The 218,606-nt window shown below is 66.1% G+C and carries 238 protein-coding genes, 2 tRNA genes, 2 pseudogenes and 2 riboswitches (2 of these 244 only partly in view); of the genes and pseudogenes, 99 read left to right on the plus strand and 143 right to left on the minus strand.

Annotation, left to right across the window (positions count from 1 at the left end; genetic code table 11):
- On the minus strand, positions 1-1,138 hold the 5' portion of the coding sequence (locus tag V7E00_RS03370; protein ID WP_333571266.1) for a putative O-glycosylation ligase, exosortase A system-associated. It extends 212 nt beyond the left edge of the window; 1,138 of the gene's 1,350 nt are visible here — the first part of the coding sequence; it begins with the start codon at positions 1,136-1,138; its stop codon lies beyond the left edge, outside the window.
- On the minus strand, positions 1,131-1,277 hold the full coding sequence (locus tag V7E00_RS03375) for a hypothetical protein (protein WP_333571267.1): 147 nt from the start codon (positions 1,275-1,277) through the stop codon (positions 1,131-1,133). The genes V7E00_RS03370 and V7E00_RS03375 overlap by 8 nt, the downstream gene beginning before the upstream one ends.
- 82 nt (positions 1,278-1,359) lie before the next feature.
- Between V7E00_RS03375 and V7E00_RS03380 the strand changes: the two genes are divergently transcribed.
- Together V7E00_RS03380 and V7E00_RS03385 are read left to right on the plus strand one after the other, a co-directional pair.
- Positions 1,360-2,553, plus strand: a complete 1,194-nt coding sequence (locus tag V7E00_RS03380) for a TIGR04063 family PEP-CTERM/XrtA system glycosyltransferase (protein ID WP_333571268.1) — start codon at positions 1,360-1,362, stop codon at positions 2,551-2,553.
- A gap of 43 nt (positions 2,554-2,596) precedes the next feature.
- Positions 2,597-3,328: a hypothetical protein gene (locus V7E00_RS03385; RefSeq protein ID WP_333571269.1), complete on the plus strand. Its 732-nt coding sequence runs from the start codon at positions 2,597-2,599 to the stop codon at positions 3,326-3,328.
- Between the two features lie 7 nt (positions 3,329-3,335).
- Here the strand turns inward: V7E00_RS03385 and V7E00_RS03390 are convergent, their stop codons facing one another.
- Positions 3,336-3,662, minus strand: coding sequence for a hypothetical protein (locus tag V7E00_RS03390; protein WP_333571270.1), 327 nt, complete (start codon positions 3,660-3,662; stop codon positions 3,336-3,338).
- Positions 3,605-3,835, minus strand: coding sequence for a hypothetical protein (locus V7E00_RS03395; RefSeq protein ID WP_333571271.1), 231 nt, complete (start codon positions 3,833-3,835; stop codon positions 3,605-3,607). Before V7E00_RS03395 ends, V7E00_RS03390 begins: the two co-directional genes overlap by 58 nt.
- A gap of 100 nt (positions 3,836-3,935) precedes the next feature.
- Here V7E00_RS03395 and V7E00_RS03400 point away from each other — a divergent pair, with 100 nt between their 5' ends.
- Together V7E00_RS03400 and V7E00_RS03405 are read left to right on the plus strand one after the other, a co-directional pair.
- Positions 3,936-4,541 (plus strand): S24 family peptidase, encoded by a 606-nt coding sequence (locus V7E00_RS03400; protein WP_333571272.1) that lies wholly within the window; start codon positions 3,936-3,938, stop codon positions 4,539-4,541.
- Positions 4,538-5,158, plus strand: coding sequence for a class I SAM-dependent methyltransferase (locus V7E00_RS03405; protein ID WP_333571273.1), 621 nt, complete (start codon positions 4,538-4,540; stop codon positions 5,156-5,158). The genes V7E00_RS03400 and V7E00_RS03405 overlap by 4 nt, the downstream gene beginning before the upstream one ends.
- A gap of 36 nt (positions 5,159-5,194) precedes the next feature.
- Here V7E00_RS03405 and V7E00_RS03410 read toward each other — a convergent pair whose 3' ends face one another.
- The 4 genes from V7E00_RS03410 to V7E00_RS03425 all read right to left on the minus strand — a co-directional run bounded on the left by V7E00_RS03410 (position 5,195) and on the right by V7E00_RS03425 (position 10,703).
- Positions 5,195-7,234 (minus strand): M13 family metallopeptidase, encoded by a 2,040-nt coding sequence (locus tag V7E00_RS03410; protein WP_333571274.1) that lies wholly within the window; start codon positions 7,232-7,234, stop codon positions 5,195-5,197.
- A 150-nt stretch (positions 7,235-7,384) separates the two neighbouring features.
- On the minus strand, positions 7,385-8,797 hold the full coding sequence (glnA, locus tag V7E00_RS03415; RefSeq protein ID WP_141986329.1) for a type I glutamate--ammonia ligase: 1,413 nt from the start codon (positions 8,795-8,797) through the stop codon (positions 7,385-7,387).
- 93 nt (positions 8,798-8,890) lie between these two features.
- Positions 8,891-9,229 (minus strand): P-II family nitrogen regulator, encoded by a 339-nt coding sequence (locus V7E00_RS03420; protein ID WP_010544265.1) that lies wholly within the window; start codon positions 9,227-9,229, stop codon positions 8,891-8,893.
- Between the two features lie 166 nt (positions 9,230-9,395).
- Positions 9,396-10,703, minus strand: coding sequence for a methyl-accepting chemotaxis protein (locus V7E00_RS03425; RefSeq protein WP_333571275.1), 1,308 nt, complete (start codon positions 10,701-10,703; stop codon positions 9,396-9,398).
- 228 nt (positions 10,704-10,931) lie between these two features.
- Here V7E00_RS03425 and V7E00_RS03430 point away from each other — a divergent pair, with 228 nt between their 5' ends.
- Both V7E00_RS03430 and V7E00_RS03435 read left to right on the plus strand, forming a co-directional pair.
- Positions 10,932-11,108 carry a hypothetical protein gene (locus V7E00_RS03430; protein ID WP_333571276.1) on the plus strand — a complete coding sequence of 59 codons (177 nt, stop codon included), beginning with the start codon at positions 10,932-10,934 and terminating at the stop codon, positions 11,106-11,108.
- A 126-nt stretch (positions 11,109-11,234) separates the two neighbouring features.
- Positions 11,235-12,050: a ferredoxin--NADP reductase gene (locus tag V7E00_RS03435; RefSeq protein ID WP_333571277.1), complete on the plus strand. Its 816-nt coding sequence runs from the start codon at positions 11,235-11,237 to the stop codon at positions 12,048-12,050.
- A 42-nt stretch (positions 12,051-12,092) separates the two neighbouring features.
- On the opposite strand, the gene V7E00_RS03440 is transcribed toward V7E00_RS03435, so the two are convergent.
- Positions 12,093-13,145 (minus strand): threonine aldolase family protein, encoded by a 1,053-nt coding sequence (locus V7E00_RS03440; protein WP_333571278.1) that lies wholly within the window; start codon positions 13,143-13,145, stop codon positions 12,093-12,095.
- 51 nt (positions 13,146-13,196) lie between these two features.
- A riboswitch (SAM-I-IV-variant riboswitch) is annotated at positions 13,197-13,308 on the minus strand.
- 205 nt (positions 13,309-13,513) lie between these two features.
- Positions 13,514-14,338, minus strand: a complete 825-nt coding sequence (map, locus tag V7E00_RS03445; protein WP_333571279.1) for a type I methionyl aminopeptidase — start codon at positions 14,336-14,338, stop codon at positions 13,514-13,516.
- Between the two features lie 53 nt (positions 14,339-14,391).
- On the opposite strand from map, the gene V7E00_RS03450 reads away from it, so the two are divergent.
- Positions 14,392-15,147, plus strand: a complete 756-nt coding sequence (locus V7E00_RS03450) for a competence/damage-inducible protein A (RefSeq protein ID WP_333571280.1) — start codon at positions 14,392-14,394, stop codon at positions 15,145-15,147.
- A 111-nt stretch (positions 15,148-15,258) separates the two neighbouring features.
- Here the strand turns inward: V7E00_RS03450 and V7E00_RS03455 are convergent, their stop codons facing one another.
- The 6 genes from V7E00_RS03455 to V7E00_RS03480 all read right to left on the minus strand — a co-directional run bounded on the left by V7E00_RS03455 (position 15,259) and on the right by V7E00_RS03480 (position 22,549).
- On the minus strand, positions 15,259-18,177 hold the full coding sequence (locus V7E00_RS03455; protein WP_333571281.1) for a TonB-dependent receptor plug domain-containing protein: 2,919 nt from the start codon (positions 18,175-18,177) through the stop codon (positions 15,259-15,261).
- A 366-nt stretch (positions 18,178-18,543) separates the two neighbouring features.
- Entirely contained in the window at positions 18,544-19,473 is a 930-nt protein-coding gene (locus V7E00_RS03460; RefSeq protein WP_333571282.1) for a bifunctional riboflavin kinase/FAD synthetase, read from the minus strand.
- Between the two features lie 48 nt (positions 19,474-19,521).
- Positions 19,522-20,007, minus strand: coding sequence for a hypothetical protein (locus tag V7E00_RS03465; protein WP_333571283.1), 486 nt, complete (start codon positions 20,005-20,007; stop codon positions 19,522-19,524).
- Positions 20,008-20,100: 93 nt separating this feature from the next.
- Positions 20,101-21,285 (minus strand): dipeptidase, encoded by a 1,185-nt coding sequence (locus V7E00_RS03470; RefSeq protein WP_333571284.1) that lies wholly within the window; start codon positions 21,283-21,285, stop codon positions 20,101-20,103.
- Entirely contained in the window at positions 21,282-21,758 is a 477-nt protein-coding gene (locus tag V7E00_RS03475; protein ID WP_333571285.1) for a dihydrofolate reductase, read from the minus strand. Before V7E00_RS03475 ends, V7E00_RS03470 begins: the two co-directional genes overlap by 4 nt.
- Positions 21,755-22,549 (minus strand): thymidylate synthase, encoded by a 795-nt coding sequence (locus tag V7E00_RS03480; protein WP_333571286.1) that lies wholly within the window; start codon positions 22,547-22,549, stop codon positions 21,755-21,757. The genes V7E00_RS03475 and V7E00_RS03480 overlap by 4 nt, the downstream gene beginning before the upstream one ends.
- Before the next feature lie 117 nt (positions 22,550-22,666).
- Here V7E00_RS03480 and V7E00_RS03485 point away from each other — a divergent pair, with 117 nt between their 5' ends.
- The 7 genes from V7E00_RS03485 (at position 22,667) to V7E00_RS03510 (ending at position 25,478) form a co-directional block, all read left to right on the plus strand.
- The gene (locus V7E00_RS03485) at positions 22,667-23,059 is read left to right on the plus strand and encodes a JAB domain-containing protein (protein WP_333571287.1); all 393 of its coding nucleotides are present in this window, start codon (positions 22,667-22,669) and stop codon (positions 23,057-23,059) included.
- A gap of 194 nt (positions 23,060-23,253) precedes the next feature.
- Entirely contained in the window at positions 23,254-23,469 is a 216-nt protein-coding gene (locus V7E00_RS03490) for a hypothetical protein (RefSeq protein WP_333571288.1), read from the plus strand.
- Positions 23,470-23,504: 35 nt separating this feature from the next.
- Positions 23,505-23,723: a DUF551 domain-containing protein gene (locus tag V7E00_RS20035; protein WP_443019168.1), complete on the plus strand. Its 219-nt coding sequence runs from the start codon at positions 23,505-23,507 to the stop codon at positions 23,721-23,723.
- 36 nt (positions 23,724-23,759) lie between these two features.
- A complete protein-coding gene (locus V7E00_RS03495; protein WP_333571289.1) occupies positions 23,760-24,026 on the plus strand; it encodes a hypothetical protein in 267 nt (88 codons plus the stop codon).
- Positions 24,027-24,137: 111 nt separating this feature from the next.
- Entirely contained in the window at positions 24,138-24,674 is a 537-nt protein-coding gene (locus tag V7E00_RS03500) for a hypothetical protein (protein ID WP_333571290.1), read from the plus strand.
- Between the two features lie 322 nt (positions 24,675-24,996).
- Complete coding sequence (locus tag V7E00_RS03505; protein ID WP_333571291.1) at positions 24,997-25,275, plus strand: hypothetical protein; 279 nt, start codon at positions 24,997-24,999, stop codon at positions 25,273-25,275.
- 50 nt (positions 25,276-25,325) lie between these two features.
- Positions 25,326-25,478, plus strand: coding sequence for a hypothetical protein (locus V7E00_RS03510; RefSeq protein WP_333571292.1), 153 nt, complete (start codon positions 25,326-25,328; stop codon positions 25,476-25,478).
- Between the two features lie 84 nt (positions 25,479-25,562).
- On the opposite strand, the gene V7E00_RS03515 is transcribed toward V7E00_RS03510, so the two are convergent.
- Positions 25,563-26,543 (minus strand): right-handed parallel beta-helix repeat-containing protein, encoded by a 981-nt coding sequence (locus tag V7E00_RS03515; protein ID WP_333571293.1) that lies wholly within the window; start codon positions 26,541-26,543, stop codon positions 25,563-25,565.
- A 12-nt stretch (positions 26,544-26,555) separates the two neighbouring features.
- Complete coding sequence (locus V7E00_RS03520; RefSeq protein ID WP_333571294.1) at positions 26,556-29,246, minus strand: hypothetical protein; 2,691 nt, start codon at positions 29,244-29,246, stop codon at positions 26,556-26,558.
- Between the two features lie 109 nt (positions 29,247-29,355).
- On the opposite strand from V7E00_RS03520, the gene V7E00_RS03525 reads away from it, so the two are divergent.
- A complete protein-coding gene (locus tag V7E00_RS03525; RefSeq protein WP_333571295.1) occupies positions 29,356-30,312 on the plus strand; it encodes a methyltransferase domain-containing protein in 957 nt (318 codons plus the stop codon).
- A gap of 173 nt (positions 30,313-30,485) precedes the next feature.
- Here V7E00_RS03525 and V7E00_RS03530 read toward each other — a convergent pair whose 3' ends face one another.
- The 44 genes from V7E00_RS03530 to V7E00_RS03740 form a co-directional block, all read right to left on the minus strand.
- Positions 30,486-30,821 (minus strand): hypothetical protein, encoded by a 336-nt coding sequence (locus tag V7E00_RS03530; protein WP_333571296.1) that lies wholly within the window; start codon positions 30,819-30,821, stop codon positions 30,486-30,488.
- Positions 30,818-31,075 carry a hypothetical protein gene (locus tag V7E00_RS03535; RefSeq protein ID WP_333571297.1) on the minus strand — a complete coding sequence of 86 codons (258 nt, stop codon included), beginning with the start codon at positions 31,073-31,075 and terminating at the stop codon, positions 30,818-30,820. Before V7E00_RS03535 ends, V7E00_RS03530 begins: the two co-directional genes overlap by 4 nt.
- Positions 31,072-31,737 (minus strand): hypothetical protein, encoded by a 666-nt coding sequence (locus tag V7E00_RS03540; RefSeq protein ID WP_333571298.1) that lies wholly within the window; start codon positions 31,735-31,737, stop codon positions 31,072-31,074. Before V7E00_RS03540 ends, V7E00_RS03535 begins: the two co-directional genes overlap by 4 nt.
- Positions 31,734-32,135, minus strand: a complete 402-nt coding sequence (locus V7E00_RS03545) for a hypothetical protein (protein ID WP_333571299.1) — start codon at positions 32,133-32,135, stop codon at positions 31,734-31,736. Before V7E00_RS03545 ends, V7E00_RS03540 begins: the two co-directional genes overlap by 4 nt.
- The gene (locus V7E00_RS03550) at positions 32,123-32,563 is read right to left on the minus strand and encodes a hypothetical protein (protein ID WP_333571300.1); all 441 of its coding nucleotides are present in this window, start codon (positions 32,561-32,563) and stop codon (positions 32,123-32,125) included. Before V7E00_RS03550 ends, V7E00_RS03545 begins: the two co-directional genes overlap by 13 nt.
- A 118-nt stretch (positions 32,564-32,681) precedes the next feature.
- Positions 32,682-34,670 (minus strand): C1q-like domain-containing protein, encoded by a 1,989-nt coding sequence (locus tag V7E00_RS03555; RefSeq protein WP_333571301.1) that lies wholly within the window; start codon positions 34,668-34,670, stop codon positions 32,682-32,684.
- The gene (locus V7E00_RS03560) at positions 34,667-35,014 is read right to left on the minus strand and encodes a hypothetical protein (RefSeq protein WP_333571302.1); all 348 of its coding nucleotides are present in this window, start codon (positions 35,012-35,014) and stop codon (positions 34,667-34,669) included. Before V7E00_RS03560 ends, V7E00_RS03555 begins: the two co-directional genes overlap by 4 nt.
- Complete coding sequence (locus V7E00_RS03565) at positions 35,004-35,696, minus strand: hypothetical protein (protein WP_333571303.1); 693 nt, start codon at positions 35,694-35,696, stop codon at positions 35,004-35,006. The genes V7E00_RS03560 and V7E00_RS03565 overlap by 11 nt, the downstream gene beginning before the upstream one ends.
- Positions 35,697-35,742: 46 nt before the next feature.
- Entirely contained in the window at positions 35,743-38,580 is a 2,838-nt protein-coding gene (locus V7E00_RS03570; protein ID WP_333571304.1) for a Hint domain-containing protein, read from the minus strand.
- Positions 38,573-38,953, minus strand: a complete 381-nt coding sequence (locus tag V7E00_RS03575) for a DUF6950 family protein (RefSeq protein ID WP_333571305.1) — start codon at positions 38,951-38,953, stop codon at positions 38,573-38,575. The genes V7E00_RS03570 and V7E00_RS03575 overlap by 8 nt, the downstream gene beginning before the upstream one ends.
- Positions 38,953-39,501: a hypothetical protein gene (locus V7E00_RS03580; protein ID WP_333571306.1), complete on the minus strand. Its 549-nt coding sequence runs from the start codon at positions 39,499-39,501 to the stop codon at positions 38,953-38,955. The genes V7E00_RS03575 and V7E00_RS03580 overlap by 1 nt, the downstream gene beginning before the upstream one ends.
- Positions 39,502-39,542: 41 nt before the next feature.
- A complete protein-coding gene (locus V7E00_RS03585; RefSeq protein ID WP_333571307.1) occupies positions 39,543-41,507 on the minus strand; it encodes a phage tail length tape measure family protein in 1,965 nt (654 codons plus the stop codon).
- A gap of 109 nt (positions 41,508-41,616) precedes the next feature.
- The gene (locus V7E00_RS03590) at positions 41,617-42,117 is read right to left on the minus strand and encodes a gene transfer agent family protein (protein WP_333571308.1); all 501 of its coding nucleotides are present in this window, start codon (positions 42,115-42,117) and stop codon (positions 41,617-41,619) included.
- Positions 42,114-42,557, minus strand: coding sequence for a hypothetical protein (locus V7E00_RS03595; protein ID WP_333571309.1), 444 nt, complete (start codon positions 42,555-42,557; stop codon positions 42,114-42,116). The genes V7E00_RS03590 and V7E00_RS03595 overlap by 4 nt, the downstream gene beginning before the upstream one ends.
- A gap of 38 nt (positions 42,558-42,595) precedes the next feature.
- Positions 42,596-42,877 carry a hypothetical protein gene (locus V7E00_RS03600; protein WP_333571310.1) on the minus strand — a complete coding sequence of 94 codons (282 nt, stop codon included), beginning with the start codon at positions 42,875-42,877 and terminating at the stop codon, positions 42,596-42,598.
- Positions 42,874-43,128: a hypothetical protein gene (locus V7E00_RS03605; protein WP_333571311.1), complete on the minus strand. Its 255-nt coding sequence runs from the start codon at positions 43,126-43,128 to the stop codon at positions 42,874-42,876. Before V7E00_RS03605 ends, V7E00_RS03600 begins: the two co-directional genes overlap by 4 nt.
- A complete protein-coding gene (locus tag V7E00_RS03610) occupies positions 43,125-43,562 on the minus strand; it encodes a DUF3168 domain-containing protein (protein ID WP_333571312.1) in 438 nt (145 codons plus the stop codon). Before V7E00_RS03610 ends, V7E00_RS03605 begins: the two co-directional genes overlap by 4 nt.
- Positions 43,562-43,981 (minus strand): HK97-gp10 family putative phage morphogenesis protein, encoded by a 420-nt coding sequence (locus V7E00_RS03615; protein WP_333571313.1) that lies wholly within the window; start codon positions 43,979-43,981, stop codon positions 43,562-43,564. The genes V7E00_RS03610 and V7E00_RS03615 overlap by 1 nt, the downstream gene beginning before the upstream one ends.
- Positions 43,974-44,348 carry a hypothetical protein gene (locus V7E00_RS03620; protein WP_333571314.1) on the minus strand — a complete coding sequence of 125 codons (375 nt, stop codon included), beginning with the start codon at positions 44,346-44,348 and terminating at the stop codon, positions 43,974-43,976. Before V7E00_RS03620 ends, V7E00_RS03615 begins: the two co-directional genes overlap by 8 nt.
- On the minus strand, positions 44,348-44,737 hold the full coding sequence (locus tag V7E00_RS03625; protein ID WP_333571315.1) for a DUF4054 domain-containing protein: 390 nt from the start codon (positions 44,735-44,737) through the stop codon (positions 44,348-44,350). The genes V7E00_RS03620 and V7E00_RS03625 overlap by 1 nt, the downstream gene beginning before the upstream one ends.
- A 41-nt stretch (positions 44,738-44,778) precedes the next feature.
- Positions 44,779-45,450: a hypothetical protein gene (locus tag V7E00_RS03630; protein WP_333571316.1), complete on the minus strand. Its 672-nt coding sequence runs from the start codon at positions 45,448-45,450 to the stop codon at positions 44,779-44,781.
- A gap of 24 nt (positions 45,451-45,474) precedes the next feature.
- Complete coding sequence (locus V7E00_RS03635; protein ID WP_333571317.1) at positions 45,475-45,942, minus strand: hypothetical protein; 468 nt, start codon at positions 45,940-45,942, stop codon at positions 45,475-45,477.
- Positions 45,943-46,059: 117 nt separating this feature from the next.
- Positions 46,060-46,350, minus strand: coding sequence for a hypothetical protein (locus tag V7E00_RS03640; RefSeq protein ID WP_333571318.1), 291 nt, complete (start codon positions 46,348-46,350; stop codon positions 46,060-46,062).
- A 3-nt stretch (positions 46,351-46,353) separates the two neighbouring features.
- Positions 46,354-47,313: a DUF2184 domain-containing protein gene (locus V7E00_RS03645; protein ID WP_333571319.1), complete on the minus strand. Its 960-nt coding sequence runs from the start codon at positions 47,311-47,313 to the stop codon at positions 46,354-46,356.
- 13 nt (positions 47,314-47,326) lie between these two features.
- On the minus strand, positions 47,327-47,782 hold the full coding sequence (locus V7E00_RS03650; protein WP_333571320.1) for a structural cement protein Gp24: 456 nt from the start codon (positions 47,780-47,782) through the stop codon (positions 47,327-47,329).
- An 11-nt stretch (positions 47,783-47,793) separates the two neighbouring features.
- The gene (locus V7E00_RS03655) at positions 47,794-48,900 is read right to left on the minus strand and encodes a DUF2213 domain-containing protein (RefSeq protein WP_333571321.1); all 1,107 of its coding nucleotides are present in this window, start codon (positions 48,898-48,900) and stop codon (positions 47,794-47,796) included.
- 237 nt (positions 48,901-49,137) lie between these two features.
- Positions 49,138-49,569: a helix-turn-helix domain-containing protein gene (locus tag V7E00_RS20040; RefSeq protein ID WP_443019134.1), complete on the minus strand. Its 432-nt coding sequence runs from the start codon at positions 49,567-49,569 to the stop codon at positions 49,138-49,140.
- Between the two features lie 440 nt (positions 49,570-50,009).
- Positions 50,010-50,858, minus strand: a complete 849-nt coding sequence (locus V7E00_RS03660) for a phage minor head protein (protein WP_333571322.1) — start codon at positions 50,856-50,858, stop codon at positions 50,010-50,012.
- A gap of 181 nt (positions 50,859-51,039) precedes the next feature.
- Entirely contained in the window at positions 51,040-51,216 is a 177-nt protein-coding gene (locus V7E00_RS03665) for a hypothetical protein (RefSeq protein ID WP_333571323.1), read from the minus strand.
- Positions 51,213-52,661, minus strand: coding sequence for a phage portal protein (locus V7E00_RS03670; protein WP_333571324.1), 1,449 nt, complete (start codon positions 52,659-52,661; stop codon positions 51,213-51,215). Before V7E00_RS03670 ends, V7E00_RS03665 begins: the two co-directional genes overlap by 4 nt.
- 42 nt (positions 52,662-52,703) lie before the next feature.
- Entirely contained in the window at positions 52,704-54,083 is a 1,380-nt protein-coding gene (locus tag V7E00_RS03675) for a phage terminase large subunit (RefSeq protein ID WP_333571325.1), read from the minus strand.
- Positions 54,084-54,231: 148 nt separating this feature from the next.
- Positions 54,232-54,744: a terminase small subunit gene (locus tag V7E00_RS03680; protein WP_333571326.1), complete on the minus strand. Its 513-nt coding sequence runs from the start codon at positions 54,742-54,744 to the stop codon at positions 54,232-54,234.
- Complete coding sequence (locus V7E00_RS03685; RefSeq protein WP_333571327.1) at positions 54,741-55,058, minus strand: hypothetical protein; 318 nt, start codon at positions 55,056-55,058, stop codon at positions 54,741-54,743. The genes V7E00_RS03680 and V7E00_RS03685 overlap by 4 nt, the downstream gene beginning before the upstream one ends.
- Complete coding sequence (locus tag V7E00_RS03690; protein ID WP_333571328.1) at positions 55,055-55,360, minus strand: hypothetical protein; 306 nt, start codon at positions 55,358-55,360, stop codon at positions 55,055-55,057. The genes V7E00_RS03685 and V7E00_RS03690 overlap by 4 nt, the downstream gene beginning before the upstream one ends.
- Positions 55,361-55,819: 459 nt before the next feature.
- Positions 55,820-58,144 (minus strand): AAA family ATPase, encoded by a 2,325-nt coding sequence (locus V7E00_RS03695; RefSeq protein WP_333572368.1) that lies wholly within the window; start codon positions 58,142-58,144, stop codon positions 55,820-55,822.
- Between the two features lie 5 nt (positions 58,145-58,149).
- On the minus strand, positions 58,150-58,326 hold the full coding sequence (locus V7E00_RS03700; protein ID WP_333571329.1) for a hypothetical protein: 177 nt from the start codon (positions 58,324-58,326) through the stop codon (positions 58,150-58,152).
- Positions 58,323-58,490 carry a hypothetical protein gene (locus tag V7E00_RS03705; RefSeq protein ID WP_333571330.1) on the minus strand — a complete coding sequence of 56 codons (168 nt, stop codon included), beginning with the start codon at positions 58,488-58,490 and terminating at the stop codon, positions 58,323-58,325. The genes V7E00_RS03700 and V7E00_RS03705 overlap by 4 nt, the downstream gene beginning before the upstream one ends.
- Positions 58,487-58,921, minus strand: a complete 435-nt coding sequence (locus tag V7E00_RS03710; protein ID WP_333571331.1) for a hypothetical protein — start codon at positions 58,919-58,921, stop codon at positions 58,487-58,489. The genes V7E00_RS03705 and V7E00_RS03710 overlap by 4 nt, the downstream gene beginning before the upstream one ends.
- On the minus strand, positions 58,918-59,244 hold the full coding sequence (locus V7E00_RS03715) for a DUF7768 domain-containing protein (protein ID WP_333571332.1): 327 nt from the start codon (positions 59,242-59,244) through the stop codon (positions 58,918-58,920). The genes V7E00_RS03710 and V7E00_RS03715 overlap by 4 nt, the downstream gene beginning before the upstream one ends.
- A complete protein-coding gene (locus tag V7E00_RS03720) occupies positions 59,241-59,924 on the minus strand; it encodes a DNA-methyltransferase (RefSeq protein WP_333571333.1) in 684 nt (227 codons plus the stop codon). Before V7E00_RS03720 ends, V7E00_RS03715 begins: the two co-directional genes overlap by 4 nt.
- Entirely contained in the window at positions 59,921-60,109 is a 189-nt protein-coding gene (locus tag V7E00_RS03725; protein ID WP_333571334.1) for a hypothetical protein, read from the minus strand. Before V7E00_RS03725 ends, V7E00_RS03720 begins: the two co-directional genes overlap by 4 nt.
- Positions 60,106-60,330, minus strand: a complete 225-nt coding sequence (locus tag V7E00_RS03730) for a hypothetical protein (protein WP_333571335.1) — start codon at positions 60,328-60,330, stop codon at positions 60,106-60,108. Before V7E00_RS03730 ends, V7E00_RS03725 begins: the two co-directional genes overlap by 4 nt.
- Positions 60,327-61,052, minus strand: a complete 726-nt coding sequence (locus tag V7E00_RS03735; RefSeq protein ID WP_333571336.1) for a hypothetical protein — start codon at positions 61,050-61,052, stop codon at positions 60,327-60,329. The genes V7E00_RS03730 and V7E00_RS03735 overlap by 4 nt, the downstream gene beginning before the upstream one ends.
- A complete protein-coding gene (locus tag V7E00_RS03740; RefSeq protein WP_333571337.1) occupies positions 61,049-61,516 on the minus strand; it encodes a hypothetical protein in 468 nt (155 codons plus the stop codon). Before V7E00_RS03740 ends, V7E00_RS03735 begins: the two co-directional genes overlap by 4 nt.
- Before the next feature lie 10 nt (positions 61,517-61,526).
- Between V7E00_RS03740 and V7E00_RS03745 the strand changes: the two genes are divergently transcribed.
- A complete protein-coding gene (locus tag V7E00_RS03745) occupies positions 61,527-61,964 on the plus strand; it encodes a hypothetical protein (RefSeq protein WP_333571338.1) in 438 nt (145 codons plus the stop codon).
- A 148-nt stretch (positions 61,965-62,112) separates the two neighbouring features.
- On the opposite strand, the gene V7E00_RS20045 is transcribed toward V7E00_RS03745, so the two are convergent.
- Positions 62,113-62,283 (minus strand): carph-isopro domain-containing protein, encoded by a 171-nt coding sequence (locus tag V7E00_RS20045; protein ID WP_443019135.1) that lies wholly within the window; start codon positions 62,281-62,283, stop codon positions 62,113-62,115.
- A gap of 135 nt (positions 62,284-62,418) precedes the next feature.
- On the opposite strand from V7E00_RS20045, the gene V7E00_RS03750 reads away from it, so the two are divergent.
- From V7E00_RS03750 to V7E00_RS03840, 19 genes are all read left to right on the plus strand, one after another.
- Positions 62,419-63,084 carry a S24 family peptidase gene (locus V7E00_RS03750; protein ID WP_333571339.1) on the plus strand — a complete coding sequence of 222 codons (666 nt, stop codon included), beginning with the start codon at positions 62,419-62,421 and terminating at the stop codon, positions 63,082-63,084.
- Positions 63,085-63,199: 115 nt separating this feature from the next.
- The gene (locus V7E00_RS03755) at positions 63,200-63,499 is read left to right on the plus strand and encodes a hypothetical protein (protein ID WP_333571340.1); all 300 of its coding nucleotides are present in this window, start codon (positions 63,200-63,202) and stop codon (positions 63,497-63,499) included.
- Between the two features lie 53 nt (positions 63,500-63,552).
- On the plus strand, positions 63,553-63,852 hold the full coding sequence (locus V7E00_RS03760; RefSeq protein ID WP_333571341.1) for a hypothetical protein: 300 nt from the start codon (positions 63,553-63,555) through the stop codon (positions 63,850-63,852).
- Positions 63,849-64,322, plus strand: a complete 474-nt coding sequence (locus tag V7E00_RS03765; RefSeq protein WP_333571342.1) for an HNH endonuclease — start codon at positions 63,849-63,851, stop codon at positions 64,320-64,322. The genes V7E00_RS03760 and V7E00_RS03765 overlap by 4 nt, the downstream gene beginning before the upstream one ends.
- 106 nt (positions 64,323-64,428) lie before the next feature.
- A complete protein-coding gene (locus tag V7E00_RS03770) occupies positions 64,429-64,680 on the plus strand; it encodes a hypothetical protein (RefSeq protein WP_333571343.1) in 252 nt (83 codons plus the stop codon).
- Entirely contained in the window at positions 64,677-64,901 is a 225-nt protein-coding gene (locus V7E00_RS03775; RefSeq protein ID WP_333571344.1) for a hypothetical protein, read from the plus strand. The genes V7E00_RS03770 and V7E00_RS03775 overlap by 4 nt, the downstream gene beginning before the upstream one ends.
- The gene (locus V7E00_RS03780; RefSeq protein WP_333571345.1) at positions 64,898-65,638 is read left to right on the plus strand and encodes a lambda exonuclease family protein; all 741 of its coding nucleotides are present in this window, start codon (positions 64,898-64,900) and stop codon (positions 65,636-65,638) included. The genes V7E00_RS03775 and V7E00_RS03780 overlap by 4 nt, the downstream gene beginning before the upstream one ends.
- A complete protein-coding gene (locus tag V7E00_RS03785) occupies positions 65,635-66,291 on the plus strand; it encodes a hypothetical protein (protein WP_333571346.1) in 657 nt (218 codons plus the stop codon). Before V7E00_RS03780 ends, V7E00_RS03785 begins: the two co-directional genes overlap by 4 nt.
- Positions 66,291-66,644: a hypothetical protein gene (locus V7E00_RS03790; RefSeq protein ID WP_333571347.1), complete on the plus strand. Its 354-nt coding sequence runs from the start codon at positions 66,291-66,293 to the stop codon at positions 66,642-66,644. The genes V7E00_RS03785 and V7E00_RS03790 overlap by 1 nt, the downstream gene beginning before the upstream one ends.
- Before the next feature lies 1 nt (position 66,645).
- Positions 66,646-67,194 carry a hypothetical protein gene (locus tag V7E00_RS03795; protein WP_333571348.1) on the plus strand — a complete coding sequence of 183 codons (549 nt, stop codon included), beginning with the start codon at positions 66,646-66,648 and terminating at the stop codon, positions 67,192-67,194.
- A 147-nt stretch (positions 67,195-67,341) separates the two neighbouring features.
- On the plus strand, positions 67,342-67,833 hold the full coding sequence (locus V7E00_RS03800) for a DNA N-6-adenine-methyltransferase (protein WP_333571349.1): 492 nt from the start codon (positions 67,342-67,344) through the stop codon (positions 67,831-67,833).
- Complete coding sequence (locus V7E00_RS03805; protein WP_333571350.1) at positions 67,830-67,958, plus strand: hypothetical protein; 129 nt, start codon at positions 67,830-67,832, stop codon at positions 67,956-67,958. The genes V7E00_RS03800 and V7E00_RS03805 overlap by 4 nt, the downstream gene beginning before the upstream one ends.
- Positions 67,955-69,127, plus strand: coding sequence for a hypothetical protein (locus V7E00_RS03810; protein WP_333571351.1), 1,173 nt, complete (start codon positions 67,955-67,957; stop codon positions 69,125-69,127). The genes V7E00_RS03805 and V7E00_RS03810 overlap by 4 nt, the downstream gene beginning before the upstream one ends.
- Complete coding sequence (locus tag V7E00_RS03815) at positions 69,124-69,393, plus strand: hypothetical protein (protein WP_333571352.1); 270 nt, start codon at positions 69,124-69,126, stop codon at positions 69,391-69,393. Before V7E00_RS03810 ends, V7E00_RS03815 begins: the two co-directional genes overlap by 4 nt.
- Positions 69,386-69,634, plus strand: coding sequence for a hypothetical protein (locus tag V7E00_RS03820; protein ID WP_333571353.1), 249 nt, complete (start codon positions 69,386-69,388; stop codon positions 69,632-69,634). Before V7E00_RS03815 ends, V7E00_RS03820 begins: the two co-directional genes overlap by 8 nt.
- Positions 69,631-69,828 (plus strand): hypothetical protein, encoded by a 198-nt coding sequence (locus V7E00_RS03825; protein WP_333571354.1) that lies wholly within the window; start codon positions 69,631-69,633, stop codon positions 69,826-69,828. Before V7E00_RS03820 ends, V7E00_RS03825 begins: the two co-directional genes overlap by 4 nt.
- A gap of 151 nt (positions 69,829-69,979) precedes the next feature.
- Positions 69,980-71,188, plus strand: a complete 1,209-nt coding sequence (locus tag V7E00_RS03830) for a hypothetical protein (protein ID WP_333571355.1) — start codon at positions 69,980-69,982, stop codon at positions 71,186-71,188.
- 55 nt (positions 71,189-71,243) lie between these two features.
- Complete coding sequence (locus V7E00_RS03835) at positions 71,244-71,687, plus strand: hypothetical protein (RefSeq protein ID WP_333571356.1); 444 nt, start codon at positions 71,244-71,246, stop codon at positions 71,685-71,687.
- Positions 71,687-71,845 (plus strand): hypothetical protein, encoded by a 159-nt coding sequence (locus tag V7E00_RS03840; RefSeq protein ID WP_333571357.1) that lies wholly within the window; start codon positions 71,687-71,689, stop codon positions 71,843-71,845. The genes V7E00_RS03835 and V7E00_RS03840 overlap by 1 nt, the downstream gene beginning before the upstream one ends.
- Before the next feature lie 66 nt (positions 71,846-71,911).
- Here the strand turns inward: V7E00_RS03840 and V7E00_RS03845 are convergent.
- Positions 71,912-71,982: transfer RNA gene (locus tag V7E00_RS03845), tRNA-Gly, on the minus strand.
- A gap of 294 nt (positions 71,983-72,276) precedes the next feature.
- Between V7E00_RS03845 and V7E00_RS03850 the strand changes: the two genes are divergently transcribed.
- The 4 genes from V7E00_RS03850 (at position 72,277) to V7E00_RS03865 (ending at position 76,233) form a co-directional block, all read left to right on the plus strand.
- Positions 72,277-73,497: an NAD(P)/FAD-dependent oxidoreductase gene (locus tag V7E00_RS03850; protein WP_333571358.1), complete on the plus strand. Its 1,221-nt coding sequence runs from the start codon at positions 72,277-72,279 to the stop codon at positions 73,495-73,497.
- 57 nt (positions 73,498-73,554) lie between these two features.
- Positions 73,555-74,328, plus strand: coding sequence for an enoyl-CoA hydratase-related protein (locus V7E00_RS03855; RefSeq protein WP_333571359.1), 774 nt, complete (start codon positions 73,555-73,557; stop codon positions 74,326-74,328).
- 319 nt (positions 74,329-74,647) lie between these two features.
- Positions 74,648-75,490 (plus strand): diacylglycerol/lipid kinase family protein, encoded by an 843-nt coding sequence (locus V7E00_RS03860; RefSeq protein ID WP_333571360.1) that lies wholly within the window; start codon positions 74,648-74,650, stop codon positions 75,488-75,490.
- On the plus strand, positions 75,487-76,233 hold the full coding sequence (locus V7E00_RS03865; protein ID WP_333571361.1) for a metallophosphoesterase family protein: 747 nt from the start codon (positions 75,487-75,489) through the stop codon (positions 76,231-76,233). Before V7E00_RS03860 ends, V7E00_RS03865 begins: the two co-directional genes overlap by 4 nt.
- A gap of 110 nt (positions 76,234-76,343) precedes the next feature.
- On the opposite strand, the gene rpsI is transcribed toward V7E00_RS03865, so the two are convergent.
- The 10 genes from rpsI to V7E00_RS03915 all read right to left on the minus strand — a co-directional run bounded on the left by rpsI (position 76,344) and on the right by V7E00_RS03915 (position 83,485).
- Complete coding sequence (rpsI, locus tag V7E00_RS03870; protein WP_294332351.1) at positions 76,344-76,910, minus strand: 30S ribosomal protein S9; 567 nt, start codon at positions 76,908-76,910, stop codon at positions 76,344-76,346.
- Positions 76,910-77,389 carry a 50S ribosomal protein L13 gene (rplM, locus tag V7E00_RS03875; protein WP_333571362.1) on the minus strand — a complete coding sequence of 160 codons (480 nt, stop codon included), beginning with the start codon at positions 77,387-77,389 and terminating at the stop codon, positions 76,910-76,912. The genes rpsI and rplM overlap by 1 nt, the downstream gene beginning before the upstream one ends.
- 136 nt (positions 77,390-77,525) lie before the next feature.
- Positions 77,526-77,840, minus strand: a complete 315-nt coding sequence (gene cutA, locus V7E00_RS03880; protein ID WP_333571363.1) for a divalent-cation tolerance protein CutA — start codon at positions 77,838-77,840, stop codon at positions 77,526-77,528.
- Complete coding sequence (locus V7E00_RS03885; protein ID WP_333571364.1) at positions 77,837-78,865, minus strand: COX15/CtaA family protein; 1,029 nt, start codon at positions 78,863-78,865, stop codon at positions 77,837-77,839. Before V7E00_RS03885 ends, cutA begins: the two co-directional genes overlap by 4 nt.
- A 42-nt stretch (positions 78,866-78,907) precedes the next feature.
- A complete protein-coding gene (locus V7E00_RS03890) occupies positions 78,908-79,132 on the minus strand; it encodes a hypothetical protein (RefSeq protein ID WP_333571365.1) in 225 nt (74 codons plus the stop codon).
- Complete coding sequence (locus tag V7E00_RS03895) at positions 79,129-79,500, minus strand: plasmid mobilization protein (RefSeq protein ID WP_333571366.1); 372 nt, start codon at positions 79,498-79,500, stop codon at positions 79,129-79,131. Before V7E00_RS03895 ends, V7E00_RS03890 begins: the two co-directional genes overlap by 4 nt.
- Positions 79,501-79,584: 84 nt before the next feature.
- The gene (dxs, locus tag V7E00_RS03900) at positions 79,585-81,510 is read right to left on the minus strand and encodes a 1-deoxy-D-xylulose-5-phosphate synthase (RefSeq protein ID WP_333571367.1); all 1,926 of its coding nucleotides are present in this window, start codon (positions 81,508-81,510) and stop codon (positions 79,585-79,587) included.
- A gap of 51 nt (positions 81,511-81,561) precedes the next feature.
- Positions 81,562-82,020 (minus strand): Fur family transcriptional regulator, encoded by a 459-nt coding sequence (locus tag V7E00_RS03905; RefSeq protein WP_333571368.1) that lies wholly within the window; start codon positions 82,018-82,020, stop codon positions 81,562-81,564.
- A gap of 53 nt (positions 82,021-82,073) precedes the next feature.
- Positions 82,074-82,460 (minus strand): MerC domain-containing protein, encoded by a 387-nt coding sequence (locus V7E00_RS03910; protein WP_443019136.1) that lies wholly within the window; start codon positions 82,458-82,460, stop codon positions 82,074-82,076.
- Between the two features lie 302 nt (positions 82,461-82,762).
- Complete coding sequence (locus tag V7E00_RS03915; protein WP_333571370.1) at positions 82,763-83,485, minus strand: RBBP9/YdeN family alpha/beta hydrolase; 723 nt, start codon at positions 83,483-83,485, stop codon at positions 82,763-82,765.
- Between the two features lie 136 nt (positions 83,486-83,621).
- Between V7E00_RS03915 and V7E00_RS03920 the strand changes: the two genes are divergently transcribed.
- Complete coding sequence (locus tag V7E00_RS03920; protein WP_333571371.1) at positions 83,622-84,365, plus strand: TlyA family RNA methyltransferase; 744 nt, start codon at positions 83,622-83,624, stop codon at positions 84,363-84,365.
- Between the two features lie 46 nt (positions 84,366-84,411).
- On the opposite strand, the gene V7E00_RS03925 is transcribed toward V7E00_RS03920, so the two are convergent.
- Positions 84,412-85,548, minus strand: a complete 1,137-nt coding sequence (locus V7E00_RS03925; RefSeq protein ID WP_333571372.1) for a TonB family protein — start codon at positions 85,546-85,548, stop codon at positions 84,412-84,414.
- Between the two features lie 229 nt (positions 85,549-85,777).
- Between V7E00_RS03925 and V7E00_RS03930 the strand changes: the two genes are divergently transcribed.
- The 5 genes from V7E00_RS03930 (at position 85,778) to V7E00_RS03950 (ending at position 88,729) form a co-directional block, all read left to right on the plus strand.
- The gene (locus V7E00_RS03930; protein ID WP_333571373.1) at positions 85,778-86,341 is read left to right on the plus strand and encodes a TspO/MBR family protein; all 564 of its coding nucleotides are present in this window, start codon (positions 85,778-85,780) and stop codon (positions 86,339-86,341) included.
- 16 nt (positions 86,342-86,357) lie between these two features.
- The gene (locus V7E00_RS03935) at positions 86,358-86,618 is read left to right on the plus strand and encodes an accessory factor UbiK family protein (protein WP_333571374.1); all 261 of its coding nucleotides are present in this window, start codon (positions 86,358-86,360) and stop codon (positions 86,616-86,618) included.
- Positions 86,619-86,730: 112 nt separating this feature from the next.
- Positions 86,731-87,240 (plus strand): YbjN domain-containing protein, encoded by a 510-nt coding sequence (locus V7E00_RS03940; RefSeq protein ID WP_010544228.1) that lies wholly within the window; start codon positions 86,731-86,733, stop codon positions 87,238-87,240.
- Position 87,241: 1 nt separating this feature from the next.
- Positions 87,242-88,045, plus strand: coding sequence for a pyrroline-5-carboxylate reductase (gene proC / locus V7E00_RS03945; RefSeq protein ID WP_333571375.1), 804 nt, complete (start codon positions 87,242-87,244; stop codon positions 88,043-88,045).
- 72 nt (positions 88,046-88,117) lie between these two features.
- Complete coding sequence (locus V7E00_RS03950; protein ID WP_333571376.1) at positions 88,118-88,729, plus strand: hemerythrin domain-containing protein; 612 nt, start codon at positions 88,118-88,120, stop codon at positions 88,727-88,729.
- A 26-nt stretch (positions 88,730-88,755) separates the two neighbouring features.
- On the opposite strand, the gene V7E00_RS03955 is transcribed toward V7E00_RS03950, so the two are convergent.
- Positions 88,756-89,241: a MarR family transcriptional regulator gene (locus V7E00_RS03955; protein WP_333571377.1), complete on the minus strand. Its 486-nt coding sequence runs from the start codon at positions 89,239-89,241 to the stop codon at positions 88,756-88,758.
- Between the two features lie 69 nt (positions 89,242-89,310).
- Here V7E00_RS03955 and V7E00_RS03960 point away from each other — a divergent pair, with 69 nt between their 5' ends.
- Entirely contained in the window at positions 89,311-90,408 is a 1,098-nt protein-coding gene (locus V7E00_RS03960) for a branched-chain amino acid aminotransferase (RefSeq protein WP_333571378.1), read from the plus strand.
- Positions 90,409-90,431: 23 nt separating this feature from the next.
- Positions 90,432-90,506: transfer RNA gene (locus V7E00_RS03965), tRNA-Gln, on the plus strand.
- A 796-nt stretch (positions 90,507-91,302) separates the two neighbouring features.
- On the opposite strand, the gene V7E00_RS03970 is transcribed toward V7E00_RS03965, so the two are convergent.
- From V7E00_RS03970 to V7E00_RS03985, 4 genes are read right to left on the minus strand one after another with little or no spacing between them, the layout of a single operon-like run.
- On the minus strand, positions 91,303-91,710 hold the full coding sequence (locus V7E00_RS03970) for a DUF4267 domain-containing protein (protein WP_333571379.1): 408 nt from the start codon (positions 91,708-91,710) through the stop codon (positions 91,303-91,305).
- Positions 91,707-92,183, minus strand: a complete 477-nt coding sequence (locus tag V7E00_RS03975; RefSeq protein ID WP_333571380.1) for a hypothetical protein — start codon at positions 92,181-92,183, stop codon at positions 91,707-91,709. Before V7E00_RS03975 ends, V7E00_RS03970 begins: the two co-directional genes overlap by 4 nt.
- 3 nt (positions 92,184-92,186) lie before the next feature.
- Positions 92,187-92,573, minus strand: coding sequence for a hypothetical protein (locus V7E00_RS03980; RefSeq protein WP_333571381.1), 387 nt, complete (start codon positions 92,571-92,573; stop codon positions 92,187-92,189).
- Complete coding sequence (locus tag V7E00_RS03985; protein ID WP_333571382.1) at positions 92,570-93,454, minus strand: DUF4336 domain-containing protein; 885 nt, start codon at positions 93,452-93,454, stop codon at positions 92,570-92,572. The genes V7E00_RS03980 and V7E00_RS03985 overlap by 4 nt, the downstream gene beginning before the upstream one ends.
- Positions 93,455-93,711: 257 nt before the next feature.
- On the opposite strand from V7E00_RS03985, the gene V7E00_RS03990 reads away from it, so the two are divergent.
- Positions 93,712-95,889 (plus strand): PAS domain-containing sensor histidine kinase, encoded by a 2,178-nt coding sequence (locus tag V7E00_RS03990; RefSeq protein WP_333571383.1) that lies wholly within the window; start codon positions 93,712-93,714, stop codon positions 95,887-95,889.
- On the plus strand, positions 95,778-96,083 hold the full coding sequence (locus V7E00_RS03995) for a response regulator (RefSeq protein ID WP_333572369.1): 306 nt from the start codon (positions 95,778-95,780) through the stop codon (positions 96,081-96,083). The genes V7E00_RS03990 and V7E00_RS03995 overlap by 112 nt, the downstream gene beginning before the upstream one ends.
- Before the next feature lie 57 nt (positions 96,084-96,140).
- Here V7E00_RS03995 and V7E00_RS04000 read toward each other — a convergent pair whose 3' ends face one another.
- The 3 genes from V7E00_RS04000 to V7E00_RS04010 all read right to left on the minus strand — a co-directional run bounded on the left by V7E00_RS04000 (position 96,141) and on the right by V7E00_RS04010 (position 98,866).
- Positions 96,141-97,004 carry a glucose 1-dehydrogenase gene (locus V7E00_RS04000; protein ID WP_333571384.1) on the minus strand — a complete coding sequence of 288 codons (864 nt, stop codon included), beginning with the start codon at positions 97,002-97,004 and terminating at the stop codon, positions 96,141-96,143.
- A gap of 186 nt (positions 97,005-97,190) precedes the next feature.
- Positions 97,191-98,372, minus strand: a complete 1,182-nt coding sequence (locus V7E00_RS04005) for a L,D-transpeptidase family protein (RefSeq protein WP_333571385.1) — start codon at positions 98,370-98,372, stop codon at positions 97,191-97,193.
- A 131-nt stretch (positions 98,373-98,503) separates the two neighbouring features.
- Entirely contained in the window at positions 98,504-98,866 is a 363-nt protein-coding gene (locus V7E00_RS04010) for a hypothetical protein (RefSeq protein ID WP_333571386.1), read from the minus strand.
- Between the two features lie 459 nt (positions 98,867-99,325).
- Between V7E00_RS04010 and V7E00_RS04015 the strand changes: the two genes are divergently transcribed.
- From V7E00_RS04015 to V7E00_RS04025, 3 genes are all read left to right on the plus strand, one after another.
- A complete protein-coding gene (locus tag V7E00_RS04015; protein WP_333571387.1) occupies positions 99,326-100,453 on the plus strand; it encodes an SDR family oxidoreductase in 1,128 nt (375 codons plus the stop codon).
- A gap of 3 nt (positions 100,454-100,456) precedes the next feature.
- Positions 100,457-101,470, plus strand: coding sequence for an SDR family NAD(P)-dependent oxidoreductase (locus V7E00_RS04020; RefSeq protein WP_333571388.1), 1,014 nt, complete (start codon positions 100,457-100,459; stop codon positions 101,468-101,470).
- Between the two features lie 452 nt (positions 101,471-101,922).
- Positions 101,923-102,111, plus strand: coding sequence for a DUF3606 domain-containing protein (locus V7E00_RS04025; protein ID WP_333571389.1), 189 nt, complete (start codon positions 101,923-101,925; stop codon positions 102,109-102,111).
- A 33-nt stretch (positions 102,112-102,144) separates the two neighbouring features.
- Here the strand turns inward: V7E00_RS04025 and V7E00_RS04030 are convergent, their stop codons facing one another.
- Entirely contained in the window at positions 102,145-102,375 is a 231-nt protein-coding gene (locus V7E00_RS04030; protein ID WP_333571390.1) for a hypothetical protein, read from the minus strand.
- 632 nt (positions 102,376-103,007) lie between these two features.
- Between V7E00_RS04030 and V7E00_RS04035 the strand changes: the two are divergent.
- The 3 genes and pseudogenes from V7E00_RS04035 to V7E00_RS04045 all read left to right on the plus strand — a co-directional run.
- Positions 103,008-103,097 (plus strand): annotated as a pseudogene (locus V7E00_RS04035) (IS5/IS1182 family transposase); the annotation flags it as partial.
- Between the two features lie 125 nt (positions 103,098-103,222).
- A complete protein-coding gene (locus V7E00_RS04040; RefSeq protein ID WP_333572370.1) occupies positions 103,223-105,607 on the plus strand; it encodes a TonB-dependent receptor in 2,385 nt (794 codons plus the stop codon).
- A 440-nt stretch (positions 105,608-106,047) separates the two neighbouring features.
- On the plus strand, positions 106,048-107,016 hold the full coding sequence (locus V7E00_RS04045; protein ID WP_333571391.1) for a LacI family DNA-binding transcriptional regulator: 969 nt from the start codon (positions 106,048-106,050) through the stop codon (positions 107,014-107,016).
- Positions 107,017-107,331: 315 nt separating this feature from the next.
- Here V7E00_RS04045 and V7E00_RS04050 read toward each other — a convergent pair whose 3' ends face one another.
- The 11 genes from V7E00_RS04050 to V7E00_RS04100 all read right to left on the minus strand — a co-directional run bounded on the left by V7E00_RS04050 (position 107,332) and on the right by V7E00_RS04100 (position 117,669).
- Entirely contained in the window at positions 107,332-107,883 is a 552-nt protein-coding gene (locus tag V7E00_RS04050; RefSeq protein ID WP_333571392.1) for a phage tail protein, read from the minus strand.
- Positions 107,880-108,374 (minus strand): DUF4255 domain-containing protein, encoded by a 495-nt coding sequence (locus V7E00_RS04055; protein ID WP_333571393.1) that lies wholly within the window; start codon positions 108,372-108,374, stop codon positions 107,880-107,882. Before V7E00_RS04055 ends, V7E00_RS04050 begins: the two co-directional genes overlap by 4 nt.
- A 627-nt stretch (positions 108,375-109,001) precedes the next feature.
- Positions 109,002-110,675, minus strand: a complete 1,674-nt coding sequence (locus V7E00_RS04060; RefSeq protein WP_333571394.1) for a GMC family oxidoreductase — start codon at positions 110,673-110,675, stop codon at positions 109,002-109,004.
- Positions 110,676-110,707: 32 nt separating this feature from the next.
- Positions 110,708-111,553 carry a sugar phosphate isomerase/epimerase family protein gene (locus V7E00_RS04065; RefSeq protein WP_333571395.1) on the minus strand — a complete coding sequence of 282 codons (846 nt, stop codon included), beginning with the start codon at positions 111,551-111,553 and terminating at the stop codon, positions 110,708-110,710.
- Complete coding sequence (locus tag V7E00_RS04070) at positions 111,550-112,113, minus strand: gluconate 2-dehydrogenase subunit 3 family protein (RefSeq protein WP_333571396.1); 564 nt, start codon at positions 112,111-112,113, stop codon at positions 111,550-111,552. Before V7E00_RS04070 ends, V7E00_RS04065 begins: the two co-directional genes overlap by 4 nt.
- Positions 112,110-112,940, minus strand: coding sequence for a 3-keto-disaccharide hydrolase (locus V7E00_RS04075; RefSeq protein ID WP_333571397.1), 831 nt, complete (start codon positions 112,938-112,940; stop codon positions 112,110-112,112). Before V7E00_RS04075 ends, V7E00_RS04070 begins: the two co-directional genes overlap by 4 nt.
- Before the next feature lie 14 nt (positions 112,941-112,954).
- Positions 112,955-113,860 (minus strand): hydroxypyruvate isomerase family protein, encoded by a 906-nt coding sequence (locus V7E00_RS04080; RefSeq protein WP_333571398.1) that lies wholly within the window; start codon positions 113,858-113,860, stop codon positions 112,955-112,957.
- Positions 113,857-114,222 carry a c-type cytochrome gene (locus V7E00_RS04085; protein ID WP_333571399.1) on the minus strand — a complete coding sequence of 122 codons (366 nt, stop codon included), beginning with the start codon at positions 114,220-114,222 and terminating at the stop codon, positions 113,857-113,859. The genes V7E00_RS04080 and V7E00_RS04085 overlap by 4 nt, the downstream gene beginning before the upstream one ends.
- Positions 114,219-115,364: a Gfo/Idh/MocA family protein gene (locus V7E00_RS04090; protein WP_333571400.1), complete on the minus strand. Its 1,146-nt coding sequence runs from the start codon at positions 115,362-115,364 to the stop codon at positions 114,219-114,221. Before V7E00_RS04090 ends, V7E00_RS04085 begins: the two co-directional genes overlap by 4 nt.
- On the minus strand, positions 115,361-116,425 hold the full coding sequence (locus tag V7E00_RS04095) for a sugar phosphate isomerase/epimerase family protein (RefSeq protein WP_333571401.1): 1,065 nt from the start codon (positions 116,423-116,425) through the stop codon (positions 115,361-115,363). Before V7E00_RS04095 ends, V7E00_RS04090 begins: the two co-directional genes overlap by 4 nt.
- On the minus strand, positions 116,422-117,669 hold the full coding sequence (locus V7E00_RS04100) for an MFS transporter (protein ID WP_333571402.1): 1,248 nt from the start codon (positions 117,667-117,669) through the stop codon (positions 116,422-116,424). The genes V7E00_RS04095 and V7E00_RS04100 overlap by 4 nt, the downstream gene beginning before the upstream one ends.
- Positions 117,670-117,797: 128 nt before the next feature.
- Here V7E00_RS04100 and V7E00_RS04105 point away from each other — a divergent pair, with 128 nt between their 5' ends.
- The 3 genes from V7E00_RS04105 to V7E00_RS04115 all read left to right on the plus strand — a co-directional run bounded on the left by V7E00_RS04105 (position 117,798) and on the right by V7E00_RS04115 (position 120,975).
- Positions 117,798-118,805, plus strand: a complete 1,008-nt coding sequence (locus tag V7E00_RS04105; protein WP_333571403.1) for a LacI family DNA-binding transcriptional regulator — start codon at positions 117,798-117,800, stop codon at positions 118,803-118,805.
- A 67-nt stretch (positions 118,806-118,872) separates the two neighbouring features.
- Positions 118,873-119,814 carry a VOC family protein gene (locus tag V7E00_RS04110; RefSeq protein WP_333571404.1) on the plus strand — a complete coding sequence of 314 codons (942 nt, stop codon included), beginning with the start codon at positions 118,873-118,875 and terminating at the stop codon, positions 119,812-119,814.
- A 90-nt stretch (positions 119,815-119,904) separates the two neighbouring features.
- A complete protein-coding gene (locus V7E00_RS04115; protein WP_333571405.1) occupies positions 119,905-120,975 on the plus strand; it encodes a helix-turn-helix domain-containing protein in 1,071 nt (356 codons plus the stop codon).
- A 6-nt stretch (positions 120,976-120,981) separates the two neighbouring features.
- Here the strand turns inward: V7E00_RS04115 and V7E00_RS04120 are convergent, their stop codons facing one another.
- Complete coding sequence (locus V7E00_RS04120; RefSeq protein ID WP_333571406.1) at positions 120,982-122,637, minus strand: Na/Pi symporter; 1,656 nt, start codon at positions 122,635-122,637, stop codon at positions 120,982-120,984.
- Between the two features lie 375 nt (positions 122,638-123,012).
- On the opposite strand from V7E00_RS04120, the gene V7E00_RS04125 reads away from it, so the two are divergent.
- The 5 genes from V7E00_RS04125 to V7E00_RS04145 all read left to right on the plus strand — a co-directional run bounded on the left by V7E00_RS04125 (position 123,013) and on the right by V7E00_RS04145 (position 129,320).
- Positions 123,013-124,422, plus strand: coding sequence for a hypothetical protein (locus V7E00_RS04125; RefSeq protein WP_333571407.1), 1,410 nt, complete (start codon positions 123,013-123,015; stop codon positions 124,420-124,422).
- 12 nt (positions 124,423-124,434) lie between these two features.
- On the plus strand, positions 124,435-124,863 hold the full coding sequence (locus V7E00_RS04130) for a substrate-binding domain-containing protein (RefSeq protein ID WP_333571408.1): 429 nt from the start codon (positions 124,435-124,437) through the stop codon (positions 124,861-124,863).
- A gap of 6 nt (positions 124,864-124,869) precedes the next feature.
- Positions 124,870-127,341 carry an ATP-binding SpoIIE family protein phosphatase gene (locus V7E00_RS04135; protein WP_333571409.1) on the plus strand — a complete coding sequence of 824 codons (2,472 nt, stop codon included), beginning with the start codon at positions 124,870-124,872 and terminating at the stop codon, positions 127,339-127,341.
- Between the two features lie 20 nt (positions 127,342-127,361).
- Positions 127,362-127,709 carry an STAS domain-containing protein gene (locus tag V7E00_RS04140; protein WP_333571410.1) on the plus strand — a complete coding sequence of 116 codons (348 nt, stop codon included), beginning with the start codon at positions 127,362-127,364 and terminating at the stop codon, positions 127,707-127,709.
- A gap of 153 nt (positions 127,710-127,862) precedes the next feature.
- On the plus strand, positions 127,863-129,320 hold the full coding sequence (locus V7E00_RS04145; protein WP_333571411.1) for a carbohydrate porin: 1,458 nt from the start codon (positions 127,863-127,865) through the stop codon (positions 129,318-129,320).
- A 133-nt stretch (positions 129,321-129,453) separates the two neighbouring features.
- Here the strand turns inward: V7E00_RS04145 and V7E00_RS04150 are convergent, their stop codons facing one another.
- The 3 genes and pseudogenes from V7E00_RS04150 to glpK form a co-directional block, all read right to left on the minus strand.
- Positions 129,454-129,939, minus strand: a complete 486-nt coding sequence (locus V7E00_RS04150; protein ID WP_333571412.1) for an SRPBCC domain-containing protein — start codon at positions 129,937-129,939, stop codon at positions 129,454-129,456.
- Between the two features lies 1 nt (position 129,940).
- On the minus strand, positions 129,941-130,282 hold the full coding sequence (locus V7E00_RS04155; RefSeq protein ID WP_333571413.1) for an ArsR/SmtB family transcription factor: 342 nt from the start codon (positions 130,280-130,282) through the stop codon (positions 129,941-129,943).
- Between the two features lie 169 nt (positions 130,283-130,451).
- Positions 130,452-131,936 (minus strand): annotated as a pseudogene (gene glpK, locus V7E00_RS04160) (glycerol kinase GlpK).
- Positions 131,937-132,049: 113 nt separating this feature from the next.
- Here glpK and V7E00_RS04165 point away from each other — a divergent pair.
- The 7 genes from V7E00_RS04165 (at position 132,050) to V7E00_RS04195 (ending at position 144,433) form a co-directional block, all read left to right on the plus strand.
- The gene (locus V7E00_RS04165; protein ID WP_333571414.1) at positions 132,050-133,576 is read left to right on the plus strand and encodes a glycerol-3-phosphate dehydrogenase; all 1,527 of its coding nucleotides are present in this window, start codon (positions 132,050-132,052) and stop codon (positions 133,574-133,576) included.
- A complete protein-coding gene (locus V7E00_RS04170) occupies positions 133,576-134,358 on the plus strand; it encodes a DeoR/GlpR family DNA-binding transcription regulator (RefSeq protein ID WP_333571415.1) in 783 nt (260 codons plus the stop codon). Before V7E00_RS04165 ends, V7E00_RS04170 begins: the two co-directional genes overlap by 1 nt.
- Positions 134,359-134,442: 84 nt before the next feature.
- The gene (locus tag V7E00_RS04175) at positions 134,443-135,699 is read left to right on the plus strand and encodes an MFS transporter (RefSeq protein WP_333571416.1); all 1,257 of its coding nucleotides are present in this window, start codon (positions 134,443-134,445) and stop codon (positions 135,697-135,699) included.
- Positions 135,696-138,032 (plus strand): glycoside hydrolase family 31 protein, encoded by a 2,337-nt coding sequence (locus V7E00_RS04180; RefSeq protein ID WP_333571417.1) that lies wholly within the window; start codon positions 135,696-135,698, stop codon positions 138,030-138,032. Before V7E00_RS04175 ends, V7E00_RS04180 begins: the two co-directional genes overlap by 4 nt.
- Positions 138,033-138,194: 162 nt before the next feature.
- Positions 138,195-140,489: a TonB-dependent receptor gene (locus tag V7E00_RS04185; RefSeq protein ID WP_333571418.1), complete on the plus strand. Its 2,295-nt coding sequence runs from the start codon at positions 138,195-138,197 to the stop codon at positions 140,487-140,489.
- Positions 140,490-140,762: 273 nt separating this feature from the next.
- On the plus strand, positions 140,763-143,060 hold the full coding sequence (locus V7E00_RS04190) for a TonB-dependent receptor (RefSeq protein ID WP_333571419.1): 2,298 nt from the start codon (positions 140,763-140,765) through the stop codon (positions 143,058-143,060).
- Positions 143,061-143,119: 59 nt separating this feature from the next.
- Complete coding sequence (locus V7E00_RS04195) at positions 143,120-144,433, plus strand: alpha/beta hydrolase family protein (protein ID WP_333571420.1); 1,314 nt, start codon at positions 143,120-143,122, stop codon at positions 144,431-144,433.
- Between the two features lie 186 nt (positions 144,434-144,619).
- On the opposite strand, the gene V7E00_RS04200 is transcribed toward V7E00_RS04195, so the two are convergent.
- On the minus strand, positions 144,620-146,008 hold the full coding sequence (locus V7E00_RS04200; protein WP_333571421.1) for an L-serine ammonia-lyase: 1,389 nt from the start codon (positions 146,006-146,008) through the stop codon (positions 144,620-144,622).
- Positions 146,009-146,110: 102 nt separating this feature from the next.
- A riboswitch (glycine riboswitch) is annotated at positions 146,111-146,201 on the minus strand.
- 27 nt (positions 146,202-146,228) lie between these two features.
- A complete protein-coding gene (locus V7E00_RS04205; protein WP_333571422.1) occupies positions 146,229-146,909 on the minus strand; it encodes an HAD-IA family hydrolase in 681 nt (226 codons plus the stop codon).
- A gap of 82 nt (positions 146,910-146,991) precedes the next feature.
- Between V7E00_RS04205 and glmU the strand changes: the two genes are divergently transcribed.
- On the plus strand, positions 146,992-148,344 hold the full coding sequence (glmU, locus tag V7E00_RS04210) for a bifunctional UDP-N-acetylglucosamine diphosphorylase/glucosamine-1-phosphate N-acetyltransferase GlmU (protein ID WP_333571423.1): 1,353 nt from the start codon (positions 146,992-146,994) through the stop codon (positions 148,342-148,344).
- A complete protein-coding gene (locus V7E00_RS04215) occupies positions 148,341-148,652 on the plus strand; it encodes a hypothetical protein (protein ID WP_294258916.1) in 312 nt (103 codons plus the stop codon). The genes glmU and V7E00_RS04215 overlap by 4 nt, the downstream gene beginning before the upstream one ends.
- Before the next feature lie 20 nt (positions 148,653-148,672).
- On the opposite strand, the gene V7E00_RS04220 is transcribed toward V7E00_RS04215, so the two are convergent.
- Positions 148,673-149,023, minus strand: a complete 351-nt coding sequence (locus tag V7E00_RS04220; protein ID WP_333571424.1) for a hypothetical protein — start codon at positions 149,021-149,023, stop codon at positions 148,673-148,675.
- 100 nt (positions 149,024-149,123) lie between these two features.
- Positions 149,124-149,249: a hypothetical protein gene (locus V7E00_RS04225; protein WP_333571425.1), complete on the minus strand. Its 126-nt coding sequence runs from the start codon at positions 149,247-149,249 to the stop codon at positions 149,124-149,126.
- A gap of 165 nt (positions 149,250-149,414) precedes the next feature.
- On the opposite strand from V7E00_RS04225, the gene glmS reads away from it, so the two are divergent.
- The 5 genes from glmS (at position 149,415) to V7E00_RS04250 (ending at position 155,502) form a co-directional block, all read left to right on the plus strand.
- Positions 149,415-151,238: a glutamine--fructose-6-phosphate transaminase (isomerizing) gene (gene glmS / locus V7E00_RS04230; protein WP_333571426.1), complete on the plus strand. Its 1,824-nt coding sequence runs from the start codon at positions 149,415-149,417 to the stop codon at positions 151,236-151,238.
- Positions 151,239-151,524: 286 nt separating this feature from the next.
- The gene (locus tag V7E00_RS04235) at positions 151,525-152,586 is read left to right on the plus strand and encodes a hypothetical protein (protein WP_333571427.1); all 1,062 of its coding nucleotides are present in this window, start codon (positions 151,525-151,527) and stop codon (positions 152,584-152,586) included.
- A gap of 117 nt (positions 152,587-152,703) precedes the next feature.
- On the plus strand, positions 152,704-153,366 hold the full coding sequence (locus V7E00_RS04240) for a hypothetical protein (protein WP_333571428.1): 663 nt from the start codon (positions 152,704-152,706) through the stop codon (positions 153,364-153,366).
- A gap of 190 nt (positions 153,367-153,556) precedes the next feature.
- Complete coding sequence (locus tag V7E00_RS04245; RefSeq protein WP_333571429.1) at positions 153,557-154,333, plus strand: DUF2334 domain-containing protein; 777 nt, start codon at positions 153,557-153,559, stop codon at positions 154,331-154,333.
- Positions 154,333-155,502 carry a glycosyltransferase gene (locus V7E00_RS04250; protein WP_333571430.1) on the plus strand — a complete coding sequence of 390 codons (1,170 nt, stop codon included), beginning with the start codon at positions 154,333-154,335 and terminating at the stop codon, positions 155,500-155,502. The genes V7E00_RS04245 and V7E00_RS04250 overlap by 1 nt, the downstream gene beginning before the upstream one ends.
- A gap of 32 nt (positions 155,503-155,534) precedes the next feature.
- On the opposite strand, the gene V7E00_RS04255 is transcribed toward V7E00_RS04250, so the two are convergent.
- Positions 155,535-155,966, minus strand: coding sequence for a YunG family protein (locus tag V7E00_RS04255; protein WP_333571431.1), 432 nt, complete (start codon positions 155,964-155,966; stop codon positions 155,535-155,537).
- Between the two features lie 71 nt (positions 155,967-156,037).
- Complete coding sequence (locus V7E00_RS04260; RefSeq protein WP_333571432.1) at positions 156,038-157,255, minus strand: histidine-type phosphatase; 1,218 nt, start codon at positions 157,253-157,255, stop codon at positions 156,038-156,040.
- A gap of 231 nt (positions 157,256-157,486) precedes the next feature.
- Here V7E00_RS04260 and V7E00_RS04265 point away from each other — a divergent pair, with 231 nt between their 5' ends.
- Positions 157,487-160,258, plus strand: a complete 2,772-nt coding sequence (locus tag V7E00_RS04265; protein WP_333571433.1) for a TonB-dependent receptor — start codon at positions 157,487-157,489, stop codon at positions 160,256-160,258.
- A 294-nt stretch (positions 160,259-160,552) separates the two neighbouring features.
- Here V7E00_RS04265 and V7E00_RS04270 read toward each other — a convergent pair whose 3' ends face one another.
- The 4 genes from V7E00_RS04270 to V7E00_RS04285 all read right to left on the minus strand — a co-directional run bounded on the left by V7E00_RS04270 (position 160,553) and on the right by V7E00_RS04285 (position 165,537).
- Positions 160,553-161,272, minus strand: coding sequence for a 3'(2'),5'-bisphosphate nucleotidase CysQ (locus V7E00_RS04270; protein ID WP_333571434.1), 720 nt, complete (start codon positions 161,270-161,272; stop codon positions 160,553-160,555).
- The gene (gene cysN / locus V7E00_RS04275; RefSeq protein ID WP_333571435.1) at positions 161,269-163,182 is read right to left on the minus strand and encodes a sulfate adenylyltransferase subunit CysN; all 1,914 of its coding nucleotides are present in this window, start codon (positions 163,180-163,182) and stop codon (positions 161,269-161,271) included. Before cysN ends, V7E00_RS04270 begins: the two co-directional genes overlap by 4 nt.
- Positions 163,182-164,120: a sulfate adenylyltransferase subunit CysD gene (gene cysD / locus V7E00_RS04280; RefSeq protein WP_333571436.1), complete on the minus strand. Its 939-nt coding sequence runs from the start codon at positions 164,118-164,120 to the stop codon at positions 163,182-163,184. The genes cysN and cysD overlap by 1 nt, the downstream gene beginning before the upstream one ends.
- 100 nt (positions 164,121-164,220) lie before the next feature.
- Positions 164,221-165,537 carry a UDP-glucose dehydrogenase family protein gene (locus V7E00_RS04285; protein ID WP_333571437.1) on the minus strand — a complete coding sequence of 439 codons (1,317 nt, stop codon included), beginning with the start codon at positions 165,535-165,537 and terminating at the stop codon, positions 164,221-164,223.
- Between V7E00_RS04285 and V7E00_RS04290 the strand changes: the two genes are divergently transcribed.
- From V7E00_RS04290 to V7E00_RS04305, 4 genes are all read left to right on the plus strand, one after another.
- On the plus strand, positions 165,515-166,090 hold the full coding sequence (locus V7E00_RS04290) for a hypothetical protein (protein WP_333571438.1): 576 nt from the start codon (positions 165,515-165,517) through the stop codon (positions 166,088-166,090). The two genes, V7E00_RS04285 and V7E00_RS04290, sit on opposite strands and share 23 nt — an antisense overlap.
- Positions 166,091-167,368, plus strand: coding sequence for a putative bifunctional diguanylate cyclase/phosphodiesterase (locus V7E00_RS04295; RefSeq protein WP_333571439.1), 1,278 nt, complete (start codon positions 166,091-166,093; stop codon positions 167,366-167,368).
- Positions 167,353-169,827, plus strand: a complete 2,475-nt coding sequence (locus V7E00_RS04300) for an ATP-binding protein (protein WP_333571440.1) — start codon at positions 167,353-167,355, stop codon at positions 169,825-169,827. Before V7E00_RS04295 ends, V7E00_RS04300 begins: the two co-directional genes overlap by 16 nt.
- A 69-nt stretch (positions 169,828-169,896) precedes the next feature.
- Positions 169,897-170,283 carry a response regulator gene (locus V7E00_RS04305; protein ID WP_333571441.1) on the plus strand — a complete coding sequence of 129 codons (387 nt, stop codon included), beginning with the start codon at positions 169,897-169,899 and terminating at the stop codon, positions 170,281-170,283.
- A 3-nt stretch (positions 170,284-170,286) separates the two neighbouring features.
- On the opposite strand, the gene V7E00_RS04310 is transcribed toward V7E00_RS04305, so the two are convergent.
- The 4 genes from V7E00_RS04310 to V7E00_RS04325 form a co-directional block, all read right to left on the minus strand.
- Positions 170,287-171,573 carry an MFS transporter gene (locus V7E00_RS04310; protein ID WP_333571442.1) on the minus strand — a complete coding sequence of 429 codons (1,287 nt, stop codon included), beginning with the start codon at positions 171,571-171,573 and terminating at the stop codon, positions 170,287-170,289.
- 88 nt (positions 171,574-171,661) lie between these two features.
- Complete coding sequence (locus V7E00_RS04315; protein ID WP_443019169.1) at positions 171,662-172,513, minus strand: dioxygenase family protein; 852 nt, start codon at positions 172,511-172,513, stop codon at positions 171,662-171,664.
- Positions 172,514-172,640: 127 nt separating this feature from the next.
- The gene (locus V7E00_RS04320; protein ID WP_333571444.1) at positions 172,641-173,888 is read right to left on the minus strand and encodes an ATP-binding protein; all 1,248 of its coding nucleotides are present in this window, start codon (positions 173,886-173,888) and stop codon (positions 172,641-172,643) included.
- 29 nt (positions 173,889-173,917) lie between these two features.
- The gene (locus tag V7E00_RS04325; protein WP_333571445.1) at positions 173,918-174,655 is read right to left on the minus strand and encodes a response regulator transcription factor; all 738 of its coding nucleotides are present in this window, start codon (positions 174,653-174,655) and stop codon (positions 173,918-173,920) included.
- A gap of 221 nt (positions 174,656-174,876) precedes the next feature.
- Between V7E00_RS04325 and rpsU the strand changes: the two genes are divergently transcribed.
- Positions 174,877-175,083: a 30S ribosomal protein S21 gene (gene rpsU / locus V7E00_RS04330; RefSeq protein ID WP_010545388.1), complete on the plus strand. Its 207-nt coding sequence runs from the start codon at positions 174,877-174,879 to the stop codon at positions 175,081-175,083.
- A gap of 86 nt (positions 175,084-175,169) precedes the next feature.
- Complete coding sequence (locus V7E00_RS04335) at positions 175,170-175,754, plus strand: FKBP-type peptidyl-prolyl cis-trans isomerase (RefSeq protein ID WP_333571446.1); 585 nt, start codon at positions 175,170-175,172, stop codon at positions 175,752-175,754.
- A gap of 68 nt (positions 175,755-175,822) precedes the next feature.
- Here V7E00_RS04335 and V7E00_RS04340 read toward each other — a convergent pair whose 3' ends face one another.
- From V7E00_RS04340 to wecB, 3 genes are all read right to left on the minus strand, one after another.
- Complete coding sequence (locus V7E00_RS04340; protein WP_333571447.1) at positions 175,823-176,575, minus strand: metallophosphoesterase family protein; 753 nt, start codon at positions 176,573-176,575, stop codon at positions 175,823-175,825.
- 2 nt (positions 176,576-176,577) lie between these two features.
- A complete protein-coding gene (gene wecC / locus V7E00_RS04345; protein WP_333571448.1) occupies positions 176,578-177,876 on the minus strand; it encodes a UDP-N-acetyl-D-mannosamine dehydrogenase in 1,299 nt (432 codons plus the stop codon).
- Positions 177,877-177,943: 67 nt separating this feature from the next.
- Positions 177,944-179,083 carry a non-hydrolyzing UDP-N-acetylglucosamine 2-epimerase gene (wecB, locus tag V7E00_RS04350; protein WP_333571449.1) on the minus strand — a complete coding sequence of 380 codons (1,140 nt, stop codon included), beginning with the start codon at positions 179,081-179,083 and terminating at the stop codon, positions 177,944-177,946.
- A 113-nt stretch (positions 179,084-179,196) separates the two neighbouring features.
- Between wecB and galU the strand changes: the two genes are divergently transcribed.
- Both galU and V7E00_RS04360 read left to right on the plus strand, forming a co-directional pair.
- Positions 179,197-180,066: a UTP--glucose-1-phosphate uridylyltransferase GalU gene (gene galU, locus V7E00_RS04355; protein ID WP_333571450.1), complete on the plus strand. Its 870-nt coding sequence runs from the start codon at positions 179,197-179,199 to the stop codon at positions 180,064-180,066.
- 388 nt (positions 180,067-180,454) lie between these two features.
- A complete protein-coding gene (locus V7E00_RS04360) occupies positions 180,455-181,717 on the plus strand; it encodes a glycosyltransferase family 4 protein (RefSeq protein ID WP_333571451.1) in 1,263 nt (420 codons plus the stop codon).
- A gap of 64 nt (positions 181,718-181,781) precedes the next feature.
- Here the strand turns inward: V7E00_RS04360 and V7E00_RS04365 are convergent, their stop codons facing one another.
- The 10 genes from V7E00_RS04365 to V7E00_RS04410 form a co-directional block, all read right to left on the minus strand.
- The gene (locus V7E00_RS04365; protein WP_333571452.1) at positions 181,782-183,128 is read right to left on the minus strand and encodes a nucleotide sugar dehydrogenase; all 1,347 of its coding nucleotides are present in this window, start codon (positions 183,126-183,128) and stop codon (positions 181,782-181,784) included.
- 45 nt (positions 183,129-183,173) lie between these two features.
- The gene (locus tag V7E00_RS04370) at positions 183,174-184,193 is read right to left on the minus strand and encodes an NAD-dependent epimerase/dehydratase family protein (RefSeq protein ID WP_333571453.1); all 1,020 of its coding nucleotides are present in this window, start codon (positions 184,191-184,193) and stop codon (positions 183,174-183,176) included.
- Between the two features lie 47 nt (positions 184,194-184,240).
- Positions 184,241-185,005: a HesA/MoeB/ThiF family protein gene (locus tag V7E00_RS04375; RefSeq protein ID WP_333571454.1), complete on the minus strand. Its 765-nt coding sequence runs from the start codon at positions 185,003-185,005 to the stop codon at positions 184,241-184,243.
- Complete coding sequence (locus tag V7E00_RS04380; RefSeq protein ID WP_333571455.1) at positions 185,002-185,379, minus strand: hypothetical protein; 378 nt, start codon at positions 185,377-185,379, stop codon at positions 185,002-185,004. The genes V7E00_RS04375 and V7E00_RS04380 overlap by 4 nt, the downstream gene beginning before the upstream one ends.
- A complete protein-coding gene (gene dut / locus V7E00_RS04385; protein ID WP_333571456.1) occupies positions 185,376-185,822 on the minus strand; it encodes a dUTP diphosphatase in 447 nt (148 codons plus the stop codon). Before dut ends, V7E00_RS04380 begins: the two co-directional genes overlap by 4 nt.
- Positions 185,823-185,824: 2 nt before the next feature.
- Positions 185,825-186,646: a hypothetical protein gene (locus tag V7E00_RS04390; protein WP_333571457.1), complete on the minus strand. Its 822-nt coding sequence runs from the start codon at positions 186,644-186,646 to the stop codon at positions 185,825-185,827.
- On the minus strand, positions 186,636-187,808 hold the full coding sequence (gene coaBC / locus V7E00_RS04395; RefSeq protein WP_333571458.1) for a bifunctional phosphopantothenoylcysteine decarboxylase/phosphopantothenate--cysteine ligase CoaBC: 1,173 nt from the start codon (positions 187,806-187,808) through the stop codon (positions 186,636-186,638). The genes V7E00_RS04390 and coaBC overlap by 11 nt, the downstream gene beginning before the upstream one ends.
- Positions 187,805-188,923, minus strand: a complete 1,119-nt coding sequence (locus V7E00_RS04400; protein ID WP_333571459.1) for a hypothetical protein — start codon at positions 188,921-188,923, stop codon at positions 187,805-187,807. Before V7E00_RS04400 ends, coaBC begins: the two co-directional genes overlap by 4 nt.
- The gene (ubiB, locus tag V7E00_RS04405; protein ID WP_333571460.1) at positions 188,920-190,452 is read right to left on the minus strand and encodes a 2-polyprenylphenol 6-hydroxylase; all 1,533 of its coding nucleotides are present in this window, start codon (positions 190,450-190,452) and stop codon (positions 188,920-188,922) included. Before ubiB ends, V7E00_RS04400 begins: the two co-directional genes overlap by 4 nt.
- Positions 190,453-190,528: 76 nt before the next feature.
- Complete coding sequence (locus tag V7E00_RS04410) at positions 190,529-191,260, minus strand: class I SAM-dependent methyltransferase (protein WP_333571461.1); 732 nt, start codon at positions 191,258-191,260, stop codon at positions 190,529-190,531.
- Positions 191,261-191,349: 89 nt separating this feature from the next.
- On the opposite strand from V7E00_RS04410, the gene mutM reads away from it, so the two are divergent.
- From mutM to V7E00_RS04430, 4 genes are all read left to right on the plus strand, one after another.
- Complete coding sequence (gene mutM / locus V7E00_RS04415) at positions 191,350-192,159, plus strand: bifunctional DNA-formamidopyrimidine glycosylase/DNA-(apurinic or apyrimidinic site) lyase (RefSeq protein ID WP_333571462.1); 810 nt, start codon at positions 191,350-191,352, stop codon at positions 192,157-192,159.
- Positions 192,160-192,255: 96 nt separating this feature from the next.
- Positions 192,256-192,519, plus strand: coding sequence for a 30S ribosomal protein S20 (rpsT, locus tag V7E00_RS04420; RefSeq protein ID WP_010545371.1), 264 nt, complete (start codon positions 192,256-192,258; stop codon positions 192,517-192,519).
- A 434-nt stretch (positions 192,520-192,953) separates the two neighbouring features.
- A complete protein-coding gene (dnaA, locus tag V7E00_RS04425) occupies positions 192,954-194,339 on the plus strand; it encodes a chromosomal replication initiator protein DnaA (protein ID WP_333571463.1) in 1,386 nt (461 codons plus the stop codon).
- Entirely contained in the window at positions 194,336-194,824 is a 489-nt protein-coding gene (locus tag V7E00_RS04430; RefSeq protein WP_333571464.1) for a GNAT family N-acetyltransferase, read from the plus strand. The genes dnaA and V7E00_RS04430 overlap by 4 nt, the downstream gene beginning before the upstream one ends.
- Before the next feature lie 406 nt (positions 194,825-195,230).
- On the opposite strand, the gene V7E00_RS04435 is transcribed toward V7E00_RS04430, so the two are convergent.
- From V7E00_RS04435 to flgC, 9 genes are all read right to left on the minus strand, one after another.
- Complete coding sequence (locus V7E00_RS04435; RefSeq protein WP_333571465.1) at positions 195,231-195,548, minus strand: DUF3325 family protein; 318 nt, start codon at positions 195,546-195,548, stop codon at positions 195,231-195,233.
- The gene (locus V7E00_RS04440; protein ID WP_333571466.1) at positions 195,545-197,038 is read right to left on the minus strand and encodes a PepSY-associated TM helix domain-containing protein; all 1,494 of its coding nucleotides are present in this window, start codon (positions 197,036-197,038) and stop codon (positions 195,545-195,547) included. The genes V7E00_RS04435 and V7E00_RS04440 overlap by 4 nt, the downstream gene beginning before the upstream one ends.
- The gene (locus V7E00_RS04445; protein WP_333571467.1) at positions 197,035-197,334 is read right to left on the minus strand and encodes a ketohydroxyglutarate aldolase; all 300 of its coding nucleotides are present in this window, start codon (positions 197,332-197,334) and stop codon (positions 197,035-197,037) included. The genes V7E00_RS04440 and V7E00_RS04445 overlap by 4 nt, the downstream gene beginning before the upstream one ends.
- 8 nt (positions 197,335-197,342) lie before the next feature.
- Complete coding sequence (locus tag V7E00_RS04450) at positions 197,343-199,433, minus strand: TonB-dependent siderophore receptor (protein ID WP_333571468.1); 2,091 nt, start codon at positions 199,431-199,433, stop codon at positions 197,343-197,345.
- Positions 199,434-199,532: 99 nt separating this feature from the next.
- Complete coding sequence (gene flhB, locus V7E00_RS04455) at positions 199,533-200,606, minus strand: flagellar biosynthesis protein FlhB (RefSeq protein WP_333571469.1); 1,074 nt, start codon at positions 200,604-200,606, stop codon at positions 199,533-199,535.
- Positions 200,606-201,364, minus strand: coding sequence for a flagellar biosynthetic protein FliR (fliR, locus tag V7E00_RS04460; protein ID WP_333571470.1), 759 nt, complete (start codon positions 201,362-201,364; stop codon positions 200,606-200,608). The genes flhB and fliR overlap by 1 nt, the downstream gene beginning before the upstream one ends.
- Positions 201,361-201,624, minus strand: coding sequence for a flagellar biosynthetic protein FliQ (locus V7E00_RS04465; protein ID WP_333571471.1), 264 nt, complete (start codon positions 201,622-201,624; stop codon positions 201,361-201,363). The genes fliR and V7E00_RS04465 overlap by 4 nt, the downstream gene beginning before the upstream one ends.
- A gap of 17 nt (positions 201,625-201,641) precedes the next feature.
- On the minus strand, positions 201,642-201,965 hold the full coding sequence (locus V7E00_RS04470) for a flagellar hook-basal body complex protein FliE (protein WP_333571472.1): 324 nt from the start codon (positions 201,963-201,965) through the stop codon (positions 201,642-201,644).
- A 12-nt stretch (positions 201,966-201,977) separates the two neighbouring features.
- Entirely contained in the window at positions 201,978-202,385 is a 408-nt protein-coding gene (gene flgC, locus V7E00_RS04475) for a flagellar basal body rod protein FlgC (protein WP_333571473.1), read from the minus strand.
- Between the two features lie 116 nt (positions 202,386-202,501).
- Here flgC and V7E00_RS04480 point away from each other — a divergent pair, with 116 nt between their 5' ends.
- From V7E00_RS04480 to fliP, 3 genes are read left to right on the plus strand one after another with little or no spacing between them, the layout of a single operon-like run.
- Positions 202,502-202,738, plus strand: coding sequence for a FliM/FliN family flagellar motor switch protein (locus tag V7E00_RS04480; protein WP_333571474.1), 237 nt, complete (start codon positions 202,502-202,504; stop codon positions 202,736-202,738).
- A 14-nt stretch (positions 202,739-202,752) separates the two neighbouring features.
- Positions 202,753-203,406 (plus strand): flagellar biosynthetic protein FliO, encoded by a 654-nt coding sequence (locus V7E00_RS04485; protein ID WP_333571475.1) that lies wholly within the window; start codon positions 202,753-202,755, stop codon positions 203,404-203,406.
- On the plus strand, positions 203,399-204,154 hold the full coding sequence (gene fliP / locus V7E00_RS04490) for a flagellar type III secretion system pore protein FliP (RefSeq protein WP_066722512.1): 756 nt from the start codon (positions 203,399-203,401) through the stop codon (positions 204,152-204,154). Before V7E00_RS04485 ends, fliP begins: the two co-directional genes overlap by 8 nt.
- Before the next feature lie 61 nt (positions 204,155-204,215).
- On the opposite strand, the gene trpS is transcribed toward fliP, so the two are convergent.
- The 3 genes from trpS to secB form a co-directional block, all read right to left on the minus strand.
- A complete protein-coding gene (trpS, locus tag V7E00_RS04495; protein WP_333571476.1) occupies positions 204,216-205,205 on the minus strand; it encodes a tryptophan--tRNA ligase in 990 nt (329 codons plus the stop codon).
- A gap of 138 nt (positions 205,206-205,343) precedes the next feature.
- Complete coding sequence (murJ, locus tag V7E00_RS04500; RefSeq protein WP_333571477.1) at positions 205,344-206,912, minus strand: murein biosynthesis integral membrane protein MurJ; 1,569 nt, start codon at positions 206,910-206,912, stop codon at positions 205,344-205,346.
- A gap of 79 nt (positions 206,913-206,991) precedes the next feature.
- A complete protein-coding gene (gene secB, locus V7E00_RS04505) occupies positions 206,992-207,495 on the minus strand; it encodes a protein-export chaperone SecB (protein ID WP_333571478.1) in 504 nt (167 codons plus the stop codon).
- A gap of 161 nt (positions 207,496-207,656) precedes the next feature.
- On the opposite strand from secB, the gene V7E00_RS04510 reads away from it, so the two are divergent.
- From V7E00_RS04510 to V7E00_RS04525, 4 genes are all read left to right on the plus strand, one after another.
- Positions 207,657-208,301 (plus strand): Tim44/TimA family putative adaptor protein, encoded by a 645-nt coding sequence (locus V7E00_RS04510; RefSeq protein WP_333571479.1) that lies wholly within the window; start codon positions 207,657-207,659, stop codon positions 208,299-208,301.
- A gap of 8 nt (positions 208,302-208,309) precedes the next feature.
- A complete protein-coding gene (mltA, locus tag V7E00_RS04515; protein WP_333571480.1) occupies positions 208,310-209,647 on the plus strand; it encodes a murein transglycosylase A in 1,338 nt (445 codons plus the stop codon).
- The gene (locus V7E00_RS04520; RefSeq protein WP_333571481.1) at positions 209,644-210,255 is read left to right on the plus strand and encodes a Smr/MutS family protein; all 612 of its coding nucleotides are present in this window, start codon (positions 209,644-209,646) and stop codon (positions 210,253-210,255) included. The genes mltA and V7E00_RS04520 overlap by 4 nt, the downstream gene beginning before the upstream one ends.
- A gap of 127 nt (positions 210,256-210,382) precedes the next feature.
- Entirely contained in the window at positions 210,383-212,020 is a 1,638-nt protein-coding gene (locus tag V7E00_RS04525; protein ID WP_333571482.1) for a putative bifunctional diguanylate cyclase/phosphodiesterase, read from the plus strand.
- 4 nt (positions 212,021-212,024) lie between these two features.
- Here the strand turns inward: V7E00_RS04525 and dapE are convergent, their stop codons facing one another.
- Complete coding sequence (gene dapE / locus V7E00_RS04530) at positions 212,025-213,167, minus strand: succinyl-diaminopimelate desuccinylase (RefSeq protein ID WP_333571483.1); 1,143 nt, start codon at positions 213,165-213,167, stop codon at positions 212,025-212,027.
- Between dapE and V7E00_RS04535 the strand changes: the two genes are divergently transcribed.
- On the plus strand, positions 213,167-213,628 hold the full coding sequence (locus V7E00_RS04535; protein ID WP_333571484.1) for a cupin domain-containing protein: 462 nt from the start codon (positions 213,167-213,169) through the stop codon (positions 213,626-213,628). The two genes, dapE and V7E00_RS04535, sit on opposite strands and share 1 nt — an antisense overlap.
- A 129-nt stretch (positions 213,629-213,757) precedes the next feature.
- On the opposite strand, the gene V7E00_RS04540 is transcribed toward V7E00_RS04535, so the two are convergent.
- Positions 213,758-214,420 carry a glutathione S-transferase family protein gene (locus V7E00_RS04540; RefSeq protein ID WP_333571485.1) on the minus strand — a complete coding sequence of 221 codons (663 nt, stop codon included), beginning with the start codon at positions 214,418-214,420 and terminating at the stop codon, positions 213,758-213,760.
- 134 nt (positions 214,421-214,554) lie between these two features.
- Here V7E00_RS04540 and V7E00_RS04545 point away from each other — a divergent pair, with 134 nt between their 5' ends.
- Positions 214,555-216,510 (plus strand): alpha/beta hydrolase family protein, encoded by a 1,956-nt coding sequence (locus V7E00_RS04545; RefSeq protein WP_333571486.1) that lies wholly within the window; start codon positions 214,555-214,557, stop codon positions 216,508-216,510.
- Here the strand turns inward: V7E00_RS04545 and V7E00_RS04550 are convergent.
- The 3 genes from V7E00_RS04550 to yidC all read right to left on the minus strand — a co-directional run.
- A complete protein-coding gene (locus V7E00_RS04550) occupies positions 216,507-216,833 on the minus strand; it encodes a gamma-glutamylcyclotransferase family protein (protein ID WP_333571487.1) in 327 nt (108 codons plus the stop codon). The genes V7E00_RS04545 and V7E00_RS04550 overlap by 4 nt on opposite strands.
- Positions 216,834-216,841: 8 nt before the next feature.
- The gene (gene yihA / locus V7E00_RS04555; protein ID WP_333571488.1) at positions 216,842-217,477 is read right to left on the minus strand and encodes a ribosome biogenesis GTP-binding protein YihA/YsxC; all 636 of its coding nucleotides are present in this window, start codon (positions 217,475-217,477) and stop codon (positions 216,842-216,844) included.
- Between the two features lie 190 nt (positions 217,478-217,667).
- Positions 217,668-218,606, minus strand: partial view of a membrane protein insertase YidC gene (yidC, locus tag V7E00_RS04560; protein ID WP_333571489.1) — the 3' portion only. It continues 780 nt past the right edge of the window; only the last 939 of its 1,719 coding nucleotides appear in the window; the start codon falls outside the window, past its right edge; its stop codon occupies positions 217,668-217,670.

The following is a 218,606-nucleotide window of genomic DNA, read 5'->3' on the forward strand; positions in this document are numbered from 1 at the left end:
CGGCGCGGGCATAGCGGCGGCGCAGCACTTCCATGCGGAACAGGCCCGACAGATTGATCAGCAGCCACAGCGCGAGGCCGGGATAGCCCTGTTCGCCCAGCATTTCGAAATAGGCGCTGTGATAGGCGCGGGCCTTGTCGACCTCGAGCGAGCGGTCAACCACCGCCACACCGCCCTGGTCTTCCACCGCCACCTTCTCGTAGCGGATCTGGTTCTGGCGATAGGCCTCGAATCCGCCGCCCAGCGGATGTTCGCGGGCATAGTCCATCGTCCATTGCCACACGGCCAGCCGGGTGGAGGCGGAGGCGTCGCCCTGATAGGTCTTGATCGTCCCCATCCGCTCGGTGAAGGCGGCGGGCAGGAAGGGAAGGGCGGCCACCGCGACCGCCGCCACGCATCCGAGATACAGCAGCTTCTTCCGACTGTCGCGCAGCATCAGCAGCGCGACCAGCCCGATGCAGAGCAGCCCGGTGCGCGTGGAGGTGCCGATCGGGATCAGCAGACAGGCGACGCACAGGGGGTACGCGAATGCCTTCATCCGCCAATCGGGGGCGAAGAGCGTGCCATACCGGGTGAACCACAGGATCAGCGGCAGGATCGCGATCGCCACCGTGGAGATGGTGCTGCCCTCGTACAGCCCCGAATTGTTCGAGACCATCAGGTTCAGTTCGCCATAGCCGCCGCCGGACAGGATCGTCTTGATCGCGCCCACGATGATGATCGAGCTGGCGGACAGGATCATGAACAGGAGGAGCGCCTCGATCCGAAGGCGCGTGCGCAAAGTGAGCGGCAGGAACGCGGCGAAGGCGAGCGCCTTCCACACCCAAGCCCATTTGTCCCTGGCCTCCACCGGAAAGTCGGCATGGAGCGTGGTGAACCAGCAATATCCGATCAGCGCGAGGATCATCAGCTGGCGCGGCGCCAGCCGCACGTCGCGCTTGTCGTCGAACAACAGGAATCCGCCCAGCGCCAGCGCCGCCGCCATGGCCGAAATCGGCAGCGAATTGAGCAGGAGGTAGGTCAGCCGCTGGGGTGCTACGATGTCGATATAGGCATAGACCAGCACGAACAGGAACGGCTTGCGAAAGCCGGTGCCGAAGAACGCCGCCAGGAAAAGCACGAAGACGTAGTCACGCACCGCGCTTGCCCCAGCGCTTGCGCGGCGGCTTGTCGGCGCGGGCGGCGCCCTCCTTGTCGAGATCCGGTCGGCGGAGCAGCAGGAAGGCCGCCAGCAGCATCAGCCCATGGGTGAGCGCAAGCGAGAGATTGTCGATCATCGGGCCGGCCGTTCCTTCCGCAGCCGCCATAGCCCAGGCGCAGTTGACGTGCCGTTAAGCGCAGCGTGGCATGCAGGCGGGCATGCGAGTCCTGCACCTCCTGGACCATGGCCTGCCGCTCCACAGCGGCTATGCGTTCCGCACCCGCGCGATCCTGAAGGCGGAGCTTGCGCGCGGCTGGGAGGTCGCGGCGGTGACCGGGCCCCGCCACGGCCTCGCGCTTGCGGGGGAAGAGACGATCGACGGCCTGCGCTTCTTCCGCACCAGGCCCACCGGCTCCGCCCTTCCGGGCCTTGGCGAATGGCGCGAGATCGACGCTTTTGCCCGGCGCATTCACCAGGTGGTGAAGCGCTTCCAGCCCGATGTGCTCCATGCCCATTCGCCGGTGCTCTGCGCGCTGGCGGGGTTGCGCGTCCGCCGCTGGACGGGCGTTCCATTGCTCTACGAGATCCGCGCCTTCTGGGAGGATGCAGCCGTGGGCAACGGCACCGGGCGGGAGGGCAGCCTGCGGTACCGCGTTACGCGCGCGCTGGAGACCCATGCCGTCCGCCAGGCCGATGCCGTGGCGGTCATCTGCGAGGGGCTACGGGGCGACCTGGTCGCCCGCGGCATAGATCCGGCGAAAATCGCGGTGTCGCCGAACGGCGTCGACATGGAGATGTTCGGTGCGCCCGTGGCCTATGATGGCGCGCTTGCCGACGCGCTCGGATTGCGCGGTGCCGATGTCATCGGGTTTATCGGCAGCTTCTACGATTATGAGGGGCTGGACGTGCTCATCGCCGCGATGCCCGCACTGGTCGCGGCGCGACCGGCGATGCGGCTGCTGCTGATCGGCGGCGGCCCCGCCGAACCGGAATTGCGGGCGCAGGCAGCGGCATCTCCGGTCGCCGATCGAATCCATTTCCTCGGCCGCGTCCCGCATGAAGCCGTGGAGCGCTATTACAGCCTGATCGACGTGCTGGTCTATCCGCGCAAGAAGATGCGGCTGACGGACCTTGTCACGCCGCTGAAGCCGCTGGAGGCGATGGCGCAGTGTCGCCTGGTCGCCGCGTCGGACGTGGGCGGGCACCGCGAGCTCATTGCCGACGGGGTGACGGGCACCCTGTTTCCCAGCGACGACTGGTCAGCGCTGGCGCGGGCACTTGAAAATCTTTTTAGCATGCGCAATCAATGGGATGCGCGTAGAAATTGCGCTCGCGCCTATGTCGAGGCCGAGCGTAACTGGCGTGTAAATGTTGCCGTATATGCCAGTTTGTATGAAAACCTTGCCATATAGATGGCATGAAAACCACGTGGTCGCACACGTATCGGGTGAATGCATGAAGATGCCGCTCGTACCCCTGGCTGCCGTATTCCTCGGCGGCGTCTCGGCGCTGACAGCGTTCGTCCTTCCGGCGACGGCGCTGGAGGCCATGGTTTCGGCAAAGGACGGCGCGGGCTGGGGCACGCAGGCCGCACCCTTGATGGCAGGTGCTTCTCGCCTCGTCTTGGCAATTGCTACCGGTGCCATTGCCGCTGGGGCAGGGGCGTTCCTCGCCCACCGGCTGTTGCGGAGCGCGCGCGCGACGGGCGCGGCAGCAAGCCTCGATTCCCTGCCGACCCCGCGCGTCCGACGGGCCGACTCCCATCCCGATGCCCGCCCGCGCGCACCGCTGCGCGCGACGCACGAGCTCGACATTCCCGCCTGGGCCGCGGCGGCTGCGCCCGAAGCCGAAGTCCCCGCCCCGGCGGAGCGGGAGCTGCCCGTCGATCTGGAGCAGCCGCTCGCGGCCTTCGATCCGCTGGCGATCCCCGCCGTGCCGCTGCCGCCCCCGGTGCCGCCGCGCCGGGAGCGGGCAGCGAGCGCCGCACTCCGCAACGCGGCCGCCCGCGATCCCGCCGATAGGCTCGTCCGCCCCGAAACCGACGCCACGGTCCACGCGCTGCTCGAGCGGCTGGAACGGGGCGTCGTGCGGCGCAGTCAGGTGGCGCAGACCCGGAGGCGGGTCCGCACCGATCGCGGCCTGGACGACGCGCTTGCCGCGCTGCGGAGCCTTGCGCGCCAGGCCTGAGCGCCGATCAGCATTCCTCGACGGTCAGCGCCTCCAGAACGACGTTCAGCCGGTCGTCGTCAGCCGCGCGGGAAGCGACCTGCAGGTCTGCGACGAGATGCCCGGGAAGCGGGAGCTCAAGGTCCGGAAGCGCGGCGAGCCATGCTTCCGCCGCCGGCGTGGGCGCCAGCGTCAGCGCCAGCTGGTGGCGGGCGCCGGTGAAGGTCACGCTGGCCCAGGGCACCCAGTGCGCCTCGATCACCGCCACCGTGCAGCCCTGCGCCGCCGCCGAGGCGATCAGCGTCCGTTCGAGCCGCGCCCCGACATCGCGCCGCCGCGCCGCCCGGGCTGCCACACCGGTGGGGCGGCGAGGAAGGCGCGCAGCCGCGCTGCCAATGCCGGCCCCGGTACGCGGCCCTGCCGCAGATCGCCGACCAGGCGCGGATCCCCCGCCGCCAACCGCCCGAACCGTGTTGCCGGCATCCGCGTCCGTTCCAGGAACGCTTCGATTTCCCCATGCAAGGACATCCATGTCCTCCTCCTTCGACTCGGATGATCACGATATGTTCTCATCTGAGTCTTGCCTAGGAAAAATCCTACGTGTAGGAAAGGGGCTATGGAAGCCGATGTGCAACGGGCAAATTTTGCGAAGCTGGTCGCCGCGCGCGGGCTGCGGCTGGCGGCGCTGTCGCGCGTGCTGGGGCGCAATCCGGCCTATCTGCAGCAATATCTGATGCGCGGGTCGCCGCGCGAACTGCCGGAGCGGGACCGGGCGCGGCTGGCGGAATATCTGGGCGTGGACGAGACGCTGCTCGGCGGGCGTCGCGCGGCCGATCTCGCCATCGTGCCGCGGATCGAGGTGGCGGCTTCGGCAGGCCCCGGCGGCTGGGCGGAGGACGAGGCACTGCGCGCGCCCTTTGCCTTTCCCCCGGCGCTGCTCCGCCAGCTCGGCGTTCGTCCGGAAGCTGCGTCGATGGTGTGCGTCGCCGGGGATTCGATGGAGCCGACGCTGCACGACGGCGACGATGTCCTGATCGATCGCGACCGCTGCCGCATCGATCCGCGGGGCATCTTCGTGCTGCGGGTGGAAGGCGAACTGGTGGTGAAGCGGGTGCGCGCAGCCGTGGGCGGTGTGGAACTCGTGAGCGACAATCCGGCGCATCCGGTGCGGTTTGCCCGTGCCGGCAGCTTCCAGCTGCTCGGGCGGGTGGCGTGGCTGGGGCGCGTTCTGTGACGGACGCGGCGGGAATCGCTGCCTTCATCCAGGCGCGGCTGCCGGTCACCCCGGTGCCCGGCCTGCCTGAACTGTGCTTGCACAAGGCCGATCCGGCGAGCGGAGTCGGGCGTCTGGGCGATGCGGCGCCCTATTGGGCCTATTGGTGGGCAGGGGGGCTGGCATTGGCCCGGCACCTGCTCGCGTATCCCGATCTGGTGGTGGGGCGCCGCGTGTTCGATCTTGGCGCCGGATCCGGGCTGGTCGGGATCGCCGCGGCGCGGGCAGGGGCGGCGCATGTCACCGCGTCGGAGATCGACGTGCATGCGCAGACGGCGATCGCGCTGAACGCGGCACGGAACCGCGTGACGATCGCCGCCATCGTGGGGGACTGCACCGCGGGCCCCGCGCCCGATGCCGACCTGCTGCTGGTCGGCGATGTCTTCTATGCGCCCGACGTGGCGGCGCGCGTGACAGGCTTCCTCGATCGCTGCGCGACGGCGGGGGTGGAGGTGCTGGTGGGGGACCCTTGGCGTGCGCCGCTGCCGGTGGAGCGGATGGCGTTGCTCGCCAGCTATGAGGTCGCCGAAATCGGCACCGCAAGGCGCGCGGGCGTGTTCGCCTATCGCGCGCCCTGAAGGCGGAAGCCGGGGGCAGGGGCCCCCGGCCTCGGCTTACCAGACGTGGACGCGCGCTTCCGGCGCAAGGTACAGCGCGTCGCCCGGCTTGACGCCGAACGCCTTGTACCATTCATCCATGTTCCGGACGATGCCGTTGACGCGGTACTTGTCCGGGCTGTGCGGATCGGAGAGCAGCTGCGCCCGCACCGCGCCCTCGCGCGCCTTGCCCTGCCAGCTCGCGGCATAAGCGAGGAAGAAGCGCTGATCGCCGGTCAGGCCGTCCAGCACCTTGGGTTCGCCGTGCCGCGCGACATAGCGGCGGTAGGCGGCATAGGCGACTTCGAGGCCGCCGAGATCCGCCAGGTTCTCGCCAAGGGTCAGCTGGCCCTTGATGTGGACGCCGGGGATCGGCTCATAGGCGTCGAACTGCTTGACCAATGCCTGGGCGTGCGCGGTGTAGCGCTCGGCCGACTGCGCCGTCCACCAGTCGCGCAGCTTGCCGCTGGCATCGAACTGGCGGCCTTCGTCGTCGAAGCCATGGCCCATCTCGTGGCCGATCGTGGCGCCCGTCTCGCCATAGTTCACCGCCGGATCGGCGGCGGGATCGAAGAAGGGCGGCTGGAGCTGGGCGGCCGGGAAGGTCACCTGGTTCATCACCGGATCGTAATAGGCGTTCACCGTCTGCGGGGTCATTTCCCACAGGGTACGGTCGACCGGCTTGCCGAGCCGTGACAGCTGGAGGTTCCACTCGAATTCGTCCGAGGCGAGATCGTTCGCCAGCGGATCCGTGGCGCTGACCTGCATCGCGGCATAGTCGACATATTTGTCCGGATGGCCGATCCGCGGATCGAACGCGGCGAGCTTGGCCAGCGCTTCCTTGCGGGTGGGCGCGTCCATCCAGGCGGCGGCCTTGATCTTGTCGGCATAGGCCGCGCGCAGATCCTCCACCAGCTCCTTCGACAGCGCCTCGGCGTCCTTGCCCCAATGGCGCTCGGCATAGATCTTGCCGATCGCCTCGCCCAGCGCGCCGTTCACCAGGCGCACGCCGCGCTTCCAGCGCTCCGACTGCGCCTGCACGTCGCGGAGCGTGCGGCTGTAGAAATCGAACTGCGCTGCGTCGAACGCCTTGGGCAGATAGGCGGCATGATCGCTGATGAAGCGGAAGCGCAGCCAGTCCTTCCAGGTGGCGAGCGGCACGTCGCCCAGCCGCTTAGCGGCGGCGGTCACTGCCGTCGTCTCGCGCACGATGACGGTTGGCATCTTGCCCAGCCCCTGATGGGCGAGCACGGCGTCCCAATCAAATTCCGGCGCCAGCTTGGCCAGCTGTGCGCGATTCATGGGATTGTAGGTCTTCTGCGGATCGCGGCGCGCTTCGGGCGTCCACTGGTCCTTGGCCAGGCTGGTCTCCAGCGCCAGAATCGCGTCCGCCTTGGCCTCGGCATCGGGGATGCCCGCCAGCTGCTGGATCTTCACGATATAGGCGCGATAGGCCTTGCGGATCGTCTCGTACTTCTCGCCCGGCAGCAGGTAATAGTCGCGGCTCGGCAGGCCGAGCCCGGCCTGGCCGGCCATCACGGTGTAGCGGGTCGGATCCTTCTCGTCGGCGGAGATGCCGATGCCGATCGGGCTGGCATAGCCATGATCTGCCATCAGCAGTTCGAGCGCGCGGCGATCCTGCACCGCGTCGATGCGGGCGAGATAGGGCTTGAGCGGCGCCGTACCGCGTGCCTCGATACCGGCCTCGTCCATGAACGCATGGTAGAAGGTCGCTACCTGACGGAGCACGGGATCGCTGGGCGCCTTGCCCGCATCCTCGATCAGCTTGCGCACCTCGACTTCGGTTTCGTCGGGCAGGTCGTAGTTATAGCCGATCCGGGCCTTGTCCGGTGCGATCGGCGCGTCACGCAGCCAGCTGCCCAGCGCAAAGGCGTAGAAGTCGTCGCCCGGCTTCACGCTGCGATCCATCGTGGTGAGGTCGACGCCCCAGTTGCCATATTTGGCCTGGGCGCTGGTCTGGGCGGTGGTCTGGGCAAGGGCGGGAGAGGCGAGCAGGGAAGTGCCGAGCAGCAAGGCTGCGAGACGCGGAAGACGCATGGAGGCGGAGTCCTTCTGGGTGATGTAGCTGGCTAGCACGGTGGACCGGCCCGCTCAATCGGTTCGCGGTGTGCCGGCGCGCGCAATCGCGAAAGGAAAAGGGCGCCCGGATCGCTCCGGACGCCCTTTCCTGAAACCGATCCTGGCGGATCAGCTCGAATAGTACATGTCGTACTCGACCGGGCTCGGGGTCATTTCCCAACGGGCCACGTCGGCGCGCTTGATCTCGATATAGGCCTCGATCTGGTCCTTCGAGAACACGTCGCCCTTCAGCAGGAAGTCGAAATCGGCTTCCAGGCTGTCCAGCGCCTCGCGGAGCGAACCGCACACGGTCGGCACTTCGGCCAGTTCGGCCGGGGGCAGATCGTACAGGTTCTTGTCCATCGGGTCGCCCGGGTGGATCTTGTTCTGGATGCCGTCCAGGCCCGCCATCAGCAGCGCCGAATAGCAGAGATACGGGTTGGCCAGCGCGTCCGGGAAGCGGAATTCGACGCGCTTCGCCTTGCTGCCGGTGCCGTACGGGATGCGGCACGAGGCCGAGCGGTTGCGGCTCGAATAGGCGAGCAGCACCGGCGCCTCATAGCCCGGGACCAGGCGCTTGTAGCTGTTGGTCGAGGGGTTGGTGAAGGCGTTCAGCGCCTTGGCATGCTTGATCACGCCGCCGATGAAGTAGAGGCAGGTGTCGCTGAGGCCGGCATAGCCGTTGCCGGCGAACAGCGGATTGCCCTTTTCCCAGATCGACATGTGGGTGTGCATGCCCGAGCCGTTATCTTCCTTGATCGGCTTCGGCATGAAGGTCGCGGTCTTGCCATAGGCCTGCGCGACCTGGTGCACGACATACTTGTAGATCTGCATGCGATCGGCGGTGGTCACCAGCGTGCCGAAGGTCAGGCCCAGCTCGTGCTGTGCGGCCGCGACTTCGTGATGGTGCTTGTCGCAGGGCAGGCCCATTTCGAGCATGGTCGAGACCATCTCGCCGCGGATGTCGACGGCGCTGTCGACCGGCGCGACCGGGAAATAGCCGCCCTTGGCGCGCGGACGGTGGCCGAGGTTGCCGGCCTCATATTCGCGGCCAGAATTGCCCGGCAGCTCGATGTCGTCGATCTTGTAGTAGCTGGTCGAGTAGCTGTTCTCGAACCGCACGTCGTCGAACATGAAGAATTCGGCTTCGGGGCCGACATAGATGGTGTCGCCGATGCCGGTGGTCTTCAGATACGCCTCGGCACGCTTCGCGGTCGAGCGCGGGTCGCGGGCGTAGAGTTCGCCGGTCGACGGCTCGACGATGTCGCACACCAGGATCAGCATCGGGGTCGCCGAGAACGGATCGATCCACACCGCGTCCAGATCCGGCTTCAGGATCATGTCGGACTCGTTGATCGCCTTCCAGCCCTCGATCGACGAACCGTCGAACATCAGGCCGTCGGTCAGCTCGTCCTCGCCCAGGATCGACGCGACCATGGTCAGGTGCTGCCACTTGCCCTTGGGGTCGGTGAAGCGCAGGTCGATCCACTCGATCTCCTGGTCTTTCACCATCTTCAGGATGTCACTGGCCGAATTCGCCATCGTAGGTGCCCTTTCGCTCTCTTTCGTCTGCCCAACGAATCGGGCAATAAAATTGCTCGTGCGCCGGCCTCATCGCCGCCGCCTTAGCCTTCGTCAAACGGCGTTTTCGTTCCGCTCCCCGGTGCGGATGCGCAGCGCGGTCTCGACCGGGATCACGAAGATCTTGCCGTCGCCGATCCGGCCGGTTTGCGCGGCGGCGGCAATCGCCTCCACAACGCGTTCGGCCAGCGTGTCTTCCACCACCACTTCCAGCTTCACCTTGGGCAGGAAGTCCACGACATATTCGGCGCCGCGATAGAGCTCGGTATGGCCCTTCTGGCGGCCGAAACCCTTGGCTTCGGTGACGGTGATCCCCGAGACGCCCACTTCGTGCAGCGCCTCCTTCACTTCATCCAGCTTGAACGGCTTGATGATGGCCTCGATCTTTTTCACATGGTCCCCCAGGCAGCGGTTTCGGGCCGCGACAGGTCTGATTCCTGGGTGTTTAGCAACCTGCATGCCAGAACGGGAATAGCCAGCGTGCCCCCACGCGCCGAATGGATTTCAGCGCGGGATTCTGCCTGATTATCGGGCAGCGCCTGCCCAATCGCGCGGCAGTTCAGGCGGCGCGGACCTCGAGCAGGAAGCGATCGACGCCTTCCGACAGGGCTTCCGCCTCACCAAGCAGCGCGGTGGAAAGATCGGCGATGGCATGGGCGTTGCCGGCGGCGGCGTGGGCAGACGCGCGTACGCTCTCGATATCGTCCTGCACGCCGCGGGTGCCGGCGACGCTTTCATTGACGTTGCGGGCAATGCTGTGCGTCGCATGATGCTGCGCGTGGACGGCACGCTCGATGCTGGCCGAGAGGCCGGCGATCCCGCTGATGGCCTGCTCCACCTTGCCATGATTGGCGGTGACCCGGTCCACCACCGCCCGGACGCCGGCGACCTTGGTGCCGATGCTGTGCGCGGCCTGACGCACCTGGGCCGACAGCGCCTTGATCTCGTTCGCCACCACAGTGAAGCCGCGGCCGGCCTCGCCAGCCCGGGCCGCTTCGATCGCCGCATTGAGCGCGAGCAGGTTTACCTGGCCCGCTATCTCGCCGATCGTCGAGGTGACTGCACCCACCGTTTGCGCGAAGGCGTCGAGCTCGGCGGTGCCGAGCCGACTGTCCTCGACCAGCGCCACCGTTTCGGCCGCGGAGGTGCGGGCGGTTACGGTGTCGCGCCCGATGGCCTCCAGCGTCGCCGCCAGCGCATCCGATTCCCGGGCGATTGCGGCAAGGTTGTCGCTGCCCTGCGCCGCGGCCGCGGCAAGCGCCGTCGCCGAGGCGCTGTTGGCTGCGGCGCGTTCGACGGTGGCGCCGGCACTCGACCGCAGCGTGCTGGCAAGGTCGCGCAACTGGCCCGCCATCGCGCCGACCTCTGCCTCGATCCGCTCGCTGGCAGCCTCGATGCGCCGCGCGCGTGCGGTCTGGAGGGCTGCCTCGCGCAGCCGGTCCTCTGCAGCGAGCTGGATGATGCGGCGGTTGCTGATCGCGGCGAACAGCTGCCCGCCGCGGGTGAGGATCATGCCTTCCTGCCCTTCGGCGGCGGCATAGGCCTCGACCAGCGCGCGCAGCGGCTGCGCGTAATCGGCGGTGGGGCAGGGCCGCACCATCGATTGCAGCCGCCGGCCGTACGCCGGGTTGCGCAGCAGCGCGTGGCCATAGGGGTTGAGCAGCAGCCGCCGCACGTCCTTCTCGAACAGTGCGCCCAGCGGCCGTCGCGCGGAATCGAGCACCGGCAGCAGGCGCAGCGAAGGATCGTCCTGGAAGCAGCGCACCGCCTCGCCCAGCGGCGTCTCCAGCGTCAGCCACGGCGGGGTGCGCTCGGCGGCAGTGAGCCATTCGAAGAGGAAGCGGAGATGGGCAGGTGTGTCGAGCATCGATGCCCCCGGTAGGGCAGCGCGGTAAACGAGCGATTAGTGTTTGATGACAGCTTTGCGACACATGCCCATCACATCTCCGAACATTTGCGGCTGATGCTCGTTTAGGGGGTGATGGGTGTGGTCCCATCGCCCGGCAGGGGATTTTCGATGCGGTTGCCGCCAATGCATGCGCCAGCCGAGTTGCGACGACGGATCGCCGACGCAGTCGCGCCAGCGGGCGTTCGCGTGATTACGGTCGCAAGGGGCTCGCTGGTGCTGATGGTGCACGGCCTGTGCGCGGTGGCGCCCGTGCAGCAAAATGATTGCTGGATCGAGGCCGCGGGCGGCACCCTGGATGCGGAGGATGCCACTGCGTTGCTGGACCACTGGACCACCGGTGCCCCGATGGGACGCAGCGTTTAGCGGCCCGAAGCGCTACTTTCTGGACGCGGACGGCTTCCGGTGGCACAGGGCCGCCTTCGTGTTTTCCCATCCCGGCCCCGCATCGCGGCCTGCCGGGCGATCAGAGCGTTACGAGGACCCGCTTTCATGACCGTCGACACGCGCGCGCCCGCGCTGCTTCCCGAACACCCCGCCTTCGCCACCGCCAAGGTGCTGTGGGTCCGCCACTGGAACGAGCATCTGTTCAGCTTCGCCATCGAGCGGCCGGCCAGCTTCCGCTTCCGCTCCGGCGAGTTCGTGATGATCGGCCTGCAGGGCGAAGGCGACAAGCCGCTGATGCGCGCCTATTCGGTGGCCAGCCCGTCCTGGGCGGAGGAGCTCGAATTCCTCTCGATCAAGGTGCAGGATGGCCCGCTGACCTCGAAGCTGCAGAAGATCGTGCCAGGCGACGACATCTATCTCGGCAAGAAGTCGACCGGTACGCTGGTCGCCGACGCGCTGCTGCCGGGCCGTCGCCTGTTCATGCTGTCCACCGGCACCGGCCTGGCGCCGTTCCTCAGCGTCGCGCGCGATCCCGAGATCTATGAACGCTTCGAGCAGGTGATCGCGGTGCACAGCGTCCGCCGGGTGAGCGACCTCGCCTATCACGACGAACTCTCCGCCAAGCTGGCCGAGGATCCGCTGATCGGCGAGCAGGCGGCCCAGCAGTTCCACTATGTGCCGACCGTCACCCGCGAGCCGTTCCACACCAGCGGCCGGATCGGCGAGCTGCTGGAGAACGGCAAGCTGTTCGAAGGCGTGCCGGGCGATCCGGTGCTGCACCCGGAGACCGACCGCGTGATGCTGTGCGGATCGATGGACATGATCCGCGACTTCGCGGCGCTGCTGGAAGGCAAGGGCTTCAAGGAAGGCTCGAACAACGCGCCGGGCGACTTCGTGATCGAGCGCGCCTTCGTCGGCTGATCGGCTATGGCCTCCCCCGGTCAAGCGGGGGAGGCATTCCGCTCAGGCCGCCAGCGCCGTCGTGCCGCTTACCGCGCGGATATCTGCGGCGAGTTGGTCCACCCGCGCCGGATCGGCGTCCCACGCAAACATGAATCGCGCGCCCCCGCCGATGAAGGTGTAGAAGCGCCAGCCGCGCGCGCGCAGTCCCTCCAGCACCGTCTCCGACGCGCGGACGAACACGCCGTTCGCTTCCACCGGGAACATCAGCTCGATGCCGGCGAGGCCGTGGATCTGTGCCGCCAGCCGCTGCGCGCAAGCGTTGGCGTGGGCGGCGTTGCGCAGCCAGGCGCCGTTCTCCAGCATGCCCACCCAGGGGGCCGCCAGGAACCGCATCTTGGAGGCAAGCTGGCCCGCCTGCTTGCAGCGATAATCAAAGTCCTGCGCCAGCGCGCGATCGAAGAAGAGTACGGCTTCGCCCACGGCCATGCCGTTCTTGGTGCCGCCGAAGCACAGCACGTCCACGCCGGCACGCCAGGTGATGTCCGCCGGATCGCAGCCCAGCGTCGCCACGGCATGGGCGAAGCGGGCACCGTCCATGTGCAGCTTCAGGCGAAGCTCGCGGCAGACGGCCGAGAGGGCCTTCACTTCGTCCACCGTGTAGACCTGGCCGGTCTCGGTGGGCTGGGTGATCGTCACTACGCGCGGCTTGGGGAAATGGATGTCGGAGCGGCTGGTGGCCACGGCGCGCACTGCGGCCGGCGTCAGCTTGCCGTCCTCGCTCTGCGCGACGAGCAGCTTGGAGCCGTTGGAGAAGAATTCCGGCGCGCCGCATTCGTCCGTCTCGACATGCGCGGCGGCCGAGCAGATCACGCTGTGGTAGGACTGGCACAGCGCCGCGAGCGCCAGCGAATTGGCCGCGGTGCCGTTGAAGGCGAAGAACACCTCGCACTCGGTTTCGAACAGCGTCCGGAAGGCATCGGCGGCGGTGTGCGTCCAATGATCATCGCCATAGGCGGGCGCGTGGCCGGTATTGGCCGCTTCCATCGCTGCCCATGCCTCGGGGCAGATTCCGGCATAATTGTCGCTGGCGAATTGCTGGGCTTCGGTCGTCACGCTGTACTGCCTTCTTCCTGTTCCAGGAGGCGGGCGACGACAGGAAATGTGGCGTGGACACCGTGTTGCCGGGTTCGGCCACATCCCTCCACTTGGTCATGGAGGCACCACCTTGCACGGGGCAGGTTGGTGCCGGGCGTCGGCCCGACTCTTGATGCTGGGAGCGCGGATAGCGGAAGTTGCGGTGGCGCGCAAGATTGTTACGGGGCGCCATTTGCAGTTGGCGGCGGCCGCCTCACCTTACCAACGTCATCCTCGCGAAGGCGGGGATCCATTGGCGCTGAATCGTCGGCTCTTGCCCCCGGCGCCCAGGCGAATGGATTCCTGCCTTCGCGGAATGACGGAGGTTCGGCCTCGGTCCGCCGTCCTCAATAGGGCGGCTGGTGCAGGCCCTTCGGGCTCAGCGTGAAGATCTCGCAGCCCGTTTCGGTGATGCCGATTGAATGCTCGAACTGCGCCGAAAGCGAGCGGTCGCGTGTTACCGCCGTCCACCCGTCTTCGAGCAGCTTCACGTCCGGGCGGCCGATGTTGATCATTGGCTCGATGGTGAAGAACATGCCCGGGCGCAGCTCGGGGCCCGTGCCGGGGCGGCCGACATGCACCACCTCGGGCGCGTCGTGGAACACCTGGCCCAACCCGTGGCCGCAGAAATCGCGGACGACGCCGTAGCGATGCTTCTCGGCATGGCGCTGGATCGCGTGGCTGATGTCGCCCAGATGGTTGCCCGGCTTGGCCTGCTCGATGCCGAGCATCAGGCACTCATAGGTCACGTCGACCAGCCGGCGCGCCTTGATCGGCACGTCACCGACCAGATACATGCGACTGGTATCGCCGTGCCAGCCGCCGAGCAGCGGGGTGACATCGATGTTGACGATGTCGCCGTCCTTGAGGACGCGGTCGCCCGGGATGCCGTGGCAGACGACATGATTGATCGAGATGCAGCAGCTATGCGTATAGCCGCGATAGCCGAGCGTCGCGGGAACGCCGCCGCCCGCGACCGTCATGGAGCGGACGATGTCGTCCAGCTCCTGCGTCGTCACGCCGGGTACGACATGCGGCACCAGCGCGTCGAGAATCTCGGCGGCGAGGCGGCCCGCCTTGCGCATGCCTTCGAAGCCTTCCGCGCCATGGAGCTTAATCGCATGGCTGCGCGCCTGCGGCATGTCCGCCGTCACGTTCACATATTCGGTCATCCCGCACATATAGGCATTTGCACCCGCCTTTGCGAGAGCGTAGCGCTAGGCACATGCACGAGCGGATCTGGACAGCGGCCTTGGTGGTGATCGGCGACGAAATCCTGTCGGGCCGAACCCAGGACAAGAATATCGCGCAGCTCGCCACCTGGGCGAACGCGCAGGGCATCCGCCTCGCCGAGGTGCGGGTGGTGCCAGACAGGCAGGAGGCGATCGTCGAGGCGGTGAACGCGCTCCGCGCCCGCAACGACTATTGCTTTACGACCGGCGGCATCGGCCCCACCCATGACGACATCACCGTCGATGCAATCGCCGCGGCGCTGGGCGTGCCGGTGGTCGTCCATCCGGAAGCGCGCACCGCACTGGAGGCCTATTATGCGGCCAAGGGCGGGCTGACCGAGGCGCGTCTGCGGATGGCGCGGGTGCCCGAAGGTGCCGACCTCATCGTCAACCGCATGTCCGGCGCGCCGGGGATCCGCTGGGGTAACATCTTCATCCTGGCCGGCGTGCCGCACATCGCGGCGGGCATGCTGGACGCGCTGACCGGCACGCTGGAGGGCGGCCTTCCGGTCGTGTCGCGCACGATCGGCTGCTGGGTAGCCGAGAGCGAGATCGCCGATCTGCTGGGCGATACCGAGCGGGCGCAGGAAGGAGTGTCGATCGGCAGCTACCCGTTCTTCCGCGAGGGCCGGGTCGGGGCGAACTTCGTCGTGCGCGCGACGGATCCTGCAGTGGTCGACCGGTGCATCGCGATCCTTGCCGAGGGGCTGGAAGCCCGCGGTTTCGAGGCCGTCGACGGCGGGATCTGAGCACGGGCCTCGGCTCGCCCGCAGTGCGCCGCTTTTTTTGCTGCGACCCATAAAAAAGGAGCGGCACTCCGAAGAATGCCGCTCCCATTCCATCGAACCCTTGCGGATTGATCAGAACTTGAAGGTCGCACCCACGTACAGCATGCGGCCGTACAGGTCGTAGGTGTTCGCCACCGTCTGCGTGCCCGGCCAGGTGACAGTATTAGTGTCGCCGAAAACGGGCGGCTTGGTGTCGAGCAGGTTGTTCACGCCGGCATACAGCTCCATCTGCTGCTTGCCGCCCACGATGATCTTGCCCTGCAGGTTGTGGTAGAAATAGGCAGAGATGCGCTGCGCATCCTCGTCGCCCAAATTGTCCGTCAGCGGGCCCATATAGTCCATGCGGTAGTTCAGCTGGAACTTCGGGGCGCTGAACGTAACGTTGGCCACGGCCTTGTCCTTGAAGCCCGAACCGAGGCGACCGCAGCTGTAGCAGTCGGCCTGGCCCAGCTCGTTCTGCACCGGACCACCCGGGAAGGGGGTCTGCTGCTGCTTGAGGCGGTGGTTGTACTGGACGTTGAAGTCGAAGCGCGATGCGCCGACCGGGATCGCGTAGCGGGCTTCGACGTCGATGCCCGACACCAGGAACGAACCGGTGTTCAGGTTGAGCGCGTTGACGCGGGTGATGAAGCCGCTGCTGTCACGGACCACGTTATTGCAGAACAGCGGGTTGCCGGTGTTGATGCACTGCTCGACCGATACCTGCTGGCCGATGATGCCAATCGCGTTCTTCACCTTGATGGTGTAATAGTCCACCGTCATGCTGAAGTTCTTGAAGAAGGTCGGCGTGATCACGGCACCGGCGGTGAGCGTGTCTGCCGTTTCCTCGCGCAGGTTCGGGTTGCCGCCCAGCAGGCCGTCGATCCCCTGGATCTGGGCCGTCGAGTAGACGAACGAACCGGCGCTGGTGCCCGGAATATTGCTGCATGCCGGATTCGCTGCGCCGACTGGTGCGCCATCACCCTTGCCGGCACCACGGTCGCACAGGTCCTTAATGGCGGGGAAGGTCTGGCTCAGCGACGAGTAAAGCTCGCCGATGTTCGGCGCACGGGTTGCGCGCGAGTAGACGCCGCGGAAGCGGATGTCTGCCGTCGGTGCGAAGGTCGCGCCGCCCTTGAAGCTCCACACGCCGCCGACGGTCGAATAGTCGGCATAGCGCGCCGCGCCTTCGAGGCCGAGATAGTGCAGGCCCGGACGGTCCTCCACGATCGGTGCGACGACTTCGAAGAAGCCTTCCTTGACGTTGAAGCTGCCCTGGGTGTTGGTAATCTGGTTGCCCGCGCTGAGGCCCGCCTGGGTGAACGGATCGAAGATCTCGGTGCTCTTCTCGTGACGATATTCGCCGCCGAACGAGATCGCGATCGGACCGCCCCACAGCGAGAATAGGTCGCCGTTGATGCTGCCGGACACGACGTCCTGGTTCACCTTCGCCAGATAGTCATAGGCGACGTTGGTGCCGTTGACGAGCTGGACGGTGTTGCCGTCGATCAGGGTCACGTTGCGGGTCGGACCGGTATACTTCTGCAGGAACTGCGCGGCCGCCGCCGAGACGGTGTTGAAGCCGAAGATGTTCATCGGCACGCAACCCGCCGCGCGCGCCGCCGCATCCGAGCAGCGGACCTGGCCGTCAGGGCCGATCTCGTTGTTCAGCGCCGCACCGTAGTTCGGCGTGTAGATCGACTGGGCGGTGGTGTGGTCGCGGCTTTCCGAATGCTCGTAATAGATGTCGTACGACCAGTTGGTGCCGGCAGTGAACTGGCCCTTCGCACCGATCACGCCGCGATAGAAATCACGCTCGTTCTGGTTGCTGCGGCTGAAGATGTCGTTCGAGCGACGGCGGAACTGGATGACGTTCACGCCATTGGCGATCGCCGCCGCTCGCACCGCTGCCGGTACGTAGGGGCTGCTGATCGGAATGCCGGCATAGGCCGAACCGTCGAAGTTCAGCGCTGCTCCCGCGCCGGTGTTGGCGATGGCCGAGGGCTCGAGCGAGGCGTTCGAGTTGGTGCGCGTATACTGGCCCTGCGCGTACAGCTTGAACGCATCCGAGAAGTCGTAATGCGCGAGCACGGCGCCCTGGTAGCGCTCGACCGGCACGGACAGCAGGCGATCGCCGTTGCGGTTGTAGCCGTCAATGTTGGGGCTCTCGTACCCCTTCAGATTGTTCGCGCCGTCGAAGGTGAAGGTGCGCCCGCTGGTCGGCGAAAACGCCGATTGGGTCTTCACGTTGCTGACATCGAACAGGCCCTGCGCTGCATAGGAGCTGCGGTTGGGGATGTCGGTCGAGGAGAAGCTGCGGTTGCGCGAGGGTAGGCCATGATCGTTGTCATAGCTGAAGTTCGCGGTCACGTTGCCGCGGCCGCCGCCGAAGTTCTGCCCGCCGGTGATCGACACATACTGGCGCGCCGCATCGCCCTTGTCGGACAGGGTGTTCTGCGCACGCACGCGCAGGCCCTGGAAGTCGTTCTTCAGGACGAAGTTGACGACGCCCGCGATCGCTTCCGAACCATAGACAGCCGAGGCGCCGCCGGTGACCACGTCGATACGCTCGATCAGGTCGGTCGGGATGTTGTTGACATCGACTGCCGAGCTGCCGGCGATGCCCAGCGAACGACGGCCGTCGATCAGCACCAGGGTGCGCGACGAGCCGAGGTTGCGCAGGTTCACCGTCGCCGTGCCGTTGCCGGTGTTCGAGAAGTTCGAGCTGGTGCGGCTGACATTCTGGCCAACGGCCGGCAGCGTTGCGAGCACGTCCTGGATGTTGGACGCGCCGGTCTGCTGGATACGCTCTGCCGTCACCACCGCGACCGGGGTGGATGCCTGAAGATCGGGACGCGCGATGCGCGAGCCGGTGACGACGATTTCCGAACCTGCGCCCTGCTGTGCGGCGTCATCCTGGTCCTGCGCCATTGCAGGCGCGGCAAACAAAGCCATGCCCCCGATACCTGCCAGCGCGGTGCCGGCCCGGAGGGCGTACGCGAAACGAGACATACCCATTTTCTTCCTTGTTGCGCGCACCCGTGCTGCTCGCAGCTGGCGCGCGCGCTCCCTAAATGTGTCGAAAGCACTGCGTAACCACGACACAAGCGGCCCGAATGAGCCGGTGTAACCGAAGTGTAAAGGCGAAGCCTGCGGGGAGCCGCAGCTTTGTCGGCGCATGTGGCCTGCATAACACGGTTGTGATGGATTTGTGCGTTTGCGAGAAACAAATATTCAACATGACAACAATTTATGTGGTAATGTTATCGTCGTTTGTTGCTGCGCAGCATGGCGCGCGGTCGCGCTTACGCCTGCGCGATCGGCGCTTTTTCAACTTCGAAGTTGCAGACGCGAAGGGGTGGCCTCCGGAGGAGGGCGTCAGGGACGCAGCGACAGCAGCGTTCGTGCCCGCGCGGCATCCTGGTCCATCTGCGCGGTCAGTGCCTCCAGGCTGTCGAACTTGGCTTCGGGCCGAAGATAGTCGATCAGTTCCACCTCCACGGTCTGGCCGTAGAGATCGCCGCTGAAATCGAAGAAGAAGCTTTCCAGCAGTTCGATCGGGGGATCGAAGCTGGGCCGGATGCCGAGGTTCGCCACCCCGTTCAGCATGCGCCCGTCGGGTAGCCGGCCTCGAACGGCGTAGATGCCGTATCTGGGGCGCAGATACTTGCCGAGCCGCATGTTGGCGGTGGGATAGCCGAGCTGGCGGCCCAGCTTGGCGCCGCCTTCCACTTCGGCCGCAATGGCGAACGGCCGCGTGAGGAGCATGGCGGCGCCGTGCGGATCGCCGGCCTGGAGAAGCGCACGAATGCGGCTGGAAGAGACGGTTTCGCCCGCCAGCGTCACCGGCGCCACCGTCTCCGCGGTGAAGCCCAGTTCGGCGCCCAGTGCAGCCAGCATCGCGACATTGCCTTCGCGGCCCTTGCCGAAGGTGAAGTCCTCGCCGGTCACCACCCCGGCGGCACCCGCCGTATCGACCAACTGCTCGGCGAACTGGCGGGCGGTCAGGCGGGCAAGGGTGGCGTCGAAATGGAAGACCAGCATGCCTGCCGCGCCCGCCGCGGCGAACAGCCGTTCGCGCTGGTCGAGCGTCGTCAGGCGGAAGGGCGGGGCATCGGGCTGGAAGAAGCGGCGGGGATGCGGATCGAAGGTTGCGACGATCGCTGGCCTCCCTTCGGCGCGAGCGCGCTCCACCGCACGGCCGACCACCGCCTGGTGCCCAAAATGGAAGCCATCGAAATTCCCCAGCGCAACGATCGCGCCCCTGAGAGGAGACGGAACCGCCGAGCCGCCATCCAGCCGCTGCATGCCTCGGCTATAGGGATTGGCCGGGTCGATGCCAATGGGGTGGGGTTATCAATGCCGTGCGGGTGCTTCGATCCTGATGTCCGCTTTCGCGGCTGCGCCGGCTTTCTGAGCATCGATGTCCGCGGCTACCTTGATCCCGACCAGTAGAGTCAGAAAGCAGGCGATCCAAAGCGTAGCGGGGCCCGCGGGGCCGGAAAATTGCAGACTGAATATCTTGAACGCGATGTCGCCATCCAATCGCCTCGCGGCTGAGAGGTGTTCGAACAAGGTCACGATGCCGAAAGCTGCCCCGGCGGCGAGTGGAACGCCAAATAAGTTTGTCGCGCCTGCTTCTTGGATGAGGAAGGTGAAATGCTTAAATCCTTCAGCATCTGATATGCGTGCAAAGATATAGAAGCCAAGCAATCCGATATAAGCCACTAATACGATGAATATCATGGCGATGAAGCCCATTCTGAAGATGCTGGCATCTTCTGCCTCACGGATGAATTCGCTTGCTTTCGCTTCTGCTGAGTCGCTTGCATCGTTGCGCATTTCCATTCTCCCAGATGGATTCGTTATGCCTCAGGATTTTGACAATGATGAGAGATATAGTGACTTCGACATAATGTGAAGCCTTCGTTGCGTTCAACCAACGATAGAGCTTGCGGGCGCCATCCCGGCGCACAGCACGCGCAGGGCGTTGCCCCCGATCACCTTGGCGATTTCCTGTTCGGAGAAGCCGCGATCGACCAGCGCCTGCGTCACCACGACCAGCTGCGAGGCATCGAAGCCCGTCGTCACCGCGCCGTCAAAGTCCGATCCGAGCCCGACATGGTCGATTCCCACAAGATCGCGGACATGGGCGATCGCTTCGGCCACGGCCTTGGGGCTGGTCGAGCAGACCGCCGCTTCCCAATAGCCGATCCCGATCACGCCGCCGGTGCGGGCGATGCCCCGAATCTCGTCGTCGGTCAGGTTTCGGTTGACCTTGCACGTCGCCTGCACGCCGCCATGGCTGGAGACGACCGGCCGCCGCGCCATGGCGAGGATGTCCGCCACGGCCGCATGGCTGGCATGGGCGACGTCGACGATCATGCCCAGGGATTCCATCCGGCGCAGCACCTGCCGCCCCAGCGGCGTCAGGCCGCCCTTTGCGCGCCCGTGCATGGAACCAGCCGCCTCGGTATCGAAGAAATGCGCGAAGCCCGCCATGCGGAAGCCCGCAGCGTAGAGCCGGTCGAGATTGGCAGGTTTGCCCTCCAGATCCTGCAGCCCCTCGATCGAGAGCAGCCCGCCGGTCACCCTCCGCCCCGCAGCGCGATCGGCAAGCAGCCGGTCGAGATCGGCGGGCGTGCGGATCAGCCGGAGCTGGCCGTTCGACGCATCGGCGGCGCGCGCCAGCTTGGTTGCATGCCAGAGCGAGCGTTCGAGCAGCGATCCCCAGGTGCGCGGCGGCTGGAGCTGGGCGATCGCGAGCAGGGTGATGTTGTCGCTGTTCGCGTCGTTGGCGTCGTAATTCTGGTGCCGCGGGGTCTTCGTGACGGAGGAGAAGACCTGCAGCGCGACATTGCCCGCCTGCAGCCGGGGCAGATCCACCTGCCCGCGGTCCGCGCGGTCGAGCAGGTTGCGCCGCCACAGCAGCGTATCGGCGTGCAGGTCGGCAATCGCGAGCCCGGCGTGGAGCGCGCGGGTCTGCGCCGTGACCCGGGGCAGGGCGGACGGCGCCACCCGGTTCATCCCTGCTTCCACCACTGCCGGTGCGATCCCGAAAAAGCCGAAGGCGGCGATGGCAAGCACCGCGGCCATGCCGATCAGGATCGGTCGCTTCATCCGCGCCGCGCCAGCGTCACGAAGGCATAGGCCGGGCGACCGCCCTCGGCGGGATGTTCCTCCCGCGTGATTTCTTCCCAAGCGACCGGATCGAAGGCGGGGACATGGGCGTCCCCCTCGGCATCGAGATGGACTTCGGTGAGTTCGATGCGATCGGCGCGATCGAGGAACAGCGCGAAGATCTCCGCGCCGCCGATCACCGCCGCGTCCATGCCCGCCAGCGCCAGCGCTTGCCCGATGTCATGGGCGACCTCCGCGCCTTCCGCCCGCCAGGCGGCATCGCGGGTCAGCACGATGTGCCGCCGGCCCGGCAGCGGCGCGGGGAAGGACTCGAAGGTCTTGCGGCCCATGATCATCGGCCGCCCCATCGTCTGCGCCTTGAAGCGCTTCAGGTCGGCGGGCAGTCGCCAGGGCAGCTGGCCGTCGCGGCCGATCACGCCATTGTCGGCGCGGGCCAGGTGGAAGCTGATCATATCGCGACGGGCGCCTTGATGTGCGGCTGCGCGACATAGTCGTGGATCGCGAAATCCTCATACTCGTACGCGTCGATCGACGGCGCCTTGCGGAGGATCTCCAGCCGCGGCAGCGGACCCGGCGTGCGGCTGAGTTGCTCCTGGGCCTGCTCAAGATGGTTGAGGTAGAGGTGGCAGTCGCCGCCGGTCCAGATGAAGTCGCCCACCTCCAGCCCGGCCTGCTGCGCCAGCAGATGGGTGAGCAGCGCGTAGCTGGCGATGTTGAACGGCACGCCGAGGAAGATGTCGGCGGAGCGCTGGTAGAGCTGCAGGCTCAGCCGACCATTGGCGACATGGCACTGGAACAGGCAGTGGCACGGGGCCAGCGCCATCGCGCCCAGCTCGCCCGGGTTCCAGGCGGAAACGATCATCCGGCGCGAGGCGGGGTTGGTCTTCAGCGTTTCGATCAGCTCGGCGATCTGGTCGATATGGCGGCCGTCCGCCGTCTCCCAATCGCGCCACTGCTTGCCATAAACGGGCCCGAGATCGCCATTCTCGTCGGCCCATTCGTCCCAGATGCTCACCTTGCGTTCCTGCAGCCAGCGGACATTGGTGTCGCCGCGCAGGAACCAGAGCAGTTCGATCAGGATCGAACGGATATGGAGCTTCTTGGTGGTGAGCAGCGGGAAGCCTTCCCGCAGATCGAAGCGCATCTGCGCGCCGAACACGCTGCGCGTGCCGGTACCGGTGCGGTCCATCACCTCCACGCCGTCGTGGAGCGCGCGGGCCATCAGATCGAGATATTGACGCATCGGCGAAGCCTAGCGGCGGCAGGCGCGCGAGTCATCCGCCTTCGCGCGTCGGCCCATTGCTCCGCTTCGGAGCGGGTTGCGGTATGGCCCGCAGGACCATGGTGGCAGGGAAGGGCCATGCCGCCTTGCTCGCAGGCCCCTTATATCGTCGACGCACCGGCCGCGCAGGCATTGTTCGCCCGGCTCGGAACGGCACCGGTCGAAATCGCCGCCTTTGCCTATCTTGCCCGCGACGGTCGGCTGCTGGGCATGCGGCATTTGCAAGTAGGGCAGGTGGACGCCGTCGACGTGCCTGTTCGCCGGGTGGTGGCCGATGCGCTCGCCTTCGATGCGGCGGCGGTGCTGATGGCACATAATCACCCGAGCGGCGATCCCAGGCCCAGCGCTGCCGACCGGGAAACCACGCGACGGCTGCTGCGCGCGCTGGAGCCAGTGGACGTGCGGCTGCTGGATCATCTGGTGCTGGCGCGGGGTGAGACAGCGAGCTTCCGGGCGCTGGGCTGGCTCTAGCAAGGGGCTGGAGCGGGTGAAGGGAATCGAACCCTCGTCGTAAGCTTGGGAAGCTTGCGCATACCCGAAAAAGTGACGGTTTTCTGCCGTTTCTGCATCGGCGCTACCGTGAACACAGGCGGAACATCCGGCCTGTTTCCCGCACTTTTACCGCAAGCTTACCGCGCGGAGATCGCCCGCCTGAGTGCAGCCGCATGACCCGTGAGACCGTATCCGTGCGCAAGTGGCGGCAGTGGGAGCGCAGGGCTGTAACGCTGCTCCTGAAGAGCCAGGATTTGCTGAGCGACATGATCGCCGAGCTTGGGGAAGATAGCGCAGAGACAGACTATGCGGACGGCGTTGTCGAGCAGGCTGATAACTTGGCGTATCTTCTGCACCGGCAAGCCAACGCGAAAGGCACCCTCAAGTGACCCGTGAGATAGTAGAGGAAACCGTGATGGAATGGATGCCGATTGAAAGCGCGCCGAAGGATGGGACGGATATCCTTGCCTGGTGTACGCAATTCAATGGCACACCGGTTATTGTCCGGTGGGATGACGACAAATACGCAAAAAATCCCATCCCCCGATGGGGAACCAGAGATCGCGTTTTTGGCGCTAGAGATTTCCTAACCAAGCCGCCGACCCACTGGATGCCGCTTCCCGCTGCACCCTCTGCCGCATGACCCGCCACCCCACAGAGGTAGAGATAGGAGGATGATGTGAGCGAGGAAGCAGAAAAGCCGCTGAACCTCAGCGGGTATTACATCGACTTTGAGCCGACCGGCGTGTTTGAGATTGACCTGATCCTGTCGGCAGTCGCTCGGGCAGGAAAGGCCTATCACAGCACCGAAGACTGGGATGAGGAAACGCCTCCCTACGACCATCGGTTCAAGGGCAACACCCCGCTGGACTGGATTCAGAACGCCGCGAATGATGCTGCTGCCGCTCTCTCCACCCCTGATAGGATGAAGGAGGAAGGGTTGTGACGACTAATGAAGATGGGCGCGTGCCAGAGGCCCCGGGCTTTCGTGCTTCGCATCGAGCCGCTGCGCGTCTCGCCCGTGCCGGCTTCAATCCCTCGCGCAAGGAGAACTGATATGGGCCGTGAAGTGCGCCGCGTGCCTGCCGATTGGCAGCATCCTAAGACCTACAACGAATATCGCCGTGAGATGACTTACGTCCCGCTTTTTGAGGGCAGCGATTACGAACAGCGCGCCGCAGAATGGGATGAGGAATGGGCTAAGTGGCAGGATGGCATATGCCGCGCGTACGGAGACGGTCCGGAGTGGGAGCCGATCGAAGAAAAGCACCGCCACATGCGCTACACCGACTATGCCGGCTCGCGCCCGTCGCCAGATGACTATATGCCCAACTGGCCCAAGGAGCAGCGGACGCACCTCATGATGTATGAGGACACTTCGGAAGGCACGCCTATCTCGCCTGCGTTTGAAACGCCGGAAGAGCTTGCCCGCTGGCTAGCCGACAACAACGCTAGCGCGTTTGCGGGTGATGGCGCGTCCTATGAGCATTGGCTGCCGATCTGTCGCGGCGGATGGGCTCCAAGCATGATCATGGCTGGCGGCGTCATGATGAGCGGCGTCGAGGGCATGGCGGAGCTGCGCGATAGCGATTGAAGCGCGGAGCGGCAAGACGCGGCACGCGGCTTGATCCCGAAGGGACGAAAGCGCGGTGGCGTAGCCAATCGCCCAAACACCAGCGGAAGGACCCTGACAATGGAACTGGTAGAGAGACTGAGAGAGACGCTTGAGACACGGGACAGGATGGCTTCCGTTTGCCCATACGACAAGCCACGGCCGCCCGCCCCAGAGAGCATATGCTCGATCTGCGGGGCCGACGACAACGATAGTTGCGGGCGCAAGGTAGCAGCGGATTATTGGCTCACTGAACAGGTTCGCGCCATCCTCTCCAAAGCCACCCCCTTAAAGGAGATCCCCAATGGATAAGCCAGAGCGAACCTCCGAAGGCGTGTTTCGCTTCCTGCCGAACGAGCATGTCCTCCACATCATAGGTTGGCCAGGGCCGGACACCGATGACTGCGAGGTGTTGCAGGACGACGGCGGCGACAAGGTGCTTATCCGCTATCAGGTTTACGGGAAGGGGCCGTTCCATGAGAATTGGGTGACCCGAGACATGATCATGTGGAAGCGCGGTAGCGAAACCAGCACCCGTTACCGTCAATGGAAGGCAGCCCTAGGAGACACCCCCAATGGATAAGATGGAGCGCGAGCCGCAATTTGTGTAAAAGCACCCCACAAGGAGGACGTATGTCAGACGAATCGTGGGCAGAAGAGTTTCGCATCCGCCACCGCGCGATGTTTGCGGCGCTGTCGGACAAGCCGCTGCCAGAGCCCACCCGCCCCGTCTCAAGGGAGCGCAAGCCCAAGGACGAAGCCAAGAGCGATGCGCCTGCTCGCTGACACCCGCACGATCAGGGGGGGGTATGCAGCCCTCCTGATCGCGGCGGCTGGGTTTATGCGGTGGTGCGGTTAGGCAGAGCGATCCTAGCGCACGTACCGGCCCCCGATCACATTACCAGCCGGAACGCCGCGCTTGCCCTCCACCAGATAATCAGGGGCGCTGTTGCCGGTGATCGTGACCGGCGAGACTGTGCGGAACCACGGCGCGTAGTTAGGACCAGCCGTGATGCGGTTGTTCAGGATATACTGTTCAGTGCCGCGTGCCAGGCTTACCGCGTTCCACATGGTCCCGCTGAACACGTTGTATTCGATGCGGATGCGGTCGTAGCCGCCGACGCCATCTTCGTCGCCGAACATGATCCCCTGGAACTCGTGCCCGGCGCTGCTTTGGAACGTGTTGCGGAAGATCAGCACATCCTTGCAACCCGATGGCTTCCGCGTGGTCCAGCACTGAATGCCGTCCGGATGCTCGCCGGGGAGCGGGCGGTAATCGCGGAAGGTGTTCAGCAGAATCTTGCCGCCACGCGCGCCGGGAATGTCGATCGCATCCGATCCGATGAACGTGAACATGTTGCCCTGGATGCCAAAGTTCGAGCAGTCGTCGCAGGTCAGCCCGATGTACAGGTCCGTGAAGGCGACGCCATTCACCGAGAAGCCATTGCTGCCCCGGATGATCATTCCCTGTAGATCGTCGCTCGGGTCGTTGTTCAGCGAGCCGTGCACGCTCCCGCCGTTGAAGCGAATGTATGCGCCGCCGCTGATCTCGATGAGCTTGTTGTATTTCGGCTCGCTCCCCCGGATGCGGGTGAACTCGATGCCGTTGAAGGTCATGCCGGTCGTGTTCTGCGTCACCAGCCGGGCAATGGTCGCCGGCCGCTGCGGATCGGCGCTCTCGACCGTCACAGGATTCCACCAAGTGCGGCTCTGTACGACGACCTGCCCGTAGTTGCCGGGGAGGAGAGCGATGCGCTCCCCTCCCTTGGCGTTCTTGAGGGCGACCGTTAGTTCGGCGGGCGTTCCGACAACCAGCGACGTGATTGCCGCTGCCAGGGTAAGCAGGCTCATACTAGCACTCCTTTAGCCAAAGGCCCCGAGGTTCGGCGTCGCCGTGTAAGCCACGCCATTGATCCCGCCGGGCAGCACCCGGAAAATGCCGGCGTTCTTGCAGGGGCTGTCCGCCGCGAGGGAGTAGTCGCCCCCGCCGGTGCCGTTGACGGTTGCCGATCCGCTCCACTTGATGCCTTGGTTGTTGACGAACTTCGGGTCCGTGTAGACGTTGGTGGTCGTCGTCATCTGCGCGGCGCGGCCAGGGTAATACTGGCGGAAGTCCACGCGATTAGGCCCGGCATCGACCATCATCGTGAAGGTTCCCGAGACGTTCACGCCGTGGAAGAACTCCAGGCCTCCCGTGCGCCCATCAGCGATGCTCTGCATCAGGTACAGGAACCAGCCGTTTTTGGTGTTCAGCTGGCCGACAATGTTGTTGTGGAACGTATTGTATTTGTGGGTGCGCGGTGTCGTCGCGTTTTCATCGTACAGCCAATTGATGCGCCCGCTGTTCTGCGCACCGACGAACGTATTATGCACGGCATGAACGTTTCGCAGGTTGTTCGTTCGATTATCGCCGCTGAACCGGACGCTTGGGCCAGTGCCGCTGATCCATTCAAAAACGTTATTGGCGAGCAGGGCTCCGTTTACCGTCTCGGACATTCCGAAGAAGTCATTGCTTCCGTTCAGCTTCATGAACTTATTGCTATAGACAATAAAGCCGTCGAAATATCCCGCCGTCCGGTTCGCGACCATGGAGATAACCCCACCCTCAAGACGGCACCCGACAATATTGTATACCTCGAAACTGGCGTAACCAGTCGTGGTCAGTCCCCGCATCATCCGCATTTCGGACGTAAGGGCCGGCAGCATTGCCCCGCCCGCGCCACTCAGGAACGTAACGTTGCCCTCAATGGAGAACGAGCCATTGGTCCAGAAAGGCGTTCCCGTGAAGCCGTTGGGATCGAAGTCAACATCACGAATAGACCAGCGCTTGTTTTTCAGCTGGTTCGTGCCGAGACGCTTCATAGTAATGTCGCGGATGCCCAGATAGTCGCAGCGGCCATTATACCCGGCAGTGCCGAAGCCATAGATCACGTTGGCCTTCGGGACCGCTGGATCGCGCTGCACGGTGATTTCGTAGCTGTTTCCGCGAGTTACGATACCTCCCGGCGGTTCCCACGTACCGGCCCCATAGAACATGCCAAGGCCATCAAGGCCGGTAGCCGTCAGCACCGCAACCGCCCGGTTCCAGCCGCCGGCCTCGGTCTGCGCCGGGCTGGCCTTCGCAAGCGCAGGATCCGGGCCGACATAGGCTGTCGAGTCGTTACCGGTGGTCGCGTCGTGGTAGACGTAATTGCGGATGCCGTTCTCGGCGTAGATCGTGCCGTCCTTCAGGAACTTCTGTGTGCAGAAGCCCTTGCTGTCCGCCACGCCATCGACGCTCTTGGCAACGCTGGTCGCGTCACCCTGCCACGGATAGACCTCGGCATTGACGGTGATTGGGCCGTTTGCCAGCGTCGAAACGTCTACATCGTAGTTGTATTCCCAGACCTTGATTCCGTCTGCGTCGCGGTTCGGCTGGGTCGTATCGACGGTGGGGTCCGTGATGTTCACGGTGATGGTGTTGGTGCCATCGCTGACCAGCAGCTTGACCAGCGCCACCGGCTTACCGTTGCGGGCCGCGAAGTGGTACGCAACGAGGCTGCCCTTCACCCTGCCCTTGACGATCCGCCGATCAAGCTGTTGCCACAGAACGATCGGCTTCGGCGCAGCGTCGGGGCTGTTGTTCGCGAGCCCGACGATGCTGTCGTGGCTCCAGATGGTGGCCGAGAGCACGGAGACTGTGGTCGACGGCGCGAGCGTCGGTGCGACCTGGAAATACGGCCCGGTGTTGTTGACGGTCTCGGTGTACGTGGTCGGCGCGCCAGTGCTGTCGAAGCCCGCCCGGGTGACCGTGTACGTGGCATTCGGCAACAGGCTATTGCCCGCCACCGAATACCCGTCCGCGGTGATCGTGTTGGTGGCAGACGCGGCGATGACGCTGCCGATGGTCGTCGGGTTCGGGCTGTTCGTTGCGCCGGCGAGCGTTTCGGTCGCGATCAGTGGGCCTGACGTGGCTGGCGTGCCGGTGATCGCCCGGGTCGTGCCGCTGGTCCCGATCGTAAGGCCCGCGATATTGAACGTTACGGTGCTGCCGTCGGTCAGGCCGAGCAGGTTCACGCCCGAGGCGGCCGCGCCTTGCGTGAGGGTGCCGGACAGCACCGGCGTGCCTAGTGTAGGGGCGGGTGTCGGCGTCGGGGTGCCGCTGCCGATCGACAACTGCGGCGTGGCGCCGAGGTCATCTTCGACGAATAGCGAGTAGACATAGCTGCCATCAGGCTGGCGAACCGAGCCGACGCGCCAATTCCGCAGCGTGCGGCCATTCGACAGAGAGGCGAGCGCCTGAGCCCGCAGTGCGGACGATGTCGCGCCGGTGATATCGATGCGACTATCGCGATAGCCCACACCGACGCCGGGCTCGTACTCGCGCAGGACGATGGTGGAGGTCGGGTAGGGGAGTGACGCGAATGAGACGACGCCGTTGACGTAGCTCCCGCCCGGCGAGCCATCGACCAGCACCTGAACGCGGTCGCGATAGGTGATGCCGTTGACAGCGGAAAAAAAGGGTCGCCCGACGACGCCCTGGGTAACGGCAAGGGTGAGAGCGTTCAGCGCCACGACGGTTCCTCGGCAGTTTCAGCCGTGGTCGCACCTCGAGCTTCTACAAGTTACCGCCGTCAATGGCTTGTGGCTAGCAAGGTCAGGGTTTTCATGGCATCCAGCCCACATGATCCTTGAGCTCGCCACCCCAGACAATTTTGATGCCGAGCGCTATGCCGCCGCGAACCCTGATGTCGCCGAGGCAGTAAAGCTGGGCATGTCCGCAAGGGAGCATTTCGAGAAGCACGGCATTTACGAGGGCCGGAAGCAGTTTGGCCCGCCAGCGGAGCCTTTGCCTCTGTCCGTCTTGCAAGAGCGGTTTCGACGCTTTGAATCCATCCTCGATCCACGGGCCGGCGGCGAGGGCAAGGCGTTCGCCTTCATTGAACACGAGGCATCTTTCCCGGTGTCGTTCGGCGGTGAAGCCTACGACGTCGGCGAATATGACGGCGAATCGGCGAATCACGGCTTTGCCCCATTTATCGAAGAGATCCGCGCCAATCCCGACAAGCTCTATCTCGACGTGGGTTGCGGCCTCCGCTCGTCCATCGAACCCAACTGCTTGTACCTTGAGGTCTACCGCTCTCGGTCGGCGGACATCGTGATGGAGCCGGACTGCCGCTATCCCATCGCGAGCAATTCACTCGACGGGATCGGCTGCTTCGCGGTGCTGGAACATGTCGAGGAGCCATGGAAGGTCGCGGCCGAGTTCCGCCGCATGCTAAAACCAGGCGGCAAGGTGTTCATTGACTGGCCGTTCCTGCAGCCGGTGCATGGCTACCCCAGCCACTATTACAACGCCACGCGCGAGGGGCTCCGGCGGATGTTCAGCGATGGTTGGGCGGTCGAGTCTTGCGACACGCTGCACAACCAAGGACCGGACTATACCATCTCCTGGACGCTGAACGAGCTGCTGGCCGCTTTGCCGGAAGCAGAGCGCGCGCGGGTGAAGTCGCTGACCGTGGCCGAACTGGCAGCACAGCCCCCGGGCGGCGATCTGTGGCGGGATGTCCTAGCTGGGTTGCCGGCGAAGACGTTCGAGACGCTGGCATGCGGCAACTCGCTGGTGGCAGCTAAGGTCTAGATCACTCGCAGATGAGCCGCTTGACGCCGATCTCGCGATAGAAGCGGCAGATCCTCGCGACTTTCTCGTGCTCGGACCTTCCCCACGCCTCATGCGCGACATCGAACGCGTCGAGCGCGGCTGCCGACGTGGCTGCCTCCGCTGTGATGATCGGCTCTGCCGCCGGCTGGATGTCAGCGCGCGGGGGGACAAGGAGTCCCGTGTTGCCGCATCCAGGTAGCGCAAAAGCGAGCCCGCTGGCGATCAGTGAGCGGAGCATCCGGAAGCTTATCGAGCGCATTCTTCACCTCCTGCGTGTCGTTGGCGATGATCGCCGTAATCTTGGCGCGATCGGCGTCGGCGCGCGCTGTGGCGGGAGCGGCCTTTTGCTGCTGCCCGGCCTCGTGTCGGGCGATCACTTTGCGGTCGTGGAATGCGAGCCAGACTCCGAAGCCGATGAGCGTGACCAGCACCGCGGCGCCGATCTGCCCGGTCCGCGTGCGGAGAAGGGCGAGGGCGGAAGCGATCATGGGGTCGCCTCCGTTTGCGCCTTAGCCTTGGCGACCTGGCGATCCTTCCACGCGATCGACCCTGCGCAGGCTGCGATGACAGTTGCGATGCCCGCGGGATAAGCGATGCAGAACGTCTCGAAAGACACCTGCACCTTTCCGGCCCACACGAGCGCAGGGGCATTCACGATGAAGGTGACGGCGCCAAACGCACCGATGACGCGCTGGACCTCGAAGTCGCCGCCGATGCCGCGGAGCGCGTTGAGGATGCTCATGTCCAACTTCCTGCTGAAAGCGCCGCCTGGAACTGGAGCGCATAGCCTGCGATCATGTCGGCCCTGTCAGTGCCGTTGATGATGCGGCGAGCCTCGGAGAACTGCGCGCCGGTCGCCGTGTCGCCGGGAAGATAATCCGCCAGCTTCTTGCCGGTGAACCAGCCCTCTTCCATGCCCCGAACCAAGATGTCTGCCGCGATGTCAGGCCGAAGCGCCACACTAAAGTCTCGCAGCAGCGCTCCATCCAGGCCCAGCTCCTCGTCGGCGCGCTCATAGTTCTTATCCCACGTCAGCTGCACGAGCCCGCGCCCATACTGCGCCTGGCCATACTTCCCCGGCTTGGCATAGGGCCGGCCGCCGCCCTTGCCGATCTCTTCGACAGGAACCAGCCGGGCCTCGTGCCATGCGGTCGCCAGGCCATAGGCCAGCCAGGAAAGCCGCCAGTGCGAGGCCTTGGTGAGCAGTGCGTTGATGGTGTCGACCTGAGGCTGGGCAAGCTGCCCACTGACAGCGCGAACGCCCTTGAAGAATGCGCCAGCATCGACCAGCGCGTGGGGCTTGTCCATGCCCAGCGCTTTAGCAATCGCGGCAAGTGTCGCGGGCCCAAGAACGCCATCCGCTTGCACGCCGACGCGCCGCTGGATCTCACGGAGTTCGGTCATTGCTTCGGCTCCTCTTCAAGCTTCACCGCCCCGTGCGCGACCTCGGTCACGCGGACATTCGTTTCGGAAAGGGCGGCCTGCATCGCCTGGCGAAGGCCGCCGCCGGCTTGGATCAGCAGACCTTCGAGAACCATGATGCGATCAGCATGGCGATCGAGAATTCGGTTGAATTCGAGCCGGTCCCGCTCGCGCTGCCGTTCATAATCCCGCTGATCGTCTTCGCGTGCAGCCTTGACGGCTGCCAGCTCAGTTTTGAGTTCGTCGATCCGCTTGTCGCCGAATTTGGTCCAGACCCACCGCCCGGCAGCCATCATGATCCCGGTCGCGGATACAAAGCCACCAGCATAGGCCGCCGCGAGTTCACCGCCGTGCTGTCCCATCAGGTCTACGCCCGGCATGCGTGCAGCCCTCCGCGGCGGAGGGTGACGCGTTCAGTGATTAGGCGACGGGCACGAACGGTCCACCGACCGGCGCCGAGGAACAAGATAGCCTGCGCCATGGCGAGGCCGTAGATGGCCCAGTAGCATGCGGACGGGAGAGCCCCCGCTGCTTGAGCAATGGCGCACACCATCATCGGCGACCACAATGCGGCAGCCATCGTCTCCGCTGCGCCAAGGCGCATCCGCATGGTAGAGGTCAGCATCAGCCCATAGAGGCAGGCGAGCATAAGGCCTTCGCCGCGCCAGGTGATGCCAGCACGCCAAGCGAGGATATTCACCAGCACGACAAGCATGGCGAGCGCCGGCACCACTGCGCGTGCCAACACAATCGCAGGCACCCCGAACGCCGCCAGGGCGAACCAGTAGAGATATTCGGGGTGCTGCATGATCAGCCCTGCTCCGTCGTGTCTTTGGGACCGGTTGGCGTCGGCGTAGGGGTCGGGGTCGGTGTCGGCTGGGGCGGGGGGTGTGCCTGATCGTCTGCCATGGTAGCGCTCCTTGTGGTTAAAGCGTGCGGACGAGGTGTCCGTCGAAGGCGGTGCCATCCATGGTGCCCAGCAGGTCCACGACCTTGGTGCCGTTGGAAACCACCACCAGCGGGTTCACCGTCTGCCCTGCGTTGAGCTGCACGGTCGCGGACACACCTCGGCTCAGTGTCGACGTTCCGGCCTCGGCGAACGGATTGAACTGCTCCGTGCGGTTGCCGGCTGGCGTGACGAGAAGCACGCTTGCGTCCGTATGCGCCGAAAGCAGCCCTGAGAGCTTTGCCGAGAAATTGAAATGGTAGATCCCGTCGCACGGCGCCGTGAAAATGCCGGTCGCGAGGTTGTACCCACTGCCGGCGTTGAAGGCCGCGGTGCCAAGGATCGGAAGATAGAAAGACCCATCGCCGGTCTTGTCGGTGAGCGTCGCGCTGGAATAGGCGCTGAATGCAGCACGGTACTTCCCCAGCACGTCGGCGGGGTCGTTGATGCGGACATTCGCATCGGTGTTGAGGATCCCGCCCTGGATTTCCGCGCAGGTGCTGGCGATCGAGACGCCGTAGCCGATGGTGCTGCCGCGCGCGTCGATGACAAGGTTGCCCCACCCCCCCTGCTTGGTGTTGCCGAGGAGCGACAATCCGGAGCCAGTCGCGGCGCCATAGCAGATGGCATTGACGTTGAAGGTCACGATGTCCGTCAGGCGTATGAAGTCGGTGGTGTCCCCGAATGCGGAGAACATCTTCCCGTCAATCGACACCTGGCCCTCACCCCCGGAGCTCGACACCTTCAGCACTGCGCCAGGATAGTGATAACCGTCGGTCGAGTTGCCGATTGCGCCAGATTCCTGGAACGCGGAGTTATATCCCGGCTCGATGAAGCCGCGGGCAAGCTTGACCCCCGCGCCGATGTTTACGTTGTTGATGTTGGACAGCGCCATCGGCTCGCGGGACGCGAAAATATCCGTATTTTCGATCGAGAAGTCACCGACGGCGGCGCCGACGCGCGCGAACGATAGGCCATCGCGGCAGCCGTAGATCATGGAATTCGTGATGTAGATGCTCTCCCACCAGCCCGAAATTTCGAATGCTTTCGTGCATCCATCCAGCTTCGTGTCGGTGAGCGATAGGAAGAATTGGGCATCGGAGTCGGTCGTATGGGCTTTGATGCCGACACCGGTCTTGCCTGGACCGCCGCCATGCAGACGGCAGGACCGGAGCGTGACAAAGCGGCACTGATTGATGTTGACCAGCGTTGCCCAGTATTTCGCCGGGCCGGTCGCCGTGCCGTAGATGCCGTCGGCGCCGATCACGGTTACATCCTCGAGGAGAATGTCAGTGTCGATCGACGCCGCATCGGTGCGGTAGACGCCGATCGCGGTATCTGTCCCCACCGTCGTGGTGGCGATCGTCATGCCGCGCACGCCCTTGATGTGGTAGCTGCCGTTGGGATTGCCTTTGCACGGCAGTTTTAGGCCGCCGGACGTGAAGACCAGCCGTGTCAGGCCAGAGCCAGCGCCCTCAAGGAAGCCACACCACGTCTCGGGCACCACAAGATCGCCGCCGACCTTGAATGTACCCGCCGGTAGGCGATTGAGGCCGGCATTGATAGCCAACTGCAAAGCGGCGCGGCTATCCACCAGCCCGGTGAGATCGATCGGGCCATTCCAGGTCACATCGCGCGTCACCGCCGTGATCGCTGCGGTGGTGGCGAGCGTCCGCTGGGCGGGGTTGGTGTCGCCGTCCTTCAGATAGACGGTGACCGTTCCATCGCCGTTGTCGACGGCGAATGCCTCACCCACGCTTGTCGCCGCCAAGCCGGCAGCTTTGGACGCATAGGTCGGGCCCGCTGCGGCCTCTGCCGTCGCGGCGCTGGCTGCGGCATCGGCATTGATCTTGGACACCGCTTCCGCATCGCTATCGCCCGGCAGAACGCCGAATAGCCCAATGCGGCGGAGCACGTCTGCATAGCTCTCACCACGCGCGCCGGTGACGACGATCTTCTCGACGGTCATACCGTCACCTCCGGATAAATGATGAGCTGCCCCCGGAGCGGCACGTCTACGATGCCGTCGGGATAGGTGACCTTCATGTCGTGGGCGACGCGGACGATCTCGCTGGGCAGCCCGATCGCGTGGAAGTCAGGGCCGTGCCACCGAACCGTGATCCTGCCAGAAAGCGGCTCCACGATGGAAACGGCGGCGGTGCCAAGTACAGCACCAACGCCGCCTACCGAACGGGCCTGCCATGCAATACTCGCTCCCGTCAGGTTGATCGGAGTATCATCGTCACCGGTCATGGCGAATTCGCGGAGCCAGTCACCCTGGCGCGGCACCTCGATGTCGAAGCTACGCGACATAGGCGGTGTCCTCCACGAACTGGATCTCGGTGTCGGCGTAGAGGCCGGAGACGATCTGCGCGGCAAGGCTTTGGCCAGGGACGAGACGGCACACGACGCAGGGCCAGTCGAAGTTCGCCGCGGCCCCGGAGGTGATAGCTTCTCGCGCGGGCGGAACAGTCCGGACTGTGGCGCTAAGGCCAGAGCGTGAGACCACCTCTTCCACGGTGTACGCGTGGACCCCTGCAGCGAAATCCATGCCTGGCTGGATCTGTCCGCCTTGGCTGACCGTGATCTGCATGGTGGTCGCACGCAGGGCAACAGGCACTGTGATGGTCGCTATGATGTGGGGGGAGGCGAACCGCACCTCAGTCGGAAAATAGTCGTCGTTCGCATACAGGTCGGACGGGGTTGCAAACCCGTTCCCGGCGATCGGGCGCGGCCCAGTGGCAACCGACAGCAGCGGGACCAGCACCGGGGTGGCGCCGCCCGCAAGCTTCGCCATCCATGCCTTCCACAGGCGCTGTGTGTAGGGGTCATCAAGGGCGATGCCGGACATGGTGATCATCCACCGTCCGCCGCCGTCCGCTTCGATCACGTCCTGCTCGCCAGCTAGCGACGTGCCGCCGGACACTACATCCGCCATCACGCCGGCTGTCACCGTTTCAGGGCAGAAGATATGAGCCGGGAAGATCGGGAGCATGTCGCGACGCTATGGCCGCGCTCGCCTAGAAGTTACCGCCGTCAGGTCAGTCCGTGCCGGGCTCAAGAGGCTGATACTTGATGTTGTGGTGCAAGATGCCGTTCGCGACATAGGTGTGAGCGTCTGCGACGGTGATCTTGGCGACCATCGCGCGGCCGGCTGGCGTGCCGATCGCATCCATGCGGATCCAGGAGCCATTGATCAGCATCAAGTGCCCCGCGGTCGCGCGCGTGCGCCGCTCGCCGATGTCCGCGGCGAACACTGCATCCTCCACGATCTCGATCGCCTCTACGGGGTGCGCCCCCCATTCGAACGTCGTCTCGTGCTGGGTCCAGAGCATGTCACCCACAGCCAGCTCGCCAGCCGCGCGCGTCGAGCCATCTGCCAGCAGCACGCAGGTGTCGGTGGTGACGCAGTAGCCGCCACCACCACCACCACCACCGCCGCCCACACCGCCGCCGCCCGTGGTGATCGCGAACGTCACCTCCGAGGAGAAATTGAGCAGGTCAGGCCGGCGGGTCCATGCGTCGAACGCCGCGATCTTGGCGTAGAACGTGCCGGATGCGAGCCCTTGCAGATAGGCGGGTGAGGCGCCGTTGTTGTAGAAGGCGGTGCCCTGGCTCAGCGGGTTGAAGCCAGCGGTGTTCGACACGTAGACCACATACCCGGCAACGTCAGCTTCGGTCAGCAGCGTGAACGCGACCTGCGCCTCAGTCGCCCCGCCCGTGGCAGAGACGCCCGTAACTGCGGAGGGCGCGGCGTTGGTCAGGATGGAGGTCGAGGCCTCATCGCCGGCACCGGCCGCGTTCACACCAGCGACCTTGACGATGTACTGGCGCCGGGTGCCGTCGAGCTCGGCCTGGGCAGCGGTGTAGGAAACGCTCGGGATCGATGTATTGATGGTCCGGACCAACGTGGTGCCGTCGGCGTCATAGAAGCGCCAGCGATACGACGACGCGCGCGGGATCGCTGCCGTGGAGAGGTCCAGCGAGTCCGACCAGTTCACCAGCGTGACGCCTGCGGCATCCTCCGGCGGGGTCGCGTCGGTGGCAGTGTTCGCGGTCACCGCAGACGACCATGCAGAGAGGCGGCCGTCGCCGGTGCCATAGGCGACCTCGACTTCCACGGAGCCGTTCGTCGGCACGAAGCCGGTCAGCAGCGTTACCGACGGCCCAGCGTCAATGTCCGGATAGCTGTCCGTCGACCAGGCGCTGTCGCCGACCTTCCGCCAGCGCGCGTACCAGGTCACGTCCTCTCGGTTCAGCCCCTCCGCCGTGATCGTCACGCGCACACCGCTGCCGGCGTCAGACACGGTGTCGTATGCCGCCACCGCGCTGGTCACGGTAGGCGTGGGGAGGGGCTCCCCTGCCACGCGGTCCGCGGTCGCTGCGGGGTTACCCTCCTCGGTGGCGGGGTTCCAGCTGTCGACGTTCGACGAGACGGCCACCCAGGTGAAGGTGACGCCACCGCTCTCGATGTTCCGGGTCAATCCGGTGATCTCGACGGGCCCGTCGAAGTAGGTGCGGCCCGCCACACGCAGCGCGAGGTGAATGAACCGGTGCCCGCGGACGGCGCGCCCCTCCACGGTGGTGGTGATCGTGCCGCGGAACACTGCATTCCGCCGCGCCATCTCGCGCTTGGCGAGGCGGCGGATCTGGCCGTGCGATGGGACCGGCAGGTCGAGCGTAGTGGACAGCAACTGCCCGCGTTCGGCGATGTCGTCCTCGTCGGTCCAGGCATCGGTCTCGACGCTGGCATAGTCGTGCTGGTCGGAGATGTAGGTGCAGACGAACTCGTTGATCGCCTTGTCGTCGTCCACGCCCACGCCGTTCCACTCAAAGGAGGCGATCTGCTCGGGCCCGATCGTCACCGTCGGCTCGTAGACCCGCCCCGCATAGACGACGTAGGCCCCATCCGCGCGGGGAGCCATCCAGCCGTCGCAGGTGGCCAGGATCGCGCCACGCACCTGCTTGTGGCTGTCGGTGTGGCTGTGAGCGACGCACGAGCGGTAGCGGGGCTCCGTGCCGCCAGCCTTCATCGGGACAGGTTCGTCGCAGACATCTTGGGCCGCCTGCCAATAGCCAAGGGCAGGGCCGATCTTGGCGTTCCAGAATGCCGCGCGAAGGGCGGCTCGCGTGGCAGGGTAGGCCGGGTCAGTCGCTGGAACGGTCGGCTGGGGGCACTCGCGCACCAGCATGTAGTGGGCAAGCTGGCGGATCGGGTTCTCGGTCCAGGTCCATCCCGCCTCGTTCAGTGGATCAGCGGCGCGGAGATTCGGGCACCGCTGCCAGCGCGCGACCATGGATGCCGTTGGCGCGCCGTTCGGATAGAACTTGAGATAGTCCTTCTCCTTCACGTTCTTCGCGATCATGGCGAGCATCACGACGCCATCGCCGCGGTGATTGCTCGTCCACTCTGGGACGATCGCGCCGACCTGGTTGAACCACATACCGGGCGCGCTGCCGTCCGTGTAGAGCAGGCGGATATTGTCGTTGCCGTAGCGACCGTCTGCGCCAGACTGTACATAGGCGCCGGCGACGGTCACCTTGTCGTCGTTGAGGTACAGCTGCACGACGCCGTCCATGCGCCCATCGTGCACCGCGCCAACATCGACCGCGTGGCCGTTGGTGCCGGTCTCGTACAGCGCGTAGGCCATCGCCAGCTTGGAGACACCATAGGCGGACACACGCGGCGGGCGAGGCTGCTTGACCGAGGTCGACTGCGTCTCCGGGCGCGATCCTCCGCCGCCAAGACCCGAGACGATCGAGCCGGCGATGAATGAACCCGCCAAGATCGCGGCGCTCGCGATCTGGCCCAGCCCGGGAATGGCGTTGACGACTATAGCGCCGGCGAGCGTGATGATCGAGCCGAGCGTCTTACCCACGGTGCGGCCTCCATGCCTTAGCGATTGCGCTGGCGGGGAGGGTGACGAACACTATCCCCCGGGGCGTGCGCAGGGCCCACATGGCGCCGTCGAAGATTGCGCCCGCCTCGAGCCCCGCCCGAGCGACGACCGCGATGTCTCCAGGCTGATACGGAGCATCAGCCACCGGCAGCGCATCGCCGATGCCATGCTCCCACAGGCGCAGCAGCCCGACCGATGCCTCCTGCTCGCACGCCTCCATCTCGATGATGTGGCGCCACGGAGCGGCGAAGTCTGGCAGGCCGAGCGCGACGCACCAGTCCGCCGGGAAGGTCGAGCAGTTCCACGGCGACGGATCGCGCGGCGCGTCGTGCAGGAAGTCGGCGAGGTCCATCAGCGCGGTCCCCAGCGCCGAGAGGTGCCCTGCGAGATCCCCGCGACGTGGCTGAACACCGCGTCCGTGGGGTACCTCCGGCGTTGATCTGCGTCCGTGAAGAAGTTGTTCGGCGCTCGGCTGCGGGCAGTGTCCCCGTTGGCAAGCGTGATCGTGACGGACTGCTCAGACGGGCTCTGGCGGCTGATCGTCATCTCCCGTGCTTGGAACAGTGCCTCCCATTCGATCGGGCCGACCTGCTGCCACGCTGCGTCGAACGTGATGCGGCCGAGCCACACAAAGGCGTTCTTGACCGATGCAGCCTCCTCAAAGGCAAGCCGCAGAGTTTCGTTGGAGACGCCGGAGAAGCTGAAGGTGAGGCGCTCGGCAGTGCCGTTGATCAGCTGCTGGAAGTCCGGGATGTTGATCAGTCGGCCCGCGCCGAGGGCAACCATGGGGGCCGGGATCACCGCGTCAGCAGCAATCGGCAGCCGTCCAGCGCCCGTCCAGAACAGGGCAGGCGGGTTGGACGCCACGTAGACGACAAAGCTCTCGCGATAGGCTGCCACATGCTCGGGTTATGCCGAGACGCAGGGGCGGGTTATCGCCGTCAGGTGCCGTCGTTCTGATACTGCGTCATGCGGCCCGGGACGGCCTGCAGCACCTGTCGCCCGACGGCAGAGGATGTGCGCGCCGCACTCTGGTTCGCGATCCGCTCCATGTCCGCGTAAAGCTCGCGGGTGACGACCGCGCCCTTAAGGTTGAACTGCGGGGCGTTCACGACGGTTTGCGAGGCACTGGGCCGCACGGCGTCAGTGCGGCCGAGCGGTATGATGGACCCACCCTGGCTACCCATCCGCAGCAGCTCCACGCCGCCTCGGTTCTCATTCACGCGGACAGTTTGCCCGGGCGCCACGTAGCCACCGGATGCGCGGCCGAACAAGCTGGCGAGACCGAGGATGTCGCCGCCGATGCCCGAGGCGAAATCCTTCTTGCCGCCGAGCGCCCCGAAGATCGAGTTGCCGATGAACCCGAGCCCGCGTCCGTCGCTCAGCGAGACATCCTGACCGGTCAGCAGGGACAGCGTCTTCTGCGCCGCGAGGATCGCCAGCGCACGTAGGCCCTGCCGCTTGAAGTCGTCCCAGAAGTTCTCCGTGCCGTCGGTGAAGAGCGTCTCGTAAATGTCGGCGAGGTCGTGGATGTTATCCTCGGCCTTCCGCTGCTGTTGCTGCTGGAAGCGTTCGTCTGCGCGGATCCGCGCCTGCGTGGACCGTTCCTCGCGGCGCTTTTGCTCGTCGTCGATGCGATCGGCGGTGTTGCCGAATATCTGGTCCGTGCCGAGCGCATCCTTGGCGCCCTGGACCGTGTTGAGCCACGACTGCATGCGGGCCTCGATGGCCTTCAGACGCAGTTCAGCAGCTCGCGCCGGCGTGATGATGCCGCGGTTCATCGCCTCGCCGATGGTGGCCAGGTCCGCCGCGAACTCTCGCGAGGCCGCGGCGGTGGGATCGTACTGGCGTTCGACGCTATTCAGCTTGTTTCGCAGCTGGTCGAGTTCGCGAGCCTGCTCTTTGGCCGCCCTCTTCGCATCAGCTTCTCGCTTGCGCTCAGCCTTTGCGGCGTCCCCGATAGCCTTGATGTCGCGGTCGCGCGTCTCGGTGAGCTTGGTGAGTTGGTCCTCGTACTGCTGGGTTGTGAGCAGTCCGGCCCTTCGCAGGTTGTTAAGGTTGATCTCGCCGCGCTCATAGCGGCCCTGAGCCCCAGCGCGGGGATCGGTTCGCTCAGTGACACGCTGGCGGGCTGCCCGAGTTTCGGCGTTGCGAACGGCCACCTGCGCTTGCTGTGCGGCAACATCCAGCTGCGCAATCTGCCGCTTCAGCTCTGAAATACCCTCAGCGGCTGCGGCAACGCCCGCGTTACCAGCTTGCTGAAACCCGTTGGTCGATAGTCCGGGAGCCGATCGCTGAGCCTCTAGCTCGGCCACTCGCCCCTGTAGCGATGCCTTGGCCGCCTCCCGCCTCGCCTGCGCTTCGGCAAGCTTGGCACGAGCGAGGCCTTCGCTGACTTGGATCTCACGCGTTCCGCTGGAGATGGCCTGGTCAGTCGCCTTCACCATATCGTTGATGGCTTCGGTCAGCGCCTTGGTGGCGTCCTTCTTCGTGTCTGTCGCGTTTGCGCCGGCCAACAGCTGCGCAACGAACGGTCCGAGGATGCCGAGAATAGAGAGGAAGCCGGGGAGGGCGACCGTCCGCAGCACCTGCCCAAGCCCTGCACCCGACGCGCTGATTTCCTGCAGCGCCTGCACCACCTGCGGGCCCTGTTGCGAGATGATCAGGAACGGCGACTGCCCGCCGGAGAGCTGAACACCGATGTCAGAGAGCTGGAAGCCAAGGTTACGCGCTGCGAAAGCCGATGCATTCGACGACTGCACGATCTGCTTCTCGGCAGACGCGGCCGAGCGCTCGATGCTCGACATGGCGCGCGTGAAGTTGCGCTCGGCGCCAGAAACGTTGCTGTCGAGGTTGGAGGTGTCGCCGATCAGGGCGACGACGACGCGATCTGCTTCGATTGCCATCAGTGCACCGCCATGACCCGCCGGAGCCTATCAGGATCCGAGATCGGCGGCGGCCCGCTCTCGTTCGCGTCGTTGTGTTTCGACAGCCGCGCTTGGTATTCCCACCAGGTCAGCTGTCGCCAGTCGCAGCCGAGGACGGCGCAGTTGGCGATGACCTCCGCGAAGTCGACCTTTTCGTCTTCCGCTTTGCGGTTGCCGGCGCCTTGGCCGGCTCGTCTTTTGGGGGCGAATAGCCCTCCACCCGCGCGCCGAGGATGGCAACGGCGATCATCCAGCACTCGCGCAGGGGAGCGGGGTGGACATAGGTTTCGACCAGCTGGCGGGCACGGATGGCCGAGACCTCGACCTCCTTACCATTGACCATGCCCTTTCCGCCGCCGACCAGGCCGAGACGGATCGTCTCGTAAAGATCCTCGACGAACGCCTCCCCATCCTCAGGGATGTCGACAATGCCGTCGCCGAGCAGGTAGCGCCCCTTGCGCACCCGCCCGTAAATCTTGAAGATGCCACAGTCGCGCAGCCGCTGGAGCTCGGCCAGCTGTGGCAGCTTCAGGTCAAACAGGTAGTCGCCGTCGCCGAACTTCAGCTCGAGCGCCGTCAGAACCGTCACGTGGCCGGCGTCCAGGTCAGCTCGTTCTCGCCGGCGATCGTGATCTCCGCGGTCCCGCCATTGTCCTGCAGATTGAGGTTGCGCGCGGTCAGCACGCCCTGACCGGTGAAGGTGCCGAGCTCGTCGCCCTCGTCAGTGCCATCATACTTGATGGCGACGATCTGATAATTCCGGGAGATGCCGAGTGCGGCCTTGAGGGTCACAAGCTGGGTGACGTTGGTCACACCCGAGCCCGTTAGGTCCCATTGCTTGCCGGTGACGCGCACGTCCCGGGTCGGAATCATGCCAGGCTTGGTGCAGTCCTTGCGGAAACGGTCATTGGTCTGCACCGTCTCGTTGATCGTGGCATTCTCGATGCCGCAGATGGTCGTGAAGACCTCAGGCGACGCGCCATCGCCGATCTTGACGACGACGGCGTCGATTTCAGTGGGATAGCTCATCGCGTGCTCCAGCTAAGTCGCGGGCACGCTATGGGGCGTTAGGGTTCGGAGTTACCGCCGTCAGGGACTGCGCGGATGCGGGCGCGGCGTTGGGCCGCCGCGTGCTGCGCCTCGTCTTCCGTGGTCGCCTCCAAGGGGAGGATCGAGGCCCGATGCGCCAGCTGTTCGTATCGGTGGCTCCGCGTCGATCCGCGGTAGTGGCTGGCAAGCCTGGTGAACCTTGCCTCAGCCTCGTCGATGTCGCCTTGCTCGATCACCCCGCGCCGGATTAGCGCGTAGATCAGCTCGCGGAATAGCTCGGCGTCGAGGTCGTCGCTCACGCGCCCATTCGCGCGTTCAGGCAGTCGAGGTCCGCGGTCATCTGCCATTGATGGTACTTGGCCTCGTCCTGCCCCATATAGGCTGCGGCGACCTTGCGGGCGGCCTCGCACTTGTCGCGGGACATGCTGCCAGGCTGGTCGACGACCCGATATTCGCGCTCGGCCAACTCGCCGGCGCTAGGCCCGCCGCAAGATGCGAGGGAGGCGGCACCAAGCAGCGCAAATCCGCCTAGAAAGATGGCCAGCTTCATCCCGTGATGCATCGCACGCGCAGGTTCACCACGCAATGGAAAGCATCCGCCTCCGCGCCGTCGATCAGTAGCTGGGAACCGGTGTGGCGCACCTTCGCGCGGCCGGCGGGGATCTCGAGGTTTTGCCCGTCGAGGGCACGGGCAATCGCCGCACCTAATCGGCCAGCATGATCCTCCGCGGTCTCCACCATCTGCCCGCCCTGATAGCGCGGCTTGGCGAACCCGTGAACCGCGACCGTGATCTCGGAACCGTCCAAACACGTCGCGCGGATCGGCACCGACGCGGGCGCGCCGTAGAGGATGAACGGCCAGGCTGGGCTCGACGCAGTCATGGGATAGTGCCGCGCCGCTGGCACGATAGCTGTCACGTCTGCCGACGTGGCCAGCGCGCCGAGGATAGCGCGACGAGCCGGAATGAGGCTATCGATCGCCATCAGGTCACCTTCCCGCCTTTGGAAATGTGCGCGATCGCGCGGGCGACCAGTTTCGCGGCATCATCACGCTTGCGGGCCAGTGCGGGCGCCATGAAGGGCCGGGCGGCCATCTTCGACGTGCCGAACTCGAGGTGGATAGCGTAGGGTGCATTCGCGGAAACCTCCACGCGCAGAGGGGTGACCTGGTTCGTTTCGATGGAGCGATCCAGCTGGTGCGTGTCGGCGTTCGGCGGACTGCCGGGTGCGCTGGGCACGTGCCCCTTGCCCGATACCGCGCCGTTCGTGATCGACAGCGCAGCCTCGACCTCAATCTCCTCGCCAGCCGCAAAGAGCGCTGCGCCCACCTGACGCTTCGCCTCGGGGCTAGTGATCCGAGAAAGCTTCTTCCGGAAGTCAGCGACGCCCGCGATCTTAGGCACGACGACCTCGGCAGTCCCAATAGATCGCAGCAGGATCCAGCTGACACGAGCCGATCAGCCACTCGCCGGCATGCGGGCCCGCGGGGATCTGGATCCGCGCGTCGGTGTCGAGCGCCACGTCGAGGGTCGCCGCCAGCACCAGCAGCCGCACGTCGCCGTCGGTATAGCTGGCCTGCGCCTGCATCGCCTCGGTGGCAACGTCGACCTGCACCTGGCAGCTATACTCAAGCGGCGTTCCCGGAGTGACGATGGAACCGCCCTCCATGACCGGCGTGCCTGGCCACCGAGCGACGGCAGGCCAGTACCCGGCGCCGAGCGCTCCGCTGGCAGCGATGAGGATCTGGGCGAACCCTGCCGCGATGTCCATCAGGCGCACCCGGCGAGGAAGGGACCGCCGACGTTGCGGTTCAGGAAGGCGAGGAACGCCACCCCGTAGCGCGTCGAGCGATAGCCGCCGGCGTTGCGGGCTGCGACTGTGGAGGCATCGAACTGGGCGGACAGCGCCCCGCTCTTGAACTCGGTCACGCCCATGTCTGCGAGGCCGGCGATCGCGCCACCTGCTGAGCCGAAGCCTTCGGTGGCCATGTTGTGGGCAGCGAGCGCCATCTCAGCGGGCGCGCGGTCCTGCTCGATCCAGCTATCGGTGACGGTGAGGCGGGCATCGGTGAGCCAGTATTCCACCGTCTCGTCGGCGACCGCAGCAAAGGCGGGGAAGCGCAGCTTGAGGGTCGCGGCGTCGGGCTGAATGTAGGTCATGGGCGGAGGCTATGCCTGGGAAGCGGGCGGCACTACCGCCGTCACTGGACGCGGTAGACGGCGATCTGCAGGTTCACCACAGCACCGATGCCGAGCGCCGGGGTGTTGTATTCGAACAGCACCCGGTTCGTGTCGGGATAGACGTTGATCGGCGCACAGCCGGCAGAGCAGGGGGCGATTGCCGCAAACATCAGTCGGTCGCCGGGCGCGACGCCGGAAAGGGCGACATATTCGCGTTGCATGCCGCTGCTGAGGCTGATCAGCAGCGTGCGGCTGACGACGACATTGCCGATGAACTGCAGCGCGCCGGTCGCCGGGTGGACGTGATCCTCGCGCGCTGCATTGCTCGAGCTGCCAGGAGCGACCGTGCCGAGGGCCTTCGGGTTCGCCGTGCCGAGCGGGGTGGCAGTGGCGTTGCTGCCAGCGGGTCCCGTTGCTCCGGTTGCCCCCGTTAGCCCGATCGGACCCTGAGGCCCAGTTTCTCCCTTCGGCCCCTGCGCGCCAGTCGCACCAGCGGGACCTTGCGCCCCGGCAGGACCCGCGTCGCCCTTAGCGCCTGTTGCTCCCGTCGTGCCTTGAGGGCCAGCCGCACCCGTCGCCCCGGTGTCGCCCTTAGGGCCAGTGGGACCCGCCGGCCCGGTTGCGCCAGTATCGCCCTTGGGGCCCTGTGCGCCTGCGATGCCGCCGGCCGAAGCTGGAGACCGGAGCGCCATCAGCCGCCGATCCCATAGTTGAGCTCAGGCGACGCAAGCTCGGTCGGCACCGGCAGCCCAGGCCGCGCGACCGGCATAATGCTCAGGTGCGTCGGGTTCTGCGTCGAGAACACTTCCGTCTGCCAGGGGCCGAGGATGCGGCCCTCCCCCCTCCTTGATCAGGTCATCCACCCCTGTGGCGCCCCGGAACCGGATCGCGCAGCTGTTTGGGTTGATGATGCGAAAGGACGAGCAGCCCTTGGCTTGAATCGCGTCGATCATCGCCTGCGGATAGGCGGTGGTCTTCGCCGTCTGCCCGATTGAGGGGACGAACGGGTCGCGGATGATGTTGCGGAAGGGGAGTGGCAGCCGGGCCATTGCGGCTTGGGCGGCCGTGAAGTCCGACGTGGGAAGCATGGCGGCGGCAGTCGCGCTGGCGTCGTTGGACTCTCGCAACCCGCCGGCGCTATCGCGATACACGGGGACGCCGCCTGCAATAAGCTGATCTGGCACTCTACCCTCCTACACAACGCGAGGTAAATGCTTGTCGGGGCGCTGAAATGTTACCGCCGTCATAGCAAAAGGGCCGCAGCATCAGCCACGGCCCTCCTCGCGCTTCGTGTGAGGGGATCAGCCCTCGCGGTGCAGCTCGATCGCCGCGATGATGTCGTCGTTCGTGGCGCCTTCCTCGATCTCGACGCCCTCGGCTTCGGCGATCTTCAGCAGCTCCGCCTTCTTCTTGCCCGAGAGCGAGACAGGCTTTTCGTCGTCGCCATCGAACGAGAACCAGCCGGTGCCGCGCATCACTTCCAGCTCGGCGTCGCTGATCTCGAGGTCCATGGTCTCCCCCGGCGTCAGGATCGCCGGGGGAACCGAGTTGACGACCTTGTTGCCGCCGGTGGTGTTGGTGACCGTCGTCATGGCTCAGATCCCATCCAGGTAGCGGAACGCGCCGGTGCGGAGAACTTCCACGCCGCCGGTCCGGAAGATGCCCGGGACGTCGAAGTGCACGCTGTCCGCAGTCGCAACCGGCAGGAAGCGGTGCGGCATCGGCAGGTGCAGCTTCACCACGTCCTCGCGGTTGGCATACGCCACCATGCGCTTGGTGCTGCCGGCGCCGGCGGTGTCCAGACCGAGAACGCCGCGGACGGTCAGCTGCTGGCCGGTCATCTGCGTGTAGATGTTGGTCCGCATGATGAACGACATGATCGTCTCGCTGTTCGTCGACGACATCGGCGTCGCAGCGAGATAGCTGATCGTGCTGTAGGGCAGCAGGATCGTGTCGGCCATCTCGACGGTCAGTGAGCCGGTGTAGACACCGGTCAGGACGTTGTTGATGTCGCGAACGATCTGGGTCGGGGTCTTGGTCGCGTTGCCAGAGCCGTCGAACCAGGTGGTCACCGATCCCGTGCCGTCTGCCGGCGCGGTGCCCGTGGTGACGACGCTCTGGTTCGCCAGACCGAGGATGTTCTTGGTCGCGTCGCCGGTCAGCGTCACGTTCCACATAAACTCGGTATAGGCGCGGCGAGCGGCGAGGGCCTTACCAGCGTCCAGGTTCATGCCCATCAGCTGGGCCTGACCGACTTCCTCGATGTTGTAGCTGTAGCCCACCGAGGCCATGTGGAAACGGGTCTCCACACGGTCGCGGGTGATGTCGGCCTTGGCGATGTCCTTGGCCGCGCCCGAGTACCAGTTGGCGCTACCAACCGACGACGAGACGAAGGTCACCAGGCCCGGCGCGAACTCCGGCGACGAGGTGTCGACGAAGACCAGGCGGCCGAAATCGAGATCCGAGAAGGCCGTCTCGTACACCCGCGTGTTGATCGCGAGGCTCTGGTTGAAGACGAACCCGAGGGTCGCCTGCTGTGCGTCATTCATGAACATGGATCAGGCCCCCTTAGGACGGAATGCGGCGCAGCCGCAGCTTGAAGAGTGCGCCGGCGCCGGCCGCTGCCGTGTCCGCCTCAGCGCCAGGGACCGCGATAACGGTGCCGGAAACTGCTGCAGTCGTGTAGCGGTTGGTTGCGGTGTTGAAGTTCAGCGCGGTGCCCACGGTGATCGCGGCATCGGCGAGCGCCCAATAGACACCCTCGTCTGCGAGCGGCACGTTGTCGTACTGCGCGTAGCTGTCGCCGTTCGATCCGGTGATCACGTGGTGCGCGATCGCGATGCCGAGAAACTCACCGCCCGAAGCGAGCGGCGCGCACTGGTTGTCACCCGAGCGCTGAGCCGGGCAGCCGAACAGGATCGTGGCGGTCGCGGTGCGGGTGATCCCGTTCCACTCCTCCATGTTCGCCGACATGCCGGGGAATCCCTTCGGCTGGTACTGCGTGTATGCGGTCTGATAAGGCATGGTGTCCTCCCTTACGCCCGCCCGGCGGTGCGCCAGGAGTTGAAGTCGTTCGCCTTGGCGAATGCGGCGGTTTCCTTGGCGGCAGCGTCGCCGGTGACGAGCGGCGTGCCGATCGGCTCGATGCGCGGAGCAACCGGCTTCGCGTCAGCGGTCAGGACAGCGAACGCGCCCTCAATTGCAGCGTCCGTCATCGCGGCAGCCTTATCGCCGAGCTTCGCCTGGACAGCAGCCTTGCGGATCTCCGCCTCGGTCTTGCCGTCGGTGGCGATGGTGGGAGCCAGCGCCTTCGCCTTGCCGATCACTTCAGCGCGGGCATCGGCCATCTGCTGGAGCTTCTCGGGGGTGACCTGCGCATCGGCCAGCTGCTGCTGAAGCCCGGCAATCTCGCCGTCCTTCGCCTGCAGTGCGGTGTTGGCGGTCGACAGGTCAGCGGTGAGGGTGCCCACCTTGGCCTGTGCGTCCGCGAGGGAGGTGTTGAGAGCGCCGACCGCGAGGGCAACAGCCGCGCCGTCGCTCAGGTCAACGTCCTTGGCGTCGCCAATCGTGATCTTCATGGAAGGTTTCTCCGAGGGGCGCTCGTCAATGATACGGAGTTCCGGCCCGCCCCGAGCGACCGGTACCAATGCAATGTGATTTATCCGGATCTCCCGCTGCACGGCGTCGTAGGCGGTGCCATCGGGCGCAGTGCCCGGCGTGAAGTCCAGCTTGGTGGAATAGCCCATCGACAGCTGTTTGTGCGTGGTCTGAGCCTTGCGCACGGCAGCCGCGTCGCGGACGATGAGGGGGACACGGACGCGCTCGCCGTCGCGGGCGATGTCGCCGTTGATCTCGCCGACGCCGAGTTGGCGCCAGTTGTCGGCGCTGACCATCTCGGCGGGGTGATCGATGGTTACGGGTGCTGCGGCGAAGCTCGCCAGGCTGTCGCGCGCGAACACCTCGTCGGCGGGGCGATAGACGTTGACCACGTCCTTGTCGCGCAGGCCATGGGCGTTCTGCGGGTCAACCTCGTAGCCGCGGTACTGCTGGATCCCGGTGCGGGCAGCCAGAACGTCGGCCACGAGGCAGCCATCCGCGCAAATGCGGGCGGTGGAGGCGTCGAGTGCGTCATGCAGCAACATGACGCCTTGGGTATTCTCGGGATCAGGCGGGGTTTACCGCCGTCAGAGATGCAGCCTAGGCAAACAGCATCCTGAGCGACTCTCGGAATTCGCCATACACGTTTACCTCGTGCTCATTGTCAAACGATATGGTCAAAGTCTCCCTGCCGTTATGTTCGCCGGGCGTGACCGCGCGGACGAGCTTTGGGTTTACGGCAATCTGGCGTCCAGAGAGGCCTTCGAAGATGGCGCAGTTGCTCATTGATGTTCCTCCGGTGCGTTGATCTCGGCGAAGTGGGTAGGCTCTCCAACGGGGATCCAATCCTGGATTCTCCAATCCCCGCCCTCCCAGCTAGCAACATACGGCCATGCATCCCACACCAACACCTCCCGCCCATCCTTAAGCGCGTCGGGTAGCTCTGCGATTGGGCGCCAGGGGATGCCAGCAGTGCGAGCAGTGCTGGCATTGGCAGGTTCGCGTTTCAACTCGCCCAAGCCTAAAAGCCAGACAGGACTCACGCCGAAAGCACGCCCATACACTTCGGCGAGGGCGCTATCGAAATTGCGAGTACCGTTCTCATGATGGCGGTAGGCAGGCTCAGGCCATCCAAGGGCTTGGGCTGCAGCGACTGCGGACCGATAACCAGCCTCTTGGCGGGCCGTTCTAAGGCGGGCGGGAACCCCTGGCATTTATTGCACCTCCGATAGCAGCCCGCGCACGCCGGCGACGAATACGACAGCTTCAGGATCAGCAACGCCACCTAGCGCGCGGTTGGCGTGGTCGAGATGCTCGCACAGTTTCATGGCTATCCGGGCGATGGCATCTCGGGATAGCGCAGTGTCGTTGTCCGACCGTTGACGGGGTACATCCTCGCGCCTCTGCATCGCCGTTCCACCCAACAGCCAACTCACATCTACTCCCAACACTGTTGCGAGCTCGGTGAGTTTCCTTGTTCCAGGCATAACGCCTCTCGTTCGCATATACCGGATCATGTCGGGCTGACCGGTCGCCAGCATAGACGCTTTGCGGTCCGAAAGGTGCAAATGCCGCAACCTTTCGTCTATCCTTGCTAGAATTACGTCTTTGGCCTCATCCATGCGGCGTCATTACCGCAGATTGCGGTATATGCCTAGTCTAAAATCAGTACTGCGGACGATCGACACCCACACCATGGCGGCCGCCCCGGAAGGTCATCAGCTGCCGGGGGCGTCTCCACCGTCTTTCCGTCCACCTCTCGCCCAACCATCGCGGGATCGTCGCTATAGAGGTTGCCATTGCGCTGGACGTGCCAGGACCGCGGATGTTTCTTGCCACTGTGCCGCCATTTCCACACGGACAGACCTGCTTCGCGCCGGCGTTCGTCCGCAAGCGCGCTAGTGACCTTGGACAACTGGTCGGATGCCACGCCCAGCGCCCGACGCCGCGACATGCCCATTGCCTCCTGGATCTGCTTGGCGACCTCGCGAGCAGGCGTGCGGTTCTGGAGGCCGGCGAACACTGCGTCGCCGATCCGCTTGGCGGCCTGCGACGACACGTCGCGGATCAGGCGGACATTCCACCCGATGTAGCTCTCCAGCGTCTCACGGACCTCTTCCGGACCGAGGAACACGCCGAGGTCAACGCCGGTCGCTGACAGCACAGCACCGCGCCAAGCTTCCCGGCTCCACGTCTCGGTTTCAAGGCACCAAGAGCGCACAGCCGCGTCGAGCAGGATGAAAAGCCGCTCCATCTCGGACGAAGCCGCATCGAGCTGCGCTTGCAGGTCCGCGGGGCTGTCCGTCGTTATTGCCGACAGCGTGCGTGCATACTCCACCACGATCGCAGGGATACGCGCGTTCCACCGATCCAGCATCGGGCGGTAGGCACGGGCGAACAGCGACTGCGCAAGCATGGCGGGGGGCGGGGTGTCGCGGAAGGTGATCGGCTTGCGGCGGCCTGGCTTGGCGCGCGCTGCCATGGCGGCGAGGTCGTAGCGCATCAGCGCGGTCGGTAGACGACGCTACCCGCTTTTGGCAGCGTGCCAAGCTTTCCGCCAGGTGTGGGCTGATAGCCGCTGCACCGGAACGCGCGGGTTTGTGCGGCGCGACCGAAGCAATACCCGCTCAACCACATGAACGCCGAGACGATTGGGGTGGCGATGCAGATGATGGTGAAGGGGCTCACAATTCGCCCCCGTTCAGGCTCGGCCGTAACCGCATCATCGGAAGAACGGCCTTTGCGGCTTTGTGAGCCTCTTCGTTGATGATTTCGCGGATGCGCTGCTCTTGCTCCGGAGTGAACGAGGGTTCACCGCTCCGGTTAAGGAGGCGCTGGTACTGCTCGACGTCGCCGCTCATTCCTCGGTCGCCTTGTCATTCGCAGCCCGGCGGGCGGGGGCGCTTCCACCGCCACCCGCGCCACCTTCGAGATCAGGATCACCTCCTTCCACTCCGTTGCCGGATTGCGTGAGGGCGCTTGGATCGGTGCTGTCGGCTTCCGGATCGACGCCGAAGCGCTCGTCCTCAGCGATGTCGTCCAGAATTTGCTGGAGCCCTGGCAGCGTCTCGTTCTCGAGGAGCAGGTTCTGCGCGGCCTCGTTGAACGCCTCCTCGGGCATCACAGCCATAGTCTTCAGCGCAGTGAGCGCGTCCATGGTGGTCTTAAACGTGTCCGCGCGCTCCTTCTCGGACGGCGTGGAGAGCGGCGCGAAGGTCCAGGTGACGCCATCGGCGGGAACACCGGCGGACGCCAGCAGGAGCGGGTCCAGCGCCTCCAGGCAGGGTCGCAGCTCGTTCTCCTGCCCATCGGACACCGCGGACCACCAGTTGTCCATGTCGTGCTGCCCGGTGGCGTTCATGCCCGCCGGCGAGCGCCCCATCAGGCGGGTGAACGGGATGTCAGCGACGGCTGCGACGCGCTGGTCGAATGCGTCCATGACGGCGGGGATGCCCGCCCAGGTCACCTGATAATCGGTGATCGTCTCGCCGGGCTGATCCGTGCCGCTGGCGGACTGGTAGACCGCGGCGTTCAGCAGGTTCTCACCCTCGGCGATCGTGGCGACGCGCTTGCTGAGGCGCTCTTGCCCGCCGGGTGCTGCCAGCATCTCGGAGAGGTTCGGGATGCCGTACCGCGTGATCTTCGCCTTGCGAACGAGAGCTGCGAACCAGCCGTTGACCTCGTCGGACCGGCACACCTCGCGCAGAACGGCGGACAGGCGGGAGTCACCCCAGAACGCCTGCTCCATCGAAACGCAGCCGCTGGCGGGCAGGGGATCGCCGCGGAACGTGATGACGCGCGACGGATGGATCTGGGTGTTGTTGCCGCCGTTCGACCGGACCTCGAACATGCGCGGCTGCCCGTAGGTCAGTGAGGCGAGATCCTCGTCCCAGTCCTTGCAGGTCAGCTGCCACCGCGAGACGACGTTGACCGCGATCAGGCCGCGCTCGCCGAGGGTCGTGGGGGTGAGCTCGTCGGCGTGGCTGCCAGCGGTCACCAGGATCAGGGCACCGCCGCCGAGCCCGCGCAGGATCTCCGCCTGCTTGATCTTGGCGCGCAGCCCTAGGCGGCGCTCCTCGGCCTCGATCTTGCCGATGTCGTCGCCCTCGGCCTGCCAGTCGCGCCATTTCGAGGTGCGGTCGGCGGCGGGGATGCGGATGACTTTCCTCAGGAGGCCTGACGACAGGTAGGCCTGCAGCCCCGCCTCATTGGAGAACGCCAGGTCAACCGGCGCGGAACCACCGCGGAAGCCGAGCATGGACCGCACGTAGCTGAATGCGGTGGTGAGGCTATCCCCGACGAACATGGGTGGGAGGGTATGGGGCAGGGCTGGGGCGAGTTACCGCCGTCAGAGGAGGGCGTCGACGTTGTAGCCCCCAGTACCGAGCATCAGCTCCGTCATCGCCCACACCAGCGCATCTCCACGGTCAGGCGAGCCGTCCCCGACATATCCCGACGTGGTGAAGTTGCAGAGCTGGTCTTCGAGGTCGGGAAACACGCCGGCATGGCTGACCTTGCCGCCCTCGTAGATGGCAGCGACCGGCTCGGCGCGGACGTGCTTGCCGCGACTGGCGGTCACCTCCTTGAACCGGGCACGCGGGTTCGCCGCCTGGACGACTGCCTTAACCATAGCCCCGCCGAAGTTCCGCTCGGCCACGATGCAGTCAGCGCCCCAGCGGTTCGCCACGTCCACCGCGCGCTTGGCCCAGCCTTCAGGGGAGAGGTTGCAGGTGGCATCCTCCAGCACATAGCCGCGCCCGTCCTCGCCCTTGGCAGCCGCGATGATGCCCACGTCGTCGCCCTTGCCGTCGCCCTTGGTGCCGCTGGGATCGATCGCGACCACCACCCGGCGCAGGCCGATCAGCGAGCCGTCGTAGCGGATGCGCGGATTGCCGTCGTCGAACTCCACGGCGGCCCGTACGCCGTCGATACCACGGATCGTGCCGCCATCCTGCGCCTGGCGGTCCTCAAGCGCCCACAGAGCCCCTGCCACCTCGCTGGCCCATTCCCCTGCCTCGAAGCGCAAACGCTGCGCTGCGGACATGCTGGCGAGCACCTCGAAGTACTCCGCGGGCAGGTTGTCCTTGTTGTCGCTCGGGTTGACCTTCATCTCCGCATAGTCGTCTGGCTTTGGCAGGGGCTCCTTGGTGCCCGGCTTCAGCTTCTGCCGGAAAAGCTGGTAGCTCCAGTGCAGTTTCGAAGGCGGGTTGCAGTCGAAGTAGGCCTTGAGCGACAGGTGAGTCCGCCCGGTTGCCGTGGCGATCTCCGGCGCCAGCTCGCACTTCTGCGCCAGGCGGGACATCGCCATCTCGATCGAGCCCCACGGGATCTGACTGGACTCGTTGAAGTACAGCGTGGCGTACTCGGCGCCGAGGATCTTCTCCACGCGCTCCTTGTCGTCCAGGCCGGCGATCCAGATCTGCGAGCCGTTCGGGATCTCGACGTAGAAGTCCGTCTTGTCGAACCGCACCCGCAGCGTCGGGAAGCACAGCTTCAGCACCTTGGGCAGCGTGTCGGCCCAGATGCTGGTCTTGGCGTGGTTGAACCGGAAGCGGAACATGACATGCCGGCTGCCAGGTGCGTTGATTGCCCGCTGGATGATCGCGCGAACGAGCAGGAACGTCTTGCCCGAGCGCGAGCCGCCGCGGAGCATGATGTTGCGCGCGGGGCCGGCTAGGAGGCGGTTGGCCTCGCGTTGGCGGGGGGTTAGGGCGGCGGGGGTGGTCACCGAGGCCGCTTGCCCAGCTTGATGCGCTCTGCTTCTTCGAGGGCAGCTTGCGCCAATAGCAGCAGCGTTTTCCGTTGCTGCTGCGGGGTAGCATCGATGCGAGGCAGGTCGTTATCGTCGCAGAAGTATGCATGAGCCGCTTTAACTTTCACAGCCCGGCATCCTCGCTGGAGACGGTGACCTCAATCCCGCCGGTGTGCTCCACCTTGTCCTTGAACGCCTGCACGTCGATGTGCTTGCCGATCAGCTCGATCCGCTTGATGCGATCGGACAGCTTCACCTCGCGCACCATGCCGACCACGTTGCCGCGTTCGTCGCGCTCCTCGACGGCCTTGATCCCGGCAACCAGGCCCTTGCGCCAGATGACCGGCCAGTCCTTGACCGGCTTCAGCGCGCCCGCCTCGTCGTACAGGTCGGACATGTCGGCTTCGGCTTCCTCGGCAAGGCGGGTGAGTACCCAGGCTGCATCGATACGGGTCCGTTCCGAACGGTCTGCCTTTGCCTCAGCGATGGCGGCGGTAACTTCAGGTTTGCTCAAGTTCTCGTGACCGATCGCGTGGGCCGTCTGCTGGCTATACCCAGCCCGGATAGCCGCCTGCGTTGCGTTCAGGTCGATGAGGTACTCCTCGACGAACCGCTGCTGTTTCGGTGTCAGACTCACCGTACCTCCTCCATCAACTCAGCATCGAAAAACGTGGGCGTCCGCATGGTCCGCAGTCGGAGCCCGAGCACGTAATTCCGTGCGGTGCGCGACCGGCGGGTCGGGTGCAGCTTGGATCCTGTCACCTCAGCGCGCCGGCGTCGGAGCTCATCCCCGCCGCTCAGTTCGATCCACCGCGCCACACACCGCCAGTTCGTCCGGTAGTGCTCCTCGATCTCCTTGGACTGTCCCAGGCGCAGGAACACCTCGACGAAATCCGGCGGGACCGGGCGGTAGGGGCGGATGCACCCCGTGTCGGGCTTGCGGCGGGTCATCGGCCGCGCCCCGGAATGTTGAACGTGGGCCAGCTGTTCTTCACGCCCACGACAGGGATCAGCAGAGCCCGGGCAGCGACCTTCGTGAGCCATTCGATCAGGGAGATGGGCCAGCCAATCACCGGCCAGTCGCCGAAGGGGGTGAACTCGCTCTGGTACTGGATCAGCGGCTCCAAGGCCCAGTCGATTTCCGCATCCGTGGGTACGGGGCACGGACGCCGCGTCACCAGCGACTTAGAGCGAGCGAACACCGCCGCGTGGGCAGCGATCAAGGCGCGGAACTGCTGTACGGCTTTGGTCATGCTCGGGCTCCTCGGGTGGTGGTCATGCTGCCGAAAGCCGCCATCCGATGAGCTCCGCAGTTGCGAACCTCAGGCCAAGCGTTCGTGATCTGGAAGCATTCAAACGGAGTCCCGCAGGCGCGGCATTCCGCCTGCCAGACAGGATAGGTTGCTACATCCCCAGACTGACGGGTCGCGGTGTCGATACGCAGCACTGTGTACCGCTGCGGTGCCTGCCCACGAACTTCGATATCAACGGCGAACCCAACAGGCGGGACGTTTGCAAGCTGAACCTTCATCACCGTTCTTCCTTCTGCCATTTGCCCCACCTCGGAGCCCCACCTCGAAACCCGACCTGCCCCACTGCCCCACCACCCCACCTCCCTACGGGAGGGAGGTGGTGGTGGGGCAGGTTGCAGGGTATCCATTCCGCCCCACTGCCCCACCTTGCCCCACCACCCATTTTTCGTGGTGGGGCAGTCATGCTTCGACCCACCTTCCGACCACGACGAACTTCCGGATGTTCCGCTTGCGATCCTCCTTCTCGACGATTTCGAGGACGCCTTCCTGAACCCACACATGCAGCAGGGTTTGCACCCGCTTGCGGTCGTGCTTCTTCTCCAGATCAAGTCCCAGGACGGCTGCAACGGGGTTTCCAGCCCATGCATCCTTGGTCTGGATGTTCTCGCGCCACTCACCCTCAGAAAGCGCCCTCTGGACCGCATAGAGATGCTGCCGGGTGATGCCGGCAAAGGCATCGGGAGGCGTCCAGCTGCAAGCTACGCCGACGCTGTCCCCGTTCGCCAGGTCCTCGTTGTTCATGCGGTACCAGTCACCGCGCTCAGGCGGGGCGAGGTTGGCCTTGTCGTTGTCGACCCGGAAGTAGAAGAACCGCTCGTCCTCGGGGACGTTGAGGCGGGCGGCCTCGTCCTCGGTCATGCGATTGTAGACCAGCACCGAGCGGGCCTTGCCGATCAGCGAGGACGCGCCCCGGGCGCTGTCTGCCGTGGCTTCGGTGCCGTTCTGCTTGCGGACGTGGTGCACCAAGTTGATGGCGGCACCCGTGCGTTCTGCGACGACGTTCCATTCGCGGGCCACAATGTCGATCGCGTTGTTGTCGTTCTCGCTGACAGCGTGAGAGCTGACGAATGGATCGATCTGCAGAACGTCGATCTTCCGCGCGATCATCTCCTCGATGAGGGCATCGACAACCGGGCGAACAATCTTGGCGCCGTCCGGTCCCTCCGTGGCCATGACAAGCGGCTGGTCGCGACCGCTATCTACGAACAGCCGGTCCTCGATCTCCTCGGGGCGCACACGGAAGCGCTGAGCCGTCGCGTGCAGGCGGCGCTCGATCTCGTCGTGCGGATCCTCAAGGTTCCACATCCAGACGCGCAGCGGGCCTTCGGGGAGACCTTTGTTGTAGAAGTCGCGACCGGTCGCCATGGCCAGCGCCTCCCCGATCTTCAGCGAGGACTTGCCGACGCCGCCAGCTGCCACGTCGAGCGACAGGAACTTGCGCAGCAGGTGCTTGCCGTAGAGCCACTGGCGCTTGGGAATGTCGGCGGTTGGGCGCCAGGTGAAGGGCGTCGCCTTGATCTTGGTGTCAGGCGCCGCCTCGACCGCCGCAGCCGTCTCCGGCGCGACACCGACCATCATCTCGTAGTCAGGCTCGTCGCCTTGCTGCGCCCATTCCGGCATCTCCTGATAGCCGGGATCCTGATCGTCGCCGCGGAAATTGGCATGCACGACGTTGGAGCCGCTCTGCTCGCGCCCGATTGCCCGATAGGCTTCCTTGTGGTCGCCGTTGTGCTTGAAGTGGACGTAGAGGTCATAGGCATCGCCGAAGCAGCCCGCCTTGCACTTCTGGCCCAGCCCCGAAGCCGCATCGCTGCCGGAGAGGCTGAACCACTTCCCGTCGATGACGCGCGTCGCATAGGTTTCGCCCGTTTGCTGGGGCGAGCGCCAGTCTTCGGGGCGCTTCGGCGACTGCTGATAGCCGCACAGGCTGAGCATCGTGTCCACGCTGGTGGAGGCGTTGAACTGCTCAATCAGGTTGCCGCCTGAGCGCTGCGGCCGGCTGGCATACTTCGCCTCGGCGATCTTGCGCATTTCCTCGCGCTGGCGATCGTCCTCGACTTGCTGGCGACGCAGCGCAGCGATTCCGCCGGCCACGATCCCGCGCTTGATGTCGATGCCGGGCAGGTCAACGCCGCTATGGGCGTGCTGGTAGAAGAAAGGCTGCCCCTCGGCGTCCCGTAGTGGGGTGCCGTCCTTGTAGCGCTCCGGCACGTTCGGCAGATAGATCGGCTGCCCGGCGCGGGCGAGCGCGTGATCCATCGGGATGCCGCGGTCTTCCATGAACGCGAACAGGGCGCATTGCGCGTCGTGCCACTCGCTGAAGCTGCAGGGTTGGCAGAGTGGGAACAGGATCCGCCAGCGCTGGTCCCCATCGCGGGAGTGGGCGCTCGAATAGATCAGCCAGGCGGCACCATCCGCGAAAGCCTCGGCAGCCGCGCGGATGGCAGGCAGGCCAAGGTTGCCGTTGTCGACGTCCCCGACGAGCGCCACAAACGAGCCGTTGTTGCGCTGGGCATCGTGGCTGCGGGCATCATAGTCGGCATAGGATGACGCCAGGATCGCATCGCCGGCCATCTTGGGCTTGCACTGCGGCTGCATCGTGAAGACCGAAGCCAGCGAGACGGTCGAGTAGTCTTCGCCGGTCTTGATGTGGCTATCATGCTGGCCAGCAAAGGTGGCGACGCGGAAGCTATTCCAGGCCTGGGCAATTCCGGTGTTTGGCATACTGCTCACGCTGCCATCCTCTCAACAATCGCCATCTTCTCCGCCGCTTCCTCGGGCGTGATGATGCCGCAGCGTTCCGCGATCTTGATCCGCTCGAGCTTGGTCCGCAGGCATGGGCATGTGTCGATCGCCGACAGGACGAGCCCGCGCACGATGATGCCGATGGGCTTGGCGTCGGTCATTTGCGCTGCTTCCGGTCGCCGTGAAATCCAACGACAAAGGCGCCTGTGAGCAGGCTGCAGACGGCCCTCCGCTCAAAACCAGCATCACCAAACCAAATGGCGAACAGGCCAAGGACGCCCAGCGCAATCGAAGTGGTGAGGCAGAAAAGCCGAAAATTGCTCACAGCCGGTTCTCCCGCGTGATGAAAGGCGCACCCCACTCGCGGAACAGCTGCTCAGCGAACTCCGGTGTGCGGACGCAGGCGACGCGGAAGCCACGACGAACCATCGCGTTGCCCCAATCGATCTGCGCCTGAGACAGCGAGCCCTTTCCATCTTTCCACTCAAGGACGACGTAGGCGTGGTTCCAGGCATAGTGCTCGTCATGCACGCCGGCGGTGAGGCCCTCGCGCTTGCTCTGGCGTTGGGCCTTGAGCCCGCGCTTGCCAGCGTTCGGTACGCCCCACGAAATCACTTCCGGCGCAATGATGTGCAGCCGATTGCGGAATGCCTGCTGACGATCGACCTCGCTGCCGGTGAGCTTGTCCTTGGGCTCGACGGGGAAGATCGGCTGCTCGCGCAGGTCCTCGCTGAGGAAGTGCAGGGCGCAGTTCATGCGGCGGCTCCCAGCGTTCGGAATTCCACCGGCAGCCCTGCTGCTTTGGCTGCCGCTATTCCGTGCTCCATCCCGCGCGTGATGCCGCGATCGGTGTAGACGACACTGCCGTGCGCAACCGCCTTCCAAGCGAGACCGGCATCGATACCCCACTGGCGCTCGGCGGGGTCATCGTCATCGAGGATGCCCGGCTGCGTGTAGAGCAGGTGCGACGCGATTGGCGCCTCACCGCGTGCGAGGCTATCGCGGACACAGCGGCGGGCGTATTCAACGTTCGCATCAACATCGCCGGCATATGGGCTCTCGAGGATAACCAGCTTCATGCCGCCTCTCCAAACATGTCAGCCTGCTTCTCGGCAGCTTCGACACGGCGCAGCGCGCGCTCGAAATAGACGGGATCGCTCTCAATCCCGATCGAGGGGCGACCAAGACGTGTCGCCGCAACGAGCGTCGACCCGCTTCCCATGAACGGGTCGAGCACAGGACCAGCGGGCAACTTCTCAAGCAGTTTGCAGAGCAGTGCGACGGGCTTCTCGTTCGGGTGCTGGCGACCGTTCTTCGCCATGCTCTGAACCGGCGGGCAGTAGATCACCGACCCGCAATCGCGCCGTCCGACAAACTGCGAGGGATCGCCGAGGACGTAGATTTCCTCATGGTCCGGCTTCCAGGGCAGGCGGAGGTCGCCCATTCCGAGCGCGCCGCCCTTATCCCAGACGAGCACCATGCGAGTACCGGCAGGCGCTTCCTTGGCCCACTTCCCGAACGCGAGCGTGGGCACGTTGCCAACGAGCGCCAGCACGGCGTCGCGGACAGACGTGTCGCCATCGTTGCGGATGTTGCTTTCAGACCAAAGCGCATCTGTGCGATGCCCGCTCTGGTAGCCGTCGCCATACGGCGGATCGGTCAGGCAGCAGGCATAGCCATCGAGGTCGGGAAGGACATCGAGCGAGTCCCCCAGATACAGCGTGGCGCGGCCGATGACCTCTTTGCGCTGGTACGTCATGCGATCACCTGCAGCAGGCTCAGCTGTACATCCGGGCACGCTGCGAGGCGGGCGTTCGCCTGCTCGAGCGCGTCCAGCGGGTCAGACATTTCGCGGTTCGCCGCGCGCTGCTTCACCGCGGCTCGGGTGACTCGCTTCTCAGCGTGCAGGACGATCAGCGCCAAGCACTCGGGATCGGCGTTCATCGTGCTTCTCCCGCCCGGTTCTGACGAGCCACCATCAACCGGTACTCAGCGACCTTCGCCGGCACCCGGTACATGCGCTGGATGCTCTCGACAGTGAGGCTGTCGAGCATCGTCGGGCGGCAGTTGTAGAGGAACGACACCAGCTGGATCTCAGCCTGCTGTTGGGTCAGTTGCTTGTCGGGCTGCTTGCGGGCGTTGCCGCGGGGGCGATAGCCGCTCACGCCGCCTCTCCAATCTGCTTCCATGCATCAGGATCGAAGCCGCGCTCTGCGGCCGCCGCGATGATCTCAGCCGCGGTGTGCGCCTTGCCGCGCCACTTCCAATGCGTGCCGCCCAGTTTGAACCGGCCAATGAAATCACAGCGGAAGATCGGCCCGCGCTTCTGGAGGAAGTCCGCCGCGCGACCAGCGAGCGACATGTCCCGGTTCGTCGGCGCGACCTGGGCGGCGGCGACGTTGCGCTTGCCCATGTTCTGCATGACGACGAGCTTGTTGGGCTTCGGCGCGAAGCCAGTTTCCCTCAGCCAACGGAGCACGCGGCGGCGCTCCACCCGGTAGCGAACGCAGAGCATCTCGACGGATGTCGTCCGGGCAACTTCTGCGAAACCGGCAGGCGGCGGGCTGCGATCGCGGCCCTCGAGCGGCCTGCGCGGCGCCTTCACCCCTAACTCACGGCGCCACCGGATGATGGTGGACTTGCCGCAGCCATACTTCTCGGCGAGGGCTGGATTGCCCAGCAGTGCCGCGCTCTCCTGAAAGTCTGCCGGGATCTCGATCCGCGGCCGACCTGTCCAATTCGCCGGGCGTTCCGAGCTCGACAGCTCGTTCAGCCAGCGAGTGACGGTATCCGCGCCAGCCCGATAGTGGACGATCAGTTGTTGCCGTGACTTCTGCAGAGCGAGCTGCGTGAAATCATCCGGCATGGGGCGAAGCTGGCGGCTCATGCTGCACCTCGCAGGGCTGCTGCCTCGTTGACGATCTGCGCCAGAGCCGCGAGGTGAGGCTGCAGCTTGTCGGCGACTTCGATCGTCTCCTGATGGTCGCGGTGGTTGTCCTCCAGCGCGCGAACGAGTGCCGCCATTGCGTCCATGACGCCGGCAGCAGTGGCGATGTCATTCGCGGGGCACGCGGTCAGCGGGACGGCGCGCACGCCGTAGTGATTCAAGATCTCGTCCAGCGCCGTCGGATCGACGAGGAGCGAATTGAAGATCACGTGAGCGCCGGGGAGGTTGGAACCGCTCAGGCCACGGTCGATCGCGTCCGTGTCGCGCAGCCCCATGGCGGCAGCGATCTTCACCTTGTTCCGGTGGATGGCCCACATCCGCGACCACGCGACGGAGAGTTTCTGCTGAAACTTCTCCTTTGTGAGGGCTCCAGTGGGTGAGACTTTACCGCGCTGCAGCATCATACACCTCCGCATGATTACGGAGTTCACCACCCTGATGCTGCCCGAGCAGCCCAGCAGCCCAGCGCAGGACAACTGCGCGAACGAGGCCGAACAGGCCGGTGGCAAACAGGTACAAGCCGGCGCAACCAAGCAGCGCGGCAACGCAGAAGCGAAGCACGTCCATTCAGCAATCCTCTCGAGTGGTGTGGTTGGCGCCGTTCCGAACCTTGGCCGCTACATCGTCACCCGCTCGCCCGACGGCGTTGACGCACCCGGCAAGGTGCGCAGGATCGGCCTCGCAGCGGCCGGCGTGGTCCGCTGTCAAAGGATCGGGACGGGTATAAAGGGCGCGGTGTGCAACAGGCGCCAGGAAGCCGGGGAGGGGACCCGGCTGGGAGATCGTGCGCGGGGAGCGCAGGGAAGCTGGGAGGCGTCTCACGCGACTGATACCCGGCGAGACCAAGCATGATCGGGGCATTCACAGAGCGCGCGGCCGCAGGTGGCGCAGCTGGTCTGTTCAGGCCTGAAGCCAAGGACCAAAACGACCGCACGCCCTTGGAAAAGGGCGGTGGCGCGGCGCAGGTCACTGATGACCGAGGTAGGAACCGGGTGGACGCTCATGCTGCGCGGGCCTGCGCAGGAACGGCAAGCACTGCTTGGAGATGCTCATCGGGTATCTTCCCGCGCTCCCACCAACCTTGTACGGTCGTGTGGTTCGTGTGGCCGAGGGATCGTGCGAGCGGTCGGATGCCGCCGCGGTCCCGGATGAGCTGAACGTGGTCGTGCATACGCAATACGTACGTACATGCGTACACCCTGTCAACGTGGAAATGGCGGGTGTGTTATGCGACACACCGTACGTGTCTGATCAGATCTCTATAGGTTCGCGTCTACGCGAGTTGCTCGCGCGCTCTGGTCGCTCGATGGCTAAAGTGGCCAGGGCTGCCGGCTACAATTCGACCAGCGGCGTGCAACGATTTTTCGACGATGGGTATGAACCCAAGGCACTTCCCGTGGATATTGCCCGGAAGCTTGCGGACGGGTTCGACGGGACCAACGTCACACGAGAGGAGATCTTCGCGCTCGCCGATCTGCCGGCAGAGCCCGAGGTTTTGCCGTTCAAGTTCGAGGGTGCCGCCGACGTGCGCCTGCCTCGCGATCTGCCTATTTTCGGGACGGCGCTGGGTGCTCCGCGGGACATAGACGGGTTTGCAATTGAGCAGACTTACCTCGATGAGAGTTCGGTGGTCGAATATCTCCCGCGCCCGACAGTTCTGCAAAGCCGTTCTGATGTGTACGGCTTCTACATCCAAGGTTCTTCGATGGCGCCTCGCTTCGAAGAGGGCGAGATGGGATTCGCCGAGGCCAGGAGACCGCCCCAAGTGGGTGACGACGTGGTGGTCTATATGCGTGTTCCGGATGATCATGATGGCGACCGGGTCAGTGCGGTGTTGATCAAGCGCCTGGTACGACGAACTGCGCAGTATGTTGAGCTGGAGCAATTCAACCCCGCTCGGGTGTTCCGGGTGGAGGTGGAGAAGGTCGCGCGGATCCACCGTGTGCTGCCTTGGCGTGAGATTCTTTCGTGAGTTCTCATAGGCTTACGTAAAATGTACGCATTGCGTACGCATTGCCGTTGACACGTACGTACGCATTCCGTACGTATACCTCCATCGCCGCACAACGCGGCCTTGGAGGTTTCCGGTGCAACACACCTCACCAAACTGGCCCAGTGATCCGCGCGCCGTAGAGCTGCTGGCGGACATCGCGGCCAACCCGCCGCGGATGAAGCCGCAGCTTGGCCGCTTCAGCTGGAACGAAGTGGTCGAGACGGTCCTCGTCTATGACGACAGCGACGACCGGGTCGATGAACTCAAGCGGTTGTCGAACAAGGCTTTCACCTACGCGCTGGACGTTGAGGGCATCGCCGCCGCCAAGCTGGTGCCGTCGCTCAATGATGTGATCGGGCTGGCTGTGCTGCGTGGTCGGAAGGTGGCGGCGTGAGCGCGGGGCACACTCCGGGGCCGTGGGTAACCGGCTGCGATAGCGAGTGGTCGGTGGACACCAGCAGCGGCAACGTGTTCGTCCACGTTGGCCCAGAGGGATGCGATCCTGTCGCTATCGTCGTTCACACCGACGAGTATTTCGACTGCGAGGAGCGTGTCGATGCTGATGCGGCCCTGATCGCCGCCGCCCCGGATTTGCTGGAAGTGGCCAAGGATGCACTTCGGGTGATCCGAGGCACGGACAAGGTGCTGCATGCGAACGGCATTATGGAGGGCATCGACAACCCGGTGATCGCTCCTCTCGTCGCCGCCATCGCCAAGGCCACCGGCCAGGAAGGCGGTGCGCTGTGAGCCGCAAGCTGGCAGCCGCCGACAAGAAGTTCCTTGCACGCGTCACGGAAGCGGGCGGCGAGGTGCTTGCCCCAACCAATCCCTACGAGGTGATGCGCTTCAAGACCTCGCTTGGGGTCGGCGTGGTGTACGAGAAGGCGAACGGCCAGCGCACCTGGAACACGGAGGCAGCGCAGGTTCGCGAGCACCTGGCGGCCTGTGGCGGTTCGTTGGCGCCGGTGGAGGTGAAGGGGCGACGCAAAGGCAAAGGCAGTGTCGCCCGGCTCATAGAGCGCGACGGTTCGGCATGCTTCTTCTGCGGCCTCGCACTCGGCGACGACATCACCGTCGAACACCTAGTGGCGGTCGCCCACGGCGGTCCTAACCACATCAGCAACCTCTTTCTCGCGCATGGCGAATGTAACCGAGCTGCTGGGCACCTCAGCGCGCCGGAGAAGGTCGCCATCGCCTTGGAACGGAGGGCAGCATGACCGCCGCCCTCTACGCCCCCTTCATCGCCGCCGGGCCCATCGCGCTCGCGGTCGTCATCCACAGCTACGCCCGCTTCTGGCGGGTCTGGAACGAGAGGAAGTGCTCGTGATCATCGACAACCCCTTCGCATTCCCGTGCGTCGACCAGCGCGACGCCAACGGTGTCGGCCTCACCGAGGGCTCCCCCGGCATGACGCTGCGCGATTACTTCGCGGGGCAGGCCCTTCCAGAAACAATCAAGCTCGCGGAAGCGGACCCTCGGGTAACTTCCTCCAACATCGACGCAACAGTCGCTCGGGCCTGCTACGCGCTCGCCGACGCCATGCTCGCCGAACGCGCGAAGGGCGGTGCCGCATGAGCGCCGTCAACCTCTGGGACGCAGCCGACCGCTTCCGCCCGTACATCCGCGATGATCACCCCGAGATCGACCGGCCGGAGATGGTGACGCAGAACGCGGTGAAGCTGAACACGAGCCTCTACCCGCCGTGCCCGCTGTGCTCGCTCGACGTGATGCGGTGCGCGTGTGACCCCGACGAGTACCAGGCTGCTGCGCTCGCTGTGATGCGGGGGCGGGCATGAACGCGCCGGCCCGCTTCACCCGCTACAGCCCGCCAGGCAAGCCGCACATCACGATCCACGCAGAGTATGATCAGGGCAGCGAGCAGTGGCTGCAGGCGCGGTGCGGGCTTCTGACGGCCAGCGAGATGAAGCTGATCGTCACGCCAACGTTGAAGATCGCGAGCAACGACAAGGAGCGCGCCCACCTCTACGAGCTGCTTGCCCAGCGCATCACGCAGTATGTCGAGCCTCGGTATATCAGCGACGACATGCTGCGTGGGCACGAGGACGAGGTCCGCGCGCGGCTGAAGTACGAGGAAGTGACCGGCAACACGGTAGATACCTGCGGCTTCATCACCAATGATTGCTGGGGCTTCACGCTCGGATATAGCCCGGATGGCTTGGTCGCGCACGACGGCGGCATTGAAGCGAAGTCGCGCCGGCAGAAGTTCCAGGTGCAGACGATCATCGAGAACCTCGGCGACGATCGGGGTGAGACGATCCCGGCTGACTACGTGATGCAGTGCCAGAGCGGTCTGCTGATCAGCGAGCGGCAGTGGCTGGACTTCCTTTCGTACAGCGGCGGGTTGCCCATGGCGATCATCCGCGTGTGGCCAGATCCGAAGATCCAGAACGCGATCGTGGAGGCAGCGGGCGAGTTTGAGCGCCGCATTGCCGCGAGACTGGAGACCTACCGCGCCGCATCGGCCGACTTGGCCATGACCGAGCGCGTGATTGAGCAGGAGATGTTCGTATGAACGACATGAGCGCCGTTATCGTCGCCAAGAGCGACCAATGGAACGCCGACGACTTTGCCGCCGGACCGCGCACCTTCACCATCGAAGACGTGGCGATCCGCCCCGGCACTGAACAGCCGGTGCAGATCAAGCTGGCAGGCAGCGACAAGTTCTTCCGCCCCTGCAAGACCGTCAGCCGCGTCCTCGTCGCCGCATGGGGTGCCGATGCCAATACATACCGTGGTCGTTCCCTGACGCTCTACACCGATCCCGGCGTGACTTGGGGCGGCATGAAGGTCGGCGGCATCCGTGTCAGCCACATGAGCGACCTCGAGCGCCCGCTGGTGATTGCCCTGCAGGAAAAGAAGGGCAGCCGGAAGATGACGACGGTGCAGCCGTTGAAGGAAGCACCTCGGCCGCAGCCCGCCGAGGACCGTGCCGCCAAGTGGGCCGCCGGGTTCGTCTCCGCGGTGGAGAACGCCGCCGACCTCGAGGCCCTCGATGCTCTGAAGGTGCAGCACAAGGGCAAGCTCGACGACCTGACGAACAAGCGCCCCGAGCTCGCAGCGGAGGCATTCGCAGCATTCGACAGCCGCGCACATGCGCTGTCCGCGGAGAAGCGGACCGACGAGCAGCACGGCGATCAGCACACCGGGGAAGGGGAGGAATTCTGATGTTCAACGGCAAGCTCAAGGCGGAGATCGCCAGCCTTACCGCAGAGAATGAAGCCCTCAAGGCGGACAATACGGTTCAGCGGACCAACGTGGCCCTGCTGACCGAATACCGGCGGCAAGACGCCGAGCGCATCCAGAGCCTCGAGCAGGACCTCGCCAATGCGATGCACGACCTCGCCGTGGTGAGCGCATCGCTGGCCGCCAAGGTCGACCAGGTCACGCACTACCGCGAGACGCTTCAGGGCATCCGTGCGCAGTCCACCCCCGGCGCGAACGCCACGGTCAAGCGGATGGCGCGGAAGGCCGATGAGGCGCTGCAGCTGTACGCCGTGGTGCAGGCGGAGGCGGCTTGAGATGGGCTGCGACATCCACGCCTACATCGAGTTCGCCCAGAAGCCTGCAGGCGATGATCGACCCTACTGGCAGTCGTTCACGCGGAACGGTGGCGGCCGAAATTACGTGATGTTCGGCGTGCTTGCCGGCGTCCGCGTGCCTGAGGCGCAGCTTTTCGAGCCGAAGGGCATGCCGGAGGGGCAGCTTAGCTCGGGCGTGTCGGGCGACCACTGGATTTTGGTTGCGCCGGAAGTTCACCCCGAGTGGGCCGACGATGAAGGCTATTGCTCGCTCGCAAACGCGGAAGCTTGGGTCAAGAACGGCTACAGCGTCGGCGAAAATGACGAGAACCGCAGGCTTCGGCGCGTCTCCAATCCAGATCACCACTCGCACAGCTGGCTGACAGCGGATGAGCTCCAGCAGGCGCTCGACCACTACGGCAAGGTAATCCCGACCTTCTGGTCATCCGACCATGAGGTGCCGGCTGAGTGGCAGGAGATGTTTGGCGCGATGCGGTCATTCGAGGCCGCTGATTGCCTGACGCGGCTGGTGTTCTGGTTCGACAACTAACCAGTTGAAGGCCCCTGCACACCGCAGGCGCCGGGCCGGTGTCGCGACCCAATAGGCACCGGCCCAAGCAATCCCCAGAGGGCAAAGCCCCCGGGTCGCAAGCCCCCGCTGCTGAGGTGGCGGGGGCACCACGAGACGGAGACGAACATGAGCCATTGGGAAGCAGCACAGGGCGCCACCTACGAGTGGTACACGCCCGCTTACATCTTCGACGCGCTCGGAGAGCGGTTTGACCTCGACGTGGCACATCCCCAGCGCGACACGCACGTCCCGGCGCGGCAGTTCTTCACCGTCACCGACGACGGCTTGCGCTGCAACTGGCGCGGCTTCGTCTGGATGAACCCGCCGTTTGGTGGGCGCGGATCGCTTCGTCCTTGGCTGACCAAATTCTTCCAGCACGGCAACGGCATCGCGCTGACACCCGACCGCACCTCGGCCGACTGGTTCCAGGAGACTTGGGAGCGGTGCGACCTCGCGCTGTTCATGCCGAAGGTGCGGTTCATTCGACCCGATGGCTCAACAGGTAATCAGCCCTCGAATGGAACCTGTCTGTGGGCAGCGGGCGAGCGTGCTGCCGATGCTCTGCGCCGTGCCCATTCCCTCGGCATTCTCGCCAAGCCTGAAAGGATTGCAGCATGACCGCGAACATCATCCGCATCCCGAACCCCGAGCACGAGGCGCGCTGTGTCGCTGCCATTCGTCGCCGGCGCGCGAACGAAGCGACGTTCTGGGTGGCGCCGCGGAAGCAGGAGAAGGCAGCGTGAGCCACGATCCCATGACCAATAACACCCCCGAGGTAACTGCTGCGGATCGCGAGTTACTGGATGCCATTCGAGAGATCATCTCCCACGAAGAGAAGGCGGTCTGGGAAGGGGCTTTCGAGTACGCGATAGCCCGCCACCGCCACACCTCCACCACCGCACTGGAAGCTGAAAACCTGCGGCTGCGGGAGGGGATGCGCTTGGCTACGCGAGCGCTCCACAATTACGCTGATGCCTGCGGCTATACTGACAACAATGGAGAGCCGTACACGGCAAATGACCAGCACCACCCCGGCAGGCTGGCAGAGGCCACACTGGACCAAATCGCCGCCCTCTCCACCCCCTCCGAGGTGAGCGAGCCTGTTGCCGACAATGCCAAGGACTGGGAAATAACCCCGGTGCCCGAAAGTGCCGCGCAAGCAGCGGAGGAAGCGGCGCTGGGCAATTGGCCGAAGTCGGAAGACCGAGTTCTCAATAACATGCACCGAAGCAGGCGGTGCGCCTTCATGGAAGGATTCTACTTCGCACATCAGAGTGATGCGTCAATACAAGCCATTCGGGAGGAGAACCAGAAGCTGCGGGAGGCGGTCACAACGATCATCGGACGCTGCGAGGCGCTTGAGTACGAGGCGTCCGATCGGTTGGCAGCGGAGGACTACGGCGACATCGAGCGCGGGTATTTCAACGGCCAGAAGGCAACCGCGAAGTCACTGCGCCGCCACCTGCACGACATGACCCGCGCAACCCGCTCCACCCCCTCCAGGGTGAGCAGCCCTGTTGATGACGAGATCGGTGGGGAGAAGACGGTAGGCGAGGAAATCGCCGCGTCTGCCCATCGGTCCGACGTATTCCAGAAGCTGTCGTTTGCCGCCGTCACCGTTCAGGGGCACTTCCCGGCCGCCGCACAGATGATCCGCGACGCCACGGATAAGCTTCCGGATGCCGAGACGCTGTATCGCTTTGAGCAGTCCGGCACACTCCCATCCACCGGGGATGCTGTGCGGGAGGCGCTGCGGAAAACGCTGTACGAGGGCCTTTGTTGGTTCGGGACGCTTCCTGAGCCTGAGGGCGATGTGCCGGAACGCTACCATCGCTGGGACGATCTCTGCGAACTGGCAGACCGCCTTCTCGCCGCCCTCAACCCCACGCAAACTGAGGGAGAGGGGCGGTGAATAACCAGACACCCGACATCACCGGACTGGTGGAGCGCGTCGCAGACCTTGGGCTGGCCAATCTGGCGCAGGATGTCGGCCAAGCCCTCCAATCCTCCCACACCACCGGCTATACGCAGGGGTTACGTGATGCGGCGGAGAAGGCCGAGGCGTATGAACCGCTAGGTTATATGTCGGATCGGGAGCGCGAATACTGCCGAGACCATGGCGTCGAGATCTCCACTGCCATCCTCTCCCTCATCCCAAAGGAGTCCGATCATGGGTGAGATGCAGTGGCAGCCGATTGAGCAAGCACCAACGGATGGCTCTCCCTTCATCGCGGCTATCGAGGTTCACAACCTATCTGGCCAGCGCTGGTGGGAAATGCACATGGTGTGGATCGATGATGAAACGGGCGACATTCATCAGGATGCGGAATGCGGCTGGTCCTTATCAGACTATTCGCATTTCCATCCGGCTCCAGAGCCCCCTTACGCCCTTCTCTCACACAGGGAGGGAGAGGGATGACCAATCACCGCGCATTCGCGAAGCTCGATGCAGCGATTGACGATCTGCACGACAAGTCGCTCGCAATCGGAAAGCGCCTCGGCCTGCTAGAGGCGCACCGCATCGCCACCAAGAACGGCGCCCACGACATCGCGGCCCACATCATGGCCGAGTACCTGTGCAGGGTCGAAGCGCTTCGGGAGGGAGAGGGATGAGCGCAACACTACCCGACCTGGACCGGCGCCTGTCGCGGCGGATCGAGAGCGGCCGAAGCATCCAGCTAAGCCCGGAGGATCTGGACTTGTTCGTTGCAACCGGCGCTTATGACACCTTCCGCAAGGCCGTCGCCGAATACCAGAGGAACCAATGCCGCGAACGAAGCGCCCGAAGCCGCTCTATCAGCGGGGGGAATACAAGCTCTACCCCCGCGAAGGGCGAAACCTCGAGATCGTCTGGTACGATGCCGAACGCCAACGCGAGCGAAGCGCTTCGGCAGGTACAGGAGATGTTCGGGAGGGGCGGCTCGCACTAGACCGCATGTACCTCGCGGCGACCGGGCAACGGTTCTGCGAGACATGCGGGCGACCGTTCGATGGTGAGGCGGCCCCGCTGCTCAGCCTCGCGATCAAGGACTATCTGCTGCTGAGCGAGGACAAGGCGGGCTTCAAGGCAACCAAGGGCCGCCTCGCCCATGTGATCGACTATCTCGCCGCGACGAACCCGGCGGTCACTTGTGCCAGCATTGACCAGCGATGGGTTGACGGCTTCCGGAAGTGGCTGCTGGCAAAGCCGGTCACGCGCGGCAGCAAGACGACTACGCGGACGCTCGGAGCTGTAGAAGGATGCGTCCTCCAGCTCGCCGCCGCAATCAATGCCACGCCAGGCCAGCGGGCACAGTTTACCGCCGAGCAGCCGAAGAACGTCGCAGCCTCTCCCCGCTACCGGGCCGATGTGGCGACGATCGCGGCCATGTTCCGATTCTGCCTACAGCCGGCGGGAGAGCATATCCGCAGCGACAAAGAGCGCGACGTGTACATCGGCTACCGCGCTAACCTCCTGCGCTACCTCCGCGCCGCTGTGGCGACATGGGCGAGGCCAGAGGAGATATTCGACCTGGGCGAAGCACAGTGGACGCCTAGCGCGAGGGTGCTGGACCTGAACCCGCCGGGGCGCCGCCAGACGAAGAAATACCGGGGCCGCGTTCCCGTCGCCAAGCAATTCGCCCCGCACCTGGATGCGATGGGCAAGCGCTATATGCCGGTCACGACAATCCGGGCAAGCTGGGAGGGGATGCGCAAGGAGCTTGGCCTACCCGGTGAGCGCGAGGCTGGTATCAAGCTTATCCGCCGCTCCATGGCGACGATCGCGCGCCGCCGCGTCGGGGAAGCCAATTGGCGGCAGGGCGAGATGATGCTCGGGCACGTCAAGGCGTCCATCAGCGACATCTACGCGATACCCGATCCGGCCAACCTCGGGCTGGTGCTGTCAGCTACCGAGGCGATCATTGACGACATCGAGCGGCTTTGCCCTGGGGCGTTTGGGAAAGTGACTGTAGTCAAGCTTGCGGCTGGATAATGTCCGCTTGACATGCGGACAGATTGGGCGCATATGTTGCGTACAGGAGGACGCAATGGATATCGTTCAGTTCACCGCAGAAGATGAAGCAATGTTTCCGGTCCTTGGACCGGAATACGGAGCCAGCAATCGGCTTGCTGAAGCCATGACCGCCAAGTTCAATGAGGAGCACCTGAAGCCGCTGGTTGAGAGCGTCGCCGATGCTTTCCGGGAAAAGCTTTGGGATGACGTTCGTGATTGGCTGCTCGCTGATACGGAGCAAAATGTCGCCGGGGCAGTCCGCGACATGGTCGGCCAGACCATTGACGCGCTTTTAACCGGCAAGGAATGGGCAATGGCTCGCTATCCTTATGCAGACTACAGCCGGGGCGAAGAGATCCGAAAGGCTGTCGCGCGCCACGCGGGCGACACCATGCTGACACGCAGGGTCGCCGAGCTCGAGGCTGAAGTCGCCAAGCGGGACGAGACGATCCGCTATCTGCGCGATAGCCGCTACTAATGAGTTGGCGCGATTACCTGACGAAAAGTGAGACCCGCACGATCGCCAGGATTGAGAAGGCGCGGGCAGAGGTCGCGGCCATGAACGCGCAATTTCGGGCCATCGCCGAACGCGCCCGCAAGCGCATGAATCGCGATGCCGCTGACACTGAAAAGTGACGTGTTACCGCGCCGTTACCGCGCGCTGATTTGCTTGATGGAGGAAAAACCCATGTTTTTCAAGGGAGCGGGTGAAGGGAATCGAACCCTCGTCGTAAGCTTGGGAAGCTTCTGCTCTACCATTGAGCTACACCCGCAAACGCTGCACCATGGCAGGCCCGCGTTTCGCTCCCAAACTGCAACCAGGCTGCAACGGGAGCGGGTGTCGGCGGGATAGCGTCGTGCGCCGTTCCTTGCAATCGGATTGTTGGCGGTTGCGGCGCAGCCATTTCCGGTCGGCCATGGTACACCAGCCGTGCCGCGCCGCAAAGGCGCGATGCTCCCAGTTGGCGGCGCCTCCTGCGGCGGATAAGGCCGGTGCCTGCACGCCGTGGACCGCAGGCACCCTGCGCCACGGCAATGATCCGGTTCGGTCGCACGGAGAGAGCGCGTTGGAAAAGTTCGATATTCTGATGGTTGGCAGCGGCCATGGCGGGGCCCAGTGCGCCGTTGCGCTGCGCCAGGCGGGGTTCGGGGGTACGGTGGCGGTGGTCGGCGAGGATCCCGAACTTCCCTATGAGCGCCCGCCGCTGTCGAAGGACTATCTGAAGGGCGAAAAGAGCTTCGAGCGCATTCTCATTCGCGCACCCGGCTTCTGGGAGGAGCGTGCGGTGACGATGCTGCGCAGCCGCCGGATCGTCTCGGTCGATCCGCAGGGCAAGACCGTCACCGACGCGGCGGGCGCGGTGATCGGCTATGGGGCGCTGATCTGGGCCGCCGGCGGCAGCGCGCGGCGGCTTGCCTGCAGCGGGCACGATCTTGCGGGCGTCCATGCGATCCGCAGCCGCCAGGATGTCGACCAGCTTCTCGCCGAACTGCCCGACACCCGCCGCGTGGTGGTGATCGGCGGTGGCTATATCGGGCTGGAGGCCGCGGCCGCGCTGGTGAAGATGGACAAGCAGGTGGTGGTGCTGGAGGCGCTGGACCGGGTCCTCGCCCGTGTTGCCGGCGAGCCGCTGTCGCGCTTCTACGAAGCCGAGCATCGCGCGCAGGGCGTGGAAATCCGTACCGGCGCTCTAGTTGAGTGCCTGGAAGAGCGGGAAGGGAGGGTCTGCGGAGTACGGCTGGCGGGCGGCGAGGTGCTGCCGGCAGACATGGTGATCGTCGGCATCGGCATCGTGCCCGAGGTGGGGCCGCTGCTCGAGGCGGGCGCCGCGGGCGGGAACGGTGTGCGGGTGGATGCCCAGTGCCGCACCAGCCTGCCGGACGTCTATGCGATCGGCGACTGCGCACTGCACGTGAATCCCTATGCAGACGACGCCGAGATCCGGCTGGAATCGGTGCAGAACGCCAACGACCAGGCGAATGTCGTCGCCAGGCTGCTGACCGGGCAGGATGCGCACTATGATGCGGTGCCCTGGTTCTGGTCGAACCAGTACGACCTGAAGTTGCAGACGGTGGGCCTCTCGATCGGCCATGACACGACGGTACTGCGCGGCGATCCCGCCACGCGTGCCTTTTCCGTGATCTACCTGAAGCAGGGCCGGGTCATCGCGCTCGACTGTGTCAATGCGATGCGGGACTATGTGCAGGGTAAGCGGCTGGTCGCCGAGCGGATGGTGGTCGATCCCGCGAAGCTCGCCGATTCGGCGGTGGTGCTGAAGGAGCTTTGAGTTGCGCGCATCGTGCCGTCCGGGCATCCCGTTTCCCAACCAGAAGGAGAAATGAGGATGTCCGACGCGCCGGTGCTGCTTGCCATGGAAGGCGATGTCGCGGTCGTGCGGCTCAACCGCCCGGACCGGCTGAACGCGCTTACGCCCGACATGCTGGATCTGCTGGCGGCGACGCTACGGCGCGCGGCGGACGACGGGGCGCGGGCAGTGTTGCTGACGGGCGAGGGGCGGGCCTTCTGTGCGGGTGCGGACCTGACGGCCAGCGTCGGCATGCGCGATTCGGGCGAGGCGCTGCGGCGGCACTATAATCCGGTGATCGCCACTATGACGGGGTTGCCGATCCCCATCGTCTGCGCGGTCAACGGCGCCGCGGCAGGCGCGGGGGCCTCCATCGCGCTCGCCGCCGACATCGTCGTCATGGCGCAATCGGCCTATCTGCTGCTCGCCTTCGCCAATATCGGCCTGGTCCCTGATGCCGGCGCGACCTGGCTGATCGGCAAGGCCGCCGGACGGGCTCGATTGCTGGAAATGGCACTGCTCGGCGAGCGGATGCTGGCGCAGGAGGCGCTCGATGCCGGACTGGTGACGCGGGTGGTGGAGGATGGCGCGCTGGCGCATGTCGCCCATGGCCTGGCGAGCAAGCTGGCCGCGATGCCGACCGTGGCGCTGGGCCTGATCCGCAAGCAGGTGGGGGCGGCCCTCTCCGGGACGCTCGCCGAGGCAATGGAGATCGAGGCGGATCACCAGAGCATCGCGTCCAAGACCGAGGATTGCCGCGAGGCGATCGCCGCCTTTCTGGCGAAGCGCGAACCCCAGTTCCGGGGTCGCTGAATGCGGTGACGGCCGGCCGCGGCCGCGCTCGCGTCGGTAAGCTGGAAGCTGATCGAGCCGGCAGAGGCGCTATGTCTTCGCCAGTCTCGACGGGCTGGCGGAGGACGCGCGGGCGCACGACCGTTGTTCGTCCCCGAGGCGAACAACGCCGGCGATCCGCGTGCAGCGGCCAATGCCTTTCTCGTCGTTGGTGCGCTGAACCGATCGGCTTCAGCCCGTTCTCCATCGACTCCATCGCCGCACCGGGTGCAGCGCGTACGGCTCTACGGCTACTGATCGAGCACGCCACGAATTCGGTTGTCGGGCGTTACGAGAGCCTATGCAGACGCTGTGGTTCATCACCAATCCGAATTCCGGCACCACCTCGCAGGCGAAGTGCGAGGCGATGGAAGCGGTGTTCGAGGAGCGGGGACTGGCCCTTGCCGGACGCACCCGCTTCCCCGCCGATCCGCTGCCCGAGGGGGCCGCGCTCGACGCGGCGGGCGTCGACACGGTGGTGCTCTTCGCCGGCGACGGGACGATCAATGCGGCGCTCCGCGCGCTGGCGGATTGGGAAGGGGCCTTCCTGATCCTGCCGGGCGGCACGATGAATCTGCTCGCCAAGGCGCTGCATGACGAGACCGATCCCCACAAGATCATCCACGCCGCCCATGGCTGCGACCGGCGGGTGGCGCTGCCCTATGTCGTCGCCGGCGAGCACCGGGCCTTCGTCGGCCTGATCCTCGGCCCGGCGGCCAGCTGGTTCCGCGCGCGTGAGGTGGTGCGCAAGGGGCGCTTCGGCAGGCTGCTTGCGGCGGTGCGCGGCGCCTGGCGCGCTACCTTTCACCGGCGTGGGGTTCGAATCGACGGGGCGCGCGGCCTTGGCGACCGCTACCAGGCGGTGTTCGTCACCCCCGCGCTCGACGGCCTGGAAGTGGCCGCCGTCGACGCGCGCGACTGGGGATCGATCGCGCAGCTCGGCTGGGAGTGGGTGACGGGCGATTGGGTCGCTGCACGGGCGGTTACCGAGAGCCGCACCGAACAGCTTCGCCTGGGCGAGCGCAGGCCGGTGCTCGCCCTGTTCGACGGTGAACCGGAGACGCTCGATCCCGGCATGACCATTCGTGCGGGCCGAAGTCTGGAAACCTTCATCGCAACCCGCAACGAGGCACCGGCTGCATGACCCGCTTCTTCCACGTCAGCGACGTCCATTTCGGGCGCGAGAACCGCGAGGCCGTCGACTGGTTCGATGCCCGGGTGCGGGAGGAGAAGCCCGCGGCGGTGATCATGACCGGCGACCTGACCATGCGCGCGCGGGCGAAGGAGTTCGCCGCTGCCGCCGAATGGCTGGAGGGGCTGGGGGTGCCGGTGACGGTGGAGGTGGGCAACCACGACCTTCCCTATTTCAATCCGTTCGCCCGGCTGGCCATGCCGTATCGGCGCTACCGCGCACTGGAACGGATGATCGAACGCCCGCTGGATATCCGCGGCGTTTCGATCGTGCCGCTCAAGACCACCGCCCGCTTCCAGTTCCGGACGAACTGGTCGAAGGGCCATGTGAGCATGCACGCACTGCAGAAGTCGCTGGCGTTGGCGGAGGCGGTGCCTACGGGCGATCTGGTGTTCGTCGCGGCGCATCACCCGCTGATCGAGGCGGGCACCCGCGCCACCTCGCGCACCCGTGGCGGGCGGCGGGCACTCGAGGCACTGGCACAGGCCGGCGCCCATGCGGTGCTGAGCGGCCATGTCCACGATCCGTTCGATATCGAGCACCGCATCGGCGATCGAGCGGTGCGGCTGATCGGGGCGGGTACGCTTTCCGAGCGCACCCGCGACCAGCCGCCCTCGTTCAACGAGATCACCGTCGATGGGGAGCGCTTCGCCACCCGCGCCCGCTTCCTCGGTGAACCGAGCGTCGCGCTCTAGCGCCGGAACAGCGGCAGCGGTCACAACGAAGAAGGGCGGCCCGTTGCCGGACCGCCCCAATTTCTTGGCCGAAGCCGAGACGCTTAGCGTCTTGGCCGAAGCCGAGACGCTTAGCGCTTCGAGAACTGGAAGCTGCGGCGGGCCTTCGCCTTACCGTACTTCTTACGCTCGACGGCGCGGCTGTCGCGGGTCAGGAAGCCGGCCTTCTTCACCGGGGCGCGCAGCACCGGCTCATACTTGGTCAGCGCCTGCGAGATGCCGTGCTTCACGGCACCGGCCTGGCCCGAGAGACCACCGCCCTTGACGGTGCAGATCACGTCATACTGGCCCTCGCGCTCGGCGACACCGAACGGCTGGTTGATGACGAGACGCAGCGTCGGACGTGCGAAATAGACTTCCTGATCACGACCGTTGATCGTGATCTTGCCGGTGCCCGGCTTCAGCCACACGCGGGCCACGGCGTCCTTACGACGGCCGGTGGCATAGGCGCGGCCATACTGGTCCAGCTCCTGCGCACGCAGCGGCGTGGTCGGGGCGGCCGGCTCGTCGATCTGGCCGGCGAGATAGGCGTCGGCAGCGGCGGCAGCCGGAGCGGCGGCCTGGCCTTCGGTCGGCGCGGCGGGCTGCTGGCCCAGCGCTGCGCCCAGGTCGGAAAGCGACTGGCGGTTGTCAGACATTATGCACCCACCTTGTTCTTGCGGCTCATGCCGGCGATGTCGAGAACCTCGGGGTTCTGAGCTTCATGCGGATGCTCCGAACCGGCGAAGATGCGCAGGTTGCGCATCTGCTGGCGACCGAGCGGACCGCGCGGGATCATGCGCTCCACGGCCTTCTCCAGAACGCGCTCCGGGAAGCGGCCCTCGAGAACCTTGGCGGCGGTGACGCCCTTGATGCCGCCCGCATAGCCGGTGTGCTTGTAGTACACCTTCTGGCCGAGCTTCTTGCCGGTGAAACGGATCTTGTCCGCGTTGATCACGATGACATTGTCACCGCAGTCGACGTGCGGGGTGAAGCTGGTCTTGTGCTTGCCGCGCAGGACGTTTGCGATCACCACCGCTGCACGACCGACGACGAGCCCTTCGGCGTCGATGATGTGCCACTTCTTCTCCACCTCGGCCGGCTTGGCCGACTTGGTGGTCTTCATCAGCGCCTTCATGGCCTGTGACCTTTCGCGTAGGAAATGCATTCGCGCCACCGTTGCCGGCAGCGCGATTGATGCCCCTCTGACGATATGGACCCCGAAAGTCAAGAAATGCGTGGGTTTGCTGACGGGTAAAATGATACCTGCGAGTTCAACGGGTCTCGTCGGCGATCCAGCGGGCGACCGCATTGCCGGCCTCCACCGGCCATTGCTCGATCACCGGCAGGTCATAGCCGTGGATCGCGGCGATCCGCTCGCGCAGGCGCACCGCCAGGGCGGGGCGGGTCTTTAACAGCGCCGGGACTTCCTCGCCCCGCTCGATGCCGCCCTGCCAGCGATAGATCGAGGTGCAGGGCGCGAGGATGTTGACGCAGGCCGCCAGCCGCTCCGCCAGCACCGTTTCCGCCACCCGCTCGGCATCCGCGCGGCTGGCGAAGGTGACGTAGAGCAGCGCGGTGTCGGTCACCGTGCCCGGCCGACGGCGTGGACGCCCCAGACGGTGGCGCAGACCAGCAGCGCGCCGACCAGCTGGTGGGTTGCGGCGACATGGAGGCTCACGCCGGTCATCACCGTCGCGATGCCGAGCAGGATCTGAATGCCGAAGGCCGAATGGATCGCGATCGAGGCGCGGCGATCGCCGGCGGCCCTGGCCCTGCGGGCCAGCACGATCAGTCCGGCGACGGCGACCCAGGCCCACCAGCGATGGATGAAGTGGACGATCGCGGGATCGTAGAGCGCGGCGTGGAGCGGGCTCTCGCCAATCTGGCTGACGCCGGGGAAGAAGCGGTCGTTCATCAGCGGCCACTGATCGGTGACCAGTCCCGCATCGAGCCCGGCGACCAGCGCGCCGTAGAAGAGCTGGATCGCCAGCAGTACCAGCACGCCTGCGCCGAGTCCGGTCAGCCGAGCAGGGCGCTCGGCATGGTTGGCGGCGAGCGCGCGCAGGTCGAGCATCGTCCAGACGATGCCGCCCAGCGTGAACAGCGCCGTCATCAGGTGCGTCGCCAGCCAGAAATGGCTGACCGAGGTGCGGGTGTGGTTCAGCCCGGATTTCACCATCCACCAGCCGAACGCGCCCTGCAGTCCGCCCAGCGCCAGCAGCGCCACCAGCCGCCAGCCATAGCCTTGCGGGATCTGCTTGCGGACCCAGAACCACAGCAGCGGCAGCGCGAACACCATGCCGATCAGCCGGCCGAGCAGGCGGTGGACATATTCCCAGAAGAAGATCGACTTGAAGCCGGCGAGCGTCATGCCCTGGTTGAGCTGCTCATATTGGCCGATCTGCTTGTAATGGTCGAACTCGGCCTGCCACTGCGCGTCGTTGAGCGGCGGGACGATGCCGGAAATCGGCTTCCATTCAGTGATCGACAGGCCCGATTCGGTCAGTCGGGTGATTCCCCCGACGACGACCATCGCGACGATCATCGCAGCGACGACGAAAAGCCAGTGCGCGAGCGCACGGGGGCGGGCGGTGAGGGGCAGAACGGTCATCTTCAGCACGTACCGCGATGTAGGCCTTGGGGGAAGCCGGTGCTAGCTGGTCCCCGATGGACTTTCGGGAAGGGCCGGGGGCGCGGGCGGTGGTGCGGCGGAGCGCTTCATCGCGATGTCGATCAGCGTTTCGAGGCGGATGACTCGTTCACGCGTTTCGATCGAGTGGCGCCGGGCCTCCTCGGCAGTGGTCAGCGCCTGATCGACCTTGTGCTGGAGGAGCGCGACCTGCTGGAGGGCGCGTAGCGCATCGGTCCAGAAGCTCATGCGCGCGCCCAGCCGGACAGGGCGGTGGAGAGCGCGTCCCAGTTGATCGTGGAATCGGCCAGCAATTGTTCGCGGACCCCGGCGCGATAGGCGTCCTCATCGAACTGCGCGGCGGCCGCGCGCGCGGCTTCGAGCCGCGCAAAGGCCGCATCGGTGCGGGCATTGGCCTGTTCAAGCTGGGCGAGCAGATCGCGCATCAGGGCCATCTCTGCGTCGGTAGGTTCGGTATAGCGTTCGGCGGCGGTGCGCATGAAGTCGCTGACCGTCATGTCCGCCGCTTCCGCATTGGCGGAGATGCGCCGCTTTTCCTCAGGCGATACCAGCACGACGACACGGCTGGAGCGAGTCTCTGGAAGCTGCGTTGCCATGCACATGTACATAACATGTGCATGTAGGAGGTTCAAGAAGGGCTGCGTGGATCCTCCCCGACATGGGGAGGATCCGTAGCAGGTTTACGCCCGCGCTCCGTCGGCCAGCTCGGCCTCGTTGTAGCGCAGCGCCTTCAGTACCGTGTCGACGATGTGCGCGGCATTGAGGCCGGCATCGTCATACTGCTTTTCGGGCTTGTCCTGGTCCTGGAACAGGTCCGGCAGGCGCATGGTGCGCAGCTTGAGGCCGGCGTCGATCAGACCGGTGTCGCTGGCCAGTGTCAGCACATGCGCGCCGAGGCCGCCGATCGAGCCTTCCTCGATCGTCACCGCCACTTCATGGGTGGTGAGCAGGCGACGGATCAGATCCTCGTCGAGCGGCTTGGCGAAGCGCAGGTCGGCAACCGTCGTCGAAAGCCCCTTGGCGTCGAGCGTGTCGGCTGCCTTGAGCGCCTCGGCCAGGCGGGTGCCGAGCGACAGGATCGCCACCTTCTTGCCTTCGCGCACCACACGGCCCTTGCCGATCTCCAGCCGCTCCGGAACCTTGGGAAGCTCCAGCCCGACGCCGTTGCCGCGCGGGTAGCGCAGCGCAATCGGGCCGCTGTCGTGCATCGCGGCGGTGTGCGTCATGTGGACGAGCTCGACTTCGTCCGCTGCCGCCATCACCACGAAATTGGGCAGACTGGCCAGGTAAGTTACGTCGAAGCTGCCGGCATGGGTCGCCCCGTCGGCACCGACCAGCCCCGCGCGGTCGATCGCAAAGCGGACCGGCAGGTTCTGGATCGCGACGTCGTGGACGACCTGATCATAGGCGCGCTGCAGGAAGGTCGAGTAGATCGCGCAGAACGGCCGCATGCCCTGCGCGGCGAGGCCGGCCGCGAAGGTGACGGCGTGCTGCTCGGCGATGCCCACGTCGAAGGTGCGCTCCGGGAACATCGCCTGGAACTTGTCGAGCCCGGTGCCCGAGGGCATCGCCGCGGTGATCGCGCAGACAGACGCATCGCGCTCCGCCTCGGCGAGCAGCGCGTCGGCGAAGACCTTGGTATAGGCCGGCGGTCCCGGGGGCGCCTTGGCCTGGGCGCCGGTGATCACGTCGAACTTCTGGACGCCGTGATATTTGTCCGCCGCCGCTTCGGCCGGGGCATAGCCCTTGCCCTTCTTGGTCACGACATGGATCAGGATCGGGCCCTGCTCGCTGTCGCGGACATTCTCCAGCACCGGGATCAGATGCTCGAGATTATGGCCGTCGATCGGGCCGACATAATAGAAGCCCAGTTCCTCGAACAGCGTGCCGCCGGTCGCCATGCCGCGGGCGAATTCCTCCGCCTTGCCGGCGGCTGCGGTGAGGCGGCGCGAGAGCTTGCGGGTGAAGCGCTTGGCCAGCTCGCGCAGGCCGAGATATTCGGACGAGGAGATCAGCCGCGCCAGATAGGCCGAGAGCCCGCCTACCGGCGGCGCGATCGACATGTCGTTGTCGTTGAGGATCACGATCAGCCGGTTGCCGGCCGCCTCGGCGTTGTTCATCGCCTCATAGGCCATGCCCGCGCTCATCGCGCCGTCGCCGATCACCGCGATTGCCTTGCCGGGCGCCTCGTTCAGCTTGTTGGCGATTGCGAAGCCCAGCGCCGCCGAGATCGACGTCGAGGAGTGCGCCGCGCCGAACGGGTCATATTCGCTCTCGCTGCGCTTGGTGAAGCCGGAGAGGCCGCCACCCTGGCGGATCGTACGGATCCGGTCGCGCCGGCCGGTGAGGATCTTGTGCGGGTAGCATTGGTGCCCGACGTCCCAGATCAGCCGGTCGTCGGGGGTGTTGAAGACATAGTGAATCGCTACCGTCAGCTCGACGACGCCGAGGCCGGAGCCGAGATGTCCGCCGGTGGAGCCCACGGCACTGATGGTTTCGGCGCGGAGCTCGTCGGCCAGCTGGCGCAGCTGGGCGGGGGCGAGCTTCCGGAGGTCCTGCGGCGTGTCGACCGTGTCGAGCAGCGGCGTCTTGGGTAGGTCAGCCATGACGTTTGTTAGCGTAGTGTTACGCCCAAGTCGAACGGTCAAATGGGCAGCTCAGTCGCACTTGCCGCACTTGCCGCGCACCTCGATCACCGGGCGTACGGGCGAGAAACCAGCATGTTGCGCTGCCGAACGGACGTTCTTCGTGATCGAATCGTCATCGATATGCGTGGTCTGGCCGCAGCTGTCGCACACCAGGAAGATGCAGTCGTGCAGGCATTCGGGATGCGCGTTGGCGACATAGGCGTTCGCACTTTCCACCCGGCGCGCCAGATTGGAACCGACGAACAGGTCGAGGATGCGGTAGACGCTGTTGGCCGCGACGCGGCGGCCCTCCGCCTTGGATACGGCTTCGGCGATGTCATAGGCAGAGGCGGGCTTGTCAAAGCCGGCCAGCGCCTCGAATACGCGCTCGCGCATCGCCGTCCACTGCTCGCCAGCCTCTTCCAGCCGGATACGGGCCGCCTTGGTGAGATCGGCCCCGTGGTGTTCGTGATGATGATGCGCGGACATGGGGCCGATCTAGGAGGTGTGGCCGGTTCCGGCAAGCGGCGGCCCGGCGGGGCTCAATAGGTGGCGCGGCGATTCAGATCGTGGCCGAGCGCGACCAGCGACACGCCGACCAGCGTCCAGAAGGTCTCGAATCCGCCGTGCGGCAGCGACAGCGCACCGCCCATGATGCCAAGACCAAAGGCGCCGACCACCGCAGGCGCCATATAGCCGTGATGCAGGATGCCGCGGCCGAGCGCATAGACGCCGAAGCCGATCGCCAGCGCCAGGCCATATTCATGGATATGCGGGTTCAGCAGGCCGCCGGCTGTCGACAGGAGCGTGAGGAGAACCGTGGTCGCGATGCAGTGGATAAGGCACAATCCGCTGATCCCGATCGCGATGCGATCAAAGGCGCCATCCAGGCCCGCCCACCAGCGGGCTATCGGGGTACTCAGCGACATTGCCGCCATATAGTCCCCTTGGGCTGGCGGTACAATATATCATGGCGCAATTTCGTGGTGAATCGGTGAAACGGCGGCGGACGCGCCGCCATACCCGCTTGCCAGTGATGCGCCGGCCGCGGCGCATGGATGATCTATCGAATGTGGCTGCGCTGAATTGCAATAATTGCAAGAGCGCCACGCGCAATACACAGCGAATGGATGAAGATTTGCGGCATGCGGAGAGGGTAGGCCGGATGACGCTCTAGGGTACGTCACCCGACCATGCCCATGCTGATTACTATAGATTATCCTCCCTGAATTTACCAGCGTGCTTGCGCGGATTTGATCGTGTTTTGTGCGGCGTTGGTCGGACGGGCGCCAAGGTAATGCGCCTGCGCCGCATCAGTGGCATGCACTGCCAGCAGCGAGCGCGCCTCGGCGGTGGTGCGCACGGTGCCGCTGCGCTCGGCTGCGGTATCCAGCAGCCGGTCGAGCAGCGCCTGCCCTTCCTCCCACCAGCCGATGCCGCTGGCTGCGTTGAGGTGGCCCTGCGGCCCTGCGCCGACGAACAGGCTGCCCCAGCCGCGCGCGAGATCCTCGGATCGCTGGATCGACATCCAGGGATCGTCGCTGCTCGCCACGACCACGCTTGGAAAGGGGAGCAAGGTCGCAGGGGTGGGGCGGAAGGCGTGCAGTTCCTCCGGCGCCGAGTCGCGGTCGACATCGGCGGGGGCAACCAGCAGCGCGCCGGCGACCGGCGTGCCGAAGGTCTGGCCCGCCAGCGTCGCCCACCAGGCGACGGCAAGGCAGCCCAGGCTGTGCGCGGCGAGCACCACCGGCGCCTGCGCCTGCCGGATCGCCTGGTCGAGCTTGGTCACCCAGGCATTGCGATGCGGCGCATCCCACATGCCTAGCTCGACTCGGTGCGTATCGGGGCGGGACTGTTCCCACAGCGTCTGCCAGTGCGACGGCCCGGAGCCACCGAGGCCGGGGACGGTGAGGATGATCGGCGAGCGATCATCGATCGGCGAAAAGATCGTCATTGCGTTCCTCTCCTTGGTCCCTGGGAGGGACTGGCCGGACCTCTTCTATAATCCCTATCAGATTAGTGGGCAATAAGCCTTGCGCCGAATGGAGGAGCGGTTGCGCCGGGGCGTTGGCCGCGCCTAAAGGGTGGGCATGGCAAAGCTTCGCGCCGATCAACTGCTTGTCGACCGCGGGCTCGCCGAGAGCCGCACGCGGGCACAGGCGCTCATCATGGCGGGGCTCGCCTTCACCGGCGAGCGCAAGATCGAGAAGGCGGGCCAGATGCTGGCCACGGACGCCGCGATCGAGGTGCGCGGACGCGACCATCCCTGGGTTTCGCGCGGCGGCATCAAGCTGGCCCACGCGCTCGAGCATTTCGGCTGGGACGTGACCGGCGTGGTGGCGATCGACGTCGGTTCCTCCACCGGCGGCTTTACCGACGTGCTGCTGACGAACGGCGCGGCGCGCGTCTATGCGGTGGACAGCGGGACCAACCAGCTCGCCTGGAAGCTGCGGCAGGACGAACGCGTGGTTGTTCACGAGCAGACCAGCGCGCGCATCCTCACGCCTGCCCATATTCCGGAGCCGCTCGACATTGTCGTGTGTGACGCGAGCTTCATCGGGCTGGCCAAGGTGCTCGACGTGCCGCTGGGCTTCACCCGCCCGGGCGCACGGCTGGCGGCGCTGATCAAGCCGCAGTTCGAGGCCGGGCGCGAGGAAGTCGGCAAGGGCGGGGTGGTGCGCGATCCCGCCGTGCACGAGCGGGTCTGCGCCGAAGTGGCTGCGTGGCTCGAGGCAAAGGGCTGGCAGGTGCTCGGCGTGACGCGCAGCCCGATCACCGGTCCGGAGGGCAATGTCGAGTTCCTGATCGGCGCGGTGCGGGGCGGCTCGGCCTAGGGCCCATCCGCGCATGCGCAGCGTGCCGTCTGCGGCACGCTGTCGATCAGCTGTCGTCGGCCGGCGGCTCCTTGCCCTTTTGCGGCATGACGAAGCGTACGATGTCTACGCAACCGACGCGCCCGCTTGCCGACGGCGCCTGGCGCGCCTGCATCACGATCTCCCGCGCCTTCTCGCCAAAGGCTGCGGCCGGTTCGGCGGCGAGAACGCGGACATTGCCGGTCTGTCCCCAGGGTGCCACGTCGTAGCCGATGATCGCCCAGCCTTCGATGCGCCGCTCGGCGAAGCCGGCGGGGAATTGCAGTTTCGGCATGCTGGTCCAGCCGGTCTCGCCGTCTGAGCAGCGCGCATCGGCAGGTCGGAAGCTGGCCTTGTCGGGCGGCGTCGGCGCGGCGATCGTCTCTTCGCTGCGGCGATAATAGGGGTAGGTGCAGCCATGCCGCGCCTCGGGCGCGAAGCGCGACTGTTCCACTGCCCGGACGGAGGCGCGATCCAGGGCCGCGTTCCCGTCGGAGCCGATGATTCGCACGTTCACCGGCTTGCCCTTCGCGTTGATGTCGAACGCGGCCATCGCATAGGTCCAGCTGCCGGGGGCGACGGCGATGTTCTCGAAGGCGGGGTAGGCGCGGAGGCGCACCCTGGGGGTATCGGTGCCGATGCAATTGGTGTCGGCGGGGTGAAAGCGGCGGAACACCGTCCGCTCGCCTGGCAGCCGGGTATGCGGCGCGACGACATAGCGCATGGCCACCAACGGCGGCGCCTCGCCGGCGGCAACCGGCTGGGGTTCAAAACGGATCGTGCAGTTGTTGCGCGCGCCGGGTGCGAAGCGCGATGCGGCGAAAGCCGGGATCACGTCGCCCTCCGGAAAATACAGGCGCTTGGGGTTCCATTCGCCGGCATCGGCGCGCTTGATGCCGAAAGGCCTGCCCTGCGGATCGATTTGGAAGGTAAGGGTGATCGGGAGTGGTGCATTCCCGTTGCCGTAAACGCCGGTGGGAAAAGGCGCTTCGCGCCGGGCGAGTGCCACGGGCCCATCGTCACAGCGGGCTTCGCCCGCGGTTGGCGCGATGAGGAGCAGAGTGGGCGCGGGCCTCGGCTGTCCCGAGCCCGGAATGGGCGGCGGCAGTTCCTGCGCCGACGCGGTGGGAACGGCAAGCGACAGGAGCAGCGCGGGAAAAGTCATGATGAGAAGTTGCCGCGACTTTACTGTTGTTTCAAGAAAAAACTCGCCATCTTTATTGTCGTGGCGAAAAAATCGATTTCATCTCTTTGACTGCTGCTGATGTCTTCATGGTCGTGCCCGGCGGCAGGAGAGGCGCGCGTGCGCTTCGGGATTGCCGTGCGCCTTTGCAGATGCGCAGCGATCGCCTAGGTCGTGGCGTTGATCCGGCAACGACAACAGGGGAGATCGCGTGAACGCACTGGCATCGAAGGCGCAATTGCGCCGTGGCTTCTGGCGCCGGGCGCTCGTAACGGTTCCGCTGGTGGTGCTGCTCGGCTTCGGATCGGCGATGGTCGCGCCCGCCGGCGACCAGAACCCCTGGTTCACGGCACTCGCCAAACCCGCGATCCAGCCGCCGAACATTGCCTTCCCGATCGTCTGGACGATCCTCTACGTGCTGATGGGCCTTGCGCTGGCGCTGGTGCTCAGTGCGCGGGGCGCGCGGGGACGGGGCGCGGCGGTCACGCTGTTCGTGGTGCAATTGGCGGTGAACCTTGCCTGGTCGCCAATCTTCTTCCGCTTCCACAAGCTGGACCTCGCCCTGATCGTGATCGTGGCGCTCGCGGTGCTGGTGGCGGTGACGATGGTCGCTTTCTGGCGCGTCCGCAGCCTGGCCGGGCTGATGCTGCTGCCCTATCTAGCCTGGGTGTGCTTCGCGAGCGTGTTGTTCTCGCAGGTCCGGGACCTGAATCCCGATGCGGAAAAGATTGCGCTCGCGCCCGTGAACGTCCACATCGCGGTTCACACGCTTTGAGTGGGATAGATTTGACATGCAGACCGACAACCGCCTGTTCGACGATCTGGTGAAGATGGTGAACGGTGCCGCCGGCACCTTCGCCGGCGTGGCACGCGAGGCCGAAGCCGGCGCGCGCGAACGCGCCCGCGAGTGGATCGGCGGCCTGGATTTCGTCAGCCGTGACGAGTTCGAAGCCGTGAAGGCGATGGCCGCGGCGGCGCGTGACGAGGCCGATGCGCTGAAGGCGCGCCTCGAGGCGCTCGAGGCGAAGCTGAACCCGCAAGGGAATGCGTGACGCTGGCTAGGCTTTCCTTGTCCACAGCTTTCGGCAGCGGGGCGCAGGCGCAAGCTTGTGCCCCGTCCGTGTGCTTGGCACTAGCGGGCATGGCTACACGACCGGGGGCGACATGGGCATGCTAGACGAAGCGGAATTCGACCGCGACGCCGCGGCACCCATCGACATGCTCGAAACCTATTTCGCCGCGCATGGCTGGACGCACGAGCGCGAGGACGACGAGATCGTCGCCAAGGTGAAGGGCAGCTGGACCCAGTACGAACTCCGCGCGATCTGGCGCGAGGACGACGGCGTGCTGCAGTTCATGGGCTTTCCCGACGTGCGCGTGCCCGAGGAGCGGCGCGGGCTGGTCTACGAGACGATCGGGCTGGTCAACGAGCAGCTGTGGATCGGCCATTTTGAGCTTTGGTCTTCGACCGGTATCCTGCTGTTCCGCCATGCCGCGCTGATCGACGGCGACGAGGGCGCGTCGCTGACGCTCGCCCAGGCCGAGCTGCTGGTGGAAAGCGCGATCGACGAGTGCGAGCGCTTCTACCCCGTCTTCCAGTTCGTGCTGTGGGGCGGCAAGACGCCGAGCGAGGCGATCGCCGCCGCACTGATCGAGACCCAGGGCGAGGCCTGAGATGGCGCTGCTGGAGCGGATCTGGCTGGTGGGTGCCGGCAATATGGGCGGCGCGATGCTCCGACGCTGGGCAGGGGCGGGCATCGATCCGTCCGCGATCACCGTCATCGATCCGGGCAGTCCGGCAGTTCCCGAAGGTGTGCGGCATGTGACCGCACCGCCCGAGGGCGAGCGGCCGACCGCGCTGGTGCTCGCGGTGAAGCCGCAGCAGCTCCACACTGTCGCACCGGTGCTTGCGCCGTTCGTCGCCGGCGTGCCGCTGCTCGTGTCCATCCTGGCCGGCGTCGAGGTCGCCACGCTGGCGGACGCGCTGGGTGCGCAGACCGTTGTGCGCGCGATGCCCAACCTGCCGGTTGCGATCGGCAAGGGCGTTGTCGGCCTCACCACGCCGAGCGACGATGCCGAGGCGCGTGCCGCCGCCGAAGCGCTGATGCAGCCGCTCGGGCTGGTCGAATGGGTGCGGAGCGAGCCGATGCTCGACGCGCTGACCGCGCTGGCCGGCTGCGGCCCTGGCTTCGTCTTCCGCTTCGTCGATGCGCTGGCCGAGGCGGGCGCGGCGCTGGGCCTGCCCGCCGATCAGGCGCAGCGTCTGGCACTCGCGACGGTGGAAGGTTCGGGGCTGATGGCGGCAGCGGCGAGCGAAAGCCCGGCCGTGCTCGCGGATCGCGTCGCGAGCCCCGGCGGCTCGACGCGTGAAGGGCTGAACGTGCTCGACCGTGACGCTGCGTTGAAGACGTTGCTGCGTGAGACGCTCGCCGCCTCGGCCCGCCGCAACGCCGAAATGGCCGCCGAAGCGCGCAAATAGCGCGATCCTCTACGGAACGCCTAGTATTCCCAGCGGTTAAGCCTCCGATCTCATGTATCGACGGAGGCTGACATGGCTACGACGACCGAACCGAAGCGGACTGCGAAGACCAGCGCCAAAGACACCGGCAAGACGAGCAGCGGCACCAGCCTGGGCGTGATCGCCGGCGCGGCAGCAGGCGGCGCGGCGCTGGGCCTGCTCGCGATGCTCGGCCGCAAGGCGGCGGTGCAGGCGCCGAGCGCGCTCGCCGGCAACTGGGACGATGCGCTCAAGGCCGAGCACAAGGCAGTGCTCAAGGCGTTCGACGCGCTCGAAGCCACCGACGACAAGGCGACGATCCGTCGCAACATGCTGCTCGCGCACATCAAGCATGCGCTGGTGAAGCACGCGATCGAGGAAGAGAACGTCATCTACCCGGCGCTCCGCGAAGCGGGCAAGACCGAGCAGGCGGACGAGCTCAACGCGGAACATGGCTATGTGAAGCAGTTCCTCTACGAGCTGGAGAACATGCCGAGCACCTCGCCCAAGTGGCTGGAGAAGGTGAAGGAATTCCGCGCTGCGCTGGAGAAGCACATTCGCGAGGAAGAGGATGAGCTGTTCCCCGAACTCCGCGCCCAGCTGAGCGAGGAAAAGAACAAGGCGCTCACGCTTTCGATGAACAAGGAAGGCTTCAAGGTCGCCTGAACCACGCGGCGACGCGGGGGAGCGCTTCAGCGCCCCAGCGTTGCCGCGCGGCCGCGCTCGTCCTCGGGCATCAGCCCTTCGAGCACGGCCCAGAATCCCCCGACGGCTCCCTGGCCGGCGCTTGAATAGGCGCCGGCCATTTTTTCGCGCAGTGCCTCGAACAGCTCCGATTCCAGCTTGGCGCCCGCCTCGGTGAGCCGCAGCAGCCGCTGCCGCCGGTCGCGCGTGCCGGCTCGCGTTTCCACGAGGCCGCGCTCCGCCAGCTCGCTCAGAACGCGGCCCAGCGACTGCTTGGTGATCGCCAGCAGCGAGAGCAGCTCGCTCACCGTCAGGTCGGGCTTGCGGGCGATGAAATAGAGCGCGCGGTGGTGCGCGCGGCCCAGCCCCTGGCGCGCCAGTCCGTCGTCGATCGAGCGGGTGAGGTGCGAATAGCCGAAATAGAGCAGCTCGATGCCGCGCCGGATTTCGGGTTCGCGCAGGAAGAGAGGAGAGGCAGGAATTGGGGCAGCCATGTTGACCGTTTCTGCCACCGCGCCTAGTCCTGCGCAACCCGAGGCTCTGGGGACGAGAAAGACCGAGTGATGGAAGACGCGACGATCCTGGATTTCGAATTCGAGGCCCACACCAACCCGCGGACGGCCGACGACCGCGCGACGATCCTCGCGAACCCCGGCTTCGGCAAGACGTTCACCGATCACATGGCGGTGATCCGCTATTCGGCCGACAAGGGCTGGCACGACGCGCGCATCCAGCCCTATGCGCCGCTCCAGATCGATCCCGCCTGCGCGGTGCTCCACTATGCGCAGGAGATTTTCGAGGGCCTGAAGGCCTATCGCCTGCCCGATGGTGGTGCTGCGCTGTTCCGCCCGGGCGAGAATGCCCGTCGCTTCCGCGAATCGGCCGAGCGCATGGCGATGACTCCGCTGCCCGAGGACCTGTTCCTCGCCTCGATCCGCGCGCTGGTGAAGGCCGATCGCGACTGGATCCCGGAGGGCGAGGGCGCCTCGCTCTATCTGCGCCCGTTCATGTTCGCGAGCGAGACGTTCCTCGGCGTCAAGCCGGCGAGCGAATATCTCTACCTGGTGATCGCCTCCCCCGCGGGCGCCTATTTCAAGGGCGGCGCGCCGTCTGTCACCCTGTGGGTGTCCGATCACTATACCCGGGCGGCGCCGGGCGGAACGGGCGCGGCCAAGTGCGGCGGCAACTATGCCGGCAGCCTGGTTGCCCAGGCCGAAGCGATCCGCCAGGGCTGCGACCAGGTGGTGTTCCTCGACGCGGTCGAGAGTCGCTATGTCGAGGAACTGGGCGGCATGAACGTGTTCTTCGTGTTCGATGACGGCAGCATCTCCACCCCGCCGCTCTCCGGCACGATCCTGCCGGGCATCACGCGCGAGTCGCTGATCAAGCTGGCGCGCGACGCCGGCGTGGAGGTTCGCGAAGAGCGGTACGCGATCGACCAGTGGCGCGAGGACGCGAAGAGCGGCCGCCTGCGCGAGGCGTTTGCCTGCGGCACGGCCGCGGTGGTGACGCCGATCGGCGCAGTGCGCGGCACCGGCTTCGAATTCCAGATCGGCAATGGCGGTCCGGGCCTGCTGACCGAAAAGCTGCGCGAGCAACTGGTGGGAATTCAGCGCGGAACCGCAGCGGACCCGCACGGATGGCTTGAACGTCTCTTCTGAGGCTCTATAAGCCCGCTTCCCGTTGGGGCGTCGCCAAGTGGTAAGGCAACGGTTTTTGGTACCGTCATTCGGAGGTTCGAATCCTCCCGCCCCAGCCAGAACATTCTTCTGGCCCAAGTTATTGAGATATAACGAGTTTCTCTTCGGGTAAATTCGTCGTGGTACCCTGCCGTGGTACCCTGTCGTGGTGTTGATTTCGACACCATGATTCGACCGGATTCGAGGCGCAAGCCTTCATTTTAAACCGAGCCGCTTTTCCACGAAGGAAAGCGCGACGGGGGATCTTCTGCGAACGCGTTTGGCGGTGTTACTTGCCGAGCGGCTTGCATTCATGAACCGCTTTTAGCCCGTCGCCGGCCGGCACCTTTGGGCGGCGACGATCAAGCTGTTGCCACCGTTCAAGTGGTTGCGCACCGGGTCACTTCGCGACCGGAAGCAGAGGTCTGACCTAGCCACATCCAAACGTCGATGCTCTACCTCTTTACCCATGGCATGCGCTCAAGCCCGGGTTGTCGAGCAGCGCGCTGCCCATAGTACAGCATATCCGATGTTCAGAGCGTGCCTGGAAGGCCTTCCTCGGGACATGGGCCGTAGAGCCGGTCTAGATAGTGACTGGCCAGCGCGTAATGTGCTCGGACCGCCGCTGGATGGTCACATTGCTGCGCCTGCTCCAGTTCCTGTTCCGCGCGACGGTAAAGGTATTTGCTCTCGTTTCTCAGGTCTGTTCCGGTCATTGAGACCGTCTGCTCCCAAAGCGCCGATTGCCCATCCACCTAGGTGGGTGAAAAGAACATTTTGCCGCAGCTGGTACACACGTCGCCGCTACGTCGCGTAGGTTACGTTTCAAACCCGTCCTGTGCCGATCCGCGGTAGCAATACCGATGTACCCGCTGCTCAGCGCGGTCGACCATCGTCGTCAAGGCTGCGCACGCGCGTCCGAACCCAGATTGCCAGCCCCGCAAAGAGCGTCGCGCTGGCCAGATGCAGCCCCAATTGAAGGGGTCCTCCGTAAGGTACCATGGCCACCAGGACCAGATCACCCGCCGGAATGACAAGTGTCATTGACAGCACGATGAGCACTGCCCGCGTCGAGGCGAATAAGGTGAGCAGCGCAATATAGCCAGCCAGCGCCACATCGCGCATCCCGACGGCGCGGACATATACCAATTCTGCCACCGTGTTTGCAGGAATGCCGAACAGCGCGGTTGCCTGCTCTGGCTGACAGACGAACAGCACGCCCAGGCTGGCAAAAAGCAGGCTTGTCCCAAGCAGAGCCCAGCGCAGTGGTCCAGCTGTGATCATCGCCGCATTTCTTCCGGCGCGAGTGCGCGCAGCAAGTCGATCGTGGCCTGGGCATCTTGATGGTGCACGAAAATGCCGCCGGCTTCCTGCCATAGCGCCTGGTACTTCAAGGTATCATCGACCAATATGTCACCCGTCCGCGCGTGGTTTCGCTTGTCGACGGCCAAACAGGTGATGATCCGCGTGCCCGGGAAATGTTCAGCCGCCCAGCGGATCTTTTGTGGTGCCGCCCAGGTGCCGCGCGGGAGGCCGGTCAGAATGATCGGGTTGAGATGGTGCACGGCGTCGAACAACCGCATCGCATCCGGCATCAGCGGCAACGATCCATAGAAGTCCCGGTGCGCCTCCAGCCGTTTCCAGAATGCAGGCAGGCCGAACCGCTTCTGAAATATCCGAGGGGGCAAGCCCAGCACCGCGGTTGCCGCCCGATCGAAGTCGGCGAGAACGCCGTCGCAGTCCAGGTAGAGCTGCATGCCTCAAAATCTGGCGGGCCGAAGCGTGATCGGAACGGGGCTTGAGAGTGCGAGCCAGCCCAGTCTCGCGATAACATCGTTGCTTTCGACCGCGCGGCGGCCCTTTGCCCGATCCAGCGACCAGGTGATGTGGTACGTGCTACCGTCGGGCCGGTGCGTTGTTCCGCCAATCGCGACTACCAGCGCCTGCACCCCCCTGCCGTCATCGACCTGCCCGACGATTTCCCCGCAATCTTCTTGCGGCAAAGATGCGCCGCCGCGGCGCAAGGTCACGTGGTCGGCCACGACGTCCGGAAAGAGGGGGGCGAAGCGCGCGAGCAAGTGGCGGCGCTCCTCGGGATCCAGCTTCCAGCCAGTTACAGGCGCGCTGCCGCCGTGTTCCTTGCTCATCGTTCGAACCACCCCAGCGCCGCCCGCAGCCGGTTCGCACCGTCGCGAACGAACCATTCGCCATGAGCAAAGATCACGCGTTCCGGTGCAAGCTTCAGCATTTGGTCAAATGAGGAAGCGACTTGCCGTTGACGCATCCGCAGGATGGCGCGCAAATAGCGGGGCGTAGTGCCCGCATATGCCCCGGACAGCAGCACGAACGCCCGGGTCCATAGCGAAGAGCGATCCGCCGGCAGGTGCTGCACCACGTCCGTGAGGACGAGCGTATGCGAAGCACGATGAAAGAAATAGACTTCGGAGAAGCCCGCGCCGCAGACGAGGCCTTGATCAACCTCCCCGCGCCAGTCGGCGGGCGCTTCCTCGCGCAGATCGCGGTCGATGCGGAGCGCCGACGCTCGGACCTGCGCCCGGTCGCGCAGGCCGGGGGCTCCCCACGTCAGGGCGTCCGGGAAGCGGTCCTGCCAAGCCGCCAGGAGCGTCCAATGTGCGATATTCGGGGCAATGAGGTGCCGCACGGGGCCGAGTGCCTTGAGTTCCTCGACCAGCGCCTCGGTAAGCTCCGTCGGCGAATGCAGCATCAGGTCACCGTTCCCGAGCCGCAAGATCGTCATTCGGATGGGAAGGAACACGCCGCCCGGCCGGATCGGCCCGCTGTCCACGATCCAGATGTCATCCGCGACGGCCTTCAGCGTGTTGAGCGGCGGAAAGGTAACAGCCTTCCCCACCGCGCTTTCCTCCTTTGGCGAGCGTGCGACGCTCTTGGCGGCGAGCAACGCGACTGCGCTACCGGCAATGGCTAGCCCAGTGATCTTGGCGCTTCGGGTAATAGGCATCGGGTTGCCGCTCCAGACTGATGCTGAAGGATCGTCGCTCGGCGCCATTGGTTCCCGGCGCTGATCTAGAGCAGTTCCCGCCTTTATGGTGCCGCTCGAACGGCCAGTTCGACATGGTACCTGAGAGGCCGACGCATCATAGGAGGGGCGATGAGCAGTCACGTGAAAGCGGAGCCCGTGCAACATCGCGGGCGCTTGCGCTGCTCGGCAGCGTTCAGAAATTCCTTTACTCGCAATCTCTTACAGAAGCGCTGGCGAGTGTGTGCAGTCATGGCAACTTACGGGCTCAACAACGTTTTCTCCCGATGACTGCACGATCCAACCCTTCCGAACCATCGCTCGCCAGCGGCGATGAGCGCGAGCGTCTAGCGCAGCTGTTCGAGCAGGCGCCTAGCCTGATGGCGTTGCTGCGGGAGCCGAGCCATCGCATCGTCCTCGCCAACCACGCCTTCCAGCGGCTGTTTGGTGAGCGGCAGACAGTCGGCCGCACGGCGGCCGAGATCCTGCCGCCGGCGCTCTCCCTTGCTGCCCTCCGTCGCCTGGATGAAGCATATCAAAGCGGCGAACCCGTTCGCCTGGAAGCAGTGCGGCTTCCGACCGGCCTCGCGGAGGGCGATGCACGCGACGAACGCATTCTCGACCTGATCCTCCAGCCTGTGCATGATCCGAACGGCGCGGTCATCGGAATCTTCGTCGAGGGCACGGACGTTACCGATCGGGTGCTGGCAGAGCGTCGTCTCCAGAGCAGTTTCGAGATCAGGACGGTCGGAATCATCTACTGGGGCCCGAGTTTCGGGCTCACACAGGTGAACGACGCATTCCTGCGGATGACCGGGTACTCTCGCGAGGAAGCGCTGGGCCTGACCTGGCAGCAGCTGACACCGGCGGAGTTCTGGCCGGCTTCCGAATTGGCTGTTCACCAGGTGAATACACTCGGTGAGGCGGTCCCCTATGAGAAGCAATATTTCCGCAAGGACGGGAGCCGCTGGTGGGGCCTGTTCGCACCCCGCCGGGTCAGCGATCAGGAAGTCGTCGAATTCGTGCTTGACGTCACGGAGCGTAGGGATGCCGAAGACGCGCTGCGCGAAGCCGAAGAACGTTATCGGTTGGCCGTGGAAGCGACCGACGACGTGGTATGGGACTGGGACCTCGCAACCGACACCATTCGACGGAACGAAGCGCTCGAGAGGCTCTTCGGCTATGCTGAAGGCGACCTCGTGGAAACCCTGGGTTGGTGGAAGAACAGGATTCACCCCGACGACGTCGAACGCGTCAGCACCAGCCTGGATCGCGTGACCGGCGGCGCCGAACAGACGTGGAGCGTACACTATCGGTTCGCACGCAATGACGGGACGTACGCGGACGTACTCGATCGAGGCACCCTGCCGCGGGACGAAGCCGGGCAGCCCCGCCGCATGGTCGGCGCCATGCACGACCTTACGCCACATAAGCAGGCCGAGGCCGCGCTCCGACAGCTGAACGAAACGCTGGAGCACCGCGTGCTCGAGCAGGTCACGGCGCGCATGAAGATCGAGGATGCGCTTCGCCAAAGCCAGAAGCTGGAAGCGATCGGTCAGCTCACCGGCGGTGTCGCCCACGACTTCAACAATCTGCTGACGATCATCCGGAGCGCGGCGGAGATGCTCCGCCGCCCAGGCGTCGCAGAGGAGAAACGCGCGCGCTATGTCGACGCAATCGCAGAAACCGCCGATCGTGCCGCGAAGCTCACCAGCCAGCTGCTGGCGTTTTCCCGACGCCAGGCACTGAAGCCCCAAGTGTTTAATGTGGGCGGCCGCATCGAGGCGGTTCGGGACATGCTTGCGACCGTTGTTGGCAGTCGCGTGGCGCTCGAGATCGATACCGATTGCGAGATCTGCTATGTTGAGGCGGATCCCAGTCAGTTCGATACCGCGCTCGTCAACATGGCCGTGAACGCCCGCGACGCCATGAAGGACGTGGGCCAGCTGAGGATCGGGATCGAGCCGGCCAGCTGCGTGCCATCGGTGCGCGGACACTTTGCAAGCAAGGGGGACTTCGTCGCGATCCGTGTTGCGGATACCGGCTGCGGTATCGAACCCGACAAGCTCGCCCAGATATTCGAGCCGTTCTTCACGACCAAGGAAGTGGGCAAGGGCACCGGCTTGGGCCTCAGCCAGGTGTACGGCTTCACCAAACAGTCTGGCGGAGAAGTCTCCGTGCACAGCGTGGTGGGCCAGGGCACCACCTTCACCATGTTTCTGCCGCGGGTCCCTGCACAACTTGGGCAAGCGGCGTCCGACCAAACCGAGCAGGAGGCGCAGGGCAGGGGGCATATCCTCGTGGTCGAGGATAACGAGCAGGTCGGCGCCTTTCGACCGACCTTCTGGAAGAGCTGGGCTTTACCACGACCTGGGCGCCCAATGCAGACGCGGCGCTGCGGCTTCTTGACGACAATCCCCGGACCTATGCCGCCGTCTTCTCGGACGTGGTCATGCCGGGCATGAACGGCGTCGAGCTCGGACTGGAGATCCAGCGCCGCGCGCCGGGGCTGCCGGTGATCCTCACCAGCGGATACAGCCATGTGCTCGCACAGGAAGGCAGCCACGGCTTCGAGCTTCTGCAAAAACCCTATTCGATCGAAGACCTGACGCGCGTCCTCCGCAAGGCCATCCTGGAGCGGTCTGAAATGCCCGCCTGACCTGTGCTGCTGGAGTGGAGCGCCACAGGGACGTCTCCACTCCGCGAAGCGAGGGACTTACAGGATCGGCTGCCCGCCTGTTACCGCGACGGTGGCGCCGGAGATATAGCTGGCTTCATCGGTGGCCAGCATCACATAGGCGGGAGCCAGTTCTACCGGCTGGGCCGGGCGACCGATCGGATAGCTTTGGCCGAACTCCTTCACCTGCTCGGGCGGCATGGTCGAGGGGATCAGCGGCGTCCACACCGGACCCGGCGCGACGCAGTTCACCCGGATGCCGCGCGGCGCGAGCAATTGCGCCAGGCCGCCGGTGAAGTTCTGGATCGCACCCTTGGTCGTGGCATAGGGCAGCAGCGTCTGCTTCGGCATGTCGGCGTTGACCGAGGTCGTGTTGATGATCGCGGCCCCTTCGCGCATGTGCGGCGCCGCGGCCTTCACGAGATAGAACATCGCGTGAATGTTGGTGCGGAAGGTTGCGTCCCATTCCTCGTCGGGGATGTCTTCGAGGCTCTCGAAAGTCATCTGGTGCGCGGCATTGTTGACCAGGATGTCGATTTGTCCGAACGCCTCGACGGCGCGATCGATGATCGCGCGGCAATGGTCTGCGGCGCCGATGTCCCCGGGCACCAGCACCGCCTTGCGCCCGGCCTTCTCGATCCATTCGGCGGTATCCTTGGCGTCGTCGTCCTCGTTCAGATAGGCGATCAACACATCGGCGCCCTCGCGCGCGAAGGCGATTGCGACCGCCCGGCCGATGCCGCTGTCGCCGCCGGTGATGATCGCCTTCTTGCCTTCGAGCCGCCCTCGGCCCTGATAGCTTGTCTCGCCATGGTCCGGGCGCGGGTCCATCGCGGCGATGGTGCCCGGCACGTCCTGCTGCTGTTCGGGAAGTGGCGGCTTGATCGTCTCGGTCGTCGTCATGGGATCGTTCCTTGGCTATGAGGAAGGCGGCGCAGGCAGCACCCGCGAACCGCATCGCACCTCGTCCGGATCGCTTCCTGAACCGCTCGCCCAAGGCGGCGTTCCGAAGTTTTGGCGGTAAAACGCCCATGTTTGACGTGCGTTAGCATGAAGATCATTGCTTCGCTTCACGCGCGGGGCGGCCGTTCACGCCGCGGACAGCGCGGGAAGGTCGACGATATAAACCGGCACCGGACGGGGCAGGTCGAAGCGCTGCTCGGCGGCGCCCGTGCCGACGGGTGCGGTGCCGCCGAACAGCCAGCGGGCAAGCCGCTGCGCGTCTTCCAGCCGCACGCAGCCCGAGCTGAGACGGCGATCGGGGTTGGCAAAGGCGAACTTCATCGGGGTGTCGTGCAGATAGATGCCGAGCTGGTTGGGGAGCATAAACTTGATACGGCCCATCATGTTGTCCGGCCCCGGCAACTGCCGCATGCGCAGCGTCTGCGTGCCAGCCGCCACGGCTGGCCAATTCACCCTCCTTGGATCCACGACACGCGGGGTGTCGCTCCAGTCGGACAGGACTTCCAGCCGCTCCCGAGCGAGCAGGCCCGTGTCGCCTGCGAGCATCTTCCGTGCCCGCTCCCGCGCCAAATCGGGTGGGAGGTTCCAATAGGGGTTGCGCACCGCGTAGCGGATCAGGCCCGCCATGTTCGGCGTGGCCATGCCGGGCTTGCCGACGATGACGCGCATATGGTCGGCAATCCTGCCGCCTTGGTCGAACATCCACAGCTCGGCCGAGGCGATGTTGACGACGATGTGGCGGCGCCCGTCTCCCGGCAGTGCGCGGGCGGCATCGAGGCTGGCGCGAAGTTGTGGCGCTGCAGACGGGCCGGCGCCGGCAAGCGCTTGGCGGAGCCGGACATAGAAGGGGTGGCGCGGCTGCAGATCGGCGAGGTAGCGCTCCAGCGATGGTGCACGCGCCGCCCCCCGCAACAGGGCTGCCGGGTCGGTGCGCGGTGCTAGCGCGCCGTCGACATAATAGAGGCGGCGCCCCGCGCTCGGTTGCATCGCGTCGGCCACATAGTCGGCCAGAGCCTGGGATAGGGCCAGATCGAAGGCAGCTTGCTGGCTCGGTCCTGCCGCAGCAAGGGCGCGCAACTTGGGAAGATCGTAGCGCGACGTGTCCAGACCTTCGCGATCGGCATGCGCGAGCATCCCCAGGAGCGCCTGCGCTGCGGCCGTAGGGCGACCACCGCTGGTCCAGAGCGGACGATAGCCGCGCTCCGCATATGCCGGGGCGAGGGCAGGGTGGATGCGCAGCACCTCTGCCATAGCGGCGGGAGCGGCGGCATACGCGGTCGGCGTGGCGAGGGGCGCATGCAGGTTCACGCTGCCCCACAAGGCCAGGGCCGCTACGCCGCAGAATACAAGGGATCCGGCCAGGCGGAGGTGCCTGGCCGGATCATCTCCGCCGCGTTTCCGGGGGCGAGGGGCGGCGGGAGACGGGTGAGAGTCTGGGTTCAGCCGCGTTCTCCGGCGCGTGCCGTCCCGCTGCCGGCGCCGCTGCCGGTGGTGCCATTGCCGGCGCCGCCAGCGCCGCTGCCGGTGGTGCCATAGTCCGCGCCGCCGCCGTTCCTGCCGCTGCGCGCCCTCGTGCTGCTGCCGGTGGTGCCGCTGCCGGTGGTCCCATAGCTGCCGCTGCTGGCGCCGCTACCAGTCGAACCATAGCCGCCGCTGCCGCTGGTGCCGCTCGATCCGGTAGTGCCGCCTGCCTGACTGCCGCCTCCGGCGCTGCCGCCGCTACCAGATCCGGTCTGAGCAACAGCGAGTCCGCCCAATGCAAGCGCCGCCAAGGCACCTGCCGTCGCAAGTCTTTTCAACATCGCCACTCTCCATCTAGTTGATTGGCGTGAAAAAAACCGGAGTGTAGGGGCTATGTTCCTGAATTATTTACGTAAACCTTGTTGCTAAACTGCATTAGGCGGGGGCCGTTATGTAGTCCGGCGCTGCTCGGGTACAGCTCTTGCCCGTGTGGCTGACGGATCGTGTCTAAGGCGCCGTCAGTCAGCGGGCGCAAGAAGCGCCACCAGTATCGAATCTACCATATGAGCCTTGAACAGCTTTCCGACACGCGGAGTATCGACGACGTGGTCGGGTAGCTGCTCGGAACCCGGTAGGCACGTTGCAGTGAACTGCTGCAGCCGGAACCTAGCGAAAGATGCGGCAAGCCCCGGGCGGAATATATGTCTGTTGTCGCTGAACTGTAGACGATGCTGGCCGTTGGTTCGGAAGCAAAGATACGCAATATCATATAGTTAAATAACATTGATTAGGAGCTCTGCATGTCTCCCAAGTTGAAGCCGCTCGCCGATCAGACCATCGTCATCGCCGGTGCCAGTAGCGGCATCGGTCTCGTGACCGCCCGCATGGCCGCGAAGGCGGGGGCTGCGGTCGTGGTGGCGGCGCGAAACGGAGCTGCGCTCGAGAACCTGGTGCACCAGATCCGCGAAGAGGGCGGCCGCGCCGCGCATGTGGTCTGCGACGTGGGCAAGGAAGCCGATGTCGCCCGGGTCGTGCAGACCGCGGTTCGCGAGTTCGGCGGCTTCGACAGCTGGGTGAACAATGCCGGCATTTCCATCTTCGGTCGGCTCTGGGACGTTCCGATGGACGATTGGCACCGGATGTTCGACACCGTGTACTGGGGAACCGTCTATGGCTCGCTCGCAGCGGTGCGCCACTATCGCGATCGCGATGCGCCGGGTGCCATCGTCAACATCGGCAGCTTTTTCGGCGACAAGGCGCCGGCCGTGCAGAGCAGCTATTCCTCCGCAAAGTTCGCGCTGCATGGCTTTACCGGCTCGCTTCGCCAGGAAGTCGAGCATGAGGGCTGGCCCATATCGATCTCGCTGATCCATCCGGGTCGGATCGACACGCCCTATAACGAGCATGCCGGCAACTACATGCCGATGCAGCCGGTGCATCGCGGCATGATCTACCCGCCCGAAGCCGTAGCGGAGGCCATCCTGTGGTGTGTCGCGCACCCGAAGCGCGACATGTTCGTCGGCAGCCAGGCCAAGTTCGCGGCGATGATCGGGGCCGTAGCGCCGCGCCTTACCGACCGTATCATGGAGATCATCATGTATACCGGCCAGCAATCGCGCACCCGCAAGGCGGACGGCGATCACGAACGCGCGTTGTACGAAGCTGGCTATGGCGGCCATGAGCGCGGCACCCACGAACCGCACTGGCTCCGCGGCGGGAGCCTCTATGTGAAGGCGACGAAGCGCCCGACCCTCACGGCCGCGGCGCTCTTGGGTGTCGGTGCCCTGGCCGTAGCCGTAGCGCGGCGTCGGCATGCCGGCGTGTCCTATGGCCCGACGGCGCCGCCCGTGCCGGGCCGCGACAAGCCGGCGCCCGATCCCGATCCCAACTTCGGCGTCGTCGAAGTTGCCCTTCCCGTCGAGGCCTGAGGCGTGCGCGCCCGCCTGCTGCTCCCGGCACTTCTGCTCGCAACCGCCTTGCCGGGCTGCGCCGTGTCGACCCATCTTTCGCGGCATGAGCTGAGCCGTGTTGGCGGGCGGACCTATGTCGTGACCGGCGCCTCCAGCGGCTTTGGCCGTGGTCTCGCATTGCGGGTGGGCGCGTTGGGCGGCAATGTCGTGCTCGCCGCGCGGCGAGCCGATGCGCTGGAGGAGGTCGCCGCACAGGTGCGCGCCGCCGGGGGGCAGGCGCTGGTCGTCCCCACCGACGTGTCCGATCCCGCACAGGTGGAGGCGCTGGCGGACGCTGCCACCCGCCGCTTCGGCCGGATTGATGTGTGGATGAACATCGCCGGCGTCGGCGCGAACGGACGGTTCTGGGAGATGCCGGTCGCCGATTATTCCCGGATCGTCGATGTCAATCTGAAGGGCGTGATTTACGGGAGCCACGCCGCGCTTCGCCGCTTCCTTGCGCAAGGGCAGGGGACGCTGGTCAACATGGGGTCCGTGGAAAGCGAGGTGCCGCTGGCGTATCACGCGACCTACGCTTCAACCAAGGCAGGCATTCTCGCCCTAGGCCGCGCGCTCAACGCGGAAATCCGTCACACCGGTCGTGGGCGCACGATCCGCGTGGCGACGGTGATGCCTTGGGCGGTCGACACGCCCTTCTTCCAGCACGAGGCGAACTATAGCGGCACGGCCGATCGCATGGCGATGATGGACGGCCCGGAGAAGGTGGTGCGGGCACTGGTTTGGGTATCGCTGCATCCGCGGGAGGAGCTTCCGGTGGGCGCCAAGGCGCAGATGGCTTCGACCGCGCACCATCTATTCCCGGACCTGACCGAGCGGATCTCGGCCAGCATCCATCGGGCGGAGATGAAGAAGGGGCGACCGCAGCCGCCGAGTAGCGGCAATGTCCACCAGCCGATGGCGGATGGCCGCACGGTGGAAGGTGGCGTTCGCGCGCGGATGAAGGCGGAAGATGGGGCGACGGCAAAGCCGCGCTGATGGATACGCTCGATCCTGTAGAGGAACATCTCGACTTTGGGTGTTCTGGTTTTTGGAACGAAGGAAGTTGACGGCACGGGGCTCATCCTAACACTGCCGGCTTCCAGGAGCGCTGTTCCCCCGACGCTCTGATCGATATGCACCGCACGGACGCGTCGTGGATGAAGAGCACACCTGCAGCTGGCAAGCAGGGCTGCTCCGGTGATTCTGCCTGATCTAAGTCACTCAATTCGCAAGGAACTCTTTGCGAGCGCGCGGTGTTCGATCTCCTCTGATGGAGGTTGAAATGGCTCAGAAAGGCGCAGGCGGAAACCCGGGTGCTATCACCACGAAGGGCGGCGACGGCGCGCGAGGTAGCACCGGCACCGGCAGAGGTGGTGGGTCACGAAGCGGCGCTAAGGCAGCGGCACCGGGCAAGTCACTCGATAAGGTCGAGAAGGAGACCGGCCGCGATGGTCGATGACCCCGCCCTTCGCGGACCGCAGGACCGGTCCCGGATCGCGCTCGAGGAGGACTATGAGGTGCGCTACTGGACGCACAAATGGGGTATCTCGCAAGAGGAGCTCACACAGGCAGTCCACCAGGTCGGCCATAGTGCTGCGGCTGTAGCTCGCCATCTCGGCAGGTCAGAATACGACTGAACGCTAAGCGCGGAATCTGCTCACGGCCCGTCATCACCGGTCGTCATTCGGATGCGGCAGCTTGGTGATGCCGGCGGTTCGTACCGTGGTGCCGAAATATCCATACCAAACCCGTTTGTCTGCGATCTCGGTGATCCGCTTACCACGTGAAGCGGCGACCTCCTGCGGTCGACCGGAGCACGACGCAACCTCGCCGCCGGTGCCTGTTGGCGACAACGAGTGAAGATGCGGGGCGATGATCCAGTCGTTCACGTCGCCTGCCATGCGTTGTTCGCCCAGGCCACGGCCCTGCTTCAGGGTGAAGCGAACGCTCCGCCTTGCACCGAGCGGGTGCGCGTAGTCTGTCGGCTGAAGGTCTTTTCGTGTGGCAGTTGATTGGCTACATTGACTAATCAGTCGCAGATGTTCGCCTGTGAAATCATTGGTTTAGAAGGTTAATCTTGCGGTGTGGCCATCCTCCCGCCCCAGCCAGCTTCTAGAAATCGTTATTTTCAGCGCCTTACCTGCCAATTTTCCGCTCGTTGGGGCAGGTCTGTTGGGCAGATAGCCGTGCCTTCGGCGGCGCACCGTGATATGCGGGACACGATTCGCAGATCATGGTTGAATTGCTTCGCGCGCGAGGCGCGGGGGGCTGCTTGGCCGTATCGTTATCGGCGTATGGTACCGGGGCTGTGTTCAGGGAGCGCAGAGATTTGCAGGTGAGGCCTGCGCCTCATGGACCTACGGCCCGGCAGCGAGTGCATCTTCAACTGCCCGCTGGACTCGCGCCAGGGCGAGGACCCGTGAACGGCAATCCCGCGGCACGAGAAAAGTGATTCACGCTCTCCGTGGATGTGGAGCGTGCTTCGCCGGGAGCGTTCTGGCTGAGCGACGAGCAGTGAGAGCGGCTACGGGCGCTGCTGCCAAACAAGCCGAGAGGTGTGCGGCGGGTCGACGACCGTCGGGTGATCAGTGGCATCGTCCAGGTGCTGCAGGCTGGCTGCCGTTGAGAGGACGCGTCCACCGACGCGGCGGGATCAGATTTGCGGATTTAAGTGAAACGTTTCACTGAGCCGTAACATGCTGCTGCGATCACCCGCCCCGACTCGGAACAAGGGGTAGGGACGTGAAGATGGGAAAGCGGTCGCAAGCGTGGATTTCTGGTATCGGGATTGGAGCGTTTCTCGCCGGCACGGCCATGCCCGCGCTGGCGCAGCAATCGGGCAGTGTGCAAACGACGGCGGAAGCGGGGGAGTCATCTGAAGACGGCGGCGTCACCGTCACCGCGCGCCGGCTCGGGGCGGGCAAGGCCCGCGCGACCTTCGAGCTGGACCGCGCCGATATCGCGGATCGCCCGCTGGGCGCTGACGTGACGCAGAGCCTCGCCAAGGTACCGGGCGTCAAGATCTCCACCGGCGATGCGCGCGGGGGCTCCTTCTCTTTCGAGCTCTTCGTGCGCGGGCTCAACAAGGAGCAGGTCGGGCTTACCCTCGATGGCATTCCTACCGGCGATGCGCGGTTCAACGGCGGCTCGCCGCCACAGCGCTTCATCGATTCCAGCAATATCGGCAGCATCGTCGTGTCGCAGAGCGCGGGTGATATCGGCGCTCCGTCCCGCTTCGCGCTTGGTGGCTTCATCGATTTCCGCACCGACGATCCGGCGAAGGATGCCGCGATCACCGCGGAAGGCGGCGTCGGTACCGACAACTATACTCGCGAATATGTGCGGATCGACACGGGGAACCTGCCGGGCGGGTTCGCGATGTACGGCAGCTACTCGCACCAGTATAACGACATCTGGGCTGGGCCGAAGGCGCGGCGTTCCTATCGCGACCATGGCGAGTTCAAGGCCGTGAAGACGTTCGCGGGCGGCTCGTTCCTGAAGGCGCGCGCGGCGTACAACAGCCAGTTCGACAACGACTTCAACCTCGTCACGCTGCCGCAGTTCCGCGCCAATCCCCGGGGCGACAATCTCAACGACACGCTGACCGGGATCACCAGCCAGGACCTCAACTATGGCGGCACCTTCGGGGGCGCACGGCGCGATTTCCTGGGGTACCTCAATGGCAGGCTGATCGCGGGCGAGCAGGTGACGATCAGCGTCAATCCGTATTACCAGACGCTCGACGGCTATTCGACCAGCTACCAGAACCGGCATCGCCAGCTCGCCGGCGGGGACCCCGCCGCGGTGCTGGGTTACAACGCCACCGGCGGCGCCATTCGGCCTGCGCTGGCCACCACCTCGAACCCGAACGTCTTCGGCGGCCCCGCGGATATGCGGGTGACCCCGCGCACCCGCGAACGCTATGGCACGACGGCGGAGATCGCGGTGCGCGACCTGCTGCCCCGCAACAGCTTCCGCATGGGGCTGTGGTATGATGGCGGGACCTCCACCGAGACGCGCAACTTCTTTCCCATCCTACCCTCGACGAAGCAGTTGGCGTGGAAAGAGGGGCGTCCGTCCTACGTGCTGTATGACCGGTGGACGTCGATCACCACGGTCGAGCTCTACGGGCAGGATTCGATCGAGATCATTCCCGAGGTGCTGCGGCTCGACGCGGGGCTGACCTGGTACACGATCCGCTACAAGGCGCGCTCGCCGCTGGAATATGCCGCACGGCTGAACTTCCGGCAGAACGCGCCCGTGCAGCCCAAGCTGGCGCTGAGCCTGAAGCCCGCCGCGCATGTCGAGATCTTTGGCGGCTATGCGCGCAATTTCTCCGGCATCCCGGAAGACGCCTTTCTGGGATCGACCGCGGTCATCCAGCCCAAAGACCTGAAGCCGCTTCAGTCTATCAACCTCGATGCCGGCTTGCGCTACACGACCGCGCATTACGCCTTCTCGGTGCAGGGCTATCATGTCCATCTCAAGAACGGCGTCGGCATCGTTCCCAACGATCCGACCGTTACGGACCCGATCGACATCCAGCGCGGCAACGTCGCGACGCGGGCAGCGACGATCCTGGGCCAGACCACCGACGGTCTGGAGCTGTCGGGCCTCGCCACCTATCCGTGGATCGACCTGTACGCGACCTACTCGTACCAGCGTGCACGCTATGACGACGCGGTGGTCGGGTCGCGGGACCGGCTGAATCTGGCATCGGTCGGCATCATCGCGGGCAGCGACGTTCGCGATATCCCGCGGCACAGCGTCTATGGCGAGCTCGGCCTGAAGCCGCTTGCTGGCGTTCGCCTGCAGGGCAATGTCCGCTATGTCAGCAGCCGCGTCGGCGGCGACATCATCGCCCCGACCAGCTTCAGCGAAGTCGGCATCGAGCGGATTCCGGGCTATGCGCTGTTCGGCCTGTCGGCCCGGTACACGCTGCCGCCGCTTGGCGCGCTGCGCGAGAGCATGGTCCAGCTCAACGTCGATAACCTGTTCGACAAGCGTTATATCGGTTCGGTGAGCAGCGCGACGGCAACGGCGGCCGAAACGGGGCTGCCGGGCAGATCGCTCGGGCGCTATTTCCTCGGTGCCCCGCGCAGCGTCACTGCCTCGTTCCGAATGAAGTTCTGAAGCCTGGCGAGCATGGCTGGTCGGCGCGCTGGCGGGCGTTTCGCCCGCTGGCGCGTCCACGCCGGCCGTGCAGGAAGCCAAGGTGCTCGCCACGATCGACCTGCCGCCTGTACCTGGCGGGCTTGAACGTCGCCGGTATCCGACCGCATGACGGGATGGCGGGTTCGCAACCAGGCGCCTGTTGATCGCCTGACGCCGAACGGATCGGGTAACCTCGGGCGATGGCATGATGGCGGGGCAATCCTGGCCGCTGTGTGCTGATGGCCGAAGACGACGATTTCGGTAACGGCGCAGCAAGTCGACGGATCCCCATCGCCGTGCCGGACGATCCCGCCCTGCGCTGATACGCCTTGGCATACGGCCCTCGCGAACCTAACCAAACAGAAGCTCCTGTAGACGGATGATATGTGGGCAATACGGACCAACCAAAGACAGCGACGTTGAAGGATCTGGCGCGGGAAGCAGGCGTATCGCTGACCAGCGCCTCCTACGCCATCAACGGCACCGGCTCGGTCGGCCCCAAGACCCGCGCACATATCCTGGAAGTTGCCGAGCGGATCGGCTTCCGGCTGAACCTCAACGCCAAGGCGATGAAGTCGGGGCGTTCCGGGATGCTGGCGCTGATCGTCCCCGATCTTGGCAATCCGTTCTTCGCTGCGCTCGTCCAGGCCGTTTTCCGCGAGGCGCGCGGGGCGGGCTATCAGATCTACATGATGAACACCGAAGGATCGGAGGCGCTGGAGGCCGAGGCGCTGGCGACTGCGGCGGGCCTGCGCGTCGACGGCGTCCTCTGGTTCTCCATTCGCGACAAGGATACGTCTGCGGGCGTCCTGTCGCGCACCCCGGCAGTCGTGCTGGACCGTACGATCGACGGCTATGACATGGTGACGGTGGACTATGTCGCCGCCGGACGACTGGCTGGGCAGCATCTTTGGGATCATGGCCACCGCCGCATCGGCATCATCGCCGGTCCGCTCGACATTGCCGCCATGCGGGATCGGTGCACGGGCGTGGAAAGCGTCTTTGCCGGTCGCGGCGAGATCGTTTTCAACCTCGAAAACGCATTCTCGTTGGACCTCGAACCAAGCGTGAAGGCAGCCCTGGCGAAGCGGCAGGTGACTGCAGTGTTTGCGGGTGCCGATCTGATCGCGATCGGTGCCATGCGCCATGTTCAGGCATTGGGGCTTTCCGTTCCCCAAGACCTTTCGATCCTCGGTTTCGACGATATCGACCTTTCGGCACTCACCCAGCCGGCGCTGACGACCGTGGAACTGCCGATCGAAGACATGGCGCGCGAGGCAGTGGTTACCCTCGTGTCCCGCATCGGCGCCCGCGAAGGTGATACGCAACATTTGATGCTCGGCACCAGGATTGTCGACAGGGAATCTGTGGGCGCCGCGCCGATCTGACGTCCGGCGGCCTGCGCCATTCCGCTGGGCACGCTGCCGCAGCGGAACAGGCTGCAAGACTTCTCGCAAACCAGCGCGCACCGATGCCCGGTGCAGGCGGCAGCTGTCGTATAAAGCCCGATCGGTGAACAACGCATTCTGGTCGACTGCCGCAGAAGATTGAGTCGGCGCTTGATGGGCGTTTGCGGCCGCTTCTGCGAACGGCTGCAATCAACCGCTTCCTTCCTCTAAGCAGACATTCGGGCGCCCGGGATGCAGCCGAATTCCGCCACTAAAGCTATCGTAGCGTCGCTGAATGGCAGCGTGGAAACTGGGCTAGGTCGAATGGTGCGCACAAGCGTCTGATTCCCAGCCCTCGTTTTCCAGCTTTAGAGACAAGATGGCTACCGCGTAGCCGTTGATCTCCATTTCGGGCAGCGTGACGAACTCCGAGGGCCAGCAGCGATAGAAATTATACCCAATCACCTTCTGGCCCACCTCGTCATACAACTCCAAAACAATATTCTTTCGGAAATCGAGCAAGGGCACATGCTGGTTGCCGGTGTCGCCCTTCTGATGTTCGACACCTGAATCTGGGTCGTCCGACACCTGCTTGGCCCATTGCACGAAGGCGGGGTCGTAGGTGACGCCGCGCTCCAGGGTGATCGCGGAAAATTTGCTGTGGCCGGATATACGCTCGTGGCTGGCAAGGGCGGCGGCGGCACGGCAGGTGACCCCGTGCGCGGCACCTGTCAACGAGCTTACTTTCGATACGCCCGCCACATATTTGCCGTCGCATTTCAGCCTGCACTTGTAACCGCTATAAGTTTCGGCGGGGATTTCCTTGTTTTTAGTCATCAACGCCAGTTCTGCCGCTGCCTGGGTCATGGGTTTTCGATGGTAACAACGCCAACTGCATAAGCAGCAGATAATTGATAAGGCATCTGCAAGCTGGACCACAGCGTCGCCATTTCCAGAGCGGTCATCTCCAAGCGGTTGATACGCAGCGCCCCGACCTGGGCATTGTCGACGAACGGCGACCCGTGCATCACGGACATGGCAGCACCGAGTACACGGTGGCAAATCAACTCGCCATCGTCGTCGTCGGGACCATAGGCGGTGAGCAGATAGTGCAGTGTAACGCCGAGGATGGGCATTGCGCCCTCTGGTGCCTCAGGGCGATCGGAGGTACGGAAGGTCCTATCCGCAGACACATCGAACAAGAATAGATTGAGCTGCGGTGCGCCGTACGCGCTGCGCGCTTGATTGGGTGATCTGGTCGTAACCAAGAGATCTGCAAGGTCGGGAGCGATCTGCGCGATGCGGCTGCGCAGCATATCCCGCAGGGCAGTGGTGGCCGTGGCGATAGCCGTGCTCATGTTCTGGTGTACGGGCGATTCCCGCAAAGCTCGCATTCTGCGGGGCTGATCGGGCACAACTCCATGCCGATGTTGGCGATGCTCAGGCTGATATCGGTTTGCATGCTTGCACTCATCGCATGTGGCAGAGGCGCCGTTGCACGATTATTTCTGGAGCATATGCCGGGGCGCCTGGACCCCTGCGCCGCGTGTCCGGATAACCGGTGTGCCAATGCCCTCCCTGCTCGGCGCGGCTAGCACAGGCATTACTCATTTCAAGAGATGGCTTGCTCCATTCGGAGCCCTCCAGAACCGCTCCGGTCCTGCCTGTCAGGGGCCCTGGGTACGGGCAATCAGTTGCGTTGCCGTCTGCGCCAAACTCCAGCTTGGCTACTTCGCACATGTCGTGCGCAAGGCTGCGAACCTGGCGCGCCGATGAAAGTCGAGTTGTTCGTCCAGCATGGGAGGTTCGCTGGGGGCGTGATCACCCTCTCGCCCTGCGCAGCGAACTTCTGACGTTCTGAGAGGCTGTTTGGAAATGCGCCGCAGCGCATTTCTCGGCACCGCCTTGCAATTCGCTCTTTCGCGAATTTTGACGCCGGCTCCAAGCCGGGAAGGAGCGCGCCGTTCGTGGCGCGCTCCTTCGGGTCAGGCGCGCAGTTGCTTCACCGCGTGGTCGGCGGCGCGCATCGTCAGTGCCATGAAGGTCAGCGAGGGATTGACGCAGGAGGCCGACGCCATCTGTGCCCCGTCGGTGACGTACAGGTTCGATGCGTCATGCGCCTGGCTGAACCCGTTCAGCACCGAGGTCCGCGGATCGGCGCCCATGCGCGCGCCGCCCATCTCGTGGATGGCGTCGCCGGGGACGTGCTCGCCTTCGTTGCTCGTCACGTTCTGCAGGCCGGCCGCCCGCAGCATCGCCTCGCCCTGCACCTTGGCATCGGCGATAAGCTTCAGCTCGTTCTCGCGGAAGGTCACGTCGAACCGCATCAGCGGCACCCCGAAGCGATCCACCTTGCTCGGGTGGAGCGAGACGCGATTGTCCTTGTAGGGCAGGCATTCGCCAAACGCGCCCATGCTGAACCGCCACGGACCATAGCGGCGCATGCCGTGCTTCATCGAGGCGCCGAAGCCGACCGGTGCGGCCGGTACGCGCCAGGCGCTGCCCTGATAGCCATAGCCGCGCTTGAACCCCACGCCTTCCTCGCCGCCGATGTTGCGGAAGCGGGGGATGTAGACGCCGCCGGGGCGCCGGCCATATTCGATGAAGTCGGTCATGCCCGGGATCTCCCCGTCGACGCCGACGCGGAAGATATGGTCCATGACGTAGCGACCCAGCGTGCCGCTGCTGTCGAAATGGCTGCGCTCGCTGCCGGGCGCGCGCGAGTTGAGCAGGATCTGGTTCGATCCCATCGCCGAGGCGCAGAGGAACACCAGATCGGCATTCACCACCTGCGCCTGGCCGGTCTTGGCATCGACATAGCGCACGCCGGTGACGCGCTTCTTCGCCGCATCATATTCAATGTTGGTCACCACCGCGTCCGACTGGAGCGTCAGCTTGCCGGTCGCGCGGGCGGCGGGGAGGGTGACCGCCTGGGTGGAGAAATAGGCGCCGAACGAGCAGCCATTGCCGCACTGGTTGCGATATTGGCACTTGGTGCGGCCCTGGTCCGGCTTGTCCTCGGTCATGTTGGACAGGCGGGTGTTGATCAGCTTGCGGCCGGGGAACTTGGTTTCCAGCTGCTGCTTCAGCCACTTCTCGGCGATGTTCATCGGCATCGGCGGCTGGAAGTTGCTGTCCGGCAGATAGGGCAGGTTCTCGCGCGAACCCGAGACGCCGATATAATCCTCGACCTTGGCGTACCAGGGCTTGAGATCGTCATAGCCGATCGGCCAGGCGCCATCCACGCCTTCGCGCTTGTTCGCCTCGAAATCCTCGGGCGCCCAGCGGAAGCTCCAGCGGCCCCAGATCAGCGACTTGCCGCCCACTGCACCCGGACGAATCCAGTAGAATTTGCTGCCCTCGTCGAAGGCATAGGGGTTCATCCGGTCGTTATTGTAGAAGCCCATGTTGCTGGGCTGCACATAGCCGCGCTTGGCGATGAAATAATCCCGCTCCTGCAGCGGCTTGGGCATGATGTTGTGCGCGGGTACGTCATAGGCGGGCTTGCCGTCGTACGGATAGTCCTCGCCATGTTCGACCATCCGGCCGCGGTCGAGCATCAGCACGCGAAATCCCTTTTCGGTGAGTTCCTTCGCGGCAAAGCCGCCGCTGACGCCCGAGCCGATGACGATCGCGTCGAACCTGTTGGTTGCAGCCATTTCGTTTCCCTCTCCCAGGGAGTGTTATTGGTTTAGAAGCGCAGCGTTTGCAGCGTCTTGAAGCTGGTGGTGATGTCCGGAAGATAGGGCGCGGGCGCCTGATCGTTCTCGACATAGAAGTGGCGGACGTGCGCGCTCGATGGGCGCTTGAACAGCGCTGCGAAATCGATCGTGCCGGTGCCCACGGCTGCCATGCTGCCGTCGGCGCGCATGTCCTTGACGTGATAGGAGTAGATGCGCTTGCCCAGCCGGTCGACCAGCTGGCCGAGATCCTGGCCCGCGTGGCGGGCCCAGTAGAGGTCGAGCTCGATCTTCACCAGCGCCGGGTCGGTTTCCTTGAGGAACCGATCGTACAGGCTCACGCCGCCGGGCTTGATGGCGAACTCGAAATCATGGTTGTGATAGGCGAAGTCGAACCCGGCCTTCTTCAGGTCGCGCGCGAACTTGTTGAAGTTTGGCAGCGCTGCGTTCCAGCCCGCTTCGGTGCGGTGCTCGTCGGTCATGTACGGCAGCACCACCGTCTTGGCGCCGAGCGTGCGGGCCATCGTGACGGACTTGTCAAACTGGCCGAGCAGCGCGTCATAGCCGATGTGCAGCGACGGGCAGCGCAGGCCGAGCTTGTCCATGGTGCGGCGGAGCATCGCCGGGTCCATGCTGTCATAGCCGCCGCCGCCGAACTCGATCTCGCGATAGCCAATCCGTGCGATCGCCTCGAGCGTGCCGGCGGGATCCTTCTGGAAGATATCGCGCACGGTGTAGAGCTGGATGCCCACCGCTGGGATCTGGGCGGCGAATGCCTGCGGGATCAGGCGATCCATTACGGCAAGGGCGGTAACGCCGCCCGCACCGGCGAGCAGGGTACGACGGGTGATCATCATGCGCTGTACACCTTGTTGACCTGGGAATAGGGGAAGGCGCCGTTATATTCGCCCGGCACCGGCAGATATTCGCGCTCCTGGGTGATCCCGATCTCCGAGGTGTAGTACCCCGTGATCACCAGCTGGCGAAACGCCTCGAAGAAGGTTTTGCCGCCCGGGATCTGGTCGTTCATCGCCAGGGTGAGCAGGGCGTCCTGCTGCTCCGGCGTCGCCTTGGCGCCAGCGACCTTGTAGTCCTGCTGGGCACGCGCTTCGATCGCATCGAGCCCGGCGACGATCGGCACACGGTCTCCAGGCATCGCCCAGTCGGCGAGCAGCTTCTCGATGAAGGCCGGCACCCCCGCGGCGATCGCGCCGGGGGTATCGGTGGTGGGAATTACCCGTTCGCTCAGCGCCGTCATCAGCGCGCGCTGGGCGGGGTTGAAGACGGCGACGCTCGGCGGCCCCTCGGGAATCAGCTGCGCGGCGGTCATCTGCGCGGCACGGGCGATGGGGGCGAACACGCTTGCCCCGAACAGCGCGAGGACGCCGGTGAGCGCGGCGCGACGGTCGATGTTCATTTGCGGTCTCCCGGAAGGTCCTGGGCGATCGCGGCCTCGGGCAGCGGGCGGACCCAGATGTTGCGGAACGATACCGGCGAGTCATGGTCCTGCAGCTGGATCGGCAGGGCATCGGCATGGGCGGTATATTCGGCGACGTGCCGCCAGTTGGTCGTCCCCAGCATCGCCTGGTGGTTCTGCACCAGCACACCGTTGAGGAAGGCCGTGATATAGGCGGGGCGCAGCAGCTTGCCGTCGGCTGCGAAGCGGGGGCGCTCGAAAACGACATCGTAGCTCTGCCATTCGCCCGGCTTGCGCGACGGGTTCACCAGCGGCGGCTTCCAGCCATAGACCCCGCCCACCGTGCCGTCGGCATAGGTTGGGTTCCGATAGCCGTCGAGGATCTGGATCTCGTAGCGCTGCATGAACCAGATGCCGCTGTTGCCGCGATCCTGTGAGCTCTTGGTCGGCGGATTGGGCGAGCGGAACTCGAGGTGGAGCTGGACGTCGCCGAAATTCTGTTTGGTGATGAGCGCATTTTCGCCGCCGCTGCTCGCACGGGTCGGCACGGTGAGCACGCCGTTCGCCACCGGCCACAGCTTGCGCTGTGCGGTCCACGCATCAAGCGAGCGGCCGTCAAACAGTATGATCGCATCGGAGGGCGCACCGCCGGGCACCGCCGCGGGGGTGACGACATCGGGGTAGGGCCGGTCCGAGTCATGGACGTGCCAGTTGCCGCCCCCCGGCAGGATGGGCGTGTCCTTGAACCCCGGCTTCTCCTGTGCCGCTGCAGGCGTCACGGCCAGTGCCGCCAGACCCGCGAGCAGCACGCTTGTGCGTCTCGACATCCTTCTCTCTCCCCTCAGACGGCGTCGATCGTGCGATAGGCGGCGATCAGCCGCTCCTCGCCCGCCCGCCCCTTGATCGAATTGCCATGTTCCATGCCGATCACCCCGGCATAGCCGCGCTGGCGCAGCCAGCGCACGATGGTGGCGAAGTTCACTTCGCCGGTGCCCGGCTCGTTGCGGCCGGGATTGTCGCCGAACTGGATATAGCCGATCTCGTTCCAGCACGCGTCCAGCGTCGGGATCAGGTTCCCGGACTGGATCTGCTCGTGATACAGGTCGGCCAGGATCTTGACCCCCGGGCTGTTTGCCCCGCGCGCCACCGCATAGCCTTGCGCGATGCTCTGCATGTACACGCCGGGATGGTTGGTGCGGGTGTTCAGCGGCTCCATCACCATGGCAATGTTGTGAGGCGCGACGATGTCGCCCGCCCGGCGCATCACGTCGATCACGCGGGCGGTCTGGATGTCGAGCGGCACCTTGGGATCCAGGAACCCCGTCACCACCGTCATCCGCGTCGCATTCAGCCGCTTGGCCACGTCGATCGAAGCACGGATGTCCGCCAGGAATGCCTCGCGCTCGGCACTGTCATTAGCGCCCAGGATCGGCCGCGACTGGGCCCATTTTGGCATCGAGGCCACGAACACGCCCATTGTCATGCCGCGGCTGGACAGCGCCTTGGCCGTCGCCACCTGTTCGTCGACCGGGCGGCCGGCTGCCTCGTTATCCTCCCAGGCGGTGAAGCCCTGGTCCGCGGCGAAGGCGATCTGTTCCAGCCGGTTGCCGCGGCTGGCGAAGCTGCCCTCGTGCGGCGCGTAATGGAGCGAGAAGCGCGCCGCGTTCGACTGGCCGCGCGCAGCGGAGGAAGCCACCAGCGGCGCCGCAGCGGCGCCGGCCAGAACGGTGCGGCGCGACACGCTCATTTGCCGCTCATCGCCTTCAGATAGGCGATTATCTGCTGGCGCTTCGCCGGATCCGCCATGCCGATCGGCATCCGCGTGCCCGGCACCTTCTTCATCGGTGCGGCGATGAATTGGTCGAGCGACGCCGGATCCCAGGTCAGCTTCGAATTCTTGAGCGCGGCCGAATAGTTGAAGCCGGGCGCCGAAGCCGCCGGCCGACCGACAACGCCGTTGAGGTTGGGGCCGACGCCGTTCCTGCCGCCCTTTTCGACGGTGTGGCACGCCTTGCATGCGGCAAAGGCGGGCGGGGCGGCGGTCTGCGCCCAGGCAGGCGCGCTCGCCGTCAGCGCCGCGGTTGCGGCAAGTGCCATCCAGAACTTCATTTACGCTCTCCGGTTACGATCTCGGTCCATTTGATGTCGGCCTTCGCGTTGGCGATCATCGCCTCCACGAACGCCATCGTCCGCAATCCGTCCGCGACGCCCGGCACCTGCGCCGAATCGCCGCGAAGAAGGCTCGCGAACCCACGATAAAGGTTTGCAAAAGCTTCGATATAGCCTTCGGGATGCCCGGCCGGGGTACGAAGCAAGGGGGGCGTGCTCGCCCCCAGGCCGGGCCCGCCCGCGCGGAGCGTCTCCGCGGGGCGATCGAGCCAGCGCAGGGTGAGCGTGTTCGGCTCCATCTGCGCCCATTCCAGCCCGCCGCGCTCGCCATGGATGCGCAGGCGCAGGCCGTTTTCCTCGCCGGCAGCGACTTGCGTCGCCTTCAGCGTGCCGCGTGCGCCGCCTTCGAAGCGGAGCAGCGCGCTGACATCGTCGTCCAGTCGCCGGCCGGGGACATGGGTGGCGAGCTCGGCGGACAGGCTTTCCACGCGCAGGCCGGAGACCAGCTCGGCAAGGTGGAAGGCGTGGGTGCCGATGTCGCCCAGGCAGCCGCCCAGGCCGGCGCGCGCGGGATCGGTGCGCCACTCGGCCTGCTTGTTGCCTTCGGTGTCGAGCGGCCCGCTCAGCCAGCCCTGAATATATTCCACCTGCACCAGCCGGATTGCACCGAAATCGCCGCGGGCGACGCGGGCGCGCGCCTCCTCGACCAGCGGATAGCCGCTATAGGTGAAGGCGAGGGCGAACTGCTTGCCGCTGGCCTGCGCGGCGGCGGCGATGGCGCGGGCTTCGTCGCTGTTCATCGCCATCGGCTTTTCGCAGAAGACGTGGAAGCCGGCGTTCAGCGCCGCGATCGCGACCGGGGCATGGAGGTGATTGGGCGTGACGATCGCCACGGCGTCGATGCGGTCCGCCGCGGGAAGGGCTGCTTCGCCCGCGAGCAGCGCGTCATAGGTCGCATAAACCCGTGCAGGGTCGAGCCCGAGCAGGTCGCCGGTGCGCGCATTCTTGCCAGAATCTGTGCTGAACGCGCCTGCCGCCAATCGCCAGTCGCCGTCGAGCGCCGCGGCCATGCGGTGCACGGCGCCGATGAACGCGCCTTCGCCGCCGCCGACCATGCCGAGTTTCAGCGGGTGCCGGATCATGCGTCCCGGCTTCCCAACCCGAGCAGGTTGCGGATCGCGGCCTTGTCGACCCCGCTCGAGGCGAAATCGTCGAAGGCGCGCTCGGTGACTCGGATGATATGGTCGCGGATGAAGGGTGCGCCTTCGCGGGCGCCGTCCTCGCTGTTCTTCAGCGCGCATTCCCATTCGATCACGGCCCAGCCGCGATAGCCATATTGGGCCAGCTTGCTGAAGATGCCGACGAAATCGACCTGGCCGTCGCCGGTCGAGCGGAAGCGGCCGGCGCGGTTTACCCAGCTCTCATAGCCGCCATAGACGCCGCTGCGGCCCGTGGGATTGAACTCGGCATCCTTCACATGGAAGCACGCAATCCGGTCGTGATAGCGATCGATGAAGTCGAGATAGTCGAGCTGCTGCAGGACATAATGCGAGGGGTCGAACAGGATGCGCGCGCGGGGGTGGTGGTGCACCGCCTCCAGGAAACGCTCCCAGCTGGCGCCGTCGTGGATGTCCTCGCCCGGGTGGATCTCGAACGCGCAGTCGACGCCCGACTCCTCGAACACGTCGAGGATCGGCAGCCATCGGCGGGCGAGCTCCGCGAACGCCTCCTCCACCAGCCCGGACGGGCGCTGCGGCCACGGATAGACATAAGGCCAGGCGAGCGCGCCGGAGAAGGTGGCATGCGCCTTCAGCCCAAGCCGCGCGCTGGCACGGGCGGCGAGCTTGACCTGCTCCACGGCCCAGGCCTGGCGCTCGGCCGGGCGCCCATGCAGCTCGGCCGGCGCGAAGCCGTCGAACAGCGCGTCATATGCGGGGTGCACCGCCACCAGCTGGCCTTGCAGGTGGGTCGAAAGCTCGGTCGGCTGGATGCCGAACCTGTCGAGCCGGGCGCGAAGATCGTCGCAATAGGCCTGGCTCTCGGCGGCTTGGCGCAGATCGATCAGGCGAGGGTCGCAGGGGATCTGGACGCCGAGATAGCCGAGGCCCGCGGCCCATTCGGCCATGTGATCGAGCGTGTCGAACGGCGCCGTATCGCCAAGGAACTGGGCGAGGAAGATGCCGGGGCCTTGCATCGCGGTCATGCCTGCGCCTCCTTGGCGGTATTCTTGAAGGTGAACTGGAAGAGCAGCGCGATCACCGCCGCGGCGATCGCCGGATACCACCAGAGCTGGTGCCAGTCGGCGACGGTCGCGTTCGCCGGCAGCTGCGCATAGAGCAGGCCGCCGATCTGCGAGCCGAGCAGCATGCCCACGCCATAGGTGAACAGCGTCAGCATGCCCTGCGCTTGGGCGTTGACGCCCTTGGGCGTGGCGATGGTGCCGGTGTAGATGGCGCCGGCGACGAAGAAGAAGTCGTAGCACACGCCGTGCAGCGCGACGCCGAGATAGATCGCCCAGATTCCCGCGCCCCCGTCACCGATCGCGAACAGCGCATAGCGCAGCGCCCAGGCGATCATGCCGACGAGCAGCAGCGGCTTCACCCCGAAGCGGCGATAGAGAAACGGCATCGAGAACATGAAGACGAGCTCGGACATCTGCCCGATCGCCAGCGTGCCGCCGACATTCTCGATCCCCGCCGCGCCGACATAGGGCGAGGCATAGGCATAATACATTGCCAGCGGGATGGAGATCAGCGTGGCGCAGAGAATGAAGACCAGGAACGAGCGGTTCCGCATCAGGCCGAAGGCCTCGGTGCAAAACACCTCGGCGGCGAGGCTTTTGCCCTGCGGTGCATCGGGCTGAACGTTCGGCAGGGTGATGCTGTACAGGCCCAGCGCCAGCGAGACGACGCCGGCCACCTGGAAGATTTGCGGGCTGGCGGAAAGGTGCGCCCAGCCGATGATCAGCCCTGCCACGATCCAGCCCAGCGTGCCGAACGCGCGGACGAAGGGAAAGCGGTCGACCCGCTCGCCGAAGCTCTTGAGCGCGATCGTGTTCGCGAGGCCCACCGTCGGCATGTAGAGGATCATGTAACCGAGCAGCAGCCAGACGAAACTGGCGCCATGCTCGGGCGTGAGCAGCCTGGGCAGGACGAAGAGCAGCACGCCGCCGACCAGGTGGAGCACCACCATCAGCATCTTGGGGCTGAGGAACCGCGCGGCGGCCATGCCGAGCAGGAACGAGCCGACGATCGAGGCGATGGGTCCCACCGAGAAGGCATTGGCGATCAGACTGCCGACGCCGACGGTCTGCATCACCAGGCCGAGTGTGACGTTCCACGCACCCCAGACGAAGAACTGCATGAACATCAGCGCGCTGAGGCGCCCCGTAAGCAATCCCGATACCGGCTGTGCGCTGTTCGCGACAAACCCTTCAGCAGCGACCATGCGCGTCCTCTCCCCCGAATGCGGCTGTGCCGCTGTTCGAATCGCAGCCTATGCAGGCTCGGATACGATGTAAAGGATTACATCGCAGGGGCTCGACACGGTTCGCCGCAGGCTACAAAGATATCTGCATGGCTACGATTATCGAGGTCGCCGCAGCCGCAGGCGTTTCCACTGCCACGGTCTCGCGCGTGCTGAGCCAGCCCGGGCGGGTGGCGGAGGCGACGCGGGCGCGGGTGATGGAAGTGGTCGAAGCGCTCGATTACCGGCCGAATGTCGCCGCGCGCACGCTGCGCACGCTGCGCGCCGCCAAGATCCTGCTGACGGTGCCGGACATCTCCAACCCCTTCTTCGCCAGCGTCATCCGCGGCGCCGAGGAAGCGGCGCGCGATGCAGGCTATGCCGTGGTGCTGGGCGATACCCGCCACGATCCCGAGGTCGAGGACCAATATGCCGAGATGCTGTCGCGCCGCGAGGTCGACGGATTGGTCTTCCTCGGCCATCGGTTGCCTGCGAGCCTGGAAGCGCTGGTGGCGCGGCAGGGCGCCTCGGCGCCGATCGTGAACGGCTGCGAATACAGCCCGGAACTCGGCGTGCCGAGCGTTCACATCGACAATGCGGCGGGCAGCGCCGACGCGATCGAGCATCTGGTCGAACTGGGCCACCGCGAAATCGGAGTCGTCACCGGGCCACCGATCAGCCCGATCAGCCGCGACCGCCTCGTCGGGGCGCTGCGGGCAGCGGAGCGGCACGGCCTCAAGGACCGGTTGCACCTGCGCGAGGGTGATTATGGCGCGGACTCCGCCCATCGCGCCGCGCGCGCGCTGCTGGGGGAGGGCGTTACCGCGCTGTTCTGCTTCAGCGACGAGATGGCGCTGGGCGCGATCAGCGCAGTGGGGGCGGCGGGGCTCTCCTGCCCGGGGGACGTTTCGGTGATCGGGTTCGACGACCTGCCCCTCGCACGCTTCTTCCACCCGGCGCTCACCACCATCGCCCAGCCCAAGGCGATGATCGGCCGGCGCGCGGTCGAGTTGCTGGTCGGCATCCTGCGCGGCGCCGAGCCTGCCGAACGGCAGCTGACGCTCGCCCACGAACTGATCCGCCGCGCCAGCACGGGACCTGCGCCGAACCCCCGGTGACACGCCGCGCCCCCGTGCTATGCTCCGGAAAAGGCGCGCAAAAGCGCCGGCTCACGGGAGAGAGACTATGCCCAGACTTCCCCTGCTTCCGCTGCGCCGTTGCGCCGCGCTTGCCTTGATCGCCGCCACGATGATCGGGGCCGCGCCGCCGGCGGCGCAGCGTCCCGCGATCACCGGCATCTCCCATCTCGCCGTCTACGCGACCGACATGGCCGCCACCGATCATTTCTATCGGGTGGTGCTCGGCGCACGGAAGGGCGCGGATCCTGAGGATCCTGCCGGCGTGCGCTACCATTTCAGCTCGCGTCAGTTCGTGGAGGTGCTGCCGGCACCTAAGAACCACGGGCCGAGCATGCTCGCCCATGTCGGCTACGTCACCGTGGACGCCGCGGGCCTGCGCACCTGGCTCCTCGCGCACGGTACCCGCGACCTCACCGAGGTGCAGCGCGGGGTGGGCGGCGACCGATGGTTCGGGGGGCGGGATCCCGAAGGCAACGCCGTCCAGTTCGTCCAGCCGGGCAGCCGCGATGTCACGGCGGAGAGAGGCGCGATCAGCGGCCGCATTCTCCATGTGGGCTATGCTGTGTACGATCGCGCGAAGCAGGACGGCTTCTATCGGACCCTGCTTGGCTTTCGCCCCTATTGGTACGGCGCATTCCACGCCGACAAGGTGGACTGGGTATCGCAGCAGCTCCCCGACGGGGGGGACTGGCTGGAATATATGATGGTCGGGGAGGGTTCGGACGTGACGCTCGACAAAGTCGATGCGCGACAGCTCGGCGTTCTGAACCATGTTTCGCTCGGCGTCGTGAACATGCAGGCGGCGGTGACGACGCTGTATCGGGAGAACCGGCTGAGCCCGCGGCACGATGGGCCGCAGATGGGGCTGGACGGCAAATGGCAGGCCAATTTCTACGATCCGGATGGCACGCGCGTCGAGCTGATGGAATTCAGGCCGGCGATGAAGCCATGCTGCTCTCCCTTCACGGGGGAGAGCCCGCAACCCTGAACCCCGCTTGTATGCCGGCGATACAACCCGCGCGGAAGATCCTGTTCAAAATGCAACGGTTGCGTTACGAAAATCGTGTACATGGGGGCAGTGCAGGAACAGCGTAACCTACAGGTGCGGGCGGAAGCGCCCGGCGTCCCCTATTTCAATGTCTCAAACGCGCCCCCGGAACTGCGTTTCGATGCCTATGCCCAGTCGGTCGATCCGATCTTCGACACGCGGCGTGAGGCGGTGCAGGGGGATTTCAGCGTCGGTCTGGACGGGTTCAACGCCGGCCCTGTGCTGATCGGCCGCTCGCGCATGTGGGGCGCGGCGTTCCACTATGACCGCGACGTGCGCAAGGTCGCGCACACCGGCGTCGAGGCGGTGCTGGTGCAGATCATCACCCGCGGCAGCGACGTGCGGCTGCACGACGGCGAGGCGACGGTGACGCGGCCGGGCGACATCTGCATCGCCGACATGACGCGCCCCTTCGCCACCCGCACCGACGGGTGTGAGAATATCAGCATGGTCGTGCATCACGGCGCGTTGGACCTGGACGAGCCAAGGCTGGACCGGCTGCACGGGAACGTGCTCCGGCGCGAAACGCTGGCGGCGCAGCTGCTGGGCGAACATGCAAGGATGCTGGTCGAACGGCTTCCGCAGGCGGGTGCAGAGGATGCGCTGGCGGTGGCACGCGCGACCGGGCTGATGATGGGTGGCCTGATTGCCCCCAGCGTTCAGGAAGGCGGGCAGCGTGCATCCGTGGCGGTGGCGGCGCTGTTCCGGATCAAGCGGTTCATCCGGGCCAATCTTGCGCATCCGGAGCTGGGACCGGAGATGGTCGCGCGGGCGATGGGCATGTCACGCGCCACGCTGTACCGTGCGTTCGCGCCGCTTGGCAGCGTGGGCGACTTCATCCGCCGGCAGCGGCTGGAGCGGGTGCTCAGCGATCTTGGCGACCCGGGCCAGCGCGGCAAGTCGATCGCCGAGATCGCCTATGGCTGGGGCTTTGCCGACTGGTCGACCTTCTCGCGCGCGTTCAAGGCCGCGTTCGGAATCACCCCCAGCGAGGCACGCGCGGGCGCAGGGATCGCTGCGGGTCAGGCCAGGGCAGGCGCGGGCGATGTGCTGCTGCCGCAATGGATCCGGACCATGGACGTACTGCGGCTGCACGGCTGAGCGGCCTCACATCGCCCGGGCGAGCGTCTGGCCGGCCCGGCCCGGTTCCTCGAACGGGCGCGTTGATCGTCCCTCTTCGGCTGCAGGATCGAGCAGCAGGACATAGCGGCGCAGCAGCCATACGCAGCGCTCGAACACCGTCGTTGCGGCGAAGGCGCGCTGCTGGGCGTCGTGCGGCATCGCCTCGGCTTGCATCCGGCGCCGAATCGAATCCATCAGCTCGGACCGATCGTGCGTCAGCATGCGGAGCATCACCAGGTCCTCCTCGTCGGGCGTCGCTGCAACGTCGGCGAGCGTCTCCAGCATGAGATGCAGGCTTTCGACCAGGCTGTGGAGCAGCGCGCGGACATTGTCATAATCCGCGCCGCCGGCACTTTCCGCCAGTTCGACCAGCGAGGTCTGCAGCGCCACGATCAGCTCGTTGCGGTCGCGCAGTCGCAGCGTCTGGTCCAGCACGTCGCGGCTGGTGTAGCGTTCGGCCAGTTCGGCAAGGAACATGTTGCACTCTCGCGTGACGGTGCGGTCCACCTCGCAGCGCCCCTGGACGCCGAGATCGTCGGCAGCGCCGTCCTCGCGCAACGCATCGAGATAGCGGGGCAGGCTGGCGAGCAGCCGCGCCTGTTCACGATTGGCGACGAGGATGGCAGTATCCGCATCGCCCATCGCGGCTTCGGACAGATATTGCGGCTTGCCGAGCACTTCCTCGATCGACGGCGGTGCCTGCGCCTCGATCAGGCGGCTGATCGGTGCATCGAGCAGCGCGATGCAAAGTGTCGAGGCAGCCTGGAGGGCCAGATACACCGCCGCCAGTTCGGCTGATCTGGAAAGGCCGAGGCGATCGAGCAGCGGGATCACCAGCTGGCCGCCGGAAATCCAGTCGGCGAGGAATACCAGCATCAGCGCGCCCACGCCCACTGCCTTGAGCGCGATCTGGTAGAGAACCAATTGCCGCGCGCTACCGGTGAGGCGGCCGGCAAGGGTTAGCCCCGAAAGGCCGGATCCCAGTCCGGCCCCGATCACGATCATCGCGCCGGCGGCGAAGGGAAGCAGTCCTGCACCGGCCATCGCCATCGCCACCACCGTGACCGTGGTGGAAGACTGGATGACCATCGCCACCGCCAGCCCGATCGCGAAGCTGATCGGCCAGAAGCGCGCGGACATTTGCATCGCCTCGCGCAGCATCTCCGAATCGCGCAGCGCATGGGCCGCCGTCTTGATCAGGTCGACGCCGAGGAACAGCAGGCCGACGCCCAGAAGCGCACTGACCAGATAGCGATAGCGGCTGGACTGATCGAGGTTGAAGTAGAAGGCGAGCCCCGTCGCGCCGATCAGCACCAGGATGAAATCGTGCATGCTCAGCGCCGCGACCAGCACCAGCAGCGAGGTGCCGAGATTTGCCCAGCTGATCACCGGCATGGCCTTGCGCTTGTCGATCGCGCCGGCGCTGACCAGTGCGACGAGCACGAAGGTGACCGCATTGACGCTTTGCATGATCGCCCCGGCCAGCAGGCCGAAGGCGGCGGTGGAGCCGGCGCCGCTCACCGCGCGGGTGATCAGCCGGCGCAGCTTGCGGCCGGCCATCTGCTTGAGATTGGCCCCGATCAGCCGGATGCCGATGAAGAAGAGCCCCAGGCCGGCAAACAGGCTGGCGACGAAATCCATGCTGCGCGTGTACCCTCAAATGCTGCGTCGCGGACGGTTGCTCAGACCGCGCTCTCTGCCATCCCTGCGCCGCCGATATGACGGCAAAAAGTAACGCGGCGCATCGATGCAGTAACGATCATGGCAAGGCGTCTCAAAGATGATGCAAATTTTCTCATGCGCCGCGTTGTAATCACCTCGTCACAAAGTTGTTTCTACAGCTGCGCGCCGGTTCATCACGGGGGTTGAAGGGCGCGTCGTCGGGGGGCGGTGCGTCTTTCTGCAAGGTGATGCACCGGCGAATACAAGGCGGCGCACTCGCACGGGACACAGGAAGCGCCGCCGCACGGTGGGAGGGATGGCATGCACGCCATCCCGTGGGGACGAGTACAACGGATGAAGAATGTCGCAGGCGCCGTTCGGGGCGTCGGGGCGAAATCCTGGTCGGCGCAGGTCGTGGCCGGGCTCGTCGGCAGTGCTGCGCTGATCGGCCTGGCGCCGGCACCGGTGCATGCCCAGGAAGAGCCGTCAGCAGTGTCGGATGCCGCACCGGAAAAGGCGCCCAGCAACTTCCATGTCTCCGGCTTCGCCACCGTCGGGTTCGTCTATAACGACAATCGCGACGCGGGCGTGATCACCGCCTATTCGGATGCCCACCCGTCGAAGCATGGGCTCTCCGCGGATCTTGATTCGGTGGTCGGGCTGCAGGCCGTGTGGCGGCCGCTCCCCGGCACGTCGCTGACGGCGCAGGGTGTCGCCCGGCCGTACGGCGACAGCGTGCGCGTCGACCTGCGCATGGCCTATCTGCGCCAGGAGCTCGGCCGCAACGTCGCGGTGCGCGTGGGCCGCATCCGCAGCCCGCTCTATTTCGACTCCGACGTGGCGGAGGTAGGCTATGCCTATCTCACCGCGCGGCCGCCGATCCCGCTGTACAGCATCGTCAATAGCGTCGGTGCGCTCGACGGCGGCGACGTGCAGCTCCGCCACGCCTGGGGCGATACAGCGGTGATGGTGCAGGGCTATGTCGGCGACAGCCGCTATGACCATCAATTCTACAACCAGGGCAACGCCGCCCGTGCGCGGGTGACGGGCATCCACGGCGCATCGGTCAGCCTGATCCTGCCCTGGATCACCGTCCGGGCGTCGCGCACCTGGGTGCATCGGTACACGATGCGCGGGGCCAATATCGACCAGCTCAATGCGGGTCTCGCGCAGCTTTCCGGCGGCCTGTCGATGGCAGCGGCGAACCCGTTCCTGCCAGCGCCCTATGCCGCGGCGCTCAAGGGCAGGGCGGCAGGGGTCGCGGCGCTGGCCGATCCGTTCGACAACCGGCCGATCTATACGAGCGTCGGGTTCGACGGCTCCTACCGCAAGCTGCGCGTGCTCGGCGAATGGACCGCGCTCGACTCGCGGTCCGCCATGATCGGCAAATATGAAGGGTTTCAGGGCACGGTGGGCTACGGCATCGGCACGGTGACGCCTTATGTCACCTATGCCAAGAACCGCCGCATCGACGGCCCGCTGGATACCGGCGCGCTGAACCCGACCCGGCTCGATCCGGCGCTGGATGCGGGGCTCGGCCAGCTGCAGGGCGCCTTCGCGCTCGCCCGCAGCTTCGCCGATCTGTCGATGCGTTCGCTGAGCGTCGGCGCGCGCTGGGATCTGCGTGCGAACATGGCGGTGAAGCTGCAATATGATCGCCTGACCACGCCGGCATCGACCGTGCCGGGGATGTTCGCCGCGCCGAAGCTGCCGATCGACCGCACCGCCAATCTGGCGACGCTCGCCCTGAACCTGGTTTTCTAGGAGCTGCCAGCCATGAACCTCTTCCTTCCCATCATGGCCGTGTTTGCGGTCCAGTCGGGCGCGGGGCGCGGCGGCGACGAGCTGGTGGTGATCGCCAACCGCTCGGCGCCCGTGGAACGGCTCGACAACCAGAAGACCACGCAGATCTTCCTCAAGCAGATCCAGACCTGGTCCGACGGCAAGCCGATCACGCCCGTGGACGTGGCCGAGGGATCGCCGCTGCGTGCGGAATTCTATGCGCGCGTCACCGGGCGCAGCGTCGGGCAGATCCGTGCCTATTGGGCGCGGCAGGAATTCACCGGCATGGGCTTCCGCCCGCGCCAGGCCGCGAGCGCAGCCGATGTCGCGCGGGTGGTGCAGGCTACGCCGGGGGCGATCGGCTATGTCAGCCGCAAGGCGGCGACACCCGCGGTGAAGGTGGTGCTGGACGTGAGCCGCTAGGGCAGCATGGCAAGCGCGGCGCCTTCCTCCTGGCACCAGGCCTATGCCCGCTTTTTTGGGCCGACGGTGTGGATCTCCGGGCGGCTGAGCTTTCCGCGCAAATATCTGCTGATTGGGCTGCTGGTGCTGGTGGCGCTCGGCACGCTGAGCGCGCCGTTGCTCGATCAGCTTCGCAAGGACGTTCACAGCACTGCGACCGAGCGGAAGGGCCTCGATCGTATCGCCGCCCAGACGCGGCTGCTGGGCAACCTGATCCGCTGGCGGAGCGCGCTGCTCGGGGGCAGCGCGGCGCCGGCGCTGTCTGCGCTGGATAGATCGGTGTCCGCGCAGGCGATAGTGGCGCGTGGCGACGGGCTGTCGGCGGGGGCCGACCGGCTCGAGCAGGCGTGGCGTACCGCAGCTGGGGCAGGGGACACCCCGCAGGTGCGCTTCGCCGCCTCGACCGCCGTGATCAACGCGAACCTTGCGCTGATCCGGGACGAGGCACGCGTCTATCGCCTCAATGTCGATCCGGAGCTGGATGCGACGCTCGACATGCTGAGCGATCGGCTGCCGGTGGTGATCGACACGCTGGGCAAGCAGCATGATGCACTGGCGATCGGCGGCACCGACATTGCCTCCTATGCGCTGGGCGCGCAGGTGGTGCTGACCGAAAGCGCCCCTGCCCTGCGGGCGGGGATCGCCCAGCTGAGCGGCAGCGGCGGCGACCTTTCCGGGCGGCTCGACCGGCTGCTCGCCGGCATCGCCCGGCAGCAGGATGCCGCCGATCGCAGTCTCGGCATGCCCTCGGCGCTGGGGGAGCTGGCGCGGATCGCGCGGGCGAACGTCGCCTCGGCGCAGGCGCTGCTGCAGCGCGTGCAGGCCGAGGTCGACCAGCGGCTGGCGCGGCGCTCGGCCAGGCTCCAGCGCTTCCAATGGGTGATCGGGCTGCTGATCGCAGGCGCGCTGGTGGCCATCGGCTATCTGTTCGCGGGGATCTACATCTCCACCCTCCGTTCGCTGAAGAGCCTGTCCGATGGCACCGAACGCTTCTGCGCGGGCGAGTTCGACACGCGCATCACGCTGGAGACGCATGACGAGCTCGTCCTCGTCGCCCGCAATTTCAACACGATGGCGACCGAATTCGGCAGGTTGCTGGGGGTGATCAAGCGCCAGAACGAAACGCGTGAGGCGGAGCTCGAATCGCAGGTCCGGTTGCGCACCGCCGAGCTGGCCGAGCGCAACCGCGAACTGCACCGTGCCGCCCGGCGTGTGGCGGAGGAGCTCGACCTCGCGCGCAACATGCAGCAGGCGATCCTGCCGCAGACCTTCCCGGACGAGCCGAGCTGGTCCGTAAGCGCGGCGATGCACCCGGCGCGCGAGCTGGGCGGCGACTTCTACGATTTCTTCGGGCTGCCCGGCGGCCGCTACGGCATGCTGGTGGCGGATGTTTCCGGAAAGGGCGTCGGCGCGGCCTTCTTCATGGCGGTATCGCGCACGGTGATCCTCGATCTGGCGCTGTCCGGCCTGCCGCCGGAGCAGGTGCTGGCCCGCGCCAATGATCTGCTGTGCGAGCGCAACCCGATGGAGCTGTTCGTCACTGCCTGTTACGCGGTGTTCGACCCCGCCGACGGGAGCCTGCGCTATGCCAATGCCGGGCATCATGCCCCTCTGGTGCGGCGTGCCGGCGCCCGGGCCGAACCGCTGCCCTGCGCGCGCGACATCGCGCTCGGCGTGCTGCCCGGCATGGACTATCGCGGCATCGATGCGGCGCTGGGCGTCGGGGAGTGCCTGCTGCTCTATACCGACGGCGTGACCGAGGCGTTCGACCGGCATGGCGCCGCCTATGGCGATCCGCGGCTCCAGGCCTGGTTCGAGGCGACTCCGCCCGACGCGGCGGCAGGCGAACTGGTGGAGGCGCTGGTCGCTGATGTCGCTGCCTTTGTCGACGGCGAGGAAGCCTCAGACGACTTGACGTGCCTGGTACTGTGTCGAAAGTCGGGAGTCCGCATGGAAGATACGCCCCCTTCTGGTTCGCACGCCGCACCGCCGGTGATCCTGGGTGCGAAGGCGCAATTGCTCCATCACCGCCTGCCGTCGCGTGTCGAGGCGCTCGCACCGCTTGCCGAGGCGGTGGAAGCCGTGCTGCCCGACCGGCCGGATCTGGCCTTCACCGCCAATGTCTGCCTGGAAGAGCTGATCACCAATACGATCGTTCACGGCCTGGGCGGCGCGCCGGATCACGAGATCGAGGTGTTCGTCAATCGCTCGGACGAATGGCTGGAGATCATCGTCAAGGACGACGCGCCGAAGTTCGATCCCTTCGCCGAGGCGCCCGCGCCCGACCTCGATGTCGACCTGGACGACCGGCCGATCGGTGGGCTTGGCGTGCATCTCGTCAAGACGATGATGGACATCGCCCATGCCTATAACGACGGCAACGGCAACCTGATCATTCTGTTGAAGACGCTGCAGGCGTCGACCCCTTCTCAAGCGTAGCGGAGATGGTAGGAGCAGCCATGGCTTTTCACTCCGAACTGATCGTCGAGGACGGCATCCACTGGCTCGCCTTGCAGGGCCGGCTGGACAGCGCCACCTCGGGCACGCTCGAGCAGACCATCCAGCCGCTGTTCGAGAGCGCCGGGGCGGTGGTGCTGGTGATGGATCTGGAGCAGCTCGCCTATATCTCGAGCGCCGGCCTGCGCGTGGTGCTGATGGCGGCCAAGCGCGCCAAGCAGTCGGGCGGCCGGCTGTTGTTGTGCGGTCTCTCCCCGGCGGTGCGCGAGCTGTTCGAGATCAGCGGCTTCCTCAAGATCCTGGAGGTGTGCGCCGACCGGGCCGCGGCGAGCGGGCTGATCGCGGCCTGACCCAAGATAGGGGCTGTGCTGCCCGCCCGGACGCGCTCTTGATGCCGATCCTCGCACGCGCGGGCGCCCTCCCGGCCGCTCATGCTTGCGCTGGTGTGCAACCAAATGGCCGGCCGGCCTTTTGATGCGCCGCAACCATAAAAGGGATTCGGGATGAAGCGTGGGACTTGGCGCGCGGGGCAGGGGGCCCTGTTGGCGATCGTGGCGATGGGCGCAGCAATGCCTGCCCCGGCGCAACAGGTCGATGTCGGCGCACCGCCGCCGCCGGCGGACGAGATCGACAAGCCGAAGCCCGACGCCACGCAGCAGGATGCCGGCTCGGGCCCGCGCGCCGATACCCAGCGCCGCGCGCGCAGCCATGCGCTCCACCCGCGCGACCCGTCGCCTTCTTCGCTGGCTGGTGACACGCAGAGTGCGCCGCCGCCTGGCCTGATCGGCGACTGGCAGGAGATCCGTACCCGCCTGGGCGAGCGCGGTATCGGCCTCTCGGCCCGCTATGCCTCGGAAACCGCCTACAACTTCACCGGCGGCGACCGCGATCTGGTGGCGGAAACCGGCCAGTTCGATTTCGGAGCGCTGCTCGATCTCGACAAGCTGGTCGGCTGGGGCGGGGCAGCGCTGCAGGGGACGGTCACCTGGCGGCGCGGCATCGACCTGACCACCACCGCCGGTCTCGGCACGCTGCAGCAGGTGCAGGAAGTCTATGGCCGCGGGCAGACGGTGCGCGTCACCCAGCTATGGCTCCAGCAGAAGCTGGGCGACAAGGTGGAGGTGAAGCTGGGCCGCACCAATCCCGGCGAGGATTTCGCGGTGTTTTCCTGCCATTTCCAGAATCTCAGTTTCTGCGGCGCGCAGCCCGGCAATCTGGCGGGCGATTATTGGTACAACTGGCCGGTCAGCCAATGGGGGGCGAACGTCCATGTCGACGTCGCACCCGGCGTCTATGTGCAGGGCGGTGCCTATGAGGTGAACCCGCGCAACCTCGAAAGCACCTTCTTCATCGGCCATTTCAAGGGGGCGACCGGCGTGCTGCTCCCCGCGGAGATCGGCTGGACCCGCGGTGGCGACGAGGGGCGCGTCGGCTCGTACAAGCTTGGCGGCTGGATCTCGACTGCTGATGGCAACGACCTGGTGCTTGACGTAAACCGCCAGCCACGTGCGGTGACGGGCCTCGCGCCGCTCCAGCACTCGAGCCGCTACGGTGTGTTCGCCAGCGTCCAGCAGCAGTTGACGGGCACCTCGAAGGATGGTCGATCGCTGACGGGCTTCAGCATGTTCGCGAATGTGACCTTTGCGGACCGGGCGACGACGCTGACCGACAACCAGGTATCGGTCGGGCTGTTCTACAAGGGGCTCGCGCCCAGCCTGCCGGGGGATGTGATCGGCCTGGCGGTGGCACGAACCAATGTGAACGGGCGGATCGACACGGCGGATCGGCTGGCGGGCAAGCCGGCGCGGGACGCGGAATATGCGGCGGAACTCTATTACAGCGTCTCGCCGACCGAGTGGCTGGTGGTGCAGCCGAACGTGCAGTGGATCCACCAGCCCGGCGGCGTGAAGAACGCCAAGGATGTCGGCGTGCTCGGATTGAAGTTCGCGCTGACGTTGTAGGGTAGGTTCCTAAGCCCCTCCCCTTCAGGGGAGGGGTGGGGGTGGGGGCTGAGCTGGAAGCGAATCCGCTTCTTGCACGTCATGCCCCACCCCCAACCCCTCCCCTGAAGGGGAGGGGCTTAGAAGAAAGGGATCACCCCTCCACCACCGCCGCCAACTGCTCGAACTGCTCGGCGATACCGCCTTCCATCCCCTCGAAGGCTTCGTCGAGCGACTCCTTCGATCCGTGGCGATCATGATAGGTGACCAGCGTCTTGCCGTCAGTCTCCTCGAAGGTGACGGTCGTCAGCGCGCCGTCAACGCTCTCCTCGTTGGTCCAGACGATCTTCTCGTTGGGGACCACCTCGACATAACGGCCGAAAAACGCGTGGACTTCGCCCTCGTCCGCGCCGAATTCCAGCCGGTAGCTGCCGCCGGTCCGCACGTCCATTTCGCAAGTCCGCAGGGCGATCGGCACAGACTTGGGCACCCACCAGCAGCGGAACAGGTCGGGGGTGCTCCACGCCTGGAAGACCAGCCGGGCAGGGGCGTCGAAGGTGCGCCGGACGACCATGTCCACGTCCGAGGTACGCTCCACCCTGGTCCGCGACGTCGCGGCGTCATGCATGCTCAAGCCCATCCTACTGCTCCTTGCGTTTGAGTTCCTCTACAATGTCGTCCAGCGCATCGAACCGCGCGTCCCACAGCTGCTGCAGCCCTTCGATCCACGCGGCTTCCGCCATCAGGCCGCGACCGCCCAGCCGGCAGGTCCGCACCCGCCCGACCTTCTCGGTGGTGACGAGGCCTGCCTGTTCCAGCACGCCGATATGCTTCTTCATGCCGGTGAGGGTCATGTCGAACGCGTCGGCGAGCGCCGAGACCGAGCTTTCCTGCCGCCCGAGCCGCTCCAATATGCCACGCCGGGTGGCATCGGAGAGCGCGGCGAACGATGCATCCAGCGCGGCGCTGCTATACTGAACCATGTGGTTCAGTGTTACTTGGAGTCGTGGGGAAGAGCAAGGGGCGACGACAATAGCCCCTCCTCCTTGGAGGAGGGGTTGGGGTGGAGGGATTCCAGAACGTAGGTTGGTCTCGGTGAGACACGGCCCCACCCCAACCCCTCCCCTGAAGGGGAGGGGCTTAGCGCGCCACTTACCCCAGCGTCCGCCGCAGGGCGTCGTGCCAGCCGGCGAGCAGCGTCGTGCGGTGTGCTGCGTCCATCGCCGGTTCGAAACAGGCTTGGCGCGACCAGATGGCCGAGAGCTCGTCCAGCCCGGACCATAGCCCCACCGCGAGCCCGGCATGGAAGGCAGCGCCACGGGCGGTGGTCTCCAGGTCGTCCGGCCGCTCCACCGCGACATCGAGAATGTCGGCAAGGAAGCGGCACAGCCAGTCGTTCGCCGCCATGCCGCCGTCCACGCGCAGCATCGCCGGGCGCGTGCCACCATCCTGCACCATCGCGGCGACAAGGTCGTAGGTCTGGTAGGCGACCGCCTCCAGCGCCGCGCGGGCGAGGTGCGCCTGGGTGGCGCTGAGCGTCAACCCGAAGATCGCGCCGCGCGCCTCCGGATCCCAGTGCGGCGCGCCAAGGCCGACGAACGCCGGGACCATGTAGACGCCGTGGCTGTCGGACACCCGCGTCGCCATGTCGTTGGTCTACCGCGCATGGGTGATCACGCCGATCCCGTCGCGCAGCCATTTGATCGCCGCGCCGGCGACGAAGATCGAGCCTTCGAGCGCATAGGCGGTGCGGCCGTTGATCCGGTAGGCGGGCGTGGTGAGCATGCGATGCTCGGAGGTGACCGCCTTTTCCCCGGTGTTGAGCAGCAGGAAGCAGCCGGTGCCATAGGTCGACTTCGCCGTGCCCGGTGCGAAGCAGCATTGGCCGAACAGTGCCGCCTGCTGGTCTCCGGCCATGCCGGCGATCGGAATCGGTAGGCCGAAATATTCGGGATCGGTCATCCCATAGACATGGGCGTTGTCGTGCACCTCCGGCAGCAGCGCCATCGGAATGCCGAACAGCCGGCACAATTCCGCATCCCACGCGCCCGTATGGATGTTGAACAGCGAGGTCCGCGCGGCATTGGTCACGTCGGTCGCGTGCACCGCACCCTTGGTCAGTCGCCAGAGCAGAAAGCTGTCGATCGTGCCGAAGGCGAGTTCCCCGCGCTCCGCCCGTGCGCGGGCGCCCGGCACATGGTCGAGGATCCAGCCGAGCTTGGTTGCCGAGAAATAGGGATCGACCAGCAGGCCGGTGCGCGCCCGCACCTCCGCCTCGACGCCGTCTGCCTTGAGGTCGTGGCAGCGATCGGCGGTGCGCCGGTCCTGCCAGACGATGGCGCGGTGGATCGGTGCGCCGGTCGCGCGGTCCCACACCAGGGTCGTCTCGCGCTGGTTGGTGATTCCGATCGCGGCGATGCTTGCCACGCCCACGCCGCTCTTCAGCAGCGCCTCGCGAGCGGTGGTCAGCGCGTCGTGCCAGATTGTCTCGGGGTCATGCTCGACCCAGCCCTGGTCGGGATAATGCTGTTCGAATTCGGTCTGCGCGGTGGCGACGCGGCGCCCGGCGGAATCGAAGATCACGCTGCGGGTGGAGGTGGTGCCCTGATCGATCGCGAGAATGTGATTCCGGTCCACCAAGCCCCTCCCTCTATTTGTCCGAACGCTCGTAGATTTTCGTTCGCGCGTCAACGCTTTCGTTTCTGTTCACTTCATGCTAAAAACGAACAATAGCGAACATGAGGCGAAGCATGGCGGCCGCGCATTCCGACGAGCGTTTCGATCTGCTGGTGGTTGGCGGCGGCATCAACGGCGCCGGGATCGCGCGCGACGCGGCGGGGCGGGGCCTGTCGGTGCTGCTGGTCGAGAAGGAAGACCTTGCCAGCCACACCTCCTCGGCCTCGACCAAGCTGATCCATGGCGGCCTGCGCTATCTCGAATATGGCGAGTTCCGCCTGGTGCGCGAGGCGCTGATCGAGCGCGAGCGGCTGTGGAGCATGGCGCCCCACATCATCTGGCCGCTGCGCTTCGTGCTGCCGCAGACCCAGTCGCCGCGCCCGGCCTGGATGGTGCGGCTGGGGCTGTTCCTCTACGACCATCTCGGCGGCCGGAAGAAGCTGCCGGGCACCGACACGATCGACCTTGCCCGCACGCCGTTCGGGCGCGGTCTCAAGACCGCTCGGGGAAAGGCGTTCGTCTATTCGGACTGCTGGGTGGAAGACAGCCGGCTGGTGGTGCTCAACGCGATGGACGCGGCGGAGAAGGGCGCGCAGATTCGCACCCGCACCACGCTGCTCGGCGCTCGCCGCGATGGGGCCGAGTGGGTTGCGACGATCGCCGATGAAGGCGGCGAACGCACCGTGCGCGCCCGGGCGCTGGTCAACGCAGCGGGGCCCTGGGTCGCGGACGTGCTCGGGCGCGTTCCGGACGTTGTTGCCGATCGCGGGCTGCGACTGGTGAAGGGCAGCCATCTCGTCGTGCCCAGGCTTTATCCGGGCGAGCATGCCTTCATGCTGCAGAATCCCGATCGCCGGATCGTGTTCATGGTGCCCTATGAGAACAAGTACACGCTGATCGGCACCACCGACGAAGTGTGGGAAGGCGCGCCTGGCAAGGCGCAGATCAGCGCCGCGGAAACCCGTTATCTGCTCGATACCGCCGCGCGCTATTTCGCCGATCCGCCGTCCGAGAAGGACGTGGTGTGGAGCTATGCCGGCATCCGCCCGCTCTACGACGACAAGGCGGGCAATGCCTCGGCGGTGACGCGCGACTATGTGCTCGACCTCGACGGTGAGGAGGGCTGCGCCCCGATGCTGAGCATCTTCGGCGGCAAGATCACCACCTACCGCAAGCTCGCCGAGCACGCGATGGCCGAACTTGCCCGCTTCTTCCCCGATGCGGGCCAGGCCTGGACGGCGGGGGCAGTGCTGCCGGGGGGCGATTTGCCGGACGGTGACTTCGATCGCTTCGTGGCCGGGCTGCAGCATGCGCGGCCGGGCATGCCCGCCGATCTCCTGCGGCGGCTGGCCCGCGCCTATGGCACCCGTGTCCATGCGCTGCTGGGCAACACGATGACGCCGTTCGATCTGGGCAGTGATCTCGGCGGCGGGCTGACGCTGCGCGAAGTCGAGTATCTGCGCGCGCACGAATGGGCGAGTACCGCCGAGGACATTCTGTACCGGCGGAGCAAGCTTGGGTTGCACGTTCCGCCGGGCACCGAGGCGCGGCTGGCGACCTATCTGGCGGGCGATCCGCCGCGTCTGGCACGTTCCGCCTGATGGCCGAGGATCTGCCTGATCTGGTGGCTGGGCGGCATCGGCGCATTCTCGAGCTTGCCCGGCAGACCGGCAGTGTAAGCGTGGAGGCGCTGGCGACGGCGCTGGAGGTAACCCCGCAAACTATCCGCCGCGATCTGAACCAGCTCGCCCGGCAGGCGATGCTGTCGCGCGTGCACGGCGGGGCCGTCGTGACCTCGGGCGTCGACAATCTGGACCGGGAGGCGCGTCGCCAGGTCGCGGCCGGGGCCAAGGCGGCGATCGGTGAGGCGGCGGCGGCGCTGGTGCCGGATGGCGCCAGCCTGTTCATCAACATCGGCACCACCACCGAGGCGATCGCCCGGGCGCTGGTTCGCCACCGGCATCTGCTGGTGGTGACCAACAACCTGAACGTCGCCGACATTCTGGGCGGCGTGCCGACGATCGAGGTGGTAGTGGCCGGCGGCAAGGTGCGCGCGAGCGACCGCGCCGTGGTCGGCGCGCTGGCGATGGATTTCCTGCGCGGCTTCAAGCTCGATTACGCGCTGATCGGTGCCTCCGCGATCGATGGCGAGGGCACGTTGCTCGACTTCGACATGGACGAGGTGCGCGTCTCGCAAACGATCATCGAACAGGCGCGCACCGTGATCCTGGCAAGTGACCAGACCAAATTCGGCCGCCCTGCGCCGGTTCGGATCGCGGAGATCGCAGTCGTTGATCATTTGGTCACTGATCGCCTCCTACATGATGGTATCGCGGCAGCATGCGCGGCGGGGCAGGTGCGGGTGACCGAAACGAGCGCTTGATTGGTCAGGCCAATTGGTGCAGCATGGTCAGGCGATGAGAAGAAGCGGCTGGGGAGCCGTTCCAGAGAGGGGCAGTGAACGGTTATGCGGCGTATCGCCCATCTTCGCTGGTGGATCGTCGGGCTGATCTGCGCCGGCACCATAGCCAACTATCTCGCACGCAATTCGCTGGGCGTGCTCGCGCCCGAGCTGACCAAGGTCATGCGCATGACGACCGAGCAGTACAGCTACGTCGTCGCGGGCTTCCAGCTTGCCTACACCGTGATGCAGCCTGTTGCGGGGATGATCGTCGATCGTATCGGCCTGCGCGCTGGCTTCGCGCTGTTCGGTGCTGCGTGGTCCGTGGCCAACATGCTCCATGCATTTGCGGCCGGGTGGCTGGGGCTCATGTTCTTCCGCGGGTTGCTCGGCGCGTTCGAGTCCGCTGCCATTCCCTCGGGCATCAAGGCCATTGCCGAGTGGTTCCCGGCGCGCGAGCGATCGGTTGCCGTCGGCTGGTTCAACGCCGGCACTTCGCTGGGGGCGCTGCTGGCGCCGCCGGTCGTGGCGATCGTCATGCTCTACACCGATTGGCGCATGGCCTTCGTGGTGACCGGCGCGGTGGGGCTGCTCTGGTCGTTCGCCTGGTGGACCTTCTACCGCAGCCCTGGCGACCATCCGGCGATCACCGACAAGGAACGTGCGCTGATCGCCGAGGGGCGGCCCAAGCCGCTCGCCCGCCGTGCCACCGCGCGCGAGATCCTGGCCACCCGCCGCTTCTGGGTCATCGCGGTGCCGCGCTTCCTCGCCGAGCCGGCCTGGCAAACCTTCAGCTTCTGGATCCCGATCTATCTGGCGAAGGAGCGGGGCATGGACATCAAGCAGATCGCGCTGTTCGCCTGGCTGCCCTTCCTAGCCGCCGATCTGGGCGGGGTGCTCAGCGGCTATTTCTCGCCCTTCCTCGCCAAGCATTTCCGTCTGCCGCTGATCACCTCGCGCGTTACCGGCGTGGCCCTTGCGGCCGTGCTGATGATCGCGCCCGGCTGCATCGGGCTGGTGACCAGCCCCTATATGGCGATCGTGCTGTTCTGTGTCGGCGGCTTCGCGCACCAGGTGATTTCGGTGCTGATCAACACCCTGTCTGCCGACGTGTTCACGGCGGAGGAAGTGGGCGTTGCCAACGGCTTTGTCGGCCAGGCCGGCTGGACCGGCGGCCTTCTCTTCTCGCTGCTGATCGGGCGGCTGGCCGACACGATCGGCTATGCGCCGCTGTTCAGCATGCTTTCCGTCTTCGACATCCTTGGCGCCATCGTGCTGATCGCCGGCCTGCGCCACCTTCGCCTTCCGGAGCCTGTGAAATGAGACGCGCCACGCTTTCCAATCCGCCGCGCTTCACGGTTCAAGGGGAAGGGCAGGGACGCATCACGCTGCAGTCCGACACCGGCGCCGTCGCGCATCTGTTCGTGCTCGAGCAGGACATGGTGCGCCTGTTGCTGCTGGCGAACGGCACTGTGACCAGCCCGCCGAGCTGGGCGATCGCGCCGGGGCAGGAAGACATTGCCGAGCCGGGCCGCGACCGGATGGACGTGTCCGGCTTCACCTGCCCCGCCTATCGGCTGATTCACGATGCCGAGCAGCTGGTGCTGGAGACGGACCGCATCCGCCTCACCGCGCGGCTGCACGGGCTGCATTGCCGCTGGGAACAGCGCGACGGCGACGCCTGGGTGCCCATGGCGGAGGACCGCCCGACCCACGCCTATGACTTCGGCTGGTGGGACGGCAAGGCGCACCATTATGTCGCGCGCCGCCCGGGCGAGCGCTTCTACGGGCTTGGCGACCGCACCGGCGACGCCAACCGCGCCGGCCGCAGCTTCCGGCTGACCAACCTCGACCCGATGGGCTATGACGCGGAGACCAGTGACCCGCAGTACAAGTCGATCCCCTATGTGCTGGTGGCGGACGAGGGCGGCCGCTGTCACGGCGCCTTCTACGACACGGTTGCCGACGTCGCGTTCGATTTCGGGCGTGAACTCGACAATTACCACGGCTTCTACCGCCACATGGTCGCCGATCACGGTGACCTCGATCTGTGGATGATCGCGGGCCCCGATCCGCTGGCGGTGACCCGGCGCTTCACCTGGCTGACGGGCCGCCCGGCGCTGATGCCGCGCTGGTCGCTCGGCTATTCCGGGTCGACCATGACCTATACCGACGCACCGGATGCGGCGGTGCAGATGGCGGGATTCCTCGACAAGCTGGCCGAGCACGACATCGGCTGCACCTCGTTCCACCTCTCTTCGGGCTACACCTCGATCGGCGACAAGCGGTATGTTTTCCACTGGAACCGCGACAAATTCCCCGACCCCAAGGCGTTCGTATCGAGCTATGCCGAAGCGGGCGTCGAGCTGGTGCCGAACATCAAGCCCGCGCTGCTGCGCAGCCACCCCCGCTATGACGAAGTCGCCGCCGCCGGCTATTTCGTCGCGGACGCGGACGGCCAGCCTGTCGAGGCGCAGTTCTGGGACGAGGTTGGCAGCTATATCGACTTCACCAATCCGGACGCGGCGGCCTGGTGGCGCGCGCAGGTGAAGTCCGCCTTGCTCGACCAGGGGATCCGATCGACCTGGAACGACAACAACGAATATGAGCTGTGGGACGCACGCGCTCGCTTCGCCGGCTTCGGCAGCCCGGTTCCCGCCGCGGCGATGCGGCCGGTGCAGCCGCTGCTGATGATGCGTGCCTCGCGCCGGGCCCAGATCGAGGCGCGGCCGGACGAACATCCCTATGTGGTGACGCGATCGGGCATGGCCGGGCTGCAGCGCTATGCGCAGACCTGGACCGGCGACAACCGCACCGAATGGAAGACGCTGCGCTACAATGCGCGCATGGCGATCGGCCTTGCGCTGTCGGGCGTGTCGAACAGCGGGCATGACGTGGGCGGCTTTGCCGGTCCGGCGCCCGATGCCGAGCTGCTGGTGCGCTGGGTACAAGCGGGCGTGCTGATGCCGCGGTTCAGCATCCACAGCTGGAACGACGACCGGACGGTCAACGAGCCGTGGATGTATGCCGAAGCGCTGCCGGCGATCCAGGCGATGCTGCGGTTGCGCCAGCGGCTGGTGCCGTTCTTCTACGACCTGCTGCTGCGCTACCATGCCGACTATGCACCCATGGTGCTGCCCACCTGGGCGGTGTTTCCGAACGATCCGCATTGCTGGGAAGAGAGTGACGAACATCTGCTGGGGCCGAACCTGCTCGCCGCACCGGTGATGGAGGCCGGGGCCACCGAGCGGCGGCTCTATTTGCCGGACGGTGCCGACTGGACCCATGTCTGGACGGGGAAGACCTTCGACGGGGGCGCGCAGGTGACCGTTCCCGCGCCGCTCGACAGCCCGCCGCCGCTGTTTGCGCGCGCCGGGTCGGCGATGCTGGTCGATCTCGCGGAGGGCGGGTGGCGACCCGCGCCGATGCAGCGCGGCCTGTGGCTGTTCCCGCCGCGCGATGGGGATTTCCGCTGCGATGTGCTCGACGTTGCCGGGGACGGCCATGGCGCCCCCATGCACTGGCAGATGGAGGGAACAGCCACCCATGCCCAGGTCCGTGTTCGCGTGACGCAAGTCGGGCCCCGCGGCGCAGAGGACAGTCTGCCGGTGCTGTTGCCCGACGGCGATCCGCGGGAACTGGTTGTGGAGGCTTGACGGCATTCTGTTGCAATCTCGCCACATAATGCTGCACCCGCAGCAAAAAATGCAGCTGGAGACCGTGTTTCTCCGGTATTTCTGAAAGGCGCGGCTCCATTACTGTTCGAGTGTCTAAAGTAGAGATCAGGGTCTAACCTGTAAAAAGAAGGGGAGAGGTTGATGAACGGGTATTACCTGTCGGTGGCGCATGCCGCCTTGGTCGCGGCGTGCATGGCAGGGACGGCGCAGGCGCAGACTGCAGAAGCATCCGCGGCCGCCACGCCGCCCGCCGCCGCTGTGGCGCAATCCGCCGCGCAGGCCGTGCAGGACGACGGCGAGATCATCGTTACCACTACGGCGCAGAAGCGCTTCGAGAACATCCAAAACGTGCCGCTTGCGGTGCAGGTCGTCACGCCGGCGCAGCTCGAGGCGCAGGGCGTTCGCCACTTTCAGGATCTCGGCAAGGTTGCGCCGTCGCTGACCGTCCGCCCTGCCGAGCATCCGGTCAACTCCAACGTCTCGCTGCGCGGCGTCGGCACCTTCGCGTTCGGCATCGGCGTGGAATCGTCCGTCGCGGTTACGGTTGACGGTGTGCCGCTGGCCTTCCAGGCGCGTGCCTTCACCGATCTGCCCGACGTGGCGATGATCGAAGTGCTGCGGGGGCCCCAGAGCACCCTGTACGGCAAGGCCGCTTCTGCGGGTCTCATCAAGATCATGACCACGCAGCCGACCAACAACTTTCACGTCAAGGCGAACCTGCTCGCCACTGACGACAACGAATATGGCGGCAACTTCAGCGTTACCGGCCCGATCAACGAAACGCTCGGCTACGTTCTGTCTGCCAGCTATTCGAACTGGGACGGCAACGTGAAGAACCTGTTCAACGGCAAGCAGTTGAACGGCCGTGAGACCTTCAATACGCGGGGCAAGCTGCGGTGGAAGGCGTCGCCGGACGTGACCTTCACGCTTTCTGGCAACTATCTGAACGGCAACACCACAGTGGGGCGCCCGTTCATCCGCATGGCGCCGACGGCGCTGCTGCGCAACGTTCCGGGCCAGACCAGCAACGTCACGCTGCCGGGCGTCGTAATCAACGAAAAGAACCAGACCGTCAGCAACAACTACGAATCCCGCACCAAATACTGGGGCTGGGGTTCAATGCTGCGCACCGACATCAACATCGGCAAGCTGAACCTGCTCGGCCTGACCTCGTACGACCGGTTCCGGCTGGACGACTATCTCGACCATGACGACACGTCGGCCACCGTCCCCCAGGGCAGCAACATCCAGGTCGGTGCGTTCAAGTCGCGCCTGTTCACGCAGGAAATCCGCCTGCTCTCGCCGGGAACCGACGCGTTCCGCTACGCGCTGGGCATCTATTACGCCAATGTCGGCTTCCAGCGCCCGTTCAAGCGTGGCCCGTCCTTCTCGATCGCCGACTGGTATGCGACCTCTGGTTCCCGCCAGATCGCGGCCTTCGGCCAGATCGACTGGGAGTTCGTCAAGAACCTGACGGCCACCGTTGGCGGCCGTGCCCAGAACGAGCGCGTCAAATACACCTTCTTCGACAAGAACCTTGCGGTACCGACCAGCTGGGCGGGGCATGCGAGCGACAACGCCACCACCTATCGCCTCGGCATGCAATATCAGGCGACGCCGGACGTGATGGTCTTCGGCAGCTATGCCACCGGCTACAAGGGGCAGACCTACGATCTGACCACCGGGTTCAACAAGAACCGCTCCGATGCCGGGCCGATCCGTCCGGAAACGTCCAAGGACACCGAAATCGGCATCCGCACCCAGTTCTTCGGGCGCCGCATGACGTTCAACGTGACGTACTTCAACACGGACTATACCGACCTGCAGGCACAGTCGATCGAGACCTTGCCTGATGGCTCCACGAACTTCCGCCTGACGAACGTGGGTGGCCTGAACACCAAGGGTCTGGAGTTCGAGACGGCGGCGCGTATCACGCGCGAACTGACGATCAGCGGTGCCGCGACCTATCTGGATGCGACCTACACGTCCTTCCCCTTCGCACAGTGCTTCCCCGCCCAGAGCCTCGCTCAAGGCTGTTTCGACGGCGCGCCGCGCTACCAGAACCTGACAGGCACGCGCGCCGTGCAGGCGCCGGAATGGAAGGCCTCCGCCAGCATCGACTTCGCACCGAAGATCACCGACAAGCTGAACGGCGTGCTGCAGGGCAGCTGGCAGTATCAGTCGAGCGTCTATTACGTGGCGCGCGATCCGCAGACGTTCCAGGGCGCGTTCAGCCTGTTCAATCTCAGCGCCGGCATCCGTGAGCACGATCGCCGATGGGAAGCGACGGTGTTCGTCAACAACCTGTTCGACAAGCAATATTATCCGTCGCTGGTGAACTCCGCTGGCAACTTCAACAACCAGCTTGCAACCCAGGCGGTGCTGCCGCGCGACTTCCGCCGCTATGCCGGCATCCGCTTCGGCCTGAACTACTAAGTCGGCGGCCATTCTTCGGAAAACGCCCAGGGGCGGAGGCATCGCTTCCGCCCCTTTTTTCATCGGCATCAAAGCAAACGATTTCACTATTGTTGCATAGCGGCAACAGGGCGGGGCGGTGTTCTGGTCGGCGGGCAATAAAGAGCAAGGAAATTTGGTTATTCCGTCTGTTGTCCTACAATTCTCAGGAATGAACGACTGGCGTGCCACGTTGTGCGCCGGCGCTTCGACGGGGGAGGGGAGTGAAGTTCACCTTCAAAAGGGGCATGATTAATGAGGGGTTACCAGTTTCCGTTGTGCACGCTTGCGCTTGCCGCATCGTTTATCGGCAGTGCCGCGCATGCGAATGCGGCGGACGAGCGTCCTAACGTCGGGGGGGCGCCGGCGCAGGCCGCGACGCCGGTGAAGGACGAAGACGAGATCATCGTCACCACCACGGCGCAGAAGCGTTTCGAGAACATCCAGAACGTGCCCCTCGCGGTGCAGGTCGTCACTCCGGCACAGCTCGAGGCGCAGGGCGTTCGCCACTTCCAGGATCTTGGCAAGGTCGCGCCCTCGCTGGTGATCCGCAGCGCCGAGAACCCGGTCAACTCCAACGTATCCCTGCGCGGTGTCGGCACCTACGCGTTTGGCATCGGCGTGGAATCGTCGGTGGCGGTCACCGTCGACGGCGTGCCGCTCGCCTTCCAGGCGCGCGCCTTCACCGATCTGCCCGACGTAGCACAGATCGAAGTGCTGCGGGGCCCGCAGAGCACGTTGTACGGCAAGGCCGCCTCGGCCGGCCTCATCAAGATCATGACCACCCAACCGACCAACGACTTCCATGTCAGAGCGAACCTGCTCGGCACGGATGACAGCGAGTTTGGCGGCAATTTCAGCGTCACCGGGCCGATCAGCGAGACGCTCGGCTATGTCTTCTCGGCGAGCTATTCGAACTGGGGCGGCAATGTTCGCAACGTGACCGACGGCAAGGACGTCAACGGCCGCGAAACGCTGAGCACGCGTGGCAAGCTGAAGTGGAAGGCGACGCCGGACGTCGTCTTCACGGCATCTGCCAACTATCTGAACGGAAACACCACGGTGGGCCGTCCGTTCATCCGGATGACGCCGGGGGCGGTGCTTCGCGTCCAGCCGGGCCTTACCGCGGATGTCGTCCTTCCCGGCGTCACGATCAACCCGCTGAACCAGAAGGTCGCGAACAACGATCGCGCTGGCACCAAATATTGGGGCTGGGGCAGCATGCTGCGTACCGACGTCAACATCGGCAAGATGCAGGTGCTGGGCCTGACCTCGTACGACAAGTTCCGCATGGACGATTATATCGACCATGACGACACCGCAGCGCCCGGCGCCTTCGGCCGCAACATCCAGGTAGGCGCCTTCAAGTCGCGCCTGTTCACGCAGGAGCTGCGCCTGCTCTCGCCGGGCACCGATGCGTTCCGCTACGCCCTCGGCCTCTATTATGCCAATACCGGCTTCCAGCGCCCGTTCATGCGCGGGCCGCAGTTCTCGCAGCAGAACTGGTATGCCACCTCGGGTTCGCGTCAGATCGCTGCGTTCGGCCAGATCGACTGGGAGTTCGTGAAGAATCTCACGGCGACCGTCGGCGGCCGCGCTCAGAACGAGCGGGTGAAATACACCTTCCGCGACAACAACGCGAAGGCCAGCTGGGCAGGCCGAGCAAGCGACAACGCAACCACCTATCGCCTCGGCCTGCAATATCAGGCCACGCGCGACGTGATGCTCTTCGGCAGCTACGCCACGGGGTACAAGGGTCAGACCTATGATCTGACCAGCAACTTCAATCAGGCGCGTGCCGATGCTGGGCCGATCCGCCCTGAAACGTCGAAGGACAAGGAGTTCGGTGTTCGCACGCAGTTCTTCCGTCGCCGGATGACGTTCAACGTCACCTACTTCGATACGAACTACAAGGACCTGCAGGCGCAGTCGATCGAGACGGTCAACGGTACCAGCTACTATCGCTTGACCAATGTCGGCGGCATGAACACCAAGGGCCTGGAATTCGACAGCGCCGCACGCGTAACCCATGATCTCACGATCAGCGGCGCCGTCACGTATCTCGACGCGACGTACACGTCGTTCCCGGCCGCGCAATGCTATCCGCTGCAGACCCAGGCGCAGGGGTGCAACCCCGGCAAGCCGGCGTTCCAAAACCTCACCGGCACGCGCGCCATCCAGGCACCGGAGTGGAAGAGCAACGCCACCATCGAATATGCACCGGCGCTGACGGAGAAGCTGACCGGCGTGTTCCAGGGCAGCTGGCAATACCAGTCGAGTGTCTATTACGTTGCGCACGACCCCGAAACGTTCCAGCCTGCGTTCAGCATTTTCAACCTGAGCGCCGGCGTTCGGGATCACAAGCGCCGCTGGGAAGCGACGCTGTTCGTCAACAACGTGCTCGATAAGCAGTATTTTCAGTCGCTCGTGAACACCTCGAGCAATTTCAACGTCAGCAGCGCGGCCAATTCGGCCAATGCGATCGCCACCCAGGCGGTGCTCCCGCGTGATTTCCGTCGCTATGCGGGTATCCGCTTCGGCCTGAATTACTGATACACCCCGATGGCAGGGGCGGGGGCACGACCTCCGCCCCGACATCGGGAGGGTAGTGAATGATCGGCAAGAACTGGATCGCGGCCGCCATCTGTGCAGCCGCGATCTTTTCGTTTGGCGAAGGGCGGGCGCAGCAGGCGCCGGCAAGCCCCAGCGTTGACGCACCGGAACTGGCGGCGCTGGGCGGCTATGCTGTCGGCGTGGCCGATCTGGACTTCGTCGACAAGGCGCGCGCCGATCCGCTGCAGGGCGCAGAGGCACCCGCGATCGTCGATCGTCACGTGCCCATCAAGCTATGGTATCCGGCCGCTGCCAAGGGGACGGGCACCCGCTACCGCACCGCGTTGCCCGGCGAGAAGGGAAGCGACGTGCGCTTCGAGGTGCCGGGGCTCGCCACGCCCGGCGCGGCGGTGGCCAAGGGCCGCTTTCCGCTGGTGATCCTTGCGCACGGCTACAGCAACACGCCCGAAGTCCTTTCGTGGCTGGGCGAGAATCTGGCCAGCAAGGGCTATGTGGTGGTCGCGCCCGGCTTTCGGGATCCGCCGATCACCATCCGCACTCCCGCCGCGCGCGCCGGCCCCCTGGCGAGCCGCCCGCTCGACATCGCGTTCGTCGCAGCTGAGGCGCAGCGGCGTGCGCGGGGCGGGCAGGGGGTGTTCGCGGCAGCCGATGCCGGGCGCACCGCGCTGATCGGCTATTCGATGGGCGGCTACGGCGTCCTCACCGCAGCCGGTGCGCCGCTCGATCCGGCGGTGGCGCAGGCGACCCGTGGCGTGCTCGCGCCCTATGTGGCCGGCGGGCCCAGGGCAGAGACGCTCAAGGTCGCCGATCTCAAGGCGGTGGTGGCGATTGCGCCGGCCAGCAACCTCTACGGTACGCCGCTCTGGGCTGCGCCCGGCGTGGCGGCGATCCGCGCGCCGACGCTGTTCATCGTCGGCAGCCAGGACCATGTCGTCGGCTATGCGCCGGGTGTGCGCACGCTGTTCGAGCAGGAAGTCCATGCCCCGCGCTACCTGCTCACCTTTCGCGAGGCGGCGCACAGCATCGCCCTGATCGGTGCCCCGCCTGCAATGCGCGAAAGCTTCTGGGACATGGACTGGTTCGAGGACGCGGTGTGGCGCAAGGACCGGCTGATGGCGGTGCAGGTGCACTTCATCACGGCGTTCCTCGATCGCAACGTGAAGGGCGAGGAAGCCAAGGCCGCCTATCTCGACGGCCTGGTGTCGAATTCCAATGACGGCAAATGGGCAGGGGCCCCCGGCGGCCGCTATGCCGGGTTCAGCCCCGGCGCACCGGCTTCGACCATTTGGAAGGGCTTCCAGCCCAGCCGGGTTTCGGGGATGAACTTTGAGTTCCGACCGGCCCAGCCTTGAGGTGATGGTGGAGGGCGGAGACGCTTTCCAACCTCCCCAACCTCTCCACCGTCATTCCCGCGCAGGCGGGAATCCATTGGCGCTGATGCCGAGGTTTCTTCCCCAGCGCACAGGGCAATGGATCCCCGCCTTCGCGGGGGTGACGTGTGTTTGTGGACGGCGCCGAATTCCGATCAGCGCCGCGGCTCAACACTCGACGACGTTGACCGCCAGGCCGCCGAGGCTCGTCTCCTTGTACTTGGAGCGCATGTCGAGGCCGGTCTGGCGCATCGTCTCGATCACCGCGTCGAGTGAGACCTTGTGGGTGCCGTCACCATGGAGCGCGAGCATCGCGGCGTTGATCGCCTTCACCGCGCCCATCGTGTTGCGCTCGATGCAGGGGATCTGCACCAGCCCGCCGATCGGATCGCAGGTGAGGCCAAGGTTGTGCTCCATGCCGATCTCGGCGGCATTCTCGATCTGCGCGTTGCTGCCGCCGAGCGCGGCGGCGAGCCCCGCTGCCGCCATCGAACAGGCGACGCCCACCTCGCCCTGGCAGCCCATCTCGGCCGCCGAGATCGAGGCCTGGCGCTTGTAGAGGATGCCGATCGCGGCGGCGGTGAGCAGCAGGCGGCGGGCGCCGTCCCTGGTCGCGTTGCCGACGAAGCATTCGTAATAGCGCAGCACCGCCGGGATCACGCCGGCCGCGCCGTTGGTCGGCGCGGTGACGACACGGCCGCCCGCGGCATTTTCCTCGTTCACCGCCAGCGCCCACAGGCTCACCCATTCGAGCACCGAGGCGGGCTCGACGCGCGGACCGCGCGCCATCAGCTTCTGGTGGAGCTTGCGCGCGCGGCGGGGGACTTCCAGCCCGCCGGGCAAAATGCCGTCCTGCGCCATGCCGCGATCCATGCAGGCGTTCATCGCGGCGTGGATGCCGTCGATAAAGGCGAGCGTTTCGCCGTCGTCGCGCCAACCGCGCTCATTCGCGAGCATCAGCCCGGCGATGTCGAGCCCAAGCTCGTCGCAGCGCTCCAGCATCTCGCGCGCGCTGGCGAAGGGGTGGTTGGTGCCAGCGGACAAGCCTGCCGCGGCTTCCTCGCCCTCGCGGCGGATCGCACCGCCGCCGACCGAATAATAGGTGCGCTCGAGCACCGCGCCGTCGACCAGCGTGGCGCGCAGCTTCATGCCGTTGGGATGGCCGGGGAGGAACTGGCGCTTGCGGAACTTGAGGTCGGCCTCGGGATCGAACGCCACGGCAGCGGTGCCGTTCAGCAGGATGCGACGCTCGGCGGCGATCTGCGCCAGCATTGGCTCTACCGCGTCCGGATCGACGCCGTCCGGCCGCTCGCCGGCTAGCCCCAGCACCACCGCGCGATCGGTGGCATGGCCTCGCCCGGTCAGCGCGAGCGAGCCGAACAGCTCGCAGCACAGCTTGGTGACGCTCCGCCCGTCCGCCACCACCCACGCGGCGAAATCGCGCGCGGCGCGCATCGGCCCCACGGTATGCGAGCTCGATGGCCCGATGCCGATGGTGAACACGTCGGTGATGCTGATCGGCCCTGCATTCGGCCCGACGCCTTTGGCACTCGCCACGGAACCCGTCTCCTGAAACACTCGGTTGCGGGCCCCTTCTGTCCGTTTGCCTGAGATCGCTATCCCGTCGGCGGGCGCGCGGGGCGCCACTCTCCAGAATGTGGTGGTCGGAAGGTCCTTTTGCCTGAGAGTTTCCGGGGCGGTTGCTCCTTCGGCGATCCGGTTTCCCGGATTCTCTCCCTTTCCGACATCTTGTGTTTCGCCGTGGGGGCGATCGCTGTCAAACCCTGATTGGGCGAAGTGCCTCCAGCACCGGGAGGAGCTCGGCATAGGAATCGATCACTGCCTCGGCGCCCAGCGTGGCGACCGGCACCGCCGAAAAGCCGAAACTGCACGCGGCCGCCGGGATGCCCGCCGCCTGCGCCGCCTGCACGTCGTAGATCGAATCGCCGACGAACGCCGCCGGAGCGCCGCAACGGCGGAGCATCTCCAGGATCGGCGCCGGCGAGGGCTTGGCGGCGCCGGGCCCCAGCGTGTCCCCGCCGATCACGCAAGCGAAGCGGGGCAGGAGGCCGGTCGCCGCCAGCAGCGGCAGGGTGAGCGCCTCGGGCTTGTTGGTGACCACCGCCAGGGTGACGCCGCGCGCCGCCAGCGCATCCAGTGCCTCAATGCAGCCGGGATAGGGGCGGCTATGGTCGGCGATATGGTCGCCATAGGTCGCGACGAAGCGGGGATGGAGCCGCTCTACCACCCCGGCGTCGCCACCGCCGGTCGCCTGCACCGCCTGTTCCAGCAGGGCATGCACGCCGCGGCCCACCATGCGGAGCACCTGGTCCAGCGGCAGCAGCGGCCGGCCGTCTTCCGCCAGGACCCGATTGAGCGCGGCGGCAATGTCGCCGCTGGTGTCGAGCAGCGTGCCGTCCAAGTCGAAGCCGATAGTTGCGAAGGGGAAATCGGTCATGAGCGGGCCATGGCACCGGCCCACTGGAAATGGCAATCGATGCGTGGCAGTGCCGGGCACCCAACTACCGGAGACTGGCCACGTGACTGCACCTATCGCCGCGATCATCCTCGCCGCCGGCAAGGGCACGCGGATGAAATCCGATACCCACAAGGTGCTGCATCCGATCGCCGGGCGGCCGATGCTGCTCCACCTGATCGACAGCGTGAAGGCGCTGGGCGCCGCGCGCGAAGTGGTGGTCGTGGGCGCCGGGCGCGCGCAGGTGGAAGCTGCCGTCGCGCCGGTGGGGGCGGAGACGGCGCACCAGGCCGAGCAGCTTGGCACCGGCCATGCGGTGCTCCAGGCGAAGGATGCACTCGCCGGCTTCGATGGCGACGTGCTGATCCTCTATGGCGACGTGCCCCTGGTCACCACCGCGACGATGCGGCGGATGGTCGATCGGCTGCATGGGGAGGATAGTCCGGCCGTGGTGGTCCTCGGCTTCCGCACGGCGGAGCCTGGCGCCTATGGCCGGCTGATCCTGGAAGGCGGCGATCGCCTGTCGAAGATCGTCGAGTATAAGGACGCTTCGCCGGAGGAGCGCGCGGTCACATTGTGCAATTCGGGGCTGATGGCGGTGCGCGGTGCCGACCTCTTCGCGCTGCTCGATCGGTTGACCAACGAGAATGCGGCCGGCGAATATTATCTTACCGACATCGTTGAACTCGCCAATGGCGACGGCCGGGTCGCAGCGGTCATCGAGACCGGCGCCACCGAAGTGGCCGGCGTCAACAGCCGCGGCGAACTGGCGGCGCTGGAGGCCGAGTGGCAGCAGGCCCGCCGCGCCCGCGCGATGGCCGAAGGCGCGACGCTGATCGCACCGGAGACGGTGTGGTTCGCCCATGACACGCAGATCGGCCGCGACGTGACGATCGAGCCGAACGTCGTGTTCGGCCCCGGCGTCACCGTGGCGGACGGGGTGGTGCTGCGCGCGTTCAGCCATATCGAGGGCGCGACCATCGCCAGCGGCGCCACCGTCGGCCCTTATGCCCGTCTGCGGCCCGGTGCGGTGCTGGAAGCGGACAGCCATGTCGGCAATTTCGTCGAGCTGAAGAATGCCGTGCTCGGCAAGGGCGCCAAGGCCAACCACCTCACCTATCTGGGGGATGCCAGCGTGGGCGCGGGCGCCAACATTGGCGCGGGTACGATCACTTGCAATTACAACGGCTTCCTCAAGCAGAAGACCGTGATCGGCGCAGGCGCCTTCATCGGATCGAACAGCGCGCTGGTGGCGCCCGTGGCGATCGGCGACGGCGCGATCATCGGCGCCGGATCGGTGATCACGCGCGACGTCGAGGCCGATGCGCTTGCCGTTACCCGGCCCGAAACATTGAAGAAGCAGGGCTGGGCCACGACCTTCCGTGCGACGATGAAGGCACGAAAGGCCGCCAAATGACCGATCGCTACACCGACAAGCCGTTCCTCAAGCTGCTCGACTGCTATGTGCTCGACGCGATCGGCCATCTCCCGCCCGATGCGGATGCCGAACTGACGTCGATCGAGCCGCATTTGCACCGTCTCTTTGAAGCCGAAGGTCCGTGGCGCGGCATCGTCGAGGATAAATTGGGGTTTCAGGACGGCATGCAGGGCGCCATCCTTGAGATATGGCAGAACGGGCGGCAGAAGTTCGTCGAGGCGCAGGGCCATGAGCCCGATCCCGGCGAGTTCACCCGCATCTTCATCGACACCAATTTCCCGCACTGAGGCGCTCGGCCCCGGCTTCGCTACCGCGCGGCAGCCGGGCGCAGCTGCGCGGGGTCGAGGTGCCAGCGCAGCTGGGACGCGGATGCGCCGCTTACATCATTGACGTGGCGCACGGTATAGGTGCCGGTGAAACGCTGGGCGGCGCCGTCATCCCCGATCGCCTCCACCGTTACCGGCACTGTCTGGTAGATCGATCCCGCAGCGCCTTCGCTCGGGCCGAGCGTGCCGATCGTCGCGCGCGTCGAACGGGTATGGGCGAAGCCGTCCTCGAATGCCTTCAGCGTCTGGCCCGGCTTGCCGTCGTCGCCCCATTGCGTCCAGGCGGTGCCGAAGTCGCGCGCGTCGATCGCAGCGTAATAGCGGCGTACCACATCCGCGGCAGCCTGCGGCCCTTGGGATCGGCGATGCAGCCTGGCATCGGCTGCCCGTCGCCGTCGAACATCGCGCAGCTCCGCGCGATCTCCTCTTCGATCATCGCGCAGCTGTTGCCGGCATTGCAGGCCGGATGTCGTTCGCCGGCGCGTGGGCGCGATCGGCGCCGCCGCAAGCGGTCAGCGGAAGCAGGAGGGCAAGCAGCGCGACGTTGCGACGGACCATGAAGCGACCTCCTTTCTTCGAATCTGCAATCCGGTGATTGCGAATCATGCCTGAACGTCGGCCAATGCAGTCGCGAATAGCCTGCTGTTCAGCTCTATAAGACACGCGCTCACTAGGCGCCGCCGCCGGCGCGCGCTAGGGCAGCGGTGCAGGAGGATTGATGCGATGTGCGGGATCATTGGAATCGTTGGCGAGGAAGACGTCGCAGAGCGTCTGTTCGAAGGGCTCAAGCGCCTGGAATATCGCGGCTATGATTCGGCCGGGATTGCCACGGACGTAGACGGCAAGATCGAGCGTCGCCGCGCCTCCGGCAAGCTGGTCAATCTCGGCAAGGAACTCGCCGCCAACCCGCTGCCCGGCACCACGGGTATCGCGCACACCCGCTGGGCGACGCATGGCGGCCCGACCACCAACAACGCCCACCCGCACGCCACCGGCGAAGTGGCGCTCGTCCACAACGGCATCATCGAGAACTTCAAGGCGCTGCGCGAGGAACTCACCGCGCGCGGCCGCACCTTCACCAGCGAGACGGACACCGAGGTCGTGGCTCATCTCGTGAGCGAGAAGGTCGAGGCCGGGATGGCGCCGGCGGACGCCGTACGCGAGGTGCTGCCGCGCCTCCACGGCGCCTTCGCGCTCGCCATCCTGTTCCGCCAGCACCCCGATCTGCTGATCGGCGCACGGCTCGGCTCGCCGCTGGTCGTCGGATACGGCGATGGCGAGACGTATCTGGGTTCGGACGCGCTGGCGCTGGCGCCGCTCACGCAGCGGATTTCCTATCTGGAAGAAGGCGACTGGGTCGTCCTTACCAAGGACGGCGCGGAGATCTTCGACAAGGACAACAACGCCGTCGAACGGCCGATCACCATCTCGGGCGTCACGGGCGAGCTGATCTCCAAGGGTAACCATCGGCACTATATGCTGAAGGAGATCTACGAGCAGCCGATCGTCGTCGCGCAGACACTGCGCTCCTATCTGCAGCGACTGGAAGAGAAGGTCACGCTGCCGATCCCGGACTTTGACCTCTCCGCGATCAAGCGCGTCACCATCGTTGCCTGCGGCACCAGCTTCTATGCCGGCATGGTGGCGAAATACTGGTTCGAGCAGTTCGCCCGCGTACCCGTCGACATCGATGTAGCCTCCGAATTCCGCTACCGCGCGCCGGTGATGGAAGACGGCGGGCTGATGATCGTGATCAGCCAGTCGGGCGAGACGGCGGACACGCTTGCCGCGCTCCGCCACGCGCGCAGCGAAGGCCAGAAGATCGCAGCCGTGGTCAACGTGCCGACCAGCTCGATGGCGCGCGAGGCGGACCTGCTGCTGCCGACGCATGCGGGGCCCGAAATCGGCGTTGCATCGACCAAGGCCTTCACCTGCCAGCTGGCTGTGCTCGCCGCGCTGGCCGCGAACCTTGCGATTGCCAAGGGCAAGCTCGACGAGGCCGAGGAACGCCGCATCGTCCGCCATCTTGCCGAGGCGCCGGCCTCGCTCAACGCCGCGCTTGCCTATGACGAGTCGATCCAGGCGATGGCGGGCGTGATCGCGGCGGCGCGCGACGTGCTGTATCTCGGTCGCGGCACCGATTATCCGCTGGCGCTGGAAGGCGCGCTGAAGCTGAAGGAAATCAGCTATATCCACGCCGAGGGCTATGCCGCCGGCGAAATGAAGCACGGGCCGATCGCGCTGATCGACGACGCCGTGCCGGTGATCGTCATCGCGCCCTCGGGCCCGCTGTTCGACAAGACCGTCAGCAACATGCAGGAAGTGCAGGCGCGCGGCGGCAAGGTGGTGCTGATCTCCGACTATGACGGCATCCAGGCGGCGGGCGACGGCTGCATCGCCACCATCACCATGCCCAAGGTCCACCCGCTGATCGCGCCGCTCGTCTATGCGGTGCCGGTGCAGCTGCTCGCCTACCACGTCGCCGTCGCCAAGGGCACCGACGTCGACCAGCCGCGCAACCTGGCCAAGTCGGTGACGGTGGAGTGACGCCGCGGGGCAGCCGCGGCTGGCGTGCCGCGGTTGCCCACTCGCACGAAATGGCGCCATCTAAACGGATCGCTTAGAGAGAGCCGGCCCGGACCCCGCTAGGATCGTCGCCATTAAGGAGGCGACCATGCGGGATTCGATCGGTTCGACGACAACGGCGCCCTCGACACCAACGCCCACCCCATCCGCTCCGACTGGCCAGACGCGCGGCGTCCGGGTTGATTTCGGTTCCGGCTCCCCGAACCTTTATTGCAGTGATTGCACGGGCATCCCGCTGGAACAGGCGGTGCGATCGGGGGATGCCAAGATCGGCTATGACCTGCAGGCCCAGGCGCGGGGGCTCGATCCTGCCCGGATCATTCGGGGAAGTGCGGAGGACAAGCAGGTCCTGGCCGATCTCGCCGAGACATTGCAGCGCTGGATGGCACAAGGGGCCCCGCACGGGGATGGCATCGCCAGCAACCTCGCCGCATTCCGCGCCGAAGCCCAGGCCACCGTGGCCTTGCGCCCGCAGGCGGAGGATGCGCCGGCTCTGCCGACGCTGTCCGCTACTGGCGCGTCGACCATTCCGGGTGCGGCCGGCGGCCGAGTTCTGCGCGACAATCCGATCCTTGAGGTCGAATGGCGCTCGACGACGAGCCCGGTGACCAACAAGAGCGGCTTTACGCGTCCCCTGGAGCAGCTGCTCGACGCAGGCGGCATCCGGCGGGATGCGCCGGTGCTCCCACGACCGGTTGGCGGCACCACGTCGAACAGCCCTGCCGCCGCGACGCAGAACGGAAATGCGGCGCGCGATGCGATCGCCGACTCGCTGCGCGCCGATCCCCGCTACAGCGAGGTGCAGACCGAGGTGCGGCGGCAGACCTCGCTGGGCGGGCGGCAGGTCGATGTCGTGGCGACCCTTCGTGGCGAGCGGCCGGAGATGAACCGGCGCGTCGAAATCGAATCGAAGCTGGGACGGGCCAGCGCAAGCACCGATGCGCGGCTGCAGGTGGCCAAGGATGTCGAGCGGCTGACCGACAATGTGAAGGTGCGCGGCTTCGGCTCTGCGCTGGAAGGCGTCGGCAAGGTTGCGCGTCCCATCGGGGTGGTGGTCGATGCGGTGCAGGTCGGGCGGGCCTTCCAGCAGGACGGCAACCGGGTGGGCGACCATACCCAGCGCGCGGTGGGCAGCCTGGCAGGCGGCGCCGCCGGTGCCTGGGGCGGCGCCCAGCTCGGCGCGGCGATCGGATCGGCCGGCGGGCCCGTCGGAACGCTGATCGGCGGCGCCGTCGGCGGCATTGCGGGCGGCGTGGTCGGCAGCGGGGTGGGCGAGAAGGCTGTCGACTGGGTGAAGAGCTGGTTCTAAGCTGCAGCGATGTTTGGATGGCGCAAGAAGCGCGAACCGCAGGGAGCAGAGCAGGGCGCGGGGCAGCTGGCTGTGCTCCTTGCCGGCTACCCTCCCTTCACGCCCCGCCACCGCGGCTTGAACATCGCGGTGCGTGGCCTGGACGGGCCCGTGCTCACGCTGGAGCAAGCGCGGGAAAATGGCGCGCAGTACCGGGCCGCGATCCCTGAACGCATCGATCTGCTCCGGCCGGTGCTCGCTGGCATTGGCGTCAACATCGACCTGGCCTATCGCGACCCGGCTGCCTATGTGACCGCGCTTCACTGTGCCTTGCTGGAAGAACTGCCGCCGCTCTACCGGCCGGAAACTGCTGCGCCCATGTCGCGGGAACTCTCCAGCCGGGCCGGCGCCGATATCGTGCTGAGCTTCCTCGGCGATCTCGCCATGCTCGAATGCGACGTGCTGATGCGCGCGAAGCCCGGCAGCTTCGTCGGCCTGAACCTGGATCCGGCAGATCGCGCGATGGCAAGCTATCGGCGGCCCTGCCTGCTGGGCCTTCGCGACAGGCTCTATGCGTCGCCGCCCGAGGCATTGCACGTCGAGGCCGAGTATGTCGGCGCCTATGCCCGGATGGACCAGCCCGCGCGGCTGGCGCCTGCCGATGTCGATCTGGCGCCGGGCACCGCGCCGGCGGTCTTGCTCAACGCCATCGGAGGAACCCTGCTGATGCGCCTGGATCGCTTCGAAACGCACCCGGATCTGGTAATCCTGAAAGCAGAAACCTGGCTCGGCCAAGCCTGAGGGCTAGCCGCCCCACATAAAGCTCGGATATAGGCGGCGTCGGAAATGTGACAGGACGCACTGCGGATCGGCGCACTTGGCGACGTTTAACACTTTGAGTTCCACGCGTTAGAAAAAGTCGAATTTCGGCCCGCTTGCCGCCCCGTTCCGGCGGTCTATATCGCTCGCAACTGCAGCAAAGAACGATAGAATGACCGCAACCACCCGCTCCCATGGGCCCAAAGGCCCCAGTTTGCTCGCATCGATCCACGATGTCGGGCCCCGTTCCGAGGGCGCGGTAGATCAGCTTTCCGAGCTTTTTCTGCGGCATATCGGCGCGCCCCGCTACGCGATGCTGGTCGTGCCGGACCATTGGGGATCGGCGCCGCTGGTGCCCGGCAGCCCGTTCGCGACCCGGCTGCGCGCCTGGGCCGATTCGGGCATCGAGATGTTCCTGCACGGCTGGTTCCACAAGGATGTGTCCGAGCACGCCTCGGCCGGCGCGCGGTTCAAGGCCAAGCACATGACCGCAGGCGAGGGCGAGTTTCTCGGCCTCGACTATGCAACGGCGCGCGACCGGATGGAGCGCGGCCGGGCGCTGGTGGAGGATATCATCGGCCGCCCGGTTACCGGCTTTATCGCACCGGCCTGGCTCTACGGCGACGGCGCCCGCGAGGCGTTGCGCGATCTTGGCTTCGCGCTGGCCGAGGATCACTTCCGCGTCTGGGCGCCGCAGCAGGGCGACCGCGTGCTGGCCAAGGGGCCGGTGATCACCTGGGCCAGCCGCAGCAAGAGCCGGATCGCCTCGTCGCTGGCCGTGGCAGCCCTTGCCCGTGCGCTATTGCCGCGCCGCCCGGCGATGCGGCTGGGCGTGCATCCGGGGGACGTCACCGTGCCGGCGCTGCTGACGAGCATCGATCGCACGCTTGGGGCGCTCACCAAGGGAGGCCGCTTCGGCCAATATCGCGAACTGTTGGAGACGCATTGATGCGCATCCTCGACGTCTGCGCCTTCTACAGCCCCTATGGCGGCGGCGTGAAAACCTATGTCCGCCGCAAGATGGAGCTGGGCGCCAAGCTGGGCCATGAGATCATCATCCTCGCCCCCGGGGAACGCGAGGAAATTCTGGAGGAGCGCGACGGCGCGATCCTGGCAACGATCCCGGCGCCGCTGCTGCCGCTCGACCGGCGCTACCGCTATTTCGACGACGAGCCCGCGCTGCACGCGGCGCTCAACCGCTGGCGGCCCGATTTCGTCGAGGCCTCGTCGCCTTGGCGCAGCGCTTCGATGGTCGCGCGCTGGCAGGGTTCGGCGGCGCGGTCGCTGGTGATGCACGCCGATCCGCTGGCAGCCTATGCCTATCGTTGGTTCGGCACGATCGCCAACCGGGAGACGATCGACAAGGGCTTCTCGTCTTTCTGGCAGCATCTCCGCCGTCTGGACGACGGATTTGACCAGGTGGTGACGGCAGGGCGCGACCTTGCCCGGCGACTGACCGACGGCGGCCTCACCAAGGTGGTGACGATCCCGATGGGTGTCGAGCCCGGCTATTTCCGCCCGGAGCTGCGCGACGAAGGCTTGCGCGCCGAGCTGCTGGCGAGCTGCGGCCTCGGGCCGGAGGCGACGCTGCTGATCGGCGTCGGCCGGCTGGCTGCGGAGAAGCGCTGGCCGATGGTGATCGAAGCCGCAGAGGCAGCGGCGGGGCGGCATCCCATGGGGCTGATCCTGATCGGCACCGGCACCGCCCGCTCGAAGGTGATCACGGCGATCGGCCGCAACCCGCACGCCCAGCTGTTCGAGCCGACCAGCAACCGCGAGCAGCTTGCCCGCGTGCTGGCGAGTTCCGATGCACTGGTTCATGGCTGCGAGGCGGAAACCTTCTGCATGGTCGCGGCCGAGGCGCGGGCGAGCGGCCTTCCGCTGATCGTGCCGGATCAGGGCGGCGCCGCCGACCAGTTCGTCGAAGGGCAGGGCATGCTGTACCGGGCCGCCGACCCGGTGTCGCTGCGCGACGCGCTGACCCAGTTCGTCGAGACCACCCCGATGTTCCACCGCATGCGCGCGGCCGCCGACGCACCGGGCACGCGGACCATGGACCAGCATTTCGAGGAGCTGTTCGCCAGCTACCAGGCAATGGCGTACTCGCGCGCCGCGTGAGAGTGGGTTTGCGCCACAGTGCGCGCTGCCGTTCACTGCTGGCCGAGATGGCGTGTCACGCGGCGGAGCAACAGGAGGCACCGAGCGTGGGTGCCCTGGCTATCTGCTGACGCGCCGGTGCGCAGGAAGTCGAACCGCGCAATCGTGGCGCCAGGGGGAAATTGCTCCCAACTGAGATCGACACGTTCAGCACCGCCGCTGCCCATCGGCGCATTCCAGAAGTGCCGCTCCAGGGCGGTCCCGGTACGAACTTCGCCGTGGACGACTTCAAGATCGGGGTAGAACCACTGGACCACACGGGCGGTGGGGTAACATTGTCCGGCGGCCGGGTTCTCCGGATGGAACCTGCCCTGATAGGCGGTCTGCGCATCCCACGACGCGCGCAGGGCGCTGGCAAGCGCAGACAGAGCCGGCCGCTTGCCCTTCCATGCTTCCAGCTTCGAGATTGCGGTGAAGTAGCCCATGGAGCAACTATCGGCATCCTTGGGATGTCCGCAACCAGGCGCAAGGCGCAAGCTATCTGCTCTTTCCCGACTTACCCCCGCGCCGGTGCCGTGGCTAACTCCATTCGCTTCAGGAACTGGGGCAGCGCGCAGCGATGCTCGGGGCCCTCGTCGCAGCCCTTCAGGCGCAGCGGCGTCCAGACGGCGCTGTCGCGGGCGGCGCGCATGTCGGTGGCGCTCTGGCTGCGATACCAGAGCCGCACCGCCTGGCGGCCGTTCGGGGCTCGCACCAGCGCGATGGCAATGCCGCCCCCCGGCGACGGATCGTTGGTCGCGAAGCCGGGCGCCTTCACCGGCACGCCCAGCACCGCCGCCAGCGCCGCGACGTTGGTGTCGTGGCCGATCAGCACGTCGATCTTCGGTGCATCGGCGCCGGTCAGGTCCTGGGTGATGCGGTCGACGGTCGGCGCCATCTGGAAGGCGGCCATGTAGGGCGGGCGGCTGAACACGTCGAACAGGGCGCCGTGGACCGCGCCAAGCGCCTCCAGCCGCGCCGGTGTCGCGCGGCCCCAGCCGACCTGCGCCAGCGGCAAGCCTTCGAGATATTGCAGCATCAGCACCTGCGCGGTGCCGGAGGCGGCGCGGATCGGGCCCCTGAAATCGATGCCGTGGCCGTCGGCGCTGGGCTGGACTGCAGACGGCTCAACCGGGCTGCATGGGCCGTTCGGGCAGGCCAGCACTTGTTCCAGCAGTGCCAGGCCGGCGGCGTGGCGCCGGGTCAGCGCTTCGGCGCCACCGGTGAAGCGGTCGATCGATTCCACCGCGCGCCTGGCGTCGAACGGCGCAGGGTGCGCGCCGAGCGGCTCGAAGATCGGGTCATTTTCGCCCACAGGCTTGTGGCCGACGGTCAGGGTGCAGCCGGGCGCGAACCCTGCGGCGTAGGATTCACCGCTTGCGATCGTACGGGGCGAGCTGTTGGTCCAGAGCCGAAGCGCGGCCGGATCGGGGCAGCCGTTCGCCGGGAGCAGCCCTGCGGCCGCAAACCAGCGCCGGTCTGCCTTGGCGAGCGCCTGCAGCGCGGCGGCACCGTGCGGAGTTACCTGCTCCGCCGGTGCATCCCAGCGCGGCCAGGGCTGCCCGGTGCGGGTGGTGGGCGGTACCTCGCCGCCAAGCGGCGCACGGACGCCGTGGCGCATCAGCAGGACCAGCCGCTCGACGTGCGGCGTCTTGGGCGGTGCCGCATGCGCGATGGCAGGCAACAGGGCGAGTGCGGCGGCGGCGCTGAGGCGGACGACAGGAGAAGCGATCATCGGGGGAGGCTAGCCTTGGCGCGTGAAAGCTGTGTGACGAAAAAGAATACCAATTTGTGAATTGGTATTCTTGCAATGATTCTCGCCTCTTGTGCTGCCGTGCAGCAAATCTGTCATCGCAAGGCATTGGAGTTGCCACGGTGGGGTCGCCGAACTGCAGCCCGAAACCGTTAGCGGCGGCAGCGACCAGCCGGCACAGGCTGGCACCAATATCCATCGAAGGACATACCAATGGGACACTGGAACAAGCGCATCGCGCTGCTCCTGGGCGGGGGCACGGTCGCACTTCTCGCACATAGCCAGGCGATGGCCGCAATGCCGCGCGAGGACGCCGTTGCCGCCTCGGAGCCGGACAATGATGATCAGTCGCGCGAAGGCGAGACGATCGTCGTCACGGGCCAGCGCGCCGCGATCAAGACCGTGCAGGAGGAACAGGTGAAGAGCGCGTCGCTTGTCACCATCGTCTCCGGCGAGGAACTGCGCGCACAGCCGCAACAGAACCTGGCCGACCTGCTCACCCGCCTGCCGGGCGTGAATTCCTCGGTCGACCAGTCGCGCAACGCCGCCTCGACCGGTGAGGCGCAGTATCTCTCGATCCGCGGCCTCGACACCGCGTATAATGCCTATGCACTCGACGGCGTGCGTCTGGCGCAGACCGATGCGCGCACCCGCGCCATTTCGATGAACCTGTTGTCGCCGTTCGCGCTCTCCGAAGTCCGCGTCGACAAGGCGCCGACCGCGGCGCAGGACGGCGACGCCATTGCCGGCGTGATCGACCTGCGCACCGCTTCGCCGTTCGATTTCGGCGCGCACCATTTCCAGATCCGCGCGCAGGGCCAGATCGCCGGCCGCGCCGCCGCCCGCAACCAGGATCCCTGGGGCGGCACGATCGCACTCGAAACCGCCCAGCGCTTCGGCAATTTCGGGATCTATGCCTCGGGCTATTACGGCAAGAAGAACATCTTCAGCGAGTCCGTGGCGATCCACAAGGATTACGTGAAGCAGAACGGCAATCTGCCCGGCGCGGTGCGTGACAACCTTGCCAACGCGGTGCCGGTCGGCGTCGAGTGGAACATCTTCCAGAACAAGATCGAGCGTTTTGGCGGCACGGTGAACCTGGAGTGGAAGGGCGACAGCACCGACCTTTACGCGCGCACCACCTATGGCGAATATCGCCTGAAGAACTGGATGGACCAGACCGCCGCGCGCAAGGTGGACCTCACCGCCGGCCAGACCAACCCCAACCCGTCCAACCCGCTCGGTTCGAGCTATGACGCGGGGGGCTATCTGGCGCTCTACGGCGTGGGCGGTACCAATTACTACCGCACCGAGCACAGCAACCAGCGGCTGTTCACCACCAAGATCGGCGGCGAGAGCCGGCTGGGCGACCTGACGCTCGACTATAACGGCGCCTATTCGCGCGGTGCGACCAGCTATCCGCTGCGGATCCAGGCGAAGTGGGGCAGCCCGACTTATATCGGCGCGAACGCCACCGGCCCGGCCACCTACAAGCTCATCACCGGACTCGCCGACCGCACCAATCCGCAGGTGGTGCTGACCGACGATGCGCGCAACACGATCACCAATCTCGACAATTTCGCCCAGGCCTACACCACGGCGCAGTTCGAGGATGCGTGGGAATCCAAGCTCGAAGGCCGGCTGGACGGCACCTGGAAGTTCGGCGAGCGCGGGCTCTCGTCCATCCAGGCGGGCGGCAAGTATGAAGCTTCGAAGCGCTATTCCAACAGCCTCGGCGACGATGGCGCGCTGCAGTTCGACAAGTTCACGTCCGCCGATCCGAAACTGAGTGCGGTGCCCGGCAAGCGCCTCAACGGTTTCATGAAAGACGTGCAGGTGCCGTTCTACATCCCCGATCATGCCTGGATCGAGGCGCAGAACGCCAAGCTGTCGCTCGCCAAGCTGCCGGGGATCGATCCGGTGAAGCTGGAAGAGAACCGGCTCGACGGCAAGGAGCACCGCGCCAGCGGCTATGTGCTCGCCAATTTCGCGTTCGGCGGCCTGACGATCACCCCGGGCCTGCGCTACGAGCACAACTGGTTCCAGGGCCGCTACTGGCAGGACAATGGCAAGACGTCGGGCTTCACCACCAGCGCCCGCAGCTACGACCAGTGGCTGCCGAGCCTCGTCGCTTCCTATCGTCCGGGCGAGAACACCGTGTACCGCTTCTCGGTGCGCAAGAGCTATTCGCGCCCGGCGTTCGACCTGCTGCTCGGGCCGACCAGCGTCTCGCGCGACGACAGCGGCAAGATCACCTCGATCTTCGTGCCCAACCCCAATCTCGACGCGGTGGAGGCATGGAACGTCGATACCTCGATCGAGCACAAGGGCGCGGGCACCGACCTGTTCTCGGCTTCGCTCTACTATAAGCGCCTGAACCATGTGATGTTCTCGACCGGCTCGACCAACGCGACGGGCGATCTCAACGTGTGGACGGGGCCTGACAAGCAGCTCTCTCCGGACGGCGTCGAGATCGAGACACTGGATACCAGCGGCAAGGGTAGCGTCTACGGCGTCGAACTGTTCGCACGCTACAGCCTGAAGGGGCTGCCGGGCCTGCTCGATGGGCTGGGCTTCCAGGGCAATGTCACGCTGCAGCGCGCGGATGCGACGGTCTATGTGTCCAACGGCTATCGCCGCCAGCGCATGCCGCAGGCGCCGCAGGTGATGTTCAACACCGAGCTGTTCTGGGTGCATGGCGGCTTCAACGCCGCGCTCAACTACAACTATACCGGCAACAAACTGTACGACCTGCGCTCGTCGCAGCCGGACACCTATGTCCAGCCGGTCTCCACGATGAACGCGATCCTCAGCTATACGGTGAACCAGCACCTCACCGCCGGCGTGTCGGTGCAGAACCTGCTCGACTCGCACAGCTACTGGGCGACGGCGGGCGTCGGCAAGGCGCTGCTCTCGGTGGATCGCAAGGGCGGCTATGTCGAGGTGGGCCGCACCTACATGCTCAACCTGTCCTACGCGTTCTGAACAAAAAGGCCGGTCCGCCAAGGGAGGGAAGCGGACCGGCCTGTCATGCGCAAGCAGTTCTCTCAATCGGAAAACAAGTCGGCGCCCCACTGGGGGATCGGTTTGTGGAACGCCGACTTGTTCCAAAATGGCTGGGCCCTGCGTCAGTTCAGGGCCGGCCTGTACGCTGTTACCGGCGAAGGGAGCGGGGGGAAGCGCTGCCGATCGCGTACCAGCTGAATAGCCATGCCGCGGCGCGGCGAACATTCGGGGCGACTCCCATCCGGGTTTGTCCGTAACGGTTTTTCAACGATGCTAACGATTGCAGTCGGCGACGGACGCCAGCACCGGCGCCGCCCATTCGCGGCGGCAGATCAGCAGGTCCGGCACGCTGGTGCTCGCCTGGTTGTAGACGATCGGTGATCCATCGATGCGCGAAGCGTGCAGGCCCGCCGCCAGCGCGACCGCAACCGGCGCGCAATTATCCCATTGATGCTGGCCGCCGGAGTGGAGGTAGATTTCCGCCTCGCCGCGCACCACCGCCATCGCCTTGGCGCCCGCCGAACCCATGCCGACATGCACCGCGCCGATCGAACTGCCCACCTCGGCGCAGAGCTGGCTCGCGCGGGTGCGGCTGACCAGCATGCGCGGCGGCTGCCGGGCAGGCGCGAGGGGCGGGGGCGTGTCGCTGGCGAGCGTCAGGCCGAGCCGGGGCAGGGCGACCGCGCCCACCGCCGGCTCGCCGTCGATCGCGAGCGCGACATGCACGGCCCAGTCCTCGCGTCGCTCGGCGAATTCCCGGGTGCCGTCGAGCGGGTCGATTATCCACACCCGGCTGCGGCCGAGGCGGACAGGGTCGTCGGCAGACTCTTCGGACAGGATGGCATCGTCCGGCCGGGCCGCCCGGATGCGCTCCAGGATCAGCGCGTTGGCCTCTGCATCGCCGCGGGCGCCGCCGGCACACTCGCTCTGAATGCGGAGAAGCAGCGCGCCAGCCTCCTCGGCGATGGCATGGGCGAGTTGGGCGTCGTTCACAGCACCGGGCTCCACACGCCCATGATCGCCTCGACGATCTGCTCGGCCGCTTCCTCAGGGGTCGTGCGGGTGGTGTCGATGCGGATCTCCGGGGCGAGCGGCGGCTCATAGGGGCTGGAGATGCCGGTGAAATTGGCGATCTCGCCGGCCCGCGCCTTCTTGTAGAGCCCCTTCACGTCGCGGCGCTCCGCCTCCTCGATCGGCGTGTCGACGAAGATCTCGAAAAACTCGCCGTGGGGCAGCAGCGAGCGCACCATCGCCCGCTCGGCGCGGAACGGCGAGATGAAGGCGGTCAGCACGATCAGGCCGGCATCGGTCATCAGCTTGGCGACCTCGCCGATCCGGCGGATATTTTCCACCCGGTCCTGATCGCTGAAGCCCAAGTCGCGATTGAGCCCGTGCCGGACATTGTCACCATCGAGGAGGAAGCTGTGCTTGCCCAGCGCGTGCAGCTTCTTCTCGACCAGATTGGCAATGGTCGACTTGCCCGAGCCGGAGAGGCCGGTGAACCACAGGAGCCGCGGCTGCTGGCCCTTCTGCTGTGCGTGCGCCTCGCGGGTGATCTCCACCGCCTGCCAGTGCACGTTCTGCGCGCGGCGGAGGGCGAAATCGAGCATGCCGACGCCGACCGTGGCGTTAGTCAGCTTGTCGATCAGGATGAAGCCGCCGAGATCGTGGCTTTCGGCATAGGGCTCGAACACGATGCCGCGATCGGTGACGACCTCGGCCACGCCGATGTCGTTGAGCGCGAGCGTCTTTGCAGGTGCGCGCGCCATGGTGTTGACGTCGATCGCATGTTCGGGCGCGCGGATCACCGCGCTGACGGTCTGGGTGCCGAGCTTGAGCCAATAGGCGCGGCCGGGCAGCAGTTCCGTGGGATCCATCCAGACAAGTGTCGCCTTGAACTGGTCGGCAGCCTGCGGGGGGGCATCAGCCGCCGCGATCACGTCGCCGCGCGAGCAATCGACCTCGTCGGCGAGGGTGAGGGTCACCGATTCGCCGGCCACTGCCACTTCCTTGTCCCCGTTCATCGTAACGATGCGCGCCACCGTGCTGGTGCGGCCGGAGGGCAGGATACGGACGGGATCGCCGGGGCGGACGGTGCCGCTGGCGATCAGCCCGGCAAAGCCGCGAAAGTCGAGATTGGGCCGGTTCACCCACTGCACGGGCATGCGGAACGGCTTGATGCGATCAATGTCCGCGTCGACTTCCACGGTTTCGAGATGGTCGAGCAGGACCGGGCCGGTAAACCAGGGCGTCGCGTCGCTGCGGGTGGTGACGTTGTCGCCCTGGAACCCCGAGATCGGGATGGCGGTGAAGTCCTGGATGCCGATGGACTGCGCAAACGCGGCATAGTCGTCGACGATCCGATCGAACACGCCTTGGTCATAGTCGACCAGGTCCATCTTGTTCACCGCCACGACCAGGTGGCGAATGCCGAGCAGGTGCGCCAGAAAGCTGTGCCGCTTGGTCTGGGTCAGCACGCCCTTGCGGGCATCGATCAGGATCACGGCGAGGTCGGCGGTCGAGGCGCCGGTGACCATGTTGCGCGTGTACTGCTCGTGGCCCGGCGTGTCGGCGACGATGAACTTGCGCGTCTCGGTCGCGAAGAAGCGATAGGCGACATCGATCGTGATGCCCTGCTCGCGCTCGGCGGCGAGGCCGTCGACCAGCAGCGCGAAGTCGATCGCCTGGCCCTGGGTGCCGACGCGCCTGGAATCATTCTCCAGGGCGGAGAGCTGGTCCTCGAAGATCTGCTTCGAATCATAGAGCAGCCGGCCGATCAGCGTCGACTTCCCGTCATCGACCGAACCGCAGGTGAGGAAGCGCAGCATCGACTTCTGCTGGTGCAGTTCGAGATAGGCGGAGATGTCGGAGGCGATCAGCGCGTCGGGGCGATAGGCGGTCATCAGAAATACCCCTCCTGCTTCTTCTTCTCCATGCTGGCGGCCTGGTCATGGTCGATCGCGCGGCCCTGGCGCTCGCTCGTGGTGGTGAGCAGCATTTCCTGGATCACGCTCTCCAGCGTGTCGGCCTTGCTCTCCACCGCGCCGGTAAGCGGGTAGCAGCCGAGCGTGCGGAACCGGATCGAACGCTCGATCGGCACTTCGCCCGGGTGCAGCCGGAAGCGATCGTCATCCACCATCAGCAACATGCCGTCGCGCTCCACCGTCGGGCGCGGCGCGGCGAAGTAGAGGGGCACGATCTCGATGCCTTCCGCCAGAATGTACTGCCAGATGTCGAGCTCGGTCCAGTTGGACAGCGGGAAGACGCGGATGCTCTCACCCTTTGCCTTCCGCGCATTGTAGAGCCGCCACAGCTCCGGTCGCTGATTCTTCGGGTCCCAGCGGTGGCTGGCGGTACGGAAGCTGAAGATGCGCTCCTTGGCGCGGCTCTTCTCCTCATCGCGTCGGGCGCCGCCAAAGGCTGCATCGAAGCCGTATTTGTCGAGCGCCTGCTTCAGCCCCTCGGTCTTCCACATATCGGTGTGAAGGCCCCCATGATCGAAGGGATTGATGCCGCGCGCGATCGCCTCCGGGTTCTGGTGGACGAGCAGCTCCATGCCCGCCGCAGCCGCCGAGCGCTCGCGCAGCGCGTACATCGCCTTGAACTTCCACGTCGTGTCGACATGGAGCAGCGGGAAGGGCGGGGGCGCCGGATAGAAGGCCTTGCGGGCGAGGTGGAGCATCACCGCGCTGTCCTTCCCGATGGAATAGAGCATCACCGGGCGCTCGGCCTCGGCGACGACTTCGCGCAGGATGTGGATGCTCTCTGCCTCGAGCCGCTGAAGATGGGTCAGCGGCGAGGGGGATGCGGTGGCGGAATCCATGGTGCTCGTTTGCAGCATGGAAGGGCATGTAAAAAGCCCGGCGCGCGCACGCGATCTAGTTATTGTTTAGCGCGGCATACCCGCCCCCGCCGTTCGACCGGCGGGGGCGGGCAGGCGATCAGTCGTGGCTCGGCTTGCCGACGCCGGTGTACTGCAGGCCGGCGCGCTCGAGTTCGGCCGGCGGATAGATGTTGCGCAGGTCGACCAGCACCGGGCTGTTCAGGCTGTTCTTGATGCGGGTAAGGTCGAGGGCGCGGAACGCATCCCACTCGGTCACGATCACCAGCGCGTCGGAGCCTTCGGCCGCCGCATAGGGATTGGCGACGAACTCGACGTCGGTCAGCATCTTGCTCGCCTGCTCGACGCCCTCGGGGTCATAGGCCTTCACCGTCGCGCCCGCATCCTGCAGCGCCGCGATGATCGACAGGCTCGGCGCGTCGCGCATGTCGTCCGTGTTCGGCTTGAAGGTGAGGCCGAGGATGCCGACGGTCTTGCCACGGACGTCGCCGCCCATCGCCTTGATGACCTTGCGGCCCATCGCGCGCTTGCGGGCATCGTTCACCTGCACGGTGGCCTCGACGATGCGCAGCGGCGTCTCGTTGTCGGCCGCGGTCTTCATCAGCGCCAGCGTGTCCTTGGGGAAGCACGAGCCGCCATAGCCCGGGCCGGCGTGGAGGAACTTGCCGCCGATGCGGTTGTCCATGCCGATGCCGCGCGACACTTCCTGCACGTCCGCGCCCACCTGCTCGCACAGGTCCGCGATCTCGTTGATGAAGGTGATCTTCACTGCGAGGAATGCATTCGCCGCATACTTGATCAGCTCGCTGGTGCGGCGGCCGGTGAACAGGACGGGTGCCGACTGGTTGAGCGACAGCGGGCGGTAGATTTCCCGCATCACCTGGCGGGCGAACTCGTCCTCGGTGCCGACGACGACACGGTCGGGGCGCTTGAAGTCCTCGATCGCCGCGCCTTCGCGCAGGAATTCGGGATTCGAGACCACCTTGGCACCGCTGTTCGGGGCGACCTCGGCGATGATCCGTTCGACCTCGTCGCCGGTGCCCACCGGCACGGTCGACTTGGTGACGATCACGCTCGGCTTGGTGAGGTTCTCGGCGATCTCGCGCGCGGCGGCGAAGACATAGGAGAGATCGGCATGGCCGTCGCCGCGGCGGCTAGGCGTGCCCACCGCGATGAACACCGCGTCGGCATCCTTGACACCTTCCGCGAGATCGGTGGTGAAGGAGAGACGGCCTGCCTTGACGTTGCTGGCAACCAGATCCGCAAGGCCCGGCTCGTAGATGGGCATCACATTCTGGTGAAGCAGCTCGATCTTCCGCGCGTCCTTGTCCACGCAGACGACTTCGTGGCCGAAGTCCGAGAAACAGGCTCCGGATACCAGGCCCACATAGCCCGTGCCGATCATCGCAATGCGCACTATTTTCCCCTGTGCCGAGCGTGCTGTTGCCAGCGTTCGACCACGGCTCTTAACCGAACCTGTCGCGACCGCAAGCCACCGCAGTGCAGCATCTGCATCAGTGCGTTGGGCCGAAACGAAAAAAGGCCCGCAGGAGCGGGCCTTTTTTCACGGCATTGTTTCGGCCGGCGGCAAGGCGCCGCCGGCCTTTTACAACGGGGTTCAGAGCGGACGGATGTCGGTGCCGCCGATGCCGTCACGGAAGAAGAGGGTGAAGAAGGTCATTTTTTTGGCTCCCATTTCTGCGCTGTTCCGCGCAAGTCATTTCGTTAATGAAAAATTTACTTTCCCGCAATCGGGGATTCTGCGGAGGAAGAAGGCTGCGCAGATGTGCAGTTTGGCGTTTACCTTTCCTTCAATCACTTTCCGTAACCCTCCTTGTCCGGCGTTTCAGGGCGGGCTGGCGGCGATCGGATTAGGTTCGCGAGGACCTAAAAACCTCGGCAAATGTCGGTTTTTGGGCGAGTTTCTGCATCAGACGGTAGTTTTTCGCGTACCGGTCCATTATCGATAGGTGGCCGAACAGGCGGCGGGAGGGCATTCGGTGAGCCAGGGCTTGAAGGTGTCGGCATTGTGCCGCGTGACCAATTTCGAGACAGCGCGCCGTGTTCTCGGCAAAAATGAGCTGCATCGTGTTGCAGAAGCATTAGCAGTCCGAATCGCGGAAGGTTCGCACGCATGCGAAGTGATCGGCGTCGGGCGGGACCTGATTGAGTTCTCCCTGCGCGCGGACGACCGCGAGGCAGTGACCGCCACGCTGGAGTCGCTGCACGCGGCGCTCGATGTCCAGCAGCGGGCGTTTCTGGGCGAAACGCGTCTGGAATTTGCGGTCGGTGCCGCATGCGCACCATGCGACGAAACGGACTTGCTGCGTCTGCTGGAAGCCGCCGAGATCGCTTTGGCGCGTGCCGGCGACGAACGGGGGCTGGAGATCATCGATCTGTCCGTGGCGGACCAGGCGGTGGATCGGCTGACGCTGATTGCCGATTTGCCCCGGGCAATCGCTGCGGGGGAAATGTTCCTGCACTACCAGCCGAAGATCAACGTGCGGCAGCAGCGTGTTTCGAGCGCAGAAGCGCTGATCCGCTGGCAGCATCCCGAACGCGGCCTGGTCATGCCGGGTGACTTCATTGCTGCCGCGGAAGAGTCGGGCCAGATCGGAGCGCTGACGCTGTGGACGCTGCGCCAGGTCATCTCCGACCAGCGGCGCATGGCTGCGCGCGGGCACGACCTTCCGCTGTTCCTCAACATCTCGGGCATGCTGCTCGCCAACGCCGATTTCGTCGACGAGGTGTGCGAGATCATCACCGCCAATCCATCCGCGAAGCTGGGCTTCGAGATCACCGAGACGGCGGTTATCCGAGATCCGGAAAGCGCGATCCGACACCTGCAGCAATTCGCCGATCACGGCGTGGTGCTGGCCATCGACGATTATGGCGCCGGCCTGTCGTCGCTCGCCTATCTGAAGCAGCTTCCTGCCAAGGAGCTGAAGATCGACAAGATGTTCATCACGCAGCTGACGTCGAGCCACCGGGATCCGTTGATCGTGCGGTCTACCATCGATCTGGCGCATGCGCTGGAGATGGAGGTCACTGCGGAGGGTGTGGAAACGCCGGCGGCGCTGGCCCTCCTCAGCGTCATGGGCTGCGACCTCGTCCAGGGTTATCTGATTTCGCGTCCGGTGCCCTTTGCCGCGTTGTGCACCTATCTCGACGAGCAGGACCAACTGGCCGAGACGATGACGAACCGTCCCGTGTTTCTCCGGTCGGGAAGTTCGTGGACGCGCGCGTGAGCCGACGCGCCCTGCGCGTCGTGACCCGTCATCTTATCGGCATTATGATGGTCGCCGCTCCTAATGCGGTGTTCGCCCAGCAATTGCCGGCGGATGTCATTGCCCTTGTGGCCGATGCGAGAGAGCGGGTCGTTGATCAATCCGCCGATCCCATGCCGGTGATCGACCGGATTGATGCGATCGCATCCCGGAGTGTCGATCCAGCGCAACAGGCACTGGTTCGTGGTACCGCGTTGTGGCTCCGAGCAGAACAGCAATTGCGTACCGATCGAGTTTCCGAAGCGCGCGCGTCTTTAGATTCCGCCCTGCAGGTTGCCGCGAAGATCAGCAAGCCGGTGGTTCTTAAGGGTGATCTCCAGATCGCCTTGGGTAATCTTTTGCTGATGCAAGATAAGGCGGCGGATGCGCTTCTTGCCTTCCAGCGTGCATACCGCTTGTTCGAGGAGGTTCGTGAGCCGAGAAGCCAGGCGATCGCGCTTCAGAGCATCGGCACGTTGTATGCGACCGCATCCGATCATAATCGCGCTGAACGCTATTATCGGCAGGCGGCCTTGCTCTACGGTGGCGATCCGCTTTTTTCGCTGGCGCTGCATAATCGTCGCGGCAACGTCCTGCTGGTGCTGGAGCGATATCAGGAGGCTGACGCAGAATATCAGGCGGCCGTTGCCTTGGCCCGAAAGCTTGGCAAACCCATTCTCGAGGCGCGTATCCTCGACAATCTCGCACGCAGCCAAGTGGAAGCCGGCCATCTTGGCGCCGCGAAGTCCACCCTTACGCGTGCGATGTCGCTTTCTAGCTCAAGCGAGGCGAGCGGCTTGCGGCGTCTGTTAAACGCGACGGCAGCCAAGCTTGCCAATGATGAAGGGGATACCAAACGCGCCGCGGCGTTGATCGGAGAAACGTTCAAGGGTGTGGACCTGGCGACGACGACACAGGATTTTCGCACCCCCCATCAGATCGCCTACATAATCTACCGCCGTCTCGGCGACGATCAGCGGGCGCTCCGGCACCTGGAAGCACTGAAGCGGCTGAGCGACGAGTCGGCGAAGGTCGCAACGACCAATAGTGCTGCGCTGATGGCGGCGCGGTTCGATTATGCGAACCAGGAACTCACCATCCAGCGGCTCAAGACCGAGCAGCTGCGCAAGGCCGCACATTTCCAGCGCGTGCTGTTCCTTTCGCTCGGCGTTGCGACGCTGGTCGTCATCCTGCTGCTCAGCTTTGGCCTGTTTACCATCCGGCGCAGCCGCAATCAGGTGCGGGCGGCGAACACGGTGCTCGCCTCGACCAATGCCGCGCTCGAAAAGGCACTGCGGGCGAAGACCGAGTTTCTGGCGACGACGAGCCACGAGATTCGCACGCCGCTCAACGGCATTCTCGGCATGACTCAGGTGATGCTCACCGACAAAAGCCTGGCCACGGAGTTCCGCGACCGGCTGGAAGTCGTCCAGGGTGCCGGGCTGACGATGCGGGCGCTGGTCGACGACATCCTCGATGTCGCGAAGATCGAGAGCGGCAACCTCAGCGTGGATCCGGTGCCGATGGATTTCCGCGGGCTGGCGGAAGAAGTCGCCCGCCTTTGGACCGATCCCGCACGGGCGAAGGGGCTCGCGTTCGACGTTCGCCTGGGGGACGCGCCGGGCTGGATCGTCAGCGATCCGAGCCGGCTGCGGCAGCTTCTGTTCAATCTCCTTTCCAACGCGCTGAAGTTCACCTCCGAAGGGGCAATCGGCCTGCACGTCGCCGTCGCCCATGGCCAGGAGGGCGAGGGCGATCGGCTGCGCATCGCGGTCTCCGACACCGGCATCGGTATCCCGGCCGACAAGCTGGAGGAGATTTTCGAGAGCTTTCGGCAGGCGGATTCCAGCACGACCCGTCAATATGGCGGTACCGGGCTGGGCCTGACGATCTGTCGCAATCTGGCGGAGGCGCTCGGCGGCGGCATCGTGGTCGCGAGCGTGCCGGGTGCGGGATCGACCTTCACGATCGATCTGCCGCTCGTTCCTGCCGAAGCGCCTGCTGCGGTCCCGCCGGTGGACGAAGCGGGCACCGGAGTTCTGATTGTCGAGCGCAATCCGATCACTCGCGCGATGCTGCGCACCCTGTTCGAGGCGGTGGCCGATCGGGTGCGATTCGCCAAGGATGGTGATGAAGCGTTGCAGCTACTCGAATTGGAGCAGTTCGCCGCGCTAGTTATTGACGAGGCGACGCTCGCCACCGCAACGAGCACTGTATTGGAAGACCTCGCAACCCTTTGCCGGGCACAGCCCCATCTGCGTTCCACCCTGCTGTGGAGCGGTGGCAGCGCCGAACAACATGCGCAATTTCTGGACGCCGGCATAACCCAGGTGATAGAAAAGCCCGTCGCCGGGACCGAACTGGTAACTGCGGCAATGCCCGCGTCCGCGCGGAAAAACGACATTCTGGGGAACGACCCGCTTGTTTCGCAAGCGGCTTAGGGCGATAACACACCTCGACATGCAAATCTTGGCCGGAACGCTGGTGTCTGCCCAGAAGGGCGAGCGTCGATGAACGTCCTGTTCATCGAGGACGATCCGATGAATCGGCGCGTCGTGAAGGACATGTTGGACGTGGCCGGCGCGACCATGGCCGAGGCCGCGTGGGCGGAGGAAGGTCTTGCTCGGATCGACGATGAGTCCTTCGACATCATCCTTGTCGATCTGCGCATGCCCGGCACCGACGGGTTCGAGACGATCCGCCAGATTCGTGCGCGTGCCGACGCCAAGGCAGAACTGCCGATCATCGTCGTCACGGCCGATACCGCACTCGATCTGCGCGAGCGCTGCCTGGCGACCGGCGCCGACGACGTGCTTTTCAAGCCGGTGGCGATGGACGCGCTGTTCGATGCGATCGGGCGGGTGCTGGCGAAGCGCGGCGGAGCGATCCTCGCCTGAGCGTCAGTCCTCGGCGATCCGGCTGTTGCGGGCGGTGTCGCGCATCGTCGCATAGGTGATCAGCGAGATGCCGATCATCGCCGTGACGTACCAGTAGAAGCCGCGTTCCCAGCCTTCGTGCTTGAACCACAGCGCGACGGATGGCGCCGTGCCTCCGAAAATCGCGTTCGCCAGCGCATAGGGCAGCGCGACGCCCAGCGTGCGAATGTGCGCGGGGAACAGCTCTGCCTTCACCACGGCGTTGATCGCGGTGTAGCCGGTCACGATCAGAAGCGCGGCGGTCATCAGCCAGAAGGCGCTGATGCCGTCGCGGACGCTCTCCAGCGCGACGAAGATCGGGTAGGTGAAGCACACGCCCAGCACGCCGAAGCCGATCATCAGCGGTTTGCGACCAACCCGATCGGACAGCGCGCCCGCAAGCGGCTGGACGAGCATGAATACGAACAATGCCGCCGCATTCACCTGTGTGGCGGCTGCGTCGGAGAAGCCGGCGGTCTTCTTGAGGAAGGTGATCGGGTAGATGGTATAGGCATAGAAGGCGAGGGTGCCGCCGGCGGTGAGCAACAGCACCAGCATCGCCTCGCGCGGGTGCTGGCGGAACAGCGCAAAGGCGCCCGATTCGGCCTGCCGATCGCGTCTGGCGAAGCTTTCGGTCTCGGCCAGGCGGCGGCGCAGCCAATAGACCAGCAGCGCCAGCGCGCCGCCCAGCGCGAAGGGCAAGCGCCAGCCCCATTCGCGCAGGCTTCCCTCCGGCAGCACCGCCTGCAGCCCGATCAGCGCCACCAGGGCGGTCAGCTGGCCCGAGATCAGCGTGACATATTGAAAGCTGGAGAAGAAGCCGCGGTGCCGCCGCCCGGCCATTTCCGAGAGATAGGTGGCGCTGGCGCCATATTCGCCGCCGAGGGACAGCCCCTGGAGCAGGCGCGCGAGCACCAGCGCGGCGGTCGCCAGCCAGCCGATCGCGGCATAGCTCGGCGTCGCGGCGATCAGGAGGGAGCCCGCGCACATCAGCGTCACCGACAGACTGAGCCCCGCCTTGCGGCCATGCCGGTCGCCGTAGACGCCCATCAGCCAGCCGCCGATCGGCCGCATGAAGAAACCGATCGCGAACACGATCCAGGCGTTCAGGTCCTGCGCGGTGCCGGGCGCGAAGAAGTGCGGGGCAAGGTAGCTGGCGAGCGCGGCATAAGCGTACCAGTCATACCATTCGACAAGGTTGCCGGCCGATCCGCCGAGGATCGAGCGAAGTCGCGTGCCGCGATCGAGCGGTGCATCGGGAGCATGGGCCATGCACTCGTCTATAGCAAAGCGCCGCCCGCCGGAAAGGCGCGTGCAGGGGTACTGCCCCTCGGCGAGCGGCGCAGATCGCGCGGAAAGCCTAGCGCGCGATCCCGATCACCGCGGTGGCGGTGTAGCCTGTGTCGACGCTGCCGCGCATCGCGGGCGTCTGCTGCGCGATCTGGGCGGCGCTGTTGTCGCCGAATACATTGTCGCGGGCGATCGACACGCCCGACAGATTGCTGAGGCTCGAACTATAGCCGCTTGCCGAGGCGTAAACCGTGCTGCACGTGGCGGCGGGCATCGCCAGCTGCGAGACCAGCGTGGCGTAGCGGCCGCTGGTGGCGGTGGCGAGGCTTGAGAACACCTCGAAATGGATATGCGGCCAGCGCCCGGCGTAGCAGCCGGGGAAGATGGTGGTGAAGGTCACCTGCCCGTTGGCATCGGTCACGCCGACGCCGCGTAGATAGCTCTCATTCGGCAGATCGTAGAGCGAATATTTCCCGTTGCGGTCGCAGTGCCACAGATACACCGCATAGCCGGCCAGCGGCGCGCACTTCGTGTTGACGTCCACCACCGTCAGGGTGAGCGTCAGCTGGACGCCCGCGGCCACCGTCGTCGCGCTGCCGATGAAGCTGGGCCGGATGTCGCTTCGGACGACGTTGCTTGCGGTCAGCGCGTTCGATGTCAGTCCCGAAGAGGTGTTGGTGCCGTCGGCAGGGTAGGGGCCGTTGGTCTCGGTCGGATCGACGACACAGCTGCCCCCGCTCGCCCCCGTCGGTGTCGGCGTCGGGGTGGGGGTGGGCGTCGCGCTCGGGCTTGGTGTCGGGGTCGCGCTGGCGGCGGTGGCGCTGCTCCCGCCATTGCCGCCGTCGCAGGCCGCCAGCACGGCGGCAGTGCCCGCGCCGGTGAACCAGCGCAGCGCGCGCCGCCTGCTGGCGAGCGCGTTCATCGCGCGGAGATCGTCCGCCAGCCCGTGATCATGATGTTCGGTGTCGTCCAAGCCTGCCCTCCTATCGTGGAGGATCAGGTGGCGGGCGCAGATCGCATGCCGATTTCACGCCCGTTTCATTGTTGCTTCATGTTGCAAGCGGCAAGCGCACCATCACGCGTCCGCCGGCACGGTCGGGACGGTTCTCCAGCGTGACGGTGCCGCCGTGCAGTTCGACGATCGATCGGACGATGGCGAGCCCGAGCCCGGTGCCGCCCGTCGCGCGGTTGCGCGAGCTTTCTCCCCGCACGAAGGGGGCGAAGAGCTTCTCTGCCTGTGCAGGATCGAAGCCCGGCCCCTCGTCGTCAACCTGGATCTCGCCATGCCCGTCGCGCACGCGCCAGCCGATTTCCGCCCGTTGGCCGTAGCGGATGGCATTCTCCACGAGATTCCCGAAAAGCCGTCGCAAGGCCTGCGGCTCGCCGATCAGCACCATCCGGGGGCCCGGCTCCACGGTCACTGGCTTTCCCGCCGCGGCGAGGTCGTCCGCGAGGCTTTCGATCACGCTGCCGAGATCCAGCCGGACCATGTCGCCGTGCTCCCGGATGTCGCGCGTGAACTGGAGCGTGACGGAGAGCATCGCGCGCATCTCGCCGATATCGGCCACGGCGCGCTCCCGGGCTGCCTCGGGGAGCTGCTCGATCCAGAAGGCGAGGCGCGAAAGCGGCGTGCCCAGGTCATGGGCCATGGCTGCCAGCATTACCGTGCGATTCTCCGCCTGCTGGAGGATGCGCGCCTGCATCGCCTCCATGGCGCGGCCCAGCTCGCGAATCTCGCGCGGGCCGTCCAGCGGGATCGCCTCGGGCGCGCCCAGCCGCGCGCGGGTGGCGGCCTCCGCCAGGCGCCGGATCGGCCGCGAGATGCGCCGCGCGGCCGCCCAGGCGAGCAGGGACAGGATGATCAGCGTGAGCAGCATCCATTGCAGGATGGCGATGCGCCAGCGTCCAAGCGCGGGGCCCCGGCTGACCGACGCCACCAGCCAGCCCCTGTCGGTGCGGCGACCCACCGTGAAGCTGCCATGGATGTCCTGGTCCGGATCGTTGGCGGGCCATTCATAATAGCCGCGGATCTGGTCTGCAGGCACGGGCAGGAGGATGGCGATCGCGCGATCGCGCTCGGGCGAGGCGCGCTCCTCGCTGCGGCCGAAACGGTCATTCTCCGCGAGATACAGGCTGATCTTCTGGCCGTGGTGCGCGGGTGGCGCGCGCCCGGTGCGGAGCGCATCCGCCACCCGGGCGATCGGAATGGGGGCGGAGCCGGGCGGGGGGCCCTGGAACACCACGGCGAACTGCACGAGCATCACGACCGCCGCCGAGGTAATGGCGAACAGCATCATCGGAACGACGATGGATGCCGGTCGGCGGATCACTTGGTAGTGACTTCGGCGACGAACATATAGCCTTCGTTGCGGATGGTGCGGATCAGCTCGTCGGCATCGGAGCGCGCGAGCTTCTTGCGCAGCCGGCTCATCTGGACGTCGATGGCACGGTCAAAATGCTCGGCATGGGCGCCGCGCGAATAGTCGAGCAGGGCGTCACGGGTCAGTACCCGGCGCGGCCGTTCCACCAGCGCCAGCAGCAGGCGGAACTCGCCGTCCGAAAGGTTGATCAGAACGCCTTCCGGATCATAGAGCTGGCGCCCCACCGGATCCAGCCGCCAGCCTGCGAAGCGCAGATAGCTGCGCTCCAGCGCCCCACTGATCGTGGGGGCGGCGACCGCGCGACGCAGCACGGAGCGGATCCGGGCCAGCAATTCGCGCGGGTTGGCCGGCTTGGCGATATAATCGTCTGCACCCATCTCCAGGCCGACGATCCGGTCGATATCCTCGCTCAGCACCGAATGGAGGATCACTGCCGGGCCCGACTGCCGATCCATGGTCCGCAGGATCGACAGACCGTCCTCGCCCGGCATCATCAGGTCCAGCACGACCAGTGCATAGCTTTTCGATGCGACGGCGGCGCGCATGGTGGTCGCGTCCTCCGCCGTGTCCACGACATAGCCGTGCTGGGCCAGGAAGGCGGCGGTAAGCTCGCGGATCCCGGGGTCGTCGTCGACAATCAACAGGCGGGTTTCTAGATCCACGGAGGAGACTGACTGCATCATGAATGGGTATTGCGACCCGAATCTATCGGCCGGGTTACGGCGCTGCAATCTGGTGTAATGCATTTCTCGCCGCTCGTACCCGCAGGATCGGCTCTTTGCGGCGAGGCGCACACGCTTTTGCTTGAAGAATCGCAACGGCGCTGATAGGAGGCCCGTTCGACGCCGCAACTATGGTTTCGGCGGCCCCTTGCTATTGAGTTTGATCGGAGCTGTACGACTTTATGCAAATCATCGTTCGCGACAACAACGTCGACCAGGCGCTGCGGGCGCTCAAGAAGAAGCTGCAGCGTGAAGGCGTTTATCGTGAGATGAAGCTGCGCCGTCACTACGAGAAGCCCAGCGAAAAGCGCGCTCGTGAGCGTGCCGCCGCCGTGCGTCGCGCCCGCAAGCTGGAGCGCAAGCGCATGGAGCGCGACAGCGCCCGTTGAGGCCTGCCCGGCGCGCGTGAACGTGCGCGCGCCGTATTCTCTGTTCTCATCATAACAGGGGCGCGAGCCCCTGCCGGAGTCCGATCATGTCGGTGACCGCCGTTCCGCTCCAGCCCGTCAAGGGCAGCTACAAGCTCTGGATCTGGTTGGGGGTGCTGGCGGCGGCCGCCATCGCCTTCGCGCTCGCATGGGGTGGCACCCGCACGCCCGTCGCATCGCATCTCGATGCCGATGGGTTCATGGCGTGGCACAAGAACCAGCCGGGTATCCAGACCACTGCGTCGGGCCTGCAGTATCAGGTGATCGAGGCCGGAAGCGGCGCCAACCCTGCCGAGCAGGACGGTGTCGTCACCGAGATTCGCGGCGTGCTGCGTAGCGGCAAGGAATTCCAGCCGAAGACGCCGATGCGCTTCCAGATCGGCCAGCCGATGATCCCGGGCTTCACCGAGGGCGTGAAGCTGATGAAGAAGGGTGCCCGCTATCGCTTCTGGCTCCCGCCGAAGCTGGGCTATGGCGCCGAGGGCGGCCAGCAGAACGAACTGTCCGACCAGGTGCTGATCTTCGACGTGAACATGCAGGAACTGGTGCCTGCCGCAGTCATCCGCCAGATGATGCAGCAGCAGCAGCAAGGCGGCATGCCGCAGGGCGCAGGCGAGCCCACGGGCGAGTAATCGGCTTCCCAGACCAGCAAGTTTCGAAAAGCCCGCGAGCGATCCTCGCGGGCTTTTTCGTGTCTGTTTCAGATAGCGGTGGCGAGGAAGCGACGCTGGGTGCCGTCCAGGCAAAGTGCGGTGAGCCTGCCGGTTGCGCTCGCGCCGGTATCGATCGCGATGCGATTCGGGTGGACTTCCGGTTCGCCCACGACGGTGTGCCCATGCACCACCAGCACGCCGTGCTCGGCGGTGCTGCGCAGGAAGGGGGTGCGGATCCAGCGAAGATCCTGCGGGCTTTGTGCGCCAAGCGGTACGCCGGGACGAATGCCGGCATGGACGAACAGCACATCCCCCAACCGCAGCGAATCGGGAAGCGCGCGGAGCAGCGCCTGGTGTGCCTCCGGGATCGCCGCGCGCAGCAGCGCGGGCGCCGCGGCGGGATCGGCCAGCAACGCGATCGGATCGAGGCCGTAGCTCATCGCGCATTCCTCCCCGCCGAAATGCAGCCAGGTCTCAAGGTCGCGCAGATCGCCGTCGAGCAGCGCGACCAGCATGGCCTCGTGGTTGCCGCCGAGGATCGTCAGGCGCGGATCGATCGCCTGCCGCGCCAGCAGCAGGTCGAGCACCCCGCGTGACTCCGGGCCGCGATCGATCAGGTCCCCGAGCAGGATCAGGTGGTCGCAGGGGCGCGGATCGGTCGCCCGCTCCGCATCGATTCGAGTGAGCAGGTCCTCGAGCAGGTCGCGCCGGCCATGCACGTCACCGATCGCATAGGCGCGCGTGCCCGCCGGCAGGCGATAGTCCGCCGGCCCGGTGCGGCGGAACAGCGCGCCGAACATCCTCAACCGGCGAGGCGCAGGCCGGCGGCGATGCTGTCGGGCGCTGGCTGGTCGGGCCAGATACCGCGCGTGTCGTAGACCAGCTTGCCCGCGCGCTCGTCGATCGGGACCGACTTGAAGAGATCATGGTCCACGAGGACGATGAAGATCGGGCAGCTTTCGATCGCGCTGTCGATGTCGGTGAGCGTCGCGCCGGTGGCGGCGAGGGGAGGGGGAAGCGCCTGCGCATAGGGCTCGACGATGCGGACGCGCGGGCCGTGCCGCTCGGCGATCGCCTGCGCCACCTTGAGCGCCGGGCTCTCGCGGAAATCGTCGATGTTCGCCTTGAAGGCGAGGCCCAGGCACGCGATCGGCGCGCCGGGCAGCCTGGCGATCAGCGCCTCGGCGCGGTCGATGGTGTGGGCGACCTTGCCGTCGTTCACTTCGCGGGCGGTGCGGATCAGCGGGCTTTGCGCGGGGTTGGAATGGACGAGGAACCACGGATCCACCGCGATGCAGTGGCCGCCCACGCCCGGGCCCGGCGAGAGGATGTTGACGCGCGGATGCCGGTTGGCGAGGCGGATCACTTCCCACACGTCTACCCCCATGCCCTCGGCCAGAATCGACAGCTCGTTGGCGAAGGCGATGTTGACGTCGCGGAAGGCATTCTCCGTCAGCTTGGTCATTTCCGCCGCCCGCGCGGTGGTGGTGACGCAGGCGCCGCGGACGAAGCGGCGGTAGAAATGCAGCGCCTTGCGGGCGCACCGCGGGGTGATGCCGCCGATAACCCGGTCATTCTCGATCAGCTCCACCAGGATGCGTCCGGGCAGCACCCGCTCGGGGCAGTAGGCGATAGCGATATCGGCGCTTCCGTTGCTGTGGCCGGGCACCTTCAGGTCCGGACGCAGTGCCGCGAGCAGCTCGGCGACCTTCTCGGTGGTGCCGACGGGCGAGGTGGATTCGAGGATCACCACGTCGCCCGCCTTCAGCACCGTCGCGATGGTGGTCGTGGCCTGCAGGACATAGCCGATGTCGGGCGCGTGGTTCGCGCCGAACGGGGTCGGCACGGCGATGACGAACACGTCCGACGGCTCGATCGTCAGCGCGGCACGAAGATTGCCGCGGGCGACCACGCCCGAAACCAGGCCGTCGAGGTCGATCTCCTCGATATGGACCCGGCCGGAATTCACGGTCTCGACCACGTCTGCATCGACGTCGATGCCCAGCACCTGTGCGCCGGTTCGCGCGATCACCGCCGCGGTGGGAAGCCCGATATAGCCGAGGCCGAGCACCGCGACCTTCGGCTCTGTGGTGACAAGCATCGCAAACTCCGGGCGAAATCAGGAGCCGCGATCATGGCAGAGAGGCGTTAAAATATCGGAAGACGGCTCAGCCGAGGCCGAAGCCCGCGCGGATGATGGTCGCGATGCGCGTGGCGGCATGGCCGTCGCCGAACGGGTTGTGCGCGCGTGCCATCGCCGCATGGGCGTGGCGGTCATCCAGCAGACGGCCGACCTCTTCGACGATCCGGTCTGCATCGGTGCCGACCAGCCGCGCGGTGCCGGCTGTGACGCCTTCCGGCCGCTCGGTCGTCTCGCGCATCACCAGCACCGGCTTGCCGAGCGCGGGGGCTTCCTCCTGCACGCCGCCAGAATCGCTCAGCACCAGATCGGCCATGCCGAGCGCGCGGATGAAGTGCGGGTAATCCAGCGGATCGATGCGGGCAATGTTGGGCTGCTCGCCCAGCGCCTCGTCCATCACGGCGACGACATTGGGGTTCGGATGCACCGGGAACAGGATCGCCGTGTCCGGCCGCGCGGCAAGTCTGCGCAGCGCTTCGGCGATTGCCGCCATGCCGCCGCCGAAATTCTCGCGCCGGTGGGTGGTGACCAGGATGATGCGCTTGCCCGCGAACCGCTCGGCGATCGGGTCCAGGCCCGCGGCGAGCACCGGTTCGTCGGCGATTCGCGCGCGGGTGGCGAGCAGCGCATCGATCACCGTGTTGCCGGTGACATGGATGCTGGCGGGCGGGATATTCTCGTCGCGCAGGGCATTCGCCGCCGTCTCGGTGGGCGCGAAATGCTGATCGGCGATCGGCGCGACGATCCGGCGGTTCACCTCCTCCGGCCAAGGCCGATAGATATCCCCCGAACGCAGCCCTGCCTCGACATGGCTGACGGGAATCTTGCGGTAATAGGCGGCAAGCGCCCCGACCATCGCGGTAGCGGTATCGCCCTGCACGATCACTCGATCCGGCCGAACCGAATCCAGCGCGCCGCCGATGCCGGTGAGCAGCCGCGCGGTCAGCGCATCCAGCGATTGGCCCGGGGTCATCAGGTCGAGGTCGATGTCCGGCGTGATCCCCGCTATGGCCAGCACCTGATCCAGCAGCCCGCGATGTTGCGCGGTCACGCAAGTAACGACTTCAAGTTCCGGCGTGACCTGCAGCGCCCGGATTACGGGGAAGAGCTTGATGGCTTCGGGACGTGTCCCGAAGACGACGAACAGTTTTTTGCGGACCTGTGCCATTTGCGCCGATTAGCGTAATTGCCTGACCGAACCATTACGGATCCCGCGCGTTTGCCACCCGCGCGGTATATGGTTATGCCGCACTGCACCCAAAGATCATCACAAGGGGGGTTATGACGATCAAGCCGCTGCGTAAGGCCGTGTTCCCGGTCGCGGGTCTCGGTACCCGGTTCCTGCCCGCCACCAAGGCGATGCCGAAGGAGATGCTGCCGGTCGTCGACCGGCCGCTGATCCAGTACGCCGTCGACGAGGCAGTGGAAGCGGGCATCGAGCAGATGATCTTCGTCACCGGCCGCGGCAAGTCCGCGCTCGAGGACCATTTCGACATTGCGTACGAGCTGGAAGCAACGATGGCCGCGCGCGGCAAGTCGCTCGAGGTGCTCGACGGCACCCGGCTGAAGCCCGGCAACATCGCCTATGTCCGCCAGCAGGAGCCGATGGGCCTCGGCCACGCCGTGTGGTGCGCGCGCGACATCGTTGGCGACGAGCCGTTCGCGGTGCTGCTGCCGGACGACTTCATGTTCGGCCAGCCGGGCTGCCTGAAGCAGATGGTCGACGCCTACAACAAGGTCGGCGGCAACCTGATCTGCGCCGAGGAAGTGCCGGATGACCAGACGCACCGCTACGGCATCATCACTCCGGGAACGCAGGACGGTTCCCTCACCGAGGTGAAGGGCCTGGTCGAGAAGCCGGCGCCGGGCACCGCCCCGTCGAACCTGTCGGTGATCGGCCGCTACATCCTCCAGCCGGAGGTGATGCGCATCCTGGAGAACCAGGGCAAGGGCGCCGGCGGCGAGATCCAGCTGACCGACGCAATGCAGCGCATGATCGGCGACCAGCCCTTCCACGGCGTGACCTTCCAGGGCACCCGCTACGACTGCGGCGACAAGGCAGGCTTCATCCAGGCCAACCTGGCCGTCGCGCTCTCGCGTCCCGACCTCGAACCGGCAGTCCGGGCCTTTGCGCAGAAGGCGCTGGGCTGACGTGCTTTCTGCCCTGCCATCGTCGCTCTCGCTCGGTGGCCAACCGGTAGTCGTGATGAGGTCGGGCGTAGCTTTGGTGGCGAAGGATCGAATATGTGGACCTGCAGTGATCTGAGGATGCCGTTCACAATTCGATCCGGCCCGGCCGGACGCTACGGCGTCAGTCTTGATGGGGATGGGCCGGCGCGGCATCGGGGGAGCGCTGTTGTGGTGCAGTTTCGGTGCCGAATTTCGGATCGACGATTCTGATCTGTCGGTACGGACGTGTCACAGCTTCGTCACACGCAATTGCACTGGCCGCAATTCGTTGACTTGGGCTGTGGGGGATGATGAAGCGTCAGTGGAACCCGGTGCGATTTCGGGACGAGCAAAACTCCAGGAGTGTGAGATGAAGTCCTTGGCATTCCCTTCCGCAAAAATCGCGCCTTCTGGCGAGTCAATCCGTTCTTCTAGCGCGGCGCTCGATCGCGCTACGCGACTAGCTGGTACGCGCTGCATTGCCATGGCGCTGCACAGTTACACCGGCCACGGGCCTGGGCAGACGTTCATCGAAGTGGTTAACGGGATGCAGGTTGCCGGGGTTGACGTAAGGGCCTTTCTTCCACGCCTGCGGGTGTCCCCGGCAGGCCAAGCTAGCTTCCGGTCGACGATTCCGCTGCCCTTGTGCCGGTTGCCATGGAAGTGGGTGCGCGGCATCGGTGCCCGCACGACCGAACACGCCATTCTCTCGGCTCTAAAGGGGGCTGATCCCACGCATACTGCAGTTTTTAGCTTCCCGGACATGTCTCTGAAGACCGCGAAGTGTGTTCGCGATCGAGGCTACGCGCTGGTCCGTGAGTTGACGAATCTGCACCGGGGCACCGCACGGCGCATTATCCGGGCGGAACATGAAGCCGAGGATCTTGCCCCGTTCGAAGACATCACGCTGGAGTCTGTCGAACAGGAAATCGAGAATCTGAAGTTGGCGACGCACATCATCGCGCCCAACCCGCACGTCCGACTATCGCTAATCGAACATAATGTTCCGTCGGAAGACATTTTCGATGCATCCTATGGCTGGAGTCGGAAGCGCTTCCAGAATCGTGGCTTGAGAGCGAAGCGGGCGCCGGGCGAGCGCATCGCCATCTTCGTGGGTCGCGTCTCCTACCAGAAAGGCGCGCATCTCCTGCTGCGCGCGTGGCACAAGGCCGGTTGTCCCGGCAAGCTGGTGCTGGCCGGCGCCATCGAGGACCAGCTCAAGGCTAGGCTCGGCAACCTTCTCGCCCACCCCTCGATCGAGAAGCTTGGCTATCTGCAGGACGTCGGTGCCGCCTATGCGGCTGCCGACTATTTCATTTTCCCATCGCTGGTGGAGGGCGGGCCGCAGGTGACCTACGAGGCGGCTGCCTACGGGCTTCCGCTGATCCTCTCGCCGATGGGCGCAGGCAGGTTCACCGAAGACAACGGTGCGGGGCACATCATGGATCCACACGATGTCGACCAGATGGCGGCAGCGATTTCCGATTTTGCCGTCAGAAGCGACCTTGGCGATCTCGGCGAACACGCTGCGAAGTGGGCTGATGCGTTTGAATGGAGCGTCATCGGGCCGGACCGCGCGAACATTGTGGCACTCGCGGTGGCCCAGCGCGCGGCCCAGCTGGGTTCTCGCTAAATCTCCGCACGTCCGGCAATACCGATCGCTCTAACCCGCGTTCCTGGCGTGCAGGTGCGCCGTCTTACGCTCGCGCGATGTTCTCGCCCGTAACGCCTGCCTTGCCGCAGGCGTTGCGCGTGTCGATCACCAGCTTCGCCGAGGCCGCCAACGCGGCATAGTCGACGGCGTCATGGTCGGTCGCGATCAGCACTGCATCATATGCGGCGATCGCCGCTTCGTCCCACGCCACCCCGTGGCGATAGTTGAGCGTCGGATGCTCGCGCGTGCCATTGATCTGCGCGACGTGCGGATCGTGGAAGTCCGCACTGGCGCCGCGCGCCTCGATCAGTTCCATCAGGCGCAGCGACGGGCTCTCGCGGATGTCGTCGACATTCTTCTTGTAGGCCGCGCCCAGCACCAGGATGCGGGCACCGCGCAGGCCGCGGCCGAAGCGGGCGTCGAGCGTGTCCGCCAGCACGCGGATCACGTGCTGCGGCATGTCGGCGTTGATCTGGCCGGCCAGCTCGATGAAGCGGGTGTGCTGGTTATACTCGCGGGCCTTCCAGGTGAGGTAGAAGGGGTCGATCGGGATGCAGTGGCCGCCCAGGCCCGGGCCGGGATAGAAGGGCATGAAGCCGAACGGCTTTGATTTGGCCGCCTCTATCACTTCCCACACGTCGATGCCCATTGCGGTGAAGATCAGCTTGAGCTCGTTGACGAGCGCGATGTTGACCGCGCGGAACACATTCTCCGTGATCTTCACCGCTTCCGCCGTCGCCGCCGAGGAGACCTGGATCGCCTGCGGCACGATGTGTCGGTAGAGCGCCATCGCCAGCCCTGCCGAGGCAGGGTCGTCGGCACCGACCACCTTGGGGATCTTGGTGGTCGAGAAGGTCGGGTTGCCCGGATCCTCGCGCTCAGGCGAATAGGCGAGGAAGAAGTCCTTGCCGGCGATCAGGCCGTTCTCTTCGAGGATCGGCTGCATCACCTCGCGGGTGGTGCCAGGATAGGTGGTCGATTCGAGGATCACCAGCTGGCCCTTGCGCAAGCTGTGGGCGATCGCGCGGGTGGTGTGCTCGACATATTTGAGGTCGGGTTCGAGGTGGCGGGTGAGCGGGGTGGGTACGCAGATCAGCAGGACGTCGACTTCGCCCAGCCGGTCGAGATCGGCGGTGGCGGCGAGGCGCTGCTCGGCGACGAGCGGGCCAACCCGGTCGCCGGGAATGTGCTTGATGTAGCTGTCGCCCCGGTTGAGCGCGACGACCTTCGTCGGGTCGAGGTCGAAGCCCAGCACCGAGCATCCGGCCTCGCCGAACGCAACCGCCAGCGGCAGGCCCACATAGCCCATGCCGATCACGCCGATCGTCGCCGCGCGCGTCTCGATCCGGGTCTGCAGCTTCAGTGCGTGCGCCGGCCATTCAAAGGTCATGGGTCCGCTCCATTCGGGAGCGGCCCTCATGCACCAGGGCCGGTTTCAGCTTCGATAATGCTCGAGATACCAGCGCACGAACTGCGCCACGCCTTCTTCCGGCTCGGTGGAGGGGGCATAGCCGGTGAGGCGGCGAAGCAGGTCGGAAGAGGCTTCGGTGGCGGGAACGTCGCCTGCCTGCATCGGCAGGAAGTTCTTGGATGCCGTGCGGCCCAGCGCTTTCTCGGCAGCGCCGATATAGTCCATCAGCGGGGTCGGGCGGCCGGCACCGATATTCACGATGCGGAAGGGCGCGACGGGCGAGAGGCTGTCGCCTTCCACCGGCATGTCGCCAGGCACGGCATCGATCAGACGGACGATCGATTCGGCGAGATCGTCAATGAAGGTGAAATCCCGCACCATCTCGCCATTGTTGTACACGTCGATCGGCTCGCCGGCGAGGATCGCGCGGGTGAACTTGAACAGCGCCATGTCCGGCCGGCCCCAAGGGCCGTAGACCGTGAAGAAGCGGAAGAAGGTCATCGGCGTGCGGAACAGGTGCGCGTAGCTGTGGCCCATCAGCTCGGTCGCGCCCTTGGTTGCGGCGTAGAGGCTCATCGGGGTGGCGGTGCGCTGGGTCTCGCCGAACGGCATGTCGGTGTTGGCGCCGTAGACCGAGCTGGTGGAAGCGGCAAGGAAGTGGCGGACCGGATGGTGCCGGGCCAACTCCAGCAGGTTGAACGTGCCGACGATATTCGCGCCGATATAGCTGGCGGGCTGCTCGATGCTGAAGCGCACGCCGGCCTGTGCGGCGAGATGGATCACCACGTCGGGCTTGAACTCGGCCCAGGCGGCGGCGAGGGCGGGCTGGTCTTCGATCGACAGGCGCGCCACGCGGAAGTTCGGGTGGTTCGACAGCATGTCGTTCCGCGCTTCCTTGAGCGCGACGTCGTAATAATCCGAGAAATTGTCGATGCCGAGCACCGTCGCGCCCGCCTGTAGCAGGCGGCTGGCGGTGTGGAAGCCGATGAACCCGGCGGATCCGGTGACGAGCACGCGCGGGGCTTGAGCGGTCGGATCGGGCATCGTGGTTCCTGTCCTCTGGTGGTGCGCCAGTCAGTAGCGCCCGGTCCTTACCGGAGCGTTCCCGTGCCGCAAGCCGGGCAGCCCGAATCCTTGGGAAGCAGGAGCGTGCGGAAGCGGAAGCCCAGCGCGTCGACCAGAAGCAGCTTGCCGGCCGTGTCGTCGCCAAAAGGTGCAACGGCGCGGATCACTTCCAGCGCTGCAAGGCTGCCGAGGATGCCGGTCAGCGCCCCCAGCACGCCCTGTTCGGAGCAGCTAACCCCCTCGCGCTCGGGATCCTGGCCGACGAAGCAGCGGTAACACGGCTTGTCCGCTTCCCAGCCGCGGAAGGTGCCGAGCTGGCCCTCGAACTCCGCCACCGCCGAGGAGACCAGCGGCACCCGGGCGGCAAGCGCCGCGTCTGCCACCGCAAGCCGCGTCGCGAAATTGTCCGTGCCGTCGAGGACGACATCATGGCCCGCGATCATCCCGTGCGCGTCCGACGCGGACAGGCGGCGCGGCTCTGTGCGGACGGCGACATTGGGGTTGATCGCGGCGACTCGTGCGGCGGCAGCTTCTGCCTTGCCCGCGCCGATGTCCGTAGTCGCGAACAACACCTGGCGCTGCAGGTTGGAGCGATCCACGCGGTCGTCATCGACGATGGTCAGCGCGCCTACGCCTGCAGCCGCAAGATACTGGATCGCCGGTGCGCCGATTCCGCCCGCGCCGACCACCAGCACCCGTGCCGCCTTCAGCTTCGCCTGTCCCGCTCCACCGATTTCGCGCAGGATGATATGGCGGGCGTAGCGTTCCAGCTCCTCGTCAGAGAGGGTCATTTCGGCCAGGTGAAGGTGACGGTCGCCCGGTACCATTGGTCGGCACTGGCCATCCGCGGCAGCAGGTTGCCGCGCGCTGCGCCCGCGACCATCGCGGCGGCATATTGCTCTACCGTCGGGCACTGGATCGCGCGCGGCACCGTCGTGCGGATATTGTCCTGCGCATCCACCAGCACGGCGACGTCAACCGTCAGCGTCAGCCCCGGCCCGATGGCCAGCGGGCATTTGCGCGCCGTGACTTCGCTGGCGACAAAGGCAAGCATGTCCGGCGTGATCTGCGGCTCTGCGCGATAGGGAAGCGGCGCGAGCGATGGCCAGTCGATGCGCAGCGGGCTCGCCTGGAAGGCAAGCGCCAGGGCGAAGGCCGCAATCATCGGCCGGTAGAGCCGAAGCCGCCGGCGCCCCTTGCGGTCTCATCAAGGGTAGCGACCTCGTCCAGGTCGGCCCGCTGCACCGGGGCCGGGACCAGCTGCGCAATGCGGTCACCGCGCGCGATCGGGAAGTTCTCGCTGCCAAGGTTGGCCAAGATCACCTTGATTTCGCCGCGATAATCGCTGTCGATGGTGCCCGGCGTGTTAAGGCACGTGATGCCGTGCTTGAGCGCCAGGCCCGAACGCGGACGCACCTGCACTTCATAGCCCGGGGGAATCGCCATCGCGAAGCCGGTGGCGACGGCATGACGGGCGCCGGGGGCCAGCGTCAGCTCCTCCGCGGCGACCACGTCCATGCCGGCCGCGCCTTCCGTAGCATAGCGGGGAAGGGGGAGGTTCTCGCCATGGGGCAGGCGTTGAATCGCGATACGGATCGGCGGCAGCAAGGTCAGCCTTTCGTGGGAAGCGCCGCCGCCAGCCGGGTGGTGGCCGCCAACACTTCGGAGTCGTTGAGCAAGTCATGTCCCCGCCCGGGGACGATGCGCAGATCGGTAGCGATGCCGCGAAGTGCAAGGGCCTCGGCATAGGCGCGCGAGAGCGCCGGCGGCGTGATCTTGTCGTTGAGGCCGACCAGCACGGCGGCGCGCAGGCCGGGCATCACCCCGCCTGCGGTCTTGAGCGGATCGAGGCTGGCGACCGGCGTTCCCCAGGCGGCGCCATGCCGCTGCTTCTGCATGCCTTTGCGCCATTCGGGCAGCGCGCAGGGGCAGCCAACCAGCACCATCGCGTCGAGCAGCTCCGGGCGGATGCCGGCGATGTCGGCGGCGATCGCCGCGCCGCCTGAATCGCCAACCAGGATCAGCCGCGCGGCAGCGAAGCGGCGGCGGAGGATGCCGAGCGACTCCGCGATCGCGTCGATCCGCTCTTGGGTATAGTCGTCGCCGACGCCCATACCGGCCTGGCCCGGCGAGCGGTTGCCTGCCGTGTCGCCATAGCCCGGGCGCAGCAGCGCGACTGCGGCGCTGTTCGGAATGGCCTGGGTGACGCTCTCGGCAAAGCGGTAATGGTCGCTTCTCGCCTCCGGGCTGCCGTCGCCGTGGAGAACCACGACCAGCGTACGAACCGTGTCCGGCGTGGTCGCGCCGAAGTTGCGCGCGTGCAGGTTGAGCGCAGGCTCGGCCTTGATGGCGGTATGCTGCGTCACGACGGGCGCGGTGCAGCCGGCGACGAGGAAGAGACCGGCAAGCGCGGGCACTATCCTACAGCGCATCGGCGATCCGATCGGCGAGGCGGCGGGCGACATCGGCTTTCGACGCGCGTTCCCAGGATTCCACGCCTCCGGCGGTGACGAGATGGACGGCATTGGCTTCACCCCCCATCACATCGCCGGAAACATCGTTGGCGACAATCCAGTCCGCGTTCTTGCGCGTGCGTTTCGCGACGGCATGTTCGATCACTCGTTCGGTTTCCGCCGCAAAGCCCACCACGAGCTGCGGCCGACGCGCGCTGTGCGCCAGGCTGGCAAGGATATCAGGATTTTGTGACAGGTGCAGCTGTGGCGCGGCGTCGCCCTTCTTCAGCTTCTGGGGTGCCGCATCGACATGCCAGTCGGCGACGGCGGCAACCATCACTGCGGCGTCGGCAGGAAGGGCCGCTTCGACGGCAGCCGCCATCTCGCGCGCGGTTTCCACGTCGACCCGGATGACGCCCGGCGGCGTCGGGAGCATGACCGGTCCCGCGACCAGGGTCACCCGGGCGCCGAGTGCCGCCAGCGCCCCTGCGATGGCGAAGCCCTGCTTGCCGGAGGACCGATTGGCGATGTAGCGCACCGGATCGATCGGCTCATGCGTCGGCCCGGCGGTGACCAGGACGTGCCTGCCGGCGAGCCGCGCATCGGCGGGGGTGAGCGCCTGCCGGATCGCGGAGAGGATCGCCTCCGGCTCGGGCAGGCGGCCGGGGCCGAATTCGCCGCATGCCATCGCGCCTTCATCCGGTTCCAGCACGGTCACGCCGTCTGCGCGCAGTTGCGCCACGTTGCGGCGGGTGGCGGCATGGCTCCACATCCGCACGTTCATTGCCGGCGCCGCAAGCACCGGCTTGTCGGTGGCGAGCAGCAGGGTGGTGGCGAGGTCGCTGGCGATGCCGGCCGCCATGCGGGCGAGCAGATCGGCCGTGGCGGGCGCGACGACGACCAGATCGGCCTGGCGGCTGAGCTGGATATGGCCCATCTCCGCCTCGTCCTTCAGGTCCCACAAGGTGGTATAGACCTGGTTCTCGGACAGTGCCGCCAGCGTCATCGGAGTCACGAAATGCTGGCCGCCCTCGGTCAGCACGCACGTGACGCCGATCGCGGCCTTGCGGCACAGACGGACGAGCTCGCAGGCCTTGTAGGCGGCAATGCCCCCGCCGACGATGAGCAGGATGCGCTTCATGGGCCTACCGTTGTAACCGTGATCCGCCGCCTGTCGAGCGCGCGGTGCCAAAGGTCCGCCAGCGCATCGGGCACGAACACCAGCCCGACCAGTGCGGCGGGCGCTACCATCAGCGCCCAGTAGAAATTGTCGAGCCGGGCGAAGAGCGCGATTACCGTGCCATAGGCGACGAGCAGCGCGAACATGCGCAGGCCGAGCGAGTCGTCCCAGCTCGCCCAGCCCACCAGTGCGAGCGTGACGAGGATCGCGCTGAGCGCGAGCGGCAGCGCCTGGAAGCCGGTCGAGGCGACCAGGGCGCTGAGGAAGAAGCCGGGGCCGTTGAACGCCGCCCAGCCCGGCGAAGCAGGATCGAGCGGCCCGGTGACGCTCGCTACCGCATGGGCATGCAGGGCCAGCACCCCGCCAAACAGCAGCAGCGCCACAGCCCAGCCCAGCGCCTCGCCACGTCGGTCCTCGCGCCAGGCGAAGGCAAGCATGACAAGCACGTAGAGCGCCGCCGTCTCCCGGATCAGCATCGCGGCAAGGCCGAGCGCGATGGCCTCCATCGCGCGGCCGGGACGGCGGAGTGCCAGCGAAAGCGCGACGAGCAGCCCGGCCCAGATCTCATGGAACAGCACCAGCCCGGGCTGGAGGAAGGCCAGCATCGAGGCGGCGAGCAGCATCATCATGACCGCGCGCGGCAGCAGGCCGGCAAGCGCTACGCCCACCCGCGATGCCCAGGCGAAGGCAGTCAGCGCCGCCAGCGCGAGGAGCAGCGCGACGCTCGCCCAGCCGGGGATCGCCGCCTGCAGCGCCGCGAGCGCAGGCAGCCGCATCGTGAGGAACGGGTGGAGCGGATAGGCGCCGGCGCGCATCGCATCGCTGGCAGCGATGTAATAGGAGTCGCCGCCCTTCATGCCCGCAACCACGCGTTCGTAGAGGCCGATGTCCGTCATCCGGTCTGCCGTGCGCACCGCCCCCTCGCCGGGGCCGGTAAGCGAAGGCACCGCCAGCGCAGTCAGCGACGCGAGCAGCAGCACGAGCAGCGCGACCCATGCCAGCCGCGCGTGGCCCCGCGAGAGGGCGGCAAAGCGGCTCGGCTGGAGGGTCCAGACGCGGCGCGTGCGCCCGCTCATGCGAGCAGCAGTGTTCCGAGCACGCCCGCCGCCGCCGCCAGCAGCGCGACCACCGCATAGCGCCAGCCGCCGCCGACGCGCACGACCTGGATCTCGCGAAGCGGCGGCTCGGGCGGAGCGCCGCCCGGGGCGGGGAAGCGAAGTTCGATGTTGCGGACCAGCTCGGGCAGGCGGGCGAGGGTACGCAGGTCCTGGATCAGGCGATCGGCGACCTTGGCTTCCGGCCCCAGCTCCGTGCGGATCCATTCGCGGACGAAGGGCGCCGAGACGTCCCACAGGTTGATGTCCGGATCGAGCCCGCGCGCGACGCCTTCCACCATCACCATCGTCTTTTGGAGCAGCAGCAGATGCGGCTGCGTCATCATGTCGAAGTCGCGGGTGATCGAGAACAGGCCGTCGAGCATGCCGCCGATCGACATTTCCTTCACCGGCAGTCCGCGCATCGGCTCGCCCACTGCGCGCAGGGCGGTCGCGAACTCGGCGACATTGTGGTGCGGGGGGACATAGCCCGCCTCGAAATGGATCTCGGCCACGCGCTTATAGTCGCCGGTGATCAGGCCGTAGAGGATCTCGGCAAGCCAGACGCGGGCGCGGCGATCGATCCGGCCCATGATGCCGAAATCGATCGCGGCGATGCGGCCGTCGGGCAGGGCGAAGAGATTGCCTTGGTGCATGTCCGCGTGGAAAAAGCCCTCGGCGATCGCCTGGCGCAGGAACGCCTTGATCAGCCTGCCCGCCAGACCCGGCATGTCGTGCCCGGCACGGACGAGCGCGTCGCGGTCGCTGAGCTTGATTCCGTCGATCCACTCCAGCGTCAGCACCTTGCCGGTGGTGCGCTGCCAGTCGATTTGGGGAACCATGAAGTCCGGCTCGGCGGTCATCGCCTCGGCAAGTTCGGAGGCCGAGGCGGCCTCGCGGCGGAAGTCGAGCTCCCGCACGGTCCAGCGCTTGAAGCTTTCGATCACCAGCCGCGGGCGCAGGCGGCGCGCCTCGCCGCCATAGGCCTCGAGCTGGGCGGCTGCCCATTCATAGGTGTCGATCGCACGGGCGAAGTCGCTCTCGATGCCCGGGCGCAACACCTTCACCGCGACGCGCCGGCCGTCCGTCGTAATTGCGCGGTGGACCTGGGCGATGGACGCGGCGCCGATCGGGCGCTCCTCCACCTCGGCGAACATCGCGGAGAGCGGACGGCCATAGCTGGTCTCGATCCGCTCGCGGATGATGTCGAAGGGGACGGGCGGCAGCGCGTCCTGCAGGCGGAGCAGATCGTGCGCGGCTTCCTCGCCGACGAGATCCGGGCGGGTGGCGAGCGTCTGGCCCAGCTTGATCGCGGCCGGGCCGATCGCCTGGAAGGCATCGGCATAGGCGGGGACCACCGGCACGCGGGCGCCCAGCCTTGCGAGCCGGGCAAGGCGGCGCACCGGACGCGGCGTGTTCGCGTCACGCTCGATGCCGCGTAGCGCGCCGTGGCGCGCGAGGATGCGGCCCCATTTCAGCAGGCGCCAGAGATGGACGGCGGGTGCGGTCATGCGGTTAGCCCCTCCTCCTTGGAGGAGGGGAGGGGCTTAGGATCCGACGCGCTGTCCGTCCGCAGCCAAACCGCCATCAAATCTTCCAGCCGCTGTGGATCGCGACGAGACCGCCGAGCAGCGGCTCCACCTTGGTCTGGCGGAAGCCGGCGTCGGCGATCATCCGCTCGAAGCTGGGCATGTCCGGGAAGCGGCGAATCGATTCGATCAGGTAGCGATAGCTGTCTTCGTCCTGCGCCAGCAGCTTGCCGAGCTTGGGGACCAGCTTGTGCGAATAGGCATCGTAGATTTCGGCGAAGCCCGGCCACTGGGTGGTGGAGAACTCCAGCACGAAGAAGCGGCCGCCGCGCTTGAGCACGCGGTGCGCCTCGCGGAGCGCCTTGGGGATGTCGGTCACGTTCCGGATGCCGAACGCGATCGTATAGGCATCGAAGAAGCGGTCGGGGAATTGCAGCGTCTCGGCATTCGCCTCGGTCCACACCAGGCCGTCGATCCCGCGCTGGGCGGCGCGCTCGACGCCGACGCTCAGCATTTCCGGGTTGATGTCGGCCACGGTGATCGCCGCGCCGGTTTCCGCCATGCGGAAGGCGATGTCGCCGGTGCCACCGGCCATGTCGAGAATGTGCTCGCCGGCGCGCGGCTTCACGCGGCGGACGAACCGATCCTTCCACAGCCGATGCATGCCGCCCGACATGGCGTCGTTCATCAGGTCGTATTTGCTGGCGACATTCGAGAACACCTCGCCGACGCGGCGGGTCTTGTCCTCTGGGGCGATGTCTTCGTAACCGAAGGAGACGGTATCGGGCATGGGCGTGCCTTAGCGGGAGGCGGCGGCCAAACCAAGGGGGCTGAGGGGCAGGTGACAATCGGCCCCGCACTTCCTAGCTCTGGGGCCAGATGCCTGAGCTTCCCGAAGTAGAAACCACCGTTCGTGGCCTTGCCCCAGTGCTGGAGGGGCAGCGGATCGAGCGCGTGCTGCTCAATCGTGCCGACCTGCGCCGGCCGTTCCCGGTCGATCTCGGCCAGCGGCTGACCGGGGCGACCGTCACCGGGCTGGCCCGGCGCGCGAAATACGGCCTTATATATACGGACCGAGCTGACACGCTGGTATTCCACCTCGGCATGTCGGGGCGCTGGCGGATCGATCCGGCGGAACTCGGCAAGCACGACCATGTGGTGATCGAGACGGCGCGGCATCGATTGTCGCTCAACGATCCGCGGCGATTCGGTTCGATGGACCTGATGCCGTCCGCCGCGCTGGCGGACTGGCCGGCGTTCAAGGCGTTGGGGCCCGAGCCGCTGGGGCCGGACTTCACCGCGGCGCATCTGGTCGAGGCGTTTCGTGACCGAATCGCCCCGGTGAAGGCGCTGCTGCTCGACCAGCGAATCGTGGCAGGCCTCGGCAATATCTATGTCTGCGAGGCGCTGTTCCTTTCGGGCATCGCGCCGACCAAGCCGGCGGGCTCGATCAGCCGTGCCAAGATCGAGAAGCTTGTCCAGGCAGTGCGCGAAGTGCTGGAGGCCGCGATTCGCGCCGGCGGTTCCACCTTGCGCGACTATGCCCGCCCGGACGGCGAGCTCGGCTATTTCGCCAAGGAGTGGCGCGTCTATGGGCGGGAAGGGGAGCCGTGCAGTTGCGGCCGCCCCGTGCAGCGCCGCGTGGATTCGGGGCGCTCCACCTTCTATTGTGGCAAATGCCAACGCTGAAAGGATTGACCCGAATCGCTGTAGCCGGTAAGGGGCCCGTCTTCCGGCGTGGGCTCGCTTCCGCGCCTTACCCATTTCGAGCAGGAACAAGACCGAATGGCGAATACGCCGCAAGCGAAGAAGCGCATCCGTCGCAACGACCGCCGCGCCGAAATCAACGGTGCACGCGTTGGCCGCATCCGTACCTTCGTGAAGAAGGTGGAAGCAGCGCTGACCGCCGGCGACAAGGCCGCTGCCACTGAAGCGCTCGCCGCTGCGCAGCCGGAAATCGCACGTGGCGTCGCCAAGGGCGTGCTCCACAAGAACACGGCTGCGCGCAAGTTCTCGCGCCTGAACAAGCGTCTCCAGGCGCTCGCCTAACCGTAACCAATCGGTAACTAAAAAGCCCTGCCGGACTAGTCCGGCAGGGCTTTTTGCGCATGTGCGCCACAACAGATGGTTAAAATTCGGGCAAGATCCTCGAGTGGCGCGAATCCACGAGTCGTGTCGATTCGCCGGGGGCGCCATCCTCGTTTTCCACGTTAAACAGCTGGAATAACTTGGCAATTTTGGCACCCCCACGGTTTTCCTAGGGGTTCGGCCTGTCAACAAAACTATTTCAGAAAGTTTACATGGGAGGCCCTTGCTCGACTCAGTTCGAGCTTCCTACAACGAGCCTCCCGGCCACGTTGCTGGACGGGGCAACGAGTTCATCGCGCGTCTCCGGGGGATTGACCGGCTGCGGTGAGCCTCATGATCGATATTGATTTTTGAACGCGGGAATCGAGATTTCCGCGAAGGAAGGGTGCGTCAAAGTGACTCAGGTTCAACCGCTGGAACGTGAGGAAGGCCGCGACGTCGCCAAGGCTTGGGCGCATGTGCGCACCAACCTGCGCCGCTCGGCCGGCCAGCGGCTGTTCGACCAGTGGCTGAAGCCCGTGGTGCTGATCGACGGCAGCGATTCGCATGCCGTTCGCCTGGGCCTGCCGTCGCCGTTCCTCACCCAGTGGGTGAAGAATCACTATGCCGAGCGCCTGCTGCTCGAGTTCCGCGCGGTGCTGCCCAACGTGCGCAGCGTCACGCTGGAGACGCTGCAGGACGCCGAGCAGCGCGTGCTGAGCGCCGAGCCCGCAGCATCGCCCGCGCCGCGCAAGGAAACGCTGGTCGAACCCGCGGAGCGCCCCGCCTTCGATCCGCGCTTCACGTTCGATCGTTTCGTGGTGAGCACGACGAATCGCGTCGCCTTCAACGCTGCGCGCACTGTCGCGCAGCCGGGCGTTCCGATGTTCAGCCCGCTCTACCTCCATGCCGGCACCGGCCAGGGCAAGACGCACCTGATGCACGCGATCGGCCACGCCTTCCTCGAAGCGAACCCTGGCGCGACGGCGATCTATTCGACCGGCGAGCGCTTCATGTTCGAGTTCGTCCAGGCGCTGCGCAACAAGGATACGCTGGCGTTCAAGACCCGGCTTCGGTCGGTCGACCTGCTGATGATCGACGATCTTCAGTTCATCGGCGGCAAGGACGCGACCCAGGAAGAATTCTTCCACACGGTCAACGAGTTCATGAGCGCCGGCAAGCGGCTGGTGATCGCGGCCGACCGCGCGCCCCAGGCGCTCGAAGGCTTTGAGCCGCGTCTGGTCGGCCGCCTCGGCGCCGGGCTGGTTGCCGACATCAAGCCCGCCGAGCTCGACCTGCGCCGCGCCATCGTCGAGCGCAAGCTGAAGGACATGCCGGCGGTCGATATGCCGGTGGAAGTGGCGGACCTGCTTGCCGCACGCATCACCACCAACGTTCGCGAGCTGGAAGGCGCGCTGAACCGCTTGGTTGCCTATGCCAGCCTCTCCAACGAATCGATCACCATCGACTTCGCGACGAGCGTGCTGGGCGAGGTGCTGCGTACCAGCCAGCGCCGCATCACGATCGACGAGATCCAGCGCGCGGTGTCGACGCATTTCGAGGTGAAGCAGCTCGACCTGATCTCGGCGCGCCGTGCCGTGGCGATCGCGCGCCCGCGCCAGATCGCGATGTATCTGGCGAAGCGGCTGACAACGCGGTCACTGCCCGAGATCGGCCGCAAGTTCGGCAACCGTGACCACTCGACCGTGATCCACGCAGTGAAGCGGATCGAGGATCTGCGCAGCAAGGACGTGGAGATCGACGGCGCCGTTCGCGCCCTGATGCGCACCCTGGAGGGGTGAACCCGGTGATCCGCCCTGCCGCGCCGGAAGACGGCGCGGCTGTCTGGGCGATCCTGGAGCCGGTGATTCGTGCCGGCGCCACCTACGCGCTGGACCGCGACATGCCCCGTGATGCGGCGCTGGCCTATTGGCTGGGGCAAGACCGGGTGAGCTTCGTCGCCGAAATAGCCAGACAGGTACTCGGCACCTATTATCTGCGCGCCAACCAGGCGGGCGGCGGCGCGCATGTCGCGAATTGCGGCTATGCCACGCACGTCGAGGCCCGCGGGCGGGGCATTGCGCGGGCAATGGCGGAACACAGCTTCGAAGAGGCGAGGGCACGTGGCTTCCGTGCGATGCAATACAACTTCGTGCTCGCCAACAATGTCGTGGCCGTCCGGCTCTGGCACGCGCTCGGCTTCAACACGATCGGGCGGGTACCGGCGGCATTCGATCATCCGGATGCCGGTATGGTGGACGCGCTGATTCTTCACCGACAGCTTTAACGACACACGCGAACCGCTGAGGAGGCGAAACGGGCGGCGATGGTCGCCGCACAACAACTGCGCGGCACCGACCTGTGCGCTGGCGCCCGTAGGCGCTGCAGCGCTCGTCGGGTGCGGACATGCGCTGGTTGCGGTTTCGCGTCGATCCGCGATCGGCTTGATGAGCGTCCTCTGGGGTATGGGTAACATTGCACCCACGAGCGCGTCTCACGAACAGGCCGGATTCAGGAGGATCGCCTCGTCCGCTGGAGGCTCTATGAGCGTGCGGGAGCAACGCATCAGGAGCTTGCGGTCGCCATCCTAGAGCACCTCACCTGGTCGGCAAAATTCTTGGGCAGCGCTCACCTCATGAGCGGCGAGGCCGGCGGACCGCCGTTCAGGCCATTTCTGCCCGGTGCTGGCTGCGCTAACCGAGCAGCCCCGCCACGAGCGCGATGAGGCCTAGCGCCGCGGCGCCGCGCGCCAGACGCACGTCATAGCTCAGCCCCAGCAGCACCAGCGCCGCCGCAAGCGGCAACAGGCCGAACCAGGTGACCAGGCCGCGCGGCCAGTCCGGCGCGGCGAGGGTCGCGGCTAGGGCGGCAAGGAGCAGCGCCCAGCCTGCGATCCGGAGGCGCTGCGGAGGGAGGCGCGTCTGCCAGCCGCCCAGCAGCGCAGGCGCGTGGCGCGGCATCGCGGCGGCCAGCGCGAAAAAGCCGATCAGGGTCAGGCCGGCGGCGATCAAGCGAGCTGAGTCCTGTTGCGGCGGCGCGGCGTGGCAGCAGGGCGGCGCCATTGCCGCCACGCCAGCCAGCCCGTGCCGGCGGCGGCTGCGAGCAGCGCCGCGCTGACACCGCGCTGCACGTTATCGGCAAACGCACCGCACGGCAGCGCCCCCGCCGCGCATTCCAGCGCCAGGAACGCCATCAACAGCGGCCAGCTGCGCTTCGCTGGGAGGACTGCGCCCACCACCAGCGCCGCGGCGGCGCTCCAGAGCGCGACCGAGACTTCGGCACCGGCGCGATCGGCTGCGCCCAGCGGCACCATGCGGTTGGCGAGCAGGAACGTCACGCAGCCGATCGGCACGCCGGCGAGGACACCAGCGTTCAGCCGCTCGACGATGCGGTTGCCGAGGCTGAGCGGCGCTCGTTCGCGGCGCTTGACCACCCACAGCACCATGCCGCTCGCCACCGCCAGCGTCAGCATCGCGCCGCACAGGAAATAGAGCCAGCGCGTCGCGAGCGGCGCGAAGCGGGCGAGGTGGAGCCCGTAGGCGACGCCATAGGTCTGCAGCGCGGGGCGGTTCTCGGTGAAGTCGGCGAGGACCCGGCCCGTGGTGCCGTCAAAGCTAATCGCGCCCGCCGCATAGGCGATCTGGCGGGCATCGTCGCGGAACATGGTCACCACGGCGGCCGCATCGCCCGGATGCGCGATCGTTACGCGACCCACGGGCTGCCCGCCGAAGCGGCGCTCGGCTTCGCGCAGCATGGGCGCAAGCGGCGCGAGGCGGGCAGGCCTGCCAACCGCGGCGCGGTCGATCTGGCCCGGCTGCAACGCCTGGTACATCGCCGCCATGTCCTTCCCGTAATTGGCGTTGATCGCCCAGGGCATGTTGAGCGTGGCCAGCGTCAGCAGCCCGGTGAAGCTGATCATGACATGAAAGGGCAGGGCGAGCACACCCAGCGCATTGTGCCCGTCGAGCCAGGAACGCTGGCCCTTGGCGGGGCGGAAGGTGAAGAAGTCCTTGAAGATGCGGCGGTGGGCGATGATGCCGGTGATCAGCCCCAGCAGCAGCACCATCGCCCCCAGTGAGGCGAGCAGCCGGCCCCAGGGGAAGGGCAGCTGCAGCTCGAAATGGAGGCGGTAGAAGAATTCACCGCCAAGCGTCTCACGCGGGGCGGGCGCGCCGGTCACCGGATCCAGCGCGCGGTAGACGAAGCCGGTGCCGGGGTCGTAGGTCGCCTCGACGGTGTTCATCCGTTCATTGGGCAGCGTGAGGTACCAGCCGAAGGAATTGGGCGCGTTCCTTTCCAGCCAGCTGCTTGCGGCGGTGAGCGCAGCGGCGCGGCCGGCTATGGCGGTGGTCTCGGGTCGCATCCAGCGACCGATCTCGGGCTTGAACACGCTAAGCGTGCCGCCCAGGCACATCACGAACAGCAGCCAGCCGAGCAGCAGCCCGGTCCAGCCGTGCAGCCACGCCATCGCCTGGCGGGCGCCGTCGCGCACGGCGCTCATGCAGGCGGCATCCCGGCGACCCAGGCAATGCCCGCGAGCAGCGCCGAGGCGGCGAGGATGCCGCCCAGCGCCCGCAACGGGCCGGGGGCGAGAAAGGCCCAGATCGTCGCCACGGGGGCCACGACAAAGGCGAGCATCGTCGCCGGGATGACGGCGTCGAGCCGAGGGAGGGGCAGGGTGCGCGCCGCCGCCGCGGCGAAGCACGCCGCGACGAGATAGGCGCCCAGGCTGCCCGCCACCGCGCGCACCGCGATGTTCGCCCGATAGCTCCAGCCGCGGCGAAGATGCGCGCCCATGCCGCGCCTCAGTAGCTGAAGGTGATGCTGCCCAACACGCTGCGCGGCGGGGCGTAAAAGGCCTGGCCCCACATGATGCTGCCCAGATAGGTACTGTCGGTGACGTTGCGCACGTTGATCGCGGCGCGGACATGGTCGACGATGCGGATGCTGCCCATCAGGTCGAGCACGGCATAGTCACCCTGGGTCACGCTGAAATCGGGGCTGCGGATCGCGTTCTGCCAGCGCAGCTGGGCGCCCAGCTTCAGGTCGCGCAGATCGGGCACCGCATAGGTGGTGGCGAGCTTCAGGCTTTTGGTAGGAATGAACACGCGGGCGGCCGTGCCGGCATTGTCCTCGATCTCGAGGCCGGTATAGCCGCCGCTGATCGTCCAGTTCTCGGTCACCTTGCCGGCCAGCTCGATCTCGAAGCCGCGCGAGGTGGTGTCGAGGCCGGTATAGTAGCTCGTGCCCGCCTGGCCGGGGTCGCCGGGGCCGAAGGTTCCGGCGAAGGTTGCCAGGCCCTTCTGCTTGGCGCGGAACAGCGACGCGGTGGCATAGAGCCGGCCGCCGAACCACTCCGACTTCACGCCGCCTTCGATGCTGGTGCCGGTCACCGGATCCAGCCTGCGGCCACGCGAATTCACTTCGATCTGCGGATTGAAGATGTCGGTATAGCTCGCGTAGAACGAGACGTTCGGCGTCAGGTCATAGGTCAGGCCGGCATAGGGGCTGACCCGGCTGTTCTTGCGGTACTGGTCGGCGCCGTAGGAAACGCCGCTGGACTTCAGCCACGTCGCGCTGCCGCCGACCACGGCCTTCAGCCGATCGGTGACGTTGAGGTGCGCGGCGCCATAGGCGCGGGTCACATCCGTCCGGCTGTCCGCCTGAAGCGTAATCGGGCCGGTGCCCGGATCCGCGACCACTGCGCTGGCGAGGTTCGGCACTGCCGGGTAGGCGATGAGGCTATTGCCGTTGCCTTCCCACTGGCGATTGTCGAGCCGGCCGCTCGAAACGCCGAACGCCAGCTGGTGTTCGCGGCCGAACAGGTGAAGCGGGCCGGACGCGGTGAAATCGCCGAGATACTGATCGGTCTCCGACGGGTAGCGGCCGACCTGTCCCTTGATGCCGAGGCCGGTCGCCTTGTTCGGCGCGTCATAGGCGTAGAGCAGCTTCGCCTGCTGCTTGTTGTTGATGTAGGTGAACACGCCCTTGGCCTGCCAGCCCTTGCCCAGATCATAGGCGAGTTCGCCGAAGGCGCGCTGGTCGGTGGTGTCCCAATAGGTCCAGGGCGCCGAGGTGGTCGCCGAGCGCGCATAGGGGATGCGGCTGCCGTCGGTGTAGGTGAGCGGCAGCGCACCCCAGAGGACACCGTCCGCATCATTGTCCTGGCGGCTGTAGCCCACCGTTGCGGTCAGCTGCGGCGTCACCTTCCAGTCGGCGATCAGGCCGTACACGTTGCGGTTGACGTGGTTGTAATCGAGATAGCTGTCGCGGCTCTCATGCGCATAGATGCCGCGCACGGCCACGGTGTCGGTCACCGGCACGGACACGTCGGCCTCGGCGCGCCAGCGGTTCCACGAACCGGCCTGCACGGTAGCGCGCGCCTGCAGCGTCTCGGTCGGCCGCTTGCGGACATAGTTGATCGTGGCGGACGGGTTGCCCACGCCGGTCATCAGCGCGTTGGCGCCGCGGATCGCCTCCACCCGTTCGAACAACGCGGTGTCGAGATCGCCATATTGGATGCCATAGGGCATCGGCAGGCCGATCCCGTCGACCTGGAAGTTGGTGATGTCGAAGCCGCGGGAGTTGTAATAGGTCCGGTCGCTCTCCACGCGTTCGACATTGATGCCGACGGTCTGGTCCAGCAGGTCGTTGACGTTGGTGAGCTGGAAGTCCTGAATCCGTGCCTGGTCGATAATCGTGATCGACTGCGGCGTATCGCGCGGGGTGAGGGTGAGGCCGGTGGCGCTGCGCGACGGCTGGGTAGCGATGCCCGTCACGATGATCTGGTTCTGCTGATCGTCGGAGTCCGCGGCACTATCTGGCCCGGCAAAGGCGGTGCCGGGGAGCGCAAGCAGCGCAGAAGTCAGCAGGGCGGTACGCAGCGACAGAAGCATGATCCAGCTTTTCCCTTTGGGTCTCGTTATGAGCGTGCCTTTAGGGAAGCTGAATATTGCGAGTCAATCTCATTATCACAAACGGTGGCGAAATCTGGCTCAACGCAGGCCGCGGGCGATCCGCAGGACGTAGCTGATCACCTCAGCCACCGCGGCATAATGCTCGACCGGAATCGGCTGGTCGAGCTCGGCGCTGGCGTAGAGGGCGCGAGCGAGGGGACGGTTTTCCACCAGCGGAATCTTGTGTTCCGTGGCGACCTCGCGGATCTTGAGCGCGATCGCGTCCACGCCCTTGGCGACGACCACCGGCGCGCCCATGCTGCCGTGATCATATTGCAGCGCGATGGCATAGTGGGTGGGGTTGGTGATGACCACGCTCGCCTTGGGGACGTTGGCCATCATCCGGCTGCGCGATCGCTGCATCTGCATGCTGCGGATCTTCGCCTTGATCTTGGGGTCGCCTTCGCTCTGCTTGTACTCGTCCTTCACTTCCTGAAGGCTCATGCGCATGCGCTTCATGAAGGAGCGGCGCTGCCAGACGAAGTCGAACAGGGCGAGCGCGCCGACCAGCGTCGCGATCGGGCGGAGCATGGCATGGACGATGTCGCTCGCCGCGCTGCCGGTATCGACCAGGTCGGCGCCGACCAGGCGGTCGATCGTCGCGGCGTGCGGCCAGGCGATCGCGGCGGCAATGCCGCCGACCAGGCAGAGCTTGGCGAAGGTCTTGGCGAACTCGACCAGCGCCTGCTTGCCGAACATGCGCTTGGCCCCGTTCATGGGGTTGAGCTTGTTCCACTTCGGCTTGATGCGCGACCAGCTGATCATCGGCCGGCCCTGGAGCACGCCGCCCAGGATCGCGAAGCCGAACAGCGCCGCAAGGATCGGGGCCAGCGCGGTGCCCACCGCCCCGAACAGCCCGGTCGCGAAGCTCTGGGCGCCCGTCGGCTCCATCCGGAAGTCATCCGCGCCGCCCCAAAGGCGCACGAACAGGTTGCCGAACTGCTGGACCGTGTAGGTGCCAAGGCCGCCCATCACCACCAGCGCCGCGACGAACATCGCGGCGTGGCGCATCTCGGGCGCCATCGGCACGTCGCCGCGCTTTCGCGCGTCTTCGAGCTTCTTGTCGGTAGGTTCCTGGGTCTTGTCGTCCGAATCGTCGCCGCCGCCCGCCATCACCAGCCCTTTTGCAGCACGTCACCCATGGTCTGGGTGAAGACGGTGAGCATGGTGCCGATGGTGGTGATCACCAGCGCGAGGCCGAGCAGCAGGTTGAGCGGCTGGGCGATGAAGAAGACCTGGATCGCCGGCGCTACGCGCGCCGCAAGGCCGAGGGCGACGTTGAAGACGATGCCGTAGACGAGGAAGGGAGCCGCCAGGCTGATGCCCAGCGTCATGGAGCGGCCGATCGCTTCCACCGCCAGCTCGGCGAAATCGTGCATCGGCGGCATGCCGCCGATCGGGAAGGTCTGGTAGCTGTGGACGATCGCGCCCAGCCACAGATGATGGACCTGCATGCCCATGCAGGCGAGCGCGGCGACGAGGCCGACGAGCTTCGACAGGATCGGCGCCTGGCCGGACTGCGAGGGATCGAAGATCACTGCCGAGGACAGGCCGATCTGAAGGCTCATCAGCGAGCCGGCCATCGAGATCGAGAAGAAGAGGATCTTGACGATCATCCCCATGGCGAGCCCGGTGATCAGCTCGGTCACCAGGATCGCCGGGAGCACGGCGCCCGCCTGCACGGCTGCGCGCGCCGGTTCCCCGATAAGGCCGTACAACGCGAACGACATGGCGAAGGCGATGAAGAGGCGGATGCGCCCGGGGATCGCGTCTTCGCCGAAGACGGGGAGCAGCATCAGCACCGCCCCGACCCGCGCGAAGACGATGAAGAAGGCCGAGGCCTGCAGCGCGAGATCGGGGGGGACGATCATCCGTGGATGATCATGTCGCTGATCTTGCCCATGAACTGGCCAAGTGCCTGGCCGATCGTGGGCAGCATCAGCAGGAACACCAATCCCATCGAGACCAGCTTGGGTACGAAGGTGAGAGTGGTTTCCTGGATCTGGGTGAGGGCCTGGAGCAGGCCGACGAACACGCCGACGATCAGCGAGGTCAGCAGCAGCGGTCCGACAACGGTGAGAATCAGCATGAGCGCGGATTCGGTGAGGCTGATCAGCTGCGCGGGCGTCATGATCGTGCGTGCCTGCGTCAGATCTGCATGCGCATGATGTCGGTATAGGCGCCGACCACGCGGTCGCGCACCGCGACCATGGTGTCGAGCGCGGTCTCGGCAGCGCCGATCGCGGTGACGACGTCGATCAGGTCGCCCTTGCCGGCAACCTGCTTGGCCGAGGCGGTCTCCGCGGTGCGCAGCTTGTCGGCCGTGCCGCCGACCAGGTTCTCGACCATCGCGCCGAAGCCCGAAGGCTGGTCGCTGCCGATTTCACCGCCGCCGGCAGCCTTGCCGAGGGTATTGCCGAGCGAGGCGACCCGGCCATAGGCCTTGGTTGCGTCCAATGCTCCGATAGACATGGCGCTGGTTCCTTACTTGAGCAGATCGATGGTGCGCATCGTCAGGCTCTTGGCCGCTTCGATGGCGTTGAGATTGGCTTCGTAGCTGCGCTGCGCTGCCTTCATGTCGGCGGTCTCGATCAGGCCGTTGACGTTGGGGCGCATGACATAGCCCTGCGCGTCCGCCGCCGGGTGACCGGGCTGATAGACCTTCACGAAGTCCGACTGATCGGCCTGGATCGACTTCACCTTGACGCCGGTAGCGCCGCTGGCGCGGTCGACCGCCGCCTGGAAGCTGATCACCTTGCGGCGGTACGGGTTGCCGCCCGGGGTGTCCGCGACCGAATCCTGGTTCGCGAGATTTTCCGCGATCGTCCGCATCCGCAGCGATTGCGCGCGCAGACCCGAGGCGGAAACGCCCAGCGAAGCATCCAAATCCATTGTTGATCCTCCACGGCCTGGAAAACGGCCCACGCCATCATTGTAGGCAAATTTTGCCGGGCAGGGCGCCGAGGGCGGAAAAAAGGTTCCTATAAGTCAGGGGGAAAGGGAGACGCATGTCCGTACTCGATGGAATCATGATCGAAATGTCGGTGGTGCTCGGTTCGACCGAAGTGCCGGTCCGGCAGATCCTGCAGATGAGCCGCGGGGCAATGATCCCGCTGGACTGCGGCCAGGACGATCCGAGCATGGTCTATGTCAACGGGGAGCTGGTCGCGCTGGGGCGCATCCTTGTCGACGGCGAAGTGATGTCGCTCGAAATTTCTGAACTCGTGAAGAAGCAGCGCAACTAATGGATCTCCTGTCGATGTTGCGTACCATGGGCGCGTTGGGCCTGGTGCTGGGGATGCTCGCGACGGCCCTGTGGGTGGTGCGCCGCTATGATCTGAAGCTCCCGGGCCGCGTGACCGGCGGCGGGCGCAAGCGCGTCGAACTAGTCGAGCGGCTGGCCGTGGACGCCAAGCGTTCGGTTGCGCTGATCCGCCGCGACGGGTGCGAGCACCTGATCCTGATCGGGCCGGAAGGCCATGCGACGATCGAGACCGGCATCACCCCGCCGCCGCAGCCGGTGGTGGAGACCACGCCTGCTGCCGCGGCGCCTGCAAAGATCGAGGACGATCTGGCGGTGCTGAAGGCCGGGGTGACCAAGCTGGCCGGCAAGCTCGACTTCAAGGCCATGGTGGATCGCGTTCGTCCGGATGTGGCGCCGCAGGCCGGAACCACGCCCGAAGCGCCGGCCGCCGAGGTCGTTGCCGTGGCCGACGAGGCTGCGCCGGGCCTCCCGCTGGCGGCGAATGATGCCGAGCCGGCGACCGACGCGGTCGAGGTTCCCCAGGCTGCCGCCGAGCCCGCGCCGCGCAGCCGCGCCCGCAAGTCCCAGGCGGCTCCCACGCGTACCCGCGTCCCGCGCGACACCACGCGGTGGAACAAGCGCGCGGTACGTGAGGCGCTGAATGCGTAAACTTCTTGCCGCGGCCGCACTGCTGATCGTGCTGCCGGTCGCGGCGCACGCCCAGGCTGTTGCGCCCGCCGCGCAGGCGGCGGCCCAGGGCGCGACCATCAGCATCGGCGGCGAGGGACCCCTCTCGGCCAAGGCCATCCAGCTGGTGCTGATGCTCACCGTGCTCAGCCTGGCCCCGGGCCTGCTGATGACGGTGACCAGCTTCACCCGCATGGTGGTCGCGCTGTCCCTGCTGCGCACCGGCATCGGTACGCCGGGCGTGCCGCCGAACCCGGTGATCATCAGCCTTGCCCTGTTCCTCAGCTTCTTCGTGATGGCGCCGACCTTCGAGAAGGCGTGGAACGAGGGCGTCGACCCCTATACCAAGGGCAAGCTGACCGAAGTCGCCGCGTTCGAGAAGACCACCGAGCCGTTCCGCCAGTTCATGCTCGGCCAGGTCCGCGACAGCGACCTCAAGCTGTTCGCCGACCTTGCCAACAAGAAGATCGCCACGCGGGCGGAAACGCCGCTGACGACGCTGGCGCCTGCCTTCATGATCTCCGAGCTGCGCCGTGCATTCGAAATCGGCTTCCTGCTGCTGCTGCCGTTCCTCGTGATCGACCTGGCGGTATCTGCGGTGCTGATGGCGATGGGCATGATGATGCTGCCGCCGCCGACGATCGCGCTGCCGATGAAGATCATCTTCTTCGTGCTGGTCGATGGTTGGGCGCTGGTCGCCGGCTCGCTGGTGAAGAGCTTCACGCACTGAGCTTAGCCCCCTCCGGGGAGGGGGCCAAATCTCCCTCCCGCAAGCGGGAGGGAGAGTTAGGTCACACCTGCAACCCCACCGCCTGCTGCGCAGCCTTCAGCGTCGGCGCTGCCAGTGCACTCGCACGCTCCGCGCCCTTCGCGAGCTTGACGCCCACTTCCGCACGATCATCGAGCAGCGCCGTGAGCCGTTCGCGGATGGGTCCGAGCACCGAGATGGTGAGGTCCGCCAGCGCCGGCTTGAACGCGCCGAAGCCCTGGCCCGCATATTCCTCCACCACCGATTGCGGATCCCTGTCCGCCAGCGCCGCGAAGATCGTCACCAGGTTGCGCGCCTCGGCGCGTTCGGCGAGCGCGTCGAACGAGTCCGGCAGCGGCTCGGGATCGGTCTTGGCCTTCCGGCACTTGGCGGCGATCGTGTCGTTGTCGTCGATCAGGTTGATGCGGCTCAGGTCGGACGGATCGGACTTGGACATCTTCGCATTGCCGTCGCGCAAGGACATGATCCGCGGCGCGGCCTTGCTGATCAGCGGCTCCGGCAGCGGGAACAGCTCGACGCCGAAGTCCTGGTTGAACTTGGTGGCGATGTCGCGGGTGAGTTCCAGATGCTGCTTCTGGTCCTCGCCGACGGGAACGTGCGTCGCCTGGTAAACGAGGATGTCCGCGGCCTGGAGCACCGGGTAGGTGAACAACCCGACGCTGGCGCCGTCGCGGTTCTTGCCGGCCTTGTCCTTCCACTGGGTCATTCGGTTCAGCCAGCCCATCCGCGCGGTGCCCTGGAGGATCCAGCAGAGCTCGGCATGGGCGGGGACGCGCGCCTGGTTGAACAGGATCGATCGATCGTCGATGCCCGCGGCGAACAGCGTGGCAGCCATCTCGATCGTCGAGTTGGCAAGTTCCTGCGGGGTAATCGAGCCGGTGAGGGCGTGGAGATCGGCGAGGAAGAACAGGCATTCGCCCTGATCCTGCATCGCGACCCACTGCTTGATGGCGCCCAGATAATTGCCGAGGTGGAGATTGCCGGTGGTCTGGATGCCGGAAACGACGCGCATGGAAGGTTCACTCCGCACCCGGTTGACCGTTCGGCCGTTGGACGGGCCGCGGGTCCGTGGCGGCGGGGGTGCTTGTGGCCGCGCGATCTGCCAGGACGCCGCGGCTCTAGAGCAGCTTGGGGCGAAGGGGAACCGGGCTCAGCGTGCGGCGCGGCGGCGGGCCAGCGCCTTGAGGTCCGAAAGCAGGAAGGCGCGGGTGGCGAAGCAGGCCGCGACGTAGATCGCTGAACCGGCGCCGACGAGGATCACGAGGCCGGTATAGCGTTCCCACAGCCGCCCGTTGAGCCACGGGTCGAGCAGGCTGCTGCCGCCCCAGAGCGCAACCCCCATCAGGATCGCGGCGAGCGCCAGGCGCGGCAGGCGACGGGCGAGCTGCGCGTCCACGGTGAAATGACCGCGCTTGCGCAGCGTCAGGTACAGCATCGTCACGTTGACGGTGGAGGAGAGCGCGGTCGCCAGCGGCGGCCCGAGATGGGCGATCAGCGGGATCAGGGCGAGGTTGGCGGCGATGTTTACCGCGACCGAGATCATCGCGAAGCGCACCGGCGTCCTGGTGTCCTGGCGGGCATAGAAGCCGGGGGTCAGCACCTTCACCAGGATATAGGAGGGCAGGCCGATCGAGAAGCCGGCCAGCGCCCAGGCGCACTTCACCGTGTCCTCCGGCGTGAAGTGGCCGTACTGGAACAGCCCGCGCACGATCGGCTCGGCGGCGACGATCAGCGCGACCATCGCGGGCAGGGTGAGGAACAGCGCCAGTTCCATGCCACGGTTCTGCGTCTCCATCGCTTCCGCCTCCTTGCCCGCGCCGAGCAGGCGGGAGATGGTGGGGAGCAGGATGGTGCCGAGGCCGATGCCGATCATCCCCAGCGGCAGCTGGTTCAGCCGATCGGCATAATAGATGTACGAGATCGAACCCTCGCCGAGCAGCTTGCCCGAGAGCGAGGTGGAGATGACGAGGTTCAGCTGCACCGCGCCCGCGCCGACGGCGGCGGGCAGAATCAGCTTCATCAGCCGACGCACATCGTTGTCGATGCGGGGCAGGCGAGGGCGCAGCGACACGCCCGAGGCGCGGCAGGCGAGCGCCAGCCAGCCGAGCTGGAGCAGACCGCCCACCGGCACCGCGATCGCCTGCACCCGCGCGGTTTCCTCTGGCGTGCCGTGGAAGAAAAACAGGCCGGTCACCATCGCGATGTTGAGCAGGATCGGCGCGGCGGCGTTGACCCAGAACTTGTCGAGCGAATTGAGGATGCCGCCCAGCAGGGAGGCGAGGCAGATCAGCATCAGATACGGAATGGTGATCCGCGACAGCTGCACCGCGAAGGCGAACTGCTCCGCCGTCGGGTGTTGCTTCTCGAAGCCCCATGAAAGGGCGAAGGTAAGCGGCCAGGCCGCGGCGAGCGCCACCAGCGTTAGCGCCAGCAGTACCGCAAAAAGAACGGAAAGCGTGCGCTCGGCGAAATCATAGGCCGCACCGCGCTCGCCGTTCACGCCCAGCTTCTGGTTGAACATGGGGACGAACGCCGATGCGAACGCCCCTTCGGCGAAGAAGGCGCGGAACATGTTGGGCAGGCGGAAGGCGACGAGAAAGGCGTCCGACGCGAAGTTCGCGCCGACATAGCGCGCCTGGAGCGAATCGCGGACCAGCGCGAGGATGCGACTGGCGAGCGTGAGACCGCCCACCGAACCCAGGCTACGCACAAGCTTCATCGAGATTTCGCCGTCCTATTAAAGAAAAGGGGGCGCCACCGACGTGCGGCGCGCCCCCATATTCAGGCTGCAGCCCGGATCAGGCGTGGCCGGCTTCTTCGAAGCCGATCGCGCCTTCCTGCTGGGCACGCTGCTGCATGTAGATGCCGGCGAAGTCGATCGGCTCCAGCATCAGCGGCGGGAAGCCGCCGTCGCGAACCTGATCGGCGAGCACGCGGCGCGCGAAGGGGAAGAGGATGCGCGGCGCTTCGCCGAGCAGGAACGGATCGAGCGCTTCCTGGGGAATGTTGCGGAGCGCGAACAGGCCCGCATAGGTGAGGTCGACGATGAACGCGACCTGCTCGCCGGCCTGGGCGCGGACTTCGATCTTCAGCGCGACTTCGTACACGTCCTCACCGACCTTGTTCGAGCCGATGTTGAACTGCACGTCGATCGCGGGCGCGGTCTGCTGCTGGTAGATGGCCGGTGCGTTCGGGTTCTCGAACGACAGGTCCTTCACATATTGCGACAGCACGCCAGCCTGGGGCGCCTCATCCGCGCCATCCGCAGCGCCGATTCCGGCGAAGGTGTCGTTCTCGGCCATCCAACTTTCCTCTTTATGCAGGAGATTTTCGCGCGCTCGGCGCGTTACCGGGCAAGCGACTAGCAGGCGTGTGCCGGTGGTGCAATCGCACGGCCCATCGTACGGTTTGAAACCTAAGGCACGAAGCCCTATGTACTAGAGACGGAGGCTTTGGAGGGCCAGTGTTCTACGTCATTCTGTTCGCGATGGTGGCCGGTTTCCTGGCGCTTCGACTGTATGCGGTACTCGGCAAGCGTACCGGCCATGAGCAGCCGCTGCCGAAGCCTGCCGAGGAGCGCGTTGCCGCGCCGCCGGTAACGCGGACGATCGAGGCGCTGCCCGAGGTCCGCGACTCGGGGAACCGCACGATCGATTCGGGGGCCGAATCCGGCCTGCGGTCCGTCGTGTCCGCCGATCCCAGCTTCGACGTGGCCAAGTTCCTGGAAGGCGCCAAGTCGGCCTACCGGATGGTGCTCGAAGCCTTCTGGAAGGGCGACGAGGAAACCTTGCGCTTCCTGGTCGACGACGATGTTCGCGGTGCGTTCGAGCAAGCGATCGCCGATCGCAAGGTGACGGGCGAGGTGCTCGACAACCGCCTGATCACGATCGAGCGCGCGACGATCGCCGAGGCCGGCGTCGAGGGCAAGGTCGCCCGCGTGACGGTGCGCTTCGATGCGGACATCGTAGCAGTGACTCGCGACGCGGAAGGCAATGTCGTTGCGGGCTCGCTGAGCGACGCTGTCACCACGCATGATGTGTGGACCTTCGCGCGCAAGCTGCGCAGCGACGATCCGAACTGGAAGCTGGTCGAGACCGACGAAGCCTGAGGGGCACCATGCGGATATTCGGGGGATTGGCGCTCGCGGGGCTGCTCGGCGCATGTTCGAGCGGCATCGTTCCCCCGGAAGCGGGCACGCGGCCCGCGCCGACCCGTCCTGCACCTGTAAAGCCGGAACCCGCGCCCGAGCGTCCGCGCCCTGGAGCCGCGCTTCCCGAGACGCCCGGCAACCTGCCTGCGCGCCAGCCGACCGCCGCGATCCCGCTGCCGGCGCTGCCCGCTGCGCCCGCGCTTGCCGGCGCGACGACCGCCGCGACCACGGGCCTGGTCGCCGGCCCTGCCGTCGAGACGCTGCCGATCACCGCCGACAATGCCCAGCGCGCGCTTGCGGCGTTCAGGTTGAGCTGCCCGGGACTGATGCGTCGCACCGATGCGTCCGGCCTTACGACCGGAGCGGATTGGACCAATGCCTGCGCGGCGGCGGCCAGTTGGTCGGGTGGTGCCGCACCCTTTTTTGCCCAATGGTTCGAGACGGTGCAGGTCGGCACCGGCGCGGCCTTCGCCACTGGCTATTACGAGCCGGAGATCGCCGGGGTGCGCGAGCGGCGCTCGGGCTATGACGTGCCGGTCTACGGCCTTCCGGACAATCTGATCGAGGTCGATCTCGGTCTCTTCTCCGATGCGCTGAAGGGCAAGCGGATCAGGGGCCGCGTCGACGGCCGCCAGTTCGTCCCCTATTATGATCGTACCCAGATCGAGCAGGGCGCGCTGGAAGGCCATGCGCCGGTGGTCGCCTGGGCGGCGGACCCGATCGAGATGTTCTTCCTGCAGGTGCAGGGTTCCGGCCGGCTGAAGGGGCCGGACGGGAAGGTGCTGCGCATCGGCTATGCCGGGCAGAATGGCCGCGACTATACCGGCATCGGCAGGCTGATGAAGGATCGCGGGCTGCTTGGCCCTGGGCAAACCTCGATGCAAGGTATTGTCGCCTGGCTGCGTGCCCATCCCGAAGACGGCCGCGCGATCATGCGCGAGAACAAGAGCTTCGTCTTCTTCAAGGAACTGACCGGCGCAGGGCCGCTGGGCGCGATGGGCTATCCCGTCGCCGGCTGGACCAGCGTGGCGGCGGACCCGAAGTTCATTCCCTTGGGCGCGCCGCTGTTCCTGTCGATGGACCGCACCGACGCGACGGGCCTGTGGGTGGCGCAGGATACCGGCGGCGCGATCAAGGGCGCGAACCGCGTCGATACCTTCTGGGGAGCCGGTGACGATGCGCGGGCGATCGCCGGCGGCATGTCCGCGCGCGGCACCGCTTGGCTGCTGCTGCCCAAGGGCACGCTCGCCCGGCTCAGCGCGGCCACCCCGCCGGTTACGCCGCCGGCGATTCCCCAGCCATGAGCGGGCGCGGGCGCCGCAATCTGGCGCCCGAGGAAGCGGCGCTGTGGCAGAAGGTCATCCAGACCGTCACGCCGCTCCACGTTCGTGCCGCGCCCCGGAAACTGCCGCCGGAACCGGCCATTCCGCCCGTAGCTGCGCCGGCTGCCAAACCGACACCGCTTGCCCGACGGATCGAGGTGCCGACCGGCAAGCTGGTACCGACTCGACCCGCCCGGCCCGCGATCACGCTCTCCACGCCGATGCCGGATACCCATGAGCGCCGGACGCTTGATGCCGGATGGGATCGGCGCCTGTCGCGCGGACTGGTTGCGCCGGAGAGCGCAATCGACCTGCACGGCCACAACCTCCATGCCGCCTATGATCGGCTGGACGTGGGGCTGGGCCACGCCATCGCACGCGGCGACCGGGTGCTGCTGCTGATCACCGGCAAGCCGCCGCGGCCCGAATCCGAGCGGCCGCACGCACGCGGTGCGATTCGGGCCGCCGTCGGCGACTGGCTGGCAGCATCGCGCCATGCAGACCGCATCGCGGCGGTGCGCCAGGCACATCCGCGCCACGGTGGCTCGGGCGCGCTGTACATCGTGCTGCGGCGTCCCCGCGCTTCGTAGAAGACCTGAATTTCTTAACTAATGCATGCGAAGGGTATCGCTGCGCCATTTACTGTCGGCGCCGCATGGGGATGGTTTGGAGCGTCGATCGGCAATGCGCTGGGGGGAGCTGGATTTCGGGAGAGGGATGGCGGGCGCTGCTGCGCTTGCGGCCTGTCTGCTCATCGGCGGCGCACTCGCCGCGGGTGTCGCGCTCCAGGTGGTTGCGGTCGCGCTGCTGCTCGCCCTGCCGCTCGTCATCCTTGCCGTTTTCGCGGTCTGGGCGTTGATGCAACCCCGCCGTAACGCCGCGCTGGCCGCGGCGGTCGATCGGCTTCACGCCGCGGCGTTGGGCGACCTCGAAAGTCCACTGCCGCCGGCTCTGGTCCACGGTACACCGCGCCTTGCCGAGTCGATGGACGAGCTGTTCCTCAAGCTGCGCGGCAATCTGGAGAGCGTGCACCGGCTCGCCATGTTCGACACGGTGACCGGCCTTGCCAATCGTCCGCATTTCCGCCGCAGTGCCGAGCGGATGCTGGAAGACGCGGCGGAGCATGCGCGGGCCGTGCTGTTCTTCATCGACCTCGATCGGTTCAAGGCCGTGAACGACACGCTGGGGCACGCCGTGGGCGACGTGCTGCTGGGCATGGTGGCGAACCGGCTGCGCGCGGTGGGCGATCAGTGCGCGGCCTTCAACCATGGCGAGACCCCGCTGATCGGCCGTCTTGCCGGCGACGAGTTCACCCTGTTCTTCGCCGACCTTCCCGATCCGCAGGCCCGCGAGCGGGTGGGGCAGAAGGTGCTGGAGGCGCTTTCCGAACCCTTCGACCTCGCCGGCCAGCAGGTTTCGATCGGCGCCTCGGTAGGACTTGCGCTGCACCCCGAGCACGGCGTGACCCTGCACGAGCTGATGGGCGCAGCCGATGCGGCCATGTATCAGGCCAAGACTCAGGGCCGCGGGCGGGTGGAGACGTTCAGCGATCGGCTCGCGGCCCAGATGATTGCCCGCGCGCGGCTTGAGACCGAACTTCGCGCCGCCATCGAGCATGATGAATTTGCGCTGGTGTTCCAGCCGCAGGTGTCTGCGAACACGGGCGCGATCGTGGGCGCGGAAGCGCTGCTTCGATGGCAGCACCCGGACGGAACGAAGCTGCCGGCGTCGTTCCTGCCGCGCGCCGAGGAGACCGGGTTGATCGTCGAGATCGGCGACTGGGTCGTTGCCACCGTTGCCAACACCATCGCGCGCTGGGGACGTCTGGGTATCGAGCAGCGGCTGGCGGTGAACGTCAGCCAGCGCCAAATCGATCATGCGAGCTTCTTCCGTCATCTGCGCGCGGCGATGCTCGCGGCGCAGGCGCCCGCGCGGCTGCTGGAACTGGAGATCAGCGAGACGCTCGCGATGCATTGTTCCGAGGACGTGCTGCGCGCGATCGCGACGCTGCGCTCCGCCGGTGCGACGATCGCCGTCGATGATTTCGGCACCGGCTATTCCAATCTGGCGCGGCTGCGGCGACTGCCGATCGACCGGGTCAAGCTCGACCGCAGCCTGATCGAGCATGTCGCGACCAATCCGGAGGCGCGTGCCGTTGCGCAGGCGGTGATCGGGCTGATCCACGGCATCGGCTGCGAAGCAGTGGCCGAGGGCATCGAAAGCGAGGCGCAGGCCGCCGTTCTGCGCGTGATCGGCTGCGATGTGCTGCAGGGCTATGCGATGGGCGCGCCGATGGGCGAGGCGGACTTTCTCGCTTGGGTGCGCGACATGGCGCCGCGCCGCGCTACCGCCTGAGCGGTCATACCCGCCGCAGGATCTCCGCATAGACGTCGGTCAGCGCGCGCAGATCGTCCAGCGCCACGGCTTCATCGAGCTTGTGCATCGTTGCGTTGAGCAAGCCGAACTCCACCACCGGGCAGACGCGCGAAAGGAAGCGGGCATCGGAGGTGCCGCCGGTGGTCGAAAGCTCCGCTTCCACCCCCAGCACGTCGCGGATCGCGCCGCTGACCAGTTCCGATAGCGGGCCGGGTTCGGTGAGGAACGCTTCGCCATAGACGCGGCCGTTCACCTCGGCATGCGGGGCGTGGGCGGCGACGACGTCGCGTATCCGTTGGATCAGGTCGGGCCCGCGCTGCTGGTCGTTGAAGCGGATGCTGATGCGGGCGGCGGCGCGGCCGGGGATGACATTGGTCGCCTTGTTGCCGACCGCCAGATCGATCACTTCGATGTTCGACGGCTGGAACCAGGCATTGCCCTGGTCGAGCGTGATGGCGTCGATCTCGGCGAGAGCGCGGACGAGGCGCGGCACCGGGTTGTCCGCGAGATGAGGGTAGGCGACATGGCCCTGGCGACCGATCACGGCGATGTCGATCACCGTGGATCCACGCCGCCCGATCTTGATCGTGTCGCCCAGCCGGTGCGCGGAGGTGGGCTCGCCCACCACGCAGCAATCGGGGACGAGGCCGCGCTCGGCCATGCGCTCGATCAGCCTGGGCGTGCCGAACGTCGCCGGACCTTCCTCGTCGCCCGTGATGATCAGGCTGGTGGTGCCGCGTTCCGGCACCCGCGCGGCAGCGGCGACAAAGGCGGCGATCGCCCCCTTCATGTCCACCGCGCCGCGGCCGTAGAGCAGGTCGCCGCGGATCTCGGGGGCGAAGGCGCCGCTGGTCCAGCCCTCGCCCGGCGGCACCACGTCGAGATGACCGGCAAAAGCGAGATGCGGGCCGCCAGCGCCGCGCACCGCGAGCAGGTTTTCGACCGGCCCGTCGGGTGCCTCGCCTTCCACGAAGCGCTCGACACGGAAGCCGAGGGGGGTGACCGCCGCCTCCAGTATGTCGAACACGCTGCCGCGCGCGGGCGTGACGCTTTCCGCGCCGATCAGGGCCTTGGTGAGTTCGACAACGTCCGGCACATTAGTCTCCACACATGAGGGAGGCGACATTGCCCAAGCTGGATCTGGATACAATCCCGCAGACCAACGCCACCGGCTATCCGGCGCCGTATGACGCGCCGGTGGCGGGGCGCTGGTACCGTCGACTGGCACCGCCGAGCGGGCTGACGGCGATGGGCGTCAGCCATGTCGTGCTGAAGCCCGGCGGATGGTCGTCGCAGCGCCACTGGCACGACAGCGAGGACGAGTTCGTCGTGATGCTCGCCGGTGAGGTGGTACTGGTCGAGGACGGCGGCGAGACGCTGCTGCGTGCCGGCGACTGCGCGGCGTTCCCGGCGGGCGTGGCGGACGGGCATCACCTGCAGAACCGGTCCGACGCGGATGCGGTGTTCCTGGCCATCGGGGCAGGGCCGCGCGGGAGCGGGGAGTATCCCGACATCGACATGGTGTTCACGCCGGAGGGATATTTCCGCAAGGACGGCACGCGGTACGAGACGGAGCGGTTGAAGTAGGTCGTGGATCTAAGCCCCCCTTCCGGGGAGGGGTTGGGGTGGGGCTGTGTCTCAAGGAGAGCAACAGGCGTTCTGGAATCCTTCCACCCCCAATCCCTCCTCCGAGGAGGAGGGGCTAAGGACGAAGGGTCACACCACCGGCAGTTCGTACTTCTCGATCACCCATTCCTCTTCCTGCGCCCCGGCGATCCAGTCCTGCAGGTAGGGGTGCTGGAGCACTGCGAGCATGTAGCTCTGCGCGAAGCGCGGCACTGGCAGCGAATAGGTGACGATCCGCGTCACCACCGGGGCGAACATGATGTCGGCAGCGCCGAACTTGCCGAACAGGAACGGTTCCTCGCTTCCGTAGCGGGCGCGCGCCTGGGCCCAGAGCTCCATGATCCGCGCGAGATCTGCCTGCACATCGGCATCGACCGGCGCGGCCGGATAGACCTGGCGCACGTTCATGCTGTGCTTGCTGCGGAGGGCGGTGAAGCTGGAATGCATCTCCGCCGCCATCGAGCGCGCCATGGCGCGCGCGGCGGGATCTTCCGGCCAGAACAGCGTGTTGCCGGTCTTGTCATTGAGATACTCGACGATCGCCAGGCTGTCCCACACCACGGCGTCGCCGTCCCACAGGATCGGCACCTTGCCGGAGGAGGGCGCGAACTCGGCGCCCTGGCGGCGCCTGTCCCAGTCCTGATCGTACATCGGCACGACCGTTTCCTCGAAGGGAAGGCCCGAGAGCTTGCAGGCGAGCCAGCCGCGCAGCGACCAGGAGGAATAGGCCTTGTTGCCGATGATGAGCTTCATGGACCTCCGGATAGCGGTGCCCGCAGAGGACGGCAACCGCTCGTGCGGCGCGGCGCCGAAGGCCATTGCGCTTGTATCGGAATGTTTCCAGGCTGGCCCGGCGGCAGGGGGCCGCGAATCGGGGATGGAACGAAATGCGGAAGAAGTGGAGCCTGTTCGCGGCGGTGGCGCTCGCGGCGATGGGTGGGGCGTACGGTACGGCGGGCGCGCAGGAACAGGCTGCCGGGCAGGCCAGGCCCGCGCCGGCAAAGGTCGATACCGCGGTGTTCGCCGAGTTGCCGATGCTGGTGGATCCGCGCATCTCGCCCGACGGCAAGCGCGTCGCCGCGCAGCTGGCGGTGCAGGGCAAGCAGTATTTCGCGATTGTCGGGCTTGACGACGGGGCGAAGCCCTTGCTGATCGGCACCGGCGACACGGATCTCAACGAGTGGCACTGGGTCAACAATGACTGGCTGGTGCTCGGCGTCGGAAGAACCACCCCGGTCGACGGCGACGAATGGTACATCAAGCGCGCGTTCGGCGTGAACGCCGCGACCGGCAAGATGGTGCTGCTCAACAGTGCGGAGACGGGCCAGGACGGCGGTTCGCTGCTCTGGATCGCGCACGACGGCACACCTCGCGTGCTGCTGGCGGCCCAGACCTCGATCTTCACCAACGACGCGGGCTTCTGGCCGAAGGTGGACGAGGTCGACGTGTCCACGGGCAGGCACAAGACCGTGCTGACCGGCCGCGAAGGCGTGATGAGCTGGTATGCGGACGGTGCCGGCGTCGTGCGGATGGGCATCGGCCGGAGCATGGACGGCCGCCAGCGTCGGCTGTTGTACCGGCCGACTGGCCGCAGCGATTTCCGAACTGTCGATCGCGCCAAGGGGCTGCATGACGGGCTGCTGGTGCCCTCGCTGTTCCTGCCGGATCCCGGCAAGGCACTGGTGGTGCAGGATGACGACAAGGGGCTCTCCGCGCTGTGGGAGTTCGACCTGGCCACGATGCAGGCGGGCAAGCAGGTCTTTGCCTCGCCGGGGTACGACATCAGTGGGCCGGTGGTCGATCCGGTCACCTCGACGCTGCTCGGGGTGGAGGTGACCGAGAACCGTGCCACCACCCACTGGATCGACCCGGCGATGGCGGCGCTGCAGAAAAAGCTGAGCGGTAAGGTTCAGGCGGCGCAGGTGGAGATCACCAGCTTCACGGCGGATCGCTCGGTAGTGATCGTCAAGGTGGGCGATGCCACCGCACCGGGCGCCTATTTCGTCTATCGCGCCGCGGACGAGTCGCTCCAGCCGCTGGCGATGAACAACCAGACGCTGAAGCTGCGTCGTCTCCACCCGGTGAAGACGATCCGGTACAAGGCGCGCGATGGACTGGAGATTGCCGCCGTCCTCACCACGCCGCGGGGCAGCGCCGGCAAGAACCTGCCGCTGATCCTGATGCCGCATGGCGGGCCTGCCGCACGCGACGAGGAGGAATGGGACTGGTGGACGCAGTTCCTCGCGGACCGCGGCTATGCGGTCATTCAACCCAATTATCGCGGTTCGACCGGCTATGGCACGTCCTTCACTCGCAAAGGGGAGGGCCAATGGGGCCTGGCGATGCAGGACGACCTGAACGATGCGGTGAAGGCGCTGGTGGACCAGGGTATTGCTGATCCCAAGCGGGTGTGCGTCGTTGGCGGCTCCTATGGCGGCTATGCGGCGCTGCGGGCGGCGCAGCGCGACGGCAAGCTGTTCCGCTGCGCGGTTTCGTTTGCCGGCGTTTCCGATCTGCAGCGGCTGCTGGCCTATGACTCGAACGCACTGGGGCATGAGGCCTCCGCGGACTGGCTCAAGGCGCAGGCGCCGGACTTCAAGGCGATCTCGCCACTGTTCCATCCGGAGGACTTCTCGATCCCGGTGCTGATCGTGCACGGCAAGAAGGATCGCCGCGTGCCCTTCAAGCAGAGCAAATTGATGGCCGATCGACTGGCGGCTGCGAGCAAGACGTTCGAATTCATCGAGCAGCCCGAAGGCGACCATTTCTTCACGCGGCAGGAGGATCGGCTGAGCTTCCTCAAGGCGCTGGAAGCCTTCCTCGCCAAGTACAATCCGGCCTAGGCCTTCACATACACCCAGGCGCGGGTGCCCGAGGCGAGGGGCACCCGCACCCGGACGTAATTCTCGCTTTCATAGATGTCCGCGGTTTCCAGTTCCTGCGCCGTCAGCTGGAACACCTTGCCCGCGATCGGCGGGCCATCGCCGGGGACGAGCGCGAGGTGGGTCTCGACCCCGCTCGCATCCAGTACCGCTGGATCGCGGATCTGGATCTCGGTGACGACATAGCCGTGGAGCACGTCGTCGGTGCCGTCGAGCAGCCGGCCGAACTGGCTGCGCTGCACCTGGTCGAGTTGGAGCGTGCCGTAGGAGAAGAGCGGCTCCATGCCCGCGCTCAGCTGATCGCTTCGAGCACCGCGGCGCGCAGCTCCGGCAGGCCCATGCCCTTGTCGCTGGAGGTGGCGAGGATCTCGGGATGTGCGGCGGTGCGCTTGCGCGCCTCTTCCACCGTGCGGGCGGTCACCTTGGCCAGTTCGCTCGCCTTGATCTTGTCGGTCTTGGTGAGAACCAGTCGGTAGCTGACGGCCGCATTGTCGAGCATCTCGAGGATTTCGCGGTCGACATCCTTGATGCCGTGGCGCGAATCGATCAGCACCAGCGCGCGCTTCAGCTCCTGCCGGCCGCGCAGATAGTCGTTCACCAGATAGCGCCACTTGCGGACCATGTCCTTGGGCGCCTTGGCAAAGCCGTAGCCGGGCATGTCGACGAGGCGGAAGCGCAGCGGCTCGCCTACGTCGAAGAAGTTCAGCTCCTGCGTGCGCCCCGGCGTAACCGAGGTGCGGGCGAGGCTGTTCCGGTTGGTCAGCGCGTTGATCAGCGACGACTTGCCGACGTTCGAGCGGCCGGCAAAGGCAATCTCCGGCACCGTCGGCTGAGGCAGATGCTCCAGCGCCGGCGCGGACTTGAGGAACGCGATGGGGCCGGCGAACAGCTTGCGCGCGGCTTCGATCTGGTCGGGGTCGAAGGACATCAGGAAATCAGCTGCCTCAGAGGATGAGGCCCTTTCAAATCCTCCCCTGAAAGGGGAGGTGTCGCGAAGCGACGGAAGGGTGTCGACGGTGCGAGGGCGGTCCTCCGACGCGAACGGGGACACCCCTCCGTCAGGCCTTCGGCCTGCCACCTCCCCTTGCAGGGGAGGAGCGTGGAGGGGCGCGCCTCCATCACTTTGCCTTGACCGCTTTCGGCTTTTCCACGGGGACCTTCATCTCCGGGTGACGCGCATAGAGCCACTGCTGCTGGAGCACAGTCAGCACGTTGGAGGTGATCCAGTAGAGCTGCAGGCCGACGGCGAACGGCGCCATCAGGAACATCAGCATCCACGGCATGATCGCGAACATCTGCTTCTGCATCTCGTCCATCGGGGCCGGGTTCATCCGCATCTGGAAGAACATTGACACGCCGAGCAGCACCGGCACCACGCCGATCGCGAGGAAGCTGGGCGGGGTATAAGGCAGATAGCCGAACAGGTTGAGGATCATCGCCGGATCCGGTGCCGAAAGGTCCTTGATCCACGCCACGAAGGGCTGGTGCCGCATCTCGATGGTCAGCAGCAGTACCTTGTACAGCGCGAACATGATCGGGATCTGGAGGAGCATCGGCGCACACCCGGCGAGGGGGTTCACCTTCTCCGCCTTGTACAGCTGCATGATCTCCTGCTGCTGACGCTGCTTGTCGTCCTTGTAGCGCTCCTGGATCGCCTTCATCTTCGGCTGCACCTGGCGCATCTTCGCCATCGAGGCGAACTGCTTCTGGGCAATCGGGAACAGCAGGCCGCGGATGGTGATCGTCAGCAGGATGATCGCCACGCCGAAATTGCCGACGAGTTTGAACAGCCAGCTGAGATAGGTGAAGATCGGGCGCTCGATGATCTCGAACCAGCCCCAGTCGATCGCACGCTCGAACTTCGCGATGTCGAACTGCTTCTGATAGGCATCGAGCAGCTTCACTTCCTTCGCACCGGCGAAGAAGTGGCTTGTATAGGTCGCTTCCTTGCCGGGGCGGATCGCGATCGGCTGGGCGAGCGACACATCGGCCTGATACTGCTGGGCGGCGGTGCCGCGCTGCTGGATGCTCACCCCGCCGCGCTGGTCTGGGATCGC

This window comes from Sphingomonas sp. (genome assembly GCF_036731925.1).
Classification (GTDB): Bacteria; Pseudomonadota; Alphaproteobacteria; order Sphingomonadales; family Sphingomonadaceae; genus Sphingomonas.

Excerpts from the sequence above, each read along its gene's own strand:
- V7E00_RS04120 (WP_333571406.1), bottom strand. The coding sequence starts at position 122,637 with ATGGATTTCGTCGCCAGCCTGTTTGCCGGCCTGGGGCTCTTCTTCATC.
- V7E00_RS03725 (WP_333571334.1), bottom strand. The coding sequence starts at position 60,109 with ATGAACGCCGATCCCGAGTGCTTGGCGCTGATCGTCCTGCACGCTGAG.
- V7E00_RS04445 (WP_333571467.1), bottom strand. The coding sequence starts at position 197,334 with ATGGGCGCGCATCTTCGCCGCGGCTGGAGCTATCGGGCGAACATCGCG.
- V7E00_RS03510 (WP_333571292.1), top strand. The coding sequence starts at position 25,326 with ATGTCAGACGAATCGTGGGCAGAAGAGTTTCGCATCCGCCACCGCGCG.
- V7E00_RS03645 (WP_333571319.1), bottom strand. The coding sequence starts at position 47,313 with ATGTTCATGAATGACGCACAGCAGGCGACCCTCGGGTTCGTCTTCAAC.
- V7E00_RS03915 (WP_333571370.1), bottom strand. The coding sequence starts at position 83,485 with ATGACGATCTTTTCGCCGATCGATGATCGCTCGCCGATCATCCTCACC.
- V7E00_RS03490 (WP_333571288.1), top strand. The coding sequence starts at position 23,254 with ATGACCCGTGAGACCGTATCCGTGCGCAAGTGGCGGCAGTGGGAGCGC.
- V7E00_RS04100 (WP_333571402.1), bottom strand. The coding sequence starts at position 117,669 with ATGGTCGCTGCTGAAGGGTTTGTCGCGAACAGCGCACAGCCGGTATCG.
- V7E00_RS04325 (WP_333571445.1), bottom strand. The coding sequence starts at position 174,655 with ATGATGCAGTCAGTCTCCTCCGTGGATCTAGAAACCCGCCTGTTGATT.
- V7E00_RS03535 (WP_333571297.1), bottom strand. The coding sequence starts at position 31,075 with ATGAGCATCCTCAACGCGCTCCGCGGCATCGGCGGCGACTTCGAGGTC.
- V7E00_RS03790 (WP_333571347.1), top strand. The coding sequence starts at position 66,291 with ATGTTCAACGGCAAGCTCAAGGCGGAGATCGCCAGCCTTACCGCAGAG.
- V7E00_RS03960 (WP_333571378.1), top strand. The coding sequence starts at position 89,311 with ATGGAAGACGCGACGATCCTGGATTTCGAATTCGAGGCCCACACCAAC.
- V7E00_RS03670 (WP_333571324.1), bottom strand. The coding sequence starts at position 52,661 with ATGTTCGTCGGGGATAGCCTCACCACCGCATTCAGCTACGTGCGGTCC.
- V7E00_RS03715 (WP_333571332.1), bottom strand. The coding sequence starts at position 59,244 with ATGAAGCTGGTTATCCTCGAGAGCCCATATGCCGGCGATGTTGATGCG.
- V7E00_RS03375 (WP_333571267.1), bottom strand. The coding sequence starts at position 1,277 with ATGATCGACAATCTCTCGCTTGCGCTCACCCATGGGCTGATGCTGCTG.
- V7E00_RS03775 (WP_333571344.1), top strand. The coding sequence starts at position 64,677 with ATGAGCGCCGTCAACCTCTGGGACGCAGCCGACCGCTTCCGCCCGTAC.
- V7E00_RS04070 (WP_333571396.1), bottom strand. The coding sequence starts at position 112,113 with ATGAACATCGACCGTCGCGCCGCGCTCACCGGCGTCCTCGCGCTGTTC.
- V7E00_RS04150 (WP_333571412.1), bottom strand. The coding sequence starts at position 129,939 with ATGGGCTTGAGCATGCATGACGCCGCGACGTCGCGGACCAGGGTGGAG.
- V7E00_RS03895 (WP_333571366.1), bottom strand. The coding sequence starts at position 79,500 with ATGGCAACGCAGCTTCCAGAGACTCGCTCCAGCCGTGTCGTCGTGCTG.
- V7E00_RS04390 (WP_333571457.1), bottom strand. The coding sequence starts at position 186,646 with ATGCGCTGTAGGATAGTGCCCGCGCTTGCCGGTCTCTTCCTCGTCGCC.
- V7E00_RS03720 (WP_333571333.1), bottom strand. The coding sequence starts at position 59,924 with ATGACGTACCAGCGCAAAGAGGTCATCGGCCGCGCCACGCTGTATCTG.
- V7E00_RS04205 (WP_333571422.1), bottom strand. The coding sequence starts at position 146,909 with ATGACCGATTTCCCCTTCGCAACTATCGGCTTCGACTTGGACGGCACG.
- V7E00_RS03380 (WP_333571268.1), top strand. The coding sequence starts at position 1,360 with ATGCGAGTCCTGCACCTCCTGGACCATGGCCTGCCGCTCCACAGCGGC.
- V7E00_RS03910 (WP_443019136.1), bottom strand. The coding sequence starts at position 82,460 with ATGTCGCTGAGTACCCCGATAGCCCGCTGGTGGGCGGGCCTGGATGGC.
- yihA (WP_333571488.1), bottom strand. The coding sequence starts at position 217,477 with ATGTCCTTCGACCCCGACCAGATCGAAGCCGCGCGCAAGCTGTTCGCC.
- V7E00_RS20040 (WP_443019134.1), bottom strand. The coding sequence starts at position 49,569 with ATGCCAGGGGTTCCCGCCCGCCTTAGAACGGCCCGCCAAGAGGCTGGT.
- V7E00_RS04485 (WP_333571475.1), top strand. The coding sequence starts at position 202,753 with ATGTTGCGTACCATGGGCGCGTTGGGCCTGGTGCTGGGGATGCTCGCG.
- V7E00_RS03745 (WP_333571338.1), top strand. The coding sequence starts at position 61,527 with ATGATTACGGAGTTCACCACCCTGATGCTGCCCGAGCAGCCCAGCAGC.
- V7E00_RS03955 (WP_333571377.1), bottom strand. The coding sequence starts at position 89,241 with ATGGCTGCCCCAATTCCTGCCTCTCCTCTCTTCCTGCGCGAACCCGAA.
- V7E00_RS03840 (WP_333571357.1), top strand. The coding sequence starts at position 71,687 with ATGAGTTGGCGCGATTACCTGACGAAAAGTGAGACCCGCACGATCGCC.
- V7E00_RS03480 (WP_333571286.1), bottom strand. The coding sequence starts at position 22,549 with ATGCGTCAATATCTCGATCTGATGGCCCGCGCGCTCCACGACGGCGTG.
- trpS (WP_333571476.1), bottom strand. The coding sequence starts at position 205,205 with ATGCGCGTCGTTTCCGGCATCCAGACCACCGGCAATCTCCACCTCGGC.
- V7E00_RS03640 (WP_333571318.1), bottom strand. The coding sequence starts at position 46,350 with ATGACGACGGTCACCAACACCACCGGCGGCAACAAGGTCGTCAACTCG.
- V7E00_RS03650 (WP_333571320.1), bottom strand. The coding sequence starts at position 47,782 with ATGCCTTATCAGACCGCATACACGCAGTACCAGCCGAAGGGATTCCCC.
- V7E00_RS03630 (WP_333571316.1), bottom strand. The coding sequence starts at position 45,450 with ATGGCGCTCCGGTCTCCAGCTTCGGCCGGCGGCATCGCAGGCGCACAG.
- V7E00_RS03890 (WP_333571365.1), bottom strand. The coding sequence starts at position 79,132 with ATGAGCTTCTGGACCGATGCGCTACGCGCCCTCCAGCAGGTCGCGCTC.
- V7E00_RS03700 (WP_333571329.1), bottom strand. The coding sequence starts at position 58,326 with ATGACCGACGCCAAGCCCATCGGCATCATCGTGCGCGGGCTCGTCCTG.
- V7E00_RS04165 (WP_333571414.1), top strand. The coding sequence starts at position 132,050 with ATGGCGGCCGCGCATTCCGACGAGCGTTTCGATCTGCTGGTGGTTGGC.
- V7E00_RS04170 (WP_333571415.1), top strand. The coding sequence starts at position 133,576 with ATGGCCGAGGATCTGCCTGATCTGGTGGCTGGGCGGCATCGGCGCATT.
- V7E00_RS04085 (WP_333571399.1), bottom strand. The coding sequence starts at position 114,222 with ATGAAGTTCTGGATGGCACTTGCCGCAACCGCGGCGCTGACGGCGAGC.
- rpsI (WP_294332351.1), bottom strand. The coding sequence starts at position 76,910 with ATGTCTGACAACCGCCAGTCGCTTTCCGACCTGGGCGCAGCGCTGGGC.
- V7E00_RS04520 (WP_333571481.1), top strand. The coding sequence starts at position 209,644 with ATGAGCGGGCGCGGGCGCCGCAATCTGGCGCCCGAGGAAGCGGCGCTG.
- V7E00_RS04360 (WP_333571451.1), top strand. The coding sequence starts at position 180,455 with ATGAAGTCCTTGGCATTCCCTTCCGCAAAAATCGCGCCTTCTGGCGAG.
- V7E00_RS04055 (WP_333571393.1), bottom strand. The coding sequence starts at position 108,374 with ATGAGCACGGCTATCGCCACGGCCACCACTGCCCTGCGGGATATGCTG.
- V7E00_RS03865 (WP_333571361.1), top strand. The coding sequence starts at position 75,487 with ATGACCCGCTTCTTCCACGTCAGCGACGTCCATTTCGGGCGCGAGAAC.
- V7E00_RS03795 (WP_333571348.1), top strand. The coding sequence starts at position 66,646 with ATGGGCTGCGACATCCACGCCTACATCGAGTTCGCCCAGAAGCCTGCA.
- V7E00_RS04550 (WP_333571487.1), bottom strand. The coding sequence starts at position 216,833 with ATGGAGCCGCTCTTCTCCTACGGCACGCTCCAACTCGACCAGGTGCAG.
- V7E00_RS04450 (WP_333571468.1), bottom strand. The coding sequence starts at position 199,433 with ATGCTTCTGTCGCTGCGTACCGCCCTGCTGACTTCTGCGCTGCTTGCG.
- V7E00_RS03925 (WP_333571372.1), bottom strand. The coding sequence starts at position 85,548 with ATGACTTTTCCCGCGCTGCTCCTGTCGCTTGCCGTTCCCACCGCGTCG.
- V7E00_RS04090 (WP_333571400.1), bottom strand. The coding sequence starts at position 115,364 with ATGATCCGGCACCCGCTGAAACTCGGCATGGTCGGCGGCGGCGAAGGC.
- V7E00_RS03410 (WP_333571274.1), bottom strand. The coding sequence starts at position 7,234 with ATGCGTCTTCCGCGTCTCGCAGCCTTGCTGCTCGGCACTTCCCTGCTC.
- dapE (WP_333571483.1), bottom strand. The coding sequence starts at position 213,167 with ATGTCGCCTCCCTCATGTGTGGAGACTAATGTGCCGGACGTTGTCGAA.
- murJ (WP_333571477.1), bottom strand. The coding sequence starts at position 206,912 with ATGAAGCTTGTGCGTAGCCTGGGTTCGGTGGGCGGTCTCACGCTCGCC.
- V7E00_RS03500 (WP_333571290.1), top strand. The coding sequence starts at position 24,138 with ATGGGCCGTGAAGTGCGCCGCGTGCCTGCCGATTGGCAGCATCCTAAG.
- V7E00_RS04480 (WP_333571474.1), top strand. The coding sequence starts at position 202,502 with ATGTCCGTACTCGATGGAATCATGATCGAAATGTCGGTGGTGCTCGGT.
- V7E00_RS04365 (WP_333571452.1), bottom strand. The coding sequence starts at position 183,128 with ATGACCTTTGAATGGCCGGCGCACGCACTGAAGCTGCAGACCCGGATC.
- V7E00_RS03470 (WP_333571284.1), bottom strand. The coding sequence starts at position 21,285 with ATGAAGCGACCGATCCTGATCGGCATGGCCGCGGTGCTTGCCATCGCC.
- V7E00_RS03885 (WP_333571364.1), bottom strand. The coding sequence starts at position 78,865 with ATGACCGTTCTGCCCCTCACCGCCCGCCCCCGTGCGCTCGCGCACTGG.
- V7E00_RS04105 (WP_333571403.1), top strand. The coding sequence starts at position 117,798 with ATGGCTACGATTATCGAGGTCGCCGCAGCCGCAGGCGTTTCCACTGCC.
- V7E00_RS03830 (WP_333571355.1), top strand. The coding sequence starts at position 69,980 with ATGCCGCGAACGAAGCGCCCGAAGCCGCTCTATCAGCGGGGGGAATAC.
- V7E00_RS03820 (WP_333571353.1), top strand. The coding sequence starts at position 69,386 with ATGGGTGAGATGCAGTGGCAGCCGATTGAGCAAGCACCAACGGATGGC.
- V7E00_RS03385 (WP_333571269.1), top strand. The coding sequence starts at position 2,597 with ATGAAGATGCCGCTCGTACCCCTGGCTGCCGTATTCCTCGGCGGCGTC.
- V7E00_RS04540 (WP_333571485.1), bottom strand. The coding sequence starts at position 214,420 with ATGAAGCTCATCATCGGCAACAAGGCCTATTCCTCCTGGTCGCTGCGC.
- V7E00_RS04310 (WP_333571442.1), bottom strand. The coding sequence starts at position 171,573 with ATGGCCCATGCTCCCGATGCACCGCTCGATCGCGGCACGCGACTTCGC.
- coaBC (WP_333571458.1), bottom strand. The coding sequence starts at position 187,808 with ATGAAGCGCATCCTGCTCATCGTCGGCGGGGGCATTGCCGCCTACAAG.
- V7E00_RS03545 (WP_333571299.1), bottom strand. The coding sequence starts at position 32,135 with ATGCCGGGCGTAGACCTGATGGGACAGCACGGCGGTGAACTCGCGGCG.
- V7E00_RS03550 (WP_333571300.1), bottom strand. The coding sequence starts at position 32,563 with ATGCAGCACCCCGAATATCTCTACTGGTTCGCCCTGGCGGCGTTCGGG.
- V7E00_RS03625 (WP_333571315.1), bottom strand. The coding sequence starts at position 44,737 with ATGACCTACATTCAGCCCGACGCCGCGACCCTCAAGCTGCGCTTCCCC.
- V7E00_RS03785 (WP_333571346.1), top strand. The coding sequence starts at position 65,635 with ATGAACGACATGAGCGCCGTTATCGTCGCCAAGAGCGACCAATGGAAC.
- V7E00_RS04265 (WP_333571433.1), top strand. The coding sequence starts at position 157,487 with ATGGGACACTGGAACAAGCGCATCGCGCTGCTCCTGGGCGGGGGCACG.
- galU (WP_333571450.1), top strand. The coding sequence starts at position 179,197 with ATGACGATCAAGCCGCTGCGTAAGGCCGTGTTCCCGGTCGCGGGTCTC.
- V7E00_RS20035 (WP_443019168.1), top strand. The coding sequence starts at position 23,505 with ATGCCGATTGAAAGCGCGCCGAAGGATGGGACGGATATCCTTGCCTGG.
- V7E00_RS04195 (WP_333571420.1), top strand. The coding sequence starts at position 143,120 with ATGATCGGCAAGAACTGGATCGCGGCCGCCATCTGTGCAGCCGCGATC.
- V7E00_RS04340 (WP_333571447.1), bottom strand. The coding sequence starts at position 176,575 with ATGTTCGGCGCGCTGTTCCGCCGCACCGGGCCGGCGGACTATCGCCTG.
- V7E00_RS04305 (WP_333571441.1), top strand. The coding sequence starts at position 169,897 with ATGAACGTCCTGTTCATCGAGGACGATCCGATGAATCGGCGCGTCGTG.
- flgC (WP_333571473.1), bottom strand. The coding sequence starts at position 202,385 with ATGGATTTGGATGCTTCGCTGGGCGTTTCCGCCTCGGGTCTGCGCGCG.
- V7E00_RS03920 (WP_333571371.1), top strand. The coding sequence starts at position 83,622 with ATGGCAAAGCTTCGCGCCGATCAACTGCTTGTCGACCGCGGGCTCGCC.
- V7E00_RS04375 (WP_333571454.1), bottom strand. The coding sequence starts at position 185,005 with ATGACCCTCTCTGACGAGGAGCTGGAACGCTACGCCCGCCATATCATC.
- V7E00_RS04260 (WP_333571432.1), bottom strand. The coding sequence starts at position 157,255 with ATGATCGCTTCTCCTGTCGTCCGCCTCAGCGCCGCCGCCGCACTCGCC.
- V7E00_RS04190 (WP_333571419.1), top strand. The coding sequence starts at position 140,763 with ATGAGGGGTTACCAGTTTCCGTTGTGCACGCTTGCGCTTGCCGCATCG.
- cysN (WP_333571435.1), bottom strand. The coding sequence starts at position 163,182 with ATGACCGCCTATCGCCCCGACGCGCTGATCGCCTCCGACATCTCCGCC.
- V7E00_RS04010 (WP_333571386.1), bottom strand. The coding sequence starts at position 98,866 with ATGTTGAAAAGACTTGCGACGGCAGGTGCCTTGGCGGCGCTTGCATTG.
- V7E00_RS03575 (WP_333571305.1), bottom strand. The coding sequence starts at position 38,953 with ATGGACCTCGCCGACTTCCTGCACGACGCGCCGCGCGATCCGTCGCCG.
- V7E00_RS03780 (WP_333571345.1), top strand. The coding sequence starts at position 64,898 with ATGAACGCGCCGGCCCGCTTCACCCGCTACAGCCCGCCAGGCAAGCCG.
- V7E00_RS04410 (WP_333571461.1), bottom strand. The coding sequence starts at position 191,260 with ATGCCCGATACCGTCTCCTTCGGTTACGAAGACATCGCCCCAGAGGAC.
- V7E00_RS04080 (WP_333571398.1), bottom strand. The coding sequence starts at position 113,860 with ATGAGCGTGTCGCGCCGCACCGTTCTGGCCGGCGCCGCTGCGGCGCCG.
- wecB (WP_333571449.1), bottom strand. The coding sequence starts at position 179,083 with ATGGCACAGGTCCGCAAAAAACTGTTCGTCGTCTTCGGGACACGTCCC.
- V7E00_RS03395 (WP_333571271.1), bottom strand. The coding sequence starts at position 3,835 with ATGTCCTTGCATGGGGAAATCGAAGCGTTCCTGGAACGGACGCGGATG.
- V7E00_RS04225 (WP_333571425.1), bottom strand. The coding sequence starts at position 149,249 with ATGGTCCGTCGCAACGTCGCGCTGCTTGCCCTCCTGCTTCCGCTGACC.
- dxs (WP_333571367.1), bottom strand. The coding sequence starts at position 81,510 with ATGGCTGACCTACCCAAGACGCCGCTGCTCGACACGGTCGACACGCCG.
- V7E00_RS04060 (WP_333571394.1), bottom strand. The coding sequence starts at position 110,675 with ATGGCTGCAACCAACAGGTTCGACGCGATCGTCATCGGCTCGGGCGTC.
- V7E00_RS04050 (WP_333571392.1), bottom strand. The coding sequence starts at position 107,883 with ATGACCCAGGCAGCGGCAGAACTGGCGTTGATGACTAAAAACAAGGAA.
- V7E00_RS03475 (WP_333571285.1), bottom strand. The coding sequence starts at position 21,758 with ATGATCAGCTTCCACCTGGCCCGCGCCGACAATGGCGTGATCGGCCGC.
- rpsU (WP_010545388.1), top strand. The coding sequence starts at position 174,877 with ATGCAAATCATCGTTCGCGACAACAACGTCGACCAGGCGCTGCGGGCG.
- V7E00_RS04215 (WP_294258916.1), top strand. The coding sequence starts at position 148,341 with ATGACCGATCGCTACACCGACAAGCCGTTCCTCAAGCTGCTCGACTGC.
- map (WP_333571279.1), bottom strand. The coding sequence starts at position 14,338 with ATGACCGAATATGTGAACGTGACGGCGGACATGCCGCAGGCGCGCAGC.
- V7E00_RS03505 (WP_333571291.1), top strand. The coding sequence starts at position 24,997 with ATGGATAAGCCAGAGCGAACCTCCGAAGGCGTGTTTCGCTTCCTGCCG.
- V7E00_RS03750 (WP_333571339.1), top strand. The coding sequence starts at position 62,419 with ATGGCTAAAGTGGCCAGGGCTGCCGGCTACAATTCGACCAGCGGCGTG.
- V7E00_RS03835 (WP_333571356.1), top strand. The coding sequence starts at position 71,244 with ATGGATATCGTTCAGTTCACCGCAGAAGATGAAGCAATGTTTCCGGTC.
- V7E00_RS04320 (WP_333571444.1), bottom strand. The coding sequence starts at position 173,888 with ATGATGCTGTTCGCCATTACCTCGGCGGCGGTCGTGATGCTCGTGCAG.
- V7E00_RS04075 (WP_333571397.1), bottom strand. The coding sequence starts at position 112,940 with ATGTCGAGACGCACAAGCGTGCTGCTCGCGGGTCTGGCGGCACTGGCC.
- V7E00_RS03990 (WP_333571383.1), top strand. The coding sequence starts at position 93,712 with ATGACTGCACGATCCAACCCTTCCGAACCATCGCTCGCCAGCGGCGAT.
- V7E00_RS04065 (WP_333571395.1), bottom strand. The coding sequence starts at position 111,553 with ATGATGATCACCCGTCGTACCCTGCTCGCCGGTGCGGGCGGCGTTACC.
- V7E00_RS03935 (WP_333571374.1), top strand. The coding sequence starts at position 86,358 with ATGCAGACCGACAACCGCCTGTTCGACGATCTGGTGAAGATGGTGAAC.
- cysD (WP_333571436.1), bottom strand. The coding sequence starts at position 164,120 with ATGCTGCAAACGAGCACCATGGATTCCGCCACCGCATCCCCCTCGCCG.
- V7E00_RS03690 (WP_333571328.1), bottom strand. The coding sequence starts at position 55,360 with ATGACCAAAGCCGTACAGCAGTTCCGCGCCTTGATCGCTGCCCACGCG.
- ubiB (WP_333571460.1), bottom strand. The coding sequence starts at position 190,452 with ATGACCGCACCCGCCGTCCATCTCTGGCGCCTGCTGAAATGGGGCCGC.
- V7E00_RS04380 (WP_333571455.1), bottom strand. The coding sequence starts at position 185,379 with ATGATTGCGGCCTTCGCCCTGGCGCTTGCCTTCCAGGCGAGCCCGCTG.
- V7E00_RS03740 (WP_333571337.1), bottom strand. The coding sequence starts at position 61,516 with ATGATGCTGCAGCGCGGTAAAGTCTCACCCACTGGAGCCCTCACAAAG.
- V7E00_RS03620 (WP_333571314.1), bottom strand. The coding sequence starts at position 44,348 with ATGGACATCGCGGCAGGGTTCGCCCAGATCCTCATCGCTGCCAGCGGA.
- V7E00_RS04335 (WP_333571446.1), top strand. The coding sequence starts at position 175,170 with ATGTCGGTGACCGCCGTTCCGCTCCAGCCCGTCAAGGGCAGCTACAAG.
- V7E00_RS04370 (WP_333571453.1), bottom strand. The coding sequence starts at position 184,193 with ATGCCCGATCCGACCGCTCAAGCCCCGCGCGTGCTCGTCACCGGATCC.
- V7E00_RS03975 (WP_333571380.1), bottom strand. The coding sequence starts at position 92,183 with ATGCAGCTCTACCTGGACTGCGACGGCGTTCTCGCCGACTTCGATCGG.
- V7E00_RS04440 (WP_333571466.1), bottom strand. The coding sequence starts at position 197,038 with ATGAGCGCCGTGCGCGACGGCGCCCGCCAGGCGATGGCGTGGCTGCAC.
- V7E00_RS03855 (WP_333571359.1), top strand. The coding sequence starts at position 73,555 with ATGTCCGACGCGCCGGTGCTGCTTGCCATGGAAGGCGATGTCGCGGTC.
- V7E00_RS03540 (WP_333571298.1), bottom strand. The coding sequence starts at position 31,737 with ATGACCGAACTCCGTGAGATCCAGCGGCGCGTCGGCGTGCAAGCGGAT.
- V7E00_RS03450 (WP_333571280.1), top strand. The coding sequence starts at position 14,392 with ATGCACGAGCGGATCTGGACAGCGGCCTTGGTGGTGATCGGCGACGAA.
- V7E00_RS04030 (WP_333571390.1), bottom strand. The coding sequence starts at position 102,375 with ATGGCAGGCGACGTGAACGACTGGATCATCGCCCCGCATCTTCACTCG.
- V7E00_RS03950 (WP_333571376.1), top strand. The coding sequence starts at position 88,118 with ATGGCTACGACGACCGAACCGAAGCGGACTGCGAAGACCAGCGCCAAA.
- V7E00_RS04525 (WP_333571482.1), top strand. The coding sequence starts at position 210,383 with ATGGCGGGCGCTGCTGCGCTTGCGGCCTGTCTGCTCATCGGCGGCGCA.
- V7E00_RS03985 (WP_333571382.1), bottom strand. The coding sequence starts at position 93,454 with ATGGCGCCGAGCGACGATCCTTCAGCATCAGTCTGGAGCGGCAACCCG.
- V7E00_RS03660 (WP_333571322.1), bottom strand. The coding sequence starts at position 50,858 with ATGCGCTACGACCTCGCCGCCATGGCAGCGCGCGCCAAGCCAGGCCGC.
- rpsT (WP_010545371.1), top strand. The coding sequence starts at position 192,256 with ATGGCGAATACGCCGCAAGCGAAGAAGCGCATCCGTCGCAACGACCGC.
- V7E00_RS04465 (WP_333571471.1), bottom strand. The coding sequence starts at position 201,624 with ATGACGCCCGCGCAGCTGATCAGCCTCACCGAATCCGCGCTCATGCTG.
- V7E00_RS03685 (WP_333571327.1), bottom strand. The coding sequence starts at position 55,058 with ATGACCCGCCGCAAGCCCGACACGGGGTGCATCCGCCCCTACCGCCCG.
- V7E00_RS03800 (WP_333571349.1), top strand. The coding sequence starts at position 67,342 with ATGAGCCATTGGGAAGCAGCACAGGGCGCCACCTACGAGTGGTACACG.
- V7E00_RS04110 (WP_333571404.1), top strand. The coding sequence starts at position 118,873 with ATGCCCAGACTTCCCCTGCTTCCGCTGCGCCGTTGCGCCGCGCTTGCC.
- V7E00_RS03455 (WP_333571281.1), bottom strand. The coding sequence starts at position 18,177 with ATGTCTCGTTTCGCGTACGCCCTCCGGGCCGGCACCGCGCTGGCAGGT.
- V7E00_RS03595 (WP_333571309.1), bottom strand. The coding sequence starts at position 42,557 with ATGAGCTATCCCACTGAAATCGACGCCGTCGTCGTCAAGATCGGCGAT.
- V7E00_RS04015 (WP_333571387.1), top strand. The coding sequence starts at position 99,326 with ATGTCTCCCAAGTTGAAGCCGCTCGCCGATCAGACCATCGTCATCGCC.
- proC (WP_333571375.1), top strand. The coding sequence starts at position 87,242 with ATGGCGCTGCTGGAGCGGATCTGGCTGGTGGGTGCCGGCAATATGGGC.
- V7E00_RS03565 (WP_333571303.1), bottom strand. The coding sequence starts at position 35,696 with ATGCTCCCGATCTTCCCGGCTCATATCTTCTGCCCTGAAACGGTGACA.
- V7E00_RS03525 (WP_333571295.1), top strand. The coding sequence starts at position 29,356 with ATGATCCTTGAGCTCGCCACCCCAGACAATTTTGATGCCGAGCGCTAT.
- V7E00_RS03425 (WP_333571275.1), bottom strand. The coding sequence starts at position 10,703 with ATGCTCGACACACCTGCCCATCTCCGCTTCCTCTTCGAATGGCTCACT.
- V7E00_RS04130 (WP_333571408.1), top strand. The coding sequence starts at position 124,435 with ATGAACCTCTTCCTTCCCATCATGGCCGTGTTTGCGGTCCAGTCGGGC.
- V7E00_RS03970 (WP_333571379.1), bottom strand. The coding sequence starts at position 91,710 with ATGATCACAGCTGGACCACTGCGCTGGGCTCTGCTTGGGACAAGCCTG.
- fliP (WP_066722512.1), top strand. The coding sequence starts at position 203,399 with ATGCGTAAACTTCTTGCCGCGGCCGCACTGCTGATCGTGCTGCCGGTC.
- V7E00_RS03585 (WP_333571307.1), bottom strand. The coding sequence starts at position 41,507 with ATGGCAATCGAAGCAGATCGCGTCGTCGTCGCCCTGATCGGCGACACC.
- V7E00_RS03435 (WP_333571277.1), top strand. The coding sequence starts at position 11,235 with ATGACCGTCGACACGCGCGCGCCCGCGCTGCTTCCCGAACACCCCGCC.
- V7E00_RS03905 (WP_333571368.1), bottom strand. The coding sequence starts at position 82,020 with ATGTCCGCGCATCATCATCACGAACACCACGGGGCCGATCTCACCAAG.
- V7E00_RS03610 (WP_333571312.1), bottom strand. The coding sequence starts at position 43,562 with ATGGCGATCGATAGCCTCATTCCGGCTCGTCGCGCTATCCTCGGCGCG.
- wecC (WP_333571448.1), bottom strand. The coding sequence starts at position 177,876 with ATGCTTGTCACCACAGAGCCGAAGGTCGCGGTGCTCGGCCTCGGCTAT.
- V7E00_RS03940 (WP_010544228.1), top strand. The coding sequence starts at position 86,731 with ATGGGCATGCTAGACGAAGCGGAATTCGACCGCGACGCCGCGGCACCC.
- V7E00_RS04145 (WP_333571411.1), top strand. The coding sequence starts at position 127,863 with ATGAAGCGTGGGACTTGGCGCGCGGGGCAGGGGGCCCTGTTGGCGATC.
- V7E00_RS03710 (WP_333571331.1), bottom strand. The coding sequence starts at position 58,921 with ATGAACTGCGCCCTGCACTTCCTCAGCGAGGACCTGCGCGAGCAGCCG.
- V7E00_RS04245 (WP_333571429.1), top strand. The coding sequence starts at position 153,557 with ATGACCGCAACCACCCGCTCCCATGGGCCCAAAGGCCCCAGTTTGCTC.
- V7E00_RS04185 (WP_333571418.1), top strand. The coding sequence starts at position 138,195 with ATGAACGGGTATTACCTGTCGGTGGCGCATGCCGCCTTGGTCGCGGCG.
- V7E00_RS04175 (WP_333571416.1), top strand. The coding sequence starts at position 134,443 with ATGCGGCGTATCGCCCATCTTCGCTGGTGGATCGTCGGGCTGATCTGC.
- V7E00_RS03665 (WP_333571323.1), bottom strand. The coding sequence starts at position 51,216 with ATGAGCGGCGACGTCGAGCAGTACCAGCGCCTCCTTAACCGGAGCGGT.
- V7E00_RS03485 (WP_333571287.1), top strand. The coding sequence starts at position 22,667 with ATGCCGCCTTGCTCGCAGGCCCCTTATATCGTCGACGCACCGGCCGCG.
- V7E00_RS04040 (WP_333572370.1), top strand. The coding sequence starts at position 103,223 with ATGGGAAAGCGGTCGCAAGCGTGGATTTCTGGTATCGGGATTGGAGCG.
- V7E00_RS20045 (WP_443019135.1), bottom strand. The coding sequence starts at position 62,283 with ATGCACGACCACGTTCAGCTCATCCGGGACCGCGGCGGCATCCGACCG.
- V7E00_RS04155 (WP_333571413.1), bottom strand. The coding sequence starts at position 130,282 with ATGGTTCAGTATAGCAGCGCCGCGCTGGATGCATCGTTCGCCGCGCTC.
- rplM (WP_333571362.1), bottom strand. The coding sequence starts at position 77,389 with ATGAAGGCGCTGATGAAGACCACCAAGTCGGCCAAGCCGGCCGAGGTG.
- V7E00_RS03735 (WP_333571336.1), bottom strand. The coding sequence starts at position 61,052 with ATGAGCCGCCAGCTTCGCCCCATGCCGGATGATTTCACGCAGCTCGCT.
- V7E00_RS03465 (WP_333571283.1), bottom strand. The coding sequence starts at position 20,007 with ATGCGCAACGATGCAAGCGACTCAGCAGAAGCGAAAGCAAGCGAATTC.
- fliR (WP_333571470.1), bottom strand. The coding sequence starts at position 201,364 with ATGATCGTCCCCCCCGATCTCGCGCTGCAGGCCTCGGCCTTCTTCATC.
- V7E00_RS04315 (WP_443019169.1), bottom strand. The coding sequence starts at position 172,513 with ATGAACGCGCTCGCCAGCAGGCGGCGCGCGCTGCGCTGGTTCACCGGC.
- V7E00_RS03980 (WP_333571381.1), bottom strand. The coding sequence starts at position 92,573 with ATGAGCAAGGAACACGGCGGCAGCGCGCCTGTAACTGGCTGGAAGCTG.
- V7E00_RS04250 (WP_333571430.1), top strand. The coding sequence starts at position 154,333 with ATGCGCATCCTCGACGTCTGCGCCTTCTACAGCCCCTATGGCGGCGGC.
- V7E00_RS04025 (WP_333571389.1), top strand. The coding sequence starts at position 101,923 with ATGGTCGATGACCCCGCCCTTCGCGGACCGCAGGACCGGTCCCGGATC.
- glmS (WP_333571426.1), top strand. The coding sequence starts at position 149,415 with ATGTGCGGGATCATTGGAATCGTTGGCGAGGAAGACGTCGCAGAGCGT.
- V7E00_RS04000 (WP_333571384.1), bottom strand. The coding sequence starts at position 97,004 with ATGACGACGACCGAGACGATCAAGCCGCCACTTCCCGAACAGCAGCAG.
- V7E00_RS03805 (WP_333571350.1), top strand. The coding sequence starts at position 67,830 with ATGACCGCGAACATCATCCGCATCCCGAACCCCGAGCACGAGGCGCGC.
- V7E00_RS04255 (WP_333571431.1), bottom strand. The coding sequence starts at position 155,966 with ATGGGCTACTTCACCGCAATCTCGAAGCTGGAAGCATGGAAGGGCAAG.
- mltA (WP_333571480.1), top strand. The coding sequence starts at position 208,310 with ATGCGGATATTCGGGGGATTGGCGCTCGCGGGGCTGCTCGGCGCATGT.
- V7E00_RS03655 (WP_333571321.1), bottom strand. The coding sequence starts at position 48,900 with ATGTTGCTGCATGACGCACTCGACGCCTCCACCGCCCGCATTTGCGCG.
- V7E00_RS04545 (WP_333571486.1), top strand. The coding sequence starts at position 214,555 with ATGCGGAAGAAGTGGAGCCTGTTCGCGGCGGTGGCGCTCGCGGCGATG.
- V7E00_RS03605 (WP_333571311.1), bottom strand. The coding sequence starts at position 43,128 with ATGAAGCTGGCCATCTTTCTAGGCGGATTTGCGCTGCTTGGTGCCGCC.
- flhB (WP_333571469.1), bottom strand. The coding sequence starts at position 200,606 with ATGGCGGGCGGCGGCGACGATTCGGACGACAAGACCCAGGAACCTACC.
- V7E00_RS04400 (WP_333571459.1), bottom strand. The coding sequence starts at position 188,923 with ATGAGCGGGCGCACGCGCCGCGTCTGGACCCTCCAGCCGAGCCGCTTT.
- secB (WP_333571478.1), bottom strand. The coding sequence starts at position 207,495 with ATGGCCGAGAACGACACCTTCGCCGGAATCGGCGCTGCGGATGGCGCG.
- V7E00_RS03825 (WP_333571354.1), top strand. The coding sequence starts at position 69,631 with ATGACCAATCACCGCGCATTCGCGAAGCTCGATGCAGCGATTGACGAT.
- glnA (WP_141986329.1), bottom strand. The coding sequence starts at position 8,797 with ATGGCGAATTCGGCCAGTGACATCCTGAAGATGGTGAAAGACCAGGAG.
- V7E00_RS03530 (WP_333571296.1), bottom strand. The coding sequence starts at position 30,821 with ATGATCGCTTCCGCCCTCGCCCTTCTCCGCACGCGGACCGGGCAGATC.
- V7E00_RS04180 (WP_333571417.1), top strand. The coding sequence starts at position 135,696 with ATGAGACGCGCCACGCTTTCCAATCCGCCGCGCTTCACGGTTCAAGGG.
- mutM (WP_333571462.1), top strand. The coding sequence starts at position 191,350 with ATGCCTGAGCTTCCCGAAGTAGAAACCACCGTTCGTGGCCTTGCCCCA.
- V7E00_RS04135 (WP_333571409.1), top strand. The coding sequence starts at position 124,870 with ATGGCAAGCGCGGCGCCTTCCTCCTGGCACCAGGCCTATGCCCGCTTT.
- V7E00_RS03515 (WP_333571293.1), bottom strand. The coding sequence starts at position 26,543 with ATGAGCCTGCTTACCCTGGCAGCGGCAATCACGTCGCTGGTTGTCGGA.
- V7E00_RS04470 (WP_333571472.1), bottom strand. The coding sequence starts at position 201,965 with ATGTCTATCGGAGCATTGGACGCAACCAAGGCCTATGGCCGGGTCGCC.
- V7E00_RS03555 (WP_333571301.1), bottom strand. The coding sequence starts at position 34,670 with ATGACCGTCGAGAAGATCGTCGTCACCGGCGCGCGTGGTGAGAGCTAT.
- V7E00_RS04125 (WP_333571407.1), top strand. The coding sequence starts at position 123,013 with ATGAAGAATGTCGCAGGCGCCGTTCGGGGCGTCGGGGCGAAATCCTGG.
- V7E00_RS03460 (WP_333571282.1), bottom strand. The coding sequence starts at position 19,473 with ATGCAGCGGCTGGATGGCGGCTCGGCGGTTCCGTCTCCTCTCAGGGGC.
- V7E00_RS03560 (WP_333571302.1), bottom strand. The coding sequence starts at position 35,014 with ATGTCGCGTAGCTTCGACATCGAGGTGCCGCGCCAGGGTGACTGGCTC.
- V7E00_RS04140 (WP_333571410.1), top strand. The coding sequence starts at position 127,362 with ATGGCTTTTCACTCCGAACTGATCGTCGAGGACGGCATCCACTGGCTC.
- V7E00_RS03860 (WP_333571360.1), top strand. The coding sequence starts at position 74,648 with ATGCAGACGCTGTGGTTCATCACCAATCCGAATTCCGGCACCACCTCG.
- V7E00_RS04095 (WP_333571401.1), bottom strand. The coding sequence starts at position 116,425 with ATGACCGCGATGCAAGGCCCCGGCATCTTCCTCGCCCAGTTCCTTGGC.
- V7E00_RS03695 (WP_333572368.1), bottom strand. The coding sequence starts at position 58,144 with ATGCCAAACACCGGAATTGCCCAGGCCTGGAATAGCTTCCGCGTCGCC.